General features: G+C 45.4%; 241 protein-coding genes, 10 pseudogenes and 2 riboswitches (2 of these 253 only partly in view). Of the genes and pseudogenes, 168 read left to right on the top strand and 83 right to left on the bottom strand.

All coding sequences use genetic code 11. The annotated features are described in order from the left end of the window. Together AB3351_RS06220 and AB3351_RS06215 are read left to right on the top strand one after the other, a co-directional pair. Positions 1-180, top strand: the end of a protein-coding gene (locus AB3351_RS06220) for a MerR family transcriptional regulator (RefSeq protein WP_371146244.1). The gene continues 237 nt to the left of window position 1, outside the view; 180 of the gene's 417 nt are visible here — the last part of the coding sequence; its start codon lies off the left edge, out of view; its stop codon occupies positions 178-180. Beyond that, positions 180-698 carry a hypothetical protein gene (locus tag AB3351_RS06215; RefSeq protein ID WP_371146243.1) on the top strand — a complete coding sequence of 173 codons (519 nt, stop codon included), beginning with the start codon at positions 180-182 and terminating at the stop codon, positions 696-698. Before AB3351_RS06220 ends, AB3351_RS06215 begins: the two co-directional genes overlap by 1 nt. Positions 699-730: 32 nt before the next feature. Here AB3351_RS06215 and AB3351_RS06210 read toward each other — a convergent pair whose 3' ends face one another. Next, positions 731-1,546: a hypothetical protein gene (locus tag AB3351_RS06210; RefSeq protein ID WP_371146242.1), complete on the bottom strand. Its 816-nt coding sequence runs from the start codon at positions 1,544-1,546 to the stop codon at positions 731-733. Between the two features lie 73 nt (positions 1,547-1,619). After that, positions 1,620-1,910: a hypothetical protein gene (locus AB3351_RS06205; protein WP_371146241.1), complete on the bottom strand. Its 291-nt coding sequence runs from the start codon at positions 1,908-1,910 to the stop codon at positions 1,620-1,622. A gap of 248 nt (positions 1,911-2,158) precedes the next feature. Between AB3351_RS06205 and AB3351_RS06200 the strand changes: the two genes are divergently transcribed. Next, the gene (locus AB3351_RS06200; RefSeq protein ID WP_371146240.1) at positions 2,159-2,545 is read left to right on the top strand and encodes a hypothetical protein; all 387 of its coding nucleotides are present in this window, start codon (positions 2,159-2,161) and stop codon (positions 2,543-2,545) included. 93 nt (positions 2,546-2,638) lie between these two features. Here the strand turns inward: AB3351_RS06200 and AB3351_RS06195 are convergent, their stop codons facing one another. Next, positions 2,639-3,127: a CarD family transcriptional regulator gene (locus AB3351_RS06195; protein WP_371146239.1), complete on the bottom strand. Its 489-nt coding sequence runs from the start codon at positions 3,125-3,127 to the stop codon at positions 2,639-2,641. Positions 3,128-3,377: 250 nt separating this feature from the next. Here AB3351_RS06195 and cysK point away from each other — a divergent pair, with 250 nt between their 5' ends. Then, positions 3,378-4,301, top strand: coding sequence for a cysteine synthase A (gene cysK / locus AB3351_RS06190; protein ID WP_371146238.1), 924 nt, complete (start codon positions 3,378-3,380; stop codon positions 4,299-4,301). 202 nt (positions 4,302-4,503) lie between these two features. Here cysK and AB3351_RS06185 read toward each other — a convergent pair whose 3' ends face one another. Then, positions 4,504-5,283 (bottom strand): YwqG family protein, encoded by a 780-nt coding sequence (locus AB3351_RS06185; RefSeq protein ID WP_371146237.1) that lies wholly within the window; start codon positions 5,281-5,283, stop codon positions 4,504-4,506. A 409-nt stretch (positions 5,284-5,692) separates the two neighbouring features. Here AB3351_RS06185 and serC point away from each other — a divergent pair, with 409 nt between their 5' ends. Further along, the gene (gene serC / locus AB3351_RS06180; protein WP_371146236.1) at positions 5,693-6,793 is read left to right on the top strand and encodes a 3-phosphoserine/phosphohydroxythreonine transaminase; all 1,101 of its coding nucleotides are present in this window, start codon (positions 5,693-5,695) and stop codon (positions 6,791-6,793) included. Positions 6,794-6,866: 73 nt separating this feature from the next. Here serC and AB3351_RS06175 read toward each other — a convergent pair whose 3' ends face one another. Then, on the bottom strand, positions 6,867-7,250 hold the full coding sequence (locus AB3351_RS06175) for a general stress protein (RefSeq protein WP_371146235.1): 384 nt from the start codon (positions 7,248-7,250) through the stop codon (positions 6,867-6,869). A gap of 484 nt (positions 7,251-7,734) precedes the next feature. Between AB3351_RS06175 and gntK the strand changes: the two genes are divergently transcribed. The 4 genes from gntK to AB3351_RS06155 all read left to right on the top strand — a co-directional run bounded on the left by gntK (position 7,735) and on the right by AB3351_RS06155 (position 12,853). Continuing rightward, a complete protein-coding gene (gene gntK, locus AB3351_RS06170) occupies positions 7,735-9,276 on the top strand; it encodes a gluconokinase (RefSeq protein WP_371146234.1) in 1,542 nt (513 codons plus the stop codon). Between the two features lie 37 nt (positions 9,277-9,313). Then, entirely contained in the window at positions 9,314-10,210 is an 897-nt protein-coding gene (gene gnd / locus AB3351_RS06165) for a phosphogluconate dehydrogenase (NAD(+)-dependent, decarboxylating) (protein ID WP_371146233.1), read from the top strand. A gap of 160 nt (positions 10,211-10,370) precedes the next feature. Then, on the top strand, positions 10,371-12,413 hold the full coding sequence (locus AB3351_RS06160) for a molybdopterin-containing oxidoreductase family protein (protein ID WP_371146232.1): 2,043 nt from the start codon (positions 10,371-10,373) through the stop codon (positions 12,411-12,413). A gap of 140 nt (positions 12,414-12,553) precedes the next feature. After that, positions 12,554-12,853: a hypothetical protein gene (locus tag AB3351_RS06155; RefSeq protein WP_371146231.1), complete on the top strand. Its 300-nt coding sequence runs from the start codon at positions 12,554-12,556 to the stop codon at positions 12,851-12,853. 18 nt (positions 12,854-12,871) lie between these two features. Here the strand turns inward: AB3351_RS06155 and AB3351_RS06150 are convergent, their stop codons facing one another. The 4 genes from AB3351_RS06150 to AB3351_RS06135 all read right to left on the bottom strand — a co-directional run bounded on the left by AB3351_RS06150 (position 12,872) and on the right by AB3351_RS06135 (position 14,768). Then, positions 12,872-13,060 (bottom strand): hypothetical protein, encoded by a 189-nt coding sequence (locus AB3351_RS06150; protein ID WP_371146230.1) that lies wholly within the window; start codon positions 13,058-13,060, stop codon positions 12,872-12,874. A gap of 38 nt (positions 13,061-13,098) precedes the next feature. Continuing rightward, complete coding sequence (locus AB3351_RS06145; RefSeq protein WP_371146229.1) at positions 13,099-13,518, bottom strand: universal stress protein; 420 nt, start codon at positions 13,516-13,518, stop codon at positions 13,099-13,101. Between the two features lie 78 nt (positions 13,519-13,596). Then, positions 13,597-14,409, bottom strand: a complete 813-nt coding sequence (locus AB3351_RS06140; RefSeq protein WP_371146228.1) for a Cof-type HAD-IIB family hydrolase — start codon at positions 14,407-14,409, stop codon at positions 13,597-13,599. 110 nt (positions 14,410-14,519) lie between these two features. Further along, positions 14,520-14,768, bottom strand: a complete 249-nt coding sequence (locus AB3351_RS06135) for a hypothetical protein (protein ID WP_371146227.1) — start codon at positions 14,766-14,768, stop codon at positions 14,520-14,522. Positions 14,769-15,094: 326 nt separating this feature from the next. On the opposite strand from AB3351_RS06135, the gene AB3351_RS06130 reads away from it, so the two are divergent. Further along, positions 15,095-15,868, top strand: coding sequence for an ion channel (locus AB3351_RS06130; protein ID WP_371146226.1), 774 nt, complete (start codon positions 15,095-15,097; stop codon positions 15,866-15,868). Between the two features lie 86 nt (positions 15,869-15,954). Here the strand turns inward: AB3351_RS06130 and kapD are convergent, their stop codons facing one another. Next, entirely contained in the window at positions 15,955-16,602 is a 648-nt protein-coding gene (gene kapD, locus AB3351_RS06125) for a 3'-5' exonuclease KapD (protein WP_371146225.1), read from the bottom strand. A 119-nt stretch (positions 16,603-16,721) separates the two neighbouring features. Between kapD and AB3351_RS06120 the strand changes: the two genes are divergently transcribed. Then, complete coding sequence (locus AB3351_RS06120) at positions 16,722-17,177, top strand: thermonuclease family protein (RefSeq protein ID WP_371146224.1); 456 nt, start codon at positions 16,722-16,724, stop codon at positions 17,175-17,177. A gap of 113 nt (positions 17,178-17,290) precedes the next feature. Here AB3351_RS06120 and AB3351_RS06115 read toward each other — a convergent pair whose 3' ends face one another. Continuing rightward, the gene (locus AB3351_RS06115; protein WP_371146223.1) at positions 17,291-18,907 is read right to left on the bottom strand and encodes an ABC-F family ATP-binding cassette domain-containing protein; all 1,617 of its coding nucleotides are present in this window, start codon (positions 18,905-18,907) and stop codon (positions 17,291-17,293) included. A 196-nt stretch (positions 18,908-19,103) separates the two neighbouring features. Here AB3351_RS06115 and AB3351_RS06110 point away from each other — a divergent pair, with 196 nt between their 5' ends. The 9 genes from AB3351_RS06110 to AB3351_RS06070 all read left to right on the top strand — a co-directional run bounded on the left by AB3351_RS06110 (position 19,104) and on the right by AB3351_RS06070 (position 26,315). Beyond that, complete coding sequence (locus tag AB3351_RS06110; RefSeq protein ID WP_371146222.1) at positions 19,104-20,309, top strand: cytochrome P450; 1,206 nt, start codon at positions 19,104-19,106, stop codon at positions 20,307-20,309. A gap of 140 nt (positions 20,310-20,449) precedes the next feature. Then, the gene (locus AB3351_RS06105; protein ID WP_371146221.1) at positions 20,450-21,247 is read left to right on the top strand and encodes a helical backbone metal receptor; all 798 of its coding nucleotides are present in this window, start codon (positions 20,450-20,452) and stop codon (positions 21,245-21,247) included. 286 nt (positions 21,248-21,533) lie between these two features. Beyond that, complete coding sequence (locus tag AB3351_RS06100; protein ID WP_371146220.1) at positions 21,534-22,148, top strand: sigma-70 family RNA polymerase sigma factor; 615 nt, start codon at positions 21,534-21,536, stop codon at positions 22,146-22,148. Continuing rightward, positions 22,126-22,272: a YvrJ family protein gene (locus tag AB3351_RS06095; RefSeq protein WP_373270228.1), complete on the top strand. Its 147-nt coding sequence runs from the start codon at positions 22,126-22,128 to the stop codon at positions 22,270-22,272. The genes AB3351_RS06100 and AB3351_RS06095 overlap by 23 nt, the downstream gene beginning before the upstream one ends. A gap of 4 nt (positions 22,273-22,276) precedes the next feature. Then, positions 22,277-22,516, top strand: a complete 240-nt coding sequence (locus AB3351_RS06090; protein ID WP_371146218.1) for a helix-turn-helix domain-containing protein — start codon at positions 22,277-22,279, stop codon at positions 22,514-22,516. 25 nt (positions 22,517-22,541) lie between these two features. Next, on the top strand, positions 22,542-23,486 hold the full coding sequence (locus AB3351_RS06085; protein WP_371146217.1) for a S8 family peptidase: 945 nt from the start codon (positions 22,542-22,544) through the stop codon (positions 23,484-23,486). A 179-nt stretch (positions 23,487-23,665) separates the two neighbouring features. After that, entirely contained in the window at positions 23,666-24,040 is a 375-nt protein-coding gene (locus tag AB3351_RS06080; protein WP_371146216.1) for a BlaI/MecI/CopY family transcriptional regulator, read from the top strand. Position 24,041: 1 nt separating this feature from the next. Further along, on the top strand, positions 24,042-25,619 hold the full coding sequence (locus AB3351_RS06075) for a M56 family metallopeptidase (RefSeq protein WP_371146215.1): 1,578 nt from the start codon (positions 24,042-24,044) through the stop codon (positions 25,617-25,619). Positions 25,620-25,703: 84 nt separating this feature from the next. After that, positions 25,704-26,315 (top strand): hypothetical protein, encoded by a 612-nt coding sequence (locus AB3351_RS06070; protein WP_371146214.1) that lies wholly within the window; start codon positions 25,704-25,706, stop codon positions 26,313-26,315. A 67-nt stretch (positions 26,316-26,382) separates the two neighbouring features. Here the strand turns inward: AB3351_RS06070 and AB3351_RS06065 are convergent, their stop codons facing one another. Further along, positions 26,383-27,345, bottom strand: a complete 963-nt coding sequence (locus AB3351_RS06065) for a bile acid:sodium symporter family protein (RefSeq protein ID WP_371146213.1) — start codon at positions 27,343-27,345, stop codon at positions 26,383-26,385. A 210-nt stretch (positions 27,346-27,555) separates the two neighbouring features. Then, the gene (locus AB3351_RS06060; RefSeq protein ID WP_371146212.1) at positions 27,556-27,867 is read right to left on the bottom strand and encodes a winged helix-turn-helix transcriptional regulator; all 312 of its coding nucleotides are present in this window, start codon (positions 27,865-27,867) and stop codon (positions 27,556-27,558) included. A gap of 125 nt (positions 27,868-27,992) precedes the next feature. Here AB3351_RS06060 and AB3351_RS06055 point away from each other — a divergent pair, with 125 nt between their 5' ends. Both AB3351_RS06055 and AB3351_RS06050 read left to right on the top strand, forming a co-directional pair. Then, a complete protein-coding gene (locus tag AB3351_RS06055) occupies positions 27,993-28,757 on the top strand; it encodes an arylamine N-acetyltransferase family protein (protein ID WP_371146281.1) in 765 nt (254 codons plus the stop codon). A 73-nt stretch (positions 28,758-28,830) separates the two neighbouring features. Continuing rightward, a complete protein-coding gene (locus AB3351_RS06050; RefSeq protein WP_371146211.1) occupies positions 28,831-29,979 on the top strand; it encodes a hypothetical protein in 1,149 nt (382 codons plus the stop codon). Positions 29,980-29,998: 19 nt separating this feature from the next. Here the strand turns inward: AB3351_RS06050 and AB3351_RS06045 are convergent, their stop codons facing one another. Continuing rightward, on the bottom strand, positions 29,999-30,682 hold the full coding sequence (locus AB3351_RS06045) for a Crp/Fnr family transcriptional regulator (RefSeq protein ID WP_371146210.1): 684 nt from the start codon (positions 30,680-30,682) through the stop codon (positions 29,999-30,001). 34 nt (positions 30,683-30,716) lie between these two features. Continuing rightward, positions 30,717-31,079, bottom strand: a complete 363-nt coding sequence (locus AB3351_RS06040) for a DUF3307 domain-containing protein (RefSeq protein WP_371146209.1) — start codon at positions 31,077-31,079, stop codon at positions 30,717-30,719. A 320-nt stretch (positions 31,080-31,399) separates the two neighbouring features. Between AB3351_RS06040 and AB3351_RS06035 the strand changes: the two genes are divergently transcribed. The 16 genes from AB3351_RS06035 to AB3351_RS05960 all read left to right on the top strand — a co-directional run bounded on the left by AB3351_RS06035 (position 31,400) and on the right by AB3351_RS05960 (position 57,307). Continuing rightward, positions 31,400-33,160 carry a CHASE2 domain-containing protein gene (locus tag AB3351_RS06035; protein WP_371146208.1) on the top strand — a complete coding sequence of 587 codons (1,761 nt, stop codon included), beginning with the start codon at positions 31,400-31,402 and terminating at the stop codon, positions 33,158-33,160. Then, positions 33,157-34,977 (top strand): FecR family protein, encoded by a 1,821-nt coding sequence (locus AB3351_RS06030; protein WP_371146207.1) that lies wholly within the window; start codon positions 33,157-33,159, stop codon positions 34,975-34,977. Before AB3351_RS06035 ends, AB3351_RS06030 begins: the two co-directional genes overlap by 4 nt. A gap of 27 nt (positions 34,978-35,004) precedes the next feature. Continuing rightward, the gene (locus AB3351_RS06025) at positions 35,005-36,483 is read left to right on the top strand and encodes an NHL domain-containing protein (protein ID WP_371146206.1); all 1,479 of its coding nucleotides are present in this window, start codon (positions 35,005-35,007) and stop codon (positions 36,481-36,483) included. 33 nt (positions 36,484-36,516) lie between these two features. Next, positions 36,517-37,653 (top strand): cyclic nucleotide-binding domain-containing protein, encoded by a 1,137-nt coding sequence (locus AB3351_RS06020; protein WP_371146205.1) that lies wholly within the window; start codon positions 36,517-36,519, stop codon positions 37,651-37,653. A gap of 42 nt (positions 37,654-37,695) precedes the next feature. Beyond that, complete coding sequence (locus AB3351_RS06015; RefSeq protein ID WP_371146204.1) at positions 37,696-40,494, top strand: cyclic nucleotide-binding domain-containing protein; 2,799 nt, start codon at positions 37,696-37,698, stop codon at positions 40,492-40,494. Further along, a complete protein-coding gene (locus AB3351_RS06010) occupies positions 40,472-41,323 on the top strand; it encodes a biotin/lipoyl-binding protein (protein ID WP_371146203.1) in 852 nt (283 codons plus the stop codon). The genes AB3351_RS06015 and AB3351_RS06010 overlap by 23 nt, the downstream gene beginning before the upstream one ends. Positions 41,324-41,341: 18 nt before the next feature. Continuing rightward, positions 41,342-43,546 carry an NHLP family bacteriocin export ABC transporter peptidase/permease/ATPase subunit gene (locus tag AB3351_RS06005; protein ID WP_371146202.1) on the top strand — a complete coding sequence of 735 codons (2,205 nt, stop codon included), beginning with the start codon at positions 41,342-41,344 and terminating at the stop codon, positions 43,544-43,546. Next, complete coding sequence (locus AB3351_RS06000) at positions 43,543-46,434, top strand: NHLP bacteriocin export ABC transporter permease/ATPase subunit (protein ID WP_371146201.1); 2,892 nt, start codon at positions 43,543-43,545, stop codon at positions 46,432-46,434. Before AB3351_RS06005 ends, AB3351_RS06000 begins: the two co-directional genes overlap by 4 nt. A 92-nt stretch (positions 46,435-46,526) precedes the next feature. Beyond that, positions 46,527-46,853, top strand: a complete 327-nt coding sequence (locus tag AB3351_RS05995) for an NHLP leader peptide family RiPP precursor (protein ID WP_371146200.1) — start codon at positions 46,527-46,529, stop codon at positions 46,851-46,853. Between the two features lie 51 nt (positions 46,854-46,904). Further along, positions 46,905-47,210, top strand: a complete 306-nt coding sequence (locus AB3351_RS05990; RefSeq protein ID WP_371146199.1) for an NHLP leader peptide family RiPP precursor — start codon at positions 46,905-46,907, stop codon at positions 47,208-47,210. Positions 47,211-47,295: 85 nt separating this feature from the next. Next, positions 47,296-48,186: a GNAT family N-acetyltransferase gene (locus AB3351_RS05985; RefSeq protein ID WP_371146198.1), complete on the top strand. Its 891-nt coding sequence runs from the start codon at positions 47,296-47,298 to the stop codon at positions 48,184-48,186. 119 nt (positions 48,187-48,305) lie between these two features. Next, positions 48,306-50,447 (top strand): DNA topoisomerase III, encoded by a 2,142-nt coding sequence (locus AB3351_RS05980; RefSeq protein WP_371146197.1) that lies wholly within the window; start codon positions 48,306-48,308, stop codon positions 50,445-50,447. A 396-nt stretch (positions 50,448-50,843) separates the two neighbouring features. Beyond that, positions 50,844-52,229 carry an APC family permease gene (locus AB3351_RS05975; RefSeq protein WP_371146196.1) on the top strand — a complete coding sequence of 462 codons (1,386 nt, stop codon included), beginning with the start codon at positions 50,844-50,846 and terminating at the stop codon, positions 52,227-52,229. Positions 52,230-52,353: 124 nt separating this feature from the next. Continuing rightward, on the top strand, positions 52,354-54,156 hold the full coding sequence (locus AB3351_RS05970; RefSeq protein ID WP_371146195.1) for a sigma-54-dependent Fis family transcriptional regulator: 1,803 nt from the start codon (positions 52,354-52,356) through the stop codon (positions 54,154-54,156). A gap of 217 nt (positions 54,157-54,373) precedes the next feature. After that, the gene (locus AB3351_RS05965) at positions 54,374-55,741 is read left to right on the top strand and encodes a putrescine aminotransferase (protein WP_458306037.1); all 1,368 of its coding nucleotides are present in this window, start codon (positions 54,374-54,376) and stop codon (positions 55,739-55,741) included. 45 nt (positions 55,742-55,786) lie between these two features. After that, positions 55,787-57,307 (top strand): aldehyde dehydrogenase family protein, encoded by a 1,521-nt coding sequence (locus AB3351_RS05960; RefSeq protein WP_371146194.1) that lies wholly within the window; start codon positions 55,787-55,789, stop codon positions 57,305-57,307. 89 nt (positions 57,308-57,396) lie between these two features. Here the strand turns inward: AB3351_RS05960 and AB3351_RS05955 are convergent, their stop codons facing one another. After that, on the bottom strand, positions 57,397-57,909 hold the full coding sequence (locus AB3351_RS05955) for an acyl-CoA thioesterase (protein WP_371146193.1): 513 nt from the start codon (positions 57,907-57,909) through the stop codon (positions 57,397-57,399). A gap of 311 nt (positions 57,910-58,220) precedes the next feature. Between AB3351_RS05955 and pdxS the strand changes: the two genes are divergently transcribed. Continuing rightward, on the top strand, positions 58,221-59,105 hold the full coding sequence (pdxS, locus tag AB3351_RS05950; RefSeq protein WP_371146192.1) for a pyridoxal 5'-phosphate synthase lyase subunit PdxS: 885 nt from the start codon (positions 58,221-58,223) through the stop codon (positions 59,103-59,105). Positions 59,106-59,108: 3 nt separating this feature from the next. Continuing rightward, entirely contained in the window at positions 59,109-59,708 is a 600-nt protein-coding gene (pdxT, locus tag AB3351_RS05945) for a pyridoxal 5'-phosphate synthase glutaminase subunit PdxT (RefSeq protein WP_371146191.1), read from the top strand. Positions 59,709-59,762: 54 nt separating this feature from the next. Here pdxT and pdxR (AB3351_RS05940) read toward each other — a convergent pair whose 3' ends face one another. After that, positions 59,763-61,235 (bottom strand): MocR-like pyridoxine biosynthesis transcription factor PdxR, encoded by a 1,473-nt coding sequence (gene pdxR, locus AB3351_RS05940; RefSeq protein ID WP_371146190.1) that lies wholly within the window; start codon positions 61,233-61,235, stop codon positions 59,763-59,765. A gap of 207 nt (positions 61,236-61,442) precedes the next feature. Next, a riboswitch (cyclic di-GMP riboswitch) is annotated at positions 61,443-61,529 on the top strand. Between the two features lie 179 nt (positions 61,530-61,708). On the opposite strand from pdxR (AB3351_RS05940), the gene AB3351_RS05935 reads away from it, so the two are divergent. The 5 genes from AB3351_RS05935 (at position 61,709) to AB3351_RS05915 (ending at position 67,364) form a co-directional block, all read left to right on the top strand. Further along, positions 61,709-63,361 carry a pyridoxal phosphate-dependent decarboxylase family protein gene (locus AB3351_RS05935; protein ID WP_371146279.1) on the top strand — a complete coding sequence of 551 codons (1,653 nt, stop codon included), beginning with the start codon at positions 61,709-61,711 and terminating at the stop codon, positions 63,359-63,361. After that, positions 63,354-65,039 carry a methyl-accepting chemotaxis protein gene (locus AB3351_RS05930; protein ID WP_371146189.1) on the top strand — a complete coding sequence of 562 codons (1,686 nt, stop codon included), beginning with the start codon at positions 63,354-63,356 and terminating at the stop codon, positions 65,037-65,039. Before AB3351_RS05935 ends, AB3351_RS05930 begins: the two co-directional genes overlap by 8 nt. Positions 65,040-65,190: 151 nt before the next feature. Further along, complete coding sequence (locus AB3351_RS05925; protein ID WP_371146188.1) at positions 65,191-65,433, top strand: hypothetical protein; 243 nt, start codon at positions 65,191-65,193, stop codon at positions 65,431-65,433. Positions 65,434-65,589: 156 nt separating this feature from the next. Beyond that, positions 65,590-66,957, top strand: a complete 1,368-nt coding sequence (locus tag AB3351_RS05920) for an MATE family efflux transporter (RefSeq protein ID WP_371146187.1) — start codon at positions 65,590-65,592, stop codon at positions 66,955-66,957. Between the two features lie 188 nt (positions 66,958-67,145). Beyond that, complete coding sequence (locus AB3351_RS05915) at positions 67,146-67,364, top strand: hypothetical protein (protein ID WP_371146186.1); 219 nt, start codon at positions 67,146-67,148, stop codon at positions 67,362-67,364. A gap of 69 nt (positions 67,365-67,433) precedes the next feature. On the opposite strand, the gene AB3351_RS05910 is transcribed toward AB3351_RS05915, so the two are convergent. Continuing rightward, positions 67,434-68,192, bottom strand: a complete 759-nt coding sequence (locus AB3351_RS05910; protein WP_371146185.1) for an SDR family NAD(P)-dependent oxidoreductase — start codon at positions 68,190-68,192, stop codon at positions 67,434-67,436. A gap of 134 nt (positions 68,193-68,326) precedes the next feature. On the opposite strand from AB3351_RS05910, the gene AB3351_RS05905 reads away from it, so the two are divergent. The 6 genes from AB3351_RS05905 to addA all read left to right on the top strand — a co-directional run bounded on the left by AB3351_RS05905 (position 68,327) and on the right by addA (position 78,525). Further along, positions 68,327-68,806, top strand: a complete 480-nt coding sequence (locus AB3351_RS05905) for a hypothetical protein (protein ID WP_371146184.1) — start codon at positions 68,327-68,329, stop codon at positions 68,804-68,806. A 150-nt stretch (positions 68,807-68,956) separates the two neighbouring features. Next, entirely contained in the window at positions 68,957-69,502 is a 546-nt protein-coding gene (locus tag AB3351_RS05900) for a cysteine hydrolase family protein (RefSeq protein ID WP_371146183.1), read from the top strand. A gap of 93 nt (positions 69,503-69,595) precedes the next feature. Further along, positions 69,596-70,279: a Crp/Fnr family transcriptional regulator gene (locus AB3351_RS05895; protein WP_371146182.1), complete on the top strand. Its 684-nt coding sequence runs from the start codon at positions 69,596-69,598 to the stop codon at positions 70,277-70,279. A gap of 100 nt (positions 70,280-70,379) precedes the next feature. Continuing rightward, positions 70,380-71,090, top strand: a complete 711-nt coding sequence (locus AB3351_RS05890; protein ID WP_371146181.1) for an NAD-dependent deacylase — start codon at positions 70,380-70,382, stop codon at positions 71,088-71,090. A gap of 62 nt (positions 71,091-71,152) precedes the next feature. Continuing rightward, the gene (gene addB, locus AB3351_RS05885) at positions 71,153-74,704 is read left to right on the top strand and encodes a helicase-exonuclease AddAB subunit AddB (RefSeq protein ID WP_371146180.1); all 3,552 of its coding nucleotides are present in this window, start codon (positions 71,153-71,155) and stop codon (positions 74,702-74,704) included. Next, positions 74,701-78,525: a helicase-exonuclease AddAB subunit AddA gene (addA, locus tag AB3351_RS05880; RefSeq protein WP_371146179.1), complete on the top strand. Its 3,825-nt coding sequence runs from the start codon at positions 74,701-74,703 to the stop codon at positions 78,523-78,525. Before addB ends, addA begins: the two co-directional genes overlap by 4 nt. Positions 78,526-78,577: 52 nt before the next feature. Here addA and AB3351_RS05875 read toward each other — a convergent pair whose 3' ends face one another. After that, positions 78,578-79,171 carry a 3D domain-containing protein gene (locus AB3351_RS05875; protein ID WP_371146178.1) on the bottom strand — a complete coding sequence of 198 codons (594 nt, stop codon included), beginning with the start codon at positions 79,169-79,171 and terminating at the stop codon, positions 78,578-78,580. A 160-nt stretch (positions 79,172-79,331) separates the two neighbouring features. Between AB3351_RS05875 and AB3351_RS05870 the strand changes: the two genes are divergently transcribed. Together AB3351_RS05870 and AB3351_RS05865 are read left to right on the top strand one after the other, a co-directional pair. Continuing rightward, positions 79,332-79,502 (top strand): hypothetical protein, encoded by a 171-nt coding sequence (locus AB3351_RS05870; protein ID WP_227887291.1) that lies wholly within the window; start codon positions 79,332-79,334, stop codon positions 79,500-79,502. 34 nt (positions 79,503-79,536) lie between these two features. Further along, positions 79,537-79,788, top strand: coding sequence for a DNA alkylation repair protein (locus AB3351_RS05865; protein ID WP_371146177.1), 252 nt, complete (start codon positions 79,537-79,539; stop codon positions 79,786-79,788). A gap of 41 nt (positions 79,789-79,829) precedes the next feature. Here AB3351_RS05865 and AB3351_RS05860 read toward each other — a convergent pair whose 3' ends face one another. Then, the gene (locus AB3351_RS05860) at positions 79,830-80,246 is read right to left on the bottom strand and encodes a hypothetical protein (protein WP_371146176.1); all 417 of its coding nucleotides are present in this window, start codon (positions 80,244-80,246) and stop codon (positions 79,830-79,832) included. A gap of 177 nt (positions 80,247-80,423) precedes the next feature. Between AB3351_RS05860 and AB3351_RS05855 the strand changes: the two genes are divergently transcribed. Next, positions 80,424-80,672, top strand: coding sequence for a YqkE family protein (locus tag AB3351_RS05855; protein ID WP_371146175.1), 249 nt, complete (start codon positions 80,424-80,426; stop codon positions 80,670-80,672). 115 nt (positions 80,673-80,787) lie between these two features. Here AB3351_RS05855 and AB3351_RS05850 read toward each other — a convergent pair whose 3' ends face one another. The 3 genes and pseudogenes from AB3351_RS05850 to AB3351_RS05840 form a co-directional block, all read right to left on the bottom strand. After that, positions 80,788-81,762 (bottom strand): quinone oxidoreductase family protein, encoded by a 975-nt coding sequence (locus tag AB3351_RS05850; protein WP_371146174.1) that lies wholly within the window; start codon positions 81,760-81,762, stop codon positions 80,788-80,790. Between the two features lie 282 nt (positions 81,763-82,044). After that, positions 82,045-83,589, bottom strand: a pseudogene (locus AB3351_RS05845) (alkaline phosphatase D family protein); the annotation flags it as partial. Between the two features lie 212 nt (positions 83,590-83,801). Continuing rightward, positions 83,802-84,320 carry a DUF309 domain-containing protein gene (locus tag AB3351_RS05840; protein WP_371146278.1) on the bottom strand — a complete coding sequence of 173 codons (519 nt, stop codon included), beginning with the start codon at positions 84,318-84,320 and terminating at the stop codon, positions 83,802-83,804. Positions 84,321-84,913: 593 nt separating this feature from the next. Between AB3351_RS05840 and AB3351_RS05835 the strand changes: the two genes are divergently transcribed. The 3 genes from AB3351_RS05835 to AB3351_RS05825 all read left to right on the top strand — a co-directional run bounded on the left by AB3351_RS05835 (position 84,914) and on the right by AB3351_RS05825 (position 86,854). Beyond that, positions 84,914-85,330, top strand: a complete 417-nt coding sequence (locus tag AB3351_RS05835) for an MFS transporter (protein ID WP_371146173.1) — start codon at positions 84,914-84,916, stop codon at positions 85,328-85,330. A 396-nt stretch (positions 85,331-85,726) separates the two neighbouring features. Then, a complete protein-coding gene (locus tag AB3351_RS05830; RefSeq protein WP_371146172.1) occupies positions 85,727-86,299 on the top strand; it encodes an AAA family ATPase in 573 nt (190 codons plus the stop codon). Between the two features lie 180 nt (positions 86,300-86,479). Next, complete coding sequence (locus tag AB3351_RS05825) at positions 86,480-86,854, top strand: CPCC family cysteine-rich protein (protein ID WP_371146171.1); 375 nt, start codon at positions 86,480-86,482, stop codon at positions 86,852-86,854. 26 nt (positions 86,855-86,880) lie between these two features. Here AB3351_RS05825 and AB3351_RS05820 read toward each other — a convergent pair whose 3' ends face one another. Both AB3351_RS05820 and AB3351_RS05815 read right to left on the bottom strand, forming a co-directional pair. Then, positions 86,881-87,114: a GNAT family N-acetyltransferase gene (locus tag AB3351_RS05820; RefSeq protein WP_371146170.1), complete on the bottom strand. Its 234-nt coding sequence runs from the start codon at positions 87,112-87,114 to the stop codon at positions 86,881-86,883. A 117-nt stretch (positions 87,115-87,231) separates the two neighbouring features. Beyond that, positions 87,232-87,423 carry a hypothetical protein gene (locus AB3351_RS05815; RefSeq protein ID WP_371146169.1) on the bottom strand — a complete coding sequence of 64 codons (192 nt, stop codon included), beginning with the start codon at positions 87,421-87,423 and terminating at the stop codon, positions 87,232-87,234. Between the two features lie 503 nt (positions 87,424-87,926). Here AB3351_RS05815 and AB3351_RS05810 point away from each other — a divergent pair. Beyond that, the gene (locus AB3351_RS05810) at positions 87,927-88,670 is read left to right on the top strand and encodes a phosphotransferase (protein ID WP_371146277.1); all 744 of its coding nucleotides are present in this window, start codon (positions 87,927-87,929) and stop codon (positions 88,668-88,670) included. 20 nt (positions 88,671-88,690) lie between these two features. Here AB3351_RS05810 and AB3351_RS05805 read toward each other — a convergent pair whose 3' ends face one another. Continuing rightward, positions 88,691-89,029, bottom strand: coding sequence for a DUF1801 domain-containing protein (locus AB3351_RS05805; protein WP_371146168.1), 339 nt, complete (start codon positions 89,027-89,029; stop codon positions 88,691-88,693). 322 nt (positions 89,030-89,351) lie between these two features. On the opposite strand from AB3351_RS05805, the gene AB3351_RS05800 reads away from it, so the two are divergent. From AB3351_RS05800 to AB3351_RS05780, 5 genes are all read left to right on the top strand, one after another. Further along, positions 89,352-90,365: an AraC family transcriptional regulator ligand-binding domain-containing protein gene (locus AB3351_RS05800; protein ID WP_371146167.1), complete on the top strand. Its 1,014-nt coding sequence runs from the start codon at positions 89,352-89,354 to the stop codon at positions 90,363-90,365. A 39-nt stretch (positions 90,366-90,404) separates the two neighbouring features. Next, complete coding sequence (locus AB3351_RS05795) at positions 90,405-91,199, top strand: SDR family NAD(P)-dependent oxidoreductase (protein WP_371146276.1); 795 nt, start codon at positions 90,405-90,407, stop codon at positions 91,197-91,199. Between the two features lie 243 nt (positions 91,200-91,442). Then, entirely contained in the window at positions 91,443-91,946 is a 504-nt protein-coding gene (locus AB3351_RS05790) for a GNAT family N-acetyltransferase (RefSeq protein WP_371146166.1), read from the top strand. After that, positions 91,924-92,451 carry a tunicamycin resistance protein gene (locus AB3351_RS05785; protein ID WP_371146165.1) on the top strand — a complete coding sequence of 176 codons (528 nt, stop codon included), beginning with the start codon at positions 91,924-91,926 and terminating at the stop codon, positions 92,449-92,451. The genes AB3351_RS05790 and AB3351_RS05785 overlap by 23 nt, the downstream gene beginning before the upstream one ends. A 43-nt stretch (positions 92,452-92,494) precedes the next feature. Continuing rightward, positions 92,495-92,959: a nucleoside deaminase gene (locus tag AB3351_RS05780; RefSeq protein WP_371146164.1), complete on the top strand. Its 465-nt coding sequence runs from the start codon at positions 92,495-92,497 to the stop codon at positions 92,957-92,959. Between the two features lie 410 nt (positions 92,960-93,369). Here the strand turns inward: AB3351_RS05780 and pdxR (AB3351_RS05775) are convergent, their stop codons facing one another. Further along, complete coding sequence (gene pdxR / locus AB3351_RS05775; protein WP_371146163.1) at positions 93,370-94,797, bottom strand: MocR-like pyridoxine biosynthesis transcription factor PdxR; 1,428 nt, start codon at positions 94,795-94,797, stop codon at positions 93,370-93,372. 105 nt (positions 94,798-94,902) lie between these two features. Between pdxR (AB3351_RS05775) and AB3351_RS05770 the strand changes: the two genes are divergently transcribed. From AB3351_RS05770 to AB3351_RS05735, 8 genes are all read left to right on the top strand, one after another. Continuing rightward, the gene (locus AB3351_RS05770) at positions 94,903-95,418 is read left to right on the top strand and encodes a pyridoxamine 5'-phosphate oxidase family protein (RefSeq protein WP_371146162.1); all 516 of its coding nucleotides are present in this window, start codon (positions 94,903-94,905) and stop codon (positions 95,416-95,418) included. Positions 95,419-95,466: 48 nt separating this feature from the next. Beyond that, positions 95,467-95,952, top strand: a complete 486-nt coding sequence (locus AB3351_RS05765; RefSeq protein ID WP_371146161.1) for a GNAT family N-acetyltransferase — start codon at positions 95,467-95,469, stop codon at positions 95,950-95,952. A 25-nt stretch (positions 95,953-95,977) separates the two neighbouring features. Next, positions 95,978-96,889, top strand: a complete 912-nt coding sequence (locus AB3351_RS05760) for a pentapeptide repeat-containing protein (RefSeq protein WP_371146160.1) — start codon at positions 95,978-95,980, stop codon at positions 96,887-96,889. A gap of 251 nt (positions 96,890-97,140) precedes the next feature. Then, the gene (locus tag AB3351_RS05755; protein ID WP_371146159.1) at positions 97,141-97,287 is read left to right on the top strand and encodes a hypothetical protein; all 147 of its coding nucleotides are present in this window, start codon (positions 97,141-97,143) and stop codon (positions 97,285-97,287) included. A gap of 355 nt (positions 97,288-97,642) precedes the next feature. Then, positions 97,643-97,987, top strand: coding sequence for a potassium channel family protein (locus tag AB3351_RS05750; protein ID WP_371146158.1), 345 nt, complete (start codon positions 97,643-97,645; stop codon positions 97,985-97,987). Between the two features lie 157 nt (positions 97,988-98,144). Next, a complete protein-coding gene (locus tag AB3351_RS05745) occupies positions 98,145-98,507 on the top strand; it encodes a PadR family transcriptional regulator (RefSeq protein WP_371146157.1) in 363 nt (120 codons plus the stop codon). Beyond that, entirely contained in the window at positions 98,504-99,181 is a 678-nt protein-coding gene (locus AB3351_RS05740) for a permease prefix domain 1-containing protein (protein WP_371146156.1), read from the top strand. The genes AB3351_RS05745 and AB3351_RS05740 overlap by 4 nt, the downstream gene beginning before the upstream one ends. Then, on the top strand, positions 99,178-99,753 hold the full coding sequence (locus AB3351_RS05735) for a DUF4825 domain-containing protein (protein WP_371146155.1): 576 nt from the start codon (positions 99,178-99,180) through the stop codon (positions 99,751-99,753). The genes AB3351_RS05740 and AB3351_RS05735 overlap by 4 nt, the downstream gene beginning before the upstream one ends. A gap of 94 nt (positions 99,754-99,847) precedes the next feature. Here AB3351_RS05735 and AB3351_RS05730 read toward each other — a convergent pair whose 3' ends face one another. Continuing rightward, positions 99,848-101,158 carry an acetamidase/formamidase family protein gene (locus tag AB3351_RS05730; protein WP_371146154.1) on the bottom strand — a complete coding sequence of 437 codons (1,311 nt, stop codon included), beginning with the start codon at positions 101,156-101,158 and terminating at the stop codon, positions 99,848-99,850. Between the two features lie 452 nt (positions 101,159-101,610). Here AB3351_RS05730 and rsgA point away from each other — a divergent pair, with 452 nt between their 5' ends. From rsgA to AB3351_RS05715, 3 genes are all read left to right on the top strand, one after another. After that, positions 101,611-102,507 (top strand): ribosome small subunit-dependent GTPase A, encoded by an 897-nt coding sequence (gene rsgA, locus AB3351_RS05725; RefSeq protein ID WP_371146153.1) that lies wholly within the window; start codon positions 101,611-101,613, stop codon positions 102,505-102,507. Positions 102,508-102,686: 179 nt separating this feature from the next. After that, positions 102,687-103,400 (top strand): RNA polymerase sigma factor, encoded by a 714-nt coding sequence (locus AB3351_RS05720; protein WP_371146152.1) that lies wholly within the window; start codon positions 102,687-102,689, stop codon positions 103,398-103,400. Positions 103,401-103,453: 53 nt separating this feature from the next. Next, a complete protein-coding gene (locus tag AB3351_RS05715) occupies positions 103,454-103,999 on the top strand; it encodes a GDSL-type esterase/lipase family protein (RefSeq protein WP_371146151.1) in 546 nt (181 codons plus the stop codon). Positions 104,000-104,013: 14 nt separating this feature from the next. On the opposite strand, the gene AB3351_RS05710 is transcribed toward AB3351_RS05715, so the two are convergent. Together AB3351_RS05710 and AB3351_RS05705 are read right to left on the bottom strand one after the other, a co-directional pair. Further along, positions 104,014-104,793 (bottom strand): TatD family hydrolase, encoded by a 780-nt coding sequence (locus tag AB3351_RS05710; protein WP_371146150.1) that lies wholly within the window; start codon positions 104,791-104,793, stop codon positions 104,014-104,016. Beyond that, positions 104,786-105,190 carry a DUF2203 domain-containing protein gene (locus tag AB3351_RS05705; protein ID WP_371146149.1) on the bottom strand — a complete coding sequence of 135 codons (405 nt, stop codon included), beginning with the start codon at positions 105,188-105,190 and terminating at the stop codon, positions 104,786-104,788. The genes AB3351_RS05710 and AB3351_RS05705 overlap by 8 nt, the downstream gene beginning before the upstream one ends. Positions 105,191-105,352: 162 nt before the next feature. On the opposite strand from AB3351_RS05705, the gene AB3351_RS05700 reads away from it, so the two are divergent. The 5 genes from AB3351_RS05700 to AB3351_RS05680 all read left to right on the top strand — a co-directional run bounded on the left by AB3351_RS05700 (position 105,353) and on the right by AB3351_RS05680 (position 110,116). Beyond that, positions 105,353-106,132: a PrpR N-terminal domain-containing protein gene (locus tag AB3351_RS05700; protein ID WP_371146148.1), complete on the top strand. Its 780-nt coding sequence runs from the start codon at positions 105,353-105,355 to the stop codon at positions 106,130-106,132. After that, positions 106,071-107,258, top strand: coding sequence for a sigma 54-interacting transcriptional regulator (locus AB3351_RS05695; RefSeq protein ID WP_371146147.1), 1,188 nt, complete (start codon positions 106,071-106,073; stop codon positions 107,256-107,258). Before AB3351_RS05700 ends, AB3351_RS05695 begins: the two co-directional genes overlap by 62 nt. Positions 107,259-107,284: 26 nt before the next feature. Further along, a complete protein-coding gene (locus AB3351_RS05690) occupies positions 107,285-107,911 on the top strand; it encodes a LysE family translocator (RefSeq protein WP_371146146.1) in 627 nt (208 codons plus the stop codon). A gap of 317 nt (positions 107,912-108,228) precedes the next feature. Continuing rightward, entirely contained in the window at positions 108,229-108,816 is a 588-nt protein-coding gene (locus tag AB3351_RS05685; RefSeq protein ID WP_371146145.1) for a phage tail protein, read from the top strand. Positions 108,817-109,144: 328 nt separating this feature from the next. Further along, positions 109,145-110,116 carry an aldo/keto reductase gene (locus AB3351_RS05680; protein ID WP_371146144.1) on the top strand — a complete coding sequence of 324 codons (972 nt, stop codon included), beginning with the start codon at positions 109,145-109,147 and terminating at the stop codon, positions 110,114-110,116. Positions 110,117-110,129: 13 nt separating this feature from the next. Here the strand turns inward: AB3351_RS05680 and pdxR (AB3351_RS05675) are convergent, their stop codons facing one another. Next, positions 110,130-111,545 (bottom strand): MocR-like pyridoxine biosynthesis transcription factor PdxR, encoded by a 1,416-nt coding sequence (gene pdxR, locus AB3351_RS05675; RefSeq protein WP_371146143.1) that lies wholly within the window; start codon positions 111,543-111,545, stop codon positions 110,130-110,132. Between the two features lie 142 nt (positions 111,546-111,687). Between pdxR (AB3351_RS05675) and AB3351_RS05670 the strand changes: the two genes are divergently transcribed. From AB3351_RS05670 to AB3351_RS05645, 6 genes are all read left to right on the top strand, one after another. Beyond that, positions 111,688-112,272: a GNAT family N-acetyltransferase gene (locus tag AB3351_RS05670; protein WP_371146142.1), complete on the top strand. Its 585-nt coding sequence runs from the start codon at positions 111,688-111,690 to the stop codon at positions 112,270-112,272. A 447-nt stretch (positions 112,273-112,719) separates the two neighbouring features. Further along, on the top strand, positions 112,720-113,649 hold the full coding sequence (locus tag AB3351_RS05665; protein ID WP_371146141.1) for a RecB family exonuclease: 930 nt from the start codon (positions 112,720-112,722) through the stop codon (positions 113,647-113,649). Positions 113,650-113,687: 38 nt separating this feature from the next. Next, positions 113,688-114,230 (top strand): GNAT family N-acetyltransferase, encoded by a 543-nt coding sequence (locus AB3351_RS05660; RefSeq protein WP_371146140.1) that lies wholly within the window; start codon positions 113,688-113,690, stop codon positions 114,228-114,230. A 46-nt stretch (positions 114,231-114,276) separates the two neighbouring features. Further along, complete coding sequence (locus AB3351_RS05655) at positions 114,277-115,041, top strand: NRDE family protein (RefSeq protein WP_371146139.1); 765 nt, start codon at positions 114,277-114,279, stop codon at positions 115,039-115,041. A 130-nt stretch (positions 115,042-115,171) separates the two neighbouring features. Further along, a complete protein-coding gene (locus tag AB3351_RS05650; RefSeq protein WP_371146138.1) occupies positions 115,172-115,732 on the top strand; it encodes a MarR family winged helix-turn-helix transcriptional regulator in 561 nt (186 codons plus the stop codon). A 4-nt stretch (positions 115,733-115,736) separates the two neighbouring features. Continuing rightward, complete coding sequence (locus AB3351_RS05645; RefSeq protein WP_371146137.1) at positions 115,737-117,011, top strand: acyl-CoA thioesterase/bile acid-CoA:amino acid N-acyltransferase family protein; 1,275 nt, start codon at positions 115,737-115,739, stop codon at positions 117,009-117,011. 107 nt (positions 117,012-117,118) lie between these two features. Here AB3351_RS05645 and AB3351_RS05640 read toward each other — a convergent pair whose 3' ends face one another. The 3 genes from AB3351_RS05640 to AB3351_RS05630 all read right to left on the bottom strand — a co-directional run bounded on the left by AB3351_RS05640 (position 117,119) and on the right by AB3351_RS05630 (position 120,096). Beyond that, positions 117,119-118,531, bottom strand: a complete 1,413-nt coding sequence (locus AB3351_RS05640) for a sodium:solute symporter family protein (protein WP_371146136.1) — start codon at positions 118,529-118,531, stop codon at positions 117,119-117,121. Between the two features lie 116 nt (positions 118,532-118,647). Continuing rightward, positions 118,648-119,580, bottom strand: a complete 933-nt coding sequence (locus AB3351_RS05635; protein WP_371146135.1) for a polysaccharide deacetylase family protein — start codon at positions 119,578-119,580, stop codon at positions 118,648-118,650. Between the two features lie 12 nt (positions 119,581-119,592). Further along, positions 119,593-120,096 carry an ureidoglycolate lyase gene (locus tag AB3351_RS05630; protein WP_371146134.1) on the bottom strand — a complete coding sequence of 168 codons (504 nt, stop codon included), beginning with the start codon at positions 120,094-120,096 and terminating at the stop codon, positions 119,593-119,595. A gap of 167 nt (positions 120,097-120,263) precedes the next feature. On the opposite strand from AB3351_RS05630, the gene AB3351_RS05625 reads away from it, so the two are divergent. From AB3351_RS05625 to AB3351_RS05615, 3 genes are read left to right on the top strand one after another with little or no spacing between them, the layout of a single operon-like run. Further along, positions 120,264-121,001, top strand: coding sequence for an IclR family transcriptional regulator (locus tag AB3351_RS05625; RefSeq protein ID WP_371146133.1), 738 nt, complete (start codon positions 120,264-120,266; stop codon positions 120,999-121,001). A gap of 57 nt (positions 121,002-121,058) precedes the next feature. Then, positions 121,059-121,409, top strand: a complete 351-nt coding sequence (locus AB3351_RS05620; protein WP_371146132.1) for a DUF3885 domain-containing protein — start codon at positions 121,059-121,061, stop codon at positions 121,407-121,409. Beyond that, positions 121,366-121,731 (top strand): DUF3885 domain-containing protein, encoded by a 366-nt coding sequence (locus AB3351_RS05615; RefSeq protein ID WP_371146131.1) that lies wholly within the window; start codon positions 121,366-121,368, stop codon positions 121,729-121,731. Before AB3351_RS05620 ends, AB3351_RS05615 begins: the two co-directional genes overlap by 44 nt. A gap of 51 nt (positions 121,732-121,782) precedes the next feature. On the opposite strand, the gene AB3351_RS05610 is transcribed toward AB3351_RS05615, so the two are convergent. After that, positions 121,783-122,040, bottom strand: a complete 258-nt coding sequence (locus tag AB3351_RS05610) for a hypothetical protein (RefSeq protein ID WP_371146130.1) — start codon at positions 122,038-122,040, stop codon at positions 121,783-121,785. Positions 122,041-122,163: 123 nt separating this feature from the next. Here AB3351_RS05610 and AB3351_RS05605 point away from each other — a divergent pair, with 123 nt between their 5' ends. The 3 genes from AB3351_RS05605 (at position 122,164) to AB3351_RS05595 (ending at position 124,270) form a co-directional block, all read left to right on the top strand. Next, positions 122,164-123,036 carry an alpha/beta fold hydrolase gene (locus AB3351_RS05605; RefSeq protein WP_371146129.1) on the top strand — a complete coding sequence of 291 codons (873 nt, stop codon included), beginning with the start codon at positions 122,164-122,166 and terminating at the stop codon, positions 123,034-123,036. Between the two features lie 231 nt (positions 123,037-123,267). Next, complete coding sequence (locus AB3351_RS05600; RefSeq protein WP_371146128.1) at positions 123,268-123,546, top strand: hypothetical protein; 279 nt, start codon at positions 123,268-123,270, stop codon at positions 123,544-123,546. A 25-nt stretch (positions 123,547-123,571) separates the two neighbouring features. After that, positions 123,572-124,270: a PspA/IM30 family protein gene (locus tag AB3351_RS05595; protein ID WP_371146127.1), complete on the top strand. Its 699-nt coding sequence runs from the start codon at positions 123,572-123,574 to the stop codon at positions 124,268-124,270. 2 nt (positions 124,271-124,272) lie between these two features. Here AB3351_RS05595 and AB3351_RS05590 read toward each other — a convergent pair whose 3' ends face one another. Next, positions 124,273-124,788, bottom strand: a complete 516-nt coding sequence (locus AB3351_RS05590; protein WP_371146275.1) for a mismatch-specific DNA-glycosylase — start codon at positions 124,786-124,788, stop codon at positions 124,273-124,275. 67 nt (positions 124,789-124,855) lie between these two features. Between AB3351_RS05590 and AB3351_RS05585 the strand changes: the two genes are divergently transcribed. The 6 genes from AB3351_RS05585 to AB3351_RS05560 all read left to right on the top strand — a co-directional run bounded on the left by AB3351_RS05585 (position 124,856) and on the right by AB3351_RS05560 (position 130,964). After that, complete coding sequence (locus tag AB3351_RS05585) at positions 124,856-126,067, top strand: alanyl-tRNA editing protein (protein WP_371146126.1); 1,212 nt, start codon at positions 124,856-124,858, stop codon at positions 126,065-126,067. A gap of 437 nt (positions 126,068-126,504) precedes the next feature. Further along, on the top strand, positions 126,505-126,651 hold the full coding sequence (locus AB3351_RS05580) for a YrzI family small protein (protein WP_371146125.1): 147 nt from the start codon (positions 126,505-126,507) through the stop codon (positions 126,649-126,651). A gap of 488 nt (positions 126,652-127,139) precedes the next feature. Next, positions 127,140-127,304 carry a hypothetical protein gene (locus AB3351_RS05575; protein WP_373270227.1) on the top strand — a complete coding sequence of 55 codons (165 nt, stop codon included), beginning with the start codon at positions 127,140-127,142 and terminating at the stop codon, positions 127,302-127,304. Positions 127,305-127,492: 188 nt separating this feature from the next. Continuing rightward, positions 127,493-128,848, top strand: coding sequence for an FG-GAP repeat domain-containing protein (locus tag AB3351_RS05570; RefSeq protein WP_371146123.1), 1,356 nt, complete (start codon positions 127,493-127,495; stop codon positions 128,846-128,848). 17 nt (positions 128,849-128,865) lie between these two features. Beyond that, positions 128,866-129,555, top strand: a complete 690-nt coding sequence (locus tag AB3351_RS05565; RefSeq protein ID WP_371146122.1) for a response regulator transcription factor — start codon at positions 128,866-128,868, stop codon at positions 129,553-129,555. Continuing rightward, entirely contained in the window at positions 129,552-130,964 is a 1,413-nt protein-coding gene (locus AB3351_RS05560; RefSeq protein WP_371146121.1) for a sensor histidine kinase, read from the top strand. The genes AB3351_RS05565 and AB3351_RS05560 overlap by 4 nt, the downstream gene beginning before the upstream one ends. A 63-nt stretch (positions 130,965-131,027) precedes the next feature. Here the strand turns inward: AB3351_RS05560 and AB3351_RS05555 are convergent, their stop codons facing one another. After that, positions 131,028-131,576, bottom strand: coding sequence for a hypothetical protein (locus AB3351_RS05555; RefSeq protein WP_371146120.1), 549 nt, complete (start codon positions 131,574-131,576; stop codon positions 131,028-131,030). Positions 131,577-131,763: 187 nt separating this feature from the next. Here AB3351_RS05555 and AB3351_RS05550 point away from each other — a divergent pair, with 187 nt between their 5' ends. Further along, complete coding sequence (locus tag AB3351_RS05550) at positions 131,764-132,255, top strand: stalk domain-containing protein (RefSeq protein WP_371146119.1); 492 nt, start codon at positions 131,764-131,766, stop codon at positions 132,253-132,255. A gap of 6 nt (positions 132,256-132,261) precedes the next feature. After that, the gene (locus AB3351_RS05545; RefSeq protein ID WP_371146274.1) at positions 132,262-132,630 is read left to right on the top strand and encodes a cell wall hydrolase; all 369 of its coding nucleotides are present in this window, start codon (positions 132,262-132,264) and stop codon (positions 132,628-132,630) included. Between the two features lie 51 nt (positions 132,631-132,681). On the opposite strand, the gene AB3351_RS05540 is transcribed toward AB3351_RS05545, so the two are convergent. Further along, the gene (locus AB3351_RS05540) at positions 132,682-133,503 is read right to left on the bottom strand and encodes a basic amino acid ABC transporter substrate-binding protein (RefSeq protein ID WP_371146118.1); all 822 of its coding nucleotides are present in this window, start codon (positions 133,501-133,503) and stop codon (positions 132,682-132,684) included. 243 nt (positions 133,504-133,746) lie between these two features. On the opposite strand from AB3351_RS05540, the gene AB3351_RS05535 reads away from it, so the two are divergent. The 5 genes from AB3351_RS05535 (at position 133,747) to AB3351_RS05515 (ending at position 138,272) form a co-directional block, all read left to right on the top strand. Next, positions 133,747-134,583 carry an STAS domain-containing protein gene (locus tag AB3351_RS05535; protein ID WP_371146117.1) on the top strand — a complete coding sequence of 279 codons (837 nt, stop codon included), beginning with the start codon at positions 133,747-133,749 and terminating at the stop codon, positions 134,581-134,583. An 85-nt stretch (positions 134,584-134,668) separates the two neighbouring features. Next, positions 134,669-135,322 (top strand): MOSC domain-containing protein, encoded by a 654-nt coding sequence (locus tag AB3351_RS05530; protein ID WP_371146116.1) that lies wholly within the window; start codon positions 134,669-134,671, stop codon positions 135,320-135,322. Positions 135,323-135,475: 153 nt separating this feature from the next. Continuing rightward, a complete protein-coding gene (locus AB3351_RS05525) occupies positions 135,476-135,697 on the top strand; it encodes a hypothetical protein (protein WP_371146115.1) in 222 nt (73 codons plus the stop codon). 169 nt (positions 135,698-135,866) lie between these two features. Further along, positions 135,867-136,478 carry a class I SAM-dependent methyltransferase gene (locus AB3351_RS05520; RefSeq protein WP_371146114.1) on the top strand — a complete coding sequence of 204 codons (612 nt, stop codon included), beginning with the start codon at positions 135,867-135,869 and terminating at the stop codon, positions 136,476-136,478. A 210-nt stretch (positions 136,479-136,688) separates the two neighbouring features. Next, entirely contained in the window at positions 136,689-138,272 is a 1,584-nt protein-coding gene (locus AB3351_RS05515; RefSeq protein WP_371146113.1) for a copper resistance CopC/CopD family protein, read from the top strand. A gap of 55 nt (positions 138,273-138,327) precedes the next feature. Here the strand turns inward: AB3351_RS05515 and AB3351_RS05510 are convergent, their stop codons facing one another. Continuing rightward, on the bottom strand, positions 138,328-139,401 hold the full coding sequence (locus tag AB3351_RS05510) for a DUF6687 family protein (protein ID WP_371146112.1): 1,074 nt from the start codon (positions 139,399-139,401) through the stop codon (positions 138,328-138,330). 185 nt (positions 139,402-139,586) lie between these two features. On the opposite strand from AB3351_RS05510, the gene AB3351_RS05505 reads away from it, so the two are divergent. The 7 genes from AB3351_RS05505 (at position 139,587) to AB3351_RS05475 (ending at position 144,867) form a co-directional block, all read left to right on the top strand. Then, positions 139,587-140,195, top strand: coding sequence for a DedA family protein (locus AB3351_RS05505; RefSeq protein WP_371146111.1), 609 nt, complete (start codon positions 139,587-139,589; stop codon positions 140,193-140,195). Between the two features lie 97 nt (positions 140,196-140,292). After that, positions 140,293-140,433 carry a hypothetical protein gene (locus AB3351_RS05500; protein WP_371146110.1) on the top strand — a complete coding sequence of 47 codons (141 nt, stop codon included), beginning with the start codon at positions 140,293-140,295 and terminating at the stop codon, positions 140,431-140,433. 100 nt (positions 140,434-140,533) lie between these two features. Beyond that, the gene (locus AB3351_RS05495; RefSeq protein ID WP_371146109.1) at positions 140,534-141,331 is read left to right on the top strand and encodes a carbon-nitrogen hydrolase family protein; all 798 of its coding nucleotides are present in this window, start codon (positions 140,534-140,536) and stop codon (positions 141,329-141,331) included. 441 nt (positions 141,332-141,772) lie between these two features. Continuing rightward, positions 141,773-143,002: an aminopeptidase gene (locus AB3351_RS05490; protein WP_371146108.1), complete on the top strand. Its 1,230-nt coding sequence runs from the start codon at positions 141,773-141,775 to the stop codon at positions 143,000-143,002. A 19-nt stretch (positions 143,003-143,021) separates the two neighbouring features. Next, on the top strand, positions 143,022-143,519 hold the full coding sequence (locus tag AB3351_RS05485) for a GNAT family N-acetyltransferase (protein WP_371146107.1): 498 nt from the start codon (positions 143,022-143,024) through the stop codon (positions 143,517-143,519). 43 nt (positions 143,520-143,562) lie between these two features. Further along, positions 143,563-143,859, top strand: a complete 297-nt coding sequence (locus AB3351_RS05480) for a hypothetical protein (RefSeq protein ID WP_371146106.1) — start codon at positions 143,563-143,565, stop codon at positions 143,857-143,859. Between the two features lie 123 nt (positions 143,860-143,982). Further along, positions 143,983-144,867 carry a DMT family transporter gene (locus AB3351_RS05475; protein WP_371146105.1) on the top strand — a complete coding sequence of 295 codons (885 nt, stop codon included), beginning with the start codon at positions 143,983-143,985 and terminating at the stop codon, positions 144,865-144,867. Between the two features lie 82 nt (positions 144,868-144,949). Here AB3351_RS05475 and AB3351_RS05470 read toward each other — a convergent pair whose 3' ends face one another. Genes AB3351_RS05470 through trhA form a run of 4 tightly spaced genes read right to left on the bottom strand, consistent with a single transcriptional unit; the run spans position 144,950 to position 147,154 of the window. Beyond that, positions 144,950-145,636: an ArsR/SmtB family transcription factor gene (locus AB3351_RS05470; RefSeq protein ID WP_371146104.1), complete on the bottom strand. Its 687-nt coding sequence runs from the start codon at positions 145,634-145,636 to the stop codon at positions 144,950-144,952. A gap of 32 nt (positions 145,637-145,668) precedes the next feature. After that, on the bottom strand, positions 145,669-146,040 hold the full coding sequence (crcB, locus tag AB3351_RS05465; protein WP_371146103.1) for a fluoride efflux transporter CrcB: 372 nt from the start codon (positions 146,038-146,040) through the stop codon (positions 145,669-145,671). After that, on the bottom strand, positions 146,040-146,459 hold the full coding sequence (gene crcB / locus AB3351_RS05460) for a fluoride efflux transporter CrcB (protein ID WP_371146102.1): 420 nt from the start codon (positions 146,457-146,459) through the stop codon (positions 146,040-146,042). Before crcB (AB3351_RS05460) ends, crcB (AB3351_RS05465) begins: the two co-directional genes overlap by 1 nt. Before the next feature lie 53 nt (positions 146,460-146,512). Beyond that, positions 146,513-147,154 (bottom strand): PAQR family membrane homeostasis protein TrhA, encoded by a 642-nt coding sequence (gene trhA, locus AB3351_RS05455; RefSeq protein WP_371146101.1) that lies wholly within the window; start codon positions 147,152-147,154, stop codon positions 146,513-146,515. Between the two features lie 181 nt (positions 147,155-147,335). Here trhA and AB3351_RS05450 point away from each other — a divergent pair, with 181 nt between their 5' ends. The 8 genes from AB3351_RS05450 (at position 147,336) to infC (ending at position 154,172) form a co-directional block, all read left to right on the top strand. Then, positions 147,336-147,488 (top strand): hypothetical protein, encoded by a 153-nt coding sequence (locus AB3351_RS05450; RefSeq protein ID WP_371146100.1) that lies wholly within the window; start codon positions 147,336-147,338, stop codon positions 147,486-147,488. A gap of 90 nt (positions 147,489-147,578) precedes the next feature. After that, positions 147,579-148,139: a GNAT family N-acetyltransferase gene (locus AB3351_RS05445; protein ID WP_371146099.1), complete on the top strand. Its 561-nt coding sequence runs from the start codon at positions 147,579-147,581 to the stop codon at positions 148,137-148,139. Positions 148,140-148,353: 214 nt separating this feature from the next. Further along, complete coding sequence (locus tag AB3351_RS05440) at positions 148,354-148,758, top strand: PAS domain-containing protein (protein ID WP_371146098.1); 405 nt, start codon at positions 148,354-148,356, stop codon at positions 148,756-148,758. Positions 148,759-148,989: 231 nt separating this feature from the next. Beyond that, on the top strand, positions 148,990-150,687 hold the full coding sequence (locus AB3351_RS05435; protein ID WP_371146097.1) for a methyl-accepting chemotaxis protein: 1,698 nt from the start codon (positions 148,990-148,992) through the stop codon (positions 150,685-150,687). Between the two features lie 215 nt (positions 150,688-150,902). Then, on the top strand, positions 150,903-152,162 hold the full coding sequence (gene ilvA / locus AB3351_RS05430; RefSeq protein ID WP_371146096.1) for a threonine ammonia-lyase IlvA: 1,260 nt from the start codon (positions 150,903-150,905) through the stop codon (positions 152,160-152,162). A 97-nt stretch (positions 152,163-152,259) separates the two neighbouring features. Next, positions 152,260-153,048, top strand: a complete 789-nt coding sequence (locus AB3351_RS05425) for a hypothetical protein (protein ID WP_371146095.1) — start codon at positions 152,260-152,262, stop codon at positions 153,046-153,048. After that, positions 153,032-153,652: a hypothetical protein gene (locus AB3351_RS05420; protein WP_371146094.1), complete on the top strand. Its 621-nt coding sequence runs from the start codon at positions 153,032-153,034 to the stop codon at positions 153,650-153,652. The genes AB3351_RS05425 and AB3351_RS05420 overlap by 17 nt, the downstream gene beginning before the upstream one ends. A gap of 28 nt (positions 153,653-153,680) precedes the next feature. Continuing rightward, a complete protein-coding gene (gene infC, locus AB3351_RS05415) occupies positions 153,681-154,172 on the top strand; it encodes a translation initiation factor IF-3 (protein ID WP_371146093.1) in 492 nt (163 codons plus the stop codon). 82 nt (positions 154,173-154,254) lie between these two features. On the opposite strand, the gene AB3351_RS05410 is transcribed toward infC, so the two are convergent. Then, positions 154,255-154,848, bottom strand: coding sequence for an OmpA family protein (locus AB3351_RS05410; RefSeq protein ID WP_371146092.1), 594 nt, complete (start codon positions 154,846-154,848; stop codon positions 154,255-154,257). A 312-nt stretch (positions 154,849-155,160) separates the two neighbouring features. Between AB3351_RS05410 and AB3351_RS05405 the strand changes: the two genes are divergently transcribed. Beyond that, a complete protein-coding gene (locus tag AB3351_RS05405) occupies positions 155,161-155,634 on the top strand; it encodes an SRPBCC family protein (protein WP_371146091.1) in 474 nt (157 codons plus the stop codon). A gap of 85 nt (positions 155,635-155,719) precedes the next feature. Here AB3351_RS05405 and AB3351_RS05400 read toward each other — a convergent pair whose 3' ends face one another. Continuing rightward, entirely contained in the window at positions 155,720-156,265 is a 546-nt protein-coding gene (locus AB3351_RS05400; RefSeq protein ID WP_371146090.1) for a hypothetical protein, read from the bottom strand. A 115-nt stretch (positions 156,266-156,380) separates the two neighbouring features. Between AB3351_RS05400 and AB3351_RS05395 the strand changes: the two genes are divergently transcribed. The 26 genes and pseudogenes from AB3351_RS05395 to AB3351_RS05270 all read left to right on the top strand — a co-directional run bounded on the left by AB3351_RS05395 (position 156,381) and on the right by AB3351_RS05270 (position 180,351). After that, on the top strand, positions 156,381-156,980 hold the full coding sequence (locus AB3351_RS05395) for a TetR/AcrR family transcriptional regulator (protein ID WP_371146089.1): 600 nt from the start codon (positions 156,381-156,383) through the stop codon (positions 156,978-156,980). A 158-nt stretch (positions 156,981-157,138) separates the two neighbouring features. Beyond that, positions 157,139-157,915 (top strand): SDR family oxidoreductase, encoded by a 777-nt coding sequence (locus tag AB3351_RS05390; RefSeq protein WP_371146273.1) that lies wholly within the window; start codon positions 157,139-157,141, stop codon positions 157,913-157,915. Between the two features lie 47 nt (positions 157,916-157,962). Further along, entirely contained in the window at positions 157,963-158,517 is a 555-nt protein-coding gene (locus tag AB3351_RS05385) for a hypothetical protein (RefSeq protein WP_371146088.1), read from the top strand. Positions 158,518-158,531: 14 nt separating this feature from the next. Then, entirely contained in the window at positions 158,532-159,581 is a 1,050-nt protein-coding gene (locus tag AB3351_RS05380; protein WP_371146087.1) for an alpha/beta fold hydrolase, read from the top strand. Positions 159,582-159,848: 267 nt separating this feature from the next. Further along, positions 159,849-160,229 carry a VOC family protein gene (locus AB3351_RS05375; RefSeq protein WP_371146086.1) on the top strand — a complete coding sequence of 127 codons (381 nt, stop codon included), beginning with the start codon at positions 159,849-159,851 and terminating at the stop codon, positions 160,227-160,229. 189 nt (positions 160,230-160,418) lie between these two features. Next, positions 160,419-161,537, top strand: a complete 1,119-nt coding sequence (locus tag AB3351_RS05370; protein ID WP_371146085.1) for a DUF3626 domain-containing protein — start codon at positions 160,419-160,421, stop codon at positions 161,535-161,537. 34 nt (positions 161,538-161,571) lie between these two features. After that, on the top strand, positions 161,572-161,961 hold the full coding sequence (locus AB3351_RS05365; RefSeq protein ID WP_371146084.1) for a hypothetical protein: 390 nt from the start codon (positions 161,572-161,574) through the stop codon (positions 161,959-161,961). Between the two features lie 134 nt (positions 161,962-162,095). Further along, entirely contained in the window at positions 162,096-163,163 is a 1,068-nt protein-coding gene (locus tag AB3351_RS05360) for a suppressor of fused domain protein (protein WP_371146083.1), read from the top strand. Between the two features lie 26 nt (positions 163,164-163,189). Beyond that, the gene (locus tag AB3351_RS05355; protein WP_371146082.1) at positions 163,190-164,275 is read left to right on the top strand and encodes a suppressor of fused domain protein; all 1,086 of its coding nucleotides are present in this window, start codon (positions 163,190-163,192) and stop codon (positions 164,273-164,275) included. Between the two features lie 169 nt (positions 164,276-164,444). After that, a pseudogene (locus AB3351_RS05350) lies at positions 164,445-164,756 on the top strand (antibiotic biosynthesis monooxygenase family protein). 165 nt (positions 164,757-164,921) lie between these two features. Further along, positions 164,922-166,310 carry a class II fumarate hydratase gene (fumC, locus tag AB3351_RS05345; RefSeq protein ID WP_371146081.1) on the top strand — a complete coding sequence of 463 codons (1,389 nt, stop codon included), beginning with the start codon at positions 164,922-164,924 and terminating at the stop codon, positions 166,308-166,310. A 99-nt stretch (positions 166,311-166,409) separates the two neighbouring features. After that, a complete protein-coding gene (locus tag AB3351_RS05340; RefSeq protein ID WP_371146080.1) occupies positions 166,410-167,078 on the top strand; it encodes a SprT-like domain-containing protein in 669 nt (222 codons plus the stop codon). Between the two features lie 24 nt (positions 167,079-167,102). Beyond that, a complete protein-coding gene (locus AB3351_RS05335; RefSeq protein ID WP_371146079.1) occupies positions 167,103-167,408 on the top strand; it encodes a hypothetical protein in 306 nt (101 codons plus the stop codon). Between the two features lie 25 nt (positions 167,409-167,433). After that, positions 167,434-168,039: a hypothetical protein gene (locus tag AB3351_RS05330; RefSeq protein WP_371146078.1), complete on the top strand. Its 606-nt coding sequence runs from the start codon at positions 167,434-167,436 to the stop codon at positions 168,037-168,039. A 136-nt stretch (positions 168,040-168,175) separates the two neighbouring features. Beyond that, positions 168,176-168,895, top strand: a complete 720-nt coding sequence (locus AB3351_RS05325; protein ID WP_371146077.1) for a YebC/PmpR family DNA-binding transcriptional regulator — start codon at positions 168,176-168,178, stop codon at positions 168,893-168,895. Between the two features lie 133 nt (positions 168,896-169,028). Beyond that, positions 169,029-169,205 (top strand): hypothetical protein, encoded by a 177-nt coding sequence (locus AB3351_RS05320; RefSeq protein ID WP_371146076.1) that lies wholly within the window; start codon positions 169,029-169,031, stop codon positions 169,203-169,205. A 373-nt stretch (positions 169,206-169,578) separates the two neighbouring features. Then, positions 169,579-170,874, top strand: a complete 1,296-nt coding sequence (locus AB3351_RS05315) for an MFS transporter (RefSeq protein ID WP_371146272.1) — start codon at positions 169,579-169,581, stop codon at positions 170,872-170,874. A 34-nt stretch (positions 170,875-170,908) separates the two neighbouring features. Beyond that, a complete protein-coding gene (locus tag AB3351_RS05310) occupies positions 170,909-171,610 on the top strand; it encodes a class I SAM-dependent methyltransferase (protein ID WP_371146075.1) in 702 nt (233 codons plus the stop codon). Positions 171,611-171,890: 280 nt separating this feature from the next. Continuing rightward, positions 171,891-172,232, top strand: a complete 342-nt coding sequence (locus AB3351_RS05305) for an ArsR/SmtB family transcription factor (protein ID WP_371146074.1) — start codon at positions 171,891-171,893, stop codon at positions 172,230-172,232. A gap of 38 nt (positions 172,233-172,270) precedes the next feature. After that, entirely contained in the window at positions 172,271-174,004 is a 1,734-nt protein-coding gene (locus AB3351_RS05300) for a SulP family inorganic anion transporter (RefSeq protein ID WP_371146073.1), read from the top strand. 95 nt (positions 174,005-174,099) lie between these two features. Further along, on the top strand, positions 174,100-174,441 hold the full coding sequence (locus AB3351_RS05295) for a zinc ribbon domain-containing protein YjdM (protein WP_371146072.1): 342 nt from the start codon (positions 174,100-174,102) through the stop codon (positions 174,439-174,441). 13 nt (positions 174,442-174,454) lie between these two features. After that, positions 174,455-174,919, top strand: coding sequence for a hypothetical protein (locus AB3351_RS05290; RefSeq protein WP_371146071.1), 465 nt, complete (start codon positions 174,455-174,457; stop codon positions 174,917-174,919). 324 nt (positions 174,920-175,243) lie between these two features. Continuing rightward, on the top strand, positions 175,244-176,353 hold the full coding sequence (locus AB3351_RS05285; protein ID WP_371146070.1) for a flavin monoamine oxidase family protein: 1,110 nt from the start codon (positions 175,244-175,246) through the stop codon (positions 176,351-176,353). Between the two features lie 390 nt (positions 176,354-176,743). Continuing rightward, complete coding sequence (locus AB3351_RS05280; protein WP_371146069.1) at positions 176,744-177,622, top strand: Rpn family recombination-promoting nuclease/putative transposase; 879 nt, start codon at positions 176,744-176,746, stop codon at positions 177,620-177,622. Between the two features lie 555 nt (positions 177,623-178,177). After that, entirely contained in the window at positions 178,178-178,645 is a 468-nt protein-coding gene (locus AB3351_RS05275) for a hypothetical protein (RefSeq protein ID WP_371146068.1), read from the top strand. A gap of 725 nt (positions 178,646-179,370) precedes the next feature. Then, a complete protein-coding gene (locus tag AB3351_RS05270) occupies positions 179,371-180,351 on the top strand; it encodes an NAD(P)H-dependent flavin oxidoreductase (protein WP_371146067.1) in 981 nt (326 codons plus the stop codon). A gap of 31 nt (positions 180,352-180,382) precedes the next feature. Here the strand turns inward: AB3351_RS05270 and AB3351_RS05265 are convergent, their stop codons facing one another. Further along, the gene (locus AB3351_RS05265; protein WP_371146066.1) at positions 180,383-181,123 is read right to left on the bottom strand and encodes a hypothetical protein; all 741 of its coding nucleotides are present in this window, start codon (positions 181,121-181,123) and stop codon (positions 180,383-180,385) included. Positions 181,124-181,409: 286 nt separating this feature from the next. Between AB3351_RS05265 and AB3351_RS05260 the strand changes: the two genes are divergently transcribed. Continuing rightward, positions 181,410-182,276 (top strand): N-acetylmuramoyl-L-alanine amidase, encoded by an 867-nt coding sequence (locus tag AB3351_RS05260; RefSeq protein WP_371146065.1) that lies wholly within the window; start codon positions 181,410-181,412, stop codon positions 182,274-182,276. 63 nt (positions 182,277-182,339) lie between these two features. Here the strand turns inward: AB3351_RS05260 and AB3351_RS05255 are convergent, their stop codons facing one another. The 11 genes and pseudogenes from AB3351_RS05255 to yneA form a co-directional block, all read right to left on the bottom strand. Then, positions 182,340-183,410 carry an NAD(P)/FAD-dependent oxidoreductase gene (locus AB3351_RS05255; RefSeq protein WP_371146064.1) on the bottom strand — a complete coding sequence of 357 codons (1,071 nt, stop codon included), beginning with the start codon at positions 183,408-183,410 and terminating at the stop codon, positions 182,340-182,342. Between the two features lie 133 nt (positions 183,411-183,543). Beyond that, a complete protein-coding gene (locus AB3351_RS05250; protein ID WP_371146063.1) occupies positions 183,544-184,107 on the bottom strand; it encodes a TetR/AcrR family transcriptional regulator in 564 nt (187 codons plus the stop codon). 141 nt (positions 184,108-184,248) lie between these two features. Further along, positions 184,249-184,879: pseudogene (locus tag AB3351_RS05245) on the bottom strand (phosphotransferase family protein); the annotation flags it as partial. Between the two features lie 92 nt (positions 184,880-184,971). Next, positions 184,972-185,833: pseudogene (locus AB3351_RS05240) on the bottom strand (3-hydroxyacyl-CoA dehydrogenase family protein). A 25-nt stretch (positions 185,834-185,858) separates the two neighbouring features. After that, positions 185,859-186,635, bottom strand: coding sequence for an SDR family oxidoreductase (locus AB3351_RS05235; protein ID WP_371146062.1), 777 nt, complete (start codon positions 186,633-186,635; stop codon positions 185,859-185,861). Beyond that, positions 186,613-187,854, bottom strand: a complete 1,242-nt coding sequence (locus tag AB3351_RS05230; protein ID WP_371146061.1) for an acyl-CoA dehydrogenase family protein — start codon at positions 187,852-187,854, stop codon at positions 186,613-186,615. Before AB3351_RS05230 ends, AB3351_RS05235 begins: the two co-directional genes overlap by 23 nt. A gap of 207 nt (positions 187,855-188,061) precedes the next feature. After that, complete coding sequence (locus AB3351_RS05225) at positions 188,062-188,856, bottom strand: C40 family peptidase (protein WP_371146060.1); 795 nt, start codon at positions 188,854-188,856, stop codon at positions 188,062-188,064. Positions 188,857-189,277: 421 nt separating this feature from the next. Next, positions 189,278-191,746: a U32 family peptidase gene (locus tag AB3351_RS05220; RefSeq protein ID WP_371146271.1), complete on the bottom strand. Its 2,469-nt coding sequence runs from the start codon at positions 191,744-191,746 to the stop codon at positions 189,278-189,280. 168 nt (positions 191,747-191,914) lie between these two features. After that, complete coding sequence (locus tag AB3351_RS05215; protein WP_371146059.1) at positions 191,915-192,565, bottom strand: YneB family resolvase-like protein; 651 nt, start codon at positions 192,563-192,565, stop codon at positions 191,915-191,917. Between the two features lie 60 nt (positions 192,566-192,625). Next, entirely contained in the window at positions 192,626-192,847 is a 222-nt protein-coding gene (locus tag AB3351_RS05210) for a DUF896 domain-containing protein (RefSeq protein ID WP_371146058.1), read from the bottom strand. An 81-nt stretch (positions 192,848-192,928) separates the two neighbouring features. Then, positions 192,929-193,210, bottom strand: a complete 282-nt coding sequence (yneA, locus tag AB3351_RS05205) for a cell division suppressor protein YneA (protein WP_371146057.1) — start codon at positions 193,208-193,210, stop codon at positions 192,929-192,931. 220 nt (positions 193,211-193,430) lie between these two features. Here yneA and lexA point away from each other — a divergent pair, with 220 nt between their 5' ends. Continuing rightward, positions 193,431-194,060, top strand: coding sequence for a transcriptional repressor LexA (gene lexA / locus AB3351_RS05200; RefSeq protein ID WP_371146056.1), 630 nt, complete (start codon positions 193,431-193,433; stop codon positions 194,058-194,060). Positions 194,061-194,120: 60 nt separating this feature from the next. On the opposite strand, the gene AB3351_RS05195 is transcribed toward lexA, so the two are convergent. From AB3351_RS05195 to AB3351_RS05180, 4 genes and pseudogenes are all read right to left on the bottom strand, one after another. After that, positions 194,121-194,609 carry a DUF456 domain-containing protein gene (locus tag AB3351_RS05195; protein WP_371146055.1) on the bottom strand — a complete coding sequence of 163 codons (489 nt, stop codon included), beginning with the start codon at positions 194,607-194,609 and terminating at the stop codon, positions 194,121-194,123. Positions 194,610-194,706: 97 nt separating this feature from the next. Continuing rightward, positions 194,707-195,840: a conserved virulence factor C family protein gene (locus AB3351_RS05190; RefSeq protein WP_371146054.1), complete on the bottom strand. Its 1,134-nt coding sequence runs from the start codon at positions 195,838-195,840 to the stop codon at positions 194,707-194,709. 386 nt (positions 195,841-196,226) lie between these two features. Next, positions 196,227-197,192 carry a hypothetical protein gene (locus tag AB3351_RS05185; protein ID WP_371146053.1) on the bottom strand — a complete coding sequence of 322 codons (966 nt, stop codon included), beginning with the start codon at positions 197,190-197,192 and terminating at the stop codon, positions 196,227-196,229. An 84-nt stretch (positions 197,193-197,276) separates the two neighbouring features. After that, positions 197,277-197,492 (bottom strand): annotated as a pseudogene (locus tag AB3351_RS05180) (carboxymuconolactone decarboxylase family protein); the annotation flags it as partial. 179 nt (positions 197,493-197,671) lie between these two features. Here AB3351_RS05180 and AB3351_RS05175 point away from each other — a divergent pair. The 3 genes from AB3351_RS05175 (at position 197,672) to AB3351_RS05165 (ending at position 199,864) form a co-directional block, all read left to right on the top strand. Continuing rightward, entirely contained in the window at positions 197,672-198,265 is a 594-nt protein-coding gene (locus AB3351_RS05175) for a type 1 glutamine amidotransferase family protein (protein ID WP_371146052.1), read from the top strand. Positions 198,266-198,343: 78 nt separating this feature from the next. Beyond that, positions 198,344-198,778 carry a VOC family protein gene (locus AB3351_RS05170; RefSeq protein WP_371146051.1) on the top strand — a complete coding sequence of 145 codons (435 nt, stop codon included), beginning with the start codon at positions 198,344-198,346 and terminating at the stop codon, positions 198,776-198,778. Positions 198,779-198,955: 177 nt separating this feature from the next. Then, positions 198,956-199,864, top strand: coding sequence for a DMT family transporter (locus AB3351_RS05165; RefSeq protein ID WP_371146050.1), 909 nt, complete (start codon positions 198,956-198,958; stop codon positions 199,862-199,864). Positions 199,865-199,956: 92 nt separating this feature from the next. Here AB3351_RS05165 and AB3351_RS05160 read toward each other — a convergent pair whose 3' ends face one another. Further along, the gene (locus AB3351_RS05160; RefSeq protein ID WP_371146049.1) at positions 199,957-201,129 is read right to left on the bottom strand and encodes a MalY/PatB family protein; all 1,173 of its coding nucleotides are present in this window, start codon (positions 201,127-201,129) and stop codon (positions 199,957-199,959) included. A gap of 178 nt (positions 201,130-201,307) precedes the next feature. Between AB3351_RS05160 and AB3351_RS05155 the strand changes: the two genes are divergently transcribed. Next, complete coding sequence (locus tag AB3351_RS05155) at positions 201,308-202,336, top strand: anthranilate phosphoribosyltransferase (RefSeq protein ID WP_371146048.1); 1,029 nt, start codon at positions 201,308-201,310, stop codon at positions 202,334-202,336. Between the two features lie 82 nt (positions 202,337-202,418). Here the strand turns inward: AB3351_RS05155 and AB3351_RS05150 are convergent, their stop codons facing one another. After that, the gene (locus AB3351_RS05150; protein ID WP_371146047.1) at positions 202,419-203,246 is read right to left on the bottom strand and encodes an MBL fold metallo-hydrolase; all 828 of its coding nucleotides are present in this window, start codon (positions 203,244-203,246) and stop codon (positions 202,419-202,421) included. A 242-nt stretch (positions 203,247-203,488) separates the two neighbouring features. Here AB3351_RS05150 and AB3351_RS05145 point away from each other — a divergent pair, with 242 nt between their 5' ends. From AB3351_RS05145 to AB3351_RS05135, 3 genes are all read left to right on the top strand, one after another. Then, positions 203,489-204,481, top strand: a complete 993-nt coding sequence (locus AB3351_RS05145; RefSeq protein ID WP_371146046.1) for an MBL fold metallo-hydrolase — start codon at positions 203,489-203,491, stop codon at positions 204,479-204,481. Positions 204,482-204,574: 93 nt separating this feature from the next. After that, positions 204,575-204,772 (top strand): hypothetical protein, encoded by a 198-nt coding sequence (locus AB3351_RS05140; protein ID WP_371146045.1) that lies wholly within the window; start codon positions 204,575-204,577, stop codon positions 204,770-204,772. A gap of 414 nt (positions 204,773-205,186) precedes the next feature. Then, positions 205,187-206,566, top strand: coding sequence for a M28 family peptidase (locus tag AB3351_RS05135; protein WP_371146044.1), 1,380 nt, complete (start codon positions 205,187-205,189; stop codon positions 206,564-206,566). 85 nt (positions 206,567-206,651) lie between these two features. On the opposite strand, the gene AB3351_RS05130 is transcribed toward AB3351_RS05135, so the two are convergent. Next, positions 206,652-207,242 (bottom strand): hypothetical protein, encoded by a 591-nt coding sequence (locus AB3351_RS05130; RefSeq protein ID WP_371146043.1) that lies wholly within the window; start codon positions 207,240-207,242, stop codon positions 206,652-206,654. A gap of 173 nt (positions 207,243-207,415) precedes the next feature. After that, a riboswitch (TPP riboswitch) is annotated at positions 207,416-207,518 on the top strand. Between the two features lie 135 nt (positions 207,519-207,653). Between AB3351_RS05130 and tenA the strand changes: the two genes are divergently transcribed. From tenA to AB3351_RS05110, 4 genes are read left to right on the top strand one after another with little or no spacing between them, the layout of a single operon-like run. Next, complete coding sequence (tenA, locus tag AB3351_RS05125; protein ID WP_371146270.1) at positions 207,654-208,346, top strand: thiaminase II; 693 nt, start codon at positions 207,654-207,656, stop codon at positions 208,344-208,346. Continuing rightward, positions 208,343-208,942: an ECF transporter S component gene (locus AB3351_RS05120; RefSeq protein WP_371146042.1), complete on the top strand. Its 600-nt coding sequence runs from the start codon at positions 208,343-208,345 to the stop codon at positions 208,940-208,942. Before tenA ends, AB3351_RS05120 begins: the two co-directional genes overlap by 4 nt. Beyond that, on the top strand, positions 208,920-210,524 hold the full coding sequence (locus AB3351_RS05115) for an ABC transporter ATP-binding protein (RefSeq protein ID WP_371146269.1): 1,605 nt from the start codon (positions 208,920-208,922) through the stop codon (positions 210,522-210,524). Before AB3351_RS05120 ends, AB3351_RS05115 begins: the two co-directional genes overlap by 23 nt. Beyond that, positions 210,490-211,266, top strand: a complete 777-nt coding sequence (locus AB3351_RS05110; RefSeq protein ID WP_371146041.1) for an energy-coupling factor transporter transmembrane component T family protein — start codon at positions 210,490-210,492, stop codon at positions 211,264-211,266. The genes AB3351_RS05115 and AB3351_RS05110 overlap by 35 nt, the downstream gene beginning before the upstream one ends. Positions 211,267-211,398: 132 nt before the next feature. Here AB3351_RS05110 and AB3351_RS05105 read toward each other — a convergent pair. From AB3351_RS05105 to AB3351_RS05095, 3 pseudogenes are all read right to left on the bottom strand, one after another. After that, positions 211,399-211,602 (bottom strand): annotated as a pseudogene (locus AB3351_RS05105) (S8 family serine peptidase); the annotation flags it as partial. A 46-nt stretch (positions 211,603-211,648) separates the two neighbouring features. Beyond that, positions 211,649-211,867, bottom strand: a pseudogene (locus tag AB3351_RS05100) (hypothetical protein); the annotation flags it as partial. After that, positions 211,768-212,034: pseudogene (locus AB3351_RS05095) on the bottom strand (hypothetical protein); the annotation flags it as partial. The pseudogenes AB3351_RS05100 and AB3351_RS05095, both read right to left, overlap by 100 nt. A gap of 288 nt (positions 212,035-212,322) precedes the next feature. On the opposite strand from AB3351_RS05095, the gene AB3351_RS05090 reads away from it, so the two are divergent. Beyond that, the gene (locus AB3351_RS05090) at positions 212,323-212,814 is read left to right on the top strand and encodes an Imm64 family immunity protein (protein ID WP_371146040.1); all 492 of its coding nucleotides are present in this window, start codon (positions 212,323-212,325) and stop codon (positions 212,812-212,814) included. Between the two features lie 84 nt (positions 212,815-212,898). Here the strand turns inward: AB3351_RS05090 and AB3351_RS05085 are convergent, their stop codons facing one another. The 3 genes and pseudogenes from AB3351_RS05085 to AB3351_RS05075 all read right to left on the bottom strand — a co-directional run bounded on the left by AB3351_RS05085 (position 212,899) and on the right by AB3351_RS05075 (position 215,164). Then, positions 212,899-213,771 (bottom strand): SDR family oxidoreductase, encoded by an 873-nt coding sequence (locus AB3351_RS05085; protein WP_371146039.1) that lies wholly within the window; start codon positions 213,769-213,771, stop codon positions 212,899-212,901. Positions 213,772-214,191: 420 nt separating this feature from the next. Then, positions 214,192-214,332: pseudogene (locus tag AB3351_RS05080) on the bottom strand (TetR/AcrR family transcriptional regulator); the annotation flags it as partial. A gap of 82 nt (positions 214,333-214,414) precedes the next feature. After that, positions 214,415-215,164, bottom strand: a complete 750-nt coding sequence (locus AB3351_RS05075) for an alpha/beta fold hydrolase (RefSeq protein ID WP_371146038.1) — start codon at positions 215,162-215,164, stop codon at positions 214,415-214,417. A gap of 170 nt (positions 215,165-215,334) precedes the next feature. On the opposite strand from AB3351_RS05075, the gene AB3351_RS05070 reads away from it, so the two are divergent. Further along, positions 215,335-216,216 carry a cupredoxin domain-containing protein gene (locus tag AB3351_RS05070; protein WP_371146037.1) on the top strand — a complete coding sequence of 294 codons (882 nt, stop codon included), beginning with the start codon at positions 215,335-215,337 and terminating at the stop codon, positions 216,214-216,216. A gap of 144 nt (positions 216,217-216,360) precedes the next feature. Here AB3351_RS05070 and AB3351_RS05065 read toward each other — a convergent pair whose 3' ends face one another. From AB3351_RS05065 to AB3351_RS05035, 7 genes and pseudogenes are all read right to left on the bottom strand, one after another. Continuing rightward, a complete protein-coding gene (locus tag AB3351_RS05065; RefSeq protein WP_371146036.1) occupies positions 216,361-216,921 on the bottom strand; it encodes a GNAT family N-acetyltransferase in 561 nt (186 codons plus the stop codon). Positions 216,922-217,015: 94 nt separating this feature from the next. Continuing rightward, positions 217,016-217,222: pseudogene (locus AB3351_RS05060) on the bottom strand (VOC family protein); the annotation flags it as partial. Positions 217,223-217,251: 29 nt separating this feature from the next. Then, positions 217,252-217,629 carry a VOC family protein gene (locus AB3351_RS05055; RefSeq protein WP_371146035.1) on the bottom strand — a complete coding sequence of 126 codons (378 nt, stop codon included), beginning with the start codon at positions 217,627-217,629 and terminating at the stop codon, positions 217,252-217,254. Between the two features lie 91 nt (positions 217,630-217,720). Then, a complete protein-coding gene (locus AB3351_RS05050; RefSeq protein ID WP_371146034.1) occupies positions 217,721-218,539 on the bottom strand; it encodes a DUF6597 domain-containing transcriptional factor in 819 nt (272 codons plus the stop codon). A gap of 113 nt (positions 218,540-218,652) precedes the next feature. After that, positions 218,653-219,105, bottom strand: a complete 453-nt coding sequence (locus tag AB3351_RS05045; RefSeq protein WP_371146033.1) for a GNAT family N-acetyltransferase — start codon at positions 219,103-219,105, stop codon at positions 218,653-218,655. 167 nt (positions 219,106-219,272) lie between these two features. Continuing rightward, a complete protein-coding gene (locus AB3351_RS05040; protein ID WP_371146032.1) occupies positions 219,273-219,695 on the bottom strand; it encodes a hypothetical protein in 423 nt (140 codons plus the stop codon). Next, positions 219,676-220,149 carry a MerR family transcriptional regulator gene (locus AB3351_RS05035; protein ID WP_371146031.1) on the bottom strand — a complete coding sequence of 158 codons (474 nt, stop codon included), beginning with the start codon at positions 220,147-220,149 and terminating at the stop codon, positions 219,676-219,678. The genes AB3351_RS05040 and AB3351_RS05035 overlap by 20 nt, the downstream gene beginning before the upstream one ends. A gap of 357 nt (positions 220,150-220,506) precedes the next feature. Here AB3351_RS05035 and AB3351_RS05030 point away from each other — a divergent pair, with 357 nt between their 5' ends. The 3 genes from AB3351_RS05030 (at position 220,507) to AB3351_RS05020 (ending at position 221,852) form a co-directional block, all read left to right on the top strand. Beyond that, complete coding sequence (locus AB3351_RS05030; RefSeq protein WP_371146030.1) at positions 220,507-221,025, top strand: helix-turn-helix domain-containing protein; 519 nt, start codon at positions 220,507-220,509, stop codon at positions 221,023-221,025. Further along, positions 221,025-221,420 carry an IS630 family transposase gene (locus tag AB3351_RS05025; protein ID WP_371146268.1) on the top strand — a complete coding sequence of 132 codons (396 nt, stop codon included), beginning with the start codon at positions 221,025-221,027 and terminating at the stop codon, positions 221,418-221,420. Before AB3351_RS05030 ends, AB3351_RS05025 begins: the two co-directional genes overlap by 1 nt. Before the next feature lie 198 nt (positions 221,421-221,618). Further along, entirely contained in the window at positions 221,619-221,852 is a 234-nt protein-coding gene (locus AB3351_RS05020) for a hypothetical protein (protein ID WP_371146029.1), read from the top strand. Between the two features lie 138 nt (positions 221,853-221,990). Here AB3351_RS05020 and AB3351_RS05015 read toward each other — a convergent pair whose 3' ends face one another. Beyond that, positions 221,991-222,473, bottom strand: coding sequence for a M23 family metallopeptidase (locus AB3351_RS05015; RefSeq protein WP_371146028.1), 483 nt, complete (start codon positions 222,471-222,473; stop codon positions 221,991-221,993). Positions 222,474-222,972: 499 nt separating this feature from the next. Between AB3351_RS05015 and AB3351_RS05010 the strand changes: the two genes are divergently transcribed. Together AB3351_RS05010 and AB3351_RS05005 are read left to right on the top strand one after the other, a co-directional pair. Continuing rightward, a complete protein-coding gene (locus AB3351_RS05010) occupies positions 222,973-223,800 on the top strand; it encodes a MerR family transcriptional regulator (protein WP_371146027.1) in 828 nt (275 codons plus the stop codon). Continuing rightward, the gene (locus AB3351_RS05005) at positions 223,797-224,981 is read left to right on the top strand and encodes an MFS transporter (RefSeq protein ID WP_371146026.1); all 1,185 of its coding nucleotides are present in this window, start codon (positions 223,797-223,799) and stop codon (positions 224,979-224,981) included. The genes AB3351_RS05010 and AB3351_RS05005 overlap by 4 nt, the downstream gene beginning before the upstream one ends. Here the strand turns inward: AB3351_RS05005 and istB are convergent. The 4 genes from istB to AB3351_RS04985 form a co-directional block, all read right to left on the bottom strand. Then, positions 224,869-225,555 carry an IS21-like element helper ATPase IstB gene (istB, locus tag AB3351_RS05000; RefSeq protein WP_371146025.1) on the bottom strand — a complete coding sequence of 229 codons (687 nt, stop codon included), beginning with the start codon at positions 225,553-225,555 and terminating at the stop codon, positions 224,869-224,871. The two genes, AB3351_RS05005 and istB, sit on opposite strands and share 113 nt — an antisense overlap. Continuing rightward, on the bottom strand, positions 225,552-226,739 hold the full coding sequence (istA, locus tag AB3351_RS04995; protein WP_371146024.1) for an IS21 family transposase: 1,188 nt from the start codon (positions 226,737-226,739) through the stop codon (positions 225,552-225,554). Before istA ends, istB begins: the two co-directional genes overlap by 4 nt. 162 nt (positions 226,740-226,901) lie before the next feature. Further along, complete coding sequence (locus AB3351_RS04990; protein WP_371146023.1) at positions 226,902-228,227, bottom strand: sensor histidine kinase; 1,326 nt, start codon at positions 228,225-228,227, stop codon at positions 226,902-226,904. 2 nt (positions 228,228-228,229) lie between these two features. Next, complete coding sequence (locus AB3351_RS04985) at positions 228,230-228,910, bottom strand: response regulator (RefSeq protein WP_371146022.1); 681 nt, start codon at positions 228,908-228,910, stop codon at positions 228,230-228,232. A gap of 173 nt (positions 228,911-229,083) precedes the next feature. Between AB3351_RS04985 and AB3351_RS04980 the strand changes: the two genes are divergently transcribed. After that, positions 229,084-229,596 (top strand): hypothetical protein, encoded by a 513-nt coding sequence (locus AB3351_RS04980; RefSeq protein ID WP_371146021.1) that lies wholly within the window; start codon positions 229,084-229,086, stop codon positions 229,594-229,596. Between the two features lie 18 nt (positions 229,597-229,614). Next, the gene (locus tag AB3351_RS04975; RefSeq protein WP_371146020.1) at positions 229,615-230,016 is read left to right on the top strand and encodes a hypothetical protein; all 402 of its coding nucleotides are present in this window, start codon (positions 229,615-229,617) and stop codon (positions 230,014-230,016) included. Between the two features lie 529 nt (positions 230,017-230,545). Here AB3351_RS04975 and glnA read toward each other — a convergent pair. Then, positions 230,546-230,686, bottom strand: the 3' portion of a protein-coding gene (gene glnA, locus AB3351_RS04970) for a type I glutamate--ammonia ligase (protein WP_371146019.1). It continues 1,194 nt past the right edge of the window; 141 of the gene's 1,335 nt are visible here — the last part of the coding sequence; the start codon falls outside the window, past its right edge; it ends in the stop codon at positions 230,546-230,548.

Here is a 230,686-nt window from a genome sequence, read left to right as displayed (position 1 = left end):
GAGGAGATTGAGAAGATCGGGAATCATATGCCGTTTTATCAACCGGATCGCATCATGGAAAATGAGACGCATCAGGTAAGTGGTGATGTGTTTCTGACCGTAAGCCCAAATATTTCAGCAGAGACCCGACAAAAAATCATTGCGTCGATCTCACAAATTTTGAAAGGAGAAACAAAGTAATGCTGGATATTCGATTAGCAAAGTCACGAATGGAGAACGAAGAGGGAATGAATCATGTATGGATTCACATTCCCCCGCTGCCTGTAAAATATGCGCACATACAGGTATACATGCCGGATGGTATTGGTCGTGCAGAGAATCTTACCGGCTATTTTGAGAATGAAGCAGGGATGATTTTGCTTGGAACTGCGGCAAAGGGACAGGATATTCTGCTAGAGATCTACACAAGCAATCCCGTTCCATGTGGGGAGTATCCCCTTACAATCTCTCTGTATTATGAAGATGCGCGAGGGCGGCAAAAGGAAGTTACCCATTCACTGCCGCTTGTCCTTGTGGCTGAAGAGGAGATGGAGGATGTGCTCATTGATCAAGGGGTCGTGGATCAACTAAAGAGACTGCATGACATACAGAGACAAGACGATTGTATTGTCATGCAGCCAAAGACATACGAGATAAGCAGCGAGCTAGCGGAGCTGGAGAAAAAATACCGGATTGACTGCCGGGAGAGTATGGCATGATTGTAAGTCATTCATAAGTGGATCTTTTATTGTTAATTGGTTGATACGGCCATTTGCAATGCGTCAAGCGGCACCTGATCTGTTTCTAATTCGTAGACGACGCGGCCCTTCTGCCAGTAGATGACTACCTGTACATCATTGCCTCCCGGCCGGTAGGTTACTTTTACGCGGCCGTTGTCTTTAGGAGCAGGCAAGGCATGCTCTTCCAGATAAGCAACCATCTTTTTGGCAATGGCCTGATTGTCCAGTTGGTCCTGTGAAAGTGAATCAATCTGAAGAAGCCACCTTCCTTCACGCCAGGACAAATACGAATGACCGGCACCCCCTTCGGCACTTCCTTTAATGCCGTAACCGAGATTCATTGTTTGTGGACCATTCTCCACGTCAAACGGCGGAAAAAGATCCGCTGTCTGGTTTGGATTTTCATATGTTTTCGCGCTAAAGGAAGCGATTACAGGCATCTGTTTGTTTGGCTGCAGAGATGTATCATCGATCGGCATCGCTTTTTTCGTTTGATAAAAGATGACCTTATACGATTGGGCGGTATTTTCTTCGATAGATGCTGACACATGATAACCAGGCTCAACGGGAAAGGAAGAAGGAAGGATCGCTCCTGTCATCTTCAGTTTATTTTTGACCCCACTAACGACCTCGGAAGCAGGGTGAGCCTGCTCCGTGCTTTGCTCGGCTGCTTGCTTCTCCTCCTTATTGTTGTGCTCATCCTGCGGAGGTTTCGCTTGTTCTATGGGTGCTGTGTGCTGTTGGTTGTTATCGGCTCCGCAGGCTGTTAGCGGAAGAGAGAGTGCCAGTGTCATCGGGATCAGAATCGAAGGAAATCTGTTTATCATTTTGCATCCCCCTATGCGATAAAATGATGAATGTACTATATGTTACCCCTTTACGACTTAGTAGACCCCACCTTCAACGATTCGCTTTAAAAAAGTGGGAGAGAATAGCGATAAATCCACCCCCAATGCCTCTCTGTTTTTGTCGATACTGAAGAATGCCGCCAGCAAGGATCGCCAAGCCTAGAGAAAGCAATCCATATTCGGATAGGAGTAAATACGCGTATGTTTTTACTTGTAGATGAGAGGAAGGAGAAGCGTTTTGTATAAGAATGAGCGCAAATGCCAATCCGAAAAAGAACAGAGGAGCGAGTAAAAGCCAATGTTTTTGTTTCACTTTTATTAGCTTATTGAGGCGAGGTAACAAGATAAACACCTCCTATAAATGAAAAACAGAAAATAAAGTCAACAAATACAAAGCAGACCGAGTCCTTGGGCGCTTCCATATCTTTTTTATGCGTGTTATGTATATAAACACTTTACTGTAAATGTAAGGAATGATAAAGGTGTGGGTGATCACCCATTTTTGGGCTTGTTTATATGGCACATTCGATTTTTAGGCTGCATATTTTGATTGGGGAATGAAGTTAATATACAGTAAAGGGGATAGAGAGCATGCATGAAAATAAAGAAGTAGAGGCACAGCAATTTGAGCAGAACGATCAACCTATCGGATATTATGGTCAGCCCGGGTATTATGGCCAGCCTATTGGATACAATGCTCCAGCAGGTTATTATGCACAGCCTGTTGGATATAACCCTCAATCCGGATATTATGCTCAACCTGTTGCCTATCAAGGACAGCAACCTGCCGCGTATCATGGACAGCAGGGAGAAGATGAGCGTCTCTGGTTCGGCCCTTGGGGCGGTTGGGGCGGCGGTCCATTTTGGGGCGGTCCGTTTTGGGGCGGTGGACCTTTCTGGGGTGGTCATTGGGGCGGTGGTCCGTTCTGGGGTCATCACTGGGGAGGCGGCTGGGGACACCACTGGCGTGATCAATAGGTGTTGAAGAGGCCGCAATAGTAAATATATACACATCCAATCCTGCAGCGTACAGTCGCTGTAGGATTTTTCTTTTTTTGAGCCACAAAAAAACTACTCATCATTAAGATCTAGCTCTTCATTTAATAAATCAGTTGCCTGATTTTCAGTTAAGCCTTTGACTAATACCAATTCACTAATTAAAATTTTCTTAGCGTTGTCGAGCATTCTTTTTTCACTTGTATTAAGGATTTTTTCTTCGTTTCTACGCATTAAATCACGAACGACTTCCGCACCCTCTTGTATATCACCTGTTTTTATTTTATCCATATTGATGCGGTACCGTTCGTTCCATGAAATTGGTTGATTCGATTTTCCATGATGAAAAATAAATAATACGTTCTCCAACGTAAGGATATCAGCAGCCAGTCGTATACCGAGAATAGCTACTTTTTCCATTGGAACCATGACCTGCAGATTACCAATGGGCATGTTTATAATATAATATTTGTGTTTCTCTCCTAAAAACTCTTTTTCTTCTATAGCTTCAATTACACCTGCACCATGCATTGGATAAACAATTTTATCGCCTATTTGAAACAAAACTCCACCTCCAGTAAGTATCTTCTGTAAGAATATCATACATGAAATATATAAGCAAAAATAATTATAATAACACAAATAAAAAAATAAAGTCAATAGGTAAATAAGCATAAATAATATTATGTTACAGTGCTGATTGGCTGAAAAGAGATATAATAACGACTTCATAGAGAAGACTGGATATAGTATAAGCTTACCGGTATACTTGGATTAAGATGAATTGACAACAGAGAAAGAAGAGGTGGGTACAATGCGTGCACGTGTGGTAAATGGAATTCATGAATTGATCGGCGACACGCCGATTGTTAAGCTGCGTCGTCTAAGTGGTCCTGATGATGCCGAAGTGTATGTAAAACTGGAAAAATTCAATCCAAGCGGTAGTGTCAAAGACCGGGCCGCCTATCATATGATTGTGGAAGCAGAGAAAGCGGGACAGCTTGCGGATGGATCGACGATCATTGAGCCGACCAGCGGAAATACAGGGATTGGGCTTGCGATGAATGCGGCGGCGCGCGGATATCGCTGCATTCTCGTCATGCCTGACAATATGACCAAGGAACGTATCAGCATCCTGCGGGCATACGGAGCGGAAGTGGTGCTTACTCCGGCGGCAGAAAAAATGCCGGGTTCCATTCGGAAAGCGAGGGAGCTGGCAGAGGACATTCCCGACAGTTTTATTCCGATGCAGTTTGAAAACGTGTCTAATCCGGATATTCATCGGAAAACGACAGCCATTGAAATATTGCAGCAGATGGATTATAGGCTCGATGCTTTTGTGGCTACGGCAGGAACGGGTGGAACCATTACGGGAACAGGTGAAGTACTCAAGGAGCATCTTCCTGATCTGCGCATTGTTGTCGTCGAACCGAAGGGATCACCGGTGCTGTCCGGTGGAGAACCTGGGCCACATAAGCTTGTCGGTACGAGCCCGGGTTTTATCCCGCCTATTTTGAATCAGAATGTCTATGATGAGATTATGCAATGTGAAGATGAGGATGCGCTGCGTACCATGCGGGATTTGGCCGCAAAGGAAGGGATTCTAGTCGGACCATCAGCAGGCGGAGCGGTATACGCAGCGATTCAGGAAGCGAAAAAGCTGGGTGCAGGCAAGCGTGTTGTAGCGATTGCAGCGGACTCTGGTGAACGGTATTTGAGTATGGATATTTTCGCATAAGCAAGAGACAAGCTGATGAGGGAACAAAAAATCCGTATGATCATAGAAATGGTACCTCATTATATAATCATTCCGATAGGCAGGATTTTTTGTAAAGGGAGAAAAAAACAGGCAGAAAAAGACTGTACAGTCTCCTTCCACATCCTCTCTTCTCCCTGCTTATCTTACTCCCTATGGTTAGGTTGCCATGGGGATTTTTATATTAACAGCACTGATAAATCAACCATGCCTGATCAAATTTGCGCTCAGCTAGCGCATCTTTTGGAATGCAGAAATAGATCATACCGACATCTCCCCACATGATATTGAGGTTCTCTTCGTCTGAATCGACCTGAAGGAGCAGAACCCATTCACGGTTTTCTTGACCGGAAAACCAGCCGCATTCTTCGAACACATCGTTCTGTACTGCAAACGGATGACCAAATGCTTGATGTGAAGGACTGAATTCATGCAAGTCATCTAGGAGTTCGTAATATTTATCCTCTTCTTCTTCCGTTAGATTGATACGATTCTCCAAGCTTTCTACATCAAGCGTTTTGGTAGGATGAAAGTAAACCCGGCATGAAGAGAGCATAAAATAGTCCTCTGCAGGCAATACGGCAGGGGAGAGTGCTTCTAGATGTCCGTCATAGTAGAGAATACGCCACCCTTCTTTCTGATCGGCTTCCCCCCATACCTGCTGTTCCTCCGCTTCATAGAAGAAGTACAGCATGCCTTGTTCTGGCAGACCCATAGAGGGTGCTGCGGTATTCATTTCTTTTAAGTTGTATTGTGCGATGAAGGTAAGGGGCCTGTCATTATAGACAGGGATTGTCCACCCTTCGGGTAAATCAGGCAATCCGCCCAGTTTGGAAGTGCCGATGGGCAGAGCCTCCGCTTTTTCAAGCTGCAATGCGACAGATGGCCGGAGGTTGTCTAGTATATGCTGTTCAATGTGCTGCATTCCATGTTTTTCTAACTTTTCGTGAAGGTGCTCCTGCATGATTCGTTCCTCCCTTTGGGTTACGCATATAAGATCAATCATACTGATACACTATGTAATGTGTTTGTCTTTATTATACCGAATATACGTTCTTGTTTAAAGGTGAATCATTGCTATTTTTGTTACCTGATAAAAATAATTGAGCGGACATAGAAGATATACTTAGTATTAATATTCCATATTTTTACAATTAATGCAAGGAAATATTTAGATGTCTGAAAATCGTTACGCCCGTATGAAGGTAATGTTCGGATTTTGCCGTGTTTTTTTATTTTATAAGCGAATAATTGTCGATTATCGTAATTTTTCCGTATGTTTTTCTTCGATTATGAAAACATCTCTTTTCTTTTATAATATTTAGGTGTAGGATAGATACAAAGTTTGTAACTTAATCAAGGAGTGAGAAGAGATGTTGAAACAGGCACAGCGTGCGTATAATTTTAATGCGGGTCCGTCTGCTTTGCCTCTTGCTGTACTGGAGAAGGCGCAGCAGGAACTGATTGATTTCAGAGGCACCGGCATGTCTGTTATGGAGCTGAGCCATCGCAGCGCAGCATATGAAGGCGTACATAATCAAGCGATCGCTTCTCTCAAAGAGCTGCTGAACATCCCGGAAGAGTACCATGTTCTATTCCTGCAGGGTGGTGCCAGCACACAATTTGCCACCATTCCGATGAACTTCCTGCCACAAGGTAAGAAAGCAGGCTATGTCATGACAGGGGCTTGGTCGGAGAAGGCGCTGAAAGAAGCGAAAATGATCGGTGACACATATGAAGTGGCATCAACTAAAGATACGAACTATAACCGGATTCCAACGCTTGATGAGTTAAAATATAAAGACGATACCGCCTATATTCATGTCACATCCAATAACACAATTTTTGGTACCGAGTGGTTTACGTTCCCCGATACAGGCGATGTGCCTTTGATCGCTGATATGTCAAGCGATATTCTGTCTCATCAGATCGATGCGAGCCAGTTTGCGATGATTTACGCGGGAGCGCAGAAGAATCTAGGGCCTTCCGGTGTTACGGTAGCGATTCTTCGTCCGGATATGCTAGAGCGGGCCAATACGGCGAACGTACCGACCATGCTGCGCTACGATACGCATGTCAAAAACAATTCGCTTTATAATACGCCGCCAACCTTTGGTATTTACATGCTGGGCCTGGTGCTTGAATGGGCGAAGGAGCAGGGAGGACTTGCGGCTGTTGAGAAGAAAAACCAGGAAAAAGCCGGTTTGATCTATGATGCGATCGACCAAAGCCAAGGCTTCTACAAGGGACATGCGGAAAAAGAGAGCCGTTCCCTTATGAATATTACATTCCGTCTCGCTTCAGAAGAGCTGGAAAAGCAGTTCCTAGTTGAAGCAAAACAGGCCGGATTTGTCGGATTGAATGGCCACCGCTCCGTAGGCGGCTGCCGTGCATCCACATATAATGCGGTTCCGTATGAGAGCTGCAAAGCGCTGAGTGAGTTTATGAACGATTTTCAGAAGAAGCACAGCTAATCAATAGCTTGAAACACAGAATAATGCCGTATTGGTTACGATGTAACTGATACGGCATTGTTGTGTGATAGGATTATGAGCCAAGGGTGGCAATGTATTCACGCAGGCTTTTCTCATCGGCTTCTTTTGTTTTGGCCAACAAAAGAATTTTGCGGTAGTCCTGAGCCAGCTCGGCAACATAGCGATTGGCATCCTCTTCAGGGACGCCGAGACGGACAAGATGATCAGCCATCTCTTTTTCACGGGTAGCGTAGAAGCTTGTTAGCTCGTCCCAGAAGCTTTTATCAAGCGAGAGCGGTGTCATTTCAGTTTCTTTAGCGATCTTGATCTGCTGCTTTTCACTACGCATCATGATATAGATGTCATCTTTTTGATAGCCTTTTTCTTTTAGGTAGCGGACAATGTGCTCTACCTGGTACATTTCGTCGACAATGTGTACGAATGGTTGCGTATTCATTGTTCTCCTCCTTCACTTCAATATCGCTCTATCCGTCATGTCCCTGCTGCTACCCATTTTTACCCGTTCCCCCCATCTTTTAATCGCTTTTGAACCCTCCTGTATCCCCGTTTGAAGGGGGGTGTTTTCCTGTCTAGAGGTTATATGTAGAATAGTACGAGAAGAATAAGCATAAATCGTAGGAGGAAGCCGTGGAGAATGGACAGCAGCCAAATAACAGGAGCCGACGCTTGCGAATCTACATAAAATCAGAGAATCCATTACAATGAAGCGCTATTAAACACCTTATCCGCAAGCCGTCCCAGCGGGCAGGTTAAAAATCTGCTTTTTTTATAGCAAATATGAAAGAAAATTTTATATAGTGAAAGAACATCCTTACAGCGGACAATGATGGAGACGATTCTTTCCATTTTGGCGCTGTTCTTTATTGTACTGCTTGATCTTGTGGTATAAGTGAAGGGAACAAAAGTAAGGAGGCAGCCTTGTGAGTAGGAGCTACTGTATCGGTATTGATATTGGAACAACAAGTACAAAAGCTGTTCTGTTCTCAGAGAAGGGGCAGGCGCTGACAAAACATGCCGTAGAGTATCCGCTGCATACGCCGACGCCGTCTACAGCAGAACAAGACCCTGATGTGATTTATAGAGCTGTTCTTGAGGTGCTCAAACAAATTATACGGCGTAGCGGTGCTGCTCCGGCGCAGATTCGCTTCGTTTCATTTAGTTCTGCTATGCACAGCGTCATTGCGGTGGATGAATCGCACCAGGCGATTACCCGTTGCATTACATGGGCGGATAACCGCAGTACAGCTTGGGCGGAGATGATTAAGGAAGAGCGGAATGGACAGGAGATTTATCGTCGTACCGGAACGCCGATTCATCCGATGTCACCGCTCGTTAAGATCGCATGGCTTCGCGACGAATGGCCTAATGTGTTTAAGCGGGCAGCAAAATTTATTTCTATTAAAGAGTATGTATACTATCAGCTATTCAAACAATATGTGATCGATTACTCCATTGCATCAGCAACGGGGCTGTTCAATCTTGAAGAACTGAATTGGGACGAAGAAGCATTGGCCCTGGCCGGCATTACAGCAGAGCAGTTGTCCATGCCCGTTCCGACCACTCATTGTATGCGTGGGCTTGATGCATGGGCGGCCGAAGAGACGGGGCTTGGTGCCGAGACTCCTTTCATTATCGGTGCAAGTGACGGTGTGCTGTCTAATGTAGGAGTAGGGGCCGTTGAGACCGGCATCGTAGCGGTAACGATCGGGACAAGCGGTGCGATTCGCACGATTGTCGATAAGCCGATTACCGATCCGAAAGGACGGATATTCTGTTATGCCTTAACTGAGCGGCATTGGGTGATTGGCGGTCCTGTTAACAATGGGGGAATGACCTTGCGATGGGTACGGGATGAGCTGGCTGCATCTGAGGTTGAGACAGCTAAGCGGCTGGGAATTAGCTCATATGAAGTGCTGACCCGGATCGCAGAAAATGTCCGTCCCGGCGCTGACGGTCTGCTTTTTCACCCGTACCTTGCAGGAGAACGTGCGCCGCTCTGGAACGCGAACGCCCGCGGCTCGTTTTTTGGTCTGACGCTGCATCATAAGAAAGAACATATGATTCGTGCCGTGCTTGAAGGCGTAATTTTTAACCTGTATACGGTTTTTCTGGCGCTTAAAGAACGTATCCTTGCACCAAAGCAGATTCAAGCAACAGGAGGCTTTTCTCGTTCTTCGCTGTGGCGGCAGATGATGGCTGATATTTTTCATCAGGATGTATATGTGCCAAAAGACTACGAGAGCTCCTGTTTAGGTGCGGTTGTTCTTGGGATGTATGCGCTTGGTGAGGTGGATACGCTTAATGTAGCGGCTGAGATGGTGGGGGCAACGCATCACCATGTACCGAACCCGGAGCATGCAGGCATCTATAGAGAGCTTTTGCCTATCTATTTGCGCATTATGCGCAAGCTTGAAGATGAATACGAAAGCATCGCCGCTTTTCAGCGTAAGATGTTAGGTTAGCATAAGAAGATCAGATACACAGAAGGAGTGACAGACAATGAAAGTAGGATTAATCGGACTTGGGAAAATGGGGTACAATCTGGCCTTGAACATGCTAGATCACGAACATGACGTTGTCGCATATGATGCTATACGTGAACATGTACAAAGCATTACGGAAGCGGGGGCTATCGGTGTTGATTCGCTGTCCGCCCTCATCAAGCAGCTCGAAGCGCCGCGTACCGTTATTATGCTGGTTCCGGCCGGTGAAATTACAAGCCAAGTGATACAAGAGATGGGCGGGCTGCTTGAGGCTGGTGACATTCTTATCGATGCGGGAAATTCGAATTATAAGCACACGCTCGTTCGTTATGCGCAGCTTAAAGAAAAAGGCATTCGCTTTGTCGATTGCGGGACAAGCGGCGGCACGGATGGTGCGCGTCATGGCGTATGTACGATGGTCGGAGGCGACCCGGAGGCGCTTGAACATATTACTCCATTATTTGAAAGCATTTCGCTTCCGAACGGCTTTCTTAAAACAGGGGCCGCAGGAAGTGGACATTTCTTAAAAATGGTGCACAATGGTATTGAATATGGGATGATGCAGGCAATTGGCGAAGGTTTTGAAATTCTTGATAAGAGCCAATTTGATTACGATTATGAAGCGGTGGCAAAGGTATGGAATCACGGTTCAGTGATCCGCAGTTGGCTGATGGAGTTGATGCAGAATGCATTCTCGAAGCAGCCGCATCTTGATCACATTAAAGGGGTGATGCATTCATCGGGAGAGGGCATCTGGACTGTAGAGACTGCGATGGAACTGCAGGCAAGCGCTCCGGTTATTGCCATGTCACAATTTATGCGGTTCCGCTCGCTTGAAGATGACACGTTCCACGGTAAGGTTGTTGCCGCCTTGCGTAATGAGTTTGGCGGACATGCGGTGGTAAGTAAATAGTACAAAATACAACTGAAATAGACACTTTACCCGTTTGACCGGTGACAAAAGCCTGTATTTGATTTACAGTAGTACTATCAAATGCAGGCTTTTTTGTGCAGAGTTTGTCTATAGCAGAGTTTTTGGTGGTGTTATTAGTATAAAAGCAGAGGTGAGAAATATGACTTCATATGTTGCACAAAAGGATGGTATTTTCCCTTCCGTATGCTCGCTCGATTGCCCGGATACGTGTGGTTTGCTTGTTCACAAGAAGGATGGAAAAATTGTTAAGATCGAGGGCGATCCTACACATCCGGTGACGCAGGGGGCCATTTGCAACAAGGTGCGGAATATGCCGGCACGTATTCATGATCCTAAGCGTCTTGCCTACCCGATGAAACGCGTAGGTGCTAAAGGCGAAGGAAAGTTCGAGCGCATCACGTGGGAGGAAGCAATCAAAACGATTGCAGCAAGGTGGAAGACGATCATCGCGGAGCATGGCGCAGAAAGTATCATGCCATACAGCTTCTATGGCAATATGGGCATTTTGAATGTCGAAGGAATGGATCGTCGCTTCTTCAACCATTTAGGTGCCAGCCAGCTAGAACGTACCATCTGTACGTCTGCTGGAACAGTTGGTTATGCGTATACAATGGGCGGAAGCTTCGGTACAGATCCGGAAGAGACCGTGGATACGGAGTTATTTATCTTCTGGGGCTGCAATGCGGTTAGTACGAATATGCATCAGGTTGCATTGGCACAGCAGGCACGCAAGCGGGGGGCCAAAGTCATCGTTATCGATGTACATAAAAACCAGACAGGCCGGTGGGCGGATTGGTTCATACCGATTCTGCCGGGTACAGATACGGCGCTTGCTCTTGGGATGATGCATGTGTTATTTACAGAAAATTTGGTAGATGAAGCGTTTCTTGCTGACTATACGGTAGGTTATGAAGAATTGCGAGAGCATGTCAAACAATATGATCCTGTTACGGTATCTGCCATTACGAAGGTACCGGTAGAGGATATTTATAAGTTGGCTCGCATGTATGGCGAGACATCGCCATCCTTTATTCGCATCGGCAATGGGCCGCAGCATCATGACAATGGCGGTATGTTTGTCCGAACAGTCTCCTGTCTCCCTGCCTTAACTGGGCAGTGGCATGTGCGTGGCGGGGGCGCAATCAAGGGCAATAGTGCGTATGCTGCGGTGAATTTTACGGCATTGCAGCGTCCTGATTTACTTAAAGAGAGAACACGCTCCGTTAATATGAATCAGATTGGTGAAGCGCTGACAGAGCTTGATCCGCCTCTATATTCGCTCTTTGTCTATAACAGCAATCCGGTTGTTGTTGCACCGAACGGGAATAAGGTGAGAGAAGGATTCGCGCGTGAGGACTTATTTACAGTCGTCCACGATTTGTTTATGACGGAAACAGCACGCTATGCTGATATCGTGCTGCCGGCTACGTCAGCCTTCGAGAACATGGATCTGTACACGTCTTACTGGCATCTATACGTGCACTTGCACAAGCCGGTTCTTGCACCATATGGAGAGAGTAAGCCGAATATCGAGGTATTCCGCTTGCTGGCAGACGCAATGGGTTTTGCAGAGCCGGCATTAAAGGAGACGGATGAAGAGATGATTCGTCAGATGCTCGATAGTGAGGCCAATCCATATCTTGAAGGCATTACGTATGAAGCACTGCAGGAACAGCACTTCTTAAAGGTTGATCTCAGTAAGCAGCCGGTGTTTCCAGGGGAACTCGGAACACCGAGCGGGAAGATTGAATTGTATGCGGCACGCATGGAGAGGGAGGGGCTCCCGCCGCTTCCCACATATGAACCAATCCAAGAAGAGGAGACATTCCCTTTATTGTTCGTATCCGCGCCGAATCATAACTTCTTGAACTCAACGTTTTCTAACAATGCCAAGCATGTAACGATGGAAAAAACTCCGCGTCTTCATCTGCATGTAGAGGAGGCGGAAAAGCGAGGCATTGCGGATGGTGAGAAGATTCGTGTCTATAATCACCGTGGCGAATGTGAGTTGACTGCGTTTGTTGCCGATCATGTACTGCCGGGTGTGGCTGTTAGCCAGGGACTGTGGGCGGACGATCCGAATACGAAGCAGCTTGTTAATGTATTAACACCAAGCAGGCTTGCTGATATGGGCGGGGGCGCGACATTCTTCTCGACCCGTGTAGAAGTGGAGAAGCTGTAAAGATATCATAAGTATTGCAGAAAGGGCTGTTGGCGTTTCGTACACGCCAGCAGCCCTTTTTTGTGCATTGTACATATTGCTATACGCCTTATCTCACACTATACCTTATACGAGGAAAACGAGGAAGGGAGTAGATAAAGATGCAGCATCCATACTATTCATTTGAAGGATTTGCTGATGCATATGCGCTTGCCGAAGATACACGGAGCCATATTTCAGATGTGATGGGGCGTTATCGGGATAAAGTGCAATGGGGTGAAAAGATTACAGCGTCTGATTTCATGGAAGATATGGCATTGGCGTCAGGTCTTGGAGAAGAAGATGTACAGAAGATGCTGGCTGTGTTACGACAGAGCCAGACGTGGCAGGATACGGTCGATGAATTGCAGCGTACATGGGAGGCGCAGAATAAAAAGCCGCCCGCCTTATCAGAAGAATAGGCGGGGCGGAGCGGTGTATTACACGGGTGCTTCTTTTTTATACGATACAAGGTTGGTCAGATACTCTTTTGAGAACTCGTCTTCATACGACACGGCTGGAATATGGGTAATATCGCGACCACAGTGTGTGCACTGCCATTCGCCGGTAGCCACATGGTCGGTAGTCATACTTACTTTTAAACAGTAGCAGCAGAGTTTTTTATACATGGTTTTGTCATCCTTTTCTCGTATGGGGTAATCTGCTTTTATTTTACGATGACGACAGGACGTGATGATCGACGGATTACTTCGGAGCTAACACTGCCTAACGTTAGCTCTTTATAATTGCTCAGCCCCCGGCATCCCATGATAATCATACCAACATCGTGCGTATCCGCCAAGTTCAGCAGTTGTTCCGCTACATTGCTGCCTTCGAGTATATGGTGTGAATATGTGGCTGTGTTGCTTGTGAGTGTCTGTCCGAGCTCTATCAGCAGTTTGTCTGCTTGAGCCCTGTATTGCTCTTTAAGGTGAGGATGGATGTCTAGAAGTGCAGCATCCATCTCAGGCAGGACAGTGGCTGCATAGACGGTAATCTGCGGTTCGTAGGTCAGCTTTTCGTTGATAAACGCGACGGACTTATGATCATATGCCGATCCGTCTACGGCAAGCAGAATGCTATTCATTATATCCCCCAACGACAATTTCTTTTTCTATTTAGTATAAATGAAAAGGCGGCGAACAGGGAGTAGTGTTTCAAAAATTTAGAAGGAGTGGCGCTGATCTGAAAGTACGAACTTTTCAAGAACGTGGCGTACGCCCTCTTCATTATTGGAATACGTGACATAATCAGCGAGCTGCTTTACGTCATCGGGAGCATTTCCCATTGCCACACCAAGTCCGGCCTCCGAAATTAGATCCAGATCATTATAGCTATCGCCAATCCCAATGATCTCAGACTGTTTAATACCGAGTGTCTGAGCTAAGTGGAGTACCGCACGTCCTTTGTTGGCTTCCGGATGCATCACTTCAAGAAAATACGGCTTGGATTTAGTAATATGCGCCGCATCGCCAAATTCTTCACGCAGTTCATCAGCAAGGCGATCAATTATCTCCGGTTCATCGTAATACAGCAGCTTAGTAAACGCTCGGTCGCATAGGCGGCTTAGATCCTCTTCAATCGTGTATGGCACCCCGGCGATTTTAGCGTAGCGCTGAATTTTGTCATTCTCCCTAGCGCAGTAGAGAATATCGTCTTGATAGACTTGCAGGTGCAGATCCTTCTTATGCGCAATCTCAATTAATCGACGGGAGATATCCGGTGTCACAAACCGTTCATACATCGTCGCATCTCCGGCGATGTTTTTCACAATGGCTCCTTGATACGTAATCACAGGGACATTCAGACCAAGCTGTGATGCGAAGGGAAGAGCGGAGGGAAACATACGCCCGGTTGCCAGAGTGATCATAACACCTGCTTTCATTGCATGTGCAATGGCATCCACTGTTCCCGGTGTAATCGTAAGTTCATCTGTGAGCAGCGTATCATCCATATCAATCGCAACCATTTTATACATTGAGTATCGTCCTCCTCCTCGCTCCTTCTTCGCGCAGCAAGTATATATTGATACACATAAAAACCGGGAGAACCCGGTCTTTGTGCGCTGTGCGTATGCTGTCCTATTTTCTACATGACAACAACACATTCATGCGTTTCAATCATATTAAGTATGTCTTCTTCCTCCACTAAAGAATGTGAAGAATGAAGTCCGTTCGCTTCTGCTTCCTCTTTTTCCACATAAACTGGCAGCGGCCAGTCTTCCACGCGATGAACCGCATCCTGTACGAGAACGATGGTGCCGTCTTCTGCTTCTGCAATGATCTCATTGGCAGTCTCATCTTCACGTTTACTCAAAATAAACAGCGTTTTTTTCATCCCTATCTGCCTCCCTACTTGCGACGAAGCGCAATATACGCCTCGTTTTCTTATCTCTTGGGTGTGTGCTTTTGCCGTACCGTACGGTTCAATGCGGCGGAAGAAAACAAACGCAATAAAAAATTCTTTTGAAGAAGCAAGGACATGGGATTGACCTTAGCACTTCAAAAGAATCCATGTATGTACCTTGTAGTGGTCAAATGGATTTTAACGTGAAACGCTCTTCCTGTCAAATGCAGCGCGGCTGTATTTTTGGTTCCCTTCTATCAAAAAACGTGTAATAATGAAAAAAATTAGAAGGCATTGCGAGAAAAGGAGAGAGCTGTGTGTTATTTTTTCGCCGTTTTTTTTTCAATGTAATGCGCGGCTCAAGTCTGCTGCTCATTAGTGTCACCGGGCTGCTTGTGCTTGTTAGTTCATATGTCATGTATTGGCTGGAACCACAAACGTTTAAAACGCCTTTTAATGGCCTGTGGTGGACAATGACGACGCTAACAACGGTCGGATATGGCGACTTTTCGCCACAATCGACAGCAGGCAAGCTTTATGCAATGCTGTTGTACATATTTGGTATCGGCTTAATCGGTATTGTAATTGGGAGAATTATCGATTCATTTTCGCTTATCCGTAAGAGAAGGGAGGAAGGGAGTTTGACCTATAAAGGGAAGGGGCATATGGTAATATTCGGCTGGAGTAAGAAAGCGGAACATGCGATCCGCGAGATGCGACGTTCCCATCCAGATCAGGAGATTGTGCTTGTCGACCACCTGGAGAAAGCGCCGCTCTTGCAGGAAAATGTGTTCTATGTTCGCGGCGATGCTACAGACGAGGATACAATGCTGCGAGCACATATAGCTTATGCCCATGCTGTGCTGGTTTTTGCTGATGATAACATTACGGATACTCTTTTAACAGATGGAAAATCGCTGTTAATTGCGACGGCTGTCGAACGCATAGCTCCTTCCGTCCATACGACGGTAGAAATTATGGATGAGCGGCACATAAACAGCTTTGCCCATGTGAAGGTGGATGAGTTTATTCTTTCATATCAGATGATTTCACGTGCGGCGGTTCACGCTGCCTATACCAAAAAAGCATAGCTTAGTCGTACAACGTAAAGCCCTGCCTCATGTCGATAAGAGTGCAGGGCTTCCTCTTTTATTTGAAAAATAACGAGAGAATGTCATTATGATAATTGCTGTTTAAGCTTCTCAAGGAGTGACATCTGATGGCCCATCAAGTCGGCAATGGATGTCTGCATAGCTGGTGCCTGCGGCGTATACACCCACGCATCTTCTTTCATCTGCTGCATAACCTTATAGGTCGCTATGGCATCATCGAGCGCACGGTGTGATTGCGCCCTATCAGCCAATCCATATTTATCTAGAGCATACCATAATCCCGGCGTATCCTTGTGTCCATAATAGCCCTGATATGCTTTAGATAAATCCAGCCAATCTTCAAGCATGACAGAGAAGGGGAATTTGACACGGTGTTCACGGCAGTTGCGGCGCAGCGCCTTTACATCGAGGTCGCCCCATGTGACAAGTGTTGTCTCCTGTGGTATGTAGTGGGTGAGCAAGTTATCAATCATCTGCACAAATTGCATCCCCCCCATCACTTCCTCCTGTGTAATCCCGGTTAAGCTCCGGCATTTCTCACCAAGTTCGGGAAAAAACTTCGGTACGACAAGGGAAGAAAACGTATCCACAATGCTGTCTTTCTCGACAACGACAACACCTGCTTCGATCACTTCATGAAAAAATCCCTTTGGCGCTTCTTTCCGTTCAAATGTCGTAAATTCAAAATCAATAAAAATATATCGCTCGTTCATCCGTGCTCCTCGTTTCTCTTTTTCTTTTTCCAATCATTTTATTTTTAAAAGGCAAATCAGTCAATTATTGGCGGAATTGCTCATATGGTTAAAGTGGATATGGAAGGAGGAAGAGCTGCATGTTTCGGCTGCACGACTTTGTGTTTTTGGTTTGGTTTCTTTCTTTTTTTGCTGCCGGGTACGCGCAAGCTGATCAAGTGTCGGCACAGTATGGAGATACGATACATAAACCGGATGGAACGGTGACCGCCTATGTGTATAAGTGGACACACGATAACAGAATTCTCGCTACGATAAAAGGCCAAACGTATAGTATCCGCATGCAAGGAATTACGGTTGCAGCAGATCCGTCTGTGCGGCTTTACGTAAAAGAAAAGCTTGTCGGCCATGAGATTGAGCTTGAATATGATGAGCAGGCGCGGGATGTGGAAGGGAATATTACAGCATATGTATGGGTGGGTGAAGAAATGTTAAACCATCGGCTGCTTGTCGAGCGGTACGCAAAGGTTGACCTAGCTCCTGAACAGACGCGCTATCTTCCATTATTTACACAGGCACAAACGACCGCAAACTAAAAAACGAGGCTTGTCCAGAAAATCATATTTCAGCCGAAACCTTGATAAAAGGAAAAGCCAAGCATGTTGTCACATCAACATGCTTGGCTTTTTGTTTTGTGTGCATTTTTCTATTAAGCATACATTGCTTCGCGCTGCTTTTTAACCTCTTCACTCTTAAGATACTCATCGTATTCCATTTGTTTATCAATTAATCCGTTCGGCGTGATTTCGATGATCCGATTTGCTACTGTCTGTACGAATTGATGGTCATGTGAGGTGAAGAGCAGCGTACCATTAAAGTCAATCAATCCGTTGTTGAGTGCAGTAATGGATTCAAGATCCAAGTGGTTGGTCGGCTCATCAAAGAGCAGCACATTGGCACCGGATAGCATGGTACGGGACAGCATGCAGCGCACCTTCTCACCACCGGAGAGAACACTTGCTTTTTTAAGCGCCTCTTCACCGGAGAAGAGCATCCGGCCAAGGAATCCGCGTACGAACGTTTCATCCGGGTCCGTAGAGAACTGACGCAGCCAATCAACAAGAGTCAGATCGTTCCCTTCAAAGTAGGCGGCATTGTCCTTCGGGAAATAGGCTTGTGATGTGGTTACACCCCAACTGTATTCACCAGTATCTGCTTCAAGCTCGCCCATAAGAATCTGCATCAGCGTAGTTTTTGCGAGTTCATTTGTTCCAACCAGCGCGATTTTATCGCCTTTGTTAACAATGAAGTTGAGATGGTTAAGCACCAGTTCACCTTCGATTGTTTTGCTTATATCCTTAACGGCTAAGATGTCTTTGCCCGCTTCACGCTCCGGCTTGAAATTAATATACGGATAGCGGCGTGAAGAAGGGCGGATATCATCGAGCGTAATTTTATCGAGCTGTTTCTTACGGGAAGTCGCCTGTTTTGCTTTGGATGCATTGGAGCTAAAGCGGCGGATAAACGCTTCGAGTTCTTTAATTTTTTCTTCTTTTTTCTTGTTTGCGTCTTTCGCCAGCTTTAATGCAAGCTGACTGGATTCATACCAGAAGTCGTAGTTGCCGACATATAGCTGAATTTTGCCAAAGTCGATGTCGGCGATGTGCGTGCATACTTTATTTAAGAAATAACGGTCATGCGAGACCACGATGACAGTGTTTTCATAGTTGTATAGAAAATTCTCAAGCCATGCGATTGACTCAAGGTCCAAGTGGTTCGTCGGCTCATCAAGCAGAAGAATGTCCGGATTGCCAAACAGCGCCTGAGCAAGCAGTACACGTACCTTTTGGCTGCCATCTAGGTCATTCATTTTCTTATCATGCAAATCTGTCGGAATCCCAAGTCCGATCAGCAGCTCACCTGCTTCTGCTTCCGCCTGCCAGCCGTTAAGTTCAGCGAACTCACCCTCAAGTTCGGATGCTTTGATACCGTCTTCATCGGAGAAGTCAGGCTTAGCATAGAGTGCGTCTTTCTCTTCCATAATCTCATACAGGCGGCGATGACCCATAATGACAGTTTTTAGAACTTCGAATTCATCAAATTCGAAATGGTTCTGCTTCAGTACAGCCAAGCGCTCGCCCGGCGTAATGTTGACTTCGCCGTTGGTCGGCTCAATCTCGCCTGCAAGAATCTTAAGGAATGTTGATTTGCCTGCACCGTTCGCTCCGATTAAGCCGTAGCAATTACCAGGCGTGAATTTTATGTTTACATCGCTAAAAAGCGCACGGCTTCCGTAGCGCAGCGTTAACCCCGTTGTACTAATCATATCCGTTATCTACCATCCTTTTGTCGTTTTCTATCACTAATCATGCATTATAGCACACTTTCTTCTCCGATAGACCCCCCACAGCATTTTTCCCTTTGAGGGATACCAAAAAATAAAACACATTGAATTTTTTTGATGTCATTCGACAAAAATGTAAAGATGGCTGACATTGTTGAACAGAAGGAGGGGATATCTTATGGAAGATTCTCAAGACCGTCCCGGTGTACTTATTCCCATCCCAGAGCTTACCACTGATGAAGGAAGAACAAATCCGTTTCCCTGGTTTGCGGCTATGCGGGATAGGCAGCCGGCACGATATGATGAGGTACGGGGCTGCTGGGATCTATTCCGGTATGATGATGTAAAATTCGTGTTGAAAAACCCGAAGCTCTTCTCATCCGCGCGGCAGGGCAGCGGTCCCGTGCTGCTTGGAAGCATTATCAGTATGGACCCGCCGCGCCATACCGCTATGCGCAGCATTGTAAGCAAAGCGTTTACACCTAAAACAGTAGCTGATCTTACACCGCGCATTGCTTCAATTACACATGAATTGCTTGATGCGGTGACAGATAAAAAAGAAATGGATGTCGTGTATGATCTGGCTTATCCGCTTCCTGTAATTGTAATTGCCGAGCTGTTAGGGGTACCGGCACAAGATCGGCAGTTATTCAAGGACTGGTCGGATATGATTGTCAAAGGGCCGAAAGATACGAGTGAGGCAGCGTTTGCTGCACTGCTAGAAGAGAAATGGCGGGTACGCAGGGAACTGGATGCGTATTTTCTGGATGTCATCGGCAAAAGACGGACCATGCCGCAGGATGATCTGATTACGCGTCTGGTGGAAGCTGAATTGGACGGGGACAAGCTTACGGATGAAGAAGTGCTTGAGTTTTGCATTTTGCTGCTTGCAGCAGGCAATGAAACCACGACCAATCTGCTTACGAATGCGGTACGGCGCATGGTCGAACAGCCTGAACTGTTTGCGTTTCTCCGGCAGAGCGAGGAAAACGTAAAGCTGATGATTGAAGAGGTGCTGCGCTTCTATCCGCCAATTCTTGCAACCAATCGCATCGCCACAGAAGATACGCAAGTTGCAGGTCAGCAAATAAAAAAAGGGCAGCAGGTAAGCGTGTGGATCGGTTCTGCCAATCGTGATGCGTCGCATTTTACAGAACCGAACCGTTTTGTGGCGGATCGGAATCCGAATCCGCACATGGGCTTTGGGTTTGGTATTCACTTCTGCCTTGGCGCACCGCTTGCTCGTTTAGAGGCGCAGGTGGCGCTTGGTATTCTTCTGCAGCGCATTATACACATACAATTCATAAAAGAGCAGCCGTGGCATCCGATTCCCAGTCCATTTGTGTATGGCACAAAAGAGCTGCAAGTTCGCTTCGATACGTAATTTCAAGCCGTTCTTCGTGCGTGTGACGAGGAACGGCTTTTATTTTGTCCTTCTACAAGTTGCGCCGTAGTCCAATCCTGTCTCGCATATTATAATAGAAGAAATAAAAAGCTTGGCTTTGTAGGAGGAGGAGTGTCAGTATGACCGCAAAAACCGTAACTGATCACGCAGGACGCAGCGTGACGTATGAGTTTCCCCCGCAGCGTATGATTTCATTATGTCCCTCGCTGACAGACACACTTTTTGCACTGGGGCTTGGAGATCGAATAGTCGGCCGCACTCAATTCTGTATTCACCCTGCGGAACAAGTAGAGGGAGTGCGGAGGGTAGGCGGGACCAAACAAATCAAGCCGGACGTCATAGAGGAATTAGCCCCTACGCTGATTATTGCTGAAAAGGAAGAGAACCCGAAGGAAATGGTGGAGAGTTTAGCCGAAAACTATCCTGTTTATGTTGCCGATGTAGAATCTTACGAAGATGCGCTACGGATGATTGAGGATTTGGGGCGGATCACCGGAACGGAGCTGGCAGCGCAGGGGATGGTGCATGAGATTGAGACAGCCTTTGCTTCCCTGCGTCCGCTAGAGCCTTTGCGCGTTGCTTATTTTATCTGGCAGAAGCCGTACATGGTCGCTGGAAATCACACATACATTCATTCGCTGCTTATGAAATGTGGGTTAGTGAATGTATTTGCAGAAGCTGAAGGGCGGTATCCTGCTGTCACGGAGGAAGAAATACGCATAGCAAAGCCGGATGTCATCCTCTTATCTTCAGAACCGTTTCCGTTTCAAAAAGCACACCAGGATGCCTTTTGCGACATGTTTCCCGATAGCAAAACCATTTTGGTGGATGGAGAGATGTTTTCCTGGTATGGTGTCCATATGAAGGAAGCGGCGGCTTATTTTATTAAGCTGCTTTCGATGTTGGATACGAAATAAAAAAGATATAATATTCTGAAATATCTATCTGTATTGTTATTCTTCGTGTTATACTAAAAGAACAAGAATGTTTGATGGGAAAACTAAATAAAAATAAAACCATACAGCAGCATTCTTGTTCTCTCCTCTTGTTTTTCCCCTTATCCATGTAGGTCTATTATCGTGTAGCTTACAGGATATTAGACGTATCTCATCTCTGTCATCCTATTTACTTGGAATGATTTTTGAAATACAGGTTGTGTTGCGGCGCATGATGTCCTTCTTTATAGAGCAAAGGAGGGGTGATATGGAAAAATATCCATTTGCGTACAAAGAAACGCATCCGCATCTTGAAGCTGTATTCTACACATTTCTTCAGGAACATCATGATCAACTATCCCATCGCATCGTTGCCAGCTTTCTGAGTAATCCAGAGTACTATCGCTTATTTGTTGATGCTGTGTGTTTTCCCGCTCCCCACTATCATCGTCAATTGGATGAAGCCTTTAGACGGCACTTTAGTGAAATTCGATTGATTCACTACCTCACCAAGCTAATCACACACGCAGCACGTGATTTCTATCAAAAAGAGAGGAAGCGGCGTCTGCATTTGTCTTTATATGCAGTCTATAACCGGCATTCAGATCAAGAGAAAGAGGTTATAGAACTTGTTGTATGCAGTACAAAGCGCCTGCAAGATCACATCTCTCATCCTTCATTATATAAGGCGCTAAGCCACCTTCCAAAAAGACAGCTTACCATTTTAGAACTGCATTTCCTGTACCGTCTTACACACAAAGAAATTGGACAAGTTCTCGGTATCTCACAGCAATCCGTCTCCAAATCGTACAGCAAGGCGCTGACTTCCCTGCGCGTATTTTATAGAGAGGGTGAGTACATTGGATCCGGGCGAATGGATTAATCTGATTCGCAATGTCGGTTTTCCGATTGTTGTTACATTCTATTTGCTGCTGCGGCTTGAAAAAGGGTTTCAGCAACTCTCTGAAGATGTTCAGGATATGATGGATGAAATGCGGAAGAGGTGAAGAGATGGAGTCGCTATACGAATTGATACGACGGGCAAAAGAAAATGATCCAGAAGCGATTCGCTGCATCCTGCATATGTTTGAGCCGAAGATTAAAAAATCGAGCCAATTCCTTGCATCCTACCAGCGCGACGACATGGAGCAGGAGATAAAAATGGAGCTCATCAGAGCGCTGCACCGCTTTGACACAGGGACGACGCCAGGATTCTGGGCATTTATTGCAGACATAAAATACAGCAGTTAAAAAGAAGAAAAGGAGAGGATTATGTATGAGTATGATGCATTTGTTTCCTACCGTTATTGAAGAAGTGAAGGAGCAGGCAAATGAGATACCTGAAGGAATTGCGCTGATTCAAGCACCGGAAGAATGGGAGACGGCTTCGTACGGAGAGGGAGTCGTCATTGCCGTGCTTGATACCGGCTGTCAGACGGATCATCCTGATCTGGCTTGCAATATTGTCGGTGGCCGCAATTTTACAACCGATTATGGTGGAGATCGGGAATGTTATGCAGATAATCATTATCATGGCACACATGTAGCAGGTACAGTGGCTGCTGCCTATAACGGTCAAGGTGTAGTAGGAGCGGCACCGAAAGCGAACCTGTTGATTCTAAAAGTGCTGACGGGAGAGGGAAGCGGAGACTATCAATGGATTATTGATGCGATCGAGTATGCGCTTGCCTGGAGAGGACCGAGCGGAGAGCGTGTACGGATCATTACGATGTCGCTTGGTGGCCCGGACGATGCTCCCGCGCTGCATGAAGCGATTATCAAAGCTGTACAAAATCAGGTGTGTGTTGTCGTGGCTGCGGGAAATGAAGGCGATAGCAATCCCGATACACCAGAGTTATCGTACCCTGGTTCATACAATGAAGTCATACAGGTCGGGGCGGTTGATTTTGAAGGCAGATTGGCCCCGTTCTCTAATACAAATAATCAAGTGGATGTGGTTGCACCCGGCATGAAGGTGGTATCCACATATCCTGGAAGCAAATACGGGGTCTTATCCGGTACATCCATGGCGACCCCACATGTTGCAGGAGCGCTTGCACTCATTAGTAATCGCTGTGAGCAGGAATTTGGACGGCCCTTGACAGAGGGGGAGTTGTACGCACAGCTATGTAAACGAACCATTCCGCTGGGATACGGTGCACAGGCGGAAGGCAACGGGCTTCTTAATTTAGCGGCGAAGACACGGGTGTCGTCTGTATAAGTCATTGCTTATGTAAATAAGGGTTAATACGTGGCTGTTACTGGGGTGTTCAAATAAACACCTTGGTAACAGCCACGATTTATTTTACGATGAAGATAAATAGATTAACTATTGACAAAATTCAATTACAACTGTAATCTCTATATAAGATTACAGTTGTAATTGAAAGGGGGATAGCGATGAAGGAAATACCAAGAATATCGGATGCCGAGTGGGAAGTAATGAAGGAATTTTGGTCGGCCTCTCCCCGTTCTGCGAATGAAGTGATCGATGCTTTGAGTGCTCATCGTAATTGGAATGATAAAACCGTGAAATCTTTGATAAGCAGATTGGTCAAAAAAAAGGCGCTCGGTTATAACCAGAAGGGCCGAATGTATGAGTACTATCCTTTGGTGAGCAAAGAAGATTGTATAAAAGTAGAAAGTGAGTCGTTTATAGAGCGGGTTTTTGGTGGAGCCTTACAGCCTGCATTGGTTCATTTTATAAAGGAGAAAAAGCTGACGCCAAATGAAGTTGAAGAACTGAAGAACATTTTGGAGAAGGGAGATACGTAAGTTGAATACGATCTTCCTTTCTTTTTCAGAATTGTTTATATGGGTAGTAACGACTTCCATAATGGCGAGTGTAATCGTTCCATTTATTCTGCTCATTACATTAATATGTAAACATCGTCTGCATGCACAGTGGATGTATGCGCTATGGTTTGTGCTTATCCTGCGGCTGATCCTGCCCTGGACCCCTGAGAGTTCTGTGAGCATATATAATGTGTTTTCAGCGGAAAAGGGGGAAAACAGTCAGCTTCATACGCTGCAAAGCGTTCCTTTTAGTACAACGAATGAATCGCTTCCCATACACAAAGTAACCGATGTAAAGAAAATGATGGATGGGTTCAACAAACAGGATGGTATTGAAGCTGCATCACATGAGCAAAGAAAAAAGTCATTTGTTTTTACCGGTTTGTTTTTAATATGGATAACTGGTGTTGCGCTTACTGCACGCTCCGCTCTTCTTAGAAGCATAAGGTTTTTAAAAAAGGTGAACAAGGAGCCTGCCATCAGCGACGCAAGAATCATCCGTATTTTTGAAGAATGTAAAAAGAAGACAAATAGTAAAGCGAACATACCTTTAATTAAGACCTGTCAGGTTGCAAGTCCCGCACTTTATGGTTTTGTAAATTCAAAACTGTTACTCCCGGAAAAATGGATTGAAACACTGAGTGAAAATGAGCTGCGCTATGTCTTTTTGCACGAGCTGGTTCATTTCAAACGCAAAGATATAGGTATCAACTGGTTAATGAATTGTCTGCTTATGATTCATTGGTTTAATCCTATCTTATGGTATGCGTACTATCGCATGCGAGAGGATCAAGAAATAGCATGTGACGCGCTTGCCCTTTCCTATATCAATCCTCATGAAACAAAAGAGTATGGCTATACCATTATTAAACTCCTTGAGAACGCTTCCGATTCGCTATATTCTTCTTCCACAACAAGCTTTTCTAGAAGTACGTCTTACGTAAAAAGGAGGATTACTACGATTGCTATGTGTAAACGAAACACGTCTGTATGGTCTATTGTTGGTGTAATGATTTTTCTTTTGGTAGGGTGTACGACCTTAACGAATGCAACAACGAAGGAGGATGTTCATGCGGCAATGAAGGAGGATGTTGTTGCTGCATTTAAGGATGGAAGTGCTCAGCTGCTGAAGAGCGATCCGATCGTTTTGGAACATGATCTATCAGATGAACAGGATCGTAACATTATGCTTTCCTGGTGGCTTATGTATGTGGAAGCGAAGAAGGCGGGAATCGAAGCAAGCCCAGAGGACATCAAGCAGGCAAATCAATTTGTCGAACAGGAAAGGGAAAAGTTCAAAAATGATAAAGAAACAAGAAACAATCATAAAATTTGGATGGAAAAGTACCGGCTGCCTGAAAAGGAGTATTGGGAGCATGTAAGGAAGGTAAACCACTTCAACCTGGTAGTAAACGAGTATGTCAATCAAAAAATCGGTACGCCCGAGCAGATGGACGGAAGCGAATATAAAAAAGCATTCAATCAATTTATGGATCAAATATATATGAAATATAAAGAACAAGTAATCATCAATGAAGCGATCATCCATGGGGAATAGAAGACTTCTTCATATTTTATATCGAGATACATGGTATCATTTGTATAGTTTGTACTAGGATAAGAAAAAGGAAGGAGGAGTAGCGTGAAACGACTTGTATGGACAGTGGTTGGCATATGCATCATGAGTGTTCTTCTAGCGGGCTGCAGCGGGACGAAAGCGAAGGGGATGCCGCCAGAAGGAACCATGCGCATCACGCCGTCCAGTCTTTTTGAAGGGGAGACGAAGAAGCTTGAACCTCATCTCGGATTAATCGCAGGCGCCATCAAAGTCCAGTATCAGGGGACAAAAAATATGGTTGGCTCCAAGTATGAGATATGGGAGAGTGGCAAGCTGAAAAATTCAGGGAACATGATGGGTATAGGATTCGATAAGCAGAGGTTCACACAGGAATTCTCCGTATCGTTAAAGGAGGAGAAGGGAGAGCCTAGCCGTTATACGATGACGTCCGTATTTTCCGACCGCAACGGCTTCTCAAGCGCTGTCGTTAATATCGAAGAATATAAGGCAGCAGGCTGGGGACCACGAGCGCTGCAGGAGCCGATTGAAGTATCGGATGATAAGCAGCCCGCGGTCTGGGGTCTAATTAAAGGAAAAGGCAGTGAGTATATTCGGACCGACGAATCGATCGAAGAGATGGCCAAAGGTGCCGAGTGGGCGCTTGTCGTAAAAGTTTTTATGGAGAAGAAGGAATGAAGCCAGAGCCAATCCGATGTATGCTCTGGCTTGCTGAAAGAGCGTATGTATCGCTGAAAAAAACAGCTTATTTTGCGATGGTTGACGGAGCAGAGGAATACGTACGGAGGGGGGTGGAAGCCAGGATAACGGCCAACAAACTTCCTAAGGTTAAGTTACATACCATATTCGCCATGGAAGCGAGACCGGCGAGCGGCCCAAACGTGTCATTGGCAAGCACGGTGGCGAGTGCCGTATTGCAAATGCCTACTTCAAAGATCATTGAGCGGCACTCCGCATCGCTGCAGCGCAGCCACCTTGCATATACATAGCCCCCAAGCATTTGAAGAAGGATTTGCAGAATCACGCAGAAAAAGAGCGCGGGCAGAATGGCAGCATGCTCAAGCAAGGATGAGCTGGCATTCGATGCAATGCCGATAACGACTATGTACAGCGAAAGAGCAGATAATATGGAGGCATACGGCTTGATCGCTTCATGTGAACGCGGAAAAAAGTGCTGTACAACAATTCCAAGGAGTAAAGGCAGGAAAACAATTTTGATCATCTTCCATAAAAAAGGAAGGTAAGCAAACTGAACGCTTGTACCAATTAACCACTTTGCTAATAACGGGGTGAGCAGCGGGCCAATCATCGTATCGATGGCAGACATCGTAACGCTTAAGGCCAGGTCACCTCTTCCGATCAGCGAATTCAGGTTTGCCGATGTTCCACTTGGCACAATGCCGGCCATTACGACGCCGTAGAACAGCTCAGAGACGCCAAAGAAAAGCAGGCCGATCATGACCGAGACGGCAGGCCCGATCACCCATTTGCCAAGTGAGCCGAGCAGTGGGATTCTCGGGTTTTGCAATAGAATGCCGAGCCGACTGCGATCTAACGTAATTCCCATAATGAATAATACAAAGCCTAAAGCCGGGCTGGCCGCCAGATGCCAGCCGGCGAAAAGATCGGGAGAGAAAATGCCCCATGTCGCAAATACGATGATCCACAGGGGCATCAGGCGAGAAATCACCAGCGTTGCCATCCTCATTTCATATGTTCGCCTCCAATTATAGATGGTTTCCAAGTATTTTCCTTGATTTGACCTATTTTTGCAATGGGTATGACCGTATCTGTTCACTACACTGGAAGAGTATTTTAAAATAACATAAAAGAATTAAAATACTACGTATAAAAATAAAAAAACTACCAACACCATAAGTAAAAAACAACACGATCTGTCATAAGAGTTGTGTTGTTTTTATATCCATTCTTCAGCCCAACATTGTATCTGATCCATAACAGGCTTTAATGCTTTTCCTTTGTCTGTAAGCTCATACTCAATGCGCACCGGAGTTTCAGGATAGACATGGCGTACGACAATTTTCGCCTGCTCAAGCTCTTTACATCGTTCTGCCAGCATCCGGTCGCTCATGTTCGGAATCATTTCTTTCATTTCACTAAACCGCATAGGCCCATGGACAAGTGATTGGATAATGAGGCCTGTCCATCGTTTCCCAAGCAGTTCAAAGGCGGCTTCAAACCGTGGACAAAGCGTATGATCGTGTTTCATATTTTTCACCTCTATATATTTTACCACAGTTACTCTAAAAAGATTAGTTAAATAAAGGATTTGCTTTGATACGATCAGGGAACACGCTACAATAAATAATAAAAACATAAAGAGGTGAGTGCGTGATGGACGTACAAACGTATTTGAATCGTATACAATTTCCTTTGCTTGCCACAGAGATTCAACCCACGCTTTCTTGTGCCACGGAATTACAGAAACATCATCTACTGCATGTTCCTTTTGGTAATCTCGATGTAATGAATCGCGTTCCGATTGTCTTATCACTTGAGAGTCTGTATGAAAAAATTATCCTGCGGCATCGAGAAGGATTCTGCTATGAATGTAACGGGTTATTTTGCTGGCTTTTGCGCGAACTTGGCTTCTCAGCGCATCTGGTGGCCGCAACTGTTCATGCAGGCGATGGTAAATGGGGTATAAAGGGGAGTCATGCGACGATTCTTGTTCATTTTGATGAGCCGTATCTTGTAGATGTAGGGTTCGGTGATTCGGCTCGTGTACCGCTCCCGTTGACAGGAGAAGAAAGGGTAGATGTGAGCGGTACCTATCGTATTGTTCCTCATGAACAGCCTGGTATGTATGATTTAGAGAAGCGGGTGGATGGTGTGTGGGATATTAAAAACCGTTTTTCGACTACACCAAAAGAGTTGGCTGAATTTCATGAGGTATGTGAATATACACAAACCTCACCGGCCTCTCACTTTACCCAACGTCGCATTGTAACACAGGCGTTGGCAGACGGCAGGATCACGTTATCTACTAACGAAGTGACGATTACAAAAAAGGAGGAAAAAAGAAAATTTACAGTAGAAGAAGCAGAGATTCCAGCCTTCCTGCATAAGTCGTTCGGTATCACTTCCAAATATATATAAAAGAAAAATCTTATGTTTCACAGCGAATTTGAACAAGATAACGGGAGGAAGAAGGATAGCTAAGGAGGATTTCATGGGAAAATCGCGTCTTTTTCTCCCCGTTCTTGTTATATTCGTCGGTATATTCTGTACAGGGATGTCTACGTCTACATTTGAATTAATGAATGCAGATAGCTATGTTACAGTCATGATCAAAAGTACGCCCTCTTCAGCGCATATAACACGCCTTAGAGTAATTGTAGACAATGCACCGTCAGTTATCGCCCGCGCAAAAAAGGCTAAAATAAGCACGCTTCCTATAACCGACCGTTATCTTATTCTAGTACATAAAAAAAAGGAAGAGCAGTATGTTATGGATAAAGAAGGGGGATTATTTAATCCGCGCACTTCAGAACAGCTACTTATTCCTAATAAGTGGAAAAGAAAATTGAAGACTTATAGTGATATGGCAGCCGCTTCTCATTACGGAAAGCTTCTGCCATGGAATGAGATAAAAAGGAATATTCCTAATAAATCTGTATTCACCGTAATTGATTTGGAGACAGGATTGGAGTTTAAGGCGCAGCGAAGAGCCGGAAAATACCATGCCGACGTACAACCGCTTACGAAGGCTGATACAAAAATAATGAAACAAATATATAATGGCAAGTGGAGTTGGAAAAGAAAAGCGATTGTAGTCAAGAAGGATCACCACTACTATGCGGCATCCATGCAGGGGATGCCACATGGGGGGGATGGTATTCCCGATAACAGTTTCTCCGGGCATTTCTGCATCCATTTTCTCGACAGTATGACACACGGGTCACGCAATAAAGACCCGGAACATCATTTGATGATTTACAAAGCGGCAGGGAAGCTGGACACGTACTTTACTGCTGTAACGCCGTACGAGCTGGTTGACAGCTTTATCGGCGCGGTAAATACACAAGATCCATATATATTATCCCGATGTTTTTTTGATGTGCAAAACCCTAGTCTGCTTACCTTGCAGAAGGAAATGCCGAATATCCAGACATTTCGCCGTGTTGAAAAGTATAAAGAAAATATGGAACTGACACACATGCTACACGCTGAAATACCGGTAAAAATTCGGATGGAGCGCAAGGGAAAAGGAACAGAGATGGTAAAAATAACATTTCACGTTGGGCGAAATACTGAGCAGTCCCCCTGGAGAATCATCGATATAAAACAAGGGTCTGACCGTGATGCAGCAACAAAGTAGGAGCACTACTTTGTTGCTGCTAGCTATCGAGCATAAGTGTAAGCTTCTCAACATCATGGATAATGATTTTCTTTTTATCGATTCGGATCAGTTGCTGGTTTTGCAGATCCAGAAGGATTTTCGTTACGGTTTCTCTGACAGTTCCGGTCATATCAGCGATTTGCTGGTGGGTTAATTTCAAATCAATTAAGACGCCTTCTCTGTTCTTGCGCCCGTGATTTTCTATTAGCCGCAAGATCATTCTAACAATGCGTGTACGGGCGTCTAGAATGGTCAAATCGGTAATAAGTTCATTTGCCTTGCGCAGACGATCTAAGGCGGTTTCCAGTATTTTTATGAAGATGCCAGGACTTCGATTTAAGAGCGAAATAAAATCATACCGCTTCAATACATATAGAGTAGTTTTCTCCAGTGTTCTAGCTGAAGCTGAACGAACCCGCTCATTTTGTAATACAGCCATCTCCCCGAAGAAGTCTCCCTCTCTAAAGATGGCAAGAATAATTTCTCTTGCCTTATCATCACGATAAATTTTTACGACTCCAGATTTTATAATATAAAGCTCATCACCTTCCTCCTCCTCAAAGAACACATTCGCCCCTTTCTCATACGTTCGTGTAATAAATAGGGGAGCGATCTCCGCTAATTCAGTCTCTTTTAAGTGCTCAAAAAAAGGAAAGTAGCGTAAAAATTGAACATCAATCAAATACAATCTCCTCCGTGTACGTATTTTTACTCTTCTAACCTGTCACAACAAGAGCCAGCGCCAATGCGAGAAGATGAAATGTCTGATCAACAATAATCATCAACCACTTGCTGCTTGCATCCGTTACACGCATAATTCTTTTGTACCAGAAAGCTACCAGGGTACGACGATCCAATATGATATGAGAGATAAATATCAGTGCAATTCCCCACGTAGATAGTCCGTCAGGAAGCCATAAAAACGCGAACAATGCAACAACCATTGTATATACAAGGCAGTGGGCGAGTAGTGGAAGCCATCGTTCTGCCTTATATTTTGCCATCCATTCTGTTTGCAGCAGATAGTCACCTACCAAATGTGCAAGCAGCAATATGTCAAAAGCGCTGAAGTGATTCATTACTATAAAGACCCCCTTCCGTTTTCCATAACAGTTTCTTCTTACATAGTATAAATTTTATATTTTATTCATTCTGTAGTCTGCATTACATTCTTTTATTTCGTCTGTTGCTATATTGGTTAATGATGTGGGAAAGAGCACACGGATAGCTGACATATTCGAGATAAAGAATAGGTCTTCCTGCTGTGCCTAGCGGTTCACTGATAGTCATATTACCATAAATATGACTTTTGGCGGGGGATTAAGGGAGGTATTTACTATAAAATGTATGGTGATAAAGAGGTGTGCAGCATTGTTGTGCTAGAAGGGGGAGGCGACTTATGCGGGTTAGGCTAGGTCAAGTGATTGCCGTACTAACAGCGCTTGCGGTTCTTTTTATGTATAGAGGAACATTGGATTTTATTGATTTTTTCTTTCAAGATACATTTATGCAGCGTGAGAGTGGGACAGATAATCGAGTTGTGGTGATCGGCATTGATGATGAAAGTATCGAAAACATAGGGAAGTGGCCCTGGGATCGAAGAGTTCATGCCCAGCTAATTGATACGCTTACGCAGGGAAAACCTGCAGTCATTGCTTTTGATATTACCTTTCCGGTTCCGTCTGATGATCCAGAAGAAAATAAGGAGATGATCGACGCGGTAAAACGGGCAGGCAATGTAGTGCTGGCACGTTACGGAACATTTCATTCATCGGCAAAGCAGGGAAGCATTGAAGCGGTAGAGCTATCAGAACCGTTTTTGGAACTAAAGGAAGCGGCTACAGGGCTGGGCCATATCAATACTATTCCGGATGAAGATCAGGTCGTACGTAAATCTCTGTATACGTTCCATTATAAAGAGAAGCCGATTGAGAGTTTTTCTTGGATAATTTACAAAATATTTGAAAGAAATCAAAAGCATCAAGTGAATGCAGAGGATATTCCCCTGGATACGTTTAACCGCTTTCATATCCCTTATGCGGGAGGGCCGGGGCAATTCGAAGTGGTTCCGTACTCGTCCGTACTCAACGGGGAGGTACCCCCCGATTATTTTAAAGATCGCATCGTGCTGATCGGTCCCTATGCGGTAGGGCTGAAAGATGACTACCCTACTCCGTTGGACCATAAAACGAAAATGTATGGCGTAGAAATTCACGCCAATATTATACAGGTGTTGCTTGAGAAGAATTTCAAACAGGAATTGGATTGGAAATGGAACGCTGTGATATTGGTACTGGCTACACTTTTTGTCTATTATCTTTTCCGAAAAGTGCATCCGGGGATTTCTTTTATTGTTTTAGTAGCGATCATTAGTGGTCTTATTTTTGGCAGCACGTATTTGTATGGAAAAGGCATTATTATTTCAATCGGTTATCTTATTTCGCTTCTTATTACCAGCTATATCGTTGTCATTGGATTTAATTATATGAAAGAACTGCTGGAGAGACGCAGGGTTACAGATATTTTCGGCAGATATGTAGCACCGCAAGTTGTCAGCCAAATTCTAGAGAATGGTGAAGAAGGGCTGAGGCTTGGAGGTACTCGAAGAGAATTGACTGTGTTGTTTGTGGACATTAGGGGATTTACACCGCTATCTGAACAGGCGGAGCCGGAAGAAATCGTTGAGATACTTAATGAGTACCTTGATTTAACCGCTACATGTATTTTTCGCTACGGCGGAACATTAGATAAATTTATCGGCGATGCGACCATGGCAATTTTTAATGCGCCGCTGTTGCTAGAAGATCATCAGATGAGAGCCGTGCAAGCGGCATGGGCGATGAAAGAGGGCGCTGTTGCATTAGAGAAGAAGCTGATGGAGCGCTTCGGTCGCAGCGTGACGTTTGGAATCGGTATCCATACAGGCCCGGCCGTATTCGGCAATATCGGTTCAAAGACGAGGATGGATTATACAGCGATTGGAGATACGGTCAATACGACCGCACGCCTTGAAAGCAACGCAAAGCCAGGACAGATCATCATAAGTGAAGCGGTATACGAGTCGGTTAAAGAGCAGATTATGGCCGCACCCTTAGGAGAGATCAAGGTAAAAGGAAAGGAACAAGGCATACGCATATACGAATTGGAGGGGCTTACGTGAAAACGGTAAAATCATTTCTATCTTTGCTGCTTATTATGGCTGTCATTATACCCGGATTTGCTCAAGCCAAGGATACGCAAAAGGTAGGGAAAATTACTGCTGTTTCAGGCAGTGTAGAAGTGAAGAAAAGCGGTGGGAAAAAGCCAATCAAAGCGTTTAGAAATATGGCGATTGCTCAGGGAGATATGATCATTACAGGTCCAAAAAGCAAGGTGAATATGGAGTTGGACAGTAGTAAAGAAGTAATTATTGGTCCGAATACGAAGCTCATCATCAGTCAGCTTGTACAAAGCGCGAGAGCGATGGGCGGCAAGACGAGTATGAGTCTGCTCGGTGGAAGTGTAATGGTTAAGGTAAAGAAAAAATTGACCGGAGATTCCCGCTTCGAAATTAAAACCCCGACCGCAATCATGGGAGTCATGGGGACGGAATTCGTTGTCAAGTATGAGCAAAATACTAGTTTTGTCGGTGTGATTGAAGGGACGGTTGCAGTAAGAAAGCCTAATGGAACACCGGGACCGAGCGTTCATGCCAATGAGCAGGCGCATCTTACTCCATCAGGTGGGGGCGTCCCGGAAGCGCTGAATGTAGATGATCTGCCTCTCTTTGCGCTAGATGAGTACGCAGAAGAGGTAGAGCAGATGTTGAAGACGAATCCGACTCCTGTTTTGCAGGCGCTAAAGGAGCGGATTGACAAGGCGCGGAAGGAAAAGCAGCAGGCACAAGATAATGAGCAGCAAAATGAAGAGAGGGCAGAATCGCCGACGATTATTCATGAAGGAACGGCTCCATCCAGAGATCAATCAGGCGGCGGTTCGGATGGCGGTGGAGGCAGTCCGAGCCCTGTAGTTAAGCCGACTATCGTATCTCAGGGCATGTACCACCCGGATCCGGTTGAGAGGGAAGATCTGAATATGGAAGTAGCACTTGCAGGTGATTCACTAACAGAAGTATTTTATGCCAGCGGTGAGCGAGTGATGCAGCAGGGAACCGATTACCGACTGGAGAGCGGATCGCAATCCGGACAGCAGACGATTGTGCTGCATAGCGATTTCCTGCAGGGTGAAGTTGGCGTCAGAGATTCTTTCGAGGTGAAACTTACATTTGCTTCAGGGTATACGCTGCTTGTAACGCTTAAGGCCAGAGAAGTGAAGCGTCCTGAACTTGCTAGAGATGAGTTTATGAATAATAAACATTTGTATGTAGTAAATAACAAAACATTTATCCTTCCATTTACAACGAACATTGCACAGGCGATGCCGGACGAACCGAATGAACCGCCAGCACTCCAACAAGGTGTGGAAATAAGGGAAAATATGGGTCCTAACACTTGGTCTGTAGATCGTCTTACTATTGACAATAACAAATTAAAAATTGAGCTAAGCGAAGCGATCCCGATTGATTCCCTCATAGACATTAGCATTTTCCCCGGTACTTTGAAAAATAAGGACACGGGCGATGTACAAGAAGAAGAACAAACAATTATGGAATTCCGTGTAGAACCGTTCGCTACACCTGATGTTATTGAAGTTAATCCGCCTGTTTCTCAAGAGGTTAGTGTGAGCATCACAAGCTTTGGCCTGCCATTAGGACATTTAGAACTTTCTAATGATAACGTATCCGGGGAAACATATAGGCTGACAAATGGAGTGGATTATGAGGTTAGAGGCAGCACAGCAGATTCCATTCAAATAGCGCTAAAACCAGGATTCTTTGGAAACATAACAGAGTATAGCCCCTATACTCTAACAATATCTCTAGGTACTCCAGAACAATATCAAATTCGTATCTCTCTTTTTAGAAAGCCAGGAAACTAGAATATACGCCTACGGAGGGAATATAGCATGAAAATAAAACATGTGATATGCGGAACGGCGCTCGTCCTAGCCTTGACGGCGCCCACCGTATACGCCGCAGCTCCGATCGAACAGCTTGTGCCTGCCGCCTCTCATAGCGCAAGCACCGATACGGTTCACGAACTGAATCAGCCGTGGGGCTTGCTTGTAAGTCCAGATGGTCTCATAATTGTCGATTCTGCCAATCAAAAAATTCGCCGACTGGCAGATGGGAAGCTAGTGACAGCAGCGGGAGCAGATCGGCCATCGGATGCGTACGGACAGCCCAAGGGCGGCTATGCGGATGGCGATACAGGCAAAGCCGTGTTCAACAATCCGTCCTTTGCCGTAATGGACACCAAAGGGAATCTGTACATCAGCGATACGGATAACCATACCATTCGTAAAATTACGAGCGGCAAAGTCTATACATTTGCGGGGACAGGAAAGCCAGGCTACACGGATGGAAAGGGAAGGGAAGCACAATTCCATAGCCCGACCGGTCTTGCGATCGATCCCGATAACAACCTGTATGTTGCCGACACACTAAATCATGTAATTCGTAAAATTACGCCAGAAGGTATCGTAACAACCGTTGCCGGACGTCGGGGAGAGAGTGGCGGCTATGCGGATGGAGGTGCTTTAGAAGCGCGTTTTAATGAACCGATCGGTCTTACATTTGATAACAACAAAGGCCTGTATGTCTCCGATAGCGGCAACCATCTGATCCGCTTTATCTCCTCCGACAACAAAGTCAATACGTTTGCAGGCAAACCGACTTCAGTGAATCAGGATACAGGCTATATGGCCGGTGGTTACAAAAACGGGGAGCGACGAGAAGCAAGCTTCAATCGACCTGTAGGACTTGTATATACGGATGGTGTTTTATTTGTCGCAGATAGTCTGAATCACAGAATACGTGCTGTTCAAGCGGACGGTAAGGTCGTGACGATTGCAGGACAGCGTGCACCGGGGGATGCAGCAGGTCCGACTGAAAGTGGACAATTTAATCAACCGGTTGCGCTCGCTTATAAAGAAGGAAAACTATATGTTTCGGATTCGTTGAATAACAAGGTGAAGATGATACCCGTTCAGCCGCAGCGGCTAGAGCCCATTCGAAGTGAAGAGGATCTTCTTGCTGGTACCGTACTTTTACCAGCCAGCCAGGAGGTTCAGGTCTGGTTTGACGGTAAGCTTATCAATTTTAACTCTCTCATAAAACCGTATAAGAAGGAGAACAAGACCTATCTTCCGATCAGGCCATTGTTTGAACAATGGGGGGCAAAAGTAGAATGGCTGCCTGCAACAAAGGAAGTACAGCTAAAAAAAGGGGCGTGGAGTGTAACTGTCATTCGTCCGGATAATGCTCAAGTAGTACTAAAAGACGGGATTACATATGCCGAAGCGGGTTACTTGCAGAATGCCCTGTCGTTTTTACTTGCGGAGGATGAGGAGTATAACGCAGTCGTGATTGAAAGCGGACAATAAAAAGCAAGCAGGCACTCTGATAGGAAGGTGGATATGGAGCAAGTAGAAAAGGAGCATATGTATTTGCACAGTCAGGCTTTACGCACATTCTTGGCGATGGATTCCCCGTCTTCTACATTGACAGAAAATGAAGCGGCCGTACTTCTTGAACGAATGACTCGTATAGAATATCAAGCCAACGAAACAATTTTTTCCGAGGGAGAGCATGGGGAATACTTCTATCTTATTGATCAAGGCTGTGTAGATGTCATTAAGGAAAGTGAAAGTAACAAGGTGGTGAACCGTCTGTCCGAAGGTGATTATTTCGGCGAGCTGGCGTTGTTTACAAACAAACCTCGTGCAGCAACGGTTAAGGCGCGTATTCCCACGGTTTTATTTCGGATGCATAAACGGGAATTTGACGAGTTGACCCAGTTGTTTCCCGAAGTTTTTGGTGCGCTGTTCAAAAAGCTGTATGATCGCTTAAAGCTTGCGTACGATGATTTGGACGCCAAAAATGAGGAGCTGAGGGCAGCTTTTCAAGTGCGTGTGGAGCTAGGATTCATCTTCATCATCACCGTTGTGATTGTCAGCCTGTATGCATTTGTGATTCGGCTGGCAGGCAGTCAAGCGGAGATAATGACGTATATCATCTCACGCGGTGTTGAATTGCTTGTGTTATGCGCGATTATCGGAATTATTTATCAAAGCAGTCAGTCTTTATCAAGCTTTGGTGTTACATGGAAAGGCGGCAAGCGTGCGCTTGGAGAAGGGCTGTGGATCGCTGTCTTATGCATGGTCGTTTTGTTAGTCGGAAAATGGTTGTTGCTTCAGTCCGGTATAAATATGTACGGTTCAGAATTAATTTCATTTCAATTATTTGATTGGACATATCTAACGTATGTGGTTGTCGCCCCTCTACAGGAATTTATCGCCCGAGGTGTTATGCAGAGTTCCATTGCCCGGCTCTTGGTGGGCCGCTTTCGCTCTTTTGTTGCCATTCTTGTGACTTCGCTTATTTTCGGTGCACTGCACCTTCATTCCTCGCTTGATTTAGGAGTAGCGGCTCTCGTTACAAGCTGGCTTTGGGGATGGATGTACACGCGCCATCAGAACCTAATAGGCGTTAGCGTATCCCACTTTTTTATCGGTAATTGGGCTGGGTTGCTTGGATTCTGGGCGAATATATAACTAGTACTCGTGCTAGCATGTTGGTGCGAATAATAAGGGAGGATGCTAGTATCTTTGGATAAGCTGACGTTTTTAGAGATACCGCTTTTTGAAGATTTAGATAGAGTGCATAAAGCGATGCTGCTGCCAGAGTTTACCCAGCAGCAGTTCCGCAAAGGGGATGTTTTGTTCGAAGAAGGGGAGCTTGGTGACTGCTTGTATATTATTATGCAGGGGGTCGTGCGGATTTTTCTTCCCGAAGAAGAGAATGAACGGACGCTGGCACTGCTACATGAGAAGGAATATTTCGGGGAGATGTCCCTACTGACAGGCGATCCCCGTTCTGCCTCGGCAAGGGCGGAAGAAGATGTCGTCGTCCTGCGCTTAAACAAAGAACAGTTTGACCGTTTGTTGTTGCAGCATAATACATTAGCAGTTCAATTTGCGGGAATATTGGCACGAAGGCTTGCTTTGGTAAACCAGAAAAAAGAAACTGCGTCGACTCAAGAAGAGGTGAGTTTGAGCCGACCGCCTATGCCCTCCCATAGTGAGGGAAGATTGCAGGATACCGGTGTAAAGCGAAAAGGGATGGAAAAGCCAGAAGCAGCACAAATTCATGCGCATACATGGGGATATGCTGTACTGGTTTTACTGGGGGGCAGTATATTATTTTGGGGATTGTCGCAGCTTTCTGTTTCGTTTACTTTAGCCGCTATGTTCTCTATTTTATGTACCGGTTTTCTACTCGTATCCTTTCGGCTTACTTCGTTAGCGGTGACAGCTACGGCGATGACTGTGCTTACCGTTGTTTTTCAAGTTGCTACGCTTGAGCAGGTGCTTTCTGCTTTTGTGGAGGAGCCGCTCATTATCGCATTTGCTTTGGCATTCATTGCCCAGATGATCGTAGGAACAGGGATTTTGCAGCGCATGCTGTTCATGCTGGCGATTCGAATCCCGGAGCATTGGCGTACATACGGGATATTGCTGCGCATAACAGGAATTGTCGCTGCTCTGCTGGTTCCTTCTGCAAGCCTACGAGCGAGCACAGCGATGCCTATATTTGCTAAGAAAAGGGATATCTCAGCGCTTCAGGCGTATGCATTTTTATTTATTACTTCATCTGTTCTCTGCTGGTTTGCACTTGCGCTTTTGCCTAAGAGCCAGCGTAGTGACATCGGCTTTGGGGATTGGCTGCTGGCAGCGCTGCCCATGGCGCTAATTATGGGAATTATTTATCTTATTGTCGGTATCGTAAACAAAAACAAAGAGGCAATCAATCTGGATCGTAGCATGATTCAAGTTCAGTTGCGTGTGATGGGAACGTGGTCTTTGCAGGAGAAAATTGCGGGTCTTGTTATGGGGCTTATGGTAGCTGGCTTAATTTTTGCCCCACGCTTTGGTGTTCAGATGCTGTGGATTGTCGTTGCTGCATTTTTTATATTAACCATTTTTATTGGTTTGCATAAAGAAACAACCCGCAAGATTCCTTACGCTGACTTTGCGGCATTCGGTCTGCTTGTTGGTCTTGCCCATGTTATGGCTAACATTGGCTTGATGGGAAGGGGCAGTTGGCTCATGATAGCGGATGTCCCGCCTTTTGGTACGCTTCTCTTTTTATTTTTGTTTATTGTATTGCTGCGTCTTATAAGCCCTTCCATGTTAGCGATGATGGGAGGCATGGTTCTATTTGGTCCTTGGGCGATGGGGTCAGGCATTCATCCTGTCCTGATTGCTCTTGTTGTTGCATTGGCAGGAATGATTGGGGAGGATTACGAATATGCGGGGAAAACAAAAAAGGTTGCGTATGCAAAACGTACCGCCATTGTTCTCCTTTCTCTGATCACGGTCATTCCGATATGGCAGGAAATGCAATTGATTCCCGGAGCGAAGCCCTCTCCTGCTGCCAAACCTGTATCTGCCCTCCAGTCCTACGCAGTAGGAGATGTGTATCTGCCGTTAGATACCACAATGTCTGAATCGATGCGTCGAGGGATGCAGCTAGCGGAACGCCAAGCGTCTCGTGCCGAACTGCGTCTTCGGTATATTGAATCAGATAAAAAGCCTGCCTTATACGCACAACCACCTTCTTTTATTGTAGCGGCTTCTTTCGTGTCGGAGGTTTTGCCTGAGGATACGCCTGTACTTATGATTGATGGGGAACAGACAAAGGGAACGGGGCATCGATATGCATTGCAGCTCTCACCTGAGGCGTATGCACACGCTGCGTCTTCATTGCTTGCTAAGCAAACGTATCGTCATATTTCCATTTATTATGCCGACAGTGAGGAAGGAAGACGATTCGCTAGTGCACTGGAGAGGTCGGCGGAACAGCAGGGAATTACTGTCACAGATCGAATTGCAGGAACACATTCGCGCCTGTTGATAGGACAGACACTGGAGAAGTGGGTGCGTTTTGGCACACAGCTCTGTGTCGTGTTTGATCCTGATGGGTCCCTTGCCAAAACAGTGCTGCAGGAGAACGGCTCTGCTGTGCCTTCGCTCCCTCTGCTGTATATCTCCGGTGAAAAAGTAACCGAGGAAAATATGAATGCCTCTATACATTGGTTGACAGATTTCGACGCTGCTTCAGAGAGGAAACAGACCCGACAATTTGTAGCACAATATAAGGAGGTATATGGTGAAATACCAGATCGGATGGCTGCGTTCGGGTACGATGCCGTGATGCTGATGCAGGAAGCGACGCATGTGGCAGGAACATCGGAGCCTAAAGCGCTCGCTCAAGCATTACATGATATAGGGCGATGGGAAGGAGCGGTACGGACGTATACGCTTACTGATAATAACGTGCAGCAGACAAAAGAAGAGAGGGGAGCGGACAATGAATCCAAATCTATACCGTAAAGCAGCGATGGAGCGCATGTCCTCTCCCGAAAAGCTGGATATCTTAATGACGGTGGCGCGTCCTCGTCATTGGATTGTCCTGCTTGCGATACTTGGTCTGCTTCTTTCTTTTTTTGTTTGGGCGATTTTTAGTGCGATTCCTGTACAAAAAACGGGAACAGGTGTCTTCGCTATACACGGAGAGACAGTGCCGGTCACTGCTGCCATAGCCGGTCAAATAACAGATATAAGCGTACGGCCTGGTGATCGGGTAGCGCGCGGCGATGTAATCGCTCGTGTGTATAATCCTGCTTGGACGTCTGAGGGAGCGAGCACTTCTAAGCGATTGTTAGAGCAGTCTCGTATCGTAAGCTTGCAGAATGGCAGCGTCGTCCAGGTTCATGCGATATCAGGTCAATGGCTCCAGGCGGGAGATGTGGTGCTCACATTAGAAGCGATACGCGCAGAAGAAGGCGCAGAGGCGGTGATTTATGTGCCGGTACAGGACGGTAAGGATATTGCCGTTGGCATGGAAGCTAGGGTATGGCCCAATCAGGATCGAGGATTCGAAAACGGGGCAATCCTTGCAAGAGTCTCCGCGGTCTCAACGGTTCCGGCGTCACTTGAACGCATGGAACGAGCGACTGGAAGCCGTGAAATTGCTGCCAAATTCGCAGAGATAGGTCCTGTTGTGGAAATTAGAGTGGCTTTGCAGGCTGATAGAAAGCATTCGACCGGATTTAGCTGGACGGCTCCGCGTGCGTCTTCAGGCTTTCAGGCACAAACGGGAATGATTTGCGCAGTTGATTTCATTGTGGGTAAAAGCCGCCCGATTGATTGGATCTTTTAAGCATAGGGGTGAGAGCAAGTGACTTCATTATGGTTCCGTAAGCGCGGAAGACGAGTAACACCGACAATTTTGCAGATGGAGGCCGTCGAATGCGGTGCTGTTTCCCTGGCTATTATCCTATCGTATTACGGTTGTCATATCCCAATTGAAACGCTGCGCGGAGACTGCGGTGTATCAAGAGACGGAAGCAATGCCGGTAATCTATTAAAAGCTGCCCGCAAATACGGCATGAATGCCAAAGGATTCAAGAAGGAACCGGAAAGTCTGCGAAAAATGAGCCCGCCCTTTATCGTTCACTGGAATTTTAATCACTTTCTTATCGTGGAGGGATTTAAGGGAAGTCGGGTGTATTTGAATGATCCTGCGCACGGTCCGCTTGTCGTGTCTGCAGAGGAGTTTGATCAGTCATTTACCGGTGTGGTGTTAACGATGGAGCCGGGTGAAGAATTCATACCGAAGGGCCGCAAGTTTTCAGTTCTGCATTCGTTAGGAACACAAGTCAAGGGATATGGTCGGGAATGGACATACCTTATTTTAACCGGACTTGCTTTGGCTGCGGTCGGTGTATTAATCCCCATTTTCCTGAAAATATTTGTGGATCAGATGCTGCTTGCCGATCAGATGCAGTGGATGTCGGCGCTGCTTTTCGGAATGGGTGTAACACTCGTGCTTCAAATGCTGCTTACAAAACTGCGCCAGTATGCGCTGTTACGATTGGAAACAAAGCTTTCGTTAAGCATGTGCAGCACATTCATATGGCATGTGTTCCGTTTGCCAGCCTCTTTTTTTGCCCAGCGGTATGCCGGCGAGATTGCCGGTCGAGCACAGGCGGGTGACCGGGTTGCTGAGTTTGTTACCGAGCGCTTAGCGGGAACGGTTATTGATTTTCTGCTCATTGGTGTATATTTCTGTTTTATGCTCGCATATGATATTCGGTTGGCCATGATCGCTTTTCTGGTTGCTGCCCTTAATGTGCTCTATCTGCTCTATGTATCAAGGTCGCAGTCTGATCAAAATCAGAAAATGCAAGTCGAGCAGGGAAAGCTATGGGGTACTTCTCTTGCAGGGTTATTGAATCTGGAATCACTGAAGGCGAGCGGAAGAGAATCCGACTTCTTTGCCCGGTGGGCCGGATATCAGGCGAACATGATTCGCACCCAGCAGAAGCTGGGCGTATCGAATCAGTATTTGTCAGCAGTTCCTGCCTTGCTGGAGCATCTGAATACCACGCTGATCTTGTGTGTCGGTGGTTTGTTTATTTTAAACGGCACGTTCAGCGTCGGGATGCTCTTGGCCTTTCAAGGATTTACAGCCGGTTTTTTACGACCTGTCAACAGTTTGGTGGTCATGGGTAAACAGCTTCAGGAAATGAAGGGACACTTATCCCGACTTGATGATGTGCTTCGTTACCCGATTGATCGTACATGTATCTCGCAACCGGAAGTGCAGACAGGAAAGAAACCGACGCTCTCTCCAGTAAAACTTTCGGGGGAAGTAGCATTGAATCACATTACATTTGGTTATAATGCTCTCGATGCTCCGCTGCTCCAAGATATTTCTTTGCAGATACTCCCAGGCTCGTTCATCGCGATCGTCGGCAGTTCGGGAAGCGGAAAATCGACGATTGCTAAAGTACTCTCAGGATTGTATGAGCCGTGGGCGGGCAGTGTCGTATGTGATGGAGTGGAGCGATCCGCCATTCCACGCTCGCTGCTGGTTCATTCGATCGCACTGGTCGATCAGGACATTCGCCTGTTTACGGGTACGGTTCGTGACAATATTACGTTATGGGATACGACAATTCCGCAATCTGTTGTCGCGCATGCTGCTAAGGATGCCTGCATTCATGAAGAAATTAGCGCAAGGCCGGGAGGATACGGGCATATGCTCGAAGAGGGGGGACGCAACTTTAGCGGAGGGCAGGCGCAACGGATTGAAATTGCCCGCGCGCTTGCACAGCAGCCGTCCATTTTGATTTTTGATGAAGCGACCAGCGCACTAGACCCTGATGTAGAGTCGCGCATTTATGCCAATCTTCGTCGCAGAGGCTGTACCTGCATCATTATCGCTCATCGACTTAGTGCGATTCGTGATTGTGATCAAATCGTGGTGCTTGATAAAGGACGTATTGCACAGCAGGGAACGCATGATGAACTCCTTCGGACGGATGGGCTTTATGCGAGTCTATACAATGCGACAGCGCAAAAGGAGGAAGCGTCATGAATATGGACATGTGGCTTGGCTGCGCACATGAGGTTCTATCCTTTGCGAAACGCACATCATATCTAGTAGATGATCCGCAAGCGATATACATCGTCAAAGAAGGAATGTGCGAGATATATACAGCTCCGATTTATGAGGGGCGTGCCGCAAGCACAAAAATATTTTTACATAGTATCGAACCAGGGCAGTGTATGTTTGCCTTTTCTGACATACAGCCGGGCCGTTTCGGATTGATTGCGGATGCTCTGGCTGGGACAAAAATAATAAAGGTAGATTTGCAAGCATTGTTATCTACTGGTGATCAGGATAAGAGCCTTCTTGCACAAACAATTGATGAATGGCTTGGAAGCATTGCTGCCTCCGTTGTTATGCAGATGCCGCCGCGCAATGCCAACTCGGTTTCTGTTGAAGAAGAAACGATCGTCTGGCAGGAGAGTGAATTCATATCGAAAAACGGTGTGGTATGGACAATGCCGCTCACGCTGCCTATACAATGCTGGGGCAGACATGACGTGCCTGAAATTCCTGTTACTCATGCAATACCACTATCGCCTTCGGTATGGGTTGCATCCCGAAAAGGAAATCGGCTTGATCATGCAAATACGGAAACCTTTATAAAAGAAAGTGGATTTGTCGCAAGCTTACGTTCGTATCATCAGATCATTTGTTTATTCATTCAACGTAATGCAAGAGCTCGGGAAGAGGCGGAGAGAGCACGAATGAAGCTGCGCTCGTATCAAGATGACCGCATGATGGAACAAGCATTGTCGCGCTTTGCCGCTGTAGCCGAAAAGGAAGGACCGGAGAGGGCGTTGGCCGAATCTGAAGGCGATGAGCCGCTGCTACGGTGCTGCCGCTGGATCGGAGAAGAGCTTGGCATCCATATACAAGCCCCGAAACAAATTAATGAGCATGGGCGTAAGCTGCAGCCTGAAGAGATATTTAATGAGTCCGGGGTACGTTACCGCAAAGTTGCGCTGCGGGATCAGTGGTGGAGAGAGGATCATGGACCGCTGCTGGCATTTTGGAGTGATGGTTATCCTCTGGCTTTGATTCCGGGTAATGGTTCCTTCTATCATTTCCTAGATGGAATAACCGGCGAGAAGGGAAAGGTGAACGCTGAGCTGGCGATACAGATGGATGGCTTTGCTTATGAACTGTATCGGCCGCTTGCCAATAAGCCGTTGCAAGCAAAAGATTTGCTGCGTTTTCTTTTTACGCGCGGGACGAAAAAACATATGTACCGCGCTTTTATGTTCGGCCTTAGTACGGGGATTTTAGGCCTGGTTTTCCCTATTATTACCGGAATGCTCGTAGATACGATCATTCCGGCGGCAGAACCGGAATTACTGTTGTATATACTGATTTTGCTAGCGGCCGTTTCTTTTGCTATATTTGCATGCACCGTCTCGCAAGCATTTTTATGGCTGCGGTTATTTGGAATATCAGACGCTGCCCTGCAAAGCGCGACATGGGATCGTCTGCTCAATATGCCTGTAACATTTTTTCGTAAATATAATGCAGGAGATTTGGCGGAGCGAATCAGCGGTGTGAGCGCATCTTTTCGTCTTTTTGCTGACTGGGTTTCGGCGGGCATGTCAAATGCACTATTTTCTTTTGTGCAAATTATGCTGCTGTTTTGGTATGAACCTAAACTCGCGTGGCTTGCAATCGGACTGACCGTCGTCTACGTTCTGTTGTTTGCTTTAATCAGTGTGAAGCTGCGAAAATACACGCAGAAAACAGCGGAACAGGAAGGGGTGGTGAGCGGTATGCTTGTTCAGCTTGTGGCCAACATTCCGAAGTTGCGTGTTGCGGCCGCCGAGAGACGTGCATTTAATCGTTGGAGCAGCGCTTTTAGCATGCAGCGTTCTTTCACGTATAAATTACGCGAGGCAGGCAACCATTTGCAGGTAATCAATAGCGGCTATCCGCTTATGTCAAGTCTCGTTCTGTTCTGGGCGGTCTCTGCGTTCGGTATCCACATGAATCCGGGAGAATTTGTTGCCTTCTATACTGCATACTCGATTTTAATCGGTTCGGTCATTGGATTTTGCGCCTCCTCCATTCCGCTGTTTGCGCTGCTGCCTCTATACAAGCGGGTAAAGCCCCTGCTTGAAGAACAGCCTGAAACAGAAGCCAGTCGATCTGAACCGGGTGTGCTGCGGGGAGAAATTGAAATAAGTCATGTTTCCTTCGCCTATCATGCTCCTTCTGGCTTAACACTTGATGATGTGTCATTGCGGGTTCGAGCAGGAGAATATGTTGCGATCGTTGGCTCGTCTGGAAGCGGCAAGTCCACGCTGCTCCGTCTGCTGCTTGGCTTCGAAACACCGCTAACCGGTGCGATTCACTATGATGGAAAAGATTTGAATGGCCTTAATTTACGTGCTGTGCGTCGTCAATGCGGTGTCGTATTGCAAAATGGGCGCGTATGGGTTGGTGATATTTTGCAAAATATTACGGGACAGAGCAGTGACTTAACAATAAATGATGCCTGGGATGCTGCAGAGGCCGTCGGCTTGGATCGTGATATCAATCAGCTTCCAATGGGGATGCATACGGTCTTATCTGAAGATGGCGGAACATTTTCAGGGGGACAGAGGCAGCGCATTTTAATTGCCCGTGCGATTGTGAATAAACCAAAAATTGTTTTGCTCGATGAAGCAACCAGCGCACTGGATCAAATTTCACAGGAAAAAGTAACGCAGATGCTAAAAAACATGAATGCAACCCGTATTGTCATTGCCCATCGGCTCAGCACGATTGTCCATGCGGATCGAATTATTGTGATGGACAAAGGAAAAATCGTGCAGCAAGGAACGTATGAAGAGCTGTCTGCCCAGGAGGGCTTGTTTGCTTCGATGGCCCGTCGCCAAGTTGTATAAAAGTTTTGCAATTTGTGAATGGGATTACAGTTTTTGCTATAAAGCTTTCATATAATAAAACCATGCAAGATATACGAAAGGGAGGAAGTAAGATGAATTGGAACATGGAAAAAGTTGAAGAAGCGTTGAAAGTAATCAAACAAAAGGCAGCAGCAGATGCAGCATTTCGTACCCTATGCCTGAGCAACCCAGAGGAAGCAGTGAAACAGGCGACTGGCCTAGAAGTGCCGGAAGGCTTCAAGCTGCAGATGGTAGATAATGCGGGTGCACACTTAACGGTTGTGCTGCCTGATTTGCAGGCGGACGAAGGCGAGTTAGATGAATCCGAGCTTGCGCAAGTATCCGGTGGGGTAAGCTTTAGTGCTTTTATTATATACGATAGTCTTGACGATATTAGAAGACGAGGAAGCTTTAAATAGAAGAGAAAGTAAACATAAGCTTGTTAAAACAATAAGAGGAGGAATAAAAAGATGAATTGGAACATGGAAAAAGTTGAAGAAGCGTTGAAAGTAATCAAACAAAAGGCAGCAGCAGACGCTGCATTTCGTACCCTATGCCTGAGCAATCCGGAGGAAGCGGTGAAACAGGCGACTGGCCTAGAAGTGCCAGAAGGCTTCAAGCTGCAAATAGTAGAGAATGCGGGTGCAAACTTAACAGTTGTACTTCCTGATTTACAGGCGGGCGAAGGCGAATTAGATGAATCTGAGCTTACGCAAGTATCCGGTGGCACAAGCTTCAGCGCCTTTATATTGGAAGGTACGGGTAAAAGAAAATAGCGTTATTCACATCTCCCCCTTGCTACAACTATGCGGCATGGGGGACTGTTTTTTTAAAACTATTTCATGTTCGGAGTGAGACTCTATGATAGAAATAAAGCTAGTAACGCCTGAAAGTGCCAAACCGTACCAGACATTTACGTACCAAAGCTTTCGACAAGGAATCGTAGATACGACCGTTTCTCCTGAAAAACGTCCCATTGTTATTGGTGCTACTTTTATGGGAAGCCCAGTAGGCCTTGTGGTTGCAGGATGCAATCGGGGCGAAGGAGCGGCTAACGTTGTTTCTCTTTTTGTCCAGAAATCATTCCGCAACATGGGGGTTGGCACAGCCTTACTCAATTATTTAATAGATTATTTGCGATCAGAAGGTTTTATAAAAGCAACCGTTCAGTATTATGGCGTTGCTGATGTGCAAATCATAGAACGGGTGCTAGAAAAGTCAGGATGGCAATCCCCTGTGCTTTATAGCAGCTACTACCGCCTTGAACTACAGAATCTGAACGGACAAAGATGGATGTATCGAATGAAGCTGCCTTCATCGTATCAGTTATTATCATGGGAAGAAGTATCTGCAGAAGAGCGAAGCCAGATCAAAGATTTAAACGAGACGGAATACCGAAGTTATTACGATCCTTCCGAAAATGAAAAAGTAATTGTACAGACGTGCAGCTACTTTCTAAAGAAGAACGATACGATTATCGGCTGGTCCATTATCGAACGCCACCTAGAGGATACGCTCTTATATCGTGCGCTCTACATTCGTGAAGCTTATCGTGATAAGGGGTTGGGCATTGTGCTGGCGGCGAAGACGGCGCAGGGTGTCATGGCGTCACGCATACCGTACGGTGTCATTCAAATTGTGGCGGCCAATGAAAGGATGCAGAAGGTCTATAAGCGTATTATCGAGCCATTATCACCGACGATTACTTCATATTGGAGCTGTGAAAAAGAGCTGCAAATCCCGCATCGGTAGTTTATTGATGCGGATTTTTTATTACATACTCATCCTGTATCCTTTGGAAAGTGGGCGGATGTACAGACGCCTCTTGTTTGATATAATCGTAGACAGCACATACATAAAGGAGTACATAGATGAAGACATTAGTTCTCGCAGAGAAACCAAGCGTAGGCAGAGAGATTGCCCGCGTGCTTGGATGCAACCAAAAAAACAAAAATTATATAGAAGGTCCCAAATATATTGTCACTTGGGCGCTTGGCCATTTGGTCGAATTGGCTGAGCCTGAGGATTATGATCCAAAGTACAAAACATGGAGGCTGGATGATTTGCCGATCGTGCCTGATCGGATGCGGCTGAAGGTTATTCGGGAGTCGTCTCACCAATTCCGTGCCATCTCGCAATTGACCAAGCGTAAAGACATTAAGGATTTAATCATCGCGACAGATGCTGGACGGGAAGGGGAGTTGGTTGCGCGATGGATTATGGAGCTTATCAAATGGAACAAGCCGTATAAACGGCTGTGGATATCCTCGCAGACTGATAAAGCAATCAAAGAAGGATTCGCACAGGTTAAACCAGGGGCTGCTTACGATAATTTATATCAATCGGCTGTTTGCCGGGCTGAAGCGGATTGGCTGATCGGACTAAACATTACCCGCGCATTGACGAGCAAGTTCAATGCCCAACTATCCGCAGGCCGCGTACAAACGCCGACACTATCCATGCTGATTGAGCGCGAGGAGGAGATTCGGAAGTTCAAACCGGTTGAATACTGGACGCTTACTGCTGATTTTGGCTCTTTTAGCGGGATGTGGCGGGCAAAATCGAATCAGAACGGACGCCTCTTTAAAAAAGAGACGGCACAAGAAATTGACCGTAAAATCGAAGGGAAAAAAGGCAAGATCGTAGATGTCAAAACAAGCGAGAAAAACGAACCGCAGCCGCTCGCATACGATCTCACAGAACTTCAGCGTGACGCGAATAAACGGTATAACTTCTCAGCTAAGCACACCTCTAATGTACTGCAAAAACTGTATGAGCAGCATAAGCTTGTCACTTATCCGCGCACTGATTCGCGCCATCTTACAAGCGATATGATACCGACCTTTAAAAGCCGGCTTGACAGCATTGAGGTCGGACCGTATGCACAGCTTGTGCGCCCACTGCAAAAGCTGAAGTCACTGCCCATTACGAAGCGTATCGTTGATGACAGCAAAGTCACGGACCATCATGCGATTATTCCGACGGAAGAGCCGCTGCGTTTAGGTGAATTAACAAATGATGAGCGTAAGCTGTACGATTTGATCGTTCGGCGTTTTATTGCCCTGTTCTACCCGGCATACCGCTATGAGCGTATTCAATTGACAGCGGAAGTAGATGGTGAAGCCTTTTATGCACAGGGAAAAAGCGTGAAGGATATCGGATGGAAGACGGTATACGGCGCGGAGTCTTCTGCCTCTTCAGCGGAAGAGACAGGGGAGGAGGAAGCTGATCAGACGCTGCCGCCGCTACGTGAAGGCGATGAGGTTGCGATTAAGCATACGGCTATGCACAGCCATCTCACAAAGCCGCCGCAGCGTCTTACCGAATCCGACCTGCTTGCGCGCATGGAAAAAAACAATCTTGGTACGCCAGCCACCCGTGCGGACATTATCGAGAAGCTGCTTAAAACCGATACGATTGAGCGGCAGGGAAATCGCCTGTATCCGACGAAGAAGGGAACGCAACTGATCGAATTGGTGACAGAAGAATTACGCTCGCCAGAGCTGACTGCCAAATGGGAGTGCCAGCTTGAAGATATTGCTCGCGGCAGAGGAGATGCCGCCGCATTCTTATCCAATATTCGTCGTCAAGCCGCTGTCCTGGTAAAAGAAATTCGGACGAGCGAAGCGGAATACAAGCCGCACAATGTGACCGGATCAAAATGTCCCGAGTGCGGCGAGAACCTGCGTGAGATTAAGGGCAAGCGTGGCAAAATGCTCGTATGTCCGAGTCGTGAATGCAGCTATAGACGCTCGGCAGAGAAGCAGTTATCCAATCGTCGCTGTCCGCAGTGTAAGAAAAAGATGGAGCTTCGTACAGGGAAAGCGGGCAAGTTCTTCCAATGCAAGCCGTGTAATGTTGTCGATAAGCTTGAAGAGGCAGCAAGCGGAAAAGGCGGCAAAATGAACAAACGCCAGGAAAAGGCGCTGCTTACCAAATACAGCAATGATGGAGGGTTGTCGTCTAATCTAGGCGATTTGTTAAAGGCGGCACTTGAGAAGAAAAAAGAGTAGTAAATAGAGAGCCGATGATTTCGCAGAATGAGAAGTCGTCGGCTTTTTGTTGTTGATTTCTCAAAAAATAGAACACGCTTGCTTTTATGTTACATAGAAGTAAGGATTCGTTGTCTATATGGTTGGGAATGCAACATATTCTTATTTCTGCGTCTGCTTTCGCAATTTATAGAAAAAAGGAAATCGCTTCTTTCCTGCAACTGCATTTTCTGAATTTGCTGGAAAGTATTCTTCCATACTTTCTATATATTTGCATCACAGTTGTCGGCTGTACAGCTAAAAACAGCCATATAAAGACGAAATATTCTTACAGCATGGCATCTATTTTGCAATGGCTCTTTCTTATAGGAAACAGAGAATCACTCTGTTTGATCCAGTAAAAAGGAGGAGGAGTATATGGGCAATACTTCATTGAAACGATCATTGAAGCTAAGGCATATTGTTATGCTTGGGCTTGGGTATTTAACGCCAATGGTCGTCTTCGATACATTCGGCATTGCTTCTGGGGAAACCGGAGGACATGTTCCACTTGCCTATCTCATTGCGCTTGCTGCCATGCTGTTTACTGCATTCAGCTACGGGAAAATGGTGCGTGCGTTCCCAAGTGCGGGCTCTGCGTATACCTACGCACAAAAAAGCATCCATCCGCATGTCGGCTTTTTGGTCGGATGGGCTGCGATGCTTGATTATCTCTTTCTTCCCATGGTCAATATTTTGCTGATGCAGATTTATTTTACAGCGATCTTCCCTAGCGTCCCGCCGTGGGTGTGGGTGGTGCTTTTCGTTTTATTTGTTACTGGTATTAATATAAGAAGTGTGAAGTCGGCCGCAAATGTAAATACGGTTTTTGTCATCTACCAGTTTGTTGTTGTGGCAGCTTTTATCGCCTTGGCGGTCTGGGTACTCCAAGAAACGCCCCAGGCGGGCAGCATTAACTGGGCGCAGCCATTTTATGGCGAAGGGATGCAGATGTCCGCATTGATGGCTGGAGCTACTGTATTATGTTTCTCTTTTCTAGGGTTTGATGCGGTGACAACGTATTCAGAAGAAACGGATGATCCGAAGCGAACCATTCCACGCGCGATTTTTCTTACCGCTCTTCATGGCGGAGGGCTCTTTATCGCCGCCTCCTATTTTGTGCAGATTATCTTTCCAAGCGTTGAAATGTTTAAAAATCCGGATGCAACCGCCCCGGAAATCTCTCTGTTTGCAGGGGGACGAGCGTTTGAGTTATTTTTCCTTGGTGCGTCCTTTCTCGGTGCTCTGGCTTCTGGTATCGCCTCTCACGCTAGTGTATCCCGGCTTTTATACGTAATGGGACGCGACAAGGTTCTCCCCAATAAATTTTTCGGCTATGTGCATCCAAAGTGGAGAACGCCGTTGTTTAATGTCATATTTACTGGTGTCGTCTCGCTTGGTGCGGTATTCTTCACACTCGAAGCAGCAACTTCCTTTATTAACTTTGGCGCATTAATCGCATTTACGTTCGTTAATTTATCAGTCATTGCCCATTATGCATTACACAAAAAGCAATATCGAACAGGGAAAGAATTGCTATCGAATGTAATTGTTCCGTTGATTGGCGCCGCCTTTGTCGCTGTGCTCTGGTATAATCTGGACGGGAACTCCTTTATGCTTGGACTGGTGTGGGTGGCATTCGGGTTCTTTTATCTGATGTATTTAACGCGCATGTTTAAGGCAAAACCTATCGAAATGCGGTTTGATGAAACCGAGAGCGAAGAAAAAGAAGACGAAGAGGATCGTACATCCATCCATGCCTAAAGCGAAACGGACAGAGAACGCTGCGTTCTTTGTCCGTTTTTTTGACGAAAATATTTGAAAGACAAAACAAAAATGATAGAATAAATAAACAATAGACTGAAAATTTAATAAAAGGAGAGGTAGCTTGACGCCCTTATTGAGCATTCAACCGATGGTACAGCTTGTCGCGGATGCGATTTCCGCTGCGCTCAAAGTAGAGACAGAGATCGTAGATGAAGATATGACCGTTATAGCCGGGACGGGAAAGTATCGCGAGAAGATCAATCTAAAGGAAGAAGGAGGAAGTCGCGAGGAGGGGTATCTGTATGGCCGTGTCCTGATGCACAATCGATGGTATGTGGTCGAGAATGCGCAGCAGGACCCGGAATATGATCCTTCCGTACAAAATGGGGATACAGAGGAATTCGCAGAGATTTGCTGTCCGATTCGCTATCATGGCGAGGCCATTGGCGTAATCGGCCTCATCGCCTTCACCCCGGAGCAGCGGCAGCACCTCATCTACAACCAAGAAAACATGCTGACATTTCTCTTCCGTATGGCGGAGTTGATCGAAAGTAAAATATCGGAAGTGCGGGCCATTCATCAACTAGAGCTTACGACGCAGAACTTGGCCACGCTGCTCGAATCGGTACAGGAAGGAATTATCGCCATTGACGCTGACGGACGGATTACTCATTGCAACCGAGCTGCCGAGCTATTGATTCACCGGGACAAAAAGCAAGTAATCGGCCAGCCGCTTGATTCGGTATGGCCCGGTTCTCCCATGCTTGATGTGCTGCGGAGCGGGCAAGGGTATAAAGAAAAAGAAGAAATCTATACATCGCCTTCTTCACATATGCACTTTATTGTTGATGCGGTGCCGGTCATCCTCAATGAGCAACTCGTATCTGTCGTCGCATCTTTTCGTCGTATGTCGGATGTGCGTCGCCTCGCTTATTCGTTGACAGGCAGTGAAGCGCTATCCTCATTCTCCGGTATCAAGGGCGAGAGTCAATCGGTTCAGGTTATTAAGCAGCAGGCAGCTCAAGTGGCCAGAAGTCACTCCAGCGTGCTTATTACGGGAGAGAGCGGTACGGGAAAGGGATTGTTCGCCATGGCGATTCACTCGCACAGTCCCCGCAGCTCAGGCCCTTTTATTACAGTGAATTGCGGGGCCATACCGGAAACGCTGCTCGAATCCGAGCTGTTCGGTTATGTGAAAGGCGCGTTTACTGGAGCCAATCGGGAAGGGAAGCCGGGAAAATTCGAGCTGGCTAACGGAGGCACTCTTTTCCTTGATGAAATCGGAGACATTCCGCTCCATTTGCAGGTGAAGCTTTTGCATGCCCTGCAATACAAACAAATCCAGCGTGTGGGAGGCGAGCGGCCGATACCGGTGGATATTCGGGTGATTGCCGCTACCAACCGGAATCTTGAGCAGATGGTAGAAGAGAGAGAATTTCGTTCCGATTTGTATTTTCGTTTGAATGTCATTCCGCTCTACATTCCGCCACTGCGGGAGCGAAAAGAAGATATCCCAGCTCTCATGCATCATTTTCTCCAAAAGCATGCTCGATTGTTGGCGCGGAACGTGAGCGGTTTTTCTTTAGAGGTGCAGGAATTATTTCTTCACTATCCGTGGCCGGGAAATGTGCGTGAGCTTGAAAATGCGGTTGAATATGCGGTGAATATGGAAACAGGTCCGATCATCGGACCGGAGAGCATTCCCCAGCGCGTGCTTCGTCTGCGAAGTACAGAGCGTGAGATGCTGTCACTTAAAGAGCGAATCTATCAATTTGAAGGTACGATTCTTGCAGACATGCTAAAAAAGTACGGGACGTCTGTACAGGCAAAACGAAAAATTGCTAAAGAGTTAAATATCAGCTTAGCTACGCTCTACCGAAAATTAGAAGAACAGGCATTTCTCAAAAATAAGAAATATTCCTGATTTTTGAGAAAGAAATTATACGAAGTAAGAAAGAGCGCTACTATTTTATTGTACGCAAGCTAAAAAGATATAAAAATTTCTCAGAAATAAGAATGATTTTTGCTGCGATGCTAGCGATACGATAAGGAAAACCGGGAGATTCCCCGGTTTTTTTATTTGGCATAGCAATTGCTTATAAACAAAGATAAAGAAAAAATCTAAAAAAAAGGATGATATTATGCGAAAAACAAATCAGGAAGTATTGCAGGCTGCAGAAGAGATTCTCTCATTCATTGAAAAAAAGACGCTGGCGCTGGATGAGCAACAGCAAATTGTGGATGATTCCATCTATAATTTTACCAACTTTGTGACTGAAGCGATCCTAAAACACCGCAAATCGGTATCAACGGATTTCTCTGTTGTGGAATGGCAGGGAGAGGGAGCGGTATTCCGTGATACAAAGGGAGACGAGTACATTGATTGTCTTGGAGGTTATGGCGTCTACTTACTTGGACACCGTCATCCAAAGGTAGTCAATGCGGTGAAGGCACAAATTGACCGTTATGCGCTGCACAGTCAGGAGATGGTCGATCCGCTGCGCGGCTACTTATCCAAGCTGGTCGCCTACATTACTCCTGGGGATTTGCAGCATACGTATCTCGTGAATTGTGGAACGGAAGCAAATGAGATGGCGTTAAAGCTAGCCCGACTGTCCACGGGGAAAAAGTCCTTTATTTCAATGGAAAAAGGATTCCACGGTAAGACGCTTGGTTCATTGTCTGCATCAGGAAAAGCAACATTCCGGGAGCCGTATCTGCCGCTCGTCCCAGGCTTTCAGCATGTGGAATACGGCAATGCTGATGCGGTGGAGGCGGCGATTCGCAACCTGATCAATGTAGGGGAGACCGTCGCCGGGGTAATTGCCGAGCCAATTCAGGGTGAGGGCGGGGTCAACATGCCGCCAGAAGGCTATTTCAAGCGCCTGCGCGAGATTTGTGATCGCTATGAGTGTTTGCTTATTATAGATGAAGTACAGACAGGAATGGGACGTACAGGTAAAATGTTCGGAATGGATCACTATGATGTTGTGCCGGATATTATGACTCTTGGTAAGGCATTCGGAGGCGGTGTGATGCCGATTGCAGCCATGGTTGCCAAGCGTAAACACTGGGGCAAGATGGAGGAGAATCCTTTCCTGCTCGGCTCCTCTACCTTTGGGGGGAACCCGCTTTGCTGCGCGGGTGCAATCGCTGGGATCAAGACAATTATCGAAGAGGACATTCCGCGTCAAGCAGGGGAGAAGGGCGATTATATTCTCGCACGTCTAGCTGAAATCAAAGAGCAATTCCCAGACATGATGAAAGAGGTACGCGGCGTAGGTCTTCTTATTGGAATGGAATTCTCTACGAATGCAATTGGATATGAGCTGGCGAAGCGTTTATTTGGAGATCATATTTTGGTGGGGGGTACGCTTAACAATGCGACAGTGATTCGCTTGGAGCCGCCGGCGGTCATCTCCTACGAACAAATCGATACGGTGCTCGATGCGATTGAACGCAATTTAGGTGCGATGCAAAGTGAAAAAGTAAGCCTTACAAGTAAGTGATAGTGATTTCTTGCCCAAGTGATTTTGCTAAAAGGGAGGAAAAGCATGAGCGGCACAACACATGAAGCAGGCACCGTACAGGCGACGCGCCTGCGGCATATGTATATTGACGGCAAATGGACAGAAAGCTTTACAGGAGCTACACGAGATATCATCAACCCGGCGACAGGTGAGGTTATCGGTACAGTAGCTGAAGGTGGGGCGGAAGAAGCAGCAGCAGCCATTAAGGCCGCCCGCCGCGCCTTCGATGAAGATGGCTGGGCTTCAAGTCATGCGCGGGAGCGCGCTGCGATTCTGCTGCGGACGGCCGAATTGCTTGAGCAGCATGCAGAGGAATTCGCCGTGCTCGATACGCTGAATAACGGCAAGCCATTGCGCGAATCGCGCTATGATGTAGAGGACGCGGCCAATCAGTTTCGATATTTTGCAGGACTTGCTACGACACCACACGGACAGACATACGATGTGCCTGATGAGATACAGGCAGTTGTTGTTCGCGAGCCGCTCGGCGTGGTGAGTCAGATCATTCCTTGGAATTACCCGCTTGTTATGGCGACACAAAAAATTGCTGCGGCACTCGCAGCAGGCTGTACACTTGTAATTAAGCCTGCCGAACAGACGCCGCTCTCTCTGATTCGCCTTTTTGAGCTGCTTGAAGAGGCGTCTCTTCCAAAGGGAGTAGCCAATCTTGTATTGGGTCGAGGTGAATCGGTAGGAGGGGAGATGGCTCGCCATCCGCTGGTGGATAAAGTTGCGTTTACCGGAGGAACACAGACGGGCATTGCGATTATGAAAGCTGCTGCAGATACGGTAAAGAAGGTAGGGCTTGAGCTTGGGGGCAAGTCACCGAATATCGTGTTTGCGGATGCGGATTTTGAGACAGCGGTAGATTATGCGTTGTATGCGATCTTTGCCAATCAAGGGCAAGTGTGCTCGGCAGGATCGCGTCTGCTGCTAGAGCGAAGCATTCACGATCGCTTTGTTGCAGAGCTTGTCGAGAGGGCACAGCACATTACTGTTGGTCCGGGCATGGACGAGGCAACGGAGATGGGACCGCTCATTTCGGAAGTGCAGATGAATCGAGTCCTGCAATACATTGAAATTGGTAAAGAGGAAGGAGCGACCCTGTGCTGTGGCGGCATGCGTCTGCTGGATAACGGGTTAGCAAACGGCTTTTTTGTTGCGCCGACCATTTTTACAAACACAGAGCCGGCTATGCGAATCGTTCAGGAGGAAATTTTCGGGCCTGTGCTTGTTATTCAAACATTTGAAACCGAGGAAGAAGCGATCCGCCTTGCCAACGGAACAAAATATGGGCTAGCAGGAGCGGTATTCACTTCCGACGGGGCGAAAGCCCAGCGCGTGATTCGCAAGCTTAGGGCAGGTATTACGTGGATTAATACGTATCATCCAACATTCAATGAAGCGCCATGGGGTGGCTATAAACAGAGCGGTATTGGACGTGAGCTGGGAACGTACGGATTTGAAGAGTATCTCGAAGTTAAGCAGATTAATACCAGCTTGCATGTAAAGCCGAGCGGTTGGTTTGCTAAGAAAGAAAAATAAGGAGACAATAAAATAATTATGTAAACAAAAAGCCGCATACGCTATCAAGCATCGTGCGGCTTTTTGTAATGTTAGAAATAAGCGTCTGCTTATTCCCACGGTTTGCGTACAGTCAGAAATTCAGCTAAGCGGCGGCTTTCTTCTCGCCGCATTTTGCGCATCTGTGAACGCTGTGCCGCGCGTTCGTGCAGCTTTTTTTCTTCCTCCGTTTCCGGAATCACGCGAGGAACAGGCACAGGTTTTTTATTCTCATCAAGGGCTACAAAGGTAAGAAAGGCGGTGGCTGCAATCTTTCGCTCTCCTGTATAAAGACCTTCCGAGATTACTTTGACGAATACTTCCATGGAACTTGTACCGGTCGAGATGACAAACGATTCTACGCATACCGAGTCATTCGGATTGATTGGATAGAGAAAGTCAACCGAATCAGTAGAAGCTGTTACGACCGGAACGCGCGCATGCCGGGTTGCCGAGAGGGCGGCTACATCGTCAATATACGCCATCAGCTTTCCCCCGAACATAGTGCCATGCTGATTCGTGTCTGGGGGTAGCACGATGCTTGTTTTAACTACACGTGAATCTTTGACTGCTTTGTCTTTCATAGTATCGCACACCTTTTTCTATAAAATAATTTTGGCTAAGGCTTGTCATACTCAGCGAACTTTTCTCATTTATTATAGTACCCGGGTTTGTTAGAGAAAATGGCAGAAGGATAAGTTTATGTTTTGGGACTTTTCCCTTTTGCCACAATTTTTAAAGTAAAGTGTTATAGTATGCGGTTGACTGTTATACACACTTATACGCTACAATCAGTTTTGTAAAGAACGAACCCATAACACTTCGTGATTAGGGGCTAAGTGTTATACATAATCATCTATACAAAATCGAAAGAAAAAGCAGGAGGAAGATAATTATGACACAGCAAGGAACTGATCGAGTAAAACGCGGAATGGCAGAAATGCAAAAAGGCGGCGTCATCATGGACGTTGTGAATGCGGAGCAAGCACGCATTGCAGAAGCAGCAGGGGCGGTAGCTGTTATGGCGCTAGAGCGCGTACCAGCTGACATTCGCGCAGCAGGCGGGGTAGCACGTATGGCGGATCCAACGATTGTGGAAGATGTGATGGCAGCCGTAACAATCCCGGTAATGGCCAAAGCACGTATCGGTCATTTCGTAGAGGCAAAAGTTCTAGAAGCATTAGGCGTAGACTACATTGACGAATCAGAAGTATTGACTCCAGCTGATGAAGTGTTCCATATTAATAAGCGCGATTTCACGGTTCCGTTCGTATGCGGTGCTCGTGACCTTGGCGAAGCGCTGCGCCGAATCGGTGAAGGGGCATCCATGATCCGTACAAAAGGTGAGCCGGGAACAGGTAACATCGTAGAGGCTGTTCGTCACCAGCGTATGATGCAAAGCCAGATTCGCAAGATCGCCAGCATGTCTGAAGATGAGCTGATGGCAGAAGCAAAAAATATCGGCGCACCATATGAGCTTCTTAAGCAAGTTCGTGACACTGGTAAGCTGCCGGTCGTAAATTTTGCAGCAGGCGGTGTAGCCACTCCTGCGGATGCAGCTCTCATGATGCAGCTTGGTTCTGACGGTGTATTCGTAGGTTCAGGTATCTTCAAGTCAGATAATCCGGAACGCTTTGCTCGTGCTATTGTAGAAGCAACCACTCATTATCAAGACTATGCATTGATCGGACAGTTGTCTAAAAACCTTGGTAATGCAATGAAAGGCATTGATGTAACATCCCTGCTCGAAAACGAGCGCATGGCTGTACGGGGCTGGTAAGCCATGAAAGTAGGCGTATTGGCGCTGCAGGGTGCGGTGGCGGAGCATCTTCGCCTCCTTACCCTTGCAGGTGCGGAAGCGGTCGCAGTGAAACGAGTAGAACAGTTGGATGAACTCGATGGTCTGGTGATCCCTGGAGGCGAGAGTACCGCGATTGGCAAGCTGATGAAGAAATACGGCTTTGATACAGCTCTGCGCGAATTTGCAGCACAGAAAAAGCCGTTGTTCGGCACGTGTGCGGGCCTGATCATCTTAGCTAATGCCATTGAAGGCCAGGATTGGGTTCACCTTGGTCTAATGAACATCAATGTAGCGCGCAATGCGTTCGGACGCCAGCGGGAGAGCTTTGAAATTGATCTGCCGATTCCAGGTGTAGCCGAAGATTTTCGTGCCGTGTTCATCCGTGCGCCGCTCATTCGCGAGGTGGGCGATGAAGTAGAGATTCTGGCTCGCTATAAGGATGAGATCGTTGCTGCGCGTGAAGGACATCTGTTATGCGCATCGTTTCATCCGGAGTTGACAGATGATGCACGCTTACATGCGTATTTTCTTACTATGGTTAAAGAATACCGCGCACAAGAAGCGGTCGGCATTGCAAAATAATAGATCAAAAAACAGCACGCAGGAGGCGAAGAGCTTCTTGCGTGCTGTTTTTATTTAGACGATTGGTGCCTTGCGGTATACCGAAGATGTGTGGGTAAAGGCAGATACGGCATTGCATAGCGCCTGCACGCCTTCTTCAAGCTCCCGTTCATTCATATAAGAGAAGCTGAGCCTGAGAAAGTGGCGTTTCGATTCGATGGGATAGCAGGCTGCGCCCGGCAAAAAGGTGATCTGATGGTTGCGGGCATAAATTAGAAAATCCTCCGTATCAATTTGGTGCGGAAGTGAGAGCCATAGGTTGACCCCACCCTGTGGGGGAATCCAGCTTACGCCAGGGGGCATATGCTCTGTCAGCAACTCAATCATCATATCCCGGCGCAGTTGTAGAGCGATGCGCAGCTTCTTGATATGGTTGCGCATTCTCTCCGAATGAAGGAGTGGTAGAATTGCTTTTTGCGTTAAGAGCGGACTGCCTAAATCCATATTGCCTTTTGCGGCGATAAGCCGATTGAGTATCGTGCCGGAAGCGGTTAATACGCCAACACGACAGCCGGGCGCAAGGATTTTACTCAATCCCTTTAGATAGATAACATGTCCGTGCTCGTCCATGCTCTTAAGCGAGGGAGGCGGCTGTTTTTCGAAATAAATCTCGCTCCATGGATCGTCCTCTAGAATAAGGCACTGTGTCTCTGCGGCGATGTCAAGCAGCTGCCGCCGCCGCTGCATCGTCATGACCGTACCGGTCGGGTTATGAAAGGTGGGCATGGTGTAGATCAGCTTTGGCTTATATTTTTCGCATAATGCTGCTAGCATGTCCACCCGCATGCCGTGTTCATCTACCGGAACAGGGAGAATGGTTGCCCCCTGCCAGCGGAATACATCAATGGCTGCCGGATATGTGGGCGCTTCGGTGAATATGATATCTCCGGGACCGATGAATGTCCGTGCTACTAAATCGATCCCTTGTTGCGTACCGTTTGTAACCAGAATCTCTTCAGAAGAGGTCTTAATTTTATTTTCACGCAGATAATGCGCAAGCTCCGTACGAAGTGCCAAATCTCCCTGCATGTCACCGTATGTAGAGAGAATGCGCGGCTCCTGGGCAAGAATCCGCTGAATCTCTTTTTCTAGATACCGGTTAGGAAGAAGACCGGGATCAATGGTGGAGGAGAAGAATTCGAAGCGTGCCGAGACTTGATGATAGCGTGAGAATTGGGCGCGCGGCAAATAGTCAGGAATAGATAGCTGCCAATCGTATGACGCCTCGTGCTTATTCTTTTCTACAATTTGCTTCTTTTGTACGAAGGTGCCGCGACCTTGTACGCGCTGAATAAATCCGTCTTCTTCGAGCTGATCATATGCCTGGACAACCGTCATAAGACTGACTCCGCTTTGCTTGGCCAGCGTACGAACAGATGGTAGACGGAAGCCTTCTTCTAGCAGATCGGATTGAATCCGATCGACAATCACCTGATAAATTTGTCGGGCAAGCGAGACCGGTAATTGACGGTTCACCTTAATTTGCATTGCATACTCTCCTTATATAAAAGTGTTATAGGCACTTTGCTGTATATAGTATAACACAATAACACTTAGCACACAGAAAGCAGTTGTTTCTAATTTTGCAGGTAGTTTTTAATACGCCGACAATTTTTAATAATATAACAATGGTGCAAAGGGTTGAAAAAATTTTTTTGATAGGTAAAATATCACTAGTAAACAAAACCCAATATATGTCGAAAATGGCAAACCCACCGAAAGATGGGGACGCAAAGCCTAGGATCTAAGGTTCCGAAAGAACTAAGATAGCCGGTTGCCGAAATCATACTACATAGCATGGTGCTTTTATTTGTGAACGTTTGCTCATATGGCAGCGGATCGCAGGATTCGGGCGCTATCTTTGATGATGAAGGCTATTCCATTACGGAAAATAGTCTTTTTTCTTTATCGGAAGAAATACGTACAGCAAAGAGAATGGAGAGTTGTAAGCAATGATGAACATGAAAGAAGTACAAGCGTTATTTCCAAGTGAGGATGGAAACAAACAAAGCCAGCAATCGCTGCTTGGTTTCATTCACACACTGATCGAAGAACTAGATGAGCTAAAAGATCCGCATCGTTCCACGCTTGGTCCTATGCGGGAGCGTACAGGGGATTTCTATAAAGAAATTATGGAATCTGCCACAGCGCCGCAGCATGGGGCAAAAATGGAAGAGGTCGTAAACAAGCTGCTAGAGCTGGCACAGGGCCATCCGTACCATACGAGAAACTTTGTCACGAATGTCCTGCCAATGGCAAGCATTCCTGGTATTATCGGGGCGCTTCTGGCTACGCTGCTGAACGGAAATAACCTATGGGATGTATACGGTCCTGCCGGTGCGGAGGCGGAAGTGAATGTGATTGCGATGATGTCCCGTCTTGCTGGCTATGATGTAGCCTCTTCCTGGGGCTATACGACATGGGGCGGTCAAGGCGCTGTTTTCTCGGGTTTGCGCCTGGCGATTGCCAAGCAGTTTCCGAATGCTAAAGAAGAAGGAGTACCGAATCATCTATACTGCTTCGCTTCCGAGAATGCACATTACAGCTTGCTAAAATCAATGGAAGCAACCGGGATTGGCAGCAACAACCTCATTACAGTTAAAGCCGACCCGGCTACCCATGCGATGGATGTAGGTGATCTGCGCACGAAAATGGAAGACGTAATTCGCAAAGGTGGAATTCCTATCTACATTGTCGCCACGACAGGTGCAACCGATTCATTCGGGATTGACGATGTGGCAGCAATCAAGGCAGAAGCGGAGACGATTACGACAAAGCACGGGTTAAAACCTGCACACATTCATGCCGACTCAGCCCTTGGCGGTTTCTATTGTCTCTTCAATGATTATGATTTTGCCCGCAATCCGCTTGGATTCGAAGCGCCGCTGTGCGAAAACCTAAAGAAAATTCGGGAGAAAATGCAGCATCTTCATCTTGCAGATACCCTTTGCTTTGATTTTCAAAAGCTTGGGCAGACACCGTATTTGACCTCGCTCTTTCTTGTTAAGAATGGAAAAGATGTTGGGCTATTGGATCTGCATGAATTCGAGACCCCATATGTAGGAAACCGTGGCTATGGAAGCTACCACACAAGCTATACATTGGAATGCTCTCGTATGGCAAGTTCCATTGCCATCTATGCAGCTTTGCTTGCATTTGGCGTGGAGGGCTACCAACAGATTCTCGCCAATTATGTGCGGGTGAATATGGCATTCCGTGAAAAAATCAGTGCCAAATTCCCGAATATGGCTATTACAAATGCGGACAATCCAGGCCCGATTACGACGTTCCGCTTCTACCCGGGACAGCCGGAATGGCAGCAGGAGAAGGCTGGAAAGCTGGCACAGATGCGCATTGAACGAAATAACAAATGGAACTATGCCTTATTTGAGCAGTTGGGCAAGCAGCGCGACCGGGTATTTTTCGGGGATACGACACGTCAGTGCGTCATTGACGCCATAGATTCGACCGATCGTGTGCCGTTGTATGTGGCGAAGTTCTTCTCCATCTCACCATATACTACAATCGAGACACTTGATGAGATTGTTGCATTTTTGGCAGAGCAAGTAGAACTGACGGATGCAGCACGGGAGGAGCAGCTTATGTATGTTTAAGATGAAACATTCACTTAGCAGAAAGATTACCGCTTCCTTCGCGCTGTGCATTCTAGTCCTCTCCCTGCTGTTTAGCGTGACCTTTTATAAAGTAGCGATGGGGATTGTCGATCAGTATGTGCTGACACAATTTGAGCACACCTTAAAAAATAATATCATCGACTTAAAAAAGAATGTAAACAAGATGCTTGTCAATCAATCGGATAGCGGCTCTGAAGCAGAGTATCAGCAGCTTTTGGCGTTTCTTGACGATGAGAAAAAAAGAATGGACGTTGAAAATGTCTATGTTCTGGCTAAAAAGGACAAGACGTACATTGTAGCGCTCAGCGGAGAGCCGGACCAGCGTAATGCTGATTATCCGTTTACCGCTGAGATGAATGCGGCGTTTACTGGAGAGATGCAGACCAGTTCTATATACAAAGACGTGTACGGGATTCATAAGTCGGCATTTTTACGCCTCGAAGGCACGGATACGATCCTCGGCATTGATATGGATGCTGCATTTATACAAGAAGTAAAAAGCTTCATTATTTCTATGAGCGTAATTATGACGTTAATCTCGATGGTGCTTGGCTGCGCGGCCGGATATGTAGTTGCACGAAGAATTACACGGCCGATTCTCGCGTTCGTAAATTTAACACAAAAAGTTGCAGAAGGTGATCTGCGCGACGAGGTTCATACGAATGCAAAAGATGAAATCGGCAGGTTGGCTGAAAGCTTTAACATGATGATTCGTCAGTTAAAAGAAATGGTCAAACAAGTGACAGGAACATCCGATCATGTATTACAATCGGCCAATCATCTCTCCCAGAGCGCTCAATTAACAACAGAGATGATTCACCAAAGTACATCAGCGGCCCAGGAGATTGCATCAGGAAGTGAAGCATTGGCACAGGTAGCTGTTGAAAACGCACAGGCTATGGAAGAAATTGCGACAGGAGTTCAGCATATTACCGAGTCATCGGTTGTAGTCTCTGAAGAAACAATTGAAGCATCCCGGACAGCAGCGGAAGGCAATCAGATGATTCAAAAGGCGGTAACACAGATGGATTCGATTTCTGCTTCGCTTGAGCACTCGACCCAACTTGTTAAACAAACGAATGAACGCACAAGTGAAATCGGCCATGTCGTGGAATTGATCACCGATATCGCAAGTCAGATTAATTTGCTTGCATTGAATGCGGCTATTGAAGCGGCTCGTGCAGGTGAATACGGACGCGGCTTCGCAGTTGTAGCAGACGAGGTACGCAAGCTTGCTGAGCAGTCAGCGAAATCAGCCAGCGAAATCACCGGTTCCCTGCAGGCTATTCGCGAGGACTCCTTCCGTTCTGTGGAAGCGATGAACCGCATGACAGAAGAAGTAGCAGCAGGGTCAAGCATTGTAGATGGAGCGGGGCAGTCATTCGAGCGGATTCTGCATCTGATTGATGATATTGCGCAGAAGATTCAAGCGGTATCAGCAGTGACGCAGCAGGTTTCTGCGAGTGCGCAGGAAATCTCCGCCTCAGCGGAAGAAACGGCGCAAATTACAGGAGAGACAATGGAGCATACCCGTAAAATGGCAGCCTCTTCCCAAGAACAGCTAGCTACAATGGAAGAGAATGCGCGTACCGCATCCACGCTGCATGGGCAGGCGGATGAGCTGCGCTCGCTTGTAGGGACATTTCGAATCGAATAATGAAAGAAGTAAGATGCGGGAATTATATTATTCTCCGCATCTTTTTTATAGAGCCTGTCGTATAGCAACGATTCGTCTGCTCGTAATCGGGGTACTATGTTTCTTGGGTGGAAACACGAAGAGACTAGAGCAAACAAAGGAAGTTGAACATATGGTAAACCTCACAGATATACTTCGAAGACAGAAAACAATCGAGCAGGAGATCAAAAAATACCAACGATTAAAAGAGCAGCGTTTTGAATTGCTTCAATTACGCCGGGAGCTGCACATTCAGCCGGATGCGGAGGATTTGAAATTCATCGAATCCCTAAATGAAAGCATATCGAACATCGAGAAGCGAATGGCTGACGTAAGGCGGAATATATCAGTACAACAACAAAATAATGAGAAGTAAAAAAAACAAAAAAGAGCATGGAAATCGCGTGCTCTTTTTCTTATGGGGCTTACATACAAATTAACATGATTGTGATAGTAGACATGATATAATGAAGGATGCGTGTATGGGTCGTATGAGGGATGATAAGAGATAGAGAGAGTGAGGAAGAGGTTTATGAAGCAAACATATTCATTGCAGGAGAAAATTCGCCAGCTCTTGGTGATTCTGCTGCCTGTGCTCGTCACGCAGCTAACATTGTATGCGATGAATTTTTTTGATACGGTCATGTCTGGCCATGCGAGCCCGGATGATCTGGCTGGTGTGGCGATTGGATCAAGCCTATGGATGCCTGTATTTACCGGCTTATCCGGAGTCATGTTAGCTATTACACCGATTATTGCGCAGTTTCTTGGGGCGAGGAATACGGAACATATGCCGGCAACTGTTATGCAGGGTGTCTATTTGGCGTTTCTGCTGACTGTCCTTGTTATCGCAGGCGGTTCCGCTGCTTTATCGCCGATGCTGTCACAGATGGAGCTTGCGACAACGGTACGTGTCATCGCGCATGATTATTTGTTCGCGATCGCATTTGGCATCGCGCCTTTATTTGTTTCGATGGTGCTGCGCTGTTTTATTGATGCGCTCGGATACACGCGCATTACGATGTTGATTACATTGATGGCACTTCCGATTAACGTTGTATTGAATTACGTATTAATTTACGGGAAGTTCGGATTTCCGCAGTTGGGCGGAGTCGGGGCCGGATACGCGACAGCGGTGACGTATTGGTGCATTGCGCTGTTCAGCGTGTATGTTATTCATCGTTTTGAACCATTTGCGGGGTATAAAGTATTTCATCGCCTGCCCCGTGTCTCCTTGCTCGCATGGAAAGAGCAGTTGAAGATCGGGGTTCCTATCGGATTTTCTATTTTTTTTGAGACGAGTATTTTTGCAGCGGTAACGCTTCTAATGAGTGAATTTAATACCATTACGATCGCAGCACATCAGTCGGCGCTCAATTTTGCTTCCTTATTATATATGATCCCTATGAGCATTGCGATGGCGCTTACGATTACTGTCGGATTCGAAGTGGGGGCGCAGCGGTATAAGGACGCAGTGCAATATAGTTATGTCGGCATCAGCATGGCGGTATGTATGTCGCTTGTATGTGCGGTATTCCTGTTTTTGTTTACCGGACAGGTGGCGAAGCTGTATACGACAGATCCAAGCGTGCTTGCATTAACAAAGCAATTTTTAGTCTATGCGATTTTCTTTCAGCTATCCGATGCGATCGCGGCACCCATTCAGGGAGTACTGCGCGGCTATAAAGATGTGAATGTCGTCTTTGTTATCGCATTTGCTTCGTATTGGATCATCGGATTGCCGGTAGGCTATGTGATGGCTAATTACACAGCACTTGCTGCGTTTGGTTATTGGGTTGGCCTGATTGTCGGCCTTCTATTTGGTGCAATCGGTCTTAGTCTGCGGCTCTTCAACACACAGCGCCGCTTTCAGAAGAGACTAGAACAACACTGTGCATAGCAGCGGGTAGACGAATAGACATTTGTTTTTTAAAAGAGGATGCGATATAATTTATCTATTATGGACATAATTTTCCAACTATCTTGCTTGCATAAGCAGGTGCGGCACCTGTCGCGATAAATCCTGGTAACAGTTTTCTTTCCATACTTCATAAATAAAGAATTTTATTCGCAGAGAGGGGTATGTGCATGGATAGCATTCAAGGCAAATATCGAATTACGGATGGCAGTGGAAAATTATTGCTTGAAAACAACGAAAGCATCTCGCTTATCGTAGGTAAGGCTTTGAAGATTATGCATCCGGAAGAAGGATGGTTACAGGGCATCTACCAGGGAAGCGGAGAAGTAGTGCATCCAAAAGGAACGTATCAATTACAAGAAGGCGATGTTATTCGCATTTTAAAGTGACATATATCGTGTCATGTAGTGAAATTTCCCTATCCGATAATGGATAGGGAAATTTTTAATGAAGCGGGACTAAAAGTTGCTCCTCGATTGTCCACCGTCCACATTCAATGTTGCGCCGACGACCCAGGATGCTTTCTCTGATGCAAGGAAGAGCACAACGTTCGCCACTTCCTCTACCGTGCCGAAGCGTCCGGCCGGAATTTCAGCTTGAACAAATTGTTTGATTTTCTCTGGGTTTTCTTCAAGCCGTTTTATCCAATTGCCTGTTGGATGAAGGATCGCACCGGGGGCAACGCCATTGACACGAATACCATAAGGAATCACCTCATCTGCCAATGCCTTCGTAAAGCTAATGAGTGCTGCTTTGGCCGCATTATAGGTTGGTTTTCCGCCCGCTTCACGTCCGTAAATGGAGCTGATATTTATAATGCTCCCGGCTCCATTTTCCTTCATAATAGCAGCCGCTTGTTTACTCAAGTCGACCGCAGAGTAAAAGTTAAGCTCCATTGCCGCTTCAAACAGTGCCGTATCTGTGTCAAGAATGGCTCCTCCGCTACTTCCGCCTACATTGTTAATCAGAATATCGATGGTTCCGAAGTGATCAACAACATGGCTGATCACATGTCCGCGCGAAGACGGATCGGTCATATCAGCAGAGAAGGTGAGGATACCGTCCATTTCGTGTGCCGCTTCCTTAAGTTCATCCTCTCCTCTTGCCGTAATGGCAACTCTGGCTCCTTCTTTGTGGAATGCTTGAGCAATCGCCCGGCCAATCCCTTTAGAGGCACCGGTAATAAGTACAACTTTATTTTGCAAACCTAATTCCATTGTGTCACGCCCCTTCTGTAGGATCTCTTGTACATGCCGATCTTCTCTATCATCATACCATATGAAGTGACAGCATAATCATATAAGACAAAACAGTCCGGAGCGTATCCATCCTACACCAAGGAGGAGATGACATGGCAATTCAATCGGGAGAGAAAGAGGATGGGTTTACACAGTTGAACGAGCGATTCGGGGACCGGATACGTGCCATGTATTTCCTATCCCCACGCAACCTTCGCCTAAAAATTGAGAGTCAGAATGCCCCCGCATTTTGGACGGATGGTCATGTGAACCGGGATGAATTGAACGGCAACCTTCATATTTCGAAGTTTGAAGTATTAACGATTGCGCGTTCAAAGTATGGACTTTTATCATCGGACTTTGAGGTGACCGTATATACGATGAACAAAAATCTTAAGATGGTGTACCATTCTCTTGAAGCGATTGAGAGTATGATGCTCCCTTCAGCGGAGGTCATGCTGCTTGATGCAGAAACGAATCTAGCACTAGACGAACTGTTATCTGCCCGCAGGAGAGAGGATGAAGGGTATGCCTGTCAGGTGATCGAGACATTACAAGGCTTGCATCGGGAACGAATGCTATGGGAGATGTAGCGTGCTGCTTTTTGTGTGCCTCGCCTTTTTCGTGAGAGGGAGAAGGAGTGGGGGCGGGAAAAATAGAATAGAATACATGCGTAAAATAAATAAAAGTAAACCGTATTACTATTATGTAAACTCAGGGTACCGAAAGAAGGAGCAGACCGAATGAAAAAGAGAGCATTGCTTGTCATTGACTATACGAATGATTTCGTGGACGGCGCGCTTCCGGTTGGAGAACCAGGTAAGCAAATCGAAGAAAAGCTCGTCGCCTTAACAGAAGAGGCGATTGAGAGAGGGGACTATGTTGTCTTTGCGGTAGATCGTCATGAAGCGGATGATCCGCATCATCCGGAAACGCAGTTATTTCCGCCCCACAATCTTGCCGGATCAAAGGGACGAGAGCTATACGGCAAGCTAAAAGACGCGTATGAACGGCATCAGGATAAGAAAAATGTGGTATATATGGATAAGACGCGCTATAGTGCATTTGCTGGTACAGATCTAGAGATACGCCTGCGGGAGCGAGGCATTGAAGAAGTAGGGATCGTAGGCGTGTGTACCGATATCTGTGATCTGCATACAGCAATTGACGCTTACAATAGAGGCTTTCGTATTACCGTATATAAAGATGCGGTGGCAAGTTTTAACCCGACGGGACATGAATGGGCGCTTGTCCATATGAAAAGCTGCCTTGGAGCGCGAATTGTATAATGGTCCAATTGCTGTGTCATGGAATATTTCCTGTGAATTCAATTCCGTTCGTATTATAATGGACCTACGATTATAAGGAGAGGTGCTTACCCCGTGGAAAACCTTTCGCATCCGTTAAAGGCTTTGTTACAGACATGTGCTACGACGAAGAAGATAAAAAAAGACACGTATCTGTTTCACCAGGGAGAAGCTGCGGATTCCATGTATATGATTCTTGGAGGACGAGTGCAGATCGGAAAGACAGATGCGGAAGGGAAAGAACTGACCCTGCGCATCTGCAAACAAGGTGATATCGTTGGTGAGTTGATTCTGTTTGCGGACCGTCCAACATACGTGTTTAGTGCCAAGTGTCTTGAAGATGGGGAAGTAGGCGTGATTAACCGGGAGACCTTCGAGAAGAGATTGCTTGAGAATAAAGAGGTGGCCTTTGAGTTTATGAAGTGGATGAGCGATCATTTCCGCCGTACACAGACTAAATTCCGTGACCTTGTAATGAACGGAAAAAAAGGCGCGCTGTATTCTACGCTCATTCGTATGGCAAACAGCTATGGAGTAGAAACATCAGATGGGCTGTTGATTGACCTGCCGATATCGAATCGTGAACTGGCCAACTTTTGCGGTTCAACCCGTGAAAATATTAATCGCACGCTCCAGGAGCTGCGCAGCTTAGATATTGTGTCGATGAAAGGGCAGAAGATCGTCATTCACGATTTGAAACAGCTCAAGCAGCTCAATAACTGTGATGATTGCCCCGTCGCTTTCTGTAATATTGATTAAACAGATCGGAAACACAACTACGGAAATAAAGCCTTCTCAATCACGAGTAAGGCTTTATTTTTTGACTTTGACAGTAGCGATACAGAAAGGAGAGAATGGAATGCTAGCACAGTGGTTAAAAGAGTCGAAGCATACAGTCGTTTTTTCAGGAGCAGGCATGTCAACAGAAAGCGGAATTCCGGATTTTCGTTCGAAGCAGGGATTGTGGCGTCATAAAGACCCGACCAAATTAGCCAGTACATATGCACTGATGCATAATCGCGAAGAGTTTGTTCAGTTTTATCAGTCACGAATTGAGACCCTAGGTCAGTACGGTCCGCATGCCGGACATGAACGACTAGCTAAATGGGAAAAAGAAGGGCTGATTAATTATATTATTACGCAAAATGTAGACCATTTTCATCAGCAGGCAGGGAGCGTACACGTCGCGGAACTTCATGGGACGATTAATCGTCTGCGTTGTCAAGGATGTGAGAAGGAATATTCGGGTACCCGGTATCTTCAAGCAGGAGGAACTATTTGCACCTGCGGTCAGTTTTTGCGTCCTTGCGTCGTTCTTTTCGGGGAAGCGCTACCTGAGGAAGCGCTGCAAGCGGCCGAGCGGGAGACACTTTGTGCCGATTTATTTATTGTGCTCGGCTCCTCGCTTCAAGTATCTCCGGCCAATTTTTTCCCCCAGTTGGCAAAGCAAAACGGTGCTATGCTTGTTATTATTAATATGGAGCCTACCCCATTGGATGAGATAGCCGATCTGGTAATCCATGATAGGAAAATTGGGGATGTCTTAGCTGAAATCGACCAGAAATTATAATTTGTACGAACAAATGATCCATTATACAATAAAGAGAAATGATGGAAAGGGAGTGGAGGGCAATGGCATTACGCATGGTTCTCGGCCGCGCGGGCAGCGGGAAGAGTGCATATTGCATCAATGAGATTTGTCAGCGGCAAAAAGAGCAGCCGATGGGTCCCTCGCTTGTTTATCTTGTGCCGCAGCAGATGAGCTTTCAGGCAGAATATGAACTTGCCGCACAATCAGGGCTTGCTGGTACAATGCGTGCTCAAGTATTCAGCTTTCGGAGGCTGGCATGGAAGGTCCTTCAGGAAGTAGGGGGATTGTCGCGCATCCATATTGATAGCACCGGTATTAAGATGGTGCTGCGCCGCATTCTAGAGAAGCGCAGCAATGATCTTCGCGTATTCGGCCGTGCTATGAATTGCATCGGATTTACAGACCAATTAGAAGAGATGTATGGCGAGCTGGTGCGTCACGGCATGACGGCAGAGGATTTGCTCCAGCAGCGCGATCTGTTTATTGCACGGCAAGAAAGTGAAGAAGAGACGAGCGGCTTTCTTATCGATAAGCTGCATGATATGCACCTTATTTATGATGAACTCGAACAGTACATCGCAGATCGATATTTGGACGCGGAACACTATTTGCCGCTGCTTGCCGAGAGATTGGAGAGATCTGATTATTTGCGGGACGCGGAGATTTGGGTGGATGGATTTGATCGATTTATGCCGCACGAGCTCATGGTGCTGCGTGCCTTATGGGCGCATGCAGGAGATATGACAATAACGCTCACGCTAGATCAACCGTACGATGAAGAGACCGCAATAGCTGAGATGGAATTGTTTCATACGACAGCCCGCACGTACCGAACGGTTATAGAATTGGCGGAGAAGAGCGGGGTTCGCGCCAATTCTTTGGTGCAGCTTCCGGCATCGGGGTTATCTCCTCGTTTTATGCATCAGCCGGCACTTGCGCACCTAGAAGCACAATATAGTATGCGGCCGATCAAAGCGTATCCGCATGCAACCGAAGCGATACATATGGCCGCCGCGGCCCATCGACGTGCCGAAGTGGAAGGGGCGGCCCAGCGTATTCTCGCGCTTGTGCGTAAGCGAGGATACCGATGGCGTGATGTGGCGGTGCTCGTACGGAACCTCGCAGACTATGAGCAACTGTTTGTAACGGTATTCGAAGATTACGGCATTCCGGTGTTCCTTGATCAGAAGCGCCCGATGCTTCATCATCCGCTGCCTGAATTGATCCGTTCCGCTTTGGAAGTCATTCGGTATAACTGGCGTTATGAAGCGATTTTCCGCTGCATTAAAACCGAGCTTCTTCTTCCGATGGAGCCGGATTTAACAATGGAAGATGCACGTCATCGCATTGATCGACTGGAAAATTACGTACTGGCACATGGGATTGAAGGATACCGCTGGACGGACCCAAAGTTTACATGGACATATCGCATATATCGCGGACTGGATGAGAACGCGGTAGAGATGGCTGCTACGATGCGGCAAAGTGATGATGAATTGGCGTTAGAGAAGGAGATTAACGAACTGCGCCAGCATGTTACCGCTCCGCTTATGAAGCTAGAGAGCGCACTTACAAAAGCAAAGAGTGTGCGTGCGCTATGCGAGGGGCTCTATCAATTTTTAATAGAAATCGGCGTTCCCAAACGTTTGGAAGCGTGGAGTGAAGTGGCGAAGGATGAAGCGCGTTTGGAGCAGGCCCGCGAGCATGGACAAGTATGGCAGGCCATCATTCAGATGCTTGATCAGATCGTAGAAGTTATGGGCGATGAGCAGATGGATATGGGAACTTTTTCTACTATTATTGAATCAGGACTCGAGACGTTGACATTCGCGCTCGTACCTCCTGCTTTGGATCAGGTACTGGCCGGGGGATTGGATCGTACTCGGTTTGCTAATGTGAAATGTGCGTTTATTCTTGGCATTAACGATGGCATCATCCCGGCCCGACCAAAAGAAGACGGGATGCTATCAGAAGGAGAGAGGGAGAGACTACTTGCGAACGGTTGTACACTTGGACCCGGCAGCAGAAGTCGTTTAATGGAAGAAGAATTTATGCTATATCGGGCCTTAACATCCGTATCAGAGCAGCTCTTTCTTAGCTATGCGTTAGCCGACGAAGAGGGCAAAGGCATGCTTCCATCTGTACTTATTAAACGTATGAAAGAAATGTTTCCGCTTGTGCAGGAGTCCTTCATCACGATTGAGGCAGGAGAAGTTGCTTCCGCACAGGAGCAGTTGGCGTTCTTAGCTAACCCATCCCGTGCGCTGTCGTATTTGAGCGCGCAGCTTCATCAGTGGCGTCGTGGTTACGGCATTCATTCGCTTTGGTGGGATGCGTACAACTGGCTAGTCCGAGAAATACCAGAGCAGGCGCAGCGGGTGACGCGAGGCTTGTTTCATCGCAATCAGGAAGATGCGCTTACGATAGAGACGAGCCGTACATTGTATGGACAGAACATCAGAACCAGCGTATCGCGTATGGAGCGGTTTCAGGCTTGTCCATTTTCGCATTTTGCTTCTTATGGACTCAAACTCAAAGAGCGTGAACTGTATCGTCTTGAAGCGCCGGATATCGGCCAGTTATTTCATGCGGCATTGAAACTGGTCGGTGAGCATATGGAAAAAAATCAAATGGATTGGGGTTCTCTTGAAACAGAGCAAATGCAGCGGCTTGCTGCTGAGCAGGTTGATGTGCTATCCCCCCTCCTTCAAAAACAAATCCTGCTTAGCACACACCGCAATCAATATATAATGCGTAAGCTGAAAAACGTGGTGGGACGTGCGGCGGTCATGCTAGGAGAACATGCTAGACGCAGTCAATTTACTCCCAAAGCGCTAGAGCTTGGATTTGGCCCCGGCGCCGAATTGCCGCCGCTTGTCTTCGAACTTGCCAATGGATGCAGAATGGAGCTGATAGGCCGGATTGACCGTGTGGATGGCGCATATGGCTCAAAGGGTCTGCTGCTGCGCATCATCGACTACAAATCAAGCGCCAAAGATTTGGCGATAGAGGATGTGTATTTTGGGCTTTCATTGCAGATGCTGACCTATTTGGATGTTATTATCTCACAGGCGGAGGCATTTTTTGGAGAAGCGGCCTTCCCTGCAGGTATTTTATATTTCCATGTGCATAATCCGCTTCTGCGTTCACTCATCCCACTCTCTGATGATCATGTTCAAAACGAGGTACGCAAACGCTTTAAGATGAGAGGTCTGCTGGTTGAAGATGAAGAGGTGGTTCGTCTTATGGATACCGAACTTGCGACTGGATATTCTGAAGTTCTGCCTGTTGCATTGAAAAAAGACGGTGGATTTTATAGCACCTCTCGCGTCGTGTCAGCAGAGCGCTTGGATCAATTGCGGTGCTATATAAGAAACATAATTCAAGATATCGGCCAGCGTATTACAGACGGGGAGGTATCGATTGATCCGTATCGTCACAAAAAGCGAACCGCTTGCACGTTTTGTTCATTTAAATCCGTGTGCCAGTTCGATCAGATGATAGAGCCTGGTGAATTTCGCATTCTGCGTCAGGAAGAAAAAGAGACGATGTGGCGCAGGATCGCAGAGAAAGGAAGCAAAGAAGGCGTATGAGTATTCGGATCTTGGAAAAACCGGTGGACAGTACATGGACGGATGAACAGTGGGAAGCCATTGCCGCTAGAGGGTCGAATGTATTAGTAGCAGCAGCGGCTGGATCAGGGAAGACAGCGGTTCTTGTCGAACGCATCATTCGACGTATTACGGATGAATATCAGCCACTTAGCGTGGATAACCTGCTGGTCGTAACATTTACGAATGCAGCGGCTGCTGAGATGCGCCACCGGATCGGAGCAGCATTAGAGAAGGAAGCGGCTGCGAAGTCCTCTTCTTATTTGCGAAGGCAGGTCACATTATTAAATCGGGCATCGATTACGACACTCCACTCGTTTTGTATGGAGGTATTGCGCCGGTATTATTATCTTATTGATCTTGATCCATCTTTTCGAATTGCAGACAGCACAGAAGCCCAACTTCTTAGACAAGAAGCGATTGAAGATGTACTTGAAGAAGAGTACGGAGGCGAGTCGGAAAATGAATCATTTTTCCGTCTGGTCGATAGCTATACGGGAGACCGCGGCGATGAAGCCCTGCAGCATTTGATTTTGAAGCTGTATGAATTTGCCCGCAGCCATCCATGGCCCGATCATTGGCTAGACGAGATGGCAGCGATGTATCGAGCGGATACGCTAGCGGACTTTTATAAGCTGCCATGGTTTACGTACCTGCGTCAGGATATAGAGCTTGAGCTGAACGGAGCGCTTGCACTGCTGCGTCAGGGAGCAGAAGTAGCACAGATGGATGGCGGGCCGCTTCCGTATCTGGTGAATTTTACAGAAGATACTGCGGTAATTGAAGGGCTATTGGCAAAATGTAGTGGATCATGGGATGAATTATATGAAGTCTTTCAGAATGCGGCGTTTGGTAAGCTTAAACCATGCAAGAAAAAAGAGTGCGAGGAAGCTTTAATCGATAAAGCGAAGAAATTGCGTGATCGAGTCAAGGATATGATCGGTAAGCTGCAGCAGGAGATGTTCGCTATTGCTCCCGCTTATTATTTTGAATTAAATCAGGAGATGGCACCGCTCATTGATAAGCTGATTGAGCTGGTACGCCGCTTTGGTGCAGCGTACAGTAAGCTGAAGCAGGCAAAGGGGCTCGTGGACTTCTCAGATTTGGAGCATTACTGCCTTCAGATATTGCGTCATGAAGAAGCAACTCCTGACCACCTGCGTCCTTCAGCAGCTGCGCTTGAGTATCGCGCACAGTTCGGCGAGGTGCTTGTTGATGAATATCAGGATACGAATGAGGTACAGGAGACCATTGTTCGCTTGGTGGCAAAAGAGAGTGAAGCGGAAGGCAATTTGTTTATGGTGGGGGATGTAAAACAGTCGATTTACCGCTTCCGTTTGGCGGAGCCGGGTCTTTTTTTATATAAGTATAAGCAGTATACAGCGGATGCCAAAGAAACGGGCAAGAGAATTGATCTGGCCAAAAACTTCCGCAGCCGACGGGAAGTAATTGATGGAACGAACTTCATCTTTAAACAAATTATGACCGAAACAGCCGGTGAGATCGAATACGATGAGGCCGCCCAGCTTGTACTCGGTGCTGAAGATTATCCCGAGCATGAAGGTGTCGATTCTTGCATCGAAGTGATGCTGATTGATCGAAGCGACGAGAAGGCGGAAGCGGAAGAGGAGGCTGTATATGCGGAAGAGGGGCTGACTGATGCGTCCGCAGCAGATGAAGTGCTTCCGGATGTGTCTGAACTTGAAGTGGCACAGCTTGAAGCACGACTGATTTCAGGTAAAATCAAAGAACTTATCGGTGCGTCAGGATCTACGCCACATCTAATCTATGATAAGGCAGCTAAAGCGATGCGTCCGGTGCAGTATCGTGACATTGTCATTCTGCTGCGCTCAGCAAGCGGATGGGCGCAGGTAATGGCTGAGGAATTCAAATGGCACGGTATACCTGCATATGCGGAGTTATCGGGCGGGTATTTTGCTGCGACAGAGATTGAGGTTATGACCTCGCTTCTGCATGTGATCGACAATCCGTTTCAAGATATTCCGCTGGCTGCCGTACTGCGATCACCTCTCGTACAGTTGAATGCGGAGGAGATGGCACATATACGCCTTGCCAAGCGGGACAAAACATATTACGAAGCGCTGCTCGCCTATTTGGAGCAGGCTAAAGAAAATCCTTCTCCGCTTGCAGAAAAGCTCTCCGGATTTTACGACCAACTAATCGATTGGCGGACCAAAGCGCGGCAGGGTGCGCTGTCAACATTGATTTGGCACATTTATCGTGAGAGCGGCTATTACGACTTTGTAGGCGGGCTTCCTGGCGGCAAGCAGCGTCAGGCCAACCTCCGTGCGCTGTATGATCGAGCATGCCAGTATGAAGCAACGTCGTTTCGCGGGTTGTTTCGCTTCCTGCGTTTCATCGAGAAAATGCAGGCACAGGGCGGTGATCTAGGGGCGGCACGCGCGTTGGGTGAGCAGGAGGATGTCGTCCGCATCATGACCATTCACAAAAGTAAGGGGCTAGAGTTCCCGGTTGTCTTCGTAGCCGGTCTTTCTAAACAGCATAATTTACAGGATATCAACGGGCATTTCCTGCTGCATAAAGAACTTGGATTTGGACCGAAATACGTAGAGCCGAAGCAGCGTGTTAGCTTCCCGACACTACCGCATGCGGCGATGAAGCGGCGTATGCGGCTTGAACAGTTGGCTGAAGAGATGCGGGTGCTGTATGTAGCACTGACCCGTGCACGTGAGAAGTTATTTCTTGTAGGCACGGCGAAAAGCCTAACTGCGTCGGTGGAAAAATGGGCGCAGCATGCTGCCGCTCCCAATTGGAGCCTGCCGGATTATGAACTTATTAAAGGGCGCACATACTTAGATTGGGTCGGTCCCGCTCTTTTGCGTCATCAGCATGCGGAATCACTCTATGCATACAGCGAGACTATGGACCGCGCTCCGTTCTTTATTCGTGAGCATGCATCACGCTGGCATGTTACATGTTATCAAGCATCATCTCTTCTGCTTGTCGATGAGGAGGAGAAGCAGATACAGCAGGAGATGGAGCAGGCGGTTGCTAAAGGACGGCCTGTTCCGATAGAGAGTCCGTATCGCGAGACGGTTGAAGCGCAGCTTTCCTGGAAGTATGAATACAAGCTGGCCACCAGTCATTTGTCGAAGCTGTCTGTATCCGAACTTAAGCGGCGCAGACAGGCATCGCTTACGGTTGAAGAGCTTGGCGGCCCTTCTTATTTACCGGGTTTGTTCCGCAGTGATACAGCGGAGCGTCCGCAATTTCTCTCGGAGAAGAAGCTGCAGGCGTCCGAAATTGGCGTGGCAACACATACGATTATGCAGCAGCTTCCGCTAGATCACGCATTAACAGCGGAAGAGATTACAGAAGCAATCGAGCGCATGGTTGCGCGTGAATTATTGACGTCAATGGAAGCGGAAGCTGTCGATGCTGGGCGAATTGCACAATTTTATACAAGCGAAGCGGGACAGAAGGTGTTGCAAAGTGATCGCATATACCGAGAAGTTCCCTTTAACCTTGCGCTTTCGGCTCGTGATGTGTATCCGGAGTGGAAGGAGCAAGAAGGCGACAGCAAAGAAGAGGAAACAGTGCTGCTTCAGGGTGTGATTGATTGCTTGATCGAGAGAGAAGACGGATGGATACTGCTTGATTATAAGACCGATACGGCCGCCGATCTGTCAGATGAATTCCTGATTGCAAGATACCGAGAACAGCTTGAGAGTTATGCGCTTGCCACAGCGCGCATTACAGGGCGTCCGGTGCTTGAGAAAGTGCTATATTTCTTCGATGGAGCGCGAACATTGTATCTATAAGCGAATATACAAACAAGAGCGGGTATGGACAGGTACTGTCTGTACCCTTTTTTTAGCGCCGTTTTCGTTTACCATCGCCCCATTTCACAACATAAACATCGAGCGATTGACGCCCAAACGTCTTCGCCTGCCCCATACTTGAGACGAATACATCAATTTTATTGCCTTTGATGGCACCACCCCGATCGTGCACGACACGATAGCCTACACCTTCGATATAGAGAACCGTACCAAACGGAATATGACGCCCGGCGGCCACCGTAGTACCAACTTTTGTTCGGTGGCCGCTGGCCGTAATCCCGTATAGCGGATGGCGTGAGCTCTTCCCAGTTTCTGAAAGACCATTCGTATATGCCGAGATATTGCCACGGAATTTTTGCATATATTGAGCGGGTCGATGCTGATTCTTGTTTGCCCATGTTACCAACTCGTCCATTTCTCCTCTATGCAGGGCCGCAGAAAGAGAAGGGCGCTTGCTGGGTTTTACAGGTATCGCTTTTAGCAGGGCTGAATATGTATATGTTAGGGTTCTTGTTTCTTTTTTAAATAACTCTTTTGCCGCAAGATCGCCATCTTTACCGGACCCCATCCCAAATGTCAGCATGATTCCTATTACGATACATACTATCCAATGGATTTTACTCATTCGATCTCCTCTCGTCTAGCAATCTAGCGAACGTGTCGCCGACTCTTTTTTATTCATATGGCTTTGTTTTACCTGCTAGAACTTTTTTCTTTATTTAGGAAAATCGTGAATAAAACATCCGATTTTTCACAAGCTAGAGGATAAAGGAAGGTGGATTGCAATGATGATGCGGCAGGATATGGAGAAGTTAATTGCCGATATTCAACAGGAGCAGATACAGGCTGCACTCAATGCAAGCCGTCAGAATAAAAGCGAAGAGGTCTACAAAGAAATCGGCAGGGCCAAAGGGCTTTCGTATGCGATTGGCCTTCTCAAACAATGGTTGAAATAAGCAGACAGATAGCGAAGAAAGGAAGGAAAGATGAATGGCGACACCATACTTATGTCCAGGATGCAAAAGCAACCGTACCCGTTTTGCGATTCTTAATCAGATTCCTCACTATGTGAAAATGGACCCGCATAATGGAGAAGTGGTACAAGATTATGAAGCAGATACGCTTGATGCATTTCATATTCCGTATAACGGGAGCGAGCGTAGGATTCAGTGCGGGGCTTGCGGCATGACGGAAAATGAACAAGCCTTTATTGCTATGGCACAGCATTACCGAAAGTCATAAAGAAAAGGAGATGACGTGGGATGTCATCTCCTTTTGTATGATTATCCTGTGAAGTTGCCGGCAACGGCTTCACCGCCAAGCCCTGCATCTTCTAGTGTTGCAGCTGCGCTAGATACGATTGTCATTGTATAGCGAATTTGACCTGCCAATACTGCGGCAGCAGGTGGGAAGTCAGCTGGATCAATGGCGATGTAGTTTTGTTCAAGCGCTGTTCGAGCTGTCAGCGTGGTAGAGAAAATAGTTGCACCGTTCCGCTGGATCGTTACGGTAACCGTGTCTCCGGCTGCTGTCTGTGCTACCTTCGCATATCCCCAGAGCTGAACACGTACAGACCCTGCGTTTGCAGCAGATACGCCCGCGGTCTGAAGTCCGATATCACCTATAAGACGCGAGGTAGCTGCTACAAGAGCACCGCCGCCATCCTGTGAGGTTCTCATATCAAGAAATTGAATCGTCACAAAATCACCTCCTTTTTTAGAACGTACTATATTCTATGAAAAGAAATGCCGATTGATTGGACAGGCACCCTAGACAAATACGGATTTTTCTGTACAATAAAAGCGGGTAATGTGAAGTCGGCGGCATGTCTGTAGACAAACAGAGACGGGTATTGAAAGAAGAGGAGAACTGATACGATGGCTAAACAAAAAAGAGCGCAAGGAAGCCGGGAGCCGGACACAAGCGGTGCAACGCTGCGAGACCGACTTGGCAAAGAGGCGTTGAAGAAGCTGAAGGAAACGTCACAAACGCTGCATAAAGAGGAGGAAGCGCGCAAAACAGCCGAACGCGAACGACAGGCTGCCGAGCGCAAAGCCAAAGAAAAAAACAAAAGCTTCGCGGATTTATTATCGGAGAGCAATTTGGATTGGAAGAAATTCAAATAAAGGGGTCTCGCCACATGGTCTCCTGATCTTTAGCGATCTTTATAAATGAAAGAACCTCGATCCGATAAGACAGAGGTTCTTTCATTTATGGGGCAATTGAAGGAAAACATCTATCTTAAGAAATGACTTGTAGACATATTTTCCCCAAGTAATGATTGTTTAGAGCTGCATGCGCCTCATGTGCGTCCTTCAGTGCAAAGGTATGGCTAATATGCGCGGATAGTTTATTTGCTGCAATATAACGGTGAAGTCTGTCTATAATCTCAGGATCAGATTCCCCGTTATATCCTGTTGCTTTGATGTTTCCATTTATCCTGAGCGGTGGGTTTATCCCATGAGGATATGCGATTCGGCCGCCTGTACGTAGACAATCACCAGCAGTATTAGCGATTTCTCCCCCGGCGGTGAACAGAGCCGCATCGACCCCTCTTGGTGCAAATTCAAAAACATTCAAAGCAATATCTCCCTCTCTACCATTCACAACTACCTCGCAGCCAAGCTGTTTCACCATGGCAACACCGTCTTCACCTGAAGCAATAGCGAAAACACGTGCTCCTAGACACTTCGCAAGTTGCACTGCCATGTGACCAACGCCTCCACTGGCGCCGAAGATCATGATAGATTCCCCTTGCTGCAGTGCTAAAACATCCTCTAGCCCTCGCAATGCGGTAATTCCAACTCCAGAAATAACCGCCGCCTCCTGCATGGTTAATCCATCCGGAATTCGAGATACATACTTGGCATTGATGGCCACATATTCCGCATAGAAACCACCTTTAGGATTTAAAAAAGCTGGTGCATAGACCTGATCTCCCAATTCAACAGTGTACACCTTCTCCCCCCGTGCAAGTACGGTACCTGAACCTTCAGAACCGAGAATATAAGGAAATTCTGGATTCATGTTTAACATTTCCGCATATCCGCCTTGCCGTTCGAATGCATCCCACTCTCCAACACCGGCATAGGCAACTTTGATCAATACATCTTCAGGTCTGATCTTTGGAACATCAACCTCCTGATAAACAAGTTCTTCTTGACCGCCAAACCTATGAAGCACTGCAGCCCTCATTGTATTTGGATGTTTATTCATAGTTATCTCCTCCAATAAACAGGTTTCTTCTTGTAAAGTCCAACCTATCATAATAACATGTCAAAAGTTAGCATGTTATTCTCGAAAAAGGAGTAAATCATTGTGTCCAAGGCGAAGTTGTTATTTGATCCATAAAGCTGTGGCGTATAGCACAAAAAAGCACCCAATGTCTCGGGTGCTTTTTTGTGCAACAAATGATTCGTGTTAGAGTAGGACGGGCGTAGATAGGGCCGCTGTCGCTTGCTCTTTGGTTAAGGTTAAGCGCGGATTGCCATGTGACGTCACAAAGGAGGCACGAGTCAGGATGGGTGCCCCTTTACGGCTTACGTAAGGGAGGATGCGGAAATCGGTCTGCCATGTCTCCGGCGTGACTGTACAGCGCACATATCCGCGCTGATTATTAAAGAATTTGATATGCGGGTTCTCCGCAAGGAACAGCTCTGTATCATTGCGCATATCAGCACCATCACCGCCTGATGTAATGGATGTGCCGACAACCTCTACCCCTAACGTCTTAGAGTCCGGATTGTTAAAATCCTCTTTGATCTCAGCAGCCCAATTCGCATGCACATCTCCGGTCAGCACGACAAAATTTGTATCCGAACGCTTCGACAGTGCGTCGATAATCCGATCCCGTGCTGGTGTATAGCCATCCCATGCATCCATGCTTCCTTTTTGTGCAGGACCCTTCGTGTTGTCACGCTGGCAGAAGAAGATTTGCTGCGCAAGCACATTCCAGCGGGCTGGAGAGGTAGCAAGCCCGTCCAGCAGCCAGGCCTCCTGTTCTTTGCCAAGCAGCGTGCGGTTCGGATCGAGCGATTCCGGTGACTGTGCTTTGTATCCGTCCCCGTTTGCCTGATCATCCCGGTACTGCCGCGTGTCTAGAACATAAAAGTCAGCCAGGTTCCCATAAGTGAAGCGGCGGTACAACTGCATTCCTGTTTTGGTTGGCAGGGAGGAGGAGCGGAGCGGCATGTGCTCATAATACGCCTGGTATGCTGCTGCTCTGCGCGCGATAAACGGCTCGATTGGCTGGTCTTTTTCCGGGATCAAACCCGCATAATTGTTTTCCACTTCATGATCGTCCCAGGTCACGATCCATGGAAATGCGGCGTGTGCTTCGCGCAAATCTGCGTCTGTTTTGTATTGGGCATAACGATTGCGGTAGTCTTCCAGTGTGATGATTTCCTCTCCGATATGTGTCCGTATGTTTCCGCCGTCTATTTTGTATTCGTTGGCCCCGTATTCATATATATAATCTCCTAAATGAAACACGACATCGAGTTCTTCTTCGGCCATTCTGCGGTAGGCGGTAAAATATCCGTGTTCATACTGCTGGCAGGAGGCAAAGGCGAAGGTCAGGCGAGCCAGGTCCGCTCCATATGCCGGCAACGTCTTTGTACGTCCGATTGGGCTGATCTCTGAGCCGGCTTTAAAACGGTAGTAGTACGGTGTGTTTGGCGCAAGGCCATCGACTTCAATATGTACAGAATGGGCCAGTGCCGCTTTGGCGAACCCTGTTCCTTTACGAACGACATGGCGGAATCCTTCGTCAAGAGATACCTCCCATTGCACTGGAACGTTATGCATCGGCATACCCCCGCCGTGCAATGGGTCAGGCGCAAGTCTTGTCCATAATACGACACCATCCGCTGACGGATCTCCGGATGCGACGCCAAGCGTGAATGGGTAGGCTTTGAATTTTGGTGCTGCTTCGACAGGGAAGTCTTTCATTGAACCAAGCAAAGTAAGTCCAAGCGTAAGTCCAGCAATTTTTCCGCCCGCACGCAAAAATTCGCGACGATCCATTCTTTTTTCATGATCCATATTGATTCCTTCCTTTCTTTGTGAGAAATAAATTCCTCATATTATAAAACATACCAACATTAAGAAAGAGTAAGGAAACTATGGAGTACGCGTAAAGGTTGAAAAAAATAGGAAGAAGGAAAGGAGAAAAAAGAGGATAGCTCCTCCTTTTTACTGGCTAAAAAACTCTTTGACATACAAATGACCCAACTCATAAAAGAGGAAAGAAGTCCTCAGGAAGGCGGCTGCGCCCGCCGCCGAATTTCGGCCTCCCGTTCAGCGATCACACCGCTGCGATCGCGCAGTGTATGTTTATGTAGTAAAAACTGATTTTTTAAATCGCTAGGTGAGAGCCAGCAGACATTTCGCTCTGCGCATCTTTGCTCGCAGGTCGCAAGCAGGGGAGCTGGATGAAGAGGCAGATCCATATCCGTGTATGGCTTGCGCTGCTCAATCACTTTTTTTCTGACTATTAAACGATCGATTAATTCTTGGCCTATGAAGCCATAGGACTCTAACTCATCTATTGTAAGAAGTTGCAGAGCACTGCTGATCATTTTCTCTGCACCAGCAAAGTTAGCGCGCCGGTGGTGATACAATCCAACCGCAATTTGAATAAGACCTACCCAAAGTTTGCTCTTTTCCGTTTTGGGGAGACTTTTCCAATATTCCTCAAGCACCTCATGGCACTCAAAGTAATCACGATCAGCGTGGAAGTAGACGAGATACTCAATCAATGCTTTTGGATACATAGGCACAACCTCGCTCGCCAGCAGCTAGCTGCTGGATTTTATGATAAGTATAACATACCTTCTAATGATCCCTATATCGGAAGAAAGAAGATGCAAGACAAAAGTGTACTAAAATACTGCGTACAAAAATTATAAAAATAAAACAAACAAAAGTAAAAAACCACACTATACACCAACATAGAACGTCTGAAAAGAGTTCACAATATGTTCTATACACACTTTCTGCATATCGTACATAATTAGCTAGAAAACATACCCGTGCGTGTACTCCTTCGTACCATACGGGTATGTTTTTTAAAGAAGGGAACGTATGCAGTCCAAAAACGTAAATGTTTTGTTGGAAAAATATACTCTTTAGAACAGGCTAGAAGCTGTTGACTCCAAACATAAGGCTGCATGTTGATGACGTGCAGCCTTTACTACTTGTAGGGGGGCAGAAAGTTATTTGCAGAATGAGCTTTTTTTGTACGATAATAGAACGATAAGAGAAAATATTACCAAATCGAATACGAAATTCGAGACGTATCAATGATCGTCCAATATATAATCTGCTTTACATTTACTGATATCTAGGAATAGGAAGAGGTGAAAGAATGGTTATCACACTTGTATATCCCCCAATTGGAGGAATCTGCGTTTCTCTCTTCAGCTACACGTATAGCATGTTGATCTATTCGACCCTGGGTTTTCTATCTGTAGCTTTATTTGTTGGCTTATCCTTGATGGATAAGCTAGAAAGTGAATCTGATCATCAAAATTTGTGGAATAACTTCCTTCGCATGCTACCTGATTTGTGGCGATTATTTCGACAAGATCCTATTGTATTGGCTTTTTTTAGCTCAGCCATTGGATATTCGGTCATGTCCGGAATAGTAAAGATCTATTTGCTAAAGCTAGCAGATCTATTTGGGAATACCGAGCAATATTGGGGATTTTTTCTGTCTGCTCAGGGAATGGAAGCGTTTATCGGTTCCTTTTTTGTAGCATATCCCTCGGTCAACTTACATTAAAATTCTCCCTGACGAAGGTTTATCTACTATTTGCCATTGGAGAAAGTCTATTTCTAATAGGACTTTCATTCCCATTTAATATATATGGCAAACTAATCATACTCATGGTCGCATCCATGCTGTAAATTTTCTGTACGATCATCTATTTTTCTGTTATACAAATGAGGGTGTCTAGAGAAAAACAAGGTAGCTTTAATAGTATGACACTTGCTTTGATGGATGCATTTTATGCAATTGATTTTACTTTTGCAGGATCTTTCATTCGATATATACCACTTGAGGGGATTTTATGGGTCGGTATTAGCTCTATTATGATACCACTGTGCCTCTTTGTTCGAATCAAAAGGAATAAAAACAAGCATCATTTAGGCGCTTTATAAATAGGGGGAGTAATTGATGGCAGCAGGAACAGACCTTCAAACATATACCCAAAAAAAACCGTGTGTATTCATTATCACCGGCGTAATGGCCTCGGGTAAATCAACGATTGCACAGCTTTTAGCAAAACGATTGGATCGAGGGGTTCACCTACGTGGTGATACTTTTCGTAGAATGATTGTAACCGGACGAGAAGAATTTTTACCGAATCCATCCCAAGAAGCGGTTCGTCAGCTACAGCTTCGTTATCAAATCAGCGCTACGGTAGCAGACATGTATGTGAAAGCAGGTTTCAATGTAGTGGTTCAAGATATTATTGTTGGACCTATGCTGAAAGAGTTTATCGACTCGTTTCAGAGCAGCCCTGTCTTTCTTGTTGTGCTTTCTCCCAACGAAAAAACAATTATGGAGAGAGAAGAGTCACGTGAGAAAACAGGATATGGTTTATGGACGGTTGCTGAATTGAATCAAATGCTGCAAGCAGATACACCTAAAATCGGGATGTGGATAGACACTTCAGAACTGACTCCAGAAGAAACAGTGGAAGAAATTGTAACGCGAGCCGAATCTGAAGGTCTTGTTCGTGAGTAAAGCATCTCAACTAAAAAGGAGCAATAGGTTTTTTACCTGTTGCTCCTTTTTAGTTGGCTTACACTATCTTGAATTTCGAAGAATATCTAGAATACTCCTGATGCGTTCTTGAACATTTTGAAGGAGAAAGAATGCACGTTTGTACAATAAGAATCGTATTTTAAGATCAAGAGGTGTTGTATGAACAAAAATACATGTCCTTGTTGTGGTTATAACACAATGGATACGGACGGTGACTACGATATATGCCCAATTTGTTTTTGGGAGGACGATCCTTTTCAAAAAGAAAACGAATATGACTTAGGCGCTAATCAAATACCACTAATCGAAGCGCAGCAGAATTATATACAGTATGGTGCATGTGAAAAGGAATTCATTAAAAATGTAAGAAAGCCTGATGTTCAGGATAGGAGGGACCCTAATTGGCAGGCCATCAATGATCCTTTGTATGAGGTAAAATTAGCTTGTAGAAAGTTTAAAGAGGGTAGATACAATATTGGAGAATTAGAACGCAATTTATCTTGGATAGCTGTTCCGCCTGAAGCTGAAGAATAGAGAGAACGAAAAAAGGTTAAACAAGTTTATACATAAGTATAAATCTGTCCGTTTCTTTCCGCCACGATTAGGTTTTCTCTTTCGTTCTCTAAGATTTTCTCGATCCAGCTTCTTAGTTGTTCCGATGTTTCTTCATATTCATCTATAACTGAAATCATAAATTCACTTTCTGCAAGAACTTCCTTTTGAAGTTCTAACACATCTTCAGTATCCTTAATATTTCCTTTCCTTAGGGACACTTGGATATTTCTTTTCGTCATCTTTATCCCCCCTCTCCCTTTACATGTCTCGATCATAGTTCTACAGTTTGTAGTTTCTTAGGAACGCTTGAAAAATAAGCTGTCATTCTACAAAAAGTTCTACTTCTTCTTATCTTTTTATTTACAAGAAACAGCCCAATTCATTGCTAAAAAGCCTCGTTGAATGTTGGGAGTCTTATTATTATCAATACAAGCATTTTTCGCATTTTCAAAAGAGCTATAGTTTAAAACAATAGCTATTACAAAAAGGGCAAAGGTGATAACTGAAACCATCAATAACTTTTTGCTCTTAATCTTCATAAATACCAATCATATTCTCCTCCTTAGTTGAACAATTGGGAAATGTCTGGCCCCTTTTCTGTGCTCTCTTTAGGGCAAGGTATATGCAAATTAGAATCGATATTATTTATTAATACCCGATAATTCGGAAGAATGCCCGTTTGTTTAAGAATAATGACCAGTTTCAGTATAGAACCTTATTTTAAAGGGATATTTGAAGAATAGGGGGGAACTCTTCTTTTTAATATCCTTTCTTGTTTCAAACAGCCCCATTTTATTATAGATTTAATTTTTTTACTACACTGTTAGGCCCGTTCAAAAAGGAACTTCCAGAAGCGACGGCTTCACGATATGCCTTTAGCACTTCTTCCTTATCATGGTTCATTGCTAAGAACGGAGTCGTTGGATTGCATTACCAAAAATAATGCTTCGTGGCATAAATTTATTGTTCCGTAAAATCCCTCATTAACGACTGCCTTAGCCGTCTTAAACTTAAGGCGGCTTTTTTCATCGATTAGAGTTAAAAGTAAAGCATTAAAAGTTTAATAGAAACGAGGGAAAATATTGAAGGAAAACTGGGAAAGGATAAAGCCTCTATATACATTACACTAGCAGGAGATCGAAGAGATGCTGCAATCTTTTATGCCAGAAAAAAGGGTGGAATCCGCTTAATTATTAGGTGGGGGCTTTGTCAATTCAAATTACAGAGAGTCAGTAACCAGAAAAATTGTATGTTTGAGAACTCCTTACACGATAAATTGCACAAGCAAATGCCTGTCCAGGAAATCTATTACAGTGAATATCATGAGGATAGATCCTTTAGCGTTATGGAATGGAAAGAAGGAACTCAACTAAAAGGTGTTATGTATAGCAATGACGTTAAGGGAATTAGACAATCCGCCTTTTCTGCCGGCTATTGGCTCTCAGAAATAAGAAAAATTAAGTTCCTAAAATCAGGCTTTTTCAATGAAAATTTAGAAGTCAATGTTCCTTTAAAAATCACTCCCGATACTTTTCTTTCATTCATGGAAGAATTTTTAATTGATGGCCAAACTAGTCATTGGCTTGGTAAAGAGTTAACGAGTGAACCATGGAACTTCACACGTAAAAACAGTGATTTCTTAAACAGTATCGATGAGGTTCCGGGTCTTGTTCATAATGACTACAATGGGTTAAACATTTTGGTTTCTGAAAATAAAGAATCCTGCGAAGTAACCAGTATTATTGACTGGGAATTCGCATTTGCCGGTCCGGTGTATTTGGCGCCTTCCTTTTGAATCCCCTTCGATTCACCTTATTAGAGTGAACTGGATGCCTTTGCGAGAAGTGTAGCTAAGAGGTGGTAGTCAGGCGAATCACCTTCACGAATTTTCAGCCATTTTCGTTCAGGCGGTCCTTCGAAGTTTTTCGGTACTTCTAGGTCTGCTGCATTCATGATCATAAATGCAATGGCATCTTTAGAAGGGGAGATTACCGCAGTATAATGTCCGTTTTTCAGAAAATGAGGCTTTTTGTACTGAATCCGTTCTTCGACCGCCGGTATAATTTCATGAACCAACTGGCGAAGTCGATTGCAAATCTCAATTTTCCACGGCTGATTAAGGTTTGCGATAAAAGAGGTAACCTCTTCATTCATTTAGACACAGCCTCCTTTGGGGATTTTTCCTAATCAAAACGTATCAGCGAAGAAATATACTTGTCAAGGAATATTTGGAGCAAAGTCTTATCGCATACTATAATTATCAGTAAAGTTCCGAAGATCCCTTGATAAAGTGTCACTTTAGGCATTAAGGAGGGGGTTTTACTGGAGGATTCGGCGTAGTTGGCAAGTAAAATGTCGTCCTTTGCTAGTTACAGAGCAACATTAGAAAGGTAATATAATAATTGTCCCGTCAGCAAATCCAGACGCAATCATACCCCAAGCTAGTAAATGTGTAGATAGATAAGGAGGGCCCGCTATGACGTCTCATACTCATATTAAAATCCCGGCAGGATTTTGGACAGGATTACGTCAATTAGGAATTGCCCCCCACGACGTGATCCGAAAAGCACAACTGCCGCTCACCATTATTACTGAACCAGTTGTCACCACCGACCAGTATTTCGCGATTTGGCAGGCTTATTCCGATCTTATTGATGACATTGCCCAGGGCATCATCAATCTTGCGACCGTCTTTGAAACAGCGCATTACCCACCAACCGTCACAGCGACTTATCATGCTCGTGACTACCGCGATGCTCTAAAGCGAATGGCCCGGTACAAACAGCTTTGCCCACCCGAAAGCTTACGTATTACCGAGGAAGGGGAGCACTGTACAATCGAGCTGGATTGGTTGAATACCGAGCAACCTGGTCCACCGATGCTGGTGGGTATCACGCTGGCATTTCTTTTGGAACTGGGTCGCCGGGGCACAGGTCAACCTTTAACAGCGAAGTTTGTCGAATTTTCGTACCCAATGGGGGACGTACAGGTACTTGAAGCTTACTTTGGCTGCCGTATACAGATCGGTGCAAATTGTAACCGTTTGACGCTGCATCGGGCAGATCTGGACCGTCCCTTTGTTTCGTACAACGCGGAGCTGCTGGAGATTCTGACTCCTATACTGGATCAATCGTTGGATGAGCAGCAGCGCAGCCGTTCAATCGCCGAGATGGTTACGTGGATCATGAAACGCAGCCTAACAGGAGGGCGCCCCAGCATTCAGACTGTTGCGAGCGAGTTGGGGGTGAGCGATCGTACTTTGCAGCGCCGGCTTGCTGACGAAGGTATGAGCTTCCAGCATCTGTTGACACAAGTCCGACATAAGCAGGCACGGGAGTACTTGGCAGACCCCGCGCTCGATATGAAAGAAGTGGCTTTCCTGATTGGATACGAAGACCGGAATTCGTTCTTCCGCGCCTTCCGTCTCTGGGAAGGTGATACTCCTGCAAATTGGCGTACTGAACATATAGGTACAAACTCAATAGATTAACTTTTATCATCATACGTAAATGAGAAGGGGAGAGATATGATGGATATGAGATTAAACAATAAAACAGCTTTAGTTACAGGCTCAACGAAAGGAATAGGTAAAGCAATTGCCATTGAGCTTGCCAAAGAGGGTGTTAATGTACTAATTAATGGGCGAAATTATGAAGAGGTAGAGCGAATTGTAAATGAGATTAAATCAGATTTCCCCGCTACTTCTCCTCAGAACGCCGCAGCTGATATTGTGGACATTCAACAAAGAAAAGCTTTATTTGAAAAGTATCCCACTGTTGATATTTTAGTCAACAATATGGGCATCTATGAAATTATGCAATACGAGGACATTGACGATGAAGTATGGGAAAGATACTTCCGTACGAATGTTCTTGCTGCAAATGGTTTATGTAAATTTTATTTACCTACTATGTTAAAAAATGATTATGGTCGCATTATCTTTATTGCGAGTGAAGAAGCTATCATGCCTTCAGGGCAAATGCCTCAGTATTGTATGACAAAATCAATGCTAGCATCATTGTCAAAAAGCTTATCTAAATTAACAATAGGAACAGAAGTTACAGTCAATACGATCATGCCCGGACCAACACTCTCTGAAAATGTGCAGCAAATAATTGAGGGGCTATATCCTTGCGGGGATATGACCTTTTCAGAAAAAGAGAAAGAATTTATAGCTGCAAACCTGCCTCAATCTGAAATACAGCGATTTATCAGACCGATGGAAATAGGCAGACTAGCTACATTTATATGTAGTCCTTATGCCTCCGCATTTAAAGGTTCTCCAATTCGAATGGATGGGGGAATGGTACCGACAATTTTTTAACGTTCTTCTAATACAAGTGACCCTAATGGAATAAAACCTAAAAGAAAATTAGATATAGAAGTTAGCTGTTCCTGGTGGTGGCTGCGAACACAAGGAAACAAACCTTCGTGTGCGTTTTTTGGCGGTACAAACGGCATGCGCCCCACTTTAAAAATTAATCTTCTCGGAATAGGTTGTTGAAGAAGGATTTCTTAATTGGGCGCTAGAATTTGTTCAGCGAGCAACTTATAAGGAGAATTAAATATGAACATCCATATTAAGCAAGAAACACCCGCGGATTATAAAACTACTGAAAAGGTAATAAAGAGTGCATTTGCAAGTATGGAATTCAGTGATAAGAAAGAACATGAGTTGGTGTCTCGAATCCGAAAAACGGATGCATTCATCCCTCAATTATCTTTAGTAGCTATTAATAGAGACAATAAGAAAATAGTTGGTCATATTCTTTTATCTAAAATAAAAATTGTCAATGATACTGAAATTGTTGAATCACTTGCTCTTGCTCCTGTTTCTGTCTTACCAGACTACCAACATAAAGGCATAGGAAGGTTATTAATTCTTGAAGCATTACAGAAAGCAAAGGAACTCAGATATAATTCTGTCATTGTATTAGGACATCCAGAATATTATCCGAAATTTGGCTTCAATAAAGCATCTTTGTGGGGAATAGAAGCTCCTTTTGAAGTACCTGAAGAATCCTTTATGGCAGTAGAGTTGCACGATCATGCTCTTAGTCATGTGTTATGATCCAGAAAACGTTGGTTTCTTTATTAGGGAAAATCTCCCTAAGGTTATTGTAAAAGAGGATTTTCAACATTATACAATGTGGCGTGAGTATAATTATTCGATGTTGAAGTACATAGACAGTGAATACGACGGAACAATTATTGTACCTATGACCGTGGTACATCCACAATATTTCAACGAAATCATAGGCAGGTTACGAAGCGATGGCGTGAGAATTACACACTTTACACTATGTGCTTCTAAGGAAACATTGCTAAAAAGATTGCACAGTAGAGGAGAAGGTAAACATTCGTGGGCTGCTCAGCAAATCGAGAGATGCATCAATGGTTTATCCAACGAAATTTTTCAGCATCATATTGATACGGAGAATATGTTGATTGAAGATGTTGTAGAAAAGATAGCTGCCATAGAGAATATTAGTCTGCTTCCCGATAATCGGGGACCGCTAAGAAAAAGATGGGACCGCTTGACAACAAAAATCAAGCATATCCGTTTTATGAAATAACAGTCTACAAAATGTACAAGAATGCTATAGGAGGGGACATATCATGCAGCCGAATACATTCATCCTGCAAGCTATTGATTTAGCAAGGGAAAATGTAAAGCGAAAACACGGCCGTCCGTTTGGAGCCGTTATTGTAAAGGATGGGGAGGTCATTGCAACGGGAGTAAATGATATTTTGGACACGCATGATCCTACTGCGCATGCTGAGATGCAGGCGATTCGTCAAGCCTCTCAATTCTTACAGACACCACGGCTAACCGGTTGCGAAATGTATGCGAGCGGGCAGCCCTGTCCCATGTGTCTAAGCGCGATGCACCTCTCTGGAATAAAAGCGGTGTACTTTGCTTATTCCAATGAACAGGCGACCGCATTTGGCCTGTCTACAAGCAATGTGTATGAACAAATGACGCTGCCGATTGAAAAGCAGTCGTTACCCATTCAGCAGATCAAGGTGACAGCAGATGCCGAGCACCCATATGAAATGTGGAGTGCGTTAAAGGCAAAGTAAGCATGTCCTGCTTGCGTATCGCTGCTGCTGGCAGCACACTTGAAGGAGGACAAAACGAATGACTCCTATCCTTCCTTTTTCGGAGTGATTGCTGTGCTGTGTATGCGCTACGCCAGCCGCCTGCGGTAACAAAATCTTACAAATAGGAATGCGATGATGCACAAAAACGTATATATTGTCATTTCAATTGGAATAGCAGCACTCCTACTATTTTCAATGGGGTTGCTGCCTGACATTGTATTTATCCTCATTTTTCTTCCGAGCGGACTATTGATGCTATATTATGGACTAATAGAATTTCGGAAAGCCTGTAAAAAAGACAATAAATAGATAGGATAAAAACTCGGATGCAATTTTTAGCAGAATTCGAGTTTTTATTTATATCAACAGGGAGAGCGGCACGATTTCTCCTATTGATAATACGGCTGCCAGGCAGCATGCAGGTGATAAATTCCCTCCTGTATCTCTTCTAGAGACAATCCACCAAATCCAAGCAGGATCATAGGGGGATACGTACTCGGTTTGTTCAACCACATATCCGTTGTACTATATACTCTCACACCTGCGTTTTGCGCGATTACTACCAACTCATCAGCGGCCAGGGTACTGTTTACTTTTATTACAATATGCAAACCAGCATCTTGACCCGTTACTTCTACATGATCCTCCATAACCATCTTAATGCTTTGTAACAACACATGATGCTTTTGTTTATATATCTTTCGCATTTTGCGAACATGACGTTCCAACTCACCGTTCTCCATAAATGTCTGCAGTGTTTGTTGATGGAGTCTAGAAACCGTTTGATCGTATGCGGATAAGCGTTTCTGGTATTCATTCAGCAAACGGCTTGGTAATACCATATAGCTGATCCTAACAGCAGGCAAAAGGGATTTGGAGAACGTTCCTACATAGACAACCGTACCGTTCGTATCAAGCCCCTGCAGCGACGGGATGGGTTTTCCGCGATAACGAAACTCTCCATCATAATCATCTTCAATAATTACAGCGTTATTTTCATTTGCCCAGCGCAAAAGTCTCGTTCGTTTTGCAATCGGCATCACCATCCCCAACGGATATTGATGAGACGGGGTGATATAGACAGCCTTGGCGCCGGTTTTCGATAACTCTTCGATATTCATTCCATCCATTTCAAGGGGAATGGGACGAATACAAAAACCAAGGTGCTCAAAAACACACCGAACATTTTGATATCCCGGTTCTTCCATCGCAATCTCCGATCCGTCGAGTCCGATCAATTGACACAGCATATATATCATCGTTTGCGTGCCTGAGCCTAAAACGATTTGCTCCGGCGAACAATTCACCCCACGGGACTGTCGCAGGTAATGGCACAATTCCAGGCGAAGACCTGCTTCGCCTTGCGGATCGCCATACGAGAGCAGCTCCTTATGATTACTGTGCATGTATTGATTCGTATATCTCCGCCAACTATCAAACGGAAAATGATTCAAATCAATGCTGGACATATAAAAATCAAAGAGAATGGGCGGCTGTTTCGAATCCACCTCTCTTTTACAGGAAATAGCCGGCATGTGCTCGGCAATTTGTTGAACTTCTTCTTCCATTTTCTCAACAAAAAAACCGCTTCGTTCTCTGCTTTCAATATATCCTTCATCAAGCAGTTGTTCATACGCCATACGAACCGTTGTCTTGCTTACATTCAAATCAGCAGCAAGCTGACGAATGGAGGGAAGACGTGTTGAAGTTGATAATCTTGACGCTTGAATTTCCACTTTAAAATAGTGATATAGCTGCATATACAATGGCATGTGATCTTGTTCATCTAATTGAGGAGTAATTTCCACGCTAACCATTCCCATCTGTACCGATTAAAAATGTAAAAACTGTATCTTTTGAAGAGATCAGTCTTCTTTTATCATAAATGAAAATTGATAAAAAAGACAAAGGAGTAATGAAAAATGGAAACAATACGTGATCAAAAAGTTGAGACCTTCTTGCATGAGGAAAAAATCGGGTTTCTAGGACTGGCAGACAGCCGGCAGCCGTATGTCGTTCCCCTGAATTTTGTTTGGTGGCAGGATTCCATTTATTTTCACGGTGGTGATAAAGGAAGGAAAGTAGACATCATGCGTGAAAACACTCGTGTTTGTTTTACAGTCTGCGAGCATTTCGGCACGCTCGTCGATCCCATCCCAGCCAAAACAGATACGGCATACATGAGTGTTATCGTATTCGGAGATGTGGAGCGGGTGTCCGATTTGGATGAAGGAACAACTGCATTGCAGCGAATGCTGGATAAATATGTGCCGGGATATTTCGAGCAGCCCTTAGCAAAAGCCCATGTGCAGAAATATCGTTCCTCCGCCGGACATGCGGCAGCCATCTTCCGCATCAAACCTGATTCAATCACAATGAAAGAAAATCCGATCCAGTATGATCGATTGTTTTACCCGGGCCGCCGCATCAACCCGTAGTATAATAGAGTAGATGCACCAAACTTTATATGAGGAGCGGTAAATACAATGACACACCGTATGCTTGAGATTCAACTGCGGGACGTAACAGAAGAGGACCTTCCGCTATTCTTCGAGCATCAAGTAGATGCAACAGCCAACCATATGGCAGCCTTCACAGCCAAAGATCCGACAGACAAGAAAGCTTTCTTCGCACACTGGGCAAAAATTATGAATAACGAGAACATCATGAGCAAGACTATTCTTTTTAATGGAGATGCAGCCGGCCATATCATAAAATTTGAACAGTTCGGTCAACCAGAAGTCACCTATTGGATCGGGGCAGAATATTGGGGCAAGGGGATGGCTACCAAGGCTCTCTCATCGTTTTTGAGGCTTGTCAAAGAGCGCCCGTTGTATGCGCGTGCTGCAAAGGATAATCTCGGCTCTATCCGAGTACTTAAGAAATGCGGATTTATACTAGTTGGGGAGGACAAGGGATTCGCCAATGCGCGTGGTCAGGAAATTGAGGAATTTCTCTTCGAAAAAGCGTGACAACCATCCAATCCAATAATTTACTATGAAAATACCAGATGAGACAGAGAAGGTGTATAGATTGTTTGAGAACGCTGATGAACTAAACGGTAGGTACAGCCATCTGCGTGCCGACTGTGAGAACTGCTTTGGCTTGTGTTGTGTTGCGCTGCCTTTTGCAGCTTCAATAGATTTTGCAAGCGATAAAGATGCTGGGAAGCCCTGTCCCAACCTACAGTCAGACTTTCGCTGCAGCATTCATAAAAACCTTAGACAGAAGGGTTTTAAAGGTTGTACAGTTTTTGACTGCTTCGGCGCGGGACAACAAGTCTCCCAGGTTACTTTCAGAGGGATCGACTGGCATACAGGTCAGGAACATGCGAAGAAAATGTACAATGTATTTCCAATTATGAAACAAATCCATGAAATGCTTTGGTATTTGACCGAAGCTTTAACACGAAAAGCAGCTCGTCCCATTTATCGAGAGCTTACCTCTGCGCGTAACAAAATGGAGCTGCTTTCACAATCCAGTCCCGATTCACTTATGGAACTAGACGTCCCATCACACCGAGCAGAGGTAAATAAGCTCCTTTTACAAACAAGCGAGCTCGTGCGGGCAGAGTTTCTTCGTCAGCGTAAGGGTTCCAAAAAAAGCAAAGGAATTGACCGACGAGGGGCCGATCTTATGGGGGCAAATCTTAGAGGAGCCGATCTCAGAGGCGCTAACATAAGAGGTGCTTATCTCATTGCTGCCGACCTTCGAAATGCTGACTTACGAGCGGTTGATTTTATAGGAACTGACTTGCGCGACGCCGACCTTCGAGGAGCGAATCTCACCGACAGTCTCTTTCTCACGCAAAGTCAGATTAATTCAGCCAAAGGCGATATACATACAAAATTACCACATGGACTTTCACGTCCTCCGTACTGGTCTGCATCAAAAAATACAATAACGTAAAAATAGCCCGAGAATGGACGTTTTAAAAACAAGGCGCCTGATCGGGTTTTTCATTTCCAAAAAGGGGAATAAAGAGGGTTCTATGGAATTTTTTTGTATAAAAAGCTGAACAAGGGGGACACATTATGAAGTATATCGGACTTCTTCTTTTGATTTTATCGCTGGCAGGTTGTGCAGAACAAACAGACTTTGGAACATTTCACACATAAAAAGGAGAAATCATTAGACAAGACCCGGATGCAGGAATTATAGTGGGAGAGAAAGAATATAAGATGCGTGGAGAAATCGGTAATTTTACGATGGCTGCATCTGATTTACGCGTCGAAAAGAAGCTGACAGAAGCTTTTTATATATGGTTTTCTACAGATCAAGAAGGGACGGCAGAAGTTGCTTTATAAGAAAGAAAGCAGGCAATAGGCAAAGAAATCACGTTTACGGCTATCGAGGATGAAACGTTTAAAACAGTAGATATAGGCACCGGGATCATTGAGCCGCTACCAGATGAAGAAGAAAGACTGTTTCCCTATAGATATACGGCAGCAAAGATTGTAACTGAAATATCACTGCCTTCAAAAGGAGTTTGGAAACTAGAAGGGATGATTGACGAGCATGATGTACGAGATGTTACAGTTAAGGTGAATGAGTGACTACAATACCCGGACTCTGGTCAATACAGGCCATTTTCCGGTTTTTTATTTTCCATATTGCTCAATTTCTACATACAATTAGACACACAAACGGGAGTGGATGACAATGATTTCGTTTTTATTAACGTTAAGAAAGATGCTGACAGGTCTCGCACATGCATTCAAGGAGAAAAACTTTCGCACGCTTTTCTTCCTCACTTTGTTCATTTTGTTATCTGGAACTTTGTTTTACAATCAAGTGGAAGGCTTCACCTATATTGATGCGCTGTACTTCAGTGTTATGACGCTGACAACGGTAGGGGATGCGGTACTTGCACCGCATACGACGTTTGGAAAAATTTTCACGATGATTTATACATTCGCCGGAATTGGGATTATTTTTGGCGTGATCTACTATATCGCACGGGGCATTCATAATTCGAAAGAACCGAAAGATAAGAAATCCGCATAGAAGAGCCAGCGGTGATCCCTTCATTTACTTACGTGTAGTGAATGAAGGGGTTTTTTGTGTTGAAATGCAATAAAGTTCTATGCTACTCCTAGTACATTGACACACATAGTACTGTATCTTATAATGCAATTAATCAAGGGAAAGTCGGTGGTCCAGAATGAGGGAGCACTATATCCATAGTGATCTAATACGCGGAAACATTGATACGATTATTTTAGGTATTATCCTGCGCGAGGATAATTACGGATACAGCATCATCAAAGAAATCTTTCGCAAAAGCGGTGAAACCTTCGAATTAAAGGAACCAACATTGTATTCAAGCTTGCGTCGTCTGGAATCACAGCGATTGGTTGAATCATACTGGGGAGAACAAACACAGGGTGGGCGTAGAAAGTATTATCGAATCACCGAGTCAGGACGTGAAGTCTACATACAAAACCTGCAAAATTGGGAAGCGGCAAGAAACTTAATTGACCGCCTGATCGTTAGCGATAATAAGGGGAAGGAGGATTTATCATGATAAAGAAAGAACTAGCGGAATATGTAGATAACATATTTGCCAGACATAAACCGACGAAAGAGATCAATGAGCTGAAAGAAGAAATTCTCAGCAACCTTGAAGAAAAAGCGGAGGATTATATAGAACAGGGCCTAACACCTGCGAAAGCCTTTGCTAAAGCGGTACAGCACATTGATTCTGCGGATCTAATCATAGGAGGGAATAAGCGAATCTACATTAACCGCTACTGGCTGGAACTGATCCAGACTGCTCTTATCTATTCCTTGCTTATCTGGATTTTAACGATGCCATCTAGAATACTGCTTGAAGAGGCGCGATTGAATACAACGATGCTGCTGGCTAGTATTGTCGTCGGTATCGTTTACCTTTTGGCGGGCTGGCGTATACGTCACACGACACCAAACAAGGTATCCTTGGTCAATACAGAAAATATCCGCAAATGGCAAAAGCGCGTGTGGATCATTTGGGTGGTATTCATCCTTGTTATCGTAGGTGCCATGGCAGCACTGCGTTTTGGAAGTAATCTGTGGTTTTGGCGCTCGATTGAGATCTCAGGACCGTATCAATTTGCTATGCTTTCATATTCCTTCCTATCTCCCTTGATCTCCATCGTTATACCGCTCTTGTTTACGAAAGCCTGCACATTGCTGGGACAATACGAGGTATATGAATGAATACATGTAAAAGAAAAAACAAGATCATCGTTTTGTTGGCCGTAATCGGACTTGGTTTGTTATTTACGATTGAAGGGGTTATACATCCAAGAATCAAAGCGCAGGAGGAGCAGTATAATGCGGCGCAGAAAAACCCGGCCACCCATGATTTGAAATCCATTCTGCCATATAAAAATAAATACATGGGCAACCATATCAACTTCATTCATTTGAACAATACGCTTCCGCTTGCTGATATTCCTAAAACATATCAACTATATCCTGAGGAACTAACAGCAAACATTCACTATAAAGAAAGCGTGGAGAACTTAAACGAAAGGGAGATAAAGCGGGCAATTCTATACAATGCGACCGCAAGCTTCGTCTTAATCGATAACCTCCAGGCTGTGCGATACCATTTTTCTGATGCCTCTTATGTTATAAAAAGAACCAGCGTTGAAAAGTGGTATGGAACTACGCTGACCTCGCTGCAAAACACGGGGGTCTGGCGGCGCAATGTACAAAGTAAAATAAGCGACGACGCGTATGTTACCGCATTTTTTTCACAGCATATACAAACATCTTCTTCTTAAAAACGGGAGAACCCATTCGCATAATACGTTTTGAAAAGATACGCTCCCCCTTACATGCTCAGGAACAGAGCCGACAAGGGGGAGTGTATTTATCTTACTTCGTTAGATGATACTGTTCCCGAACCAGATCTGCAATGCCCATCTTCTCAAGACGGTCAACCGGCGCGAGGAAGGTCACCGTAACAACACCCGGATGGCGCCCCACATCAATCGAGCCGGTAATCGTTGCTCGGTTCATCACTTCAGGGACCGTCATACCCAAGGCGTCGGCCGCTCTTTGCAGGCCATTTTCTGTAGCTTGATTCAAGTTGGCACCCGTCCCGATGAAAGAAATCGGTGCCGTTTCCTCTATCTGCGTAAGCCCCCAATTCCCCGCCAACCGAAGCGCCTTTTCTTTCTCGTCCTGTGTGATCGGCTTCGCTAGATAGGGAAGATCCTCTTCTACCGGAAGTAAAACGGGACCTTCAATCGAGACGCCTTTTAATACATGTACTTGCAGAGTGACAATCCCCGCCACATCGGCCGTATGTCCAGCAATTTCTCCATTCCCCTGCATCGCATGCATATCACCAAGATAGACGCCGCCGCCTGGAACCTTTACCGGACAGATCAGTATCGCATCTTCCCGCACACGATTGATGTCCATATGGCCATCTGTTCGACTTTCCAATTCTTCTGCTGTCACAGCATAGTCATGAGAAGCTCCGATTAGAAACGTACCAAAATCACCCGCGTTGTGCGAGTCTGGCAGCACACGCGAGGGCGTCGTACCTAATTGACCTAGAAATGGACGGACCCTCGCGATGGCTCCAACAAGATCACTCGGCGCAAATGTAACGACCGGGTTTTGTACAGAGTGAGCAGGCGTAGCCATGTATTTCTTTCCCTGGCCAGCTATTTTCTCGGCTGCTTCTTGATGCAGCGTAATACCGATTTCATTGTTCGCATCAAACGTCATCGTATAGCCATGCGTAAATAGAAAAGGGGCAGCATCCGCACCGCATGCGGCACAGCGAATGGATGTAGGTCCGATGCCTTCAATCCTTGTCTCTGGATGCGAGATGCCGCAGGAAGGACACTTCGCTGCGACAAACGGATCGCCCACAAAGCGGCCCTCCATTGTTTTATCATTGCCTGAAGCGGTCGCAAGAGACGTGATCCGAATAGACTTAATGCGGATCGCTATCGCATCTCCAACCTCCGCTCCTTCAACATAGACCGGCTTTGTTACTTCATGACCGCCGCGAAGACTGGGGGTAATCATCGGACCCCAGCATCCGGGTGTCGTATTGGCGACGATGTGTCCCCCATCTTGTACAGGACCCAACATCGGTTGAGAAGGATCAAGCAGACCATTCGTAAATGTGTTCACGAATACGGTTTCGCAGGCTTTAGCTTGGCTCATCATATTTCCTCCTTTTTCTCATAAGTATTCTGACTATGTAGATACAGAACGGCAAATCCCCTCTTACTATAGGTAGGTAGCAATCGAATTATACGCTGACGGCATGATCAAGAGCGTTTTGCAATAGTATAGACAATATTCATTTTGGAAATGTATAATAAAACCAACTTTTACAGAATGGAGTGGTAATGATGCAGATTGTATTCCATATCCTCAACAACAATAGACCCTTAGAAGGATGGAAAAACAAATAACTGTTCGTTTTTTCAGTCCTTCTATTTAAAACAGGAGGACAAAATGAATATACAAAAAATAGGCTGAATGAGGACATTCCCGTTTTTGATAATAAAAATACCATCATCGGCAGAGTTATTCTGCAGCATAAGCATCTCTATCGTGTTTTTGATGGGATACAAGAGTATGAAGCCAAAGTATCCGGTAAATTTATGCATGTGAATGTACTAGCCGATCATTATCCTGTAGTGGGAGACTGGGTGCAGTTGACGATGATTCCAGAAGAAAATAAAGGAGTCATCCACAAGGTTCTGCCGCGAAAAACAATCGTTAGCAGACAAGCCGCCGGAACAAAAACGGAACAACAGGTTGTTGCAACAAACATTGATTATATATTCTTACTAATGGGCTTACATCTAGACTTCAACATCAGACGCCTAGAGCGCTATCTTGTGACGGCTTATGATAGCGGGGCGCAGCCGATCATTGTGCTCACAAAAAAAGATCTCTGCATGAATGTAGATGAAAGAGTATATGAGGTGAATAACATCGCATATGGTGTGCCTATTATCCCCTTAAGCAATGTGACTAGGGAGGGGATAGAGCATCTACAGCCTTATCTGCAGGAAGGAAAGACCGCAGCCTTCATCGGTTCATCCGGAGTAGGGAAGTCTTCTTTATTGAATTCCTTGCTTAAATCTAGTGCTCAAAAAACGATAGACGTGCGTGAAGGGGATGACCGCGGTCGACACACAACCACACATAAAGAGCTTTTCTTGCTGCCTACAGGTGCGATGGTGATCGATACGCCGGGAATGCGTGAACTGCAGCTATGGGATGCTGCGGAAGGATTAGGAAGTACATTCTATGATATTGAGGAGCTGGCCCAGCAATGCCGGTTTAAAGATTGCACGCACGAGACGGAACCGGATTGTGCCGTACAAGCGGGTCTGGCCGCAGGGACTATGTCACAGCAGCGATTGGATAGCTACCGGAAACTGCAGCGCGAACTTCTTTTTGCACAAAGAAAGCAGGATACTTCGCTCGCCTGGGCAGAAAAGCAAAAGACGAAGCATATCAGTAAATGGCAAAAACAATATTATAAAAAACGGTAACATCTAGAGGAGCCAAAACCGATTGCTTGCTATGCTAAGAAAATCGGTTTTGGCTTTTTTGTTGCGTATCCTTTTTATTGAGGTATTCGTTTATATGAATAGGGAGACAATGTCTTCACACGTCCGTCTTATAGATTGTCAACAAGTATGATATGGTAAAAAGAAAAGGAGAGTGCCGGATGAATACAGCGTACCCGTTAGAAAATGCAAGGAGTAGGACAGAAGTGAAAAATCTGGAACAGCTGCAATCCGCATTGAACCGCTACTGCTTAGCCATCACAGGGTCTCATTGGGATGCCGAGGACCTTGTGCAGGAGACCTGGCTTAAGGCGCTCCGCACGGATATCATTTTCAGGCATGCGAATCCCGAAGCGTTTTTGCTGCGGATTGCAAAGAATACATGGATTGACCAGTCACGAAGGAAGAACCGCCTGGCACAGATCTTACAGCAGGAGAGGGTAGAAGTGATACCCGCAGATCATGGGTCCTTTGAAATCGAGAGGACGTTTCAAGCCTTAATGAAGCATTTGTCACCTCTGCAGCGAGCCGTCTTTTTATTGCGCAATGTATTCGGATATTCGAGCGCGGAGACAGCCCGTATGCTCAAGACAACAGAAGGGGCAGCGAAAGCGGCTCTGCACCGGGCGCGCCATGCGCTTCTCTCTGTTCAAGATGAGCTTGAGAAAGAAGAAGTGCCGCTGCCTGAAGAAGAAGGATTGCAAGTATTTTTACGGGCGCTTGCCGCCGCCTACCAAACAGGAGATATTACAAGACTGGTGCAGCTTGCTCAGCAGGATGGGGTTGAGCCTGCTATGGCAATTGGACTTGTCCAAAACGAACAGCTCTGGCATGCTCATCCTATACATCAGCATACTATGCAAATGGCCGCTTAATAGCCTGTATAATGAAGGTACGAACATAGACAGTAATAGAGGAGGTAATCATCGTGAAGCTAGTTGGACTAGGAGATTCCATTACGTGGGGGTATCCAAGCGGCCCCAGTGATTCCTGGCTCACCATTCTTGGCGAAAAACTAGGATATGAATACATAAATATGGGGATCAACGGTGAGACCACGGAACAAATGCTGCGGCGTGTGCCGCAAGTGATGGCAGAGCAGCCCGATATCGTACTTCTGCTTGGAGGAACCAATGACGCCTATCAGGGAGTTACGCTACAGGATTTACAGCGCAACATCACCGCGATTGCGGCACAAATTACGGAAGGAGAGGCGCCTGTTACACTTATTGTGTGTCTGCCACCCCCTGTGCAGGAATCGGATGCCGAAGCGCTCCTTTTAGGATATCGGGCATGGCTGAAAAAATTTGCGGAAGAAAATCATCTGCCGCTAATCGACTTCTACGAGCCGCTGCGCAATCCGCAAACGGGACGCCTAGAAGGCATGTACGATACGGACGGCTGCCATCCGTCACGGAAGGGTTATGAGAAAATGGCGGAGGTTGCCATTACTGCCTGCAAGAAGTTCTTATAATCAAGCATATCAGATCATGTGATTGCACCATATAATCGTTGTATCCCACGCATGCTCCAAGCCGCAACCTGTTCTGTAGATACATCGTATATCGTAGCTACCGCAGCCGCAGTCTGCCAAAGCAGAAGCGGAGTCGTCTTCTGATTCAAAAACGGCCCGTTATACGGCCAGGGCCCATCCGTCTCCAACAACAGTTGGGACGGCGGAACCCGCCGCACAAGCTGTCGATCCCGCTCACGATAACATACTTCCGGAGTTACGGAAATAAAGTAGCCATGTCCAACAACCTCATCGACTACAGCATCCGGTGCTTTTAACCAATGAAAATGCGCTTTACGTACACCTTGCGCACGTACGATCGAAAGAGCATGTGCCGCTTTATCATGCACAGCATGCAGAACAAGCGGCACATCCAATTCAGCCGCAAGCGCCGCAAATCCACTCAAGCACTCCGCATGCTCGTCTATCTGCTCGACCGCTTCTGCCACATAATGAGGCAAACCAACCTCACCAATCGCATGAATCATCTGCCGCTCCCTATATAGTAAATCCACAAGTTCGGTCACCTCAGAGGAAGAGGGGAGGAGCTGCTCCGGATGAAATCCGAGCGCCGCATACACGAAATCAGGGTACCGTTGTTTTAGCGCAAGCGTACGATAGGCAGAAGAAAGGTCCGTCGCAACCGCTACAACTCCCACAATACCAGCCTCATACCACTCTGCAATATATCGATCCATATCAGAGTCCGAATACTGATCAAGATGGATATGACTATCAACCAACTGCTTATTCAATCTCTTTCCGCCCGGCGAACCCCTCATAGAGTCCATGGTAGTGCGTAATCGACTCTTCGCCTTCCCGCCAGCACAACAGCACTTCCTCACCATTCATCACCGCAGGAAAATCAACCAATCCAGGATCAATTTCCTTAAGCTGTGCACCGTGCGCGCGAATGTTGCTGACATGCATCTGCGCCTGCATCTCCAAAAACTCTAACCCGCTTTCCATCGTAAACACATATTCATCTTCTATATTAATGGACGTCTGTTGTTCTTTACGTCTTTTATACGTAGTCAACTCTAAATACTTCTGCCGAAATTCATTGCGAACATTCTGCAGAAAGGCAATCTCTTGACGAATCACAGGAAGAAGGGCATTCGCTTCTTCTACAGTAAAAAATTGTTTCGACATATTCCATACCTCCTCGCATGTATTATACCTAAAAACCTCATGATCGTAACACTGCGTAACTTGCTATTTAAAGAGTTTGGCTTGCATATGTTCTAATAATTACGTACACTATTTGTAGCGAAATTCAACAATGCGATGCAATTATAAACAAGGAGGTACTTCATGGCAAAAATAGTAGTCATCGTTCCTTCTTCAGGGTTGAAGGAATTATTTCTTGAAGCGCGCGCTACAATGAAAAGCGAGATTCATATTGAAGTAGGACAAGTTGCTAACGCACTCGCAATCGTTCAGGAAAAAGAGAAGGAAGGCATTGATGTACTCATCAGTTATGGGGCTATCGCTCACCATCTTGCGCAGCACTGCCATCTTCCGCTTGTAACCATTCAAACGTCCGGTTACGATATACTTCGTACATTACTTCTTCTTCAGGGCTTTCCCGGAAAAATAGGCGTGATCGGCACACCAACAATGGTTGAAGGTGCAGAAACGATTAGTATGCTCCTCAATATCCCGCTCGCTTTGTTCTCAATTAAGGCTGGAGAAGAAAGTTCTTCTTTGTTGCAAAAAGCAGCGGAAAGTGGAGTGCAAGCTCTCATTAGCGATACCGTTGAACAAGCTGCCGCAGTCAGCTACGGATTAAATACGCTCGCTCTAACTCCCGGTAAAGAAGCAGTAGTAGCTTCCCTGTATGAAGCAGAACGGCTCGCACACTATGCCTCATCCACAGCGCAGGTTGATCCTATAATAAAAATAGCCGTCGAGGAACACTCCGAAGCTACCATTATTTCCGATGCAAAAGAAAATGTTGTATTATTAAACAAAAAAGCTCGCCATATGATTAATTTAGAAACGAGTGAATTCTCGGATTGGTTGTTGCAATTTGAAAAGGGGGGCGGATGGGATCATTCAAGGAACGACCACCATTGCAAATCAGACCATTGAAGTGCAAAGCAAGCCGTTGTTTCAGAATGAACAGCGCATTGGTTCGATCACTGTACTAAAGAAAGTACAGACAGCGCGAGAAGGAACACAGCAGCTCACTGAGATTCCAGCACAGGAACAGGCGCACTTTACCCGTTTGATCGCAGGAACACAAAGCATGCAAGTACAAATCGAGACAGCACGTCTGTTTAGCAATCACGAAGCTCCGGTATGTTTATACGGCGAACGAGGTGTCGGAAAACAAAGCTTCGCTGAAGCGATCCATAACGAAGGCAGCCGACAAAAACAGCCGTTTCTTGTACTTGAGTGCGATTTGCTCAAGGAGAATCAAACAGATTATGGTTTATTTACTGTAGATAATGATACGAATCTGTTTGCTGCAGCACGTGGAGGCACGGTATACCTTAAAAATATTGGCCATCTGCCAGTCGGACTGCAGGATAAGCTCACTCGACTCCTACAGATCAAAAAAATCGAACAAAGCGAGCAACCTCACGTAGCAAAAGTTCACCCTCGCATACTTACATCCCATACGCGGGATCTGAAGCTAGAAGTCGAAGCGGGCATATTTAGAGAGGATCTCTATCATCTCTTAAACGGTGGTTCGCTCCGTGTGCCACCGCTACGCAAACGAAAAGAAGATATTCCTGAGCTTATCCGGTGGTTCATTGTGTCGTATAATATGAGAGAAGGAAAGCAAATTGTCGGACTGCGCCCGGAATTGATGAACCGACTCACCACTGAGGAATGGCCGGGCAACGTGGAGCAACTGCAGGATGCGGTCGAAAAAATCTGCCAGGCAGGAAATGGGCCGTTCATTGCGCTAGAGGCCGTACAGGACGTTCTTGAAGATGTATTTACTCCACCGCCTGCACCAAAGCCTCCCATTGCAGCAACCGATCCTATGGAAACAAAGAAAGGAACCGACAGCAGCAAAAGGGAAGCTATCCAACATACAGGGCAGGAAATCGATATCGCCGGAAAAACATTGGAAGAGTTGGAGACTGAGATTATCCTGCGCGTCCTAGAGGAAGAAAACAACAACCAATCACAGACGGCCAAGCGGCTTGGTATCAACCGCACCACTTTATGGCGCAAAGTAAAAGAGGCAACCGAGCAGACATAGACTAACCATACAATAGGGGGAATACAATGTTTACTCTTTCTACCTTGAGCACTTTTATACTTATCGTGCTTGGGTTATTTTTAATACCGGGGCCTGCGGTTCTGCTTACTGCCACCCGTACCGTTCAAGGGGGGAGAAAAGCAGGGGTGATGGCCGGTCTTGGCATCGCGACCGGTGATTTTATTCATACTTTATTTGCGGCAGTAGGTCTTTCTGCCATTTTGATGACATCTGCGCTCGCTTTCAACTTTGTCAAATTTGCTGGGGCTGCTTATCTTCTTTACCTCGGCATTCGTGCGATATTGGAAAAGCCCGTGGACCCGCAACTCTCCACTGTTTCTCCTGCAACAGCGCTGCAGACGTATCGCCAGGCAATTGTAGTGGAAGTACTTAATCCAAAAACCGCTCTTTTCTTTTTAGCCTTTTTGCCGCAGTTTGTGCATCCGGAACAAGGGGCTGCCTTTCTTCAATTCCTAATCCTCGGCTTGCTCTTTTCGCTGCTAGGTGTGGTTTATACAACCTTTATTGCGGTGAGCGTTCGCATGCTGGGGCGGTTGGTCAAGCGAATATCCTGGCTTGGCCGCTGGAGCGGCAAAATTGTGGGCGCCATCTATATTGGACTCGGTCTAAAAGTTGCCTTTCAAAGTCGATGACGCGATGAAAGATCACGCCCATATCGAAAAAGAAGCACAAAAAACCTCTGAAAAATAGCCATAGATTCAATACTTAAGTGTAACATCTAAAGTCTGCGCAATGGAATTGAGAGTGTCATGTATAGGATTTTATCATTTGTTCAGAAAATGTTTAGAACAAGTTGATAAGATGAAGGAATAGCTAAAAGAATATGCAACAAGCGTCTATGCTAAGCAAATTTCATGAACGGGGTGTAATAGGATAGATTTGTATATTTTTAAAAGGCTATATTTTATTTTTATGTGGCTACTTTAGTTTAAAAAGGGGATGAGTAAAAATGGAAGCTTATGTTGGGACGATTTTGCCGTGGGCATTAAACTGGGCACCAGTGGATTGGTTGCCATGTGACGGTCGAGCATTAAACATACAACAATATCAAGTATTGTATTCCTTGATTGGCGTCACGTACGGTGGCAATGCCACCACTACTTTTAATTTGCCGGACTTGCGTGGCCGGGTTCCTGTTGGGATGGGGCAGCAACCAGGTGGCACTAACTTTGTCATTGGTAGTCAAGGAGGTACTGAGAAAACAACGCTTACCACCACCCAGCTTCCAGCACACAACCATACTTTCTCTGGAAACGTACATGTAAACATTGGAGCACCTGCGAATACTGATGCACCGACGACCAATACGCCTGCTGCGAACACAAGTCTTTCGGTGGCCAAAGACTCAACAGGTGACGTGGCGAACATTTATAACACGAATGCGCCTACGATGATGACGGCAACAATGAGCTCGACAGCTGCGGTCAGTGGAACGACGTCGGTAGCCGGCACTGGCCAACCGTTCAATAATGTACAGCCGTACCAAGTTATCAATTACATCATTTGTGTAAATGGGCTGTATCCACAGCGCCCCTAATGTTTGAATATATAGTAATCTCACAGTGTGTCTGCAAGTCGCGTTAATACAAGAATTCTACTTAGACAAGTAAAGGCTTTCTTGGCAGAAAGCCTACAAGAGTTATCTATACCAAAAGGGCCCTGCAGCGTTCAGTTAAGCGCTGCAGGGCCTTTTACTTATATCATAACGTATGTATATTGTAATAAATTCACATTGGCATAACTTATCATCAGACTACCTTATTCTAAAGAAAAAGTCTATTCTTTTTTTGGTTTTTCCCATATATTTTTTATGTCTCATATAAGACCTCCTCCATAAAAAACCAAACATGATAAGGAGAATGACTTTGCAAAAACGAAAGATTGGGCAGTTAGAAGTCTCAGCACTCGGGCTTGGATGTATGGGAATGTCAGAATTCTATGGCGCCATAGATGAGAACGAATCCATTGCAACCATTCACTCGGCATTGGATTCTGGGGTAAATTTCTTTGATACAGCGGATATGTACGGGATTAACGGATCGAATGAAACCCTCATAGGCAAAGCGTTAAAAGATCGGCGTTCTCAAGCTATTGTTGCTACCAAGTTTGGCGTTGTCCGTGATAAGCAAGGGTCGATACTTGGAATGAATGGCCGTCCCGAATATGTAAGAGAAGCGATCGAAGGAAGCCTACGCAGACTTGGTATGGACTACATTGATCTGTATTATCAACACATGCCTGATCCTGCTGTTCCGATTGAAGAAACGATAGGAGCTATGAGTGAATTGGTCAAAGAGGGGAAGGTTCGCTTTCTCGGGCTCTCTAATGTAGAAGCGGATGACGTCGTTCGCGCCAATGACATTCATCCAATTACAGCGTTACAATCAGAGTATTCTTTATGGAGCCGTGAAATTGAATCCGTACTGCCAACTACACGCAAGCTCGGAATTGGTATTGTACCGTATAGCCCGCTTGGAAAAGGATTTCTCACAGGGCAGATTACACGCTATGAAGATTTTGCTTTAGATGATATCAGGCGTTCCTTTACACGATTCCAAGGTCAAAACTTCAAGAAAAATCTTGAACTTGTGTTAGAGCTTGAACAGATTGCAAAAGAGAAGGGGGCAGCAGCTTCTCAGATCGCTCTTGCCTGGGTGATCATGCAAGGCGATGATATTGTTCCAATCCCCGGTACGAAAAGAAGGCGCTATCTGCACGAGAACATCAAAGCATTGGAAATTACACTAACTGAAGAGGATCTAAGGAGAATCGATACCATCTCAAGTCAAATCGTCGGCGATTTTGATGTCTCGGATTCTATGTTAGAGGACTTATAAAAATATGAAGTTACTAAAACCAAGCACGGTGGAGTAAGCGAATCCCTTCCTGTATCGCATTCTCTTCCAATCCGCCAAAGCCAAGCAGAACTCTTGGTTTCAGGAATGGGGGAGGGGTGTCATAGTAGATTGAGACAGGATAGACTTTCACTCCTTCTCGTTCGGCTGAAGCAATCAGCTCCATCTCAGACATTCCATTGCTTGGTTCCAATAAAACATGCAGGCCTGCATCTGCCCCAATAATACGGATGTGTTCTCCCATAATATTGCGAATGGCGAAAAGCAGCGTGGCCCGCCGTTTTTTATAAATAGTACGCATACGGTTAATATGCCGCCCCCAGTGGCCCTGCTCCATAAAAAGTGACAGGGTGTGCTGATGAAGCCGTGATACCGTTTGTTTATACAGCATATGCCGCTCGCGATAGCACGCCAGCAGCGCCGATGGTAAAACCATATAGCTTAAGCGGATCGAGGGAATCAGCGATTTAGAAAACGTACCTAGATACACCACGTTGCCATGCGGATCAAGTCCTTGGAGAGAAGGAATCGGCTTTCCCTGGTAACGAAACTCACCATCATAGTCATCCTCGATAATCATCCCGTTATTTTCTTCTGCCCACTCAATTAATTCCATCCGTCTAGATATCGGCATAATCGTGCCGCTAGGAAATTGGTGAGAAGGTGTCACATACGCAACGCCCGCTTCGCTTTTTCTTAATTCGGCAACACGGATGCCCTTTTTATCAAGCGGGATCGACTTCACTTCAATGCCGCAATCCTTTAACACAAATCGTACCCGATGAAAGCCAGGCTCCTCTAAAGCATACGATATGTCTTTTTCAATCATGGAGCACAGAAGGCTAAGCAAGTACTGTGTTCCTGCACCGATTACAATGTGCTCGGCCGTGCATCGAACGCCTCTGGATTCATAAAGATATTCGGCAATGTGACTACGCAAGGGAAACTCTCCCTGGGGATCACCGCTAAGAAACAGGTGGCTGTGATCAGCATAGAGAGTGTGTGCAGTTAATTTACGCCATATCTCATACGGAAAATGAACAAGATCGATGTGACCTTGACTAAAATCATAACGGATGCTCGGCGACTGCTTGTCCCATGCGCTATGCTTCTCGCGCACGATCGTATTCTTCTCGTTACCGCTTGTTGTAAAAAGCTCATGCTTTAACTCTACAACGAAAAGGCCCCTTCGTGCTTCGCTTTGAATGTACCCTTCCGCTAGCAGCTGCTGGTACGCAGCGTCAATTGTATTGCGGCTGACCTTTAAATAATCGGCTAATTTGCGCTGAGAGGGTAACTTGCTTTTGGGTGTTATGTTTCCGTTTTGTATTTCTCCTCGAATATATTCGTACAATTGGATGTAGAGCGGCTCTTCCTTACTGCTATCCAATGCAGGCGTCAACTCCAGCATGCCTCTTCACCTTCCATCTCAATCTGGCACTATAAAAAACAAAGAAACTGGCACTTTTTATGAGGCCAATGATTTCTTTATACTGAGAATACAGGAAACTTTGAAAAAAATACAGAAAACGAAGGAAGAAGGAGGAAGGGCTTTGGATTGCATGATAACTGAATTAACCGGGAGGCGCGCTAAGCTTGTACCAATGCACACGGATCATATGGAAGGACTATTTGAAGCTGGAAACAATGCGCAAATATGGACCTATATGCCGTATAAGATAGAGACAATGAATGATATGAAGCGGCTTGTGGATGAGGCACTGGCTGCTAGAGGGCGGGGCGAAGAATTTCCGTTTGTCATTGTTGATCAGAATACAGGAAAGATTGTAGGAAGCAGCCGGTTTTTGAACGTCTCTCAGGCTAATCGTACGCTTGAAATTGGATGGACATGGTATCATCCAACTGTTTGGCGTACTTCTATTAACACCGAATGCAAATATTTGCTGCTGCACCATTGCTTTGGGACCTTATCAACCATACGCGTAGAATTTAAAACAGATGCCCGCAACATCCGTTCCCAGCGTGCCATTGAAAGACTAGGAGCCGTCAAAGAGGGTGTACGGCGAAATCACCGCATTTTACCCGATGGCTACATTCGTGATTCGGTTTACTACAGTATTATTGCTCAGGAATGGGATGCAGTTAAAGTAAGACTGCAGCACCTCTTAAAAAAATAACCAACACAAAACAGCCTGCATCCACTACATAGTGAATACAGGCTGTATATACGGCTTGGCTTATCGTCTATGCTTATTTGACAGGGGAGGGATCATCTTTATGCTGGATAACTTTGACTAAGTAAGATGCTTGAACACTGCTATGGCTTATTTACTTTTTACTTTGGGCACATCAAAGAAACCTACATCATCAACCTTAACAAATGCTCAAAAATATTGTTTTATAAATAAACAATTATTCCGTTTCATATCGAAACAAAATACGTTTAATTTTTAAACATATGTTTATTTTAGTAACAAGAGAACGAGTTAGTATCCGATTCTTTTTCTTTTTATGCCATACTATATGATTACATAACCTTCAGTCTGTAGCTGTGGTGGTACTTTGTATTATACTGAGAATACAGGATACAAAAGGCGAGATTGGCAAATGAGAGGAGAGTGCCTATGTCCTATCATACACAGCCGTACCCGCAGTGGTCGTGGTCCCTGTCGCGTGATCAGATGTTTCATTCCTGCAAAAGGCAATATTTTTATCATTATTATATGTCTCACGGAGGATGGCTACTGACCGCGTCGCAGGAAGCGCAGACCGCCTATCGTCTGAAAAAGCTAACCAATCTATATTTGGTGCTTGGAGACGCCGTGCATACCGCCGCACAGAAGCTTATCGCCCTACATGAAACCAAACAGGCATATCCGACACCGGATACCATCATTACATACATACGACGCATGTTAAACAGTGCCTATCAAGAATCAAAAAAGCGAGAGGAATGGTGGGGATATCCGAAGCAATACACAATGCTTCACGAGATGTATTACGAAGGGGAACTGCCGCATGACCGCATCGAAGCAGTCAGTGCTCGAATTACTGGTTGTGTAGAGCATCTACTTACAAGTGAAAGTTTACAGGAGATGCAGGATATTGAACATGTCACTCTGCTGGAAGTAGAGAAACTCAACGATTTTATCGTGGATGATGAGAAAATCTATGTCAAGCTTGATGCACTCTATCGACGAGCAGATGGAACGTATGTAATCGCGGACTGGAAAACAGGAAAAATAGCGGAGAAAAACGAAGAACAGCTCTGGCTCTATGCTCTGTATCTTCACGAATATTACGGTGTACCGCTTTCCCTTATCGAAGTTCGGACAGAATACCTGCTGGATGGACAGTGCGTACGCAGCGTACCGACAGAAGATAACCTTGAGTTGGTACGACATAAAATCAGGGCAAGCCTGCAAAGCATGCGAAGCTATCTGGCGGATACGTATTATAATCGGCCGCTTCCCATTGAAAAGTTTGCTGGTGCGAGTGCGGATTCTGTCTGTCGGATGTGTAACTTCCGACAGATCTGCCCCGAAAAACAGTAGTGCCGTCCTATAATCACATAGAAAGGATTGAGTTGCGCATGTCGGGACCTTCTATTTATTTGCGTCTGATTGAGGAAGCGGACACAGAAGCGATACTAGACCTCTGCCTGCGAAATCGAAGTTTTCTGCAACCATTTGAACCGATTCGACCGGATACATATTTTACAATTGCCGGGCAGCGCATCTTGATTGAAGAAGCAGTGGCACGTCAGAAAGCCGGGATTGGCTATAGCTTTGGAATCTATCTTGCATCAGAAGATACACTGATTGGACGTCTAAGTATCAGTAACATTGTACGCGGTGCCTGGGAGAATGGCACCGTCGGGTATTTTATTGATCAAGCCTGTAACGGGAGGGGATACATGACAGAAGCACTGCGGTGTGCTATACGCTTCGCATTCGAAGAAGCCAAGCTTCACCGCCTACAGGCAGCTGTGATGCCGCATAATCAGGCATCGATACGGGTCATAGAAAAAAACGGTTTTCTCTATGAAGGCTTGGCCAAATATTATCTGCGAATCCATGGCGTATGGGAAGATCACTTGATTTATGCACTTACCCAGGAGAATTGGAGCGAATAGCTTCCATATCTGATACATACGAAACAGGCAAAGGAGAAAACATACGATGTGTTTACTGTTATTTTCTTATCGCTCTCACCCAAGGTATAAACTCGTGCTGGCAGGCAACCGTGACGAATTTTACCAGCGTCCAACAGCTCCGGCCGCATTCTGGGAGGATGCTCCTCATGTGCTGGCGGGGCGCGATCTGGAAAAAGGCGGCACGTGGATGGGGATTACACGCAGTGGTCGGTTTGCGGCATTGACGAATTATCGCAGCCCCGAACACAACCGTCCGGATGCGGCTTCGCGCGGTTTTCTCGTCAGCGATTATTTGATGGGTAAGGAACATCCGATGGCCTATCTTACGCTCGTCCAAAAGAACAAGGAACAGTATAACGGATTTAATCTGTTGGTGGGAAATACGAATGGATTGTATTATTACTCACCACTGCTTGATGAAGTTACAGAAGTAACACCCGGTATTCATGGTGTAAGCAACGCCGTACTTGATACGCCGTGGCCCAAAGTACGAAAGGGCGTTCAGGGAATTAGCACCATTATGCAGCAAGAAAGCATACGGGAAAGAGAGCTATTTACGATTCTTGCGGATGCTGAGCAAGCAGGGGAAGAGGAGTTGCCCGATACGGGTGTAGGGATAGAATGGGAGCGCTTGCTTTCGTCACTATTTATTGCAAGCGAGGAGTATGGTACACGAGCTATGACTGTCTTCACCATAGATAACGATAATAATATTATGTTCACCGAGAAATCATTGCATCCTATAACGAGAGAATGGGAAGAATCACAATTTTTCTTTACAGCGGAGTGAAGAAGGGCGGCCACATACTGTGTGCCGTCCTAATTTTAACACATTTATTAGTCACCATGTTGACGATTATGAAAACAGCTGGTACTGTAGATATAGTCACCATGTTGACGATTATAAGAGAGGGGTTTACATGGAGCATTCTAAAGCGCTTAGAGAGTTATATGTAATGCAGCAGACGTACGCTACTTTTTTCTCCATTACAAATAAACTGCAAGCACAGGGCGATAAATATTTGGAGAAGTTAACATCACGACAGTATCTTATTATGCTGGCGATCGCTCATTTGCCAGAGGATGAAACCACACTAATTAATATTGCAAGAAAGTTAGAGACGAGTAAACAAAGCGCAAAAAAGCTGCTGCTTAACCTGGAGAATAAAGGATACCTCGTTACGAAGCCAAGCAAACGAGATAAACGTGCCATTAATGTTACCATCACAGAATCAGGAAAAGAAGTGATGCTGGAATGCGGGGAGAAGGCCGTATGCTTCATGGCAGATATCTTCAGTGATTTTACAGCTGAACAACTGGAAACATTGTGGAGCTTATTAAAGAAACTCTACGGCACTAACGATGAAGAGCAGGTTGGCTTTGAAGAAGATGTCAATTACAAATTTGAGGAGCTGGAAGGGTTTCAAGAGGCGCAAACTCGTGCTTTGGCTCATTTTGTGTCGCGAAGAACGGGGGTTTAATACGATGAAGGTACAGATAGCACCAAGCGCTGCGCTTATTGATGAAAAGATCAATATGTATATCACAGAACTTTTGCCAGGGGAAAAACTGAAAATCACTGCATCCATGCATTTTCCATGGGTAGCAAGTGAAACGTATGAATCATTTGCCTGGTTTACTGCCGATGCAAACGGTACTGTTGATGTATCCAAACAAAAACCGGATGCTGGAACGTATGAATATATAGATGGTATGGGGTTGATTTCTTCTTTACAAAAGGTCAGAAGCGGGGGAGGGAGCATTGCTCATGCAATCTCCATCGATAAGAATGTATATATCGACATCGTCTGCGAATGCGGAGAAGAACGTGAGCATGTAAGAATAGAGCGGATGTTCAAGCTGCCCAACGTAAAACGACAGCAGATTACCGATGAATTTAGAGGCGAACTGTTTTACACCGATAATACGAATGATAAAACCATTATCCTATTGGGCGGCTCTGATGGTGAACGAAGCGGCCTTTCGCTTCTGGCAGGGCCGCTGGCGTCTCGGGGCTTTACTGTTGTAACCGTTGGCTATTTTAATGAGGAAGGGTTACCAAAAAAGCTCGAAGAAATTCCTCTTGAATATTTTGAAAAGGTGTTTTCCTGGCTTACAAACAATCCATTAACACGTGATAATGAAATCTATGTACACGGCACATCCAAAGGGGGAGAGCTGGCCTTGCTTTTGGCTTCACGCTATCCTGTCATTTCTAAAGTAGCAGCCTCTTCCCCCCATGCGTATTGTTTTCAGGCGTTAGACGGCCTGATGAGCGGCAACAATGTTTCATCATGGTCATATAAAGGAAAGTCATTGCCGTTTATCCCGGTCGATAATACCATTTTTTATGAGCATCAGCGCAGCTGCATAGAACAGAATATACCTTTTGGATTTGCTACCACCTATAAGAAGAGCGTGGAAGTCGCCAAAAATAAAGAAGCGGCACGAATAAAAATAGAGAACGCCCAGGCAGATTTATTATTGATTGCAGGGTGTGAAGATCAGGTGTGGAATACGCACGATGCATGCGTTGAAATCATCCAAACTTTAGAAAGACACCAATATAAACATGACTACACTCTTTTAGCGTATAAAGATTTAGGGCATTCCTTACCCATCCCATATGTTATCCCTCTACGTGAAACACTGAACATAAAAATGGGGTCCGGCACCTTTACGTGTGGAGGTACATTAGAAGGGAATGCGTATGGGCAATCAGATTCCTGGCAGAAAACGATAGCGTTTTTTATGAAGTAATATAAGGCACGCGATTATAATGGTTTGGAAACCGTATAAGAGGGAAAGAGCGCATATAGCTGCCGTTCCCTCTTCTGCTGCATATTCATCATCAAGATGGATGTTCATTAATTTTCCATGGCGTGGGAAGTTCTATTACTTTTAAAGATAAAGCTAAAAACAAACAGCCCAATAAGTGAGCCTACTATTCCAAAAGTTACATAAGGAATACTTGTTCCGATGATTTGTGCGGATGCGGCACAAATTATCCCCATAACCATACTCCCGATCGCTCCCTGATGATTCAATAATTGAGTATTCTTCAAAGCAAAGCCTACTATAATAGGTACAAGCAGAGTAGAAACAGAGTAAGAAAAAGTTACCACAAGCCATGCTAGTGCTTGTTTAAAAAAGATAGCTAGAATAACCCCAACAAAAAGAATGGCTACAGTCGTCAGTCTAGATATTTTCAATAAGTCGTTATCATTAATATCCGGATTCATATAGCTCTGATAAATATCTTTGGTTAAATTAACAACGACAGATTGAACTGCACTGCTGACAGTAGACATAATTGTAGTAACGATAAAGGCCGCAAACAGGGTAAGAAACCAAGTTGGGACTTGTGTCAAAAACCACCCTGTAGCCATCTCGGGATTTTCAAGAGTAGGATTCATAGAGCGAATGGTCATCCCCATGATCGATGCCCAGACGAGCGCAAACAAATATAATATAGCGGAAACAAGAATGGCGATTCTCGCGTTTTTGGCGTTATTTGCAGAAAAAACTCTCTGGTACACTTGCTGATTTGTTAAATTCCCCGGTAATATCGCAAATAACCAAAACACAATTGTCAACGTTCCAATTGCCCCCATCCCTTGAGGGAAACTCGACATTTCTGTAGGAATAGTGGCCTTCACTTGTTCCCATCCCCCCGATAGATCGAGAGCAAATACCGCAGTTAATACGGCAATAACTGCCATCCCGCAGCCAAAGATGAAATCAGTCCAAGCTACAGACGTCATACCGGCAGGTAGAACGAAAGCCAAGCTAATGATGGCAAATATAATGATCAACACGGAGGGGGATACACCTGTAATAAGGGAAAATAAGTTGCCAAACGCTACAAGTTGACTGCATAGCCATCCAAAAGGAATGACAATCGTCATAAGAATGGTGAGGCTTGATAGAAGCTTGTTATCACCGTACAACCTTTTGATTACTTCAGGTAAGGTGGAGAAATTTTCATTCCGCAACCATTTAGCCATAATTGCAAAAGGTATAATTCCAATGGCTGAAATCAATCCATACGTTGTCGCGGACCATCCTGCCGTGAAGCCAATACCTACGTGAGCCACTAGCACGCCGCCGCCCATAAGGGTAGCAAATTGTGTTCCTATTACAACATAAAGAGGTAATGAACGTCCGCCAACATACCAATGGTCAGCGCCTTTATTTTTTCTTCCAATATAGAATGAGAACAAGCTAGTCCCAATCAATACCAAAAGCATCACTATCACTACAATAAATACAGAGCTCATTTTTATTCCTCCTACACACTTATTACTAGCATCATCAAGTAAATGCATGAATATTGACCAAGGAATTGAGGATAAAGGCGGCCTTGGAGCCGCCATGCGTGTTTCTTTCAAAGTATTTAGTTAAACGTCTGATGATGTGTAAGCCACCAATTGGCGATATCTATTCTTCGTGCAATCCATACGTTCTTTTTTTGTTGTGCGTACTCAATGAAATCCTTTAAAGCGGACGCTCGTAATGGGTGGCCGATTAAGCGGGGATGCAAGCCAACCGACATCATGCGCGGATGCGTTTTTCCTTCTTCCCAAAGAAAATCAAGGTTGGTTTTTAACGCCTCATAAAAATCTTTTGGGCTGCTGTATCCTTGCGGTCTGACAAATTTACCATCGTTTATTGTTTGAGAATACGGAACAACCAAATGTTCTTTGTCCTTCACTCGAACAAAATATGGAAGCTCATCATTATAAGCATCAGCATCATACACAAAGCCTCCCTGTTCAATAAGCAGCTCCCGTGTATGTACGGATGGACCATAACGACAATACCAACCAACCGGACGAATGCCGCAAGTCCTTTCAATGGACTCAACTGCCCATTGTATCCGCTGCTTTTCCTCTTCACGAGTCAATCTCCATGCCTTCTCCCATCTCCATCCATGAGCACAGATATCATGATTAGATTCCTTTATCCATGCAGCAACTTCAGGATTGCGTTCCAAAGCGACCGCAGCCGGGAAGAGGGTAGCTGGTGCCTTTAACTGGTCAAAAATACGCTGAAGTCGCCAGATTCCAACTCTGCTTCCGTATTCATACATAGATTCAACTGCCAAATCACGCTCACTTGGAGCCATGCTGCTTGGAATCTCAACCATTCCCTCATTTTCATCATCACCTAAAGGCTTCATATGCTCTGATCCTTCTTCATAGGAGATTACAAAATTAACTACGACCTGAGCGTTATTCGGCCAGGTTACTTTCGGTATGTTTCGGCCATATCCAATATAATCTCTTTTTGGTCCCGGGATATCTAAATCAATTAACTGTTTTCGCATTCCTATTTCCTCCTATCCTATTTTCACCGTCATCTGTTCATCATCTGGAAAAGACACGATTTCAACGTCTGGTACTTCGCTGTTTTTCATAATAGATACAAACTCTATCACACCTTCCAAGGGAATAAGAGGGCAATGCCATGTCCGAGGATAAAAGCAAACCCCTTGCTTGCCATCGCTTATAAAGGCTTCTACTTGTTCAATATCTGGCGATTCGTCGGTAGATGGAGCAACAATGACCAGAAAACGTTTGCCGCCCATAGGGATAAAGATTTGTGACGTAAAGAAGTGACGCTCCATTTTCGAGACTACAGGATGAACAGGCTGAGATCTTAATACACCAAGGTTAATGCCCTGATTCCCTTCTATGAAAGTATACGGATCAATCATGTGATTCCATTTCTTGCTCATTCCATCGTTAATTTCCTTATATGCTCCCTTTGGCTCGATGACATCTCCATATGGTTTAAAGGACGCTGAGGACAGATGCTGCGCTATAATTTCTTTATCTTTCATGCTGTATCATTCACCTCCTTATAAAAGTCTTGCAATTAAAACAATTATAAAAATATAATTAGAAACAAAACAAATTTAGATTCTTATAATATGAGAATTATTTAATCTAATATTTAATTACATAATGAATAATCCCATTAGGCGGGACTAAAGAGGAGATGATGCAAATGAAGTCTAGTCAAAATCAAACAATAGATCGCGGTCTTGACGTTCTTCTTCTTTTTGATGAGGACAATCCTTCACTTACAATAAATGAGATCGTTAAAAAGCTAGGAATCCCACGCAGTACTACCTATCGTTTTGTTCAAATCCTAAAACAAAAAGGTTTACTAGAATCAATTGGACAGGGTCGTTACCGACCAGGGTGGCTTACAGCCGATCTTGCACGACTTATACGACCACGTGCTGATTTAACTGAACTCGCGCTGCCAGTTATGCGAGCACTCGCCAAAGAAACCAAAGAAACGGTCGCACTAACCGCTGTTGCGGGTACAAAGGTAAGTGTAATCGAACATGTGGAAAGTCCGCAGCAGCTTCGACTTTCCTATACTACCGGCCAAGAGAGACCTCTGCATAGGGGAGCGCCATCCAAAATAATCCTTGCTTATTTAAGAAAAGAGCACCGTCAAGTTGTTCTCGATAAAATTTCTGCTACCTTTGATGTAGAAACATTGGAAGAAGAGCTGCAGCTAATTCGAGCGCAAGGTTATGCTGTGACTAGCGAAGAAGTAGATCCTGATGCTCGCGGAATTGCAGCACCCATTTTTGGACCAGATAAAAATATTGTGGCGGCCCTCACTATTTCGGGACCTTTATCTCGGTTAAATTATGTACAGCTTCCTAAGATGGTTACCGCTGCAAAAAGAGCAGCTGAAGAGATTGAAAGGCTTCTAGAAACTATATAGAAGCTTTCAATTTGGGTGGGGAGGTATAACATCTGACGAAAAGGTAGGAGAGGGTTTATGGAGCTAACAGAATATCTTACAACTACTTTTCCTGGGCTTATTTTAAAACCCAGCCTGTATCGTCAATGGGATATAGGCATTCATTTCGAGCTAGGAGATGGAATATATCAATTAAAAAGGGGAACGAATGACCTTAACTTCGATAGATTCAAACGAGTATATAGCCAGGCATTATCTATTTTTAATGATATTTTTCATGAACAAGACCAAATCTTCCTCGTTACCAATGTTTATCAGCACACAGCCTATAACAGCAGGAACAAAAAAATAAAGGTCTATAGTCGCTACATAAAAAAACAAAGACATGAAATTTCAAGTAAAACAGGAACTTCTGTCGTATGTGTTTGATGAGGAAGAGAAAGCTGATCAATGCTATACTTCTCGGTTTTCGCTACAATGCCGCAAACAAAATATTCAATACCCTCTACTTATTAAAGCAACTTGTAACGAGGATTTCCCGTTAAAACCTAAGCTGGGTCACAAACACTTCGTATACTATCCTGATGTATTTTTCATTAACGCTACGAAACATGTGATTTTCTTTATTTATGATGATAGAGGGTGTGAAGTCATCGCAAACAATAAAGACATCATACGTCCGATATATGAGACATACAATGCTTGGCTTGCTGAATATGACCGAGAAGAGATCGAGCAGCGTTTTAGATAATAAGAAAGGACAGTACATAGGATTTGTATAAACCATGTACTGTCCTTTTATTTACGCTGACTTGTTTCTTTTTTTCCATCTGAATCGTTGATTCCAACTCGCATCTTTTTGAAATCTATATGCATCCTGTATAAGCATCAAAATAAACGCAAGCAGCAAGAAGGGCAGCAGCCAGTTGCGAGGTATCAACCAGTTAGAGGGCATGGTAAGATCGTCCAGCGGATATAAAAAATTAATTAAGGAGTAGTAGGCTAAACCAAGCGTAAGCAGAACTTTTACAATAAATATATGTAGATTTGCTATTTTCATATGTCCCCCTCCTGTATCAATGGTACCATATTTTTCTTTTTCAAAATAGACTGGCTTGGTATGATAAAGCAAAGCAAGCATAAAACAGATGAAAAATATGACGGCAGAAGGAGGAACATCGTGGTGAAAGACCATGGGTCCATAACAAGGGACGGCTTTACGCTGGCGTATCAAATCGAAGGGCAGGGAAAGCCCATGCTGGTCGTCGGCAGTGCAATGTATTATCCTAGGTTATTTTCTGAAGAGCTGCGAAACCATATGCAGCTTATCTTTATTGACCACAAAGGGCATGTGCAGTCACCGCCGGAGGCAAAGCCAGCGGATTATACATTGGATCGAATTCTTGATGATATTGAAGCGATAAGAGAAGCACTGGCTATAGAGGATTTTGTCATGGCGGGACATTCCGGAAACGCGTTTCTGGCTTTTGAATATGCCAGGAAATATCCGGAACATGTGCAGAAAGTCGCCTTATTCAATACAGCGCCTACAAACAGCCAAGAAAGACAAAAACAAAGCATCGCTTTTTTTGACCAAACAGCAAGCCCGGAACGGAAGAAAACGTTTGAACAAGATATCGCTCTTCTGGCTGGCGACATCGAAAAAGATCCGAAAAGACGCTTTGCGCATATGTGCATTCGGATGGGAGCGCACAGCTTTTACGATTATACCTTCGATGCGGCTTCCTTGTGGGAGGGTGTGTATACCAATATGCCTGTCATCGATTATTTATGGGGCGATGCTTTCGGCCAGTGTAACATGATTCAGTCGTTATCAGATATCAATAAGCCCGTGTTCATCGCTTTGGGAAGGTATGATTATTTAATCGGACCTGCCTCCCTGTGGGATTCTATTGACGAAAGCTATGAGCATGTAAGAAAAATCGTGTTTGAGCATAGCGGACACAATCCGATGCTGGAGGAAGCTGCAGCTTTCGATTCTCGTCTCATTGCGTGGATCGATGAAGAAGTTGATGAGGCCGGATTACCAGGCTGATCTATTGAATATCTAAACAAAACTGCGCTGCTGGATACGAGTCCGGCGGCGCAGTTTTGTTATAGAGACGGAGGCACGCTCTCGCCACAGGCCGAGTCTCTTCTCCGCCGCGCGTAGGAGACAAAATCAATCCGAAGCAAGTTTTAGCAAACACGTCATCACGGTAACATTAGACGTGTAAAGGAAATCACGCAGCACACATCAAACGAACACAAGAAAGGAAGAAACGATATGGAGCACACATGCAATCGCCGTAAACGGCGCGGCTGGATCTTTCTTGGAATCGGCGGATTGATCCTGATGGGGACACTGCACCTCGACTTTTTAATCCCGCTTATTATCGGCGGCATCCTGGTAGCGAAGGGCTGGAAAATGCTAAAGCAAAACGGGGGCGGGCGATGGTGGGAACATAGCGATACGAATACCTATCCATCCACAGCCCCACATCATCCGGTATCGAATTTCGACGCGCTTGATGAATGGGAAAAACAGCTGCACAACAAAAAATAAATACAAAAATCAAGGAGGAAATGACATGAGTATTTTCAAACGAATCGAAACCATCACCACAGCCGCTATCCACCAGACACTTGATCAAGTGGAAAATCCGGCGGCAATGCTTAATCAATATATGCGGGATATGGAGGCAGAAATCGCCCAAGCGGAAGTGGCGATTGCCAGACAAGTGGCACAGGAGAAGAATTGGGAGATGCTGATTGGGGAAACGGAGCAGCGAATCGCCAAGCGTGAGCGTCAAGCCGAACTTGCCATCGCAGAAGGGGAGGAGACCATCGCTCGTCAAGCAGTAGCTGATAAGCAGCAGTGCACCGCACGCAAGGAAACATATGAACAGCTTCTCTCTTCCTCACGCCAGCGCACGATAGAGCTGCGCGAACAGCTTCAAGAACTCAAGGATAAATTCTATGAAATGCGCAGCAAAAAAGAAGCGCTTCTCTCTAGAGCCCGCGTTGCCAAAACAAGCCAAAGCATGCATACGGCACTGCATTCAATCGATACGAAAAGCGCAGCACACGGATTTGCACGGATGGAAGAGAAAATTATGCATATGGAAGCAGACGCGGAAGCGAGCCGCACGCTTCGCTTCGCCTACGCACCCCATTCTGCGCCACGGAGTAATCTAGATGATCCGAGTGTAGAAGCGGAACTGGCTCGTCTGCGTGCCGCTCATACAAAGAGTACTGAGGTACAGCCACAAGAACAGACAACTCCATAATTCTATCGTTTCTCCTTCTCCACCCATTCCTTAAGCTCGCTAAAGATCGCTACAATCTCAGCAAGCTTCATTCGAACCAGTCCACTTGAAGAAGGAGCAACAAACTCTACGATACCAGGAATCACCGGGTTTGGCTGCATCCCCCAGGATACATTGCGCCGCCCGCTGTATTCCTGGTATACTCCTTTTCCGACAAAACACACGGCCCGTGGTCTCAGGCGTCTGATCTTCTCCTTTAGAATATCCCGTCCTTGGCGATATTCTTCCTTCGTAATATCTTCCGCTCCGCGTGTCGGGCGAGCCACAATATTCGTAAATCCGTAGCCAAGCGCAAGCAGGTCACGGTCTTCTTCAGGTGTGTATTTGCGTGGGGTAAATCCGGCTTCATATAATATGGTCCAGAAGCGGTTGTTCGGATTGGCATAGTGATGTCCCATCTCTCCAGAACGAAGGCTTGGATTGAAGCCAACGAACAATACGTCCAGATTTTCACGCAGATGGTCAGGGATCGGCTGTATCATGGTTTCCTCCTTGTGCTATGATGACTGTAGCATCCTATATTTTCCGCAGGGGAAGGGAGATTTCATGGAATATCTATTATACTACAACGATCCATACATAAAGCAATTTACCGCACGCATCCTTCATCAAGCCCAAGATAGCGACGGGCGATGGTACGCGGTGCTGAACCAGACCGCCTTTTATCCAACGGGTGGCGGACAACCGTGCGACACGGGGCTTCTAGGAGATGTAGCGGTGACCGATGTGGAAGAAGTCGAAGGAGAGGTACGGCACTATCTGGCAAACCAACTGCCGGATACACCATCCGACATTACCGGTACGATTGATTGGACACGCAGATTTGATCATATGCAGCAGCATACCGGACAGCACATTCTCTCTGCCGCGTTTGAGGAGCTGTTTGCGGCTGCGACAATTGGATTTCATATGGGGCAGGAGAGCGTCACCATTGATCTGGCAATTGATGAACTAACACAGGGGGCCGCAGACCAAGCAGAAGAACGCGCGAACCAGATCGTATTTGAGAACCGGAACATTACGGCCCACTTTGTTGAACCGCAAGAGCTAGAGGCGCTTCCACTGCGCAAACGGCCATCTGTGACAGAGAACATCCGTATTGTTACAGTAGAGAATTTCGATTACAGCCCTTGCGGCGGCACGCATCCAACACGTACCGGAGAAGTAGGTCCGATTATTATTCTTGGCTGGGAACGCTATAAGGGACAGATCCGGCTTACGTTCATCTGTGGAGCCCGCACCGTACGCGCGTGCAAAGAAAAGCACTTGATTCTCCGTGAGCTAAGCCGCCTTCTTAGCAGTGCAGAAGAGAATTTATCAAAGCAGGCAGAACGAATACTAGCCAGTCAGAAAGAAAATGAACGCGCTTTACGCGACATGAGAGAACAACTTTTGGCAGTGGAAGCAAAGACATTACTTGAGCAAGCTGCACAGAAAGGCAGCATCCAACTTGTAGCAAACGTACTGTCCGGTCGTACAATACAGGAGATGCAAAAGCTGGCCCGGTTGATCACCGAGCAGGAAGCAAGTTCTCTGGTTCTGCTTGTAGCGACTAAAGGAGAACGTGTACAGTTCATCTGCGCTCGTGGAGACCATCCGCTCATTTCAGCGAACGAGCTAACCAAAGCCGCTCTGCCTTATATCAACGGAAAAGGTGGCGGCAATCCAAAAATGGCGCAGGGCGGCGGGCAGACAGAGCGCAGCGCGGAAGAGGTGCTGGCTCATCTCATTGAATTAGGCACTGAAAAAATATGGTAACGCCCTTTACATCTTTTGGTTGACTATGTATAATGAATATTGTAATTAATTTGAAAAGGAGGCGAAGAATTATGTTGGCAGTTCAATGCATCACTCAACAGACGGTAGGCTTCACAAAATCCGGTACGTTTTGCCAACTGCATACTCTTCTTCGACCTCGCCGGTTTCTGATCTAGTTCTTCAGAGACTGTTTCACACTTCATGGATAAAGGATGCCGCGGGTCTTGTACGGACGTCTGCGGCTTTTTTGCGCTCTTTTTTGCGCATGTGCCGCAGGCCCTGTATAGGCTTGCGGCATTTTTTATATATTTTTATACACGAAGAAGGGGGTATGTTATATGTTGCGAGAAAATGTATTGCTGGCTTGGCTGTTACAGGAGAAGGGCCACACATGAAGGAATTGCGACCATTTACAATTAATAAAGGAGGATACCGGGATGGTAACGATTAATATGATTTTCTTTACCGTTACTTTTGCCAAACGCACAAAAAGCCGTGCGGAACTGGCAAAGGACGCGCACGTTTCCCGCATGATGAAAAATATGCAGGAAAAGCGGGACGAATACACTAGATTCCTTCCGTAATTGAATTTTTATAAAAAGAGAACGAAAGTAGCTAGCTGTCGACTTCATAGGAGTCGACAGACTATGGCGCGGCATATCGCTGCGCTTTTTTTATTTTTTTAAAAAAATTTCTTCTTTTCTCGGCAAATTCAGACGTAAATATCTAAAAAACATGCTACCTATATGCCTGTACAGCGCAAAAGAGAGAAAGTTTTGTGGATTGAAGTAAGAATTTGCGGCAGTCTCTCTTTCCGAAATCTGGTTCCATGCAAAATGTATGAGGTAAAAACATACTACAAGTATTTACAATAAAATCATCTGATTTCATATAAAGATGCTAAAGCAAGGAGGCGATACGATGATATACAAAGCAAAAGACTGGCTGCGCCTAACCCCTAAGGAACGCTACCTGCTTTTATATGCGATGGCCGCACTGCAAAAGGAAAAACGCATCTCGTAACGTTTCAATGTATGTACAGAAAGGGAAAGGATATAACGAGGTGATGAACATGTACGCATTATATTGGACAACAAAAGAAGATAGCCAAAAACATTCCCAAATGTTCGAATCCAGACAAGAGGCAGAAGAGAAGGCAACCCAGTTAAAAGAGGACGGTCATCTGTTTATCGACATCAAAGATAATGTGGAACCACAAAATTACTTCGATAAATAAAGATACTTCTGCTGCAATGTAATGAATGAACCAACTACCAAAAGGCAAAGGAAAATGGACAATTGTCCATCCCTTTGCCTTTTACTTTTTTGCGCGAATTAAGTAGAGTAAACTCTGTAACCAATTTGATACGATTTTGCATCCGGCATAACGTATAATAAATTTCCATACTAGAGGAAAGGACACTGATGATGAACAAAAAGGTGCGAACCCTTCTATTGATGTTCGCCTTAAGCCTTGCCCTGTCCGGGTGTGAGGCAGCTTCCTCTCCCATTGACCTGCTTACGGCACCACGGCTTGACGAAGCGCAGCAAAAAGCCCGTGCAGCCATTATACATACACTTCCCGACGATGCGGCGCTAACGCTACCGGTGCAATCGGAGCGGACGAGCGCAATCAATCTTGTCGATCTGGACGGAGACGGGATACAGGAAGCCATCGCCTTCTATCAAAAACAGCAGACATCTGAAGTAGGTATGCTGATCATGGTAAACGAATCCGGAACATGGAAGAAAGCATCGAGCCTGGCATTTCAGGGAACAGCCATCACCTATGCGGCGATACAGGACCTTGATGGCAACGAGCGCCCTGAACTGCTTGTCGGTGTAGATGAATCGTCTTACTGGAATACACTCTCCATCTATCAATTCAAAAATAAAGAAATAAAGCGAATTGATATGCTCACTTATACGGAAGTCGCCATTGGCAATCTTAATGATGACCCGCAGCCGGAGATCGTTGCCCTTACACATGATCAAGAAAAGGGAAAAGCGAAAGCCCAGGTCTATACGATAAAAAATCAGCGTCTGCATCTTATTGATCAACTAGCAATGAACGGTGCGATGAACGGCTACGAACAGGTACTCATCGGAAATGCCGCCCAAGGACAAAAGGGGGTATTCGTTGATATGGGTATCGGCGCACATTCTTCATATACAGCGCTGCTTGTTTTGCAAAATAATCGTTTGCATAATGTGGTCGCGACACCCGAAGATGAGACGGCACAGACCTATAAGCCGCACTCGCTTTACAGCAAAGATATCAATGGGGATGGCATCATCGAAATTGGCATTCAGCAAGAGCCGCCGGGCAGTGAAGACATGCCCCTGATTGATGTTCCCTGGATTGACGGATGGTACCGCTGGGACGGTAAGAGCGGTTTGGTGGCGGTACATCAAAGTTATACAGATATCGAGAGCGGCTATCGCTTCCACATTCCCGAACTATGGCATGAGCGTTATACAGTGAAGCAAACGAAGACAGAAGGAGCAGGATTAATTTCTACCTTCTACTATGTGGATGCGACGGGAAAAATAACTGGGGAATGGCTGACAATCCGTCCATACAAACTCGCACAATGGACAAAAGAAGAGGAGACACTCAAATACCAAGAGGAAGACTATACTGTAGTTGCGGAGGACCACCGGCATGTTTTTGTGGCTACCTTTCCCAAGGGACGCATTCATCCGACCCCAGAGCCGGAAAGTATACGTCTGACCAAGCAAAACATTACCTCCTATTTTGAATTGTTTCATTTTGATTAATGATGGAAGGGAAGATTATGAAGGTTTTAATACTTGAAGATGAAGAATCCATCCGCAGCTTTATCCGTGTTAATGTAAAACGTCAAGGATTTGATGTCGTAGAAGCCGCAACAGGAGAAGAGGCGCTTGAGAAGATAGAATGTACGCCGGAGATTACCGTTGCTCTGCTTGATGTTATGCTGCCGGGTATAAATGGTGTGGAAGTCTGCCGGGTTTTACGGAAAAAATATCCGAAGATCGGTATTATTATGCTGACGGCCAAAACCCAGGAAGAAGATATTGTGACAGGGCTTGAAGCTGGGGCGGATGATTACATCTGCAAGCCGTTTCGTACGATGGAGCTAATGGCTCGAATTAAATCGCTGCTGCGAAGGCTGCCAAGCGATTTTGAGGAATCAATCATATTATCCTCCGGGCCGTTCCGGCTTTTCCGCAAGGAACGCAAGCTGTTGAAGGAGCAAAAAGAAATCGAATTAACACCAAAGGAATTCGATCTGATGTCGTTTTTCATGAAAAATGAAAACCAAGCGGTAAGCCGGGATGATATTTTAAATCATGTGTGGGGAAAGTTCTACATTGGTGATCTGAAAATCGTCGATGTAAACATTCGCAGATTGCGCCAAAAGCTGGAGAACGATCCATCGGAACCGGCCCATATTGAGACGATATGGGGATATGGATACCGTTGGAAGAAACACGGACAATGAGTGAGAAACAAGGGATCAAAAAGAAGCTGATGCTCTCTTTTGGCATGATTATCGTGCTGGTTGTCGTGCTGCTAGAAGGTGCATTCCTCTTAGCATTACGGGAGTACTACTATGCGAGCACCGTTCAGTTCCTGACGAATCGTTCCGCGATTTCGACACAGTTTTTCAACAAGTATTACGGCGGAGCACGCCTCTCTGAAACAGCCGGGCTAATTATCGAAAATCTTCCCCCGGATGAGATCGCCCGTGTGGAAGTTCTCGATTGGAGACACCGGGTAATCAGTGACTCATACGGCTTCCCGTCTGAACGTATCATCAACACGCCGGATGTTCAGAGAGCGCTCGGAGGACAGACAGGTAAGTGGGAGGGAGAAGAAGGCGGGAACACCGAGCGGTTGCTTGCCATCTCACAGCCGCTTCGCTTCCAAGACCATATTGTCGGCGTTGTCCGCTATACCGTATCACTGGAAAAAATCGATGATCATGTCAATAATATTATTGGATGGGCATTCTTATTAGGCATGCTTGTTATTGCATTTTCTCTGTTAGTGAGCATGGCTGTCGCAAAAAAAATCATCGCCCCCATTCAGACGCTTACGCGGGCGGCCGATGCGTTCGCAAGAGGAGACTATACACACCCGGTTCATGCTGCTTCCTCTGATGAAATCGGCACACTGGCGCATACGATGGAGCATATGGCTGATGAGATTCGAAAGACGGAGCAGCTAAAAAACGACTTTATCTCTTCCGTCTCCCACGAGTTGCGCACGCCGCTAACCTCCGTTAAGGGATGGGCTGAGACCCTGCTTTCCGGGGACCCTAATGACCGGGAAGAAACCGAGATGGGACTGCGGGTCATTCTAAAAGAAACCGACCGATTGATTCTGCTTGTGGAGGATTTATTAGATTTCTCCAAGCTGCATTCCGAGAAGATCAAGCTGGATCGAAAACAGATTGATCTTCGAGCGCTGCTTCTTGAAGTGGATGTTCAATTTGAGGTTCGTGCCAAGGAAAAAGGCATCTGCCTGCAGACCAGCATTGCCGAAGGGGAGCATAGACTGTTGGGCGATCCAAATCGTCTGAAGCAGGTATTGGTGAATTTGCTTGATAATGCGCTTAAGTTTACCCCGCCTACTGGATGGATTCGCCTTTCTCTACAGCCAGACGGTATGTTTTATCGAATTGATATCGCGGACAGCGGCGAGGGAATCTCCCCGGAGGATATACAACGAGTAACCGAGAAGTTCTATAAAGGAAAAAGCAGATTATCAGGAAGCGGGATCGGACTTGCCGTCAGTAAGGAAATCATTCGCGGCCACCGCGGTCAATTGCTTGTTGCAAGCAAGGTAGGAGCAGGTACAGTAGTCACCTTACTTCTCCCAAGTTCTGATTCATTTTCAGACTATTAATCGATCGATTAATAGTCTGAAAAGTAAAAGCCAGCTGCATGATGCGGCTGGCTTTTTGCTATATTATTCTTTAGTACTGCGATGTTGATATGTCTTCCTAGACGCTTCATAAAATGGAGTAACCGGAAGCTCTTCACCGTCTTCCAATACAAAATACACTTCACCTGCGCTATGTTTCGTCCCTGTAATACGCATCCCGGTGAAGCGTTCATCAAACACCCTCTCAAACTCAGTATCCTTGTACGTTTGAATATCGCGGGCCATCGTTTCCATACCGAATTGTTCGAAGCATTTGCGTACAACAATTGCCTCACTGTAGCTGCCGAAAAAATCAGTGATCGATTGGCGGTATGAACGCGTACCCAATCGACTGTCTACCTTCCATGAATCGGAGCCGACGCTATCCTCATAGACAAAACAATAATCAGTTCCACGCCAGCGGATAAGAAATTCCATCGAAAGCTTCGCAGACGGACGTACAAATGCATCCAAGAATTCAAGGGTGCAAAGAAAATCAAAGCTGCGGTCTGAGAGCTGCGCTGCCCGCTTGTCTTTGATCTGCTCCACATATCTTCTCCATTTGTCATTCCATTTTCGTACCGCTTCACTCATCCGGTTTCATCACTCCCATGTCGCAAAACACCTACACAACCTTTTTTACACTAGCATAGAACCTTTGTGGCGGCAACTCACAAAACACTTCACTTCCCTATCCTTACACCGCTTCCACATATTACAGATAGAAGTTCGCTCTCTTCTCTGGTTACAATGGGGGGGCAATGGCAAAGGAGGGAACATTATGAAGAAAAGAACGATCACAGCCATACTTGCTGCCTTGCTTGCAGGAACCATGGGAGCAGGCGCATCCGAGGCAGCTTCCTCGGCCATCCCAGTCAACGGACAAAAAATACATACGGAATACTTTCTACAACATGACTCCATGATGGTACCTGCCGTCTTCTTTCAAAACATGGGTATTGCGGTCGGCTGGAACAAGGACTATCACGCCGTCACACTTAGCAAAGGCGATATGATCATCGGGCTTCCATCCGGGAAAAACTATGTGGACATCTACACAAAGCAAAGCGGAGTATGGAAGCGTGAATTCATAAAAACAACGACAACGGACCGAGAAGACGGAACCTATGTACCGCTGCGGTATGCTGCTGAGAAGCTAGGCATACAGCTAGCAGGAAATACACCGGCTACTCTATCTCTTTCCACCAAGCAGGCAAGCACGAAACCGGCTGCGGCTGCATCAATAAAAACAACAACACATTCGTATAGCTAGGACGAGATTGCTTGGCTGTATAAGCTGACCGAAGCGGAAGCGGGGGGAGAGCCGTATAATGGTAAAGTTGCTGTCGCAGCCTCCGTTCTAAATCGTGTAAAAAGTCCGGAGTGGCCGAACACGCTTAAGGGTGTCATCTTCCAGGTGGATACATATAACGGTAAAAGCTACTACCAGTACTCTCCGGTGCTAGATAAGCGCATCTATCAGGTACAACCGTCTAAAGATACGATCGCAGCCGTACAGGAGGCCTTGCGCGGCAATGATCCGAGCCGTGCCGCGCTCATCTTCTACAACCCGGATAAGACAGACAATCAATGGGTACGTTCCCATACGACATCAGCCAAAATTGGCAGCCACATCTTTTCTAAATAGAGAAGCACACAAAAATCCCCGGCTCTAATCGTTCTAGCCGGGGTGCTTTACTTACTTCATATCACCAAAATACTGCTTGTAAATCTCATCATACTTGCCGCTGTCCTTTACCTTTTTGAAGGCCTCATTCACCTGCTTCATCAGCTCTGTATCTTTTTTGTTGGCCATAATGCCGTAATTCTCTTTTGGAATGCTTGGATCATCAATCGTTACGTAACCTGGCTTTGGATTCTTCTTCATATGTTCCATTAGGAAAGCGTTATCCGCAACGACTACATCAACCCGTTTGTTGTATAAGTCTTCTACCATGCTCGGCATCTCATCGTACTGTAGAATGTCTTTGTTGGTTTTGCCCAGAAGTTCTTGCACGATCAATGCTCCGGTAGTGGATGTCATAACACCCACCTTATGTCCTTTAATATCCTGCAGGCTCTTGATTGGGGAGCCTTCCGGTACAAGAATAAGCTGCTTTGCCTGGAAATATGGCTCAGAGAACAAGTACAGCTTCTCACGATCCGGCTTGATTGTAATACCTGAGATGGAAAGTTGTGCCTTCCCGCTGCCGATTTCTTCGAATACACCATCCCAGCTTGTATTCTTAATATCAAGCTTCCAGCCCATTTCTTTGGCCATCTCGTTAATTAGATCCACTTCAAAGCCAACAGGTTTTCCGCTCGGATCTAAATACTCAAACGGCGGAAACTCGGCATGCATGACAACAGTATACGTTTTTTGCTCAGCAGGCGCTGCTTGTCCTTCGCTTTTAGCCGCCGGCGCACTTGCCTGCTGCTCAGATTTGGAGCCGCAAGCGGATGCAAGCAAGCCCATGATAATAATAAGAAATAATATCCCTGCATGTTTAATTCGGTTCATGTGAACCCCCTTAGATTGTTTTGTTTTTTAAAATTAAGAAAATTATATAAAAAATAAAACCTCTTGGCAATCCAGGAAACAAAAGAACTGAATGAGTTTATCTTTTTTTTCAAACGCATAATAGGTACAATGATAAAGGAGAATACTTTTATTATCTGCGCACCCCTTCTTGCTTTTTCTGCAGAGGGGTCGTCCGTCTGCCCGAAAAATGGATGATTTTCCAAGGAGCGAGAGGAGATATTGATGAATAAGACTCTAGAGACAATCAGTGAAAAAATCGTAGCCAAGCGATACGAGCTTGCAGCAAAAATCACAGAAAAACAAAACGCAAAATACCCTAACCTGCTTCCATTAGCCGATCAGCTCAATGATTTTCGAGTTGATCTTGTACAACTGTACGGCGAGGCCATGTCCATGGCAGAAGAAGAACGCACGACCCGCCTCATGGAATGGGGAGAAGAGACCGGAACTGCTTGCGCAATGCTTGGGACTACCCTCGATTCCATGCTAGATGAAGTACCTCAGTACCGAAGTGAAATTGGTGAAGTCATTCGAGAAGAAGCTGAGCGCATGAACGTATCGCTTCGTGAATTCTATAGTATCATTTCCCGTCTCGATGCTATCATGAATAAGGTGGTTTACAGCTTCAGCCTTCCATTCGTCCGTTATCATGACGAGCAAATGAAAAAATCACAGGTTGCCCTGCTTGAATTATCGGTTCCTGTCGTACCGGTAGCCCAGGGGGTCGCGGTGCTGCCTATCGTTGGTAATATCGACACGCACCGTGCCAAATTATTGATGGAAGAGGCGTTAAAACGAAGTGCCGATTTACGACTGCACCATTTTATTCTTGATCTGTCCGGGGTACCCATTATCGATACCATTGTAGCGCAGCAGATTTTCCAAATTATTAATGCGCTCAGACTGCTCGGTGTTGATGCAAAGATCAGCGGCATTCGACCGGAAATCGCGCAAACCGTGGTCAGCCTTGGCATCGACTTCGGCAAAACCGATACATATGCCAATCTACAGCAGGCACTGTCGTCTATCGGATTTACATATAACGCAAACGACGACTAAAATAAGAGGAGCAGCCAAATACCGCGCATTCAATGAATTCGCGGTATTTTCCTATCTAGTTAACATAAAAAGGGGGAAGAGTACGATGTCAAGTGGACTTATAGCACTCAATATTGGAAAACCCAAAACACAAACGTATCAGGGGCGTGAAATTGAAACAGGTATCCACAAAGACCCAGTTCAAGGACGTATCTATCTGTCTACGCTGAATTTGGACGGAGATGGGCAAGCGGACCTTGTTCATCATGGAGGCGTGGACAAAGCGCTGTGTGCCTATCCGCATGAACACTATTCATACTGGGAGAAAGATATTGGTCAAACGCTCTCCTATGGGGCTTTTGGCGAGAATTTAACAACGAAGGGGCTGTCTGAAGATGAGGTGTGTATTGGCGATATCTTTTGCTTCGGCGAGGCCTTCATACAAATCAGCCAACCGCGCAGACCGTGTTTTAAAGTAGCGGCTCGGTATAATGTACCGGATTTTACCCTGCGTATTCAGCGCACAGGCTATACCGGTTTTTATTTTCGGGTGCTTAAGGAGGGATGGGTAGCGCCGGATTCACCTCTCCATCTTATCGAGCGGCATCCGGCCGGTGTATCCGTCACCTTTGCCAACCAGTGTAAGTATCATGATATAAGCAATGTGCAGGCACTGCAAACCCTACTTGCTGTACGTGAATTATCAGCTAGCTGGCGAGCTGGCTTTGAGAAGCAGTTAGAAGCACTAAAACCCTACTGATTTTTCGAAAAGGCACATACAGTTATATAACAGTATTTACTTTTTCTTCTTTATAGTAGTACAATGAAAAACAAGAAGATTGTCTGTTTTTTGTCAATTCAGTTTTGTGTATGTACTTTTTAGAGAAAAAGAAGAAAAACAGGAGTGGATAATATGGAGATACCGATGGGTGAAGATTTTCATCATCTGATGCGCGAGGAAGCGAAGCGTCTGCTTTTGCATATCAAAGGCGAGACGGACCGCCATCGTAAGTATCAGTTGTGCAGCATGCTGCTTGAAATCTATGAAGAACTTGACATAGATATCAAGGAAAACGCTTCTCTTTGGGGTGACATCGAGATTACCTACCGGGATGTAGTCAATCATCTATCATAAGCGTTGCATTGAACTATACTATACACAAGTCTGTGCTTTCTTGCGCTGCCAGCCGTTACGCTGTCAGCGCATTTTGTTTTTTATGTTTCAAAATCAGGAAAAAGGCATAATAAGAAAATAGCAGCATTGCAAAAAGAGATATCATATAAGCGAAGGAGCGAGCATACACATGGCCAATATTTTAGAAACGTGGTTTAAACAATTTGAACGACCAGAAGGAGTGCTCGGTAACGTTGCAGGTATGATCATGGCCTTTGAAAATAAGGAATTAAACGACTGGGCGATCTCGCTTTTACATATCGAAGAAGATGACCGCATACTTGAGATCGGTTTTGGACCGGGTATTGCCATTAAGAAGATGAGCAAAATTGCAGAAGAGGGATTCGTTGCAGGTGTCGATGTATCTGACACAATGCTTGATCAAGCAAAGAAGCGAAACGAAGACGCGATCGAAGAAGGAAGGGTGGCACTTACTACTGCGGATGTGAAGAACCTGCCGGATTATCGCCAGCCGTTTGATAAAATTTTGACGATTAACTCACTACCTTTATGGGAACAGCCAGCCGAACGAGTAGCAGAGCTGCGCGAATACCTCAAGCCCGGAGGAAAAATCGCCATTGTGCTTCAATCACACGACGAAGGAGCAACCGACGAGACCGCAGAGACAGAAGGACATACGTTTGTCCGCTATCTTGAGCAGGCTGGGTATACGAATATTACTATGAATATCCGCGAAATGTCGCCTGTGAATTCGGTATGCGTCATCGGCAGCGCTCCATAAAAAATCATCTAGGAATAACGCGATGTCCCTCATCACAGAAAAGAGCCAGTCCGGCTCTTTTTGTTTGTTCGCAAATTTGTCAGAAGGACTTCGAAAATTCCACACATATTGCACACAATTTCACTTTATACTAGTAAGTGGCATAAACAATGTCGTTATATTGTTTAATTGAACGTACATAGAAACAACTGTGTAGGTAAGGAGAGAGTTATGGTTGCAGTAAAAAAACAGATTCGTACGGTATTATTCATTTGCTTGCTTGTAGTAAGTGCTGTGGCATTCGCCTTCTCCCCGACCTCAGCCACCGCTCTTGCAAATGCACAATCAAGCGTGCTGACTGAATCAACGCCAAAGGATGGAGCGCTGCTGTCCGCTTCACCAAAGGAAATACGGCTCACCTTTAAAGAACCGCTTGAAATTGAGTATGCCTCTATTTTTGATAACCGGAACAAGGAATACAGTAACGGAAAAATTAAAGTCAATCCGAATGATCGGCGCCAAATTATTCTGACTCCGGTCCGTGATCTTCTTCCGGGAACATACGGTGTAGAGTGGGTGGCCAAGCCCGAAGAGGCATCCTTTGATACCAAGTTGACAGGCCAGATTTACTTTGCTGTTCAGACACTGTCTCCGCCGCCAAAGAGCGGGGGAGCCGGCTTTCTTAACGAGTTAAGTATGGAGACGCTGCCAAACTGGATTGCATTCTTTGGCATGGCTGTATCATTCGGCGGCACGCTCTTCGTCCAATCCATCGCATGGCGCAAAGATATCCATAAGCGCTGGCAGTATTGGCAAATTCCGATTTATTTTCTAACAGCGGCTGCTACGATTGCGCTGTTCTTTGTACGAAAAGCAGCACTGCCGGAGATCTCGCTTGCAGAGCTTGCCGGGCTGCGTATCGGTTGGGTACCCTTAGTACAATCCTTTATCTTCACGCTGATCTTTGCCATTACATTTACACGATGGACACTGCCGTTCTTAGGAGGCGCGCTGGCACTTAACGCTTTGGTCGGACACTCCTATTCAGCCGAATACGGCGGATCACTCGGCATCATTTTAGATACCTTCCATCTGCTGGCGCTGTCCATATGGTTCGGCGGTCTGTTTGCAATGCTGGTGCTTGCTCCAAAAGAAGGCAGGCAGGAATGGTTCAAGGAGAAGGGAAGCATATTCTCGCGCTGGGCATTGATCAGTATGGGTGTAATTATTCTCACAGGTATCGCTATGACCATCGATTATGCACCTTCATGGAATGATTTCATCAACAGCATCTGGGGCGCTTCTGTGCTTGTAAAAGCAGGGCTTACCCTCCTTGTTGTGGTACTCGGATATTTGCAGATGCGTTATCTAAAGCAACGAAAAGAAAAAGGGACAAGCTGGTTTGCACGGCGTACGAAATGGGAAGTGTGGCTGGGCTCGATCATCTTATTGGTCGCTGCGGCTTTGATTAACTTTATCCCGCTTACATCTGCTACGAACAAGGCACCGATGGAAGCGACGCAGCAGGGGGTTACAGCCCATATTGCCGTATCACCGTTCATTGCTGGTTTTAACGACGTCAACATCCGCTTTGATCATGCACCGGCATGGAAGGATGTCTATGTACGATTTATCAAGCCGCCGGAATACAATGTAGTAAACCGCGCCTTTACACTCGATGAAGGACGGTATCTCGTATCTGGTGATCAGATGCGCGCCTTAGATGAAACGACAATTCAAGTAGAAGCCATTGCACACGATGGCCGACAGTTCATCTTTACATTTCCACCGCAAACTACAACTACTTCGAAGTAGCCTAACAAAAGAGAAGCCCTGGAAGTGATTTCTGGGGCTTCTTCTATGTAATCATTTATGCAAAAGCCGCCGCAAGAACAGATGCTACCCGATCCGGTGCAAGCTTGCTGGCGACAGGCTCATTCTTGCTAGTAAGAAAGGAGAGGACAATGGGAAAATTCCGGCCCGCAACACTAGAAAAAGGCGATAGCTCCTGTGCCAACGTCCAGATACCATCCGCTGTTTCCTCTGCTTGCAGGGTACGTACCGCATCTTCAAGCGGCGCATATGCATAGCGATATCCATTCGTACTGCCGTTAAAGGCAAAGCCAGGAGCACGCCATGAATTCGGAGTATCAGCCCACATATAGCCTGGATACCAGACGTCGTAATACCATCCTTCTTGTACCTGCGCTGATACGAGATGAACTTTCTCACGATCAAGTCGATTGCGTGCCTGGGGATGCAGCCACATATTGTCCTGCACTTCCGCATTGAACGCAGGTACCTCGACTGTCTTTGCAAGAGATACCACTGTCAAATCGGCCGGAATATGGTAATGAACGAAACGGCTGTGCAACTCCTGCCGCTCAATACACCCCGACGCGATCCGGTTGATCGAATCATGAAGCGCTCGAAGCCCAGCCTGAATACGCGGCTCCTCGATCTCTTTTCCTGCGAGCAGTTCCTGAGCACGTATAAAGCACGCCTCATAAATACGCTGCGTATCCTCTCCGCTCGCTTTCAGATCATTCATTAAGATCGTTAATCCCTGAAATAAAATCTGTGCAGATTCTTCGCCCCAACCCGAAAAATCGCCTATCTCCGCCGCCTGAATCACCGTCTGACGGTGGGTCAAGGCAATCTGACTGTGAACTAGCGTGAACACTGCCAAAACGCCATCTACATCCAAATGGTTGTTAATCGCAAGATCCCAGCCCTTTGAAGTATTGCTTTCAGCAAAGCGCATACAAATTTCTGTCGATGTATCAGCCTTATATTGGGTAGGTGTATCGTTTGGAATCCAATGGCTCAGCTCCATGTCCACACCCGGACGAAACGTAGCATCAGGGGCTCCATCCGTAAAGATTGTACGCTGACTTGCCGGTCTTTTTGCTGTACTGCCAAGAATATAGAAGTTGGAGATCATTGGTATTCTCCTTTTTCCTTCTACGATACGTCTTGTGGCATGACCCGTCAATGTAAGGATATCGTTACATTTGTAAAAGGAAGGGATTTTAGCTAAAAAGTTGGATTTTGGCCTGTTCCTTATGGTACTCTTATGGTTGAGAATGTAATATAGATAGTCGTTACGGTGAGAAAAGCGGGGATGGTATGGAACAACAACTCAGTGAGTTACTTGGTCACTACGGTTATATCGGAATCGTGGTGGCAATGATCGGTGGGATCGTTGGTCTGCCGATCCCGGATGAAATCTTAATGATGTTCGTCGGATATACTGTTGCAAAAGGAAGTATGAAGTATGGACTTGCCTTTTCCTGTGCATGCTTCGGTTCCATGGTCGGCATGACAATCAACTATACGCTGGGAAGAAGACTTGGCCTTCCGTTCCTCAGAAAGTTCGGCCCGAAATTCGGTATAACCAAACGAAAAATCCGCTATACCCAGCGGCTCTTTCGCAGATTTGGCGCCTTCCTCCTTGTAATCGGTTACTTCATTCCAGGGGCGCGCCATTTAACTCCATATCTAGCAGGCATGTCTAGACTATCGTTTCGTAAATTTGCGCTATATGCGTACCCTGGCGGCCTCTTTTGGGTATTCATCTTCATTACGCTGGGCTGGAAGCTGGGAGCAAAATGGACGATTGTCGAGTATTATCTGCACCACTATAAGCCGCATATTCTTACGGCAGCTCTTTGTTTGATCGTATTAATTGTTGTGCTGATAAAAGTTCGACGCCGTGCAAATTCATCTAATACATGAGAGATAGCATACAACACCAATGAATAGGGAAGATTTGTTTTTCAAAAGGTAAAAATGGGTAATAAAGGAGTACATTCCCTAATAAGGAGGGCAGACCATGATTCTATCTGGCATTACAGTGATTCTGCTGCTGGTAGGTCTTGCCGCACTTACTCCTCATTCGGTGACGACCGAGCGCAGATTGGCACTGCTAAAAGAAAATCCGTATACCATTACAAATCAGCAGCCGTATTCATAGAAAGAAAAGCATAAACACACACGTACTAACCACCCGGAAGATTTTCGGGTGGTTTCTTATTATAATGAAGACAGCTTTTGATATAGGGAGGGATAGAAGAGTGAAACAAACATGGTCTATTGCACTAGCACAAATACCGTGTGTTGAGGGAGAGAAGGAGACGAATCTGCAAGAAATCGAGCAGGCCATTGAAGAAGCCTATGCGCAGGGAGCAGATATTCTCGTCCTGCCAGAAATTATCCTCACCGGATTTGTACGTAAAGACGAACTGCGGACGCTTGCCGAGCCGCGCAACGGTAAAAGTACAGCTCGACTTCAAGCCAAGCTTGCAGATTATCCGCTCCATCTCATCTACTCGTTTCCCGAGTTAGGAGCGGACGGATGCGTATATAATACGACATGCTTTATGCATCGGGACGCTACACCGCTTGCCTACTATCGAAAAATCCATTTGTTTGCGGGAGAGAAAAAGGTAACGGCGCCTGGTAGCACATTCATTACAGTGGATGTTGACGGCGTACGGATGGGGATTCTTGTGTGCTTTGATATCGAATTTCCTGAAGCGGCGCGCACGCTGGCAGCACAAGGTGTACAGATTCTCTTCGTACCCAGCGCCAACATGTCCCCGTATGAATATCCGCACCGGATTTTTACCATTGCCCGCGCCCTAGAAAATCAACTGTTCGTCGCATACTGCAACCGGGTCGGTACCCATCGATCTTTTGTGTATCGCGGCGGAAGTATGATTGTAGGTCCACAAGGAGATATCCTGCTAGAATGTAGGAGCGAAGAAGACGCACGAGAGATCAAAACCATCCAATTCTCACTTGCAGACATCCATAAAAGCAAAGAAGTATATGACTATCTCACAGAACGAAGGCCAAAATTGTACCAATAGCAAGCACAAACCCCCGGTTCTATCATTATAGACCGGGGGAAATATATAAAAAGAGCGGGGGCTCTTGGATGCGGTTATGTTCGTTAAGATAGGGTCATTGCTTAGAAATCCATATCCTCATCGTCTATCATCTGCTGTTCATAATGCGGTGCTTCATATGCGTCATCCTCTGTCTGTCTTGCATTCCTTTATGTGATTCTGTTCTTTATGTAAATCCCTCTTGTGAAGTAGATAATGGGGTGTTCTCCCAATATGTATGCTACCTTGTAATCTTTTTGAAATCATGATCAAATTATGAAGAGAGTATTATTTCTTTACGACAAAACCATGTTATTCCAAGCTACACATTCGGGCACCCTAATTATGGAATTTGAAGTTTACTATAGTCATACGTTTTTTTATAGTTAACTTATCGCTAGCCCCAAAAGGAGGAATTTATTGATGTTTACATTCGAGCAAAAATTAGACAAATACGCCGAGTTGGCTGTACGAGTTGGCGTCAATGTGCAGCCTGGACAAACAATGGTGCTGCAAGCACCGATTAACGCTATAGAGTTTGCGCGCATGGTGGTCAAAAAAGCATATGAAGCCGGGGCCAAAAATGTTCACATTGAATGGAACGATGAAGTGAGCACCCGAATTAAATATGAGTTGGCACCCGATGAAGCATTCAGCGAATATCCACTCTGGCGTGCCAAAGGGTTTGAGGAGATGGCGGAAGACGGTGCCTGCTTCCTTCACATTATCTCTTCTAATCCAGAGCTTTTAAAAGGTATTGAACCGAAGCGAATCGCTGACGCAGCCAAAGCATCGGGGCAAGCAATGGATACATTCCGTCGCTATGTTTCCGCCGACAAAGTAAGCTGGAGCATTGTCGCTGTCCCATCAAGCGAATGGGCGGCCAAAGTGTTCACAGATAAACCGGAGAATGAGCAAGTGGATGCGCTGTGGGAAGCGATCTTCCGTGCGGTCCGTGCCGATCTTGAAGACCCGGTTCAAGCATGGCGCGAACACAATGCGAAGCTTGATGAGAAAGTGACCCTTCTTAATAAGAAAAAGTATAAGTATCTTCACTATCAAGCGCCGGGTACTGATCTAACCATTGAACTGCCGCCGAACCATCTCTGGGTCGGAGGCGGGTCTGTAAGCGAGAAGGACGTGCCATTTATCGCCAACATCCCAACCGAAGAAGTATTTACTGTCCCTTTAAAGGAAGGGGTAAACGGAACTGTCGCAAGCACGAAGCCGCTTAACTACGGTGGTAATCTGATTGAGAATTTCTCACTTACCTTCGAAAAAGGACGAATCGTTGATATCAAAGCTGAAACTGGATATGAAACGCTCAAGCAGCTGATTGATACCGATGAAGGCTCGCATTATCTAGGTGAGGTAGCGCTTGTCCCGCACAATTCGCCCATTTCAAATGCGAACCTTATCTTCTATAACACGCTGTTTGATGAGAATGCGTCCAATCATTTAGCGATTGGCAATGCCTATGCATTTTGTCTTGAAGGCGGAAAAACGATGAGCAAAGAAGAAATTGAACAGAATGGTCTGAATACGAGCCTGACACACGTTGATTTTATGGTAGGCTCTGCTGAGATGAATATTGATGGAGAGATGGCGGACGGAACGAGAGAACCGATTTTCCGCCACGGAAACTGGGCGTAAGAAAGGGGAGGGGAGCAATATGGTCGAGATTCGGGAGGCACAGCGAAACGATGTCGCAGCCATGCTTTCGATCTACAATCATGCCATTCGTACGTCGAACGCCACCTTTGATATCGAAGAGCTGACGCTTACGCAGCGTATGGAATGGTTTTCCCATTACGGAGGCAGGCATCCGCTGCTGGTTGCCCAAATGCATGACCGCGTCATCGGATACAGTTGTCTCTCCCCGTTCCGAACCAAACCTGCGTATGCTCAAACGGCCGAACTGTCGGTATATATTGATGCCGCTTACCAGGGGCAGGGCATCGGTAAAGCTCTCGTAAAAGAACTGCTTGTACGCGCAAAAGAACACAAGTATCATGCGATCATCGCCGGGATTACAGGTGGCAACGAGACAAGCGTAAAGCTGCATGAGGGATTCGGCTTCACGCTTGTCGGTCACTTCAAAGAGGTCGGCCATAAGTTCGGCACATGGCAGGATGTATTCTTCTATGAACTGCTGTTGGATCATAACTAACAACCCTATATGTTGGCATGAATGATAGGTGGGATATAAAGGAATGAGATTTTTACTCGAGCTGATCAGGGTACTTGTGCTGCTTTTGCTTTTAGGCGGATTGCTAGGAACGGTGCTCAAATCAATGTATACAGCAGTGGGAGTGGACTTGAGCCATAATGAGTATTCGTGGCTGATTGGCATTTCGATTTTATTGCTATTGCTTGTTCTGTATCGGAATATGCTGCAATTCTCCGGCTGGTACGTCGGAAAGGGGAGAAAAAAGTTGCCGCCGCGCATGTCGCTTTTCCTTGTTCTTTGCTCGGCGGCCCTGTTGGTTGTCGTTCCCTTTTTGGGATAGCTTCACTATACGGGGAAGAATAGAGCCATCTTTTGTATGCATTCCATATTTCGATTAGAGTTGAAGTATTCAGCATTTATAATGGCTATAGATTGGTCATTATACTATGTGGGGAGTTTGAAAATGAATACGTTCAAATTTATATCGTTAGTGCTTCTGACAACGTTTTTAATGGGTTCTTCTTTCGCCGTCGTGAAAATGGGGTTGCCTTATTCATCCCCCTTACTGTTAGCGGCAGTACGCTTCATCCTTGCCGGAGTCATCATGGCGGTACTCGTTATGGCTTTAAAACGGCCGCATCCAACTACGAAAGAACACTGGGTCCGGATTCTTATCATTGGCGCTTTCCAAACAGCCGGTGTTATGGGGTGTATTTTCTTGAGTTTACGAACGATTACAGCCAGTGAATCTTCCATTCTTACCTTCACCAATCCGTTACTGGTTGTTGTATTCGCCACCATTTTTTCTCATGCACGCTACAAGCTTTATCAATGGGTCGGTGTTCTATCTGGAATTGTAGGGGTAGTCATTACGATGGGAGCGCAAATTGAATATAGGATTGGCATTCTTTTCGGAATTCTTTCTGCTGTTTTTTGGGCCATCTCTACATTACTGGCTAAAAAATGGAGTGCACTCTTTGATACATGGGTTCTATCAGCCTATCAGATGCTTTTTGGCGGAATCTTACTTTTGCTTGGCAGCTTTACTCTTGAAACATCATTTTTCATTCTGACCAGCAATTCATTACTTATTTTGTTATGGTTAAGCATCATGTCTTCCATCGTTCAGTTTGCCGTTTGGTATTATCTCCTACAAAAGAGTGATCCTGGAAAAACCAGCGCCTTTTTATTTTTGGCTCCGTTCTTCGGTGTAGTAACCGGTTGGATACTATTAGGGGAGCCGCTATCCCCTTCGCTCATCGTTGGCGGCTTGTTTATCATTATGGGCATCTATCTTGTAAATAGTAATTTTCAGCAGAAAAACGAGCTGGTTAAAAACACGTTATAAATGAATGAGAGAACCCCTCATCGTATGCAGAAAGAAGAAGCGCGTTCTGTCTACCAAGGAGGGGTTTTTCTCTGCACTTATATTACATCGCTATAGCAAATAATTGTGCAAATCCTTCTTTTCCTTTATCTGTAACTTTTATAGCGCGAATAGACGGGACTTGAACGATCCAGCCCAATTCCAAAAAGCGGATCATGAGTCCATGTCCTAGAGCACCAGCAAGATGATAATGACGCTCGCTCCAGTCCAGACATGCGTGAGAAAATGAACGGCGTTTTCGCTTTAATTCACTTATATCAATGCCGAAATCAGCTAAAAACGCTTCCCCTTTAGGCGTAACCACAAACTCTCTTTCTTCTTTCTCCAAATAACCAGCCTTCAGCATCGATTCAGCGATATCGACGCCTAATTTCCCTGCTAAATGGTCATAACAAGTTCTGGCTTCCCGAAGCAGCTTTACTTGACCGGATTGCTTTAACGATCGCACGTCGGGAGGTGGAGAAATAGCAAGAAGCGATTCTAGTATGCGCGCAACCTCTTCATTAGCCAATTGATAATAGCGATGACGTCCGTGTTTTTCAACACGAACAAGGTTACCTTCTATTAATCTAGAAAGGTGAAAGCTGGCTGTTTGCGGGGTAATCGCAGCCATAAAAGCTAATTCACCGGCTGTATGAAAACGCCCGTCCAATAAACTTATGAGGATGGCTGCCCGCGATGCTTCTCCAAGAAGAGAGGCAGCTTCCGCCACGTTCGGATGTATACTCATTTTTATCATCCTTTCTCTATCCTATATTTCAATTATGATGCAGCCACAATCACCATCAAGGCGATCCATAAACCAAGTGCAGCAGCCAAGATGCCAAGCAATACGCTTATGCTTATGTATACAACAATCTCTTTCCGTTTTCCTTTTTCTTGCAGCTGCACAGTTTCATACGCAAATGTGGAAAACGTCGTAAACGAGCCAAGAAAACCCGCGCCAAGCAGCAGGGTAAGCTGCCGGTCCACATCCCATCCATACAGCAGACCCAACAGAAACGAACCGAGAAGATTCACGGTCATGGTCCCGTATGGAAACGCGGAATGCATACGCCGATCAATCCACTGCACCGCAGCATAACGGCTTATCGCTCCAAAAAAACCGCCAAGTGCTACCCAGACGATCACCATTAGCCATCCTTCCTTTCCCTAGTCTTCGATAGACGCTTAATCAGCCCGAGCCTTGCGCCAAAATACGCAAGGATATAGCCGCCTGCGACGCTGATTACAGCATAGATAATAGCTATTTCATATCGTCTGGCATGAAGAAGCGCAAACGTCTCATAGCTAAAGGTAGAGAATGTCGTAAATGAACCGATGAAGCCGCTGCCAAATGCGGTGCGAAAATGAGGATGCACAGGCAGCCGCGATACTGTTATGGTATAGAAAAAAGCTAAGATAAAGCACCCGACCAGATTAATAAGCAGGGTAGGGTAGGGAAAAGCACTGCCTGTCTGTGCACCAATCCATATCCCCAGCATATAGCGCAGCACAGCGCCAAGCATGCCGCCAATCCCCACGAATACATACCCCATCACATGTCCCTCCAAAAACAAACTCCTACCAGCGTATCTTTCTCTGATAGGAGTTCGATGTTACGTCGTTATGGCAATAAATACAGGATGACACCGAAGAAATGAACGATCGATCCTGCCAATACGAACAGATGCCACACCGCATGATGAAACAAAAAGCCGCGCCATACATAAAATACCGCACCGATCGTGTACAATATGCCGCCTGTTACCAAGAGTACTACCCCTTCAAAAGCCAACCCCGTCACCAGCGGCTTCCATGCAAACACAATCAGCCAGCCCATTACAATGTAGAGTACGGTAGACATATACAGAAACCGCTTCGTAAAAAACAGCTTAAACACGATACCTGCAAGCGCGATGCCCCAGACAATCCCAAACAGCGTCCAGCCGAGTGCGCCTTTTACGACCAAAAACAAAAGCGGCGTATACGTACCTGCAATAAACAAATAAATGGCCGCATGATCGCAAATCTCAAAAACATCTTTAGCACGCCCTTCGGGAAAGCTGTGCACCAATGTTGAAGAGACATATAACAGAAGCATGGTTACACCGTATATGGTAAAGCTGGTAATATGCCATACGGTACCGGACGCGCTGGCGGTAACAATGAGCGCAACAAGCGCCGCCACGCTTAATACCGCGCCAATTCCATGAATAATCGCATTGGCCAACTCTTCTTTTTTGGTAAATACATGAGTACCTGCCATCTTTCGCATCCTTTCCTTTTTTATTTTCTTTAGTATAACGCCCTTATCCATGAATCGCCAACCAAATCCTCCCTATATCAGCATTTGGCAACACTGAAATGAAAATCCGACTATAATCAGGCAAAAAATTACAGTATACTAATAAAAGAATGTGGCGATACGATGGAAAGAAGTGCAAATTATGCGTATTGTCATCACGTACTGTGTTCTTTTTTCTGATTTTTTATCGCTCGCTACAGCAGCAAAAGGATACGCCCAATCCGAGCTGATTGCAGATGGAAGATTTGTGCCTACTTTTATGAAGCCTAATACATACTCTCTTCTGCGCTTATAGACTGAAATCGGTATGCACAAGAAGCGGCCTTTCTCTTTCAGACATTATCTTAGAAACAATTCATATAAAAGAGGACAGGAGAGGAAGATATTGAATCCATTATTGCTTGATTTCCCCACAGAGTTTTATACCGAACGATTGCTGATTCGCATGCCAAAGCCAGGGGATGGGAAAGCGGTATATGAGGCTATCCAGGCATCCATAGATGATCTAACGCCCTGGATGATATTTCTGCAGCAGAAACCCTCTGAGCAGGATGTTGAAGCAAATATCAGAGAATCTCACGCCAACTTTCTGAAGCGAGAAGAGTTGCGACTGCTTGTATTTCGCAAGGATACAGGCGAGTTTATCGCCTCCTCGGGACTGCACCGGATTAACTGGAACATTCCAAAATTCGAAATTGGGTATTGGATCGATTCCCGTTACAGCGGACAAGGATACATGACAGAAGCAGTGGAGGGGATTACTGCGTTTGCTTTTGATACACTGCATGCCCGCAGAGTGGAAATCCGCTGCGACGCTCCAAATGTAAAAAGCCGCGCCATTGCCGAAAGGCTGGGCTTTACACTGGAAGGTATTCTGCGAAATGAAGCACTCTCCGTAGACGGAAAGGAAGTACGCGATACGTGTATATACGCACGCATTACATAGTACAAGGAGCGTGATCATCGTGCAAATGACCCTCTTCCTCGCAATGATCAACCTACACCGTAATACACCTCTTACCGATGAAGAACCCGTTCAAATCGTAACGGGTTTTTTGTTTACTTTTTTTCTTGCTTATTTTTACATATCGAACCGTATAACCAGTATAATGGAAACACATTGAAGAAACAGGAACTGTAGAGGATGGTGGGCGCCCTTGTTGTTGCATTACAAAGCCTTGGATGAACTAGAAGAAGGAATTTATATTTTAGATGCAAATTTAACAATAAAATTTATCAATAAAGCAGGAGAAAAAATTTTAGGTGTCAATCGTGTTAATATGATTAATAAAAACAGCGACGAATATTTCGGCTATCCGCCTAACGAGGTTCGACTTGTCGAGCGAGCGATTGAAGAGGGACGGGAATTCACCTCTGATATATTGCCATACAAATGGGGAGCATATGATAAGTTCATGCGCGTACAAACCAAGCTGCTTAAAGAACATGGAGAAGTGATCGGAGGGATGGCTATCTTCACGGAAATTACAGATTCCATCCGTCTCCTTCCCGAGCATATTTTTGACAAAATAACACCTAAAAAAATAACATCTTTCATCAACTAAACGCAACAAACAAAGCCGGGACAAAAAGACACGTCGCCCGGCTTTGTTTTTGGTGCTGTCTCATTTATCCACAGATAGAAAGCGCTTTCCAAATTGTAACAATATAGTTGAAGTTGTTTCTATTTACGCATGAAATCCTCTTCAAAAACGCCGATATCTATTCTATAGTTCTTCTTGTTATTGTTTTACATTTTATTACGCGCTTTACATCCTAGAAGGGACGGATTTCTTATGAAAGCTAGCATTACCGCCAAATTACTATTGTTTATCTCTCTTGCTTTCCTGTTGGGAACAGGCATCATCGGTACCTATTCCGTTATGACGGTACGTTCCGAGGTGGGCAACGCATCAAGGCAGAAGCTGGAGTCCGATCTGCGCTTAGGACAAGCATTTCTTAATGAACGTATGCCGGGGGACTGGCGCATACAGGATGGAAAATTGTACAAAGGCAGCACTTCTATCGAAGAAACCAATGCTGTTCTTGATGAGCTTCATTCGCATACAGGTGATGCCGTTACTATTTTTGCAGGCAATACCCGGGCAGCCACCACAGTAAAAAGTGAGAGCGGCGAGCGCGCGGTTGGAACGAAAGTATCTGCGGCTGTCGAACAAACGGTACTACGTGAAGGCGTCCCATATTACGGAAATGCTGATGTAGTTGGCACCAACTACCACGCCATGTATGAACCAATTAAAGATACGGCCGGGCAGGTAATCGGTATATGGTTTGTTGGGGTACCCGATGCACCGTATGTAGCTCTGGCAAAAAGCATCGGCACGAAGATCATTCTCGTTGTGGTCGTCGAGCTTATTCTTGCGCTGCTATTGTTTTATTTCATGACGCGCAGAGCGGTCAAGCCACTATTGGACGTAGCGGAAGCAGCCAACCGGCTGGCAGACGGAGACTTATCTATAGATGAACTGCACATTTCCTCCAAAGATGAGATCGGCCAATTGTCAGCATCCTTCAATCGGATGGTCTATAACCTGCAGGGAATTATAGGCCATGTGCGGCGCGCATCCGATGAGCTGGCCGCATCAAGTCAACAGATGGCGGCATCAAGTGAGGAGGTCACTGCGAGCAGCAATGAGATTGCAGTCAGCATTCAACAAGTTGCTGTGGATGCACAGAAAGGCAGTGCTTCCGTAGAAGAAGCCTCCAAAATTTTATTGGAACTCTCTTCATTTATTCAAATCGCTAAAGAAAAGGCCAATCGTGCCGAAGAAAATTCCCGAATGACAAGAAAGTCGGCAGCAGAAGGCACGGAAATTGTGAATGACACCGTACTGCGCATGCAGAATATCAAGACGAAAACAATTGAGACCGAACAGTTAATCGCTACATTGAACGAGTACTCCAAAGAAATCGGCGTCATTACAGATATGATTACGCAATTGGCTTCCCAAACGAATCTGCTGGCCTTAAATGCGGCCATTGAAGCGGCCCGTGCAGGCGAAGCAGGGCGTGGCTTCGCTGTCGTAGCGGATGAAGTGCGCAAGCTTGCGGAGCAGTCTAATGACGGCGCGGGAAAAGTAGCAGAACTTGTGCGTAAAATCGCCGAAAGCACGCGCAGTGCGGTTGGCGTGACGCAGCAGAGCAGAGCTGAGGTGGAGGAGGGTACACGTACCGTGACCGAAGCCGGGCACGCACTAGAGAATATCGTTCATGCGGTCGATGATACCGTCCATGCGGTAACAGCCATCGTCGAAGTAACGAACGAGGAAGTAGCCGAATCGGAACGTATTCTTGAGCTTGTACGCTCCCTTACGGAAATGGTGAGGAATTCTGCAGAAAGCGCACAGCAAGTCTCCGCTGCTACAGAAGAAACATCCGCCGCAATGGAGACGATCGCTGCCAGTGCAGAAGAAGCAAGCGCCATGGCGAATGAACTGCAATCCGCTGTTGAAAAGTTCAAGCTGAATAAATAATACACCAATAAAACAAGCCGTCCCGAACACTCTTCGAGGCGGCTGTTTTGCTGTCTATCGCACTCAGCCATTTCACATCTCTTCTTTTAATCAAGCAAACTAAAATTGACAGGCATATCGTGAAACTCTATAATTTTTCTTATTCTCATATAATTTGAAAAAAGTCGAATAAAGAACAGCTAGGAGTCGGACCGACAGATAGAGGGGGAAAGAATATGAACAAGACCGCAACCAAAGTGACCGTAGAAGATATATTGGTCGCTCATCATACATTAAAAGACGTGGTGCTAAAAACACCGCTGCAAAAAATCCAGATTCTTTCCGAACAATTAGGATGCAATGTTTACGTGAAGCGCGAAGACCTGCAAATCGTTCGCTCATTCAAAATCCGCGGCGCATATAATCTGATTCGCAATTTACCGCAGGAGGATCTTGTACGTGGCGTGGTGTGTGCAAGCGCAGGCAATCATGCACAGGGCGTAGCCTTCTCCTGCCGCTCACTTGGCATTCGCGGCACCATCTTCATGCCGGCAACCACACCGCGCCAGAAGGTATCGCAGGTGAAGCTATTCGGTGGCGATGCGGTCGAAGTCGTACTGACAGGAGATACATTTGACGACTCGTTCGCAGAAGCGATGAAATACACGCAAGAGCACGAACTAACATTTGTTCATCCGTTTGACGATGCGAAGATCATTGCCGGACAAGGCACTGTCGGTATGGAAATCATGGAGGACATTCCAGAGCCTGTCGATTATGTATTCATTGGCATCGGCGGGGGTGGGCTTGCCTCCGGTGTGGGCTCGTATATTAAAAGTATCTCGCCTGCCACAAAAATCATCGGTGTTGAACCGGAAGGCGCACCCTGCATGAAACAGGCATTGGCTCAGAATAAGCCAGTGGCACTTCCCAATATCGATAAGTTCGTAGACGGTGCAGCCGTAAAGCAAGCAGGGGAGTTGACGATGGACATTTGTCGTCAAGTGCTTGATGATATTGTGCTCGTTCCGGAAGGGAAAGTGTGCACAACCATCTTAAACCTGTACAATCAAAACGCAATCGTGGCCGAACCGGCGGGCGCTCTTTCCATTGCGGCGCTTGATTTGTACAGGGAACAGCTGCGCGGCAAAACGATTGTCTGTGTCGTCAGCGGTGGAAACAATGACATCGACCGCATGCAGGAGATTAAGGAGCGGTCGCTCATCTATGAAGGATTGAAACATTACTTTATCATCAATTTTCCGCAGCGTGCAGGAGCACTGCGCGAGTTTCTTGATAACGTGCTCGGACCAAACGATGACATCACCCGTTTCGAGTACACAAAGAAAAACAACAAAGATAACGGACCGGCCCTCGTAGGAATCGAGCTGAAAAAGCCGGAGGACTATGCACCGCTGATCGAACGGCTCGTACAGCGCAATATTGATTACATGGAGATCAACAACAATCCGTCCCTGTTTAACTTGTTGATTTAATTACTTAGGAATCCTCATCCTTAGAAAAAAGCATCTGCTGGGCTTGGCAGATGCTTTTTGTATACTTTTTTCATTAAATAACTAGGGAGGTGAATCCATGATCGCTGAAATATATAACAAAATCTCGCAATCCGGCAGCAATCTCCATGAACGGCTTGAGGATAAGCTGACAGGCGACGTCTTCGGTGCTCTGCGCTACATACCATTTGAGAGTGGGCTTAAGCCCATTCTTTCCCGTACGTTGCTGCATCGTCCAGTGGAACAGCAGCGCTTTGCGGCGGTTCTATCTCAATGCAGCGGATACGACTACAACATTACTTTTTGGAAAAAGGGAAGAGACGGCGAGATCGACATGGTGCTCGAAACAGGACAAGCACTCATCGGCATCGAAGTCAAATACATAAGCGGCCTTTCTTCTGATGATGACATCGATCTATCCGAAGAAGAAAAAGAGGCGGTCAGCATCAACCAACTGGGCCGATATTCCCGTTATATCGGAGAACTGGCGATAAACAAAGCCAAATTCCTGTTATTTTTGGCGCCAGCAAGTATGGGGGTTGCAGTAGTGGATAATGTCCAGGCACGAAATATCCTGCATCTGGCTGTTCCGCTTGGACTTCTTACCTGGCAGGAGGTGCTGCTTGCAGCGTGTGAAGCCGCAGATACTGTGACAGATACAGGACAGAAGCGCGTGCTAGGCGACATCCGGCAACTTCTTACCAAAAAAGGGTTCGAGCCGTTTCGCGGATTCGCATCCGGATTGGAGGCTGTACAATTACCATCCGCATCCTGCGGCTACATGTATAGAAAGAACAAAAGCATACAATGGAACAGCTATGGGACTGTAGGTAAAATAGGGGAGGCACATTATGAATACAGAGGATAAAATTGCTGGACAAAATATTGCGCATGCGATGCGGGTAGTCCTGCAAACGTACCACAACCTTGCCAAGCTTTTCGAAGAGATGGATCGCATCGCAAATGAGGAAGGGTATGTGACGATTACCCCGCGATTTCTTCGCCATAAGTCTGACGTCCAACCGTCGGGCTGGCTAACCAAGGGCTTTATTAAGCTGTATCAAGTGGTGGAGGAGCCGCTCGTTGACAGTGAAAAAGAAGGAAACATGCGCAAGGGCTGTATGTACGGTGTGCGTATTACTTTAGCGGAAGAGGAAACACCTAAAGTGGCAATATGCCGCTACGAATATGAAGAATTCTGGGAGAAGCCGCCCTCCGTGTCAGAGTATTGGATATTCTCGCAGCCGCTGTACAATAAAAATCTCATGAGCATCAGGGAAAAAGATGGGTACATAATCAGTACTCCATTGGATAAAAAGGCGGCAGCTGCCTATAAGAACCTTCATCGTGTCATCTACAAAACAACCGATCTTGTGTCCATTAACTCCGAAGAGGCGATCCGCACCGTTATTCTAAAGGAATTTCACAACCTACGGAGCCTGACAATCTCTCATAAAACAAGTACAATCTAAGAAAGAGCCGCAAGGAAAGGAAGATTTGATGATTTTGAACGAAAAAATCAAAGCAGAGGAAGTTGCACTTACAGGGATCGATGGAGAAGACCTGGGAATTGTAGCAACACGTGAGGCACTGCGTATGGCTAAGGAGGCAGGAGTGGATCTTGTCTGTCTTACGCTCGCATCCAGTCCGCCACCCTGCCAGCTCATTGCCAAACAGGCAGCACAAAAGAAAAAGACCCAGGAAAAGCAAGCACAGAACAAGCAGGCAAAGGGGCCAAAAACCAAAGAACTTCGTCTAAGCGCCTCCATCGAACAGCACGATTATGACACGAAAAAGCGGCAGGCAGAAAAAATCCTCGTGGGAGGCGATTGGGTTCTGTTATCGGTTCGCCTGCAGCGAAAGGAAAGCGAACTGGCCAAGCAGGTTCTCTCCGAACTAATCACAGATTTAGCACACTGTGCCGAGAAGGATAAAGGCTTTCAGGTAAGCGGTAAACAGGTAAGTGTCACGTTGAAACCACGTTCTACATAATATCTGCTGAAGAGGGGAGCTGATCGCATCTAGTAAGAGCACACAATCGCGACTTTAAATACGACTCAGCTCTTCCCTTTCATTATTTTTGAACAGGCGAGATCACCATTTCAACACGTCTGTTTTTTTGTCGATTCTCTTCCGTATCGTTTGGTGCGGCAGGCTTGGTTTCTCCGTATCCCTTTGTCTGAAAGGTCACATTTGAAAATCCGCCAGCCTCTATAAAATAGGCTTCCACCGACTTGGCCCGTTTTTCGGATAGTGCAAGATTGTAGGCATCATCTCCCTTACTATCCGTATGGCCATTGATTTGTACTTTTGCTTGCTTCAGTTTTTTTAATTCACTTCCGATTTCATCCAACACCTTTTTCGCTTCCTCTTTCAATCGACTATCGTCATAGTCAAACAGCAGCGCATCGGGCATTTCAATAGTAACCTGCTTATCATCGGAAGAAACTTTCACCTCATCATGATCAATGCTGAAATCAATCGGTGTCCCGGGCTTGATTGGTTCGCCGGGAGTGATCGGTGTCCCAGGCTTGATTGGCTCACCTGGAGTAATGGGCGTGCCAGGCGTAATCGGTTCACCAGGGGTAATCGGCTTCCCCGGAGTAATCGGTTTCGGCTCGCTCGCTTGTTCATTCGCCGAACCACATGCTGTAAGGCCGAGTGACAAAAGAAGTAAAACTATTCCTATTTTTCTGTACAGGACGAATCCCCTCCATCTCTTTTCCCTATAAAACTCAACATAGTTTGGATATAGATTCCATTTTATTATCGTAAAAATAGAGGTACTCGTAAAATGCCAAAAGACCGCCTGTTTTTTTAAAAATATTCTGATGTAAGCTCTTAGACCTATCGAAATCTATGTGTCTATGGATGGTCTTAGCAATCTCAGCAGGATAAAAGTGAGCAATCGATAAGAAATCATAGTCTATGGTATATGCTATGATGTATAAAACCTTGCACATTGAAAGGAGAAATCAAGATGGCAGACTTAAATAATGTACCGATTGTTAAAGCAGAAATGCTCATTCGCAGACCGGTTGAAGACGTATTTGAAGCATTCATTGAGCCGACAATTACGACAAAATTCTGGTTCACCAAAAGCAGTGGAAGAGTAGAGGCAGGAAGGCATATCCGCTGGGAATGGGAGATGTACGGCGTTGCGGATGATATTTATGTAAAAGAAGTTGAGCAAAACAAGCGGATTCTAATCGAATCATCGGACAACACGATAGTCGAGTGGATATTTACTCCCGAAGCGGATACAGAAACCTTTGTCACGATTACAAACTCGCGATTTACAGGAAGCGAAGAGGAGGTCGTCAATCAAGCCATTGATGCGATGGGAGGATACACAATGGTACTCTGCGGACTAAAGGCGCTTCTTGAACATAACATCACTTTAGACCTTATATCAGACAGAGCACCTTATGCCCATGTAGATTCATTGGAATAGAAGCAAAACAAAGCGGGTGGGCACCCGATCATTTCATCCTAACCCTAAAAACCAATAGATCGTGGCGGCACCTTAAAAATAGAGGCTATTTGCTTTGTTTTTCTTTTTTCGGCCAAATAAAATGACTGAGTGCAATCGCAAGGTCAACCACGACAATTATAGACCACAGCCGCAGGGTCCCAAGCAGAGCTTCTGTTCGCGATGGATCGTCAATGAGCGCGTGCAGTCCAAGTAACAGGCCAGCACCAATTATATAGGCAAATAGATGGCGCACCCAGCTTTTCAAATAATGCTTTGCATGGGCAAAACCGAAGCGCTGCACGGGTTTTGTCCCTTGTTTTGTTACATAGTATTGGAATCGTTCATCCGCCCATTCAATCATGCTTTTTCCAAAGGCAATCGATACACCGATATAAACGGCAGCGATCGCGTGCGCCTGTGTCGCAGTTGCCCCACGGTACAAATCCACGCTGGTGATTAACAATAAAATTAAATCAATAACCGGAGTGAGCGCCAGAAGGAAGAAGCCTATTCTTCTACGCTTGAACACATATCGCGCAAGCAATCCTGCGCCAATCACAACCCAAAACGCAATTTCACAAGCAACAATCAGCCATGCAATAAAATTCAATGTCATACCTCTTTTCAATACAGATGTATTATAAAAATATCGTAGCATTTTGTATTAAATAATACAATTGTATTGTAAAATTGCATGGTTATTTTTTTCTTGCTACAATATAGCCATGCCGAAAAAAATTGACCTTGAAGAAAGAAAAAAAACGATCGCAGAAGCAACCTGGCGTGTGATTTCAAAGAAGGGAATGGAGGGAGCAACCGTCAGAAACATCGCAGAGGAAGCAGGCGTATCCCTCGGGGCTTTGCGCCATTATTTTTCAACGCAAGAAGAGCTGCTTATGTACGCGATGAATCTAGTAAAAGAAAAAGCTGCTGCTCGTATTTATGAAAGGGTAGCACACGATGTACCCCCGAAAGAGAAAATCGTGAATGTTTTGCTTGAGATTGTGCCTGTAAATGACGAAACAAGGGCTGAGATGGAGGTTTGGTTCTCATTTGTCGCTTACTTTAAGCACAAGCAGGACGTGTTTGATGCACAGCACGACGGAATTTTTGCATTAATGAGGAAGCTGATCGACTATTTAGACCAGTGTGAGATACTTAGCAAAACGGCGGATAAGGGTATTGAGACGGAAAGGCTCTATGCCCTCGTTGATGGACTGGCGCTGCATGCGATGCTTGAGCCGCAGCGTGTGAACAGGGAGTGTGTCGCTCGCGTGCTCGTTCATCATATCAATTCGCTTTGCGTAGACGCAGCAGCTACATAAAGAAGAACAACAGCCCAGACCGCCAGCGGTCTGGGTTTTTCATTGAAAAAAGGCACGGGCAGACAGCCATTTTACGCACTCTTTTTCCCCTGCTTGTTTATACTATATAAGCCTGATCGAACGCTAGCAAAATACGAGGTGATGATATGGAGGGAAGCATAAGAATGAAAGAGTTATTTGAACTCACCGGTAAGACAGCCATCGTAACCGGCGGCGGCAGGGGATTAGGCAGACAGATCGCTTTCGCGCTTGCCGAAGCGGGCGCCCGTGTTGTTGTATGCTCTCGTAAGCTCGACGCATGTCAAGCGGTAAGCAAGGAACTGCAGAAGATGGGGAAGCAATCTATCGCGCTTGCATGTGATGTTACGCAGCACGCTGATATCGAGCGTGTTATCGAGGAAACCATGAAGCAATTCGGCACCATCGATATTCTCGTTAACAATAGCGGTATTTCCTGGGTCGCTCCGGTGCTTGCGCTCACTGCCGATAAATGGGACAAAGTAATGGACGTGAATCTAAAGGCAGTCTTTTTATTTTCGCAGGCCGCAGCGAAAATCATGGTAAAAAACGGTGGGGGTAAAATCATTAACATTGCCTCTGTCACCGGATTTGGTGGTTCTCCAGCAAGCTTCATGGATACGATCGCCTATAATACGAGCAAAGGAGCCGTCATCACCTTTACAAAAGATCTGGCAGTAAAGCTTGCACCGCATAATATTCAGGTCAATGCCATTGCACCCGGCTTTTTTCAAACAAAGATTACAGAAGGGCTCAGAGGCAGCATCTATCATAAAATGATTGAACAGATCCCTCAGCGCCGCTTCGGCTCAGACCAGGATCTAAAAGGAACGGCGATCTTTCTTGCATCCGGCGCCTCCGATTATGTCACCGGGCATATTCTTGTGGTCGATGGCGGCATTTCCGCACAGGTATAGGCATAGACCCGTATACTCTACACAAGTTAAGAAAGGCAGGAGATTTTATGTCTGATCAACATACGTTCGATCCGTATGGAACGCTTAAGAAAGTAGGGGGCGCGGTGGAACATCAACTCAACGAATTGATCCATACGCACATCAACAAAAAAGAAATAGCACAGGCAGCCAGTATACAGGCGCAATCCCTCGCTCATTTTATTCTACGATTTCAGGAGTGCATGGAAACACTCTCCATTCCTTTGAACCTGCCTACCAAAAACGATGTGGCCAACGTCGCTAAGCTTACCCTGCAGGTTGAAGAAAAGCTCGATGGACTCGAAGAGCAAGTCGCCAAACTAGCCCGCATGATTGAAAAAACCAAGCAAAATCTACCACAGTTCATTCCCCCTCAACCACCACAGCCAACGCAAACGCCTTCTGCAACTCTTCTAGACTCCTTGCAGACAGAATGGGCAAGCTTAAAAAGCGAAATTGCGAAGTTTCACACAGCAAAAAAAGAAGTGGAGATACTTAAAACCATTCTCGAAGTAAGCTTGATCTTTCATCCCTTTCTCTCTACCAAAGCATCCAACGCCAGCACCGAAAAACCACACCCGTGAAAAGAGGCGGAAGTATGAGCACAGATAAAGGAGGAGAACGCCGACGCTGGGGAGCGTTCTTTCGTTCATGGACCCATCCACAGCCGGAGCCGTGGAACACGCCGCGCACAGCTATATGGAAGAAGAACAAAGCCACACTCTGGCATTATCCCGCTGTTCGCAAGATCTATCAGGTGCCGGTATTCCTTATCTACTCATTGGTAAACCGGCCCATCATTCTTGATCTTGCACCTGGCTATAGTATGGTTGAAGCTTTTGTGACAAGCGGCTTCGATGTATATTTGCTTGATTTCGGTATTCCTGGTTATGAAGATAAGGATCTTACAATGGACGATTATATCGTAGATTACATCCAAAAAGGCGTGCAGCGGGCGCTGCGCCATGCGGATGTTGTTGACATTACCGTTATTGGATATTGCCTGGGCGGTACATTCGCGGCGATGTATGCGGCGATCGCTGCGGAGCCTATTAAGAATCTCATTCTCTCCGTAGCGCCTATCGACTTTACCACTTCACCGGTGCTTGACGCATGGGGTGAGGCGCTGCGTGAGGGAGATATCGACTTTGATTTATTCATCCAAGCATATGGAATTATTCCCGCACGTTCCATGGAAGCCGGTATGCGCCTGCTTACATCCCCTGTGTATTACAGTCCGTATCTCTCTTTGCTTGAGAGGGCTGATGATCCTCAATATGTAGAGAAATGGCGCCGTTTTAACGATTGGACAAGAGGTCATATTCCGTTTGCCGGAGCTGCGCTGCGTCAGATGCTTCATGACCTCGGCAAAGAAAATAAGCTGGTCAAAGGAACGCTTACCATCCGCGGAAAACCGGCCCACCTTGCTTCCATTCACGCAAATACATTGGTCATCGCCGCCAACCAAGACCGCTTAGTGCCTAAGGAAGTCAGCTTACCCATAATGGATTTGATTTCAAGTGCAGATAAGACATTTCATCTTCTTCCCGGGGGGCATACTGCACTGAAAGCAAAAGGAGTACTGCCCGATTATTTGGCAGCCTGGCTGCCAAAACGATCCCATCCGATAAACAAGACCAATACGTAATATGATAAAGGAGTGAGAGAGATGCATATACATCCTGCGGCTGCGCAGCACCCAAATTATGACTCCTGTATCGTCTATATGGGATTTGCAGCAATCGTATTCCGTAGTTTTTTCGGGAGTTAATACGCGGTGGTGCACATCTGACTAGCACTCTATAGCATAGAGATAACGGCATACCATTACATGCGCAATCCATAAGAAATCTCAATCTATTTTGCATGCTATAATGGTTGTGGTATTTACTTATATGAGGGAGTGAAAAAGTCGATGATAAGTAAAGTCGGGCAAATCATGTTATATGTAAACAACCAAGATGAGGCAGCGAATTTTTGGACAGAAAAAGTAGGATTTAGTATAATTTCTGAAGAAAATAATGAGCAAGGAATGAGATGGATTGAAATTGCTCCAGCAAAGGGCGTAGAAACAAGCATCATTTTGCATAATAAGGAATTCGTTGCAAAAATGTCACCTGGATTAAATCTTGGTACCCCTTCTTTACTGTTTTTTTCAGAAAATCTTGATGAATTACGTAGTCACTTATCAAATCAAAATATTAAAGTTGGAGAAATTGTAACTATGCCTTCTGGTAGAGTATTTAACTTTGCAGATAACGAAGAAAATTACTTTGCTGTAATGGAAAAAAAATAAATCTCCAAGCTTATCATACCTTTTATGGTACTGAGAACTGAACCAACATCCATTTTAGGCGGCCGACAGGAATAGTCAGCCGCTATTTTTTATTTATGCCACTAGCGGGCAGATTAGCAAAAGAAGGAAAAAACTGCATCTTTGTTAAATAGCACAGTAAGTCTTCTGAGAGGAGGAACTTAACCGTTCATGGAATTATCGAAATCTCAGCTTTTGGCTATCAAACACTTCACAAAGTATGCAAGGGACCATAAATACAAATCTCAAGCAACAATCAATCACATACTTACCATGTCTAATCTCTCAAAAAAAGACTATGAAAAAGCGGTTGGTAATATAAAAACGAAAGCAAAAATAGGGCTGCATTTTCATCCAGACAGACCAGATATCACTATGAAAAGCGTTGCTGAAGCATTGCTAGAGCAAGGAATATATAAGAGCCAGTTTGAAACAGGGATATCTAATGGAAGCGTATCGGCTTACCCCGGCGGGGAACGGGACCTTTGGGAAGAGAAAATGTATGGAGGCGCTTATCAACTGGATGGTACAACGAACGACCAGCGCCCTAAATATGGTGCGCTGAATTTGATGTTACACCCGGATGGACCTGCCCCGCGCTTTGGTTCCTGCTATTTTCTGCTTTCCCCTAATGTTTCTAGACGCTCTACGTATACGTATTTGGATTCGCATCAAAACCCAAAAGAAAAGGGAACATATGAAGAATTTGACATGATTGTGGCTGCACTCTTTGAAGAGTCGTTCATAAGGGATGTTGCCATTGGAGAAAAAAATCTGACACCAGGAAGATTAATGCATCATCTACTGACCAATCTTGACAGTCCGTTCATCACACCCTCGGCGAACAAAGAGCCAAGCCGCAATCTTAATCACTATATTGAAGCCCAGGTTCATGGGGATATTTCGCTTAAAGATGATGTGGAAGTACTTGTTGCAGACCCTTCATTCAAGGACACCCATATAGGAAGGACTTTAGAAAAAATTTGCCGTACGTATTCCATAGATCTTTATTGGCATATGGGCTTTGTGCTTATGACAGATGAGGTCCCTGTAGATTTTCGAGGGAAATCAATGCCCTCCCTAGCAAAACGCATTTCCCAAAATAATTATATTGATGCGAGCATCATTGGATCTGCTGTCATAGATGTAAAACGAAATTCAGAATCCTGGAGGGATCGCGGAACGTCTAAGGAAGTACTTCAGGAGTTAAAACTGTTGTGGCACGTGTTAGTGAGATATGGAAAGCCATATCATCTATTGATTAATAAAGCAATAAACCGGGAAACGTAGAAAAGATAGGACAAAGAAAAGCGGAGGAGGCTATATGGATAAACACGAAAAGTTGGAGCAGGAGATGGCCCATCTTCTCACCGAAGGAAAGATGAAAAGCGAAGACCCGAATACCGCAGCCGTAAAGCGCCTGCCTGCTCGATACGAAGTGCGCATTCAGACCATGACAGACCCGATTGCGGAAGAGACGAAAATCTACCGGAGCATGGCGGAAGAAATCGATGATCGTTACGATAAATATGCGAATAAAACCACTTTAGTTAAGAGAGGTGAGACGATGAAGGAAAAGAAGAAACAGCCGGATCTTATCGAGTCATTGGATAAGAACTATGAACGCCCGGCTGATCGTGAGCAGGAACGTGACACAGGCCGAGTAGAGGGCTTAAACGTGTACGAACAAGCCTATCGAGAAGAAAAGGAATAAGCATGCATGCGAAAAGCTGCCGGAGACTGTGTATCTATCCGGCGGCTTTTTACTATGTGGAAGGTTTTGTATACCCATCCACTTTCCTCTATACTATAAAAGAGAAAAAATAAACGATAGGGAGAGGATTACATATGTCATATGAAGAAGAGGAGGCTCTCGCGCCAGGATGGGAAGCTATCAATCACGCCTTCGCCACCTTGTATCCGCATCAGGAACCGAAACATTACGGCACATTAATCAAATATGCATTTGGCGGACCCGACCCGCTGGATGGGATCAGTGCATACACCGCAGAAGAGCCTATACCTCACTGGCATTTTGTTACCTATGGATTCTCCGAGCTTTACGAAAAGGAATCTGAAGATACTGAATACAGCGGTTTTGGATTTGAACTCACATTTCGTCTGAGAAAAGACATAGCGGAAGAAGAGCCGCCCAGATGGGCACTCCACTTCTTACAGAATATCGGCCGCTATGTGTTCCAATCCGGTAATGTATTCGCACAGGGGCATTATATGGATCTTAACGGACCGATAGCTGTGGAAGAGAATACAACGATTCGAGCCATTACCTTCGTTATGGACCCGCAGCTAGAACCTCTACATACACCGAATGGGCGCGTTGAATTGCTTCAGGTAGTAGGCATTACACCAGATGAACTTACTGCCATTCAATCATGGAGCGGCACGTCATTTCTCCCCCTTCTTGCTACAAATAATCCGCAATTCATAACGGACTTATCGCGAGCATCTGTGCTGCATGATCCAGCTATCCAGCAGAAAGTAGAAGAGGGGATTGCAGCGGAAGGATCAAGTACAGGTGTGCTATTTGTTGATCAGCTTGACTGGCAGGAACAGAAAAAACTACTCGCCAAAAACAAATTTCATATAGCAATCGGGGCCAAACAAGCGAACCTGATTGGAACGATTCTGGCCAGCCGCATCCGCAATGGGAAATCACTCGCCCTAGCCGGCACAGAAAATCATATTTCTTTCGTATCAAGCGAGCAAAACCGGGTGGAGGGTACTCCGGAAGATGTGACGATTTATATCCGATCCGACACAGCCGATGAGATAGCCGCTGCCCTATCTCCTAAAGAACAATCCATCGAGCTTCCCTCGTGGAAGCAGCTTATCGTCCATATTGTAAAAACAGAGATTCGTAACCAGCAGGGAGAAATTGTTGAAGTGATTGGATAAATACAGAACAATATAGAGGAGGAATCATGGAGCCTACCGTACTTATCGAAGAATCGTCGCCGCTTTGCCCAATGGTAGCTTTTGTAGAGGAATCAAATCAGTGTGTGTATTTTTACTTGATGGAGCATGCCGCTGAAGAAAGAAGCCTTCGAGCGGTATGGGTATGTAATTACGGGAAGGCACCTGCTGAGATTTCTACAGAAGATATGGAGAGAGGGCTGCCCCCACGCTTGCCGGCTTCGCTTTGTGCTCATCCTGAAGGGGCGGATGCGCTTGATCCTGATAAACTTAGGATCATCTGGTTTGAAGAAGGCGATGCGGCAGCCCTTTTGTATGAGGAAGAGATTCTTGCGATCATTCCGGGCTGGGGCGGGAATCGTGAATATCCGGGCTATGCTCGTGATTGTATAGACTTCTCACCTTATGCGATGCCGCTTGGCAGCCCAGCGGAAAATCGACTATTCGATCGGGTAGAACGCGCGAGACAATTTTTTCAGAGTTGGGATGAGGAAAGCTGGCCGCGCCTGCAGGAAAGTCTTCTTACGGCCATCGAAGGACGCCTTGGCTCACATGATCGTTATTATGCCATTGATGGAGGAGATTGGCCTCCAAAAGCAATGGTAACGATGGAACAGGACGACATCACATATGCTGTCACGCTGGGTGTTTCCGCTGTTCCACAGCCGCTTGTTGAACAATATACAGAAGAGCCGGAGCTATGGCGGCGCATCGAATTGGCTCTGTCTCTTCCAACAAGCGTACTGCAAAAAAATGAAAGCGGCATCCTCGAATACCTGAGCGGTCTGCCTCTTATTCCTTGGCATCAGATTACATATCTCGGCCATACACACACAATTGACTGTGATGCATTCTCAGTATTTGATGAACGCTTTACAGCAGTTATGCTTGTGCATGCCCCTCCATCAGCACCGGAAATTCCTTTTGCCCCATACCGGGGAGACCGTGTCTGTCTTCTCTGGGTAGTTCCCATCACAGCGGAGGAACATGCGTATGCAATGCAGAACGGAGGCACTGCCTTACTACAGAAGGTAAAACCGGAAGCAGCAGATACATTGTGGTTATGTAATGGCAAGGTCAAATTCGATGTATAATACCAGAGTAAGTTATTGATTCATAAAACAAAAGAAAACAGGAGCACGTATCAGTGTGCTCCTGTTTTCTTTTTTATAAAAGAGTCATTCGATGCATACACTTAATTGACAATGATAATTTTTATCAACTAGAATATATACGTACATAGTCAGTAAGGGAGAGATGGCGATGTTTATCGAGACGAAGACGATCATTGTTACAGAAGGGGCCGCTGAGCAGGTTGTCCAACGCTTCAGTCAGTCGGGGGCAATTGAGCAATCAGAAGGGTTTATTGACTTAAGTGTACTGGTTAAGAAGATACCGCGGGGTGATGAGGAGGTCGTCGTCATGATTCGTTGGGACAGCGAAGCAGCTTGGAAGAAATGGGAGATGAGCGATGCGCACTGAGAAGGACACAGACAAAGCCGTGGCAAGCCGAAACCGGAGTATATGATTAGCTCTACGCATAGTGTCTACGAAGTAAAAGCCATCAAGAAATAGCTTTTAGCGTTTTTATTCTATTGATTCAGGGAAATTGATAAGGTAAGACCTAAATCAGCGACAGGCACTCACGTCTTACGGATGAGTGTCGCTACATAACTCGTTTAAAATGAGTGGCTTACGCACACCATAACATGGAAAGCTCTAACAAAGGAGGACGTATGCATGGAATTTAGAATTGAGAAAGACACCATTGGTGAAATCAAGGTTCCGGCAGATAAGCTCTGGGGAGCGCAAACACAGCGCAGCAGCGAGAATTTTAAGATCGGAATAGAAAAAATGCCCCGTCAGGTTATTCGGGCCTTCGCTATTTTGAAAAGAAGTGCCGCACTCACCAACCAAAAGCTCGGCAAGCTGGAAGCGGAGAAGGCGGATGCTATTGTAAAGGCGGCGGATGAGGTGCTTGCAGGCCAATGGGATGAACACTTCCCGCTCGTCGTCTGGCAGACAGGAAGCGGTACACAATCGAACATGAACGTGAACGAGGTCATCGCCCATCGCGCCAATCAGCTGCTGGAGCAAAGCAGAAGCACCCATCGTGTCCATCCGAATGATGATGTGAATAAATCACAAAGCTCAAATGATACTTTCCCGACGGCGATGCATATCGCCGGTGTGTCTGTCATTGAAGATGACGTACTGCCCGCCTTATCTCATATGAAGAACGTGCTGCAGCAAAAGGCAGAAGAATTCAAAGACATCATTAAAATCGGGCGCACACACTTACAGGACGCCACGCCGCTCACACTGGGCCAGGAAGTCAGCGGCTGGCAGCGGATGCTTGAGAAGAGCGAGAAAATGATTACGGAAAGCCTTGATTCGATGCGAGAGCTTGCGATTGGCGGAACGGCAGTGGGTACCGGAATTAATGCACACCCGAAGTTTGGGGAGATGGTTGCCAAAGAAATCAGTCAGGTAACGAACAAAACATTCCACTCCGCTTCTAACAAGTTTCATGCTTTAACCAGTCATGACGACATCGTATACGTCCACGGCGCGCTAAAGGCGCTGGCAGCGGACCTGATGAAGATTGCTAATGACGTACGGTGGCTGGCAAGCGGACCGCGCTCTGGGATTGGGGAGATTACAATCCCTGCCAATGAGCCGGGAAGCTCGATCATGCCAGGCAAGGTGAATCCGACACAAAGCGAAGCGGTCACGATGGTTGTCTGCCAGGTTATGGGTAATGATGCAGCCATCGGCTTTGCTGCAAGTCAGGGGAACTTCGAGCTGAATGTATTTAAACCTGTTATTATCTACAATTTCCTTCAATCGGCTATCCTGCTTGCGAATGCGATGCAATCCTTTACCGATCATTGCGCTGTCGGTATTGAGGCAAATATGGATGTCATTAAGCAAAATGTAGAACGTTCACTCATGCTTGTCACTGCGCTGAATCCACATATCGGATATGAAAATGCGGCATCCATCGCAAAATTAGCTCACCGGGAAGGACTAACTTTAAAAGAGGCTGCCATTCAATCAAACTTACTTACTGAAGAACAGTTCGATAAGATCGTACGCCCGGAAAATATGATTCATCCGCAAGAATAAACACAGAACCCAAAGCAGCTAACCTACAGCTGCTTTGGGTTTCTTACTTTCTGGTTGCCATAAGGGTGGCTCTCTCCTACAATAATAAGAATGAATGATATGAAGCCTACCGTATTAATGATGAAATCTCTCTACTCTCTTCTTTTAGAAGTGGGGAAGAAGCCCGATGCCTCTCTGTCCCATCTCTCCTATACAGAAGCCATGGAATGGATTCAGCAGCTTAAGCAGGAAGCAAAAACGAGAACAAAAATGAAGCAAGCCATCCGAACCATAGATACGAACGATAATAAAGAACTGGATCGGATCGGAAATCAGCTTAGTCTGATGTATTATGGACGCCCGTGTAAAGTACCGATTCAATGGGACAAATCCTTAAAAAATGCGGCCGGATATTTTGCCTTCGATAAGCATGCCCACAAACCGCTGCGCATCGTCCAAAGCCTCTGGCAGTATAACCAGTTTGGTGCAGGGCATGTCATCGGTACGCTTAAGCACGAGCTTGCACATTATCATTTATTTATAAGCGGAAGGCCGTTTCGTGATGAAGACGCTGCGTTTCAAGAAGAATGCAGACGAATCGGCGCTCCGTTGTATGCGCTCGCCATGCAGGAAGGCTTTGAAACAAGCTGTGCGTCCTGCGGTGCCTTTACCGGTCTTGAGAAGAAGCTGCGCAAGAAGCAGATAAGCCGCTGCTGCAAACAACCACTGCAGTTCGGTGTGTATGTGCTGATCTTTCCGGATGGATTACGTGTAGAGGCAGAAAAATAAAGATAGAGAAGGAACCTAGTACCCATGAAACCAAATCCGCATATTCACCCGCAATGTGCACAGGCCATTCAAAAACTCCTGTGCATCAAAGACCCTGCATTCCCTGACTTCGTTGCGTTGAAAACGTACGGCAATGATACCTATTCAGCAATGGGGTGGGAGGAGCTGCAGCACTATATTAATGAGCAAACCATTATGATTGTCGAAGCATTTGAAGACGAGGCGAATATTCTCTCCGCGCTGCGCTGGGTAGCCCGGGGTCTGCCGGCTGCGTATGCGATCCGCAAGGCGCGAGCTGATTATTCGATGTACCGCTTCAACAAACAATAACAAAGGAGCATAAAAAAAGGGCGAGATGAACATATTCCGAGCCAATCTATCTTTTTTTGATCTTGTCGTTTTATGTCTATTAAACACGTTTTTTCTTATCGACCACAAGGATAACTATGATCTTTCTTTTTTCTTGTTGTTATTGCTTTGCAATACATACTTTTTATTTATCTTTGTAAAGGTGAATAAAATAAAACTAACAGAGCGTACGCTGTACCACTATAAAATTAGCTATGGGATATGGAACGGTGAGATTAAGAAAACCATTCCTTACCAAGGTATGTTCTCCATCTCCTTTCGCGGTGGAAGTGCCTTCATTCATTATGGAAGCAAGCGACCGCAAACACTAAGCATTCTAACATACTTCTCAAGCAAAAAATGGCGACAAATCATCAGCTATATTCAAAGCCATAAAAAAGGGAAAATATCAATTAAGGAGCTGCCGGAGCAGCCAACCAAAAGCGAAAATATCAAACGTCTCCTGTCTATTGTCTATGTGCTGCTGATTCATTTCGCCTGCTTGCTTTTCCTCCCTGTTTTTCTTTCAGAAGCACGGACATGGGAGACGATTCTATTTGTGGTTCATTGGTTATTTTTCTTCTGGATTTCAAAGGACGAGCTTTATTTGTAAGCATCGCTCGTTGGAGCCGGGTGATACTGTAGAGCTGCCCATCTTTTTTTGGTGATACCACTCGCAACAAATTATACAATTGAGGTATAATATAACCTACTAATAATCTTATGTAGCTGAAAGAGAGTGAAATAGTATGGGTCGTAAGTGGAATAATATTAAAGAGAAGAAAGCGTCAAAAGACGCAAATACGAGTCGTATATATGCAAGGTTCGGCAAAGAAATTTATGTGGCCGCCAAGAAAGGTGAGCCAGATCCAGAATCCAACCAGGCGCTTAAAGTGGTACTTGAACGCGCAAAAACATACAGTGTGCCAAAAGCAATCATTGACCGTGCGATTGAAAAAGCAAAAGGCGGATCAGAAGAAAACTACGATGAGCGCCGCTATGAAGGCTTCGGTCCAAACGGGTCAATGGTTATCGTAGATACACTGACAAATAACGTGAACCGCACGGCCTCCGATGTACGCGCTGCCTTCAGTAAGAACGGCGGCAATATGGGTGTAAATGGCTCTGTAGCGTATATGTTCGATACTACAGCCGTTATTGGTCTTGAAGGAAAAACAGCCGAGGAAGCGCTCGAAATCTTAATGGAAGCCGATCTTGATGTACGCGACATTTTAGAAGAAGAGGGTTCTGTCATTGTATATGCTGAACCGGATCAGTTCCATGCGGTGCAAGAAGCCTTCAAAGAAGCGGGCGTTACTGATTTTACCGTTGCAGAACTCACAATGCTTGCGCAAAATGAACTGTCACTTCCAGAAGACGCACAAGTACAATTTGAGAAGATGATTGATGCATTAGAAGATTTAGAAGATGTGCAGCAGGTCTACCATAACATAGATCTTGGCGAATAATGTAACTATACTATCGCATAAGTCCTCACTGTAGGGCTTATTTTTTTGCATACGGATTTACTGTTGCGTATACGGGGCATAAATAGGTACTATTATAGGTATTGTACTTACTACACAATCAGGAGAAAAATCCATGCTAAATGAATTTTTTATGCTTGTCGCGTTTGATGTGCTTATTTTTATCATCATGCTGTTCATTGTATTTAAATTAAGAAAAAGTCCCAATGATCGCCGACTGCGCCTTCTGCTCCTGTTTTTACTGATCAGCCAGCTTGTGATCACAGGGGTCGCTGTCTTTAGCTTATTATGATCGTTTACGATCAATACAGAATAGAAATCCTTATACGTTGCAGAATATCTGGGAGTGCATCTGCTCGGCATTGATTCTGCCTTCTCTATAGCGTTCTGCCTCCTCCTTGTTTATACTGTTTCTATACAGAATAATACAACCCGTAATTTATCATATCATCAAGTAAAAGGAAATGAAAAAACAACCAAAAAACAGACCATGACCAAGCAAGCCTTGAGGAAAGTTCACCTCAAGGTTTTATTGTATGTTTTCGATTAAGACTGAATAGGGAGGTGGGAAATGAAGAAGCTTGCTATACACTATGTATTCAAAGAAATCAAGAAGTGAGGAAGCCATCATATAAAATTCAGTTTGTTGGAAAGGTACTGTGGTGATGTTACATAAAACTAATGATTTACAAGCACCTACATCTCAGCCAACCTGGCTACAAAGCTACATTGATTCCCCAGAAAAGCAAAGACAGTTGTATCGACGAACATTACTCATCGTTGTCATTTCACAAATTTTCGGCGGTGCAGGACTTGCAGCAGGCGTAACCGTCGGAGCACTTCTTGCACAAGAGATGTTAGGTTTAGATAGTTTTGCAGGAGTCCCCGCCGCACTGCTTACGTTAGGGTCTGCCGGGGCAGCGCTACTTGTAGGGCGTCTCTCTCAGGGTTTTGGACGCCGATTCGGACTCGCAACAGGATTTCTGGCTGGCGGTATTGGCGCAATCGGGGTCGTGATCTCCGCAGTAACAGCTAATATTGTTCTTCTTTTCGCTTCCCTGCTAATCTATGGGGCTGGAGCGGCTACCAACTTACAAGCGCGTTATGCAGGCACAGACTTAGCGAATTCTACCCAGCGAGCAACCGCAATCAGTATTGCGATGGTATCAACCACATTCGGCGCTGTGGCAGGTCCAAACTTAGTTGATGTCATGGGAAAATTCGCTGTGTCGCTAGGTTTTCCCGCCTTATCGGGTCCGTTCATTCTGGCCGCCGCAGCCTATATCCTTGCTGGTTTGGTACTGCTCGCTTTCCTTCGTCCTGACCCTTTCATTGTCGCAAAGGCAATCGCAGATGTGAAGAAGACAAACAATGCTATACTTTCAGATAAGATTCCTAGCACATCAGCCATAAACAAACGAGGAATTGTTATCGGAACTACAGTAATGGTCTTAACGCAAATCGTTATGGTTGCCATTATGACCATGACACCTATACATATGGGACATCACGGACACGGCTTAACAGAGATCGGACTGGTAATTGGTTTCCACATAGGAGCCATGTACCTGCCATCTCTTGTGACCGGCCTCCTCGTAGATAAGATTGGACGTACGACAATGGCCATCGCTTCCGGCGCCATACTGCTTGCTTCTAGTCTTCTGGCTGCTTTTGCACCTGCTGATTCCACACTGTTACTCACTATTGCCCTCGCATTGCTTGGGCTTGGTTGGAACTTCGGCTTAATTAGCGGTACAGCGCTCATCATCGATGCGACGGACCCTTCCACTCGCGCAAAAACGCAAGGGTCTGTTGATGTCTTAATTGCTTTGGCAGGGGCAGCGGGCGGAGCGTTATCCGGTATGGTTGTAGCTCATTTTAGCTATGCAACGCTATCGCTTATCGGAGGTATCCTATCATTACTTCTTATACCGGTTGTCATCCGGCGCCATACTAAGTAAAATCATCGCTAAAAAAGGAAGGATGGAGAAAGACATGGCTTTATTCGATCATTCTGCCGAAACATACGATGAGTGGTGTGCTACACCGCTCGGTTCTTTTGTTGATGCTGTGGAAAAACAAATCATGATGGAAGCGTTAAAGCCGAAACCTGGTGAAAAGGCTCTAGATATAGGTTGTGGCACCGGGATCTACTCTCTGCTGCTTGCCTCAAAGGGAGTCGATGTGACAGGGATTGACATTTCCAGAGCTATGTTAGAAAAGGCAAGGGAGAAAGCCGAAAAAGCTTCACAACCTATCACTTTCATAGACGGAGATATTCATCATCTTCCGTTCGCTGACCATACATTCGATCTTGCGGTTTCTACGATTGTTCTTGAATTTGTTGATTCCCCAGAAGAGGCGCTATCTGAAGCAATGAGAGTAATAAAGCCTGGCGGGAGGCTTGTGATAGGACTGATTGGCAAGCAAAGCGCATGGGCTGCTATGTATGAAAAGCGAGGGAAAGAGAAAGAGGACAGTGTATTTTCCAATGCGCGTTTTTTTACAGTACAGGAGATAAAATCGCTCTACGCCAAAGAGCCTTCTAGCATTAAATTCGGACTATACACAGCTCCTGATGAATTTGTTACGAAAGAACAAGCTTATATGCTTGAGGAGGATCGCTTACGTAATAAAAAGGAGGAGGGGGCAGGATTCATTGTTGCTACATGGATCAAAAAAGCAGATATAGAATAAGCGACAGATGCTTACATATAAAGAATTAAGAAAAGAAGAGTTGATTTACTGTTTTAAAGGTAAATCAACTCTTCTTTATGTAAAGCAGGACTTTTTCTCTTCGCTCGAATATAAAGAGAGGCGAAAAAGATAAGGTGAAACCAATAAATACTATATACAGTTCATACTTTATATTGAAAATTTTTGGGAAAAGCAGTATTATATACACATTCAAATATTTGAATATGTATATAATACTTATGTAAGGAACTAATCACATTAAAAATGATGGAGGATTGCAGTGGGTAACGACATGAAGCAATTTAAAGCAGACTTTTTTAAAGCTTTATCACATCCGTTACGAATACGTATTCTCGAATTATTGGCGGAAGGTGAAAAAAGTGTAAACGAAATACAAAGTAGTCTTAATAGTGAAGGCTCTGCAGTTTCTCAGCAATTAAGTGTTCTGCGTGCTAAAAATATTGTGGTTGGAACCAAAGACGGAAAACGAGTAATGTACTCTCTTCGAGATCCGTTGATTACAAAATTACTCGCTGTTGCACGAGAGATTTTTAATAACCATTTAATTGATACTATTTCCATGTTGGAAGAACTGGATGAAGAAGACATAAACGCAAAATAAATAGTGGGACCATACAAAAAGAAAAGAAGGGTTATATCGTGAGAAGTTTATTTACGGGGAGGTTTCAAGGATATTCTCTTGAACATTTTCAAAAAGATCTCCTTTCAGGTATGATTGTCGGCGTCATCGCTATTCCGCTTGCTATGGCTTTTGCGATCGCCTCCGGTGTGAAGCCCGAGTATGGAATTTACACCACCTGTATTGCAGGAATTTTGATTTCGTTATTTGGGGGATCAAAATATCAAATCGGGGGTCCTACGGGAGCTTTTGTCCCTATCCTTTTCGGGATTGTGATTACTTATGGCTATGAAGATTTACTACTTGCAGGTTTATTGGCGGGAATCATGCTGTGTCTTATGGGGATTTTTAGACTTGGTTCTTTAATTAGATTTATTCCGCATCCTGTAACTGTCGGGTTTACATCAGGTATCGCTGTCATTATTTTCACAGGGCAAATTGCTAACTTTCTAGGCCTTACCGACATAAAAAAACATGAGGGATTCCTCGCAAACATTAGAGAGATTATGATTCATATCAACACTATTAATGTGTACAGTGTTGTCACCGCGCTGATTTGTCTTTTCGTTATTTTAGTAACACCCAAACTATTTCCGAAAGTACCCGGTTCACTAGTTGGATTGGTTGCCTCAAGTGTAATTGCCTCCTTCTTTTTTTCAGGACAGGTCTCTACTATCGGCACTGCTTTTGGTGCCATTCCCAGCACACTTCCTCATTTTCATGTGCCAGATATGACATGGGAACATAGTAAGAAGTTGCTCGCTCCTGCGTTCGTTATTGCTGTATTAGGATACATTGAATCTCTCTTGTCTGCTGTCGTGGCCGACGGAATGACGAACAGTAAACACAACAGCAATCGAGAACTAATAGGTCAGGGGATTGCTAATATTATTACACCCTTATTCGGAGGAATTCCGGCAACTGGAGCGATTGCCCGGACGGCAACGAACATTAAGAGCGGAGCTATTTCACCGTTGTCTGGGGTTATACATGGTATATTTGTTTTACTAACCCTATTGCTTTTCGCCCCTTATGCTTCTGTTATTCCGCTTGCTAGTATAGCTCCGATTTTAATGATTGTAGCCTGGAATATGAGTGAACGGAAACATTTTATTCATGTACTTAGAATGAAGACAGGAGACTCCCTTGTATTACTTGTAACATTCTTTTTTACTGTTTTCACCAGCTTAACTACAGCTGTAGAAGTAGGACTTATATTAGCTGTTATTTTGTTCGCAAAACGCATGAGTGAAATGCTTGTGATTGCTAAGGTACTTCCTGATCATACTCAAAAACATGAGAAAGTTGTGCCTCATGTAGTGAATAAAACCCATGACTGTCCTCAAATTAGTATTTATACAATAGAAGGTCCACTTTTCTTTGGAGCTGCTCAAACCTTTGAACAAAATATTATGAGAACAATTCATTACAAACCAAAAGTCTTGATTTTACGTATGGGAAAAGTTCCGTTTATGGATACAACAGGGGAATCTTATTTTAAGAATATTGTCCATTATTTTAAAAACTATGGTGGGCTGCTTTTAATTTCCGGGGTTGCTTCTGAATTAGAAGAAACATTTAAAAAAACGGGTCTATATGATGAAATTGAAAAAAAACACTTCTTCAATCATACAGGAGAAGCAATTAATTATGCACTTGCTCAGATTGAAATAAATAAATGTGTAGGCTGCAAACACTATGCTTTTCATGAGTGTGCACATTTTTCTCAATCATCAAAAGAAAAAACGAAATAAATGATAAGAAAAAGGGAGTTGGATATGTAAAAAATAATAATTATGAAAAGCACTCATACCTTAGAATTAAAAATAATAAATGGAGGAATGGAAATATGTTGGATTTGCCAAATTGCCCAAAATGTAATTCAGAGTACACATACGAAGATGGAAGTCTTTTTGTTTGCCCAGAATGTGCTCATGAATGGACTTTAGAATCAGAAATGGAAAATAGTGTGGATAAAAAGGTTATCAAAGATGCAAATGGACATATTTTAAATGATGGTGATTCTGTAACAGTCATCAAAGACCTTAAGGTAAAAGGAAGTTCGCTGGTCATAAAAATAGGTACAAAAGTAAAAAATATACGTTTGGTTGATGGCGATCATGATATTGATTGCAAAATCGATGGTTTTGGAGCCATGAAATTAAAATCTCAATTTGTTAAAAAGGTATAAGAGGGGGGACTGTATGTTTAAAAAGCTTGCTTATGTTTCTATACTTGCATTAAGCATTTCTATCACACCTTCGTTCAACGTGTTGCCTGTAGAAGCTACATCAATCACACAAAAGAAAGACACGATAATGACATCGAAGCAAGTCATTAACTATTTAAAGAAAATCGAAAAGGCGCAAGATAAAGCTGATCCCGCCAATCCGACCTCTTTTAAGAAAATACTAGCTCCGTATTATACTTCAAAAGCTATACAACATATTCTTGATATGTACGAAGCTGGTGCTGACTTTTATTATGTTGCTCATTGGGCAAATGATAAAAAAGCAAAAATATCTTATTCTAAAGATAAGAAAAAAATTTATATCACGCAACATTTCCCATACTATGCTAGTGAGGGTGTTATGGCTACTAGCTATATAACCTTAACGAAAGATAAAAACATGTGGAAAGTTTCGAATGTCCGATTTGATCTTAATTAATGATTAATTAGGAAGGCGATAGCATATCCAAGAGGCTCCTCGGTAAGCCGATGACCAAGTCGTAACGCTTATTATTGGCTCAATAGAAAAGAAAGTCTATCAACCATGATTGACATGTAGGTTACGTGCGGTTGCGCAAGTTCGAATGAATGGAGAAGGGGGTGGGCGTAAGGGAATCTAGGATAGTAGAAGCGACGACACAACTGGTCGGCGGTTGAAGCGGCGTTTGCTGATATGGACCGAATATAGGAATCATATTTTGTTATAAAGGGAAAACTATTTCACAAGTACATGGCATACATACGGTCAGAAAGAGGATGGAATATGAAAAATCCCATAGTCATTGTTGGCGCTGGTTTAAGCGGTCTATGGGCTGCATCTTTACTTACAGCACAGGGAATTAAATGTATTGTTCTAGAAGCTAGGGATAGGATTGGCGGCAGGGTCTTGAGTACTTCTGATCCAAACAGACCTGACTTAGGCAGATTTGACCTCGGGCCTACATGGTTCTGGCCACAGTATGAGAAGACGATTACCAATCTTGTGGAAGAACTGAATGTAGGAACGTTCGACCAGTATACCCAAGGGGCAATGCTTTTAGAACGTTTCCAAAACGAGGCACCCGAGCGTTATGTGCAGCCAGAAAGCTCTGATCTAAGGTCCGTTCGGTTCATAGGAGGTGTGCAGTCTCTTATTGATGCTATCGCAGATACTATTCCCTCAGGGGTAGTCGAGTTACATACACGAGTTACGGCAATTCGACTAGATAAAGCGGGTGCTATTACGGTTGAAGCAGACTCTGCTGATGGAAAGAGAAAAAAAGTTCTTGCGGATGCTGTTATCCTAGCATTACCGCCTCGAATGATAGTGCGTCATATTGAGTTTACTCCTTCTCCTCCTTCAAATCTGATTACTGACCTTGTAAACAAACCTACGTGGATGGCAGGTCATGCCAAGGTGGTTGCCATTTATGAACGTCCTTTTTGGAGGGAAACAGGACTCTCTGGATTGGTATCTAGCTGGGTTGGACCCTTACAAGAAATCCATGATGCTTCTCCTGATACAGGCTCTGGGGCATTATTTGGTTTCTTTGGAATACCCGCAAAAGTGCGCCGAGAACTGGGTGAAGATACAATTTTAAAAATGGTCATTGACCAATTGGTGAGACTCTTTGGACCCTCGGCTCAAAACGCAAGTGCTATTCTTTACAAGGATTGGGCCAAAGATTCTGAAACGGCTGTTGAGGAAGACCTCGATCCGCTTAAAAATTACCCAAGCTATGGTCAACCACCAATAGTAGGGGTATGGGGAAAGAAAATTATTTTCGCTGGTACTGAAACGAATTCACAATATGGCGGACATCTTGAAGGTGCACTTCAGTCAGCTGAACAGGCAGTTTTTGAAATCATTAATGTAAATAAGGAGCCTTTATGATATGAACAATTAGAACTTTCGGCAAGGGACTTTTTGAAAGTACCGAATACAGTTAGGGGAGGAATATTGTCATAACTTTTGTGTCACTCAACATTTCTAATCATGATCTTATCAAAGCTTAGATCAGATTTCTTCTTAGTTAACATAATATATATTCGGTTTGAGGAAAATCAGACTTATGGGGATGGTGACATAATTATCGTTACGTCCCTGAGATTTATGGATCATGTCCCTTGTAGTTATGTTCTGTTGTAATGTGAACATAACTGTTTTTTATTTTGGTCAAGAAATGCTGGTTACATACTGTCAATAAAGAACTCAAAACATGCAGGTCCAACATGATCATGATATACTAAAGAATAGAAGAAAATGAAAAGTACGGGGGATGTTATGAGAAAAAGATTGGACTTGCGCGTCGATTTCGCATTCAAAGCTCTGTTCGGCACACACGGAAATGAATCCATCCTAGCCGCTTTTTTAAATGCAGCCCTTCGTTTGCCGGATGATCAAAAAATTACAGAAGTTACCCTGCTCGATCCCCAGTTTAATAAAGAGAACGTTGAAGATAAGAAATCCATTTTAGATGTACATGCACAGTTGAAAGATGGTAGTAGGATCAATATCGAAATTCAACTCAACAATAAGCATGACATGGAAAAAAGAACCTTGTACTACTGGTCTCGTATGTATACCAGCCAGATGAAAGAGGGAATGGATTATGGGGAGCTTTGCCGAACCATTACCATTAATATCGTCGATTTTCGCTACCTATCGCATACACCAGGATACCATTCTGTATTTCAATTATACGAAACGGAACAAAAGTTTCGGTTAACCGATATGTTGGAAATTCACTTTATGGAGCTACCTAAGTTATTGATTCAATGGCGTCGAGGAGAAGTGAATCCGCGAGAAAATCAATTAGTACGGTGGCTGCTTCTGTTGGAGGCCTCGGAAGACTCAGAAATTACGCAAGTATTGGAGGAGATCGCGATGCAGGAAGATCAAGCCTTGAAAAAAGCGATAGATGAGTGGGATCGAGTCAGTCAGGACCCGGAGGTTTTACTTGCTTATGAAGCACGTCGGAAGACATTATTGGATGAGCTCTCAGCTTTACGAAGAGCCGAAAAACAAGGTGAGAAAAAGGGAGAGAAAAAAGGCGTCATGAAAGTGGCTTTGAGTATGATACAAAAAGGAATGGATAACGAAACCATAGCCGAGCTAACGGAGCTTACAAAGGAAGAAATTGAACAGCTTCGTAGACAGTAACACATATCAATAACATAACCTAGGCTTGTTAGAAACGTCCGTTATTTTGATCATGGCTCGTGCATATTTTTGTACAGCGTATACCTATACAAATACAAGAAGAAGGGAAACGGGAGGGAAAGCTAGAACTTATCAAAAAACTAGTCGTATTAGAGGTTCGAGATGTAGAAATACTTTCGAAAGTATCCGATTTACCAGCAGAGGAAATCAAGAAACTGATCCATTAAGTATGAATACAAAACTGCCTAAAGAGCCTATCCATGATTGTGTTACATAAAACCACGGATAGGCCCTTTTCTGTAAGTGCGAAAGAAGAGAAGTAAAGTAAAGTAAAGGATATACTTTCTCTTTAGCCGCGTAGAGGAGTTGGACACTAAGAGTGGATTTGAATTACACTGATAGTCACCAGAGGGGGAGGATTTCAGGCGAACAGATCAAGGAATAGCTCATGGAAGCTTTATCCGGTGACGGATATGCCCACGGATACCGAAAGCTTACCGTACTTTTACATCGCGATCACGGACTTGTGATCTGTTTTACGAATGGAGGATATTTATGTTAGATACTCCTTTAGGGCGTATAAGATTAGTTGTTAATGAAAAAGAAATTGAATACACAGCAATAAAACTAGATGGAATTGAAACATTGTGTCCAGATGTGAATGGAAGGTTTTCAATTCAATATGAATATAAAAAGGAATTTAAAGGGCAAACAATAAAATGCTTTATACCTTCTCTTGATGTAAAAGGAGATTTTGAAAGTGGTGAAAGACTTGAAGCAATTTCTTTTTATCAGGATGATATTAAGCTTACAATAGGTGCAGAAGGTGAATTCTATGACCCTATTTATCAATATCTGGGGTATGATTATAATGGGGATTATTTAAGTAATGGTATTGAATATGAAACGTATGAAACAACAGAAGATAGAATATTTTCTTTTGGAGTTTGTTGGATTCAACCATATACTACGGAAAATGATATTCAAACATGGTTTGGAGCTGATCCAACATTAATGCCATAATCCAATTCTATAAAATATATAATCAGTAACTATACTGTAAAGGAAGTTACATACAGACTGAATAGCTACAATTGGAGCAACCCAATGCTTCTTATCGCATTGATTCTAGTACAGGAGAAATTCATATAACAGCTATTCATGTTGGATATATCTGCAGAAGACCTAACCGAAGCCAAGGCGGAACTATTGCATGCAGAGAATCTAGAAAAACTTTTTTAAAAAGAATTTTAAAAAGTATAGTAGTTATTAGACGATTTCGTAGAGACTATAAATATCAAGGACGTCCTGTAACAACAGGGGACGTCCTTATAATTTTAACTGCAACAGCCTATAAGTGAGACTGAAACAAACATAAACCTCATTTTAGTTAACATAATATATATTATCGGACGTAGATAGAATAAATCTCATAATATAAGATTTATTAACATTTTGAGATGAAATAAAAATATGTAGCTGATTCTTATAACTTTGTATCATACACATCGCAGATTCTATTACTCATTGCAGCTACGATTATCATTTTACAAGAACTTCATGTCCGCTGCTTTTGTATTTATCTATGTACACGCTTGATCAATCCGCCAACACACACTTTACATCTCACTGATACCTAGTATATTTTAAAAAGAAAGATAATTTCACATAATTCGATACTAGTTTTCAATTAATATGACTTGCACTTCTCAACTGTACAATTACATATATTTGAAAGGGTGAAATCATTGTTAAAAAGCTTACCGCCCCAAATTAAAAATCAGCTTACACTTCCTGTTATCGCAGCTCCCATGTTTCTTGTCTCTGGCCCTAACCTTGTGATTGAATCCTGTAAAGCCGGGATTATCGGCTCATTTCCCCTCCTGAATGCCCGCACATCCGAAACATTAGATGAATGGATGAAGCAAATTGCAGACGAATTAGAACAGGCCCGTTTTACCGATCCTGAGCGGCCAGTCGCTCCGTGGGCTGTAAATTTGATTGTACACCGCACGAATATGCGCTATGACGCTGATGTTGAGCTAATTAAGAAGCATAAGCCCCCTATTGTGATTACTTCTCTAGGTGCTCCAGGCCCTGTCGTCGAGATCGTGCATGAATACGGCGGGCTGGTGTTCTCTGACGTAAGTAATCTAATACATGCGAGAAAAGCCGCACAGACGGGAGTGGACGGCTTAATTCTTGTATGTGGCGGCGCTGGCGGACATGCGGGAACATTGAATCCATTCGCTTTTATCCGCGCTGTTAAGGAGTTCTGGGATGGACTTACGATTTTAGCAGGATCAATCTCCAATGGACAGGATATTGCGGCAGCCGAGGCATTAGGAGCCGATCTCTCCTATATGGGTACCCGCTTCATCGCAACGATTGAGAGTGCGGCCGGTAATGATTATAAGGAAATGCTGATTGAATCAACCCTAGAAGACTTGATCTATACGGATGCTTTCAGTGGTGTACCGGCCAATTATCTTGTACCTAGTATCCAAAAAGCTGGCATCAACCCCGAGCAGCTTGTAAAGAAGGAAACGATTGATTTCTCTGCATTAAATGTCTCCGAAGCGAGGGCATGGAAGGATATTTGGTCAGCAGGACAGGGTGTCGGTACTATTAAACAGATCCTGCCGACCGCAGAAGTCGTCGCCACGCTTCAAGAAGAGTATCAACAGGCACTCGCAGCGTTGTTAGCAAAACACCATAAAGAAGTCTAATCTTATGCAGCGCCCTGCTTATCTTAGGGCGCTACTCTTTTTTTTGATAGACCGATTCAGTTGACGGGATACGGAGATTCCTCTCTTGATTATGCAGCACATTTATCCCATCCTGTATGTACTTTTCGCTTTTTTTAATTTTTCGCTCGTATTTTATCATCCAATCCGCTTCGCCTGTATCCAGATAATTTGCAAGCAGCGCCATCGCTTCTGCTTTGTGCCAGTATGCTTCACTGAACATTGTTTTTGCTTGGTATGCAGCATGTTTACTTTGATCAGACATTTCTCTTGGTACAATAAGTGCCTGGATCTGATTGGAGATCGTACGGAATGCTCCCCCCGCATCCTTTAACACCGTATAATCAATTTTTTTACCGCGCTGTCCATTTAGAATTTGATCCTCTACCAATGAGGCGTACTCATCCCGCTGCCCTTCGCTATTCTCGATTTTCTGAAGCTGTTGTTCATATGACAACAGCCGTTGCGCTTCTTTAGACATTGCTCCTCTCTCTACATCGGCAGAAGCTGCTGGTGTAGAATGTGAGACCGGCGCCATTACGGATTCTCGCTTCGCTTCCGTCTTCTTCTGTATTTGCTCCTGCGACTTTACTGGACTAGCAGCCTCCGTCTGTTGCGCTGGCTGTTTTGCGGCAATTGCCTGAGTAATGAATTGCGCCCGTTGAAATTCCTGCCACATATACGTCCACAGCACCGCATTTATTCCGATAAGAAAAAGAACGGCATAGAATGTAATGAGCTTCTTCTTTTTCATGCTTTTCCCTCTCTTTTTCTATGTTGAGCAATCCATTCACGTTCACTGTCATACAAGTAATCGGCAGTTCGTGGCACGTTTTTAAGTTTTTACACATGTCAAGGTATATAAATCAATTTGCGGCTTATATAATACGGCCATAGTTCCAGGCTTATCCATCTATCCATTTTTTTCTCTGCGATAAGTCCTGTCTTTGCTTCTAGCTGTTTAAAAACCAAGCACTCTTTAGTAAGATGTAGGAATCGTTCGAATAATTCTCAACTCGATATGGAAAGGAGGCTCAATATTGTTGCGATTGATACGTATATTTATCTTTGCCCTCCTCCTCACCGCCAGCGGGTTTACTGCACAGACAGTCCAAGCCGCTGCATTTCCTATGACTGGAGAGGTCAATGTAGAGACCGCATTACATATGAGGGTCGCGCCTACCTTAGAAGCAGAGAGTATGGATAGGCTGGCAGATGGCACTTCTCTTCATGTCCTATCCGAGCAAGCTGGATGGTATAAGGTTACACACAATGACAAGACCGGCTATGTAAAGAGCGACTATGTTACATTGGGTACGTCCTTGTCGCCTTCGGACAATAAAAAGCCTACCGTTATCATTGATGCGGGACATGGCGGCATTGACCAAGGAGCTTCTGGAACAGAGCAAAATACAGAGAAGGATATGACGCTTGCATTATCAAATCTGGCAGCTAAAAAACTGGAGCAAAAAGAACGAATACATGTTGTGAAGACAAGAGATGAGGCATTAGATCAGCGATTAACTAATGAAACGCGTAAACAGGAGCTGTCAGAGAAAACAAGGATCGCTAATGAAAACAATGCGGATCTCTTCGTGTCTATTCACTTTAATTCCGGGCCGCCATCCGCGAACGGAACTGAGACGTACCATTATGAATCAGAGCAGAGCAAAAAACTATCAGAAACCATACATAAGCATGTGGTAAAGGCAACAGGATTCAAGGATCGCGGCATGGATTCACGCAACTTATACGTGCTAAAAAATACAGACATGCCAGCCGTATTACTTGAAATCGGATTTATTAGCAACTCGTATGAAAACAAAACAATGCAGACGCCGGCATTCCAAGAACGTGTCGCACAGGCGATTGCGGACGGTATTGAAGAATACTGTACAACACAATAAAAATAACAAGCAAAAGGAGCTTGCATACCCAAGCTCCTTTTGCTTACTCCATAGATTTTATTTCTAGCCCATATGATGCTTATGCATCCAAAGAACACCTGATTTAATCACATTCGGCACTTTTCCAAGCATAACGTTATCGCCTACGAGTCCAAAACCCGTCTTTTTGCCGAGATAGCCAAGTATTCCTTTAAGCTTGATCGGCTCAGGGCGGTATTCATGTCCCTGCCATACCGAGAGAAAGTAGTCACCAAGCTGCTTGCCTTGAATATGGGCCAATTGTGCGCTAGGTGCGAATTCAGAGCTAGCACAATCACCGACAACAAAAATATCGTTGTAATACGGCAGCTCATAATTTTCTTTTACCGCAATACGATTCATTCGATCTGCGTTACTGTAGGCAAGCAGTGGATTGGCAATTGGATTTGGCATAATGCCAGCGGTCCATACGCATACATCATATGGCACGCTTGTACGCGCCAATCCGTAATATACGGCTTTCTCGTCCACCATCGTTACACTAATATTAGTTAACACATCAATCCCATGATCATCTAAATATTGACGCACATAGGCGCGAATGCGATCCGGCAGTGTCGACAGAACTTCTTCCGATCGCTCGATCAGCATAATTCGCAGCGCAGGGTGCTGCTCGCGCAAATCGCTAGCGAACTCGATTCCGGACAATCCGCCCCCGATAATAACGACTTGACTCCCCTCAGGCAATTCATCGATTCGTTTGCGTGTTTTCATCGCTTTACCAAACGATTGAATGCTCTCAGCATACTCTGCCGCCCAAGGAACATTAAAATGATTATCGACACAGCCTAATGCTACAATCAACTGATCGAATGGAACTTCCCGTCCTTTGCATATGACTTTATGAAAAGAAACTTGAATGTCTTCAATTTCATCCTGAATATACTCTATTTGACTATGCACGGGAAAAGCTGCTTTGATTTTTGTTTCATTCAACGATCCGCTGGCCAACGCGTAATATTCCGGTTTAATGGTATGATATGAAAGCCTGTCAATAACGGAAATTCGAACGTCGGGCTGGATATGCGGCAGCACCGTATTTAAAAAAGAAATGCCTCCATATCCAGCTCCCAACAGAACAATGTTTTTGCTCATAACGCCTGCTTTCCCCCTTCTTCTATCTATGCCGAGTGCACTAAAAAATTTCCCCTTTAATCATACCTTCTCTGTGTCTACATCACAATGAAAAACAAGTGACAAAACAAAGAAAGCAGCCCGTAGGCCGCTTTCACTTCTTCATTCCGTTCAAAAACATCTCAACAAATGTATGGGCTACCTCGCTATCAGGGACAGGCCCTTCTGGTTTAAACCACATATAACTCCAATTACAGGCGCCAAGCACCGCGAATGTCATCATATCAGCAGGCAAATCACTGCGGAATTCTCCGTTCTCAATTCCTTGTTCAATCAAATATTGGAAGGTAAAGCGAAATTGATCGCGCTTTGTTAAAAGCTCATCTAAGAATGCCCCTTTGATGTTAATTAATTCACGGAAGAAAATTCGTGCGCTGGCTCCTTGTGCTTCGATCTGTTGAATGAGCATGTGTACGACATCAAATAGCTTCTCTTTCCAGGTTTTGTCCGGGTCATCAATAATGTGGCGCTGCTTCTCTAAGATGGAATCAATATATTGCAGATGAATCTGTGTTAACAACTGTTCCTTGCTGGTAAAGTAATAATAAAATGTTCCTTTCGTTACTTGAAGCGTTGTGACGATATCCTGAATGGATGTCTCACTAAAACCATTCCTCTCGAATAAGGCAATACTCTGTTGTAGAATTTTCTCTTTCATAGTCGTGGTGTCCCCCTCTCCCTCTCTTTCTCCATCCTAATACAATAGAGAATCGATTCCACTTCAGAAGGCCATACTTTAAACTCGGCTGCATTAATCATGCGTTTAACACGATCCACAATAGCGGATAGACTGGTCTTCCTAGCTTTTTTGGTGTTTGGTCTGCCGGAGCGCATGTGTGATCAAAATATGGACGAAGCGATCCATATGAGCAAAGCGTTCATCTTTTGTCTGCCCCATTTTCCAACGATAATAAATTTGCTGACAGATTACAGCCAATTTGAAGTAGGCAAAGGTAAGGTAAAAAGAAAGAGAGGACACATCATGGTTGCTCTTTTCGCATACGCTGCCACAAATTCATCGCGCGTCATAAAGCCCGGCTGCACGGTAAGCGATACGTGGCCTAATCCGCGTACAAGCTCAGGCGGATCATCCGCTTGCATCCAATAGCTGAGCGCATCACCAAGATCGGCCAGTGGGTCACCGATCGTTGCCATTTCCCAATCGAACACGCCTATCACCTTGGTCAGATTATCTGCTGAAAACATCACCTTATTGAGCTTATAGTCGTAATGAATGACTGTCGGTGCAGGAGATGTCGGCAGTGAACAGCCAACCAGGTCATGAGTTGCTCTGCTTCTGGGATGTCGGCGGTTTTCGCTTGTTTATACCGCTTGATCCACCCATGCACCTGACGTTCCATGAAGCCGTCCGGCTGACTGATTGCGGTAAGCCCTGTCTCCTGATACGGAACATTATGCAGCTCAACAATCCAGCTCCTCGCCCCTACGAACCGGAATGGTATCACGCTGTATTTCTTCTTGCTTTGCCATAATAGGTGAAACCTCCTTTATGCGTCCTCCTTTAAGTGCCTGGGTATTCATACCACCCTTTTCCAGTTTTTCGTCCCAATGTTCCCGCCTTTACTTTTTCTTCAATGCAGGCAGCGGGCTTATCGGCCTCATCCCCTGTCTCTGCATAACGCTGGACAGAGACATAGTAGGAAACATCAATACCGGACAAATCCATTAGTTCAAACGGTCCCATCGGGTGATTAAGCGCTTTTTTGCAAATGGTATCGATGTCTTCAAAATCGGCAATGCCTTCCTCATACAGTGCTATCGCTTCCCGACGCAGTGCGCCAAGAATTCGATTGGCAACAAAGCCGGATATTTCTTTTTGCAGCAGCACACCGGTCCGCCCGATTTTTTTGCACACACCCATAGTAAGCTCTGCCGTCTCTGTCGATGTTCGCTCGCTCATTACCACCTCTACACAATCCATTACGAGCGGCGGGAAAAAGAAATGCATATTGCATACCTTCTCCGGACGAAGAGTCACCCCTGCTAGCAGAGAATTAACAATGGTAGAACTGTTGGAAGCAAAAATCGTATGGGAGGGAGCGATTTGATCAATTTTTTCAAATACGGCGCGTTTTGCTTCCAGCTTTTCTACAATAGCTTCAATGACAAAGTCCGCCGTTGCGACCGCTTTTTCTACATGCGTGGTATAAGTAAGTCGACTAAAGGCTCCATCCTTCTCTTGTACGGAGAGTTTTCCATGTATCCATAATGCTGCGAAGTTTAAATTCTGCTTTCTGCAATGCCGTCTCCTCTACATCCTGCAGTATTGTATGAAATCCGCCTAACGCACACAGCATAGCAATCTGATGTCCCATGGCTCCTGCTCCAATGACACAGATGTTCTCAATGTCTTCGATGCGCATTATCGTCCTCCTTGTCATCATCTCGTTACATAGCCGACATACCACCATCCACAGTAAGAATCGAACCGGTAATAAAATTGGACGCATCCGAAGCTAAGAATACCGCACTCCCTTTTAGATCTTGATCCGTGCCAAAGCGGGCAAGCGGCGTGTAGCTAAGGATGTGGTTACCTCCTCGGTTAAGCAATTCCTGCGACATTTTTGTCGGAAAAAACCCTGGGGCAATGGCATTGACATTTATATTGTAGCGGCCCCATTTTACGGCCAGATCTTTTGTGAAGGAGATTACCGCTCCTTTGCTTGCGCTGTATCCGACCGCATCCATGAATTTCGGATCGGTTCCACACAACCCAGCTACAGAAGCGATATTGATGATCTTTCCTTGTTTTTGATCAATCATCAGCCGTCCCACAGCCTGTGACATCAAAAAAGTACCGGTTACGTTAATGTCCATGACTTTATTCCATGCTTCAAGCGGCATGTCCGCAGCAGGCGCTCCCCACGAAGCACCACTGTTATTGACCAGGATGTCGATGCGGCCGAATTGCTCAATCGCCTGCTCGACCACGCGCTGCACATCTTCCGGCTTTCGTACATCGCATGGCAGAGCTATACACTGTGCGCCAGTCTTCTCGCGAAGGCGTACGGCTGTCTCTTCACATGACTCGACCCGACGCGAGCAAAGGATAAGATTCGCTCCCGCTTCAGCGAATCCTTCGGCAATTTGTGCGCCCAATCCTCGTCCGCCGCCTGTGATGATCGCTGTTTTCCCTGTAAGATCAAAAAGTTGTTTGATGTTCATATGATCCGCTCCTCTCTTTATATTTTTTCAGTTCCATTTTGGCGATGGAGGCTTTATGTACTTCATCCGGACCATCCGCCAAGCGCAGCGTACGTGCGTTTGCCCAGTGAGCGGCAAGCGGAAAGTCGTCACTGACACCCGCGGCGCCCAATGCTTGAATGGCACGATCCAGTACCTGCAGCGCCATCGTAGGTGCCACCACTTTAATCATGGCAATCTCCGCCTTAGCGACTTTATTTCCAACCGTATCCATCATATAGGCTGCTTTTAGCGTCAGCAGACGCGCCTGTTCAATCTCAATGCGGGACGTTGCAATCCAGTCCTGAATCACCCCTTGCTGCGCCAGTGCTTTGCCAAAAGCAATCCGCTTTTGAACACGCTTACATAATTCTTCAAGTGCTCGCTCCGCCGCACCAATCAAACGCATACAATGATGAATGCGGCCAGGTCCTAATCGTCCCTGTGCAATTGCAAATCCCTTGCCCTCTTCCCAAATGATGGACTCCTGTGGTACGCGAACACCGTCATATTCAATTTCTGCATGTCCATGGGGTGCATGGTCGTATCCAAACACCGGAAGCATTCTCTTAATATGAACACCAGGTGTATCAAGCGGCACAAGAATCATGGATTGCTGTTCGTGGCGCGGAGCCTTCGCATCGGTCTTACCCATGACAATTGCGATTTTGCAGCGCGGATCTCCTGCACCGGAAGACCACCACTTCCGCCCTGTAATGATGTAGTCGTCTTTGTCTAATTCAATGGATGTTTCGATGTTCGTAGCATCCGAAGAAGCGACATCAGGCTCTGTCATGGAAAAACAGGAACGAATTTCCCCTTCTAGGAGTGGAATCAGCCATTTATCTTTCTGCTTCTGTGTGCCATAACGAACAAGTACCTCCATATTTCCCGTATCTGGTGCTGCACAATTAAATATTTCCGGTGCGATAAATGAACGGCCCATAATCTCGCATAATGGAGCATATTCAAGATTTGTCAGACCTGCACCATATTCGCTATCCGGCAAAAATAAATTCCATAGACCAGCAGCCTTTGCCTGCTGTTTCATCTCCTCCATCACAGGCGGAATCATCCATCTGCTTTGGGCGTCATGTACTTGCTGTTCATAGGTTCGCTCGTTCGGATAGACAATCTCTTGCATAAATTCAGTGAGTTCATGCCGCAGCTTTTGTACCTTGTCTGTGTAATCGAAGTTCAACTCTTTTCCTCCCTCCTATAACATACTGACCGGATAGTATGTTATGTACAAAATATAACATCAATATAATCTATATTTTCTAAAAATTCAAGCGACTCCTTTCTCTTCTTACGACAAAGCCCCATCCCTTCATACATGACATCCATGTTGAAAGAATGGGGCTTTCCCATCTAGCAAATACCAAAGTTCATACCAAAGTCGATACACTTAGAAGAATCGCTTGGCTCCATAGTATTGATAGTTTTTGTAGTACCAATCAAGCGTATCCACTCGGACATTCTTCGAGGCGGCGTGTGCCATTTTGTTGTCGCCTACATAGATGCCTACATGAGTAATCATGCCTTTTTTCTCTGAGTCAAAGAAAAGTAAATCGCCTGGCTTTAGATCCGCTTCATCCACAGCTTGTCCCGCATCAAATTGCTGTTGTGATGTACGAGGCAGGGATGTGCCGATCTGATTGAATACATATGCCGTAAAGCCGCTGCAATCAAAGCCTTCTATCGTCGTTCCTCCCCATTTATAAGGGATGCCGATCAGCTTATCAATCACAGCGTTCATTTGTCGTGGATCATATGTACCGACTGCCTCGCGTGATGTTTTTGCTGTACGTTCTGGAACGACAGCAACCTTAGGAGGGTTCTTCAACGTCGCCTGCTTTGGTGTTGTAGAAGCTGCGGCAGGTTTTGCAGACACTGTAGAGCTGAGTTTTGTTGTGTTTGCAGCAACATAATTTGACGCAGCAGGTTTTGGTGCTGACGTCTGCAGGCGAGACGTTGTGCTTGCACTGCGTGAAGTTGGCTTTGTCGTCGGTATGTTGAGAACTTGTCCCAATTTAATGTTGTCTGTGGTCAGCTTATTTACCTTTTTAAGTTCAGCAACAGAAACGCCAAAGCGCTGGCTAACTTTGTACAAGGTATCATCTTTGCTGACCGTATACGAAGCGGCGGACACCGGCGTCGCGATGACCATGGAGAAGAGCGCGGCCAATGCTAGTTTTTTCATTTCTTATCACCATCCCAAACAGTTGTCCGTTTTCTTTCACATAGCATGCTAATTTTTTACTAGATTCATGTCGAAGTATGTATCGGTATACAACTTTGGTTACACTCTTATTCTAGCTATTTTTACTAGATGAAGGTATTGTTTTTTTTGTGAAGTACAATATTAGGCCCTAAATACCCAGGATGAAACATAATTCCCTTCCAAAAATAATGCTAAAATTCTATAAAGACTTAAAAAGAAAGCGTTTTCTATCATTTCCTCCTTTCTTTATTTCAAAAAAAGATAATAGAACAATTCTTCGACAATGCACAATCTGTTTCCTTTCCGCTTTTGCTTTTCTTCGTCTTTTTTCGTACGTTTTTTCTCTCCTTTTACAAAAAAAGCAGGCTGTCGTATCAGAACAGCCCGCCTTATGGTTATGCTATTTAACTAATTGCCCGCGGGTAACACCAAGCTGATTGGTCGCTTTTAATGCGCGCCACACGCTTGTACCCGTCCGCTTTCCGTGGAGCGCTTCCCGATAAAGGGCAAGCACCTCGCGTACCTTTGCAGCATCTTCTTCTAAAAACTCTACACGATAGTTCTGCACGCCAAGGTCGAGAAAATGAGTGATGTACTCTGCACCAGACTGTTCAATGGCATTATATACTGTGTTGCGGCATCCAATGTCCACACGTACCGGATGCGACATACCGATCCGATCCTGCAGAGAGACGCGATGGCTTTCGCATGGACGGCCGCAGTTTGTATAATCCGTTCCTTCACTTAGGAATGTACAGTAGACACAATGCTCGGTATGAAACATCGGCAGGTGCTGGTGAATGACCAACTCGATGCGATCCGTTGGTGATGCTGCAAGCATGTCGACCATCTGTTGAATATTAAGATCATAGGACGGTGTCACTTTTTCAAGTCCGTGCGCAAGGAACAGCTCCGCCGCCTTATGGTTGGCAATGTTGAGCGAGAAATCCCCAAACAATGGAAGCTGAACACCGGCTTGCACAAAGTACTGCAGCGCACCGGTATTGCGTACGAGAATGGCATCAGGGTTTGCCCGCAACATGCCGTTTAATACTCCCTGTTCTCCTGGCATATGCACGCGCGGAGTTGCCAGGGCAATATGCTTGCCGTACTGATGCGCCGCTTCCACCGCCTGCGGATAATCGCGGGTAAACTCAAAATCAGCATACACATAGTCAACATCCGTTTGAGCCGCCGCATGAATTTGCTCCATTGTACGGCATAGAGCGATCAGCTGCGGCACATCGACATTGGCTTTTTTTGCGGCTGCTGATGGCTTTGCTTCGCTTGCTTTTCGTTTATTACGGCTGTATGTGCGCGGCTGCTCACGCAGTGTGATCAGCTGCTCTACCGCTTCCCGGCGCATCCGGTTTAACTCTTTCACCGGAACAATAATATCGCCTTCGAGTGCTAGCGTAAGCTCTCCGAGTTCGTAAATGGTACCGCCAAGGCGTCCCCATTGCTCCTGCAAATACTCCGCCGTCAACGGACGTTTTTGGGCGGCTTCTAGATTCATCTCTGAGACGATGTATACTTCACCGCCGGTTTTTACATCCCGCCAAGTAGAGGTTAGCCGCTCACCTACGCGCCCCATTGCATGCACAGCCAACGGAAATAGCTCATACGGATAGTCGGTATCAAATGTCTTACGCAACTTGCGATCAAGTTCCGGATCATTTGTCTTCCAGATTTTATCGCCAACATGCACGCGCCCAAGCTTGACATTATTGCGTCCTGGAACGATTTCCACAAGCCCTTGTGTAATTTCTCCTTCGATTTTACGGCCCTTTTGCCGTAGATCATATACGCGGCCGCCTTCTTCTTTCTCCTGTGGGTTTCCCGCATCGAATACGATGCCGTCTCCGCGCTTAATCGGCGCCTGCAGCTCGCACAGCACCGCATCCTTTATTACTTTTTTTACTGTGCCAAGATATACGCCCCGACTTTTCGGGAATGTGCCGTCCACCAGCTTTTTATTGTTGGTTCCCTCTAAAAAGCCATGGGTAAAGCCGCGGCTGAAGCTTTGCTGCAGCTCCCGCATTTCTTCTACGGACGGTTCATACTCTCTGCCCTCGAAATATTCATCAATGGCTTTGCGGTATTTGCTAACCACATTCGCTACGTATTCCGGGGATTTCAAACGACCTTCAATTTTGAAGGAGGTCACGCCTGCTTCAATAAGATCCGGAATGAGGTCGATCGCAGCCAAGTCTTTTGGCGATAACAAATAAGCGATATTGCCCATCTCTTTTTGCACACCGTCCACGATTAGATCATACGGCAGACGACAAGCCTGCGCGCATTCGCCGCGATTCGCCGAGCGTCCCCCCCACATCTCAGAGGTCAGGCACTGACCAGAATAGGAGACGCACAGTGCGCCGTGTACGAATACTTCAAGCGGAGTGTCTGTTTTTCCGGCAATCGTTTTGATCTGCTTTAGATTATTCTCCCGTCCGAGCACAACCACTTCCAGATTGTAGGCTTTCATGAAATCTACCGCTTCCGGTGACGTGATTGTCATCTGGGTAGAGCCATGAATCGGAAAATCAGGAGATATCTCCCGAATGAGCTTTACAAGTCCCATATCCTGCACAATAACCGCATCTACACCGGCATCAATACAAGCATCAACAAGTTCCTGGGCATCCCGCATCTCATCCTCAAACACAAGAATATTGAATGTCAAAAAGCCTTTAACTCCATACGTATGCAGATAGGCCATGATTTGCGGAAGCTCGTCCATCTTAAAATTATCTGCGCGCGCTCTGGCATTAAACTTCTCCACACCAAAAAAAACGGCATTAGCGCCATTGGTTACCGCCGCTCGAAGGCATTCCCAGTTCCCGGCAGGCGCCAGCAGTTCCACCATATCTCTTGTTATTGGGGTCACTCAATTTCATCCTCTCTATATCTCACGCACTCTATGCTATACACAACAAACTAATACTATACCCTATTTTTTTTATTTTCACCATTGTAACACAGTCATATGCTCGATCATACAGACATTGATTCTGTGCCTTGACCATCAAATGGCTCATTCGCTTACGTCCTGATTTTCTATGTATTCTCGGTAGCGGCGGTGAACGGTGGCACGGGACGCTTCATAGCCAAGCCCGCGCAATGTCAGCGCAATATCTTCAAATGGAAGCTTTCTGCGCCGCAGCTTAATAATCTCTTCGATTGGCAGTTCATTGCGCTTACGGCCGCCTTGATCGGTGTGCTTTAGATTGCGTTCCGGTCGGTATCCTTCTGCAATGGCACGCTGCATCCCGCGGGAAATCTTGTGGTTGGTTAGACGACGCTGGTATTCCTCTACAACAGCAAGAATCTCTAACACCATCCCTTCCATCTCGCTAAGCTGGAGCTCACCTTGATTATCCATAGCAAATACCTTGCCCCCCAACTTGCGAATTTGATGCAGCAATGCAATCTTACTATTCCCCCGACCAAGGCGCGACTCATCCTGTACGATGATTGCCGTAATCTCTTCTTCAGCCATTGCTTCCACCAACGCAAGCAATCGAGGACGTTCTAGCTCAAAACCGCTCTCTTGCTCCGATTCTTCGCATACTACCACCCATCCCATTTGCTTTGCATATTGCCGAAGTTCTTCCATCTGTCTCTTCAGGCTGCTCTCCTGCTCCTTGCGCTCCGTGCTCACCCTCGCATATAATCCAACATTCATTTTCTCTGCTCCTTCTCTTCTTATACAGACAAAACCCTCCGTACGTGGGGAGGGTTTTGCTTAATGCTTGTATTTATCCTTATGCGGCAGCGGCCCAATCTCTTTACCCTCTTCATCAACAAGACGAATGGATTCGAGATTGGCTTGTAATGAACTGCGAACAGCCTGAATGTATTCATTACGCAGTGCTTTCTGCTCTGCCTTTTCTTTATCCGTTAATCCGGCCTGCTTCGACTTGGCGGCCAGTTCATTAATCCGGCGAATTTTCTCTTCGGTAACCATACGGATCGACATCTCCTCTCTACGGTAGCATGTCCCTTCATTATAGCACGGATTACCTAAACATTAAACTTTCTCACTTTTCTATTCAACTGGAATGATAATATGATCTCCTGGCTGCACCACCGCTGATTTCAAGCCATTCTCATGCTGAATATAGAACAGCATTTCATTAATGGACATACCAGCTTGTTCATTATAACGGTCAGCAAGCTTCCATAATGTATCTCCCGGCTCTACTACTACCTCAATGCCTTTTGTCTGCGCTTCTTGTGCAGAGCCACCAATTGAGGCAAACACCAGATTAGCCATACTGAGGATTGCAATTCCAAGTACCATTCCAATAAGCAGCGATTTCTTGTTCATATAAAGATCCCCTTTCTATCTCCGTGATATCCGGTATGAAAAATATATGCCTGTCTATGTAAAGTAGAACCAAACAAAAATAGGAACGTCCGTTCTTTTTTATAGTAATCCGAACGAATGTTCCTGTCAATAAAAAATTAGAACTTATGTTTGTATAACAGAACAAATGTTGGTATAATGAGAACAATCAAAGATTCTATAAAGAATGGGGTGTGTGAATATGAAAAAGTTGTCCAGTCGCCAGCTCGCCATCCTGGATTACATAAAGAAGGAAGTCAAGGATAAGGGGTATCCGCCTTCCGTACGGGAAATTGGTGAAGCTGTTGGTCTTGCATCCAGTTCCACTGTACACGGGCATTTGGCTCGTCTCGAGAAAAAAGGGTTAATCCGACGCGATCCGACCAAGCCGCGTGCAATTGAGATTCTTGACGGTGAGCGCGGTGGAAGCGTAACGACGATGGAAGCTGTGAAGACGGTTACCGTACCGGTCATGGGGAAAGTTACAGCAGGGATGCCAATTACTGCGGTTGAGAATGTAGAGGAGTATTTCGTACTTCCGGAGAATACGGTAGGCAGTGATACGGTCTATATGCTTCGCATCCAAGGGGAAAGTATGATCGAAGCGGGAATTCTTGATGGAGACTATGTTATTGTTCGTCAGCAGCAGACAGCCAACAACGGTGATATTGTTGTCGCTATGACAGAAGAAGATGAAGCAACCGTGAAGCGGTTCTTCAAAGAGAGAAATCATATTCGCTTGCAGCCGGAGAATCCGACCATGGGACCGATCTTACTTCCTGCTGTCACCATTCTTGGTAAGGTTATTGGCGTTTACAGAAATATTCACTGATTTATACGAAGGAGAAGAGCCTTACCGCATACATGCGGTAAGGCTCTTCTTTGAATAGGCTCATATAGCAATAAAAAACCATACAATCATAATGAGCTGGATGATCACTTTGGCAACAACACTGCTGAGAAAGCCAAGCACGGTGCCAAGCGCAATACGCAGCGATATTTGTGGACCATTATTTCGTAAAAGTTCCACTGCAAAAACAGCAAGGAACGGTCCTACAATAATCGCAAACGGGCCTAAAATGACGCCAAGCAGTATCGGTCCTGCAATAATCCCGGCAACCGCTGCAATCATTGACCATTTATCTCCCCCATATTTCTTAACAAAATAAATATTAGAGAGCATATCCGCCCCGATTAAGAATAAGGTCAGCACCGTCATCGGTACCCAGAACGTCCAGCCGAGTGAAGCGGACGCTATCGTAAATTGATACAATAAAAAACCAATCCAGATGAGCAGGGCATCGGGAATAACCGGTATAACGATCCCGATGAAGCTGCCGAGAAACAATAGGCCTATTATGACCCAAATAGCAATCTCCATATCTATTTTGCGCCTCCCTTATTTTTTAAATCCCTTCATTACTCTTATACGAATAATAAAAAGAAAAAGACGCAGTATTTTTATTATTTGCTTTGAATTATGTCTCGCTTCTACTGCGGGTCATCTGCTGCCATACTGTACCGCTGGCCGCCTCTCCACTCTCAATACGCTCAAGCGCCATCTTAACCTGTAGGCTGACTTCAAATTCAGGATCATCCTGAGCTACGCGCAATGCAGGTATCGCCGTTTCATCTCCTACTTCATACAGAAAACGGGCAGCCCGCCAGCGCACCAGCTTATTCGGGTCTTCAAGCGCCTCCGTCATCGCTTTGATCGCGGAAGGGTCACCGAGGTCCGACAGTGTATCGCCTGCCGTACGGCGGACGACGCCCGATTTGTCTTTCAGCGCTTCGATCAGCAGCGGCACTATCTCTTTGCTTTCAACCATCCCCAGATAGACAACGGCCAAGCGGCGAATCGATGTTTTATCATCATGCAGCGCTTTATGGAGCACCGGGATATCCTGTTCACCCGGGTCCATCCGTGAGAGAGCTGCGAACCGCTTCTCCCAGTCCGGATTGTCCAGTATGCCTGCCACCGCTTTTCCAGAGAGACTTTCTTCGGCTACCGCCCTATCTTCAGTTTGTGCAAATGCCTGCTCTACAAGATGTTGTAGGCGCTCGTCATCATATGCAGCAGAGATTTCCTGGGCGACTTCTTCTCCAACCTCCTCCATCGTGCCATAACGCACTCCGCGATCCTCCCATTTCCTCTCCATTACCAGATTAGAGGAGGATGCCTGCGCTTTAAGAGCCGCATTCATAAATCGTTCCGGAAGACCAAACCGTTTCTGCTCACCGTTTGCTTCCAGCTTAATCTGCATAGGCAGGCCGCGGAACATTTGTACATTCACCTGCACTTCACCATATGTATCCTGTGCAGGCATTTCATCGATTGATTTATCAGGGACGTCTGTTGCACCAAGAATGCGACGCACCTGTGTCAAAATCTCACGCCAGTCCGTTTTTGGATTCCGCTCCAACGCAATGAAATCCACTACTTGGAATACACCTTTTACTCCAGGGATGAAGAGCAGCTTTTGAATGTGCTCAGGAGCTTCCTCTCTCGTTTTTGACGTGTAATTGTAACTTACTCCTACAGGTAGCTGTTCATCTAGATTCAACTTCATCGAATTCGGGCTTGGTGTGGGTTCAATTGATGTAATCTTCATAGTTATCCCTCCTGCATCCGGACATTTCCTTTATTGTAGCGTAAAATAATCAAATAACCAAATCCCAACTAAACAAATAAGAATTCATTATTTATTAATTAACGCGCTATTCTCTTCTCGTTATATTAACCGGAGATAAACAGCACTCCAGTTTTCGTGAAAATAAGTTACGTTCTTCAGGAATCATAAGATTCATAAAAAAACACCATCCTTTATCTCGCTATTAGAAAAAGAATCGTGTTTTATTCCGTTTTAGGGGTACCTTTAATTTTTAGCTTGATAGGCATGGGGTGACACCCTAGATATACAAACTTGCCCAAGAGAAACACGAGTGTTTATTATCTGATTTCATACAAATTCATCTCCGTGGTTCTGTGTAATCAACTTCAGTTGGACTCATCTCGAAGGGCTCGACGGCGTTCGTGCAGCACCAGTAGGATAATCATCCCCATTATTACACCTAAGACGATGCCGGCCTGTGTGGTCAACATCCATGCCAATGGGTACTCTGGGGAGGGTGGCGCATCGAGTCGCACGGAGGATAAGATGGAATAGAAGTTGTTAGAGAATAATGCGCCCGATGAAATCCATGCTGCTGCCATAGGGGGAAAAAACCACCTCGACCCACGGCGGGATACGATCACCAGTATGCCCCACGCACCAACAAAGGACCACACGCCTGTACTTAATGACAGCAGGTGCCACCACACATCACGTTCACTCATGGTTACTGGGTTGATACCGAAGGAACCGCCAACCGCCCAAAACACCTTAATGACACCGAGCAGAGTGCAGCCTACAGCGATGATCCTAGCCAAAATGATCTGCAGTTGTAACGTATTGCCCGGTAACTCCTTGTAGTTGGTTGTGCCACTCAGCGCCTCTGGCCAACGTGCCTTTGCATACCCCGCCAATGCAAGCGGCAGGAAAATGCCAATCCCGAAAAGGGAGATCATAACGAAGATCTGCTCATATATCCAGAAGTCGGTAGCACCTGCTTCTTGATCTCGGATCATAGCTGCAGGACCCAGAACCGGGGCAATTAACAGCATGGGAACGAGCAAACCGGTACCAACCCAAATGGGAAGAGCAACCACCCACGCAGGTAGTCGTTCCCCCCACGGCTTGCAAAACGCCATCGCAAGAAGGATACCAATCGCAGCGAGAACGGCGGTTACTGCGTTTATAATGCGCCAGCTAGCATTTCCCATTTGCTCCGTGGGAAGAAAGAGACCAAAAGTCCATACGATTTTGATCAGCAGGTAAGGAGTTACTGCTATTGCGGCACTATAACCGCAGATTCTACGTAACCTCATCAATTTTGATGTCTTCCTCTCTGCGCTACTTGTCACTTTCTCATCTCCTCTACAAGTTCTAACTCGCGACTCTAGATTATAATCCTAAAAACCGATGACGAATCCCATAAGATTTATTCATTGATAAAGCTCATCTGGTACACGTTTTGTCAGGATTAAAGTCACGTACTCTGTCAACTCAAAAGCTATTTTTTCTGGATCTGTGTAAAATGTGCACTCTCTCCAAGCACTAATACAATATAAACATTGTTCTGTTTCTCCCATTATTCTAGCATCAGATGTATGCATGTTAATATAATAAACGTAGCCATTAGGTGTTTTAATTACCTTTATTTTTTAAAAAGGTTTATTATATTTATACGCAGTATTTTAAAACTCATAATTACGCATTGAACATCTCCGCTACATATAGTACTATACATATACAAACATTTGTTCTATTCAGAAAACATTTGTCGCTTGCGTTAGGCTTCAATGAAATAGCATATGTAAAAAACAAAAAAAAGAAGGGAAATATGAAAGAAGTTCTATTTGTTATCTTGAATGATTATGCGGATTGGGAAGCTGCGCCTTTAGCAGCGGCGATTAACCAGAAAGAGGGCTTTTGTGTCAGAACGGTCTCCCTTACAAAAAAAGCTGTAGTATCCATAGGCGGCTTTTCAGTTCATCCAGATTACGATTTATCCGAAGCAGCAAACAAAGATTTTGCTGGATTAATACTTATTGGCGGCAATTCATGGCGAACCGAGGAAGCGAAACAAGTGAGAGAGCTTGTAGACCTTGCTATAAAGAAAAATGCTGTGGTAGCTGCTATTTGCGATGCAAGTGTTTATTTAGGTGCAATGGGAGCATTAAATGAAGTTGAACATACAAGCAATCAACTTCAGGATTTACAAAGCTATGCAGGTGAAAACTATACCAATGAAAGCAGCTATAAACATCAACAGGCAGTAAGAAGCGGAAACGTCGTAACAGCTAATGGAACAGCAAACTTAGAATTTTCCAAAGAGGTTTTACTAGCCCTTGACATGATGTCGAATAAAGAAGTTGAACAATGGTATAGTTTTTTTAAGTTGGGATACTATGAGGCCATAAAAAATAAGGCATAGGCTTTCCCAATCGACAGCTTCTATTGTTACCACTGGTGGGTGCCTGCTTCCTTTAAAATGAACAGAAGAGGTGATTTTATGATTTTGGGAATCAATTCCTATTTAGTTTCGGATGGTAAGGGACAAGAAGCTGTTACATTTTACGAGAATGCCCTGGATGCAAAAGTTCTCGCGCTTCGCACTTTTGGAGACATGCCTGAAAATCCAGAGCACCCCCTCCCTGCTGAGGCAAAAGACCGTGTACTACATGCACATTTAAAAGTGGGAAATACAGATCTGATGCTTTCTGATCTATTTCCAGGTCAACCGCATCAAATTGGTTCACAAGTAACGATCGCTATCAATATAAATAATGTAGAAAAATCAAGAGAAGTATTCGAAAAACTACAAGAAGACGGCCAGATTATTGCGCCGCTTCACGAAACGTTCTGGAGTCCCTTATATGGGCAGGTAACAGACAAATTCGGCGTAACCTGGCACATTTCAACACAAGACGGTAGCTGCTCTTTGTAACAGACAAATTCGGCACAGTATTCAATAAAGAAATAAGGGCGTGTTTTGATGGATTTCTTTCAAAACATGCCCTTATTTTTGAGCGTTCATTGCACTTCACGGAAGGCTTACAGCGCTTGCCATCGTCTATCATTCCCTTCATAATGGGAAGAAAATAAATAAGGGAGACGCAGAAATATGCAAAAATGGGCATACATATGCATCGCCACCGGCGCGGCTCTTTGGGGGATCATCTCGGTCTTTGTGCAGTTTCTATCGGCAAGCGGTTTTACACCACTGCAAATTGTCGCCATTCGTGTACTTTCCTCCGCGCTGCTGCTACTTGGCTACCTCGCGTGGAAAGATGCCGCGCTGCTGAGAATCAAGCTTGCTGATATCAAATACTTTGTGGGAACAGGTATTTTCAGCATCGTTTTCTTTAACTGGTGCTATTTCACCGCTATCCAAGAGACATCGGTTTCTGTTGCGGCCGTCTTGTTATATACCGGCCCCGCGTTCGTTACGATTCTTTCGCGCTTTTTATTCAAGGAATGGCTTACCTGGCGCAAAGTAATCGCGCTTCTTGTTACGTTTGCTGGCTGTGCATTCGTGGTCGGTCTCCTCCCCACCTTCGGAAGCACCGTTTCCTTGTTCGGTTTGCTTGTTGGAATTGGGGCGGGATTCGGCTATGCGTTGTACAGCATTTTCGGCAAATTTGCTCTGCGAAAATATGATTCGCTCACAGTAACCGCCTATACGTTTTTTGTTGCCAGCATTGGGATTCTGCCTCTAAGCGGCCTGTGGAATTCCTGGCACCTGTTCGCAAATCCAGATGTCGCTTTTTACAGTCTGGGTCTTGGATTGTTTCCTACCGTGCTGGCCTATCTTCTGTATACGTTCGGTCTCTCCCATGTGGAATCGAGCCGCGCGTCGATTACAGCAACAGTAGAGCCAATTGTGGCGACGCTTACCGGGACATTATTCTTCGGGGAAATTCTTACATTCTGGCAAACAATCGGAATTCTTCTTGTCATTGTTGCCGTTACACTTGTACAAGAGTCCAAAAAAGAAAATCCCCGAAACGCCCCAATCAACGCCTCAGTCTAATCCAACAACGAAGGAGCTTGCCAAGCCAATGGGGGCAGAGTAAGAGAGGACCTTATTTTCGTTCTTTTTTTCGGAAATAGGGTCCTCTCTCTTTATCTATTATTTACTGCCGTCTCTAAGCGCCCGAGCGCCTCCTCAAGCGTTGCACGTGAACAACCAAAGTTTAGACGCTGAAACCCTTGCCCGCCTCTGCCAAACGTATGCCCATCGTTAAGTCCAAGCCGTGCCTGTTCAATGATAAATTGTTTTAGCTCCGTATCACTCAGACCAAGTCCTCGAAAATCCAACCATCCCAAGTAGGTCGCTTCAGGAACCTTCATTCTAACGCCAGGTATGTGTTCTGCAAGAGATTGCTCTATATACTTGGCATTACCTAACAAATACACCAACAGCTCATCTAGCCACTCTTCCCCTTTGTCATAGGCGGCAATACACGCTTCAATGCCAAAAAGATTTACATGGTCAACCCCAACTTTTTCAATTGCGGCTTTCAGCTTTTTTAACAACTCCGAGTTCTGGGCCACCGCTAGGGAGGTAAACAAACCAGCTACATTAAAGGTTTTACTCGGGGATAGGAATGTAACACAGCGATTGGCCGCATCCTCCCCAAGCGAATAAAACGGCGTATGGACATACGGCTCATATACGAGATCAGCATGAATTTCATCAGCTAATACAATGAGATCCTTCTCTGCGCATAACGCCGCAAGCTCACGAAGCTCTTCCTGCGACCAGACACGACCCACCGGATTATGTGGACTGCATAAAATAAGAAGCTTCGTCCGTTCATCAATCACTTTCCTGAGTCCTTCTATATCCATTCTATAATGCCCGTCTTTTTCGACCAGCGGATTCTCCACTATTCGTCTCCCCCGCCCTAAGGCCGCGCTATAGAATGGCGGATATACCGGCGGCTGTACAATGACCTTATCACCGGGAGAGGTAAATGCTTCTACAGCCGCATACAAACCAGGCACAACCCCAGAGACGACTGTCATCCACTCCGGCTGAAGCTCTCTTCCAAAACGGCGTGCAGTCCATCGTACCGCAGCTTCATATAGCGCACGCGGTGTACCAGGATACCCGTATGCAGGATGCTGCGCTCGCCTCATCAATGCTTCTGTCACCCCTGGCGGGCAAGCAAAATCCATATCCGCCACCCATAACGGCAGTACATCATCTGCATCGAAGATTTCTTTGCGATAATCCCATTTGATCGAATTCGTATTCAGACGGGACAATAGGTTATCAAAGTTATATTTCACTGCGTTCCCTCCCTTTTCTATACTCTCGTACCCTGATGCTTACCCTTGTATCTTATCAAAATCAATATCGAATGAATATGTGATGTCGGTTCATTTTATTTTATCCGACAAAACAAGTAGACAAACTAGTAATTACGGTGATATAGTACTTGAAAATATGATACGAAGGAGAGCAGAGATGAGAGATATATTAAAAGAAGTGGCACGAGGAAAAAAGGGGGCCAAGGACCTTCCCTATGAAGAGGCGTTGCGCGGCGCCCGAATGATTCTCTCTCAAGAAGCAACATCAGCGCAAACAGCCGCTTTTTTTGTAGCGGAGCGCATTAAAATGGAGACTGCTGATGAGCTATTGGCATTCGTGGAAGCATTGAGGATGGGGGTGGCACAGCACCGAATTCCTGGAGGCATTGATTGTGCCGGCCCGTATGACGGACGAAAAAAATCATTTTTTACAAGTTTTCCGGCCGCTTTTGTTACGGCTGCATGCGGCGTGCCGGTAACACTGCACAGTGGCAGATCCCTTCCACCTAAATGGGGCATAACCATCCATGATATTGTGCAATCGCTTGGCATACAGACAGAAGACAAGGACGCCTTCCTACAGGCTGCCCATAAGTCCGGTGTGCTGTATGTACAAGCGGAAATATGGAATGAACCACTGGCCAGTCTTCGTCCACTGCGTGAGGAACTCAGCTTCCGAACGATGCTCAATACCGCAGAAAAGCTGGTACGTTATAGCGATGCACCGTATATGGCCGTCGGTGTCTTCCATGGTACGGTGTTTGAGAAAATGGCAAGCATGATGATACAGCTTGGTGTACGGCGAGGTATTGTTGTTCAGGGGATGGAAGGCTCCGAGGATATTCCGACGCACCAGCGTACGCGTACCCTCATAGTAAACGAGGGAACACATGAACTCTTCATCATCGATCCGGAAGCTCTGGGCTTGCAGACGGATGCTCCCGCTGTAGATTGGACGCCTAAACTACAGGCAAGCACAGCATTACAAGTACTCAAAGGCAGCGCAGATCTCGCATATACGAATCTCGTTCTCCTCAACAGCGCGATTCGACTATGGATTGCCGAAAAAACGGTATCGCTTGAAGACGGACTCAGGTTATCCCGAGAAGCTCTAGCGAACGGCGAAGCACTAGCCCGCTACCATGCATGGAAAGAAAACCTCCTCCTTGCCTCCTCTCGCCCTTAAATGATTGTACGCTAAACAAGCCGGTAGCTGTATCTTACCTCCCGGCTTGTTTAGCGTTAACAAAATCTTTTGTCTTCTTAACTTACCGTATCTGATATTCACCATTTATGGCTTTACTATACCGTTCTGCCGAGCGGCGTACCGCTTCTCTACCATTCTCACGTACCACACGGCCAAACGCACCATACACCATAGCAAATTCATATGGCTCCACCACCTGCCAAATGTGTTCTACCTCTGATGCTGGCAGCGGAATAAGATTAGGATAACTATACATAAAGCTAACCCAGCACTCATCAGCCACGACCTGAATGGTGTCGCCTGTAAGCAATGCACCCTGCCCCTTTGCACCATGCTCCCAATGCAGCACCGTACTGCCCGCAAAATGCCCACCGGTTCGCAACAGGCTAACTCCTTCTGCCTGTACGGGAAGCAGCGTATCGCCTGACCAATAGTGGATGCGGTCACTTTCACGCATCACCCACTGTCGATCTGCTTCATGGATATAAATAAGCGCATCAAATGTATCCGCCCATTCAACCATACTGGAATAATAATGCGGATGGGAAATAGCAATCGTATCAATCCCTCCCATCTCACGGATCATACGAATCGTCTCTTCGTCGATATACGACAGACAATCCCACAGCATATTTCCAGCCGGTGTCCGAATGAAAAACGCACGCTGACCGATTGCAAAGGTAGGTTCCGTATACATTGAGAGCAGTCCGGGCTCTTCGTCTTTAAATACATTCCGATATGACTCGCTGCGCAGCGAGTCAAGCGACGTCCATTTCTGTCCGGTAGCCGCTACATACTGCCGCTCGTCATTGCAGATTGGACAAAGGGTAGGTGGTGCCGCGCTTCGGGCAAATTGAGTTCCGCATGTCACACAAATAAAGTGCTGCATAGCTTTCCTCCTCATATTCAATTCTTCTAAAAAAGGCTGCATCCTTTTGTTTACTCTTCTATCTCTTTTGCATATTTCCTTTTTTGTAATATGCTACTACTCTCTTCTTCCCACTACAAATAGTAGATTCTCCCCTGTCTTCGTGATATAGTTTGAATATACAAAAAAATCGAGCGAGCGAGCGTTCGTTCAAGTTTTTCTTTCGCTATCTCACCCTATACATAGAGGAGATGATCAACGTCATGCCTGCTTCTGCTATCCAATTTTTTGAACGTACGTTTCCGAGCGCCAATATGGTACTGCTGCACGGAGCACACCCCATTCTCGTTGATACAGGATTCGGCAGTGATATTACAGAGACAGAAGCATTACTGAGTGAATCCGGAGTACGTCCTATCGCGCTCTCCCTGATCGTCAATACCCATTACCACAGCGACCACGTCGGCGGGAACCATGTGCTGCAGGAAAAGTACGGCATTCCGATTGCCGCGCATCGCTGGGACGCAGAAATGATTAACAACCGGGATTATGACGCATGCGGTGCCGAATGGCTTGATCAGCCGATTGAACCATACACAGTGCAGCACATGCTCTCAGATGAAGACATACTTGATACGGGTAGTGTGCTTGTTCACGTGCTGCATACGCCCGGACATACACTCGGTCATATCGCATTGTATGCTCCTGAAGAGAAAACCTTACTGTGCGGCGACCTCTTCCACCGCTCCGATGTAGGGTGGATCAACCGCTTTCGGGAAGGAGCCGGGGCGATACAGCGAAGCCTTCTTAGTCTAGAGCGCCTTGCTTCTCTGCCGATTGAGCGAGCTTATTCCGGTCACGGCTCAGCCATTGAAGACCCGATGCGATCCCTCGACGCAGCAAGACGCAGATTGGAATCCTGGCTCACTACACCAGAGCGGATCGGCTGGCATGCCTGCAAACGGGTTTTTGCGTATGCCCTTATGATTTTTGATGGGATGCATGAAGACGAGGTATCCGACTACTTACTGAGCTGTGCCTGGTTCCATGACTTCAGCCGTCACATTTTTCAAGCGGAACCCCGCGATTTCGTCGCCCCTCTTCTCGCTGAGATGATTCGCTCCGGTGCGGCAATCCAGGAGGGGAGACGCATTCTTGCTGGGGCGGCCTATACTCCACCTGCATCCAACTGGCTCACATCACCCGCTCGACCCAATGCATGGCCTAACGCCACACCTTTTTCACAGCAGCCGTAACACGATAGGACTCCTCGTCTTGTTTCAATCGTTTCATCGCCCCAGGCATCGGGTATTTGGTAACTACATCCTGATTGTAGGAGGGAATGTACCATGAACAGCGAAGAACGCAAAGAAGAACTACTGCGAAACAAACGAGAGACAGATAAGCAGAAACAGCAATTCGCTGCCTATGTAAAAAACCAGCAGGAAGGCCAGCCAGAAAATCAGATGAATCAAGAAATCGAAGACAGCCAGCGAACAGCTGATGAGCAGAACCGCATGAAAGATACAGAGAATCAAAGACGATAGACAACACAAGTAATCCCGAAGTTCGCATACATCCTGCGAACTTCGGGATTTATTTTTGACTATTTCTACATCGCGCAATGCAAGGAGCGGCGCGGCAGCTTCCACTTATAATAATCCATAAAGCTGAATGGGATCATGCACATCAACAATACCAACACCAATACACACTTCCTCCTGCAGCGCCATGATGCCGTCAAGCAAAACATGGATTGAAAAAATTTTATCTATCGACCCGGACAGAAAAAATTTCCTGAGATTTTTTTCTTATAAATTAATAGATAACAAACAATTATTTCCTTTTTCTTTCCTAAACCAATGTCGGACTGTATACCCTTGGCATATAATAATAGATCGTACATAATTTAAAATAGTTAAAAAATTTACAATGATAAAAATATAAGGAGGAAGTACATAATGCGCAAAACATTTCTCTCTACTCTTCTCGCAGCAAGTCTATTAGCGGGAAGCACCGCTGTATACGCAGCACCTCCCGCTCATGTTGAACAGGCCAAGCATGGGCAGGGGCAAGCCCAAAAAGCTTTTGATCAGCAGATTGTAAAGAAAACAGATGCAAATGCGATGTACCGCACGATCGAAACGCTAGCCAAGACACCTCGCGTAGCCGGATCTCCTGAAGAATTGCAGAGTGTACGCTATATTGAGAAGCAGTTCAAATCTTTCGGCTATAAAGTTGACGTGCAGCCATTTCAATTCGAAGGCTATAAAGCACCTTCCGAAGTCTCCCTGCATATAGGAAACGAGGCGAAAGAAGCCCATGTGTTTACATATTCACCTAACGGAAATGTAACGGCTGAATTGGTTGATGTAGGGCTTGGTACAGAAGCCGATGTGGCAGGCAAAAACCTGACAGGCAAAATCGCCCTTGTACAACGCGGAAGCCTTACCTTTGGCGAGAAGGTAAAAAATGCCGCCAAACAAGGCGCCAAAGCGATTATTATCTACAACAACGTAGATGGCAAACTTGATGGTACATTAGGCGGCGCCGATGCCTCCTTCGTCGCCGCTGTGGGGATTACCAAAGCGGACGGCGAAGCATTGGCTGCCAAGCTCAAAGCAGGAGAAGCGGTAACGGCTACAGTCAAGGTAGCAGGTTCGGAAGTGAGAAAGCTGACATCACATAACGTAATCGCGACCAAGAAGCCAAATGCCAACAAGAAAAATACAAAAGATATGATCATCATCGGTTCACACCATGACTCCGTAGAGGGAGCACCAGGCGCTAATGACGATGCATCCGGCGTGGCCGTCACGCTTGAGTTAGCACGCATTATGTCCAAATTGAAAACCGATACGGAGATTCGCTTCGTTACCTTTGGGGCAGAGGAAAACGGCCTGATCGGCTCAGAGAAATATGCGGCTACACTAACTCCGGATGAAATCAAGCGCACAATCGGCATGTTCCAATTGGATATGGTCGGCAGCCGGGACGCAGGGGATTTGATCATGTATACAATTGACGGGGAGAAAAACCGTGTGACCGATCTCGGAGCAGCGGCAAGCTCCCGCCTGAGCGGAGTGCTCCCGTATGGTCAGGAAGGACGCAGCGACCACGAATCCTTCCATGCGCTTGGTATTCCATCCGCCCTGTTCATCCATGCACCGGTAGAACCGTGGTATCACAGTCCAGATGATACGCTAGATAAGATCAGCAAAGAAAAGCTCAAAAATGTAGCGGATATTGTCGGCTCCGCTGTCTATCAAGCAGCCCGCCCGGGTGATTTACGAATCGAGAAGGTAGACTATCCGAAAAAAGAAGTGGAGTTACAAGGCTAATTCCCTTTTTATATGTGGTCTTAGCGTTGTTTTAACAAAAAGAAGCGCTCCTTGTTGGTAAATAGGGAGCGCTTCTTTTTCTATTCTAAGGCCGAACAATCGTTACTTTTCCGTTTTCTACATACACAAAACGATAGGCCGGATATACCCATTGTTCTACCACGCCGTTTTCCGTTTCGGTCCGGTTAATATATTTGGGCGCGCCCCAGCTCGATGTACGAACCTGCTCTCTTGTCATACCCACTTTCGGTGCGGGGCGCTTGTCCTGTGCTGTCTGCGCCTTCTTCAACTCTAGCTGCCAAGCCGCTTGCACATCACGTTTTAGCGCCGTGACTTCTTCATACAGATCCCCCTGGTAGTCATCCGGAATTTTATGCAGACTGCTCAGCGCCGCCGCATAACCGCCCATCCCGCCATTCGTCATCTCCCGCCTTGCCTGTACATATATAAGAAGCGTCTTCGCATCCTCAACATCTGTTACCTCTTGCAGCAAGCGCTGCGCTTCGGGCCAATTCTTTTCTTTGATACTATGGATCGCCCTCTCATACGTCGTTGCTTCCGTATAGCTCTGCACGTGTCCGGATGCATAGATAAGCAAGAACACTACACCAGCGCACAGCAGAAGCCAGCGCATACCGGTTCTGTTTCCCATACGCACTGCCTGTTGCTTATTCATATTTTCGTCTCCATTCTTTATACCGCTCATTCTGTATGCTTACGTAATTTTTTAGCATTACTACTATCATTATAGATGCAACCCCACAGAAAAAAGTTGCGAAAAAGTTAAAATCACCGACAAATATTTGACAGTTTCCAGATAACCTGCTATTCTACGGATAATTTCATAAGGAAGTCCACTAGGGGTGCCGTAATGGCTGAGATAAAGCACTGCTTTGATCCCTTTGAACCTGATCTGGATTATACCAGCGTAGGAAAGTGGCAGCGATGATACGCCATGCCTTTATGGTTGGCACATGCTTTTCGTCTCGTATGCCGCTCTATGATAGAGCGGCTTTTTATTTTGAGACGGCCGCCCCTGTGGAATGTCTTCTTTTGAAAAACCAACTACGTAGGAGGAATTTGTATGATGACATTTACTGAACAGCTTCGCCGGGAGGCCGATCCAATTTTTGAAGCCATTTTTGCTCACCCATTCGTGCAAGGCATTGCCAACGGTGATCTGGACAAAGAGGCTATTATTCATTATGTAAAACAGGATTTTGAATATCTTAATACATTCGCCCGCATCTACGGCATCGCCATCTCTAAATGCGACGCGCGCGAAGATATGGCAATGTTTGCGGAGCAGGTTTCCTTTACGCTGCACGGAGAAGCCCACCCGCACAATAATCTGTGCCGCGTAGCCGGAGTGCGCTATGAAGATCTGCAGGGTTATCCGTTGGCACCGAACGCAAGCCACTATACCCGCCATATGCTGACGGTCGCCCATGAAGGCACGCTTGGTGAAATCATCGCCGTGCTGCTGCCATGCCCGTGGACGTATCTAGAAATCGGCCAAAAGCTGATGAAGGAAGTGAATCCATCTCCAGCGCATCCGTTCTATGATTGGATTACTTTTTATGGCGAGGCATCCATGAACGCGCTCACAGATGCATTCTGCGAACGGCTCAACCGCTGGGCTGAACACGCCGATGAAGCGGAAAAACAAAGAATGACCCGGCATTTCTTAACAAGCTGCCAGTTGGAATACTTGTTCTGGGATATGGCGTATACGAAACAGGAATGGCCAGTAGAAATCGGACAGGTAAGCAAACGATGAGCTGGAAAATGCGCGAGGTTGTGCTGGCGGTCGTACTTTCGATCGCCTGCGGAGTGCTTTATCTTGGCTGGTCTACACTGTGGCTACCGATCTCGGCGCTCGTAGGACCGGTCGGTGCGGAATTTATGTTCGGTGTATGGGTGGTCGCAAGCCCACTCGTCGCCTTCATTGTCCGCAAGCCGGGCGCTGCGCTGATTGCCGAGCTGGCGGCAGCGGCTGTGGAGGTATTTACCGGCAGTCACTTCGGCCTCTCTTCCCTTTTGATCGGCTTTGCCCAGGGCCTTGGAGCAGAACTTGCCTTCTTCTTGTTCCGCTATAAAAAATATAACGTATTTACCCTGATGCTATCAGGTGCTTTAGCCGCTGTGGGCAGCATGGCATACAGCCTGATCGCCAACGGATTCGGCTATTATACACCAGGTGTGCTGACCGCAACGTTTACCCTACGCATCGTAAGCGGCATGATCCTAGGTGGCCTGCTGGGCAAAGTTCTGGCCGAGTCACTGGCGAAAACCGGTATCCTTGGTCAATACGAAATCATGCGGCAGCGCAGAGGACAGCGGGGTGAGGGCTATGACTCCGCATCTGGCATGTAAGAATCTTTCCGTCCGTTTTTATGATGCTGATGTCTATACGCTGCGTGATCTGTCCCTTTCCATACAGCCCGGAGAAAAGGTTCTACTGCTCGGACCTTCCGGCTGTGGAAAGTCTACGCTGCTATCTGTGCTATCCGGCATCATTCCTCATGCGATTGAAGCGGAGATGGAGGGAACTGTAACACGTTCCTCCTCTGTCGGTGTTATGTTTCAAGACCCAGATGCGCAATTCTGTATGCTAACCGTTGGAGATGAGATTGCGTTTAGCTTAGAAAATCGCTGCATCCCCCGCGCAGAGATGGACGAACGCATCGGGCAGGCGATGGAACAAGCCGGTCTTTTTGTACCGAAGCACACACCCATTGAGACGCTCTCCGGCGGCATGAAGCAGCGGCTGGCCCTTGCTTGCCTGCTGGCGCTGGAAGCCGATGTGCTGTTTTTCGATGAACCGACCGCCCAGCTTGATCCGCAGGGACGAAGCGATGTATTTGCACAGCTTAAAACCATTGCAGAAACAGGAAAAACCATGGTATTTGTCGAGCATGTGCTTGACGGATTGATTGACTGGATGGATCGGGTGATTGTGCTGAACGCAAACGGACAGCTCATCGGGGAAGGTACACCGCAGGAAGTTCTCCTGCGCTATGAAAAAGAGATGGAGCAAGCAGGTATCTGGCGTCCCCGCCTCTTTCCCTACACAATGGATGAGGTCGCAGCGGACGAGTCCCATCCGCTGGCCAAAGCGTGGGATGCTTCACTTCATTGTACCAAGGCACGTGCCGACTCGTACCGTGATAAGAATGACTATAAAGAAATCTATACAGCTACCGACCTTACTCTTGGATACGGCAACCATCCGGTGCTTGATGCTGTCTCCTTCTCCATCAGGGAAGGAGAATGGACAGTACTAATCGGGGAAAATGGGGCAGGCAAAAGCACCCTGCTGCAAGCGCTAGCTGGCCTGAGAAAAGGAAAACGGGACACGCTTCATTACATGGGACGCCCCCTCCATGCATGGTCGGCCAAAAAGCTGTACGAGCAGATCGGCTTCGTATTTCAAAACCCGGAGCTTCAGTTTGTGACCGACCGGGTGTATGACGAAATTGCTTTTGGCGGACGTCAGCGCGGGATTGACGCTTCCGTTCTTCATGAGCGGACGATGCGGCTGCTCTATGAATTTGCCCTGGATGCGCACCGTGACGCCCATCCCTTTACCTTAAGCCAGGGACAGAAGCGCCGGCTCAGCGTAGCGACCATGCTGCTTTTTGATCAAAAGGTATTGCTGCTTGACGAACCAACCTTCGGACAGGATGCAGCCACGTCTGCTCAACTGCTCGCCCGGCTGGCCCAGCGCAAAGAACAGGGTACCTCCATCGTCATGGTGACGCATGATATGGAGCTCGTCAACCAATACGCCGACCGAGTTCTCTGGATCTCGGACGGAGCCATCCGTTTTGACGGAGCGCCGTATGATCTGTTTTCAAGCAGCACACCGCTGCCCGGCCTAATCCGGCCAACCGCTTATGAATGGAAACGGAGGCGACAGCATGAACAGCAGCACATCACGCTTGGCGCATATTAATCCAGCAGTAAAGCTTACCGCCCACCTTATAGTCATGCTGTTTCTTATGGCGGTAGCAGACCCTATTACATCCGCGCTGCTGTGGCTGCTTGCGCTTGCGATAGGCATGCTGTTCGGCGGCTGGAATGTGCGCTATTTGCTGCGGCGGATCGTTCCTTACTTCGGCTTCTTCCTACTCGTATTCTGGATGCTGGCCGCATTCGGCAAAGGAGTGCATGTCGTCTGGCAATTTGCCTGGTTCCGCGTTACAACAGAAGGCATGTATCACGGGCTAACCATCGCATTTCGCATGCTCGGCTTTGTTACGTACGGACTTTTATTCACCTCTACAACCGATACGACACAATTGGTAATGAGCTTAATCCATCAATATCGTCTTGCCCCCAAATGGGGCTACGGTCTGCTGGCGGGTCTGCGCTTTATCCCGCTGTTCCAAAGCGAACTGGCACAGATGAAAGCCGCCCATCGCATTCGCGGCTTCCATACGCAGGGAAGACTGAAATCCTTTGCCCGCTATACGCTGCCGCTGTTCACACAGGGCATCCGTAAAGCGGAGCGCGTCGCTGTAGCGATGGAAGCCCGCGGATTTGACGGTGCGAAGCCGCGGACGTATTATTATGTTCCAAGCATATCAGGGATGGACTGGGCCTATTGTGCTTTATTGCTTTGCGCTGTGCTTGCCATCGTATGGCTTTCCATTTCCTTTGGCTGGCTTCAATGGGCCTGGGCAGTGTCTATGTAAGCCTGCACCGGCCATTGATAAATTGCCTGATGACCTCGCGAACCGGCAGGCTTTGAGCACTTGACTTTGTTCCGAAAAAAGCGGCCGAGACATCTCCGGCAGTCGGGCCACCTCCCCACAGAGGTGGCTTTTTTATTTTATGAAAACATCCGGCTCTTGTAAGATGCCGTAACCGTACGCAGGATCAAATCCTTTCTCTCCCTTATCCTTGGCTGTTCGGATAAGCGCCGACCTGATGTCTGCCGGACTTAGATCAGGATGGCTAGCAACATACAGCGCTGTGACGCCGGATACAAACGCAGCCGCAGCAGATGTCCCCGACGCTGACATATAGCCGCCCCCACTCGCGCACCCATCATGTTTTCCCCAGGAGCAGAAATCGTTATTTCCTTTTCTTCATTGGTAAAAAAGAGTTGTTTTCCTCCTGGTCAACGGAAGTGACGGCAATCACACACGGATAAACTGCCGGATACCCCACCTCTCCTCCTGCACTGATAGAAATCACATCTGCTCCATGGTCCACCGCCCATCGGATTCCTTTTCCCATATTTTCTGAGGAGCCTTTAAGCTGTTTATCCAATACCTTGATCGGCATGACGTTAACGCCAGAGGATACCCATAAAAGGGTGTGTCATTATCGATGCCAGTAATAAGCGAAGCAATATAAGTACCGTGTCCGTGATCGTCGCGGATAGATGAAGTGTTATGGATCATGTCAGACCCTGAAACAATCCACCTAGAAAGAGCAGGGTGTGATGCATCTACTCCGGTATCTAAAACAACCTTTCTTTATGCGTATCCTTGCTGTTATCGTTCACACTGCTTAGTTTTGTGCCTGCTTCCTATTCAACAGCGTCTGTTTCTTATGGATCTTCACCTGTAACTTCTGTTCAAACACTGGATCGAGAGGGACAATGGGTTGGTGTCGTGCTTCGACTTTTGGTTCGGATGGGAGCTAAACAGGCAGTCAAACAGGTTGTGAAAGTATCCGTCAGCACGGCAAAACTCCAGAAAAAACGGGAAAAGAGTGGATAAAGAAGAGTAGGAGGTGATGACATGAGCGCATATATTACAACCGGATTTGTATATGATACACATGTGGCAATGGATAAACAGGCAAAAAAGCTTCTTCTCTATATCAAAGAACAAGGTCGTCTTCTTTCAGCGGTTGATGAGGTTTTTTATTCAGAGATTCATTTCGCTTCTTTTCAGCTAGATGAGATAAGCATACCGGCTGTGCTCCGTTTTGAGAAAGAGGCGGACTATAAAGGGATCATCTGGGATTGCGAGGAAGGGGTGTTTGCACAGGCCGGGCTGCAGAATGCCGCACAAATTGAGCAGTGGATTGAAACATTGGTACAGAATGCAGCCCAGCGCCTGACGTTTGCGTATGCGTTTGCTGATCAGGAAGCCGAGATTGAACATTCCCCTGCTGCTTTTGCAGCTCTAGAAGACAGTCCCTATGCACTGACGTTTGCCCGCCAGACGGACAACCATATCATAATCAGGAAAAATACGTGGAGGGTGGACGGCATGTCCGCCAGATAACCATAAGAAGTAAAGAATAAAGGTCTCCCATACGGCTATGCTATGACCGTATAGGAGACCTTTGCTATTCTTTCGATGACAGCCTTACTCTTTCGGGACACCATATCCTTTTGGTGCAGGAATTCCCTTTTCCGCAGCGCGGCTCACCGCTTCCCACCGCTCCCAAGTATCCATCCGCTCCTTATATGCATTCATAGCCACATCATAGACCACGCTGCCAAGGATAAGCCGCAGCGGAGGATCATCACTGTTCACCAGCTTCATGAGGGCCTCTGCCGCCAAGCCGGGATCGCTGTCGACCGAGCCTTCCGCATACTGTTGAGCCAATTCTTCCCGCAGAGATTCATACGCATCCATAGGACTGCTGTATTCCATTGTTGTGTACAGATCCGTCCAGTATCCTCCAGGCTCTACCATGGTGAGGTTCACGCCGAAATGAGCAGCTTCTTTGGCTAATGCTTCGCTCATTCCTTCCAAAGCAAATTTACTTGCACTGTACAGGCCCATCATAGGACCCGAAACCAACGCTCCAATACTCGTAATCTGTATGATATGGCCAGAGCCTTGAGACCGCAGGTACGGCATTACTGCCTGGCAGACCCAAAGAGCGCCAAAGAAGTTCGTCTCCATGAGGCTTCTCGCCTGAACTTCGCTCAATTCCTCAATCATACCTAAAGCCATGATACCAGCGTTATTCACAACGATATCAAGCCGTCCGAAGTGGTCAATGGCAGCTTTAACAGTGGAAAACACGGCGTTCCGATCTGTTACGTCAAGCTTCAATGGCAATAACCTATCTGGATATTTCTCTTTCAGCTTTTCTAATTCGCCAATCGTTCTCGCAATAGCTACAACCTTATCCCCTGCTTCTAGGGCGGCACAGGTGTATGCATAGCCAAGTCCCTTGCTTGCTCCAGTAATGAACCATATACGTTCTTTTCCAATTGTACGTGTCATATCTATTCTCCTTTGCTTTCCTTTGATAACACAAAAAAACACAGGCGCATCGCTACCTGTGCTAAACGTAATCAGAAAAAACATGCCAAATCAGTCATAGGTGCAAACCAAAAGAGACTACTCCCAAATTTTCACTGGAGGCGCTTCTCTTCTTTACACAAATGAACAAGATATACGTGGATAGGCATAACAATCCCGATTACTCTACGTACAGGCAGAGTGAAATAGAAAACTGCATCATTCGCATCGTTTTCTCTATCGGGAAGAATCTATCACACGTAACCCTCCATTCAAGTTAGATGAGGAGAGTATAGCACAGAAAATTCAGAATGTAAAGTAAACACCAGCAGAAGCGATATATACACAGCGGATTACATTTTTTATGTGTCGGGTGTACAGAATTCTTCAATCATCTGCTTCTTCACTCACACCAAGCTGTTCAAAGATACTGCATTGCACTTCAAATTGCTTAGAAGACTCTTCGAAAAGCATTTTGCTGTATTTCCTCAATTCCTGATCGGCCTCCGGCTGTGTCTGCAAATGAAGATAGAAATGAACAACTCTATGGCCGCATTGTGAATTTTCTCTTTCGTAACCTTTCGTATGCGTTCATTTTCTTCTGGTGTACGTGGCATCGTATGCTTTATTCCTCCAAAAAACTAGTAATATGGCGGCACAAATCTTCAGGATGCGTTAGTGTAACCATATGATCGGCGCCTGCGATCCGAGTAAAACGAATATGCGGGACCTTACGGAAGCATTCCGCAACACGCCTGTTATCAGGAAGCTCTTCGTCACCTAGGATAAAAAGGGTCTTTGTCGTTATTTCTTCCAGCCTTTCAGCAGATGGAGGCTCCGGCCAAATTGATTCATACGTACCCCATTCTGCCACCTTTATAAAATGATGTCGCAGCATGTCAACCATCAAATCTTTATGTGGGCCGGACATGACAATCCGATAAGACGGAGCATCTAGAGCAAGCGCAATCATCTTATCCATATCAGGAGCAGCTTCCTCAATCCTCCGCATCCAATCGTTAAACTCCGGAGAATAGCAAAAACCCGATAGGGAAGGAGCAATCAGTACAAGTTCAGATACCCTTTCAGGATATTTCAGGGAAAAGTCTGTTGCGACCTGACCACCTATGGAATGCCCAATAAGGATTGCCTTTTCAATGATAAGATCGTCAAGAAGATGCAGCAAATCTTCAACATAGTTGGCTGGAGTTACAGGAGATGGAGACTTTCCTGCACCCCGTCCATCAAAGACAATAACTTTAAACTGTTTAGCTAAGAAGGGAATCACAAACTTCCAATCCCTGCTATCTGCACCGCCACTATGAAGAAGAACAACAGGCCTGCCCTGACCATGAATCTCATAATATAAATCCATTTGCAGTTTCCTCCCTCTCTTCTTGTATGAATTTCCCAAGTATGCCTCAACCTTATTATTGACCGTTCGTTTAGTCAATAATAAAACGTTCACTTTACAAAGTTTTCATTCCATTCATTGTTGAAGGGTTGTACTCATACAGTAATAAAAAGAAAAAGCGGGTGAGGCGTATGAAAGAATTTTCCCTCTATATACTAGCCGGCATGGCCTGTTACTTTGTTGTCGTTCAGCAGCTTTACAGACAAAGAGCAGCGGTGCCTAGAATGACTGCAATGATGATGACCATGTGCTTGTCTATGGGATGCGGGGTTCTATTCGGATACTTTTTAACAATAGCCGTAGGAGGAGATTTTTTCACTTCCACCCTTCTCGGGGCTCTTGTCGGTGGGATACTTGGGGCTATTCCTGGAGTCTTCTTAGGACTGCTCAGCCTACTCGAAGGCTTTTTTACAGGGCTGATGAGCGGAATGATGGGTGCTATGGTAGCCCTTATGATTTCAACCTCTCAACAACTGTACCTGCTTCATTTTTTCTTTATCCTTTTTCTGATTACTCTATCGCTTGTTATGTATGTTGTAGCGCAACAAGTAACAACTCGTCCCCTCCCTTTACTTTTTTCTTTGATACGCCATCCTTTCTATCCCGCTCTTATACTGCTTGTGGGATGGATGACCCTTCCTGTTTATGCTGAAATGAAAGACTCTTCCGTCCAATCGATCCAGATCCATGCAAGTGAATTCGCTTATACCCCCAACAATATAACAGCGAAAAAAAATAAGCCTATCACATTGATATTAAAAAATGAAGGACGACAAGAGCACGATTTAGAAATTGCAGCTATAAAAACCACACCTTTAACAAATATACATAAGGCCTCTCACCAGCACGACAAGAAAAATAACCCCATTCATCTCCATACGAAGCCTGGCGAGCAAACAAGCACAACATTTATTCCTGAAACCTCTGGAATTTACCAGTGGATATGTACATTACCCGGGCATAAGGAAGCTGGTATGTACGGCACATTTGTCGTTGAAGACCACAATGAGTAAAAGCGAAGCCAGACGCTAGCTTCCTAAACTTTTTGTGACCATGTAGCCGCCAAAATAGAAAAAAGGACAACCGCTGGGAAGGTTGTCCTTCGCAGATCAGGTCGTACCACATTATTGAAGTAGGACACTGTTTTGAATAAACACTCAACTTTTATTCTCAATTAATGTAATATCGCTGATCCTGATCCTCCAAATCATATGATCGAATCCTTTGTCCCAATAATCCTTTAACAAATAATTAGGTTCTCCAAATTTCTTCTTCCAGATTTTTTGTGCACTTATATAACCACTATCTAAACAAAACTCCTCTATACCTTTACTCTTTAAAGTAAAATACATCGTATTCAATAACAAATTCCCTACTCCCATTCTCTGATAGTCCGGATGAACAAATACTGTCCCCACCTCAATTAGATCTTTGAAAGTGTTGTTTGTACAATTACATATGAGATCACTTGCTGGGCCATATTCAATTGAACCAATCATTTTATTACCATCTAAAGCAATCAAGAAATATCGGTTTTCTCCATTGCTTTCAATATCACTTTCTAAGTACTTTTCCTTACCTTCGACTTCATCATTCATATCATTCAACTTCTCGCCTAAACCTTCTTTAATAAAAGTATCAGTAATCACAATTCTAAAAAGAGAATTCAACTCTTTTATATCGTCATTTCTTGGCCGTCGTATCTCCACTTTGAGCATCCCAAAACTCCTCTTCACTCCTATTCATTTCAACATTTCTCAGTCGCCCTGGATAGCGCACTGAATCCCGTATTGATTAGCCAGCAACCTTATTCTGTGCCTGTTCCATTACCATATCAACCTCTCCTTTACTCTCGACATTATGACCAATCGTAAATTCTGTTGGACTTATTGATGTCTGGTTTATGCTTGTGTCATGTGCTATATCCTTACGATTCCAAATGGCGAGTTCTAAACCTGCTTGTAAATCGAAAAATGCAACAGCACCATGCTCAAATTCTTGACCTACTATTCCTTGTGATTGAGTGTTTGCTGAATGTTCATGTTTTTCTAGGCAAACAAACTGATTACATTGCCATCAGGGTCTTGAATAATCGCATAGCGCTGTCCCCAGAAGGCATCCCACGGTGCTCGATATCCGTTATATCCTTGAGCTGTTATTTTATTGTACAGCTCGTCCACCGCTTCGCGGCTGTCGCACAGAAACGCCAGCTCGATACGATGACCCACAGGCTCCTCCCAACTGCCATACACGTCTTTAACCGTTTCCCGCATGTCAAAGGCGAGCCGAAAACCGCTCTGTTCTACCTCAACGTGTCCGTCATTGTTAACGTGCTCGGGAATGTCCAATCCCAGCACACGATAAAAATCCAGCGCCTCCTTCATGTCTTTGACAACAATACCGACCATATCCAATTTAATTCCCATAATTCCCCTCTCCTATCGTTAACGTTTGACTGGCTTCGATGAATACTGTAACTGATCCCAGTCTGGAAAAATAGTAAAAAACGGACATCTTTCAGTCCGTTTTCATTACTTGCTTGGGCAGTATCCCATAGTAACGCTTAAAACTCTTAATAAAATGCGATTGATCGTAGTAGCCGTTTTTTATGGCCATGTCGGTAAAACCCGTATACAATCCGGTGTATAGTTCCTGCAGCATGCTTTGAAATCGAATGATTCCTAGCATTTCCTTCGGACTGACTCCTAATTCTTGGACAAACGTTCTTCTTATATGCCGCTCGCTGAAGCTAAGCTTTTTTGCCAGCTCTGATGTCGAAATATTTCCCTTACAAGCATACATCGCCTGCATGCTTGCGTATAACAAGGGAGAAGAAGGCGTACTGTTACGGGATAATACATACTTCAGTTTACGCTCGACGATTTCGATCATTTCTGAGACTGTATTCGCAGCTAAGATCTCCTCAACGAAGTGTACGCCCTCCATTCCCCAGATTTCTTCGAGAAAAACATGCTGTCCCATAAATGCAGAGAGGGGATCGTGTAAGAAGGACTGCGCCGCTTCCGAAAAGAAGCGGATGCCAAACAAGGACTGAGCTTCAGAAAGATTCAACACTTCAAATCGGGTCATTACGCCTTCGACAAAAGCAGCTTTCCAGTTGGAAGGCGACAGGCGGTCTACGATAATATCGATACAGCCATCAGGGATGATGCGGTGCAGTTGATTTCCAGTATCAGCATGAAAGTCCACGGTCCAATAACAGGCGACATACGGCGCTAAGTCATGACTGGGGATATATTCACGGTAGCTGTAACCGGGACGCTGCAGATGCCGCTGCAATGCAGGTGATTGCACAGGACGGTAACCACTCATCATTTCCCTTCTCAACCCCTGTCATAAATTGATTAGTAAAAACCTTTTATAGTTAGTAATAACTTTACTACTACCAAATGTTTCCGTATTACTTTATAGCGACTTTTAATGGAACATTATACAGTTGTTCGATAGATACGTGAATCATCTCCCCATGGATGATAGCCTATACCGATATATTCAAATCCATACTTTTCATAATAACCAATATGATCTGTACACAGGTATAAATAGGTAAAACCACCTTCTTTTGCGCCTTTTTTCGCTTTTTCCAATAAAATGGCACCATAAGCATTTCCTCTGTATTCCTCTTCAATATATAAGGCGCACACCCAAGGATACAAGTCCATACGGCTAATAAAATCATTTGTAATAAGACCAGCACAGCCAATTATTTTATCATTCTCCATCAACAAATACCATTGTGGTAAAGGTATAGAGGGGTTCGTACAATGGGTTATACAGTCCTCATATACCATCATACTTTGTTCGTTTGCCCATTTACTTTGAAAATATCTAATTGTTCTATCCATACATTCAGGATTATCTTTTACAGAAATGAGCTTCACTTTCTTTACACCTCACCATGTAACTTTCCTTTTATTAATAATACTCCTGCCTTAGTTAGTATCACTGCCCCGCTATTCGGTAACAACACGATTGTGAATGCGAACAAAAAAGACAAGAAGAGGCTTATAGTTATAAAACTATTTCGACATTTTTACCGCTATCGCTGCTAACCTCTGGATTGTTTTTTCTTCATCGTTGTACCCAATATGATCAAGGCAACATAGAGTACGATGGCAATCATATCTATAAACGTATCCGTAAGAGCCGAAACATCAAGCAATGCGGTTATACCAACAATGACCATCAGTCGAACGATCAGAATCGCTGTGATCATCCATGCGGCAAAACGGATCTTCGATTGCTCACTTTGGAATGACATGAAAATGAATGCGATACCGAAGACTAGATTTTCCGCCGTGATTATGTGCCAAACATACGTGAATACTACCCGCGTATCCATGGATATCGCTCCACTGTCAAGCATCGGCAGCACAGCGGATTGCCCGTTCCATGCATGCGTGACGGCAAATAGCACCGCAAGAACGCCTGCGATCAGATAATAAAAATTTCTAACCTTGATGTTGATCACAACCCTCCTTAGAAATCCCCGGTTCATCCCCTCGGATATCCTTGTAAAGCTCGCGGACGAATTCTGCCAGTCGTTGGTCGCTTTCGTTATTAAAGTCCCTTAACGTTTCGGCTGCCATGTTGAGCAGCTGACTGACCTTTTCTAAGTGGTTAATCTTCTTGCGCGTTTCTGCGTTCTTAGCATCGAGGAACGCAGCCGCCTCTTCACAGTAAGCGGAGTCGATATTTTTCATCTTGCGGAAACCAAGGTTCCCCCTCATTTCGTCCAGAGAAAAGTCCGCATACTGCATGATCTGAATATTCATCAAGTCTATGAGGTCATCCCTTGAATACCTGCGGTACCGATTGTCTTCCCGAGGCGGCGAGACGATCCCAATCCGGTCATAATACCGAAGTGTATCCTTAGACATCCCAAGCATCTGCGAAACCTCTTGTATCGAATAAAGTTTTTCCATGAATTCAGAATAACATTTGAGTTGACTCCAATGTCAAGCCGATTCTTGACTTTTTCTCGATATGGGGTCCCGCCACATCACTATCAAGCTAATATTTTCGGATATCCCGAAAAAGTAAAAAACGGTCCTTTACCTCATGTTAGAGGAAGAATCGTGCTTTTATGAATCTTAGGATTTCAAAGGAGTTTGTCCTTTTCTCACAGGACTATTATCCCATCTATTTCCTACCATTCTTCAGTCATTAAGCTAAACAAAAGAATATATAGCTACTGATTAAGGTTTTAACAGACGATGATTGGGCAATACTGGCTTTTATCATTATCATGATAAGGAGCCGATTACGTCATGAAAAAATGATTGATTACAAACATCCATGGATTTACAAGTGAAGCGTTGCGAAAAGAAGAACGAGGTCTTTCTGACGCTTTTTTTCGGAAACGTGTGACGGCAGTTCGGCTGATCCTCGAAGGATTTTCTACGGTAAAAGCTGCAGAGATATTGGGTATTTGTCGCCAATCTGTCTCTACGTATGCCAAAATGTTTAATCGAAGCGGGCTCACGGAACTTCTTAAGCGAGATTTCCCTCCGGGAAAACAACCATATCTCTCAGTAGAAGAACAAATTGAACTCAAAAGAGTGATACTGGAAAGTACACCGGAACAAGAATGCATTGAACCGGTGGGATCTTGGGATACCCGACTACTTCAGAAGTGGATCGAAGAACGTTTTTCTGTTACGATGTCACGTTCCGGTATTACGGATATGCTTCATCGCTTAGGATTTCGTTGGAAACGTACGACCTACATACTAGCGAAAGCAAACAAAGAAAAGCAACAGGCATTTGTTCATCAATTAGAGGTTATAAAAAAAACTTGATGGATGAAAACACCGTATTGCTTGCACAAGACGAGACTCATGTTCGCTCGTATCAAGCCCTTCGAGCTACATGGTCTCCGAAAGGAGAACAAAAGCAAATTCTAACCTATGGCCATCATGCTCAGGTTACTTTATTCGGAACCGTAGACACTCAAACTGGCGACACATTTTGTATGACAGCGGATTCTTGTAATGCCGCCTCTTTTCTGGAATTTTTAAAGCAAGTCAGGACAAAGTATGCCGACAAAAAGATCATCATGATCATTGATAATGCCCGTATTCATCGCGCAAAGCTTCTTCGCCCTTTCCTAAAGGAGAATAAGCAGAAACTCTATTTATTATTCTTGCCACCATATTCACCCAATCTAAATCCAATTGAAAAACGTTGGCGCTAGCTGAAAGATAACGTCATTTCAAACGTGTTTCATAAAAATCAATCGGAGATTGAAGAGGCAGTTCAACGATTTTTAAACTTCACACAATCTTGTCCAGAGCGAGTACTACACCGTATTGGATGTTAAACTGTCAATCGGAATATATATAGCCTAGAGATTAATTTCAAAGGCGATCGTAAATCATTTGACTATGAAACAATGACCGAAGCTAACAAGGCATTTCGATTCCTTGATAAGAAATTTAATAAGAATAGGATTGCTAAAATCTCAGAAAACTATTCTGATGATATTGTGCAATTAACTATTATGCAAGGGTATATCAAGAGCGTTCCTCGTGGTATTGCGGCAGCAGTTGTTCCAGAAGAGTGGTTTGTTGATGCATATGAAGAAATGTTAATAGCAACTAAAGAATATTATGAAAGAAGCAAATAAATTAGTAGTAGACGAAGACGCTCAAAAAAGGAGTGTCTTTTTATTTTAAAAGATAAAACGCCCTTATCCAGGGCGCTTATCATTTACTCCAAGATGATCTTTTAATGCATCTTGAAATCATCCGACACTTATTTCCACTCAATAATATTTCAGTGGATCCATCGACTTACCATGGATGCGCACCTCAAAATGCAGGTAATCCCCGGTTGATTTTCCTGTGCTCCCCATGCGGCCGATCGGCTGGCCAGCACGCACCTTTTTGCCCCGCTGGGCAACCCCTGGCTTCATATGGCCATAAAAGGTCGTCACCCCGCCCCCGTTCCCTGAGCGAAGGACCACACCATCGCGCGCGGCGACAATCGCTGTGCCGGAAAAGCGGCGTCCGCCCATGTCGGTGCCTTTGTGCTGCTTGTACACGTGATCAATTGGATGAAAGCGCCGGCCAAACAAAAAAATGTTCTTCCCCACGTCATCCGCTGTCTCTACATATGAAGAGGTCTCCCCTTCCTTTGCAAATAAGGATCCTAACGAATATTCAGCAAAGAACCAATCATGAAAAGCGAAGCAATCGGGAGGATCGTATTTCCGGCAAGAAGGAGCCTTTCTCGAGCGATTTCTCAAACATGAAAAACCCGGAAAACGGCTGGTGTTAGTCGCATTCTGGGGTTTGCTGGTTGGTGAGTTTACCATGATGAACATTATTGTACATCCATGAGGAATTTTCTTTTTTGTTTCTTATTTTGTTTTGCTTAATCAAATCGAATATAACAACCACAATCAGCACTAAAACAGAATGCAGTAAAGGTTTAACATAGCTGGGTTCATCATAGACAAAGTAAGCCACTATAAAGTTAAGTATAAAAGTAATAAAGTACCCCAAAGTTTAATCATCTCACTTTAGAAAGTAGATTCTGGTACAGGAAATTTTTTCTCTTTAATTTAAAGAAAACATTACACATTTTATTATAAAAGTAAATGATTTATAACCCCAAAAGGCCGATTTTCCTTAGTGTATGTTTCCACGTTTTGTTGGCGGGCCCCAATCGCGACAGAGTAGTTGACTTTACAGTCCACTAGAGAGTATATAATCGTACCGAAGGGCAAGAGGAGGGAAAATAATATGTTTAAAATTAGCGAGTTTTCGAGGTTAAGCCGAATTCCACTGCAAACGCTGCGTTACTATGATCAGATCGGAATTTTAAAACCGGCCAAGACCGATACGGCGACCGGATATCGGTACTACTCCGCAGAACAATTGTTGGAGATAAATCGGATCATCATTTTTAAAGAATTAGGGTTTACGTTGCAACAAATCGCTCATCTGCTTCAAGAAGAGATATCGGCGGAACAAATTCGCGGCATGCTCCTGATGAAAGAAAACGAGATCGAACAACAGCTTGATCGCGAACGAAGCAAATTAGCCCGCGTGCAAGAGCGTATGCAGATTGTGGAGCGCGAAGGCAAGATGGATAAAGAACAGGAGATTGTGATCAAGCACGTGGATGCCATGCGCCTGATGACGTTTGCTTCTACCGGGACGGTTGAAGATATTACACAACTCTTCCACATCTTCGAACAACAGCTCGATAGCCTCTCCCGCGCTTCTTTGTCCGGCCCGCAAACCCTGTTATGGAATGCTACTGGCAGTGCGGAGCATGCCTTTGAGCTGGAGGCTGGTTATGCTGTAAAAACGGACGATCTGCGGCTGCCTGAGCATCTCAATCTCCGTATTCTGCCTGCGGCAACGATGGCCACGCTGTTACTCCGTTCAGATTCATCGTTTTCCGAGACCGCATGCGTAGACCTTGCTGCCTGGATCGAGCGTAATAATTACTGTATTCGGAGCGACCAGCCGGGAAGGGAAATTTATGTGCCGCTTTCAGGTGAACCAGGCACTCGCCTCATCGAAATTCAAATCCCGATTGAAGGAGGAGCAGAACATTTATGAAATCGAAATGGATCGTGTCTTTACTTGCTTTCGCCGTATTTCTTATTGGAACTGTGGAATACATGATTAGCGGAATTCTCCATCTCGTCGCAGCCGATCTCGGGATTACGACCTCCACGGCAGGTATGCTCGTGACGGCATTCGCCTTGTCTGCCGCGCTTGGCGCCCCCTTTGTCATCGCGATGACGATCCGCGTAGATCGTAAAAAAATGCTGCTGACGATGCTCAGTATTTTTACTGTAAGCAGCTTTTCGGTCTATTTCAGCCCCTCCTTCGAGATGCTGCTGGCGGCGCGCGTAATTCAGGGCCTCAGTGGCGGCGTTGCTACGGTCATTTCGATGGCCGTGGCAACGCGTTTAGTTGAAGCGCAACATCGTGGGCAGGCGATTGGCACGATTTTGATGGGGTTGAGCGGCGCGCTCGTCCTTGGCGTACCTGCAGGTACATTTTTAAGCGAAGCAATGGGCTGGAGAGCGTTATTTGTTTTGATTGGATTGCTCACCTTCATCCCTATGCTAACCGTGCTCGCCAAAGTACCGTCCATAACGGAGCAAAAAGCGGTAACAATCAGCATGCAACTGGCGATTTTGAAAGAAAAAAGAATTGTGCTTGCGCTTGCGATTACATTGCTTTATATCGGTGGATACTCAACGCTGTTTACTTATATCGCCCCCTTTTTACAAACCAATGCTGAACTAACTGCCGCTGCGCTGTCGGGCATTTTGCTTCTTGCGGGTTTGTGCAGCTTTGTTGGCTCCAAATTCGGTGGGTGGCTGGCAGATACGAAGGGTGCGCCGTTCACGATCTTTGTCGGTCTTTCGCTCCAAGCCGTCATGCTGTTGCTGCTTCCTTGGACCAGCGGCTTGATCTATACGATCGTTCCGTTGATTATGATATGGATGGTGGGTACGTGGATGACTTCTCCGGCACAACAATTATACATGGTTTCCACCGTTCGCCGATCCCCGGATATTGCGCTAAGCGTCAACACGTCTTTTATCCAATTCGGTTTCGCTGCCGGATCAGCGATAGGGGGACTTGTCATCAACCGATTCTCCATTGGCAATCTTAGTTTGGCTGGCTTTGCCATGCTCTTGCTGGCGCTCTTGTTTGCTGCCCGATTGTTCGCTTCGCAGCGTATTTCAGGACCAGCGGCGACATACGAACACGAGGGAAAATAGCTCCCTTTTCATACCGTCTCGAAATGACTTGAAAAAGATAGTGAGCTCCCGTTGTTTCCAGCTTCATATATCCCATTTCATCGATAATGAGGAGGCTAGGCTTGATAAAGGTCCGGAGCTTACGCTCCAGGTTGTTTTCCTGGTCTGCTTTACGCAGCTGTGTCACGATATCGTGAGCACTGATAAAATACGTTTTGTATCCAGCACCAATCGCTTGAAGACCAATGGACACCGCCAGGTGTGTCTTTCCGATACCCGGCGGTCCGAGAAATACAAGATTCTCACAGTTTTTTAGAAAGGATAAGGTCAGACACTCTCGAATCCGTCTTTCATCAATTGTGGGCTGTGCTGTGAAATCAAACTCGTCTATTGTCTTACGAAAGGACAACTTAGCTAGCTTCATCAATGTCTGGGCACTACGCTCCTGCTTTTCGATGACTTCTGCCTCTAAGAGGCTGCGCAAAAAAGAAGAGTATGGTACATTGTCTATAGAAGCTTGTTCCGCCAGCTTGCCCCATTGTTGCGCGATGGTGGGTAAGCCTAGGATACGGCAGTACTCGTCGATTTGATTCACGGGGTGCCACCCCCAATGAATGAATCATAGTCGGACAAAGGGCGAACTGCCACTTTTATTTCAGAAACAGCGGGCGGGGTAGGAGCCGTCCCTTGCTGTTTCTTTTTTATTTGGTCAGCCAACGATTTCCCCTTCGGTGGACGATAATATGATTCAATCAATTCGCCGTTATGATAAAGAGAAATCAATCCATCCAATCGCTCCTTGATCACCACTCGCTCTCCCGCAAATCGATAAGGAAGAAGACGTCTTTCGCCTTTGTATGAATACACACCGTCGAAGTGAACCTGTCGAAAATGTTGATAGCTTGTATCATACGGCAGTTTTCCAGCTGTAGAGATCAGCTTTTCCTCGGCCCAGCGCTCTTGAGGCGAGATTCCGGTTGTCTGGTTCGGTTTACGATTGCCCACACGGTCCAGCCAGCGCCACGCTTGTTGGTTTAAGTCCTGTAAGGAGTCATAATGCGTTCCAATATAAAAGCTTCGTTCCACATATTGAATCGCCCGCTCTATTTTTCCTTTTGTCTGAGCTCGATAGGGACGACAAGCCTTTGGAATAAATCCATAATATGAGGCAAAGTCAGCGAACCTGCGGTTCCATTTCACCACGCCTTCTTCTCGACCATCTGTCACGGTTTTCATATTATCGAATAATACTTTCTGAGGAACCCCACCGAAATAATAAAAGCTGTGAATCAGACACTGCATCACATGCTCCTGATCCTGTGACAGGGTGAACTCAATATATTTCATTCGTGAGTACCCCAGCGTTGCCGCAAACATATACAGTTTTCTCTTTTTCCCCTCTACCAGAATGGTTTCAACTTCCTGCCAGTCTACTTGCATGTGTTCACCTGGAAATGTTTCATATCGAACGGTATATCTCTTTTTTCGCTCTGCCCGGAAGGGCTGTACAAAGTCTTTGAGAATGGTCTTTCCTCCTGTATAGCCTCTTTCCTGAATTTCATCGTACAACTTCTCACAATTGTATACGCCATCTTCCTGTATTCGCTTCTCTAGGTATTGTTTAAAAGGATCTAGTTTGCTAGGCTGTTTCTTCCTTCTCTGTTTTCGAGGATATACATCGAGTGCTATATACTTGCGGGCGGTCTTTCTATCGATCCCCATTTGACGAGCAATGTCTGTAATGTCTTTTAGCATGAAAAATTCCCCTCTTGTAATCATCGAACCATAGCTCCTTTTTCTGTCTATGGTTCGTATTGTAATTGGGGAATTTTATTTCGGCTATATTGGGGATTTTAACATCGGCTTTTACATATTCGGCATTCCCGAAAAATGCAACAAAGCGAATATTTTTTCTAAATCTTTTCTTATATTTGATTTTTATTATAAGGGCAGATACACAATAAATTGAGTTCCCTTATTTAGAGTACTTTCCACTTCAATTTTCCCATCGTGAGAAATGACGTATTGTTTAGCAATGGCTAGCCCTAATCCAGTACCTCCGCTATGCCTTGTCCGGGCATCATCTCTGCGATAGAATCTGTCGAACAGATGTGGCAAATGATCAGGATCAATTCCTTCCCCTGTATCCTCTACAATCATCTTGAAATACTGACCATCGTCATTTAGGCGAAGATAAATACTTCCTTCATTTGGCGTATAACGGATAGCATTCGTTAATAAATTGAGAAAAACTTGTTTTATTCGATTCGGGTCAACAGATAGGATGATATCGTTTGTTTGAACATCAATGTTCATGGAAATGCTTTTTTCTTCTGCAATTGTCTCAAGTGCTGTGATCAGCTGATTTGCCAACTCCAGCATATTGGTCGGAGTTTTATATAATGGCAATTTCCCTGCTTCTGCTAATGATAAAATTCGTAAATCTTCTACTAATTGGTTCAGGCGGATGAGTTCATCTTGTAATGGTAATAAGGTCTCTGGCCTGATCATGTTTCCTTTCTGCTGCAGGTAATCCAATTTTCCATTAATAATGGTTAGTGGTGTTCTCAGTTCATGGGCAACATCTGCGGTAAGATTTCTACGGACAACTTCGGCTTGCTCAAGATCCTGTGACATAGAATTAAAGGCTTCGGCTATTTTTCCATATTCATCCTTCTTGCGAACCGGAATCTTAATTCCAAGTTCCCCTCTTCCAAGCCTATTGATCACCGGTAAAAAATCTCGAAGCGGAGAAGCCAGCCATCTTGACAAGCGATATGCAATAATCAGGGAAATCAAAATGAGGATCAAGCCGGTTACAAAAAGGATGAAAACGACGGATATAGGAATGCCAATCAATATTTTCGAAAAATTTGCCATCTCAGGGTCATAATAAATAAATTGACCGATTTTCTCATTATTGATGTTCAAATCACTTTTGATACCTAAGTATTGCACGGCTTTTTGATGAGTTTCTCCTATTTGAAAAACCACCTGATGACTCCTGTCCATCACGAGTAGCTCTGGTTTACCCTGAGCAATATCCTGCAGAATATTTAAGCGTTGAACATGATCCCATGAGTAATTATTTCCGATATAATAAGCCGTTAGTTTCTCGTTAATCTTTAATATTTCTTGGCCTCTTGTTTCCTTTATTCCTGCTTCGATTGAATCCTTCACAATAAGATGAGTAAGAAAAATAAAGACAAAACTAATTCCTACTATAGTAATGGCTAAGGATAAAAAGATCTTTCGATGCAAACTCATGCTTAACCACCAAAACGGTATCCAAATCCATAAACAGTCTGGATGTATGTTGGATTAGAAGGATTATCCTCGATTTTTTTTCGCAATCGGCTAATATGAGCATCAACCGTTCGCTCCACATTCAAGATATCATCTTCCAGTGCAGCTTTTAATAACTGAAGACGGCTGTACACAATTCCAGGTTTTTCAGCAAGGGTCAATAATAGCTTGAATTCTGTAGGTGTCATCGTTACTTCCTCCCCATTTTTCCAAACGCGGTACTGGGAAACGGATATGATAAGATCTCCCCTTTCGATTTTTTCTTCTATTGTCTGATTATCTGAAATTCGGCGTAACACGGAACGTATACGAGCTAATAATTCTCTTAACGAAAATGGCTTAGTAATATAATCATCTGCACCAACCTCTAGGCCGATAATCTTGTCCATCTCATCCGATTTGGCCGTTACCAAAATAATTCCCACTTTACTAACCTTCCGAATTTCCCGGCAGACATCGAGACCATTCATATTGGGCATCATCCAATCGAGCACGACTAATGCTGGATTCACCTCTTTTATTTTTTGAAGAGCTTCTATTCCTGATTGGGCTGTGACAATGTCAAACCCCTCATTTATCAGAAAAGAACGCATAAACTCCAGCACCTTTTCTTCGTCATCTACTAATAAAAGTGTTTCACTCATTACAATAACTCCTTTTTTCCTTTTCCACATTATAACCTGAGTTTTCCCCAATCTTATAAATTTCACTGAATCCGTAATCACCCACAACAAGTTCACAACATTTCTTTGATATCTTTAAAAGGCGCTGAAATGAGTAGCAATGATTAACACTGAAATGGGAGGATTTATATAAAATGGCTTATCGACTAAATCAAAAGAAAAAAAGCATAGTAGTAGCCATTCACGTTCTATCAGTCGCTTCATGGATTGGTGGAACACTAGGGATGCTTCTGCTAGCATTCTATCTACAACATGCAGCCAATGGAGAACAACTATTATACACGCTTACTAGTATGGAAGTCATCGATGAAAATCTGCTGAAATATCCAGCCTTGCTGACTTTACTTACAGGTATTATGCTTTCCGTATGGACGCAGTGGGGACTGGTCAAGCATTATTGGGTGATCATTAAGTTTGAGCTAACCGTTTTAACGATTATGATCGGGATCTTATTTTTAAATAAATGGACTGCAGGTTTAGCTATAATGATTGAAGATATGGGACTTTTGGCTTTACAGGACTCACAATTTCAAACAACTTGGATATCGATCATTATCACATCAAGCTTCAACCTATTATGTTTGACTTTTATGACCTTTATCACATACTTCAAACCATTTGGAAAAGTAAAGAAATATCGAAAATAACAAGAGGAATTGATTTAAATGACTAATACTGAAATTATTAAACAAAACCTATTATTGATCTTAAGCTTAGGAGCGATCGCCCTTCTAAGACCGATTATGAAAATGACAGGCATCATCCACTTGATGGGAGAAACGTTCGGAAGTATTCTGATGACTATTCTTATATCATTAGTATGGCTTATTGTTGTTGTAAAGAAAAAGAGTCAACATCCAATTCGCATTTTAGTTTTTGCAGGGATAGCGTATGCTGTCTTTGCGATCATTCTTAGCGGCATTTTATCTCCCCTGCTCCATGGCGAATTGCAAGGACCTCTAACAAATCCGCTTACGATTGTAAGTATTTTGGTAACCAATTCAATTTGGGGGTTACTAATTGGGGGAATCGCTTTGGTCTTCAGGAATAAGAACGCAGAAATTTAAATGAAAAACCATTGTAACTCTTACTAAAGGGGTCACTTGAGAGGTGCAAAACGATAAAACACAGACATAATCACAAGAATAATCACGAGCTCCCGTGATTAGATTCTCAGTTCAATTCACATCAAAAAGGCTTAGAGAAATATCTACTCTAAGCCTTTTTCATTTAACTGCTTCTTCAACTAAAGATCTCCGTTTGTTCAGTATTGATTTTTATTATTCCTTGTCTTTGAATAATTTGGATTTAAAAAAGACAATGGAACAAATACAGCTATATTTGCTATGAAGTTGATTGTTGAAGGAAGCACCCCTACTCGAATGTATGAATCGATAGATGAAATTATTGTCCTAAAAGGAATCAATTGAACATTCCAATATACATCAATTCTTTGTGCTTTTATGCTTTCTATTCAGTCTAAAACTCTTTGCATATCACCAAAAAATTTTACAATTCATAATTAAGACTGGATGTTTTGTGAGTTTGAAGCATAACCTCGCCAAAACGGCAAGGTTATGGGTTAAGGGACATATCTTAGTAGTTCATGTATTGATCGCGTTCCCACGCATGAACCGTTGTGCGGAACATATCCCACTCGATCTCTTTTGCTTCCACGAAATGCTCCAATGCATGTTCGCCAAGGGCAGCGCAGATCACTTCGTTCGCTTTTAATTC

This window comes from Aneurinibacillus sp. REN35 (assembly GCF_041379945.2).
Lineage (GTDB): Bacteria > Bacillota > Bacilli > Aneurinibacillales > Aneurinibacillaceae > Aneurinibacillus.
The sequence above is the reverse complement of the archived record's forward strand: the minus strand, read 5'-3'. Positions and strand labels throughout refer to the sequence as shown.

Bases quoted from the DNA above. Each gene is read 5' to 3' on its own strand.
- AB3351_RS05165 (WP_371146050.1), top strand. From the start codon at position 198,956: ATGCAAAAATGGGCATACATATGCATCGCCACCGGCGCGGCTCTTTGG.
- AB3351_RS05120 (WP_371146042.1), top strand. From the start codon at position 208,343: ATGAGCTGGAAAATGCGCGAGGTTGTGCTGGCGGTCGTACTTTCGATC.
- AB3351_RS05645 (WP_371146137.1), top strand. From the start codon at position 115,737: ATGAAGGTACAGATAGCACCAAGCGCTGCGCTTATTGATGAAAAGATC.
- AB3351_RS05700 (WP_371146148.1), top strand. From the start codon at position 105,353: ATGGCAAAAATAGTAGTCATCGTTCCTTCTTCAGGGTTGAAGGAATTA.
- AB3351_RS05235 (WP_371146062.1), bottom strand. From the start codon at position 186,635: ATGAACATCAAACAACTTTTTGATCTTACAGGGAAAACAGCGATCATC.
- AB3351_RS05875 (WP_371146178.1), bottom strand. From the start codon at position 79,171: ATGAGTAAAATCCATTGGATAGTATGTATCGTAATAGGAATCATGCTG.
- AB3351_RS05985 (WP_371146198.1), top strand. From the start codon at position 47,296: ATGATAGAAATAAAGCTAGTAACGCCTGAAAGTGCCAAACCGTACCAG.
- AB3351_RS05730 (WP_371146154.1), bottom strand. From the start codon at position 101,158: ATGAGCCAAGCTAAAGCCTGCGAAACCGTATTCGTGAACACATTTACG.
- AB3351_RS05085 (WP_371146039.1), bottom strand. From the start codon at position 213,771: ATGACACGTACAATTGGAAAAGAACGTATATGGTTCATTACTGGAGCA.
- AB3351_RS06020 (WP_371146205.1), top strand. From the start codon at position 36,517: ATGGAGCAAGTAGAAAAGGAGCATATGTATTTGCACAGTCAGGCTTTA.
- AB3351_RS05565 (WP_371146122.1), top strand. From the start codon at position 128,866: ATGAAGGTTTTAATACTTGAAGATGAAGAATCCATCCGCAGCTTTATC.
- AB3351_RS06050 (WP_371146211.1), top strand. From the start codon at position 28,831: ATGGGAAAATCGCGTCTTTTTCTCCCCGTTCTTGTTATATTCGTCGGT.
- AB3351_RS06175 (WP_371146235.1), bottom strand. From the start codon at position 7,250: ATGAATACGCAACCATTCGTACACATTGTCGACGAAATGTACCAGGTA.
- AB3351_RS05920 (WP_371146187.1), top strand. From the start codon at position 65,590: ATGAAGCAAACATATTCATTGCAGGAGAAAATTCGCCAGCTCTTGGTG.
- AB3351_RS05355 (WP_371146082.1), top strand. From the start codon at position 163,190: ATGGAGCCTACCGTACTTATCGAAGAATCGTCGCCGCTTTGCCCAATG.
- AB3351_RS05800 (WP_371146167.1), top strand. From the start codon at position 89,352: ATGACGTCTCATACTCATATTAAAATCCCGGCAGGATTTTGGACAGGA.
- AB3351_RS05840 (WP_371146278.1), bottom strand. From the start codon at position 84,320: ATGTATCCAAAAGCATTGATTGAGTATCTCGTCTACTTCCACGCTGAT.
- AB3351_RS06115 (WP_371146223.1), bottom strand. From the start codon at position 18,907: ATGATTAGTACAACGGGGTTAACGCTGCGCTACGGAAGCCGTGCGCTT.
- AB3351_RS05370 (WP_371146085.1), top strand. From the start codon at position 160,419: ATGGAATTATCGAAATCTCAGCTTTTGGCTATCAAACACTTCACAAAG.
- AB3351_RS06150 (WP_371146230.1), bottom strand. From the start codon at position 13,060: ATGTATAAAAAACTCTGCTGCTACTGTTTAAAAGTAAGTATGACTACC.
- AB3351_RS05685 (WP_371146145.1), top strand. From the start codon at position 108,229: ATGGAAGCTTATGTTGGGACGATTTTGCCGTGGGCATTAAACTGGGCA.
- AB3351_RS05735 (WP_371146155.1), top strand. From the start codon at position 99,178: ATGAATACATGTAAAAGAAAAAACAAGATCATCGTTTTGTTGGCCGTA.
- trhA (WP_371146101.1), bottom strand. From the start codon at position 147,154: ATGGCAGGTACTCATGTATTTACCAAAAAAGAAGAGTTGGCCAATGCG.
- AB3351_RS06105 (WP_371146221.1), top strand. From the start codon at position 20,450: ATGACCGCAAAAACCGTAACTGATCACGCAGGACGCAGCGTGACGTAT.
- kapD (WP_371146225.1), bottom strand. From the start codon at position 16,602: ATGAACGAGCGATATATTTTTATTGATTTTGAATTTACGACATTTGAA.
- infC (WP_371146093.1), top strand. From the start codon at position 153,681: ATGATTTTGAACGAAAAAATCAAAGCAGAGGAAGTTGCACTTACAGGG.
- AB3351_RS05890 (WP_371146181.1), top strand. From the start codon at position 70,380: ATGCTAGCACAGTGGTTAAAAGAGTCGAAGCATACAGTCGTTTTTTCA.
- AB3351_RS05865 (WP_371146177.1), top strand. From the start codon at position 79,537: ATGGCGACACCATACTTATGTCCAGGATGCAAAAGCAACCGTACCCGT.
- AB3351_RS05600 (WP_371146128.1), top strand. From the start codon at position 123,268: ATGGAGCACACATGCAATCGCCGTAAACGGCGCGGCTGGATCTTTCTT.
- AB3351_RS05330 (WP_371146078.1), top strand. From the start codon at position 167,434: ATGAACATATTCCGAGCCAATCTATCTTTTTTTGATCTTGTCGTTTTA.
- AB3351_RS05340 (WP_371146080.1), top strand. From the start codon at position 166,410: ATGAAGCCTACCGTATTAATGATGAAATCTCTCTACTCTCTTCTTTTA.
- AB3351_RS05115 (WP_371146269.1), top strand. From the start codon at position 208,920: ATGACTCCGCATCTGGCATGTAAGAATCTTTCCGTCCGTTTTTATGAT.
- pdxR (WP_371146190.1), bottom strand. From the start codon at position 61,235: ATGCAAATTAAGGTGAACCGTCAATTACCGGTCTCGCTTGCCCGACAA.
- AB3351_RS05275 (WP_371146068.1), top strand. From the start codon at position 178,178: ATGTTAGATACTCCTTTAGGGCGTATAAGATTAGTTGTTAATGAAAAA.
- AB3351_RS05525 (WP_371146115.1), top strand. From the start codon at position 135,476: ATGGAGATACCGATGGGTGAAGATTTTCATCATCTGATGCGCGAGGAA.
- AB3351_RS05425 (WP_371146095.1), top strand. From the start codon at position 152,260: ATGATCGCTGAAATATATAACAAAATCTCGCAATCCGGCAGCAATCTC.
- AB3351_RS06000 (WP_371146201.1), top strand. From the start codon at position 43,543: ATGAATATGGACATGTGGCTTGGCTGCGCACATGAGGTTCTATCCTTT.
- AB3351_RS05830 (WP_371146172.1), top strand. From the start codon at position 85,727: ATGGCAGCAGGAACAGACCTTCAAACATATACCCAAAAAAAACCGTGT.
- tenA (WP_371146270.1), top strand. From the start codon at position 207,654: ATGACATTTACTGAACAGCTTCGCCGGGAGGCCGATCCAATTTTTGAA.
- AB3351_RS05635 (WP_371146135.1), bottom strand. From the start codon at position 119,580: ATGCGAAAACAGTTAATTGATTTAGATATCCCGGGACCAAAAAGAGAT.
- AB3351_RS06210 (WP_371146242.1), bottom strand. From the start codon at position 1,546: ATGATAAACAGATTTCCTTCGATTCTGATCCCGATGACACTGGCACTC.
- AB3351_RS05485 (WP_371146107.1), top strand. From the start codon at position 143,022: ATGGTCGAGATTCGGGAGGCACAGCGAAACGATGTCGCAGCCATGCTT.
- AB3351_RS05515 (WP_371146113.1), top strand. From the start codon at position 136,689: ATGGTTGCAGTAAAAAAACAGATTCGTACGGTATTATTCATTTGCTTG.
- AB3351_RS05650 (WP_371146138.1), top strand. From the start codon at position 115,172: ATGGAGCATTCTAAAGCGCTTAGAGAGTTATATGTAATGCAGCAGACG.
- AB3351_RS05320 (WP_371146076.1), top strand. From the start codon at position 169,029: ATGCTAAATGAATTTTTTATGCTTGTCGCGTTTGATGTGCTTATTTTT.
- AB3351_RS05870 (WP_227887291.1), top strand. From the start codon at position 79,332: ATGATGATGCGGCAGGATATGGAGAAGTTAATTGCCGATATTCAACAG.
- AB3351_RS05655 (WP_371146139.1), top strand. From the start codon at position 114,277: ATGTGTTTACTGTTATTTTCTTATCGCTCTCACCCAAGGTATAAACTC.
- AB3351_RS05365 (WP_371146084.1), top strand. From the start codon at position 161,572: ATGGATAAACACGAAAAGTTGGAGCAGGAGATGGCCCATCTTCTCACC.
- AB3351_RS05335 (WP_371146079.1), top strand. From the start codon at position 167,103: ATGAAACCAAATCCGCATATTCACCCGCAATGTGCACAGGCCATTCAA.
- AB3351_RS05555 (WP_371146120.1), bottom strand. From the start codon at position 131,576: ATGAGTGAAGCGGTACGAAAATGGAATGACAAATGGAGAAGATATGTG.
- AB3351_RS04985 (WP_371146022.1), bottom strand. From the start codon at position 228,910: ATGAGTGAAACACTTTTATTAGTAGATGACGAAGAAAAGGTGCTGGAG.
- AB3351_RS05150 (WP_371146047.1), bottom strand. From the start codon at position 203,246: ATGCAGCACTTTATTTGTGTGACATGCGGAACTCAATTTGCCCGAAGC.
- pdxR (WP_371146163.1), bottom strand. From the start codon at position 94,797: ATGGTTAGCGTGGAAATTACTCCTCAATTAGATGAACAAGATCACATG.
- AB3351_RS05050 (WP_371146034.1), bottom strand. From the start codon at position 218,539: ATGATGAGTGGTTACCGTCCTGTGCAATCACCTGCATTGCAGCGGCAT.
- AB3351_RS05405 (WP_371146091.1), top strand. From the start codon at position 155,161: ATGGCAGACTTAAATAATGTACCGATTGTTAAAGCAGAAATGCTCATT.
- yneA (WP_371146057.1), bottom strand. From the start codon at position 193,210: ATGAACAAGAAATCGCTGCTTATTGGAATGGTACTTGGAATTGCAATC.
- AB3351_RS05965 (WP_458306037.1), top strand. From the start codon at position 54,374: ATGCGAAAAACAAATCAGGAAGTATTGCAGGCTGCAGAAGAGATTCTC.
- AB3351_RS05935 (WP_371146279.1), top strand. From the start codon at position 61,709: ATGAAAGAAGTACAAGCGTTATTTCCAAGTGAGGATGGAAACAAACAA.
- AB3351_RS05575 (WP_373270227.1), top strand. From the start codon at position 127,140: ATGTACGCATTATATTGGACAACAAAAGAAGATAGCCAAAAACATTCC.
- AB3351_RS05995 (WP_371146200.1), top strand. From the start codon at position 46,527: ATGAATTGGAACATGGAAAAAGTTGAAGAAGCGTTGAAAGTAATCAAA.
- AB3351_RS06120 (WP_371146224.1), top strand. From the start codon at position 16,722: ATGTTTCGGCTGCACGACTTTGTGTTTTTGGTTTGGTTTCTTTCTTTT.
- gnd (WP_371146233.1), top strand. From the start codon at position 9,314: ATGAAAGTAGGATTAATCGGACTTGGGAAAATGGGGTACAATCTGGCC.
- AB3351_RS06080 (WP_371146216.1), top strand. From the start codon at position 23,666: ATGAAGGAAATACCAAGAATATCGGATGCCGAGTGGGAAGTAATGAAG.
- AB3351_RS05595 (WP_371146127.1), top strand. From the start codon at position 123,572: ATGAGTATTTTCAAACGAATCGAAACCATCACCACAGCCGCTATCCAC.
- AB3351_RS05210 (WP_371146058.1), bottom strand. From the start codon at position 192,847: ATGGTTACCGAAGAGAAAATTCGCCGGATTAATGAACTGGCCGCCAAG.
- AB3351_RS06215 (WP_371146243.1), top strand. From the start codon at position 180: ATGCTGGATATTCGATTAGCAAAGTCACGAATGGAGAACGAAGAGGGA.
- AB3351_RS05130 (WP_371146043.1), bottom strand. From the start codon at position 207,242: ATGAATAAGCAACAGGCAGTGCGTATGGGAAACAGAACCGGTATGCGC.
- AB3351_RS05745 (WP_371146157.1), top strand. From the start codon at position 98,145: ATGAGGGAGCACTATATCCATAGTGATCTAATACGCGGAAACATTGAT.
- AB3351_RS06035 (WP_371146208.1), top strand. From the start codon at position 31,400: ATGCGGGTTAGGCTAGGTCAAGTGATTGCCGTACTAACAGCGCTTGCG.
- pdxR (WP_371146143.1), bottom strand. From the start codon at position 111,545: ATGCTGGAGTTGACGCCTGCATTGGATAGCAGTAAGGAAGAGCCGCTC.
- AB3351_RS05630 (WP_371146134.1), bottom strand. From the start codon at position 120,096: ATGAAAGATAAAGAAATTATAGCGCAGCATCTGTCCTCAGCGTCCTTT.
- istA (WP_371146024.1), bottom strand. From the start codon at position 226,739: ATGATTACAAGAGGGGAATTTTTCATGCTAAAAGACATTACAGACATT.
- AB3351_RS05625 (WP_371146133.1), top strand. From the start codon at position 120,264: ATGAAGTCTAGTCAAAATCAAACAATAGATCGCGGTCTTGACGTTCTT.
- AB3351_RS06060 (WP_371146212.1), bottom strand. From the start codon at position 27,867: ATGAAACACGATCATACGCTTTGTCCACGGTTTGAAGCCGCCTTTGAA.
- lexA (WP_371146056.1), top strand. From the start codon at position 193,431: ATGAAAAAGTTGTCCAGTCGCCAGCTCGCCATCCTGGATTACATAAAG.
- AB3351_RS05490 (WP_371146108.1), top strand. From the start codon at position 141,773: ATGTTTACATTCGAGCAAAAATTAGACAAATACGCCGAGTTGGCTGTA.
- AB3351_RS06055 (WP_371146281.1), top strand. From the start codon at position 27,993: ATGGACGTACAAACGTATTTGAATCGTATACAATTTCCTTTGCTTGCC.
- AB3351_RS05315 (WP_371146272.1), top strand. From the start codon at position 169,579: ATGTTACATAAAACTAATGATTTACAAGCACCTACATCTCAGCCAACC.
- AB3351_RS05310 (WP_371146075.1), top strand. From the start codon at position 170,909: ATGGCTTTATTCGATCATTCTGCCGAAACATACGATGAGTGGTGTGCT.
- AB3351_RS06140 (WP_371146228.1), bottom strand. From the start codon at position 14,409: ATGTATAAAATGGTTGCGATTGATATGGATGATACGCTGCTCACAGAT.
- AB3351_RS05090 (WP_371146040.1), top strand. From the start codon at position 212,323: ATGAGCGCATATATTACAACCGGATTTGTATATGATACACATGTGGCA.
- AB3351_RS05475 (WP_371146105.1), top strand. From the start codon at position 143,983: ATGAATACGTTCAAATTTATATCGTTAGTGCTTCTGACAACGTTTTTA.
- AB3351_RS05190 (WP_371146054.1), bottom strand. From the start codon at position 195,840: ATGAAGATTACATCAATTGAACCCACACCAAGCCCGAATTCGATGAAG.
- AB3351_RS05285 (WP_371146070.1), top strand. From the start codon at position 175,244: ATGAAAAATCCCATAGTCATTGTTGGCGCTGGTTTAAGCGGTCTATGG.
- AB3351_RS06085 (WP_371146217.1), top strand. From the start codon at position 22,542: ATGAGTATGATGCATTTGTTTCCTACCGTTATTGAAGAAGTGAAGGAG.
- AB3351_RS05025 (WP_371146268.1), top strand. From the start codon at position 221,025: ATGGATGAAAACACCGTATTGCTTGCACAAGACGAGACTCATGTTCGC.
- AB3351_RS06010 (WP_371146203.1), top strand. From the start codon at position 40,472: ATGAATCCAAATCTATACCGTAAAGCAGCGATGGAGCGCATGTCCTCT.
- AB3351_RS05195 (WP_371146055.1), bottom strand. From the start codon at position 194,609: ATGGAGATTGCTATTTGGGTCATAATAGGCCTATTGTTTCTCGGCAGC.
- AB3351_RS04980 (WP_371146021.1), top strand. From the start codon at position 229,084: ATGGCTTATCGACTAAATCAAAAGAAAAAAAGCATAGTAGTAGCCATT.
- AB3351_RS05020 (WP_371146029.1), top strand. From the start codon at position 221,619: ATGACCGAAGCTAACAAGGCATTTCGATTCCTTGATAAGAAATTTAAT.
- AB3351_RS05790 (WP_371146166.1), top strand. From the start codon at position 91,443: ATGAACATCCATATTAAGCAAGAAACACCCGCGGATTATAAAACTACT.
- AB3351_RS05825 (WP_371146171.1), top strand. From the start codon at position 86,480: ATGAACAAAAATACATGTCCTTGTTGTGGTTATAACACAATGGATACG.
- AB3351_RS05480 (WP_371146106.1), top strand. From the start codon at position 143,563: ATGAGATTTTTACTCGAGCTGATCAGGGTACTTGTGCTGCTTTTGCTT.
- AB3351_RS05010 (WP_371146027.1), top strand. From the start codon at position 222,973: ATGTTTAAAATTAGCGAGTTTTCGAGGTTAAGCCGAATTCCACTGCAA.
- AB3351_RS05570 (WP_371146123.1), top strand. From the start codon at position 127,493: ATGATGAACAAAAAGGTGCGAACCCTTCTATTGATGTTCGCCTTAAGC.
- AB3351_RS05155 (WP_371146048.1), top strand. From the start codon at position 201,308: ATGAGAGATATATTAAAAGAAGTGGCACGAGGAAAAAAGGGGGCCAAG.
- AB3351_RS05530 (WP_371146116.1), top strand. From the start codon at position 134,669: ATGTCAAGTGGACTTATAGCACTCAATATTGGAAAACCCAAAACACAA.
- addB (WP_371146180.1), top strand. From the start codon at position 71,153: ATGGCATTACGCATGGTTCTCGGCCGCGCGGGCAGCGGGAAGAGTGCA.
- AB3351_RS05325 (WP_371146077.1), top strand. From the start codon at position 168,176: ATGGGTCGTAAGTGGAATAATATTAAAGAGAAGAAAGCGTCAAAAGAC.
- AB3351_RS05535 (WP_371146117.1), top strand. From the start codon at position 133,747: ATGAATAAGACTCTAGAGACAATCAGTGAAAAAATCGTAGCCAAGCGA.
- AB3351_RS05290 (WP_371146071.1), top strand. From the start codon at position 174,455: ATGTTTAAAAAGCTTGCTTATGTTTCTATACTTGCATTAAGCATTTCT.
- pdxS (WP_371146192.1), top strand. From the start codon at position 58,221: ATGACACAGCAAGGAACTGATCGAGTAAAACGCGGAATGGCAGAAATG.
- AB3351_RS05690 (WP_371146146.1), top strand. From the start codon at position 107,285: ATGTTTACTCTTTCTACCTTGAGCACTTTTATACTTATCGTGCTTGGG.
- AB3351_RS05765 (WP_371146161.1), top strand. From the start codon at position 95,467: ATGACACACCGTATGCTTGAGATTCAACTGCGGGACGTAACAGAAGAG.
- AB3351_RS05510 (WP_371146112.1), bottom strand. From the start codon at position 139,401: ATGATCTCCAACTTCTATATTCTTGGCAGTACAGCAAAAAGACCGGCA.
- AB3351_RS04990 (WP_371146023.1), bottom strand. From the start codon at position 228,227: ATGAGTTTGCATCGAAAGATCTTTTTATCCTTAGCCATTACTATAGTA.
- AB3351_RS06135 (WP_371146227.1), bottom strand. From the start codon at position 14,768: ATGAAAAAAACGCTGTTTATTTTGAGTAAACGTGAAGATGAGACTGCC.
- AB3351_RS05265 (WP_371146066.1), bottom strand. From the start codon at position 181,123: ATGAAAAAGAAGAAGCTCATTACATTCTATGCCGTTCTTTTTCTTATC.
- AB3351_RS05820 (WP_371146170.1), bottom strand. From the start codon at position 87,114: ATGACGAAAAGAAATATCCAAGTGTCCCTAAGGAAAGGAAATATTAAG.
- AB3351_RS05375 (WP_371146086.1), top strand. From the start codon at position 159,849: ATGATAAGTAAAGTCGGGCAAATCATGTTATATGTAAACAACCAAGAT.
- AB3351_RS05435 (WP_371146097.1), top strand. From the start codon at position 148,990: ATGAAAGCTAGCATTACCGCCAAATTACTATTGTTTATCTCTCTTGCT.
- AB3351_RS06145 (WP_371146229.1), bottom strand. From the start codon at position 13,518: ATGAATAGCATTCTGCTTGCCGTAGACGGATCGGCATATGATCATAAG.
- AB3351_RS05540 (WP_371146118.1), bottom strand. From the start codon at position 133,503: ATGAACCGAATTAAACATGCAGGGATATTATTTCTTATTATTATCATG.
- AB3351_RS05255 (WP_371146064.1), bottom strand. From the start codon at position 183,410: ATGAGCAAAAACATTGTTCTGTTGGGAGCTGGATATGGAGGCATTTCT.
- AB3351_RS05170 (WP_371146051.1), top strand. From the start codon at position 198,344: ATGATTTTGGGAATCAATTCCTATTTAGTTTCGGATGGTAAGGGACAA.
- AB3351_RS05660 (WP_371146140.1), top strand. From the start codon at position 113,688: ATGTCGGGACCTTCTATTTATTTGCGTCTGATTGAGGAAGCGGACACA.
- AB3351_RS06185 (WP_371146237.1), bottom strand. From the start codon at position 5,283: ATGCAGGAGCACCTTCACGAAAAGTTAGAAAAACATGGAATGCAGCAC.
- AB3351_RS05785 (WP_371146165.1), top strand. From the start codon at position 91,924: ATGCTCTTAGTCATGTGTTATGATCCAGAAAACGTTGGTTTCTTTATT.
- AB3351_RS05960 (WP_371146194.1), top strand. From the start codon at position 55,787: ATGAGCGGCACAACACATGAAGCAGGCACCGTACAGGCGACGCGCCTG.
- AB3351_RS05295 (WP_371146072.1), top strand. From the start codon at position 174,100: ATGTTGGATTTGCCAAATTGCCCAAAATGTAATTCAGAGTACACATAC.
- AB3351_RS05110 (WP_371146041.1), top strand. From the start codon at position 210,490: ATGAACAGCAGCACATCACGCTTGGCGCATATTAATCCAGCAGTAAAG.
- pdxT (WP_371146191.1), top strand. From the start codon at position 59,109: ATGAAAGTAGGCGTATTGGCGCTGCAGGGTGCGGTGGCGGAGCATCTT.
- AB3351_RS05420 (WP_371146094.1), top strand. From the start codon at position 153,032: ATGAATACAGAGGATAAAATTGCTGGACAAAATATTGCGCATGCGATG.
- AB3351_RS06065 (WP_371146213.1), bottom strand. From the start codon at position 27,345: ATGAGGATGGCAACGCTGGTGATTTCTCGCCTGATGCCCCTGTGGATC.
- AB3351_RS05175 (WP_371146052.1), top strand. From the start codon at position 197,672: ATGAAAGAAGTTCTATTTGTTATCTTGAATGATTATGCGGATTGGGAA.
- AB3351_RS06160 (WP_371146232.1), top strand. From the start codon at position 10,371: ATGACTTCATATGTTGCACAAAAGGATGGTATTTTCCCTTCCGTATGC.
- AB3351_RS05520 (WP_371146114.1), top strand. From the start codon at position 135,867: ATGGCCAATATTTTAGAAACGTGGTTTAAACAATTTGAACGACCAGAA.
- AB3351_RS05990 (WP_371146199.1), top strand. From the start codon at position 46,905: ATGAATTGGAACATGGAAAAAGTTGAAGAAGCGTTGAAAGTAATCAAA.
- AB3351_RS04975 (WP_371146020.1), top strand. From the start codon at position 229,615: ATGACTAATACTGAAATTATTAAACAAAACCTATTATTGATCTTAAGC.
- AB3351_RS06090 (WP_371146218.1), top strand. From the start codon at position 22,277: ATGGAGTCGCTATACGAATTGATACGACGGGCAAAAGAAAATGATCCA.
- addA (WP_371146179.1), top strand. From the start codon at position 74,701: ATGAGTATTCGGATCTTGGAAAAACCGGTGGACAGTACATGGACGGAT.
- AB3351_RS05850 (WP_371146174.1), bottom strand. From the start codon at position 81,762: ATGAATAAACATCCAAATACAATGAGGGCTGCAGTGCTTCATAGGTTT.
- AB3351_RS05500 (WP_371146110.1), top strand. From the start codon at position 140,293: ATGATTCTATCTGGCATTACAGTGATTCTGCTGCTGGTAGGTCTTGCC.
- AB3351_RS05640 (WP_371146136.1), bottom strand. From the start codon at position 118,531: ATGAGCTCTGTATTTATTGTAGTGATAGTGATGCTTTTGGTATTGATT.
- AB3351_RS05225 (WP_371146060.1), bottom strand. From the start codon at position 188,856: ATGAAAAAACTAGCATTGGCCGCGCTCTTCTCCATGGTCATCGCGACG.
- AB3351_RS05835 (WP_371146173.1), top strand. From the start codon at position 84,914: ATGGTTATCACACTTGTATATCCCCCAATTGGAGGAATCTGCGTTTCT.
- AB3351_RS05980 (WP_371146197.1), top strand. From the start codon at position 48,306: ATGAAGACATTAGTTCTCGCAGAGAAACCAAGCGTAGGCAGAGAGATT.
- AB3351_RS05855 (WP_371146175.1), top strand. From the start codon at position 80,424: ATGGCTAAACAAAAAAGAGCGCAAGGAAGCCGGGAGCCGGACACAAGC.
- AB3351_RS05780 (WP_371146164.1), top strand. From the start codon at position 92,495: ATGCAGCCGAATACATTCATCCTGCAAGCTATTGATTTAGCAAGGGAA.
- AB3351_RS05805 (WP_371146168.1), bottom strand. From the start codon at position 89,029: ATGAATGAAGAGGTTACCTCTTTTATCGCAAACCTTAATCAGCCGTGG.
- fumC (WP_371146081.1), top strand. From the start codon at position 164,922: ATGGAATTTAGAATTGAGAAAGACACCATTGGTGAAATCAAGGTTCCG.
- AB3351_RS05930 (WP_371146189.1), top strand. From the start codon at position 63,354: ATGTTTAAGATGAAACATTCACTTAGCAGAAAGATTACCGCTTCCTTC.
- AB3351_RS06100 (WP_371146220.1), top strand. From the start codon at position 21,534: ATGGAAAAATATCCATTTGCGTACAAAGAAACGCATCCGCATCTTGAA.
- AB3351_RS05925 (WP_371146188.1), top strand. From the start codon at position 65,191: ATGGTAAACCTCACAGATATACTTCGAAGACAGAAAACAATCGAGCAG.
- AB3351_RS05740 (WP_371146156.1), top strand. From the start codon at position 98,504: ATGATAAAGAAAGAACTAGCGGAATATGTAGATAACATATTTGCCAGA.
- AB3351_RS05065 (WP_371146036.1), bottom strand. From the start codon at position 216,921: ATGCTCAAAGTGGAGATACGACGGCCAAGAAATGACGATATAAAAGAG.
- AB3351_RS05055 (WP_371146035.1), bottom strand. From the start codon at position 217,629: ATGGGAATTAAATTGGATATGGTCGGTATTGTTGTCAAAGACATGAAG.
- AB3351_RS05665 (WP_371146141.1), top strand. From the start codon at position 112,720: ATGTCCTATCATACACAGCCGTACCCGCAGTGGTCGTGGTCCCTGTCG.
- AB3351_RS05395 (WP_371146089.1), top strand. From the start codon at position 156,381: ATGCCGAAAAAAATTGACCTTGAAGAAAGAAAAAAAACGATCGCAGAA.
- AB3351_RS05910 (WP_371146185.1), bottom strand. From the start codon at position 68,192: ATGGAATTAGGTTTGCAAAATAAAGTTGTACTTATTACCGGTGCCTCT.
- AB3351_RS05135 (WP_371146044.1), top strand. From the start codon at position 205,187: ATGCGCAAAACATTTCTCTCTACTCTTCTCGCAGCAAGTCTATTAGCG.
- AB3351_RS05140 (WP_371146045.1), top strand. From the start codon at position 204,575: ATGAACAGCGAAGAACGCAAAGAAGAACTACTGCGAAACAAACGAGAG.
- AB3351_RS06110 (WP_371146222.1), top strand. From the start codon at position 19,104: ATGGAAGATTCTCAAGACCGTCCCGGTGTACTTATTCCCATCCCAGAG.
- AB3351_RS05220 (WP_371146271.1), bottom strand. From the start codon at position 191,746: ATGGTGGAACTGCTGGCGCCTGCCGGGAACTGGGAATGCCTTCGAGCG.
- AB3351_RS05620 (WP_371146132.1), top strand. From the start codon at position 121,059: ATGGAGCTAACAGAATATCTTACAACTACTTTTCCTGGGCTTATTTTA.
- AB3351_RS05005 (WP_371146026.1), top strand. From the start codon at position 223,797: ATGAAATCGAAATGGATCGTGTCTTTACTTGCTTTCGCCGTATTTCTT.
- AB3351_RS05470 (WP_371146104.1), bottom strand. From the start codon at position 145,636: ATGAGTATACATCCGAACGTGGCGGAAGCTGCCTCTCTTCTTGGAGAA.
- AB3351_RS06200 (WP_371146240.1), top strand. From the start codon at position 2,159: ATGCATGAAAATAAAGAAGTAGAGGCACAGCAATTTGAGCAGAACGAT.
- AB3351_RS06040 (WP_371146209.1), bottom strand. From the start codon at position 31,079: ATGAATCACTTCAGCGCTTTTGACATATTGCTGCTTGCACATTTGGTA.
- AB3351_RS05505 (WP_371146111.1), top strand. From the start codon at position 139,587: ATGGAACAACAACTCAGTGAGTTACTTGGTCACTACGGTTATATCGGA.
- AB3351_RS05720 (WP_371146152.1), top strand. From the start codon at position 102,687: ATGAATACAGCGTACCCGTTAGAAAATGCAAGGAGTAGGACAGAAGTG.
- AB3351_RS05035 (WP_371146031.1), bottom strand. From the start codon at position 220,149: ATGGAAAAACTTTATTCGATACAAGAGGTTTCGCAGATGCTTGGGATG.
- AB3351_RS05750 (WP_371146158.1), top strand. From the start codon at position 97,643: ATGATTTCGTTTTTATTAACGTTAAGAAAGATGCTGACAGGTCTCGCA.
- AB3351_RS05915 (WP_371146186.1), top strand. From the start codon at position 67,146: ATGGATAGCATTCAAGGCAAATATCGAATTACGGATGGCAGTGGAAAA.
- AB3351_RS05360 (WP_371146083.1), top strand. From the start codon at position 162,096: ATGTCATATGAAGAAGAGGAGGCTCTCGCGCCAGGATGGGAAGCTATC.
- AB3351_RS05450 (WP_371146100.1), top strand. From the start codon at position 147,336: ATGCGTATTGTCATCACGTACTGTGTTCTTTTTTCTGATTTTTTATCG.
- AB3351_RS05955 (WP_371146193.1), bottom strand. From the start codon at position 57,909: ATGAAAGACAAAGCAGTCAAAGATTCACGTGTAGTTAAAACAAGCATC.
- AB3351_RS05550 (WP_371146119.1), top strand. From the start codon at position 131,764: ATGAAGAAAAGAACGATCACAGCCATACTTGCTGCCTTGCTTGCAGGA.
- AB3351_RS05975 (WP_371146196.1), top strand. From the start codon at position 50,844: ATGGGCAATACTTCATTGAAACGATCATTGAAGCTAAGGCATATTGTT.
- crcB (WP_371146103.1), bottom strand. From the start codon at position 146,040: ATGGTGATCGTCTGGGTAGCACTTGGCGGTTTTTTTGGAGCGATAAGC.
- AB3351_RS05580 (WP_371146125.1), top strand. From the start codon at position 126,505: ATGGTAACGATTAATATGATTTTCTTTACCGTTACTTTTGCCAAACGC.
- AB3351_RS05145 (WP_371146046.1), top strand. From the start codon at position 203,489: ATGCCTGCTTCTGCTATCCAATTTTTTGAACGTACGTTTCCGAGCGCC.
- ilvA (WP_371146096.1), top strand. From the start codon at position 150,903: ATGAACAAGACCGCAACCAAAGTGACCGTAGAAGATATATTGGTCGCT.
- AB3351_RS05070 (WP_371146037.1), top strand. From the start codon at position 215,335: ATGAAAGAATTTTCCCTCTATATACTAGCCGGCATGGCCTGTTACTTT.
- AB3351_RS05900 (WP_371146183.1), top strand. From the start codon at position 68,957: ATGAAAAAGAGAGCATTGCTTGTCATTGACTATACGAATGATTTCGTG.
- AB3351_RS05770 (WP_371146162.1), top strand. From the start codon at position 94,903: ATGGAAACAATACGTGATCAAAAAGTTGAGACCTTCTTGCATGAGGAA.
- AB3351_RS05905 (WP_371146184.1), top strand. From the start codon at position 68,327: ATGGCAATTCAATCGGGAGAGAAAGAGGATGGGTTTACACAGTTGAAC.
- AB3351_RS06155 (WP_371146231.1), top strand. From the start codon at position 12,554: ATGCAGCATCCATACTATTCATTTGAAGGATTTGCTGATGCATATGCG.
- AB3351_RS06015 (WP_371146204.1), top strand. From the start codon at position 37,696: ATGCTAGTATCTTTGGATAAGCTGACGTTTTTAGAGATACCGCTTTTT.
- AB3351_RS05215 (WP_371146059.1), bottom strand. From the start codon at position 192,565: ATGAATGTTGGATTATATGCGAGGGTGAGCACGGAGCGCAAGGAGCAG.
- cysK (WP_371146238.1), top strand. From the start codon at position 3,378: ATGCGTGCACGTGTGGTAAATGGAATTCATGAATTGATCGGCGACACG.
- AB3351_RS05585 (WP_371146126.1), top strand. From the start codon at position 124,856: ATGGAATATCTATTATACTACAACGATCCATACATAAAGCAATTTACC.
- AB3351_RS05280 (WP_371146069.1), top strand. From the start codon at position 176,744: ATGAGAAAAAGATTGGACTTGCGCGTCGATTTCGCATTCAAAGCTCTG.
- AB3351_RS05610 (WP_371146130.1), bottom strand. From the start codon at position 122,040: ATGAAAATAGCAAATCTACATATATTTATTGTAAAAGTTCTGCTTACG.
- serC (WP_371146236.1), top strand. From the start codon at position 5,693: ATGTTGAAACAGGCACAGCGTGCGTATAATTTTAATGCGGGTCCGTCT.
- AB3351_RS05250 (WP_371146063.1), bottom strand. From the start codon at position 184,107: ATGAAAGAGAAAATTCTACAACAGAGTATTGCCTTATTCGAGAGGAAT.
- AB3351_RS05615 (WP_371146131.1), top strand. From the start codon at position 121,366: ATGAAATTTCAAGTAAAACAGGAACTTCTGTCGTATGTGTTTGATGAG.
- AB3351_RS05705 (WP_371146149.1), bottom strand. From the start codon at position 105,190: ATGTCGAAACAATTTTTTACTGTAGAAGAAGCGAATGCCCTTCTTCCT.
- AB3351_RS05760 (WP_371146160.1), top strand. From the start codon at position 95,978: ATGAAAATACCAGATGAGACAGAGAAGGTGTATAGATTGTTTGAGAAC.
- AB3351_RS05385 (WP_371146088.1), top strand. From the start codon at position 157,963: ATGTCTGATCAACATACGTTCGATCCGTATGGAACGCTTAAGAAAGTA.
- AB3351_RS05380 (WP_371146087.1), top strand. From the start codon at position 158,532: ATGAGCACAGATAAAGGAGGAGAACGCCGACGCTGGGGAGCGTTCTTT.
- AB3351_RS05795 (WP_371146276.1), top strand. From the start codon at position 90,405: ATGGATATGAGATTAAACAATAAAACAGCTTTAGTTACAGGCTCAACG.
- AB3351_RS05075 (WP_371146038.1), bottom strand. From the start codon at position 215,164: ATGGATTTATATTATGAGATTCATGGTCAGGGCAGGCCTGTTGTTCTT.
- AB3351_RS06025 (WP_371146206.1), top strand. From the start codon at position 35,005: ATGAAAATAAAACATGTGATATGCGGAACGGCGCTCGTCCTAGCCTTG.
- AB3351_RS05560 (WP_371146121.1), top strand. From the start codon at position 129,552: ATGAGTGAGAAACAAGGGATCAAAAAGAAGCTGATGCTCTCTTTTGGC.